The organism is Pseudomonas sp. URMO17WK12:I6, assembly GCF_003253625.1.
GTDB lineage: Bacteria > Pseudomonadota > Gammaproteobacteria > Pseudomonadales > Pseudomonadaceae > Aquipseudomonas.
Window position 1 is genome coordinate 57,672 of sequence record NZ_QKYZ01000005.1, and the last position, 230,686, is coordinate 288,357.

General features: G+C 59.9%; 197 protein-coding genes, 2 tRNA genes and 6 pseudogenes (2 of these 205 only partly in view). 91 read left to right on the forward strand and 114 right to left on the reverse strand.

Annotated features, from left to right (window positions below; translation table 11 throughout):
- From hldE to msbA, 4 genes are all read right to left on the reverse strand, one after another.
- Positions 1 to 257, reverse strand: partial view of a bifunctional D-glycero-beta-D-manno-heptose-7-phosphate kinase/D-glycero-beta-D-manno-heptose 1-phosphate adenylyltransferase HldE gene (gene hldE / locus F475_RS10815; RefSeq protein ID WP_086944092.1) — the 5' portion only. The gene continues 1,174 nt to the left of window position 1, outside the view; the window shows 257 of its 1,431 coding nt (coding positions 1-257); the start codon lies at positions 255 to 257; its stop codon lies beyond the left edge, outside the window.
- 102 nt (positions 258 to 359) lie between these two features.
- Entirely contained in the window at positions 360 to 965 is a 606-nt protein-coding gene (gene cysC / locus F475_RS10820) for an adenylyl-sulfate kinase (protein WP_111453896.1), read from the reverse strand.
- Positions 958 to 1,662, reverse strand: a complete 705-nt coding sequence (locus tag F475_RS10825) for a sulfotransferase family 2 domain-containing protein (RefSeq protein ID WP_018928543.1) — start codon at positions 1,660 to 1,662, stop codon at positions 958 to 960. The genes cysC and F475_RS10825 overlap by 8 nt, the downstream gene beginning before the upstream one ends.
- Positions 1,663 to 1,847: 185 nt before the next feature.
- Positions 1,848 to 3,650, reverse strand: a complete 1,803-nt coding sequence (gene msbA, locus F475_RS10830; RefSeq protein WP_019020918.1) for a lipid A export permease/ATP-binding protein MsbA — start codon at positions 3,648 to 3,650, stop codon at positions 1,848 to 1,850.
- A gap of 156 nt (positions 3,651 to 3,806) precedes the next feature.
- Here msbA and F475_RS10835 point away from each other — a divergent pair, with 156 nt between their 5' ends.
- A complete protein-coding gene (locus F475_RS10835) occupies positions 3,807 to 5,672 on the forward strand; it encodes an O-antigen ligase family protein (RefSeq protein ID WP_111453897.1) in 1,866 nt (621 codons plus the stop codon).
- A 136-nt stretch (positions 5,673 to 5,808) separates the two neighbouring features.
- On the opposite strand, the gene F475_RS10840 is transcribed toward F475_RS10835, so the two are convergent.
- The 16 genes from F475_RS10840 to glnE all read right to left on the reverse strand — a co-directional run bounded on the left by F475_RS10840 (position 5,809) and on the right by glnE (position 24,864).
- Complete coding sequence (locus tag F475_RS10840; RefSeq protein WP_064615991.1) at positions 5,809 to 6,693, reverse strand: glycosyltransferase; 885 nt, start codon at positions 6,691 to 6,693, stop codon at positions 5,809 to 5,811.
- Positions 6,690 to 7,844: a glycosyltransferase family 4 protein gene (locus F475_RS10845; protein ID WP_064615990.1), complete on the reverse strand. Its 1,155-nt coding sequence runs from the start codon at positions 7,842 to 7,844 to the stop codon at positions 6,690 to 6,692. The genes F475_RS10840 and F475_RS10845 overlap by 4 nt, the downstream gene beginning before the upstream one ends.
- Positions 7,841 to 8,725 (reverse strand): DUF6625 family protein, encoded by an 885-nt coding sequence (locus tag F475_RS10850; RefSeq protein WP_064615989.1) that lies wholly within the window; start codon positions 8,723 to 8,725, stop codon positions 7,841 to 7,843. The genes F475_RS10845 and F475_RS10850 overlap by 4 nt, the downstream gene beginning before the upstream one ends.
- A gap of 52 nt (positions 8,726 to 8,777) precedes the next feature.
- Positions 8,778 to 10,211 (reverse strand): PIG-L deacetylase family protein, encoded by a 1,434-nt coding sequence (locus tag F475_RS10855; RefSeq protein ID WP_111454010.1) that lies wholly within the window; start codon positions 10,209 to 10,211, stop codon positions 8,778 to 8,780.
- An 8-nt stretch (positions 10,212 to 10,219) separates the two neighbouring features.
- Positions 10,220 to 11,116, reverse strand: coding sequence for an antimicrobial resistance protein Mig-14 (locus F475_RS10860; protein WP_111453898.1), 897 nt, complete (start codon positions 11,114 to 11,116; stop codon positions 10,220 to 10,222).
- The gene (locus F475_RS10865; RefSeq protein ID WP_018928551.1) at positions 11,116 to 12,246 is read right to left on the reverse strand and encodes a glycosyltransferase; all 1,131 of its coding nucleotides are present in this window, start codon (positions 12,244 to 12,246) and stop codon (positions 11,116 to 11,118) included. The genes F475_RS10860 and F475_RS10865 overlap by 1 nt, the downstream gene beginning before the upstream one ends.
- The gene (locus F475_RS10870) at positions 12,230 to 13,987 is read right to left on the reverse strand and encodes a carbamoyltransferase (protein WP_018928552.1); all 1,758 of its coding nucleotides are present in this window, start codon (positions 13,985 to 13,987) and stop codon (positions 12,230 to 12,232) included. Before F475_RS10870 ends, F475_RS10865 begins: the two co-directional genes overlap by 17 nt.
- Before the next feature lie 174 nt (positions 13,988 to 14,161).
- On the reverse strand, positions 14,162 to 14,497 hold the full coding sequence (locus tag F475_RS10875; protein WP_081626544.1) for a YceK/YidQ family lipoprotein: 336 nt from the start codon (positions 14,495 to 14,497) through the stop codon (positions 14,162 to 14,164).
- A 168-nt stretch (positions 14,498 to 14,665) separates the two neighbouring features.
- Positions 14,666 to 16,117 carry a lipopolysaccharide kinase InaA family protein gene (locus tag F475_RS10880; protein WP_064615985.1) on the reverse strand — a complete coding sequence of 484 codons (1,452 nt, stop codon included), beginning with the start codon at positions 16,115 to 16,117 and terminating at the stop codon, positions 14,666 to 14,668.
- Positions 16,117 to 16,869 carry a lipopolysaccharide kinase InaA family protein gene (locus tag F475_RS10885; RefSeq protein ID WP_064615984.1) on the reverse strand — a complete coding sequence of 251 codons (753 nt, stop codon included), beginning with the start codon at positions 16,867 to 16,869 and terminating at the stop codon, positions 16,117 to 16,119. The genes F475_RS10880 and F475_RS10885 overlap by 1 nt, the downstream gene beginning before the upstream one ends.
- Entirely contained in the window at positions 16,866 to 17,600 is a 735-nt protein-coding gene (locus F475_RS10890) for a lipopolysaccharide kinase InaA family protein (protein WP_018928556.1), read from the reverse strand. The genes F475_RS10885 and F475_RS10890 overlap by 4 nt, the downstream gene beginning before the upstream one ends.
- Complete coding sequence (rfaP, locus tag F475_RS10895) at positions 17,600 to 18,406, reverse strand: lipopolysaccharide core heptose(I) kinase RfaP (RefSeq protein WP_018928557.1); 807 nt, start codon at positions 18,404 to 18,406, stop codon at positions 17,600 to 17,602. The genes F475_RS10890 and rfaP overlap by 1 nt, the downstream gene beginning before the upstream one ends.
- Positions 18,406 to 19,527: a glycosyltransferase family 4 protein gene (locus F475_RS10900; RefSeq protein WP_018928558.1), complete on the reverse strand. Its 1,122-nt coding sequence runs from the start codon at positions 19,525 to 19,527 to the stop codon at positions 18,406 to 18,408. The genes rfaP and F475_RS10900 overlap by 1 nt, the downstream gene beginning before the upstream one ends.
- Positions 19,527 to 20,588: a lipopolysaccharide heptosyltransferase I gene (waaC, locus tag F475_RS10905; RefSeq protein ID WP_007939663.1), complete on the reverse strand. Its 1,062-nt coding sequence runs from the start codon at positions 20,586 to 20,588 to the stop codon at positions 19,527 to 19,529. The genes F475_RS10900 and waaC overlap by 1 nt, the downstream gene beginning before the upstream one ends.
- 1 nt (position 20,589) lies before the next feature.
- Positions 20,590 to 21,624, reverse strand: coding sequence for a lipopolysaccharide heptosyltransferase II (waaF, locus tag F475_RS10910; RefSeq protein WP_018928560.1), 1,035 nt, complete (start codon positions 21,622 to 21,624; stop codon positions 20,590 to 20,592).
- Positions 21,625 to 21,924: 300 nt separating this feature from the next.
- Positions 21,925 to 24,864, reverse strand: a complete 2,940-nt coding sequence (gene glnE / locus F475_RS10915; RefSeq protein ID WP_111453899.1) for a bifunctional [glutamate--ammonia ligase]-adenylyl-L-tyrosine phosphorylase/[glutamate--ammonia-ligase] adenylyltransferase — start codon at positions 24,862 to 24,864, stop codon at positions 21,925 to 21,927.
- Between the two features lie 383 nt (positions 24,865 to 25,247).
- Here glnE and aceE point away from each other — a divergent pair, with 383 nt between their 5' ends.
- The 5 genes from aceE to msrA all read left to right on the forward strand — a co-directional run bounded on the left by aceE (position 25,248) and on the right by msrA (position 35,359).
- Positions 25,248 to 27,893, forward strand: coding sequence for a pyruvate dehydrogenase (acetyl-transferring), homodimeric type (gene aceE, locus F475_RS10920; RefSeq protein WP_018928562.1), 2,646 nt, complete (start codon positions 25,248 to 25,250; stop codon positions 27,891 to 27,893).
- Positions 27,894 to 27,904: 11 nt separating this feature from the next.
- Positions 27,905 to 29,872 carry a dihydrolipoyllysine-residue acetyltransferase gene (aceF, locus tag F475_RS10925; protein WP_111453900.1) on the forward strand — a complete coding sequence of 656 codons (1,968 nt, stop codon included), beginning with the start codon at positions 27,905 to 27,907 and terminating at the stop codon, positions 29,870 to 29,872.
- Positions 29,873 to 30,319: 447 nt separating this feature from the next.
- On the forward strand, positions 30,320 to 31,714 hold the full coding sequence (locus tag F475_RS10930) for an alkaline phosphatase D family protein (RefSeq protein WP_111453901.1): 1,395 nt from the start codon (positions 30,320 to 30,322) through the stop codon (positions 31,712 to 31,714).
- A gap of 235 nt (positions 31,715 to 31,949) precedes the next feature.
- Positions 31,950 to 34,643, forward strand: a complete 2,694-nt coding sequence (locus tag F475_RS10935; RefSeq protein WP_111453902.1) for a bifunctional diguanylate cyclase/phosphodiesterase — start codon at positions 31,950 to 31,952, stop codon at positions 34,641 to 34,643.
- A 68-nt stretch (positions 34,644 to 34,711) separates the two neighbouring features.
- On the forward strand, positions 34,712 to 35,359 hold the full coding sequence (msrA, locus tag F475_RS10940; protein WP_018928566.1) for a peptide-methionine (S)-S-oxide reductase MsrA: 648 nt from the start codon (positions 34,712 to 34,714) through the stop codon (positions 35,357 to 35,359).
- Positions 35,360 to 35,472: 113 nt separating this feature from the next.
- On the opposite strand, the gene F475_RS10945 is transcribed toward msrA, so the two are convergent.
- The 7 genes from F475_RS10945 to putP all read right to left on the reverse strand — a co-directional run bounded on the left by F475_RS10945 (position 35,473) and on the right by putP (position 46,993).
- Positions 35,473 to 36,312, reverse strand: coding sequence for a 23S rRNA (adenine(2030)-N(6))-methyltransferase RlmJ (locus F475_RS10945; RefSeq protein ID WP_018928567.1), 840 nt, complete (start codon positions 36,310 to 36,312; stop codon positions 35,473 to 35,475).
- A 323-nt stretch (positions 36,313 to 36,635) separates the two neighbouring features.
- On the reverse strand, positions 36,636 to 36,959 hold the full coding sequence (locus F475_RS10950; RefSeq protein ID WP_111453903.1) for a hypothetical protein: 324 nt from the start codon (positions 36,957 to 36,959) through the stop codon (positions 36,636 to 36,638).
- A 406-nt stretch (positions 36,960 to 37,365) separates the two neighbouring features.
- Complete coding sequence (locus F475_RS10955) at positions 37,366 to 37,722, reverse strand: hypothetical protein (RefSeq protein ID WP_028940182.1); 357 nt, start codon at positions 37,720 to 37,722, stop codon at positions 37,366 to 37,368.
- 2 nt (positions 37,723 to 37,724) lie between these two features.
- Positions 37,725 to 42,509 (reverse strand): RHS repeat-associated core domain-containing protein, encoded by a 4,785-nt coding sequence (locus F475_RS10960; RefSeq protein WP_111453904.1) that lies wholly within the window; start codon positions 42,507 to 42,509, stop codon positions 37,725 to 37,727.
- Positions 42,509 to 43,246, reverse strand: coding sequence for a DUF4123 domain-containing protein (locus F475_RS10965; RefSeq protein ID WP_111453905.1), 738 nt, complete (start codon positions 43,244 to 43,246; stop codon positions 42,509 to 42,511). The genes F475_RS10960 and F475_RS10965 overlap by 1 nt, the downstream gene beginning before the upstream one ends.
- The gene (locus F475_RS10970) at positions 43,236 to 45,254 is read right to left on the reverse strand and encodes a type VI secretion system tip protein VgrG (protein ID WP_111453906.1); all 2,019 of its coding nucleotides are present in this window, start codon (positions 45,252 to 45,254) and stop codon (positions 43,236 to 43,238) included. Before F475_RS10970 ends, F475_RS10965 begins: the two co-directional genes overlap by 11 nt.
- A 254-nt stretch (positions 45,255 to 45,508) precedes the next feature.
- Positions 45,509 to 46,993, reverse strand: a complete 1,485-nt coding sequence (gene putP, locus F475_RS10975; RefSeq protein ID WP_018928573.1) for a sodium/proline symporter PutP — start codon at positions 46,991 to 46,993, stop codon at positions 45,509 to 45,511.
- A 460-nt stretch (positions 46,994 to 47,453) separates the two neighbouring features.
- Between putP and putA the strand changes: the two genes are divergently transcribed.
- Together putA and F475_RS10985 are read left to right on the forward strand one after the other, a co-directional pair.
- Complete coding sequence (putA, locus tag F475_RS10980; protein ID WP_111453907.1) at positions 47,454 to 51,407, forward strand: trifunctional transcriptional regulator/proline dehydrogenase/L-glutamate gamma-semialdehyde dehydrogenase; 3,954 nt, start codon at positions 47,454 to 47,456, stop codon at positions 51,405 to 51,407.
- Between the two features lie 176 nt (positions 51,408 to 51,583).
- Positions 51,584 to 53,386 carry an acyl-CoA dehydrogenase gene (locus F475_RS10985; RefSeq protein WP_111453908.1) on the forward strand — a complete coding sequence of 601 codons (1,803 nt, stop codon included), beginning with the start codon at positions 51,584 to 51,586 and terminating at the stop codon, positions 53,384 to 53,386.
- A 99-nt stretch (positions 53,387 to 53,485) separates the two neighbouring features.
- Here the strand turns inward: F475_RS10985 and F475_RS31025 are convergent, their stop codons facing one another.
- The 4 genes and pseudogenes from F475_RS31025 to F475_RS11000 form a co-directional block, all read right to left on the reverse strand.
- Positions 53,486 to 54,331, reverse strand: coding sequence for a methyl-accepting chemotaxis protein (locus F475_RS31025; RefSeq protein WP_371924305.1), 846 nt, complete (start codon positions 54,329 to 54,331; stop codon positions 53,486 to 53,488).
- 18 nt (positions 54,332 to 54,349) lie between these two features.
- A pseudogene (locus F475_RS31030) lies at positions 54,350 to 55,468 on the reverse strand (cache domain-containing protein); the annotation flags it as partial.
- A gap of 55 nt (positions 55,469 to 55,523) precedes the next feature.
- Positions 55,524 to 55,826 (reverse strand): cell division protein ZapA, encoded by a 303-nt coding sequence (locus tag F475_RS10995; protein ID WP_007936757.1) that lies wholly within the window; start codon positions 55,824 to 55,826, stop codon positions 55,524 to 55,526.
- Positions 55,823 to 56,053, reverse strand: a complete 231-nt coding sequence (locus F475_RS11000) for a hypothetical protein (RefSeq protein WP_018928577.1) — start codon at positions 56,051 to 56,053, stop codon at positions 55,823 to 55,825. The genes F475_RS10995 and F475_RS11000 overlap by 4 nt, the downstream gene beginning before the upstream one ends.
- Before the next feature lie 289 nt (positions 56,054 to 56,342).
- On the opposite strand from F475_RS11000, the pseudogene F475_RS31035 reads away from it, so the two are divergent.
- The 5 genes and pseudogenes from F475_RS31035 to selO form a co-directional block, all read left to right on the forward strand.
- A pseudogene (locus tag F475_RS31035) lies at positions 56,343 to 57,098 on the forward strand (MCP four helix bundle domain-containing protein); the annotation flags it as partial.
- Entirely contained in the window at positions 57,090 to 57,953 is an 864-nt protein-coding gene (locus tag F475_RS31040) for a methyl-accepting chemotaxis protein (RefSeq protein WP_370741086.1), read from the forward strand. The pseudogene F475_RS31035 and the gene F475_RS31040, both read left to right, overlap by 9 nt.
- A 259-nt stretch (positions 57,954 to 58,212) precedes the next feature.
- Entirely contained in the window at positions 58,213 to 59,955 is a 1,743-nt protein-coding gene (locus F475_RS11010) for a potassium/proton antiporter (RefSeq protein WP_018928579.1), read from the forward strand.
- A 34-nt stretch (positions 59,956 to 59,989) separates the two neighbouring features.
- Positions 59,990 to 63,340, forward strand: coding sequence for a mechanosensitive channel MscK (gene mscK / locus F475_RS11015; protein WP_111453910.1), 3,351 nt, complete (start codon positions 59,990 to 59,992; stop codon positions 63,338 to 63,340).
- 48 nt (positions 63,341 to 63,388) lie between these two features.
- Positions 63,389 to 64,852: a protein adenylyltransferase SelO gene (gene selO, locus F475_RS11020; RefSeq protein ID WP_111453911.1), complete on the forward strand. Its 1,464-nt coding sequence runs from the start codon at positions 63,389 to 63,391 to the stop codon at positions 64,850 to 64,852.
- A gap of 6 nt (positions 64,853 to 64,858) precedes the next feature.
- Here selO and F475_RS11025 read toward each other — a convergent pair whose 3' ends face one another.
- Together F475_RS11025 and F475_RS11030 are read right to left on the reverse strand one after the other, a co-directional pair.
- Positions 64,859 to 65,260, reverse strand: coding sequence for a type II toxin-antitoxin system HigA family antitoxin (locus F475_RS11025; protein ID WP_018928582.1), 402 nt, complete (start codon positions 65,258 to 65,260; stop codon positions 64,859 to 64,861).
- Positions 65,257 to 65,553 carry a type II toxin-antitoxin system HigB family toxin gene (locus F475_RS11030; protein ID WP_018928583.1) on the reverse strand — a complete coding sequence of 99 codons (297 nt, stop codon included), beginning with the start codon at positions 65,551 to 65,553 and terminating at the stop codon, positions 65,257 to 65,259. The genes F475_RS11025 and F475_RS11030 overlap by 4 nt, the downstream gene beginning before the upstream one ends.
- A 195-nt stretch (positions 65,554 to 65,748) precedes the next feature.
- On the opposite strand from F475_RS11030, the gene trxC reads away from it, so the two are divergent.
- On the forward strand, positions 65,749 to 66,183 hold the full coding sequence (gene trxC, locus F475_RS11035) for a thioredoxin TrxC (protein ID WP_018928584.1): 435 nt from the start codon (positions 65,749 to 65,751) through the stop codon (positions 66,181 to 66,183).
- A 7-nt stretch (positions 66,184 to 66,190) separates the two neighbouring features.
- Here the strand turns inward: trxC and F475_RS11040 are convergent, their stop codons facing one another.
- A complete protein-coding gene (locus F475_RS11040) occupies positions 66,191 to 66,961 on the reverse strand; it encodes a ParA family protein (protein ID WP_018928585.1) in 771 nt (256 codons plus the stop codon).
- Positions 66,962 to 67,317: 356 nt separating this feature from the next.
- Here F475_RS11040 and F475_RS11045 point away from each other — a divergent pair, with 356 nt between their 5' ends.
- From F475_RS11045 to F475_RS11140, 20 genes are all read left to right on the forward strand, one after another.
- On the forward strand, positions 67,318 to 68,043 hold the full coding sequence (locus F475_RS11045; protein WP_064615949.1) for a beta-ketoacyl synthase chain length factor: 726 nt from the start codon (positions 67,318 to 67,320) through the stop codon (positions 68,041 to 68,043).
- The gene (locus tag F475_RS11050; RefSeq protein WP_018928587.1) at positions 68,019 to 68,831 is read left to right on the forward strand and encodes a 1-acyl-sn-glycerol-3-phosphate acyltransferase; all 813 of its coding nucleotides are present in this window, start codon (positions 68,019 to 68,021) and stop codon (positions 68,829 to 68,831) included. Before F475_RS11045 ends, F475_RS11050 begins: the two co-directional genes overlap by 25 nt.
- The gene (locus F475_RS11055) at positions 68,809 to 69,084 is read left to right on the forward strand and encodes a phosphopantetheine-binding protein (protein ID WP_018928588.1); all 276 of its coding nucleotides are present in this window, start codon (positions 68,809 to 68,811) and stop codon (positions 69,082 to 69,084) included. Before F475_RS11050 ends, F475_RS11055 begins: the two co-directional genes overlap by 23 nt.
- A 9-nt stretch (positions 69,085 to 69,093) precedes the next feature.
- Positions 69,094 to 69,348, forward strand: coding sequence for an acyl carrier protein (locus F475_RS11060; RefSeq protein ID WP_111453912.1), 255 nt, complete (start codon positions 69,094 to 69,096; stop codon positions 69,346 to 69,348).
- Complete coding sequence (locus F475_RS11065; RefSeq protein ID WP_018928589.1) at positions 69,345 to 69,890, forward strand: membrane protein; 546 nt, start codon at positions 69,345 to 69,347, stop codon at positions 69,888 to 69,890. Before F475_RS11060 ends, F475_RS11065 begins: the two co-directional genes overlap by 4 nt.
- On the forward strand, positions 69,887 to 71,569 hold the full coding sequence (locus F475_RS11070; protein WP_111453913.1) for an acyl-CoA synthetase family protein: 1,683 nt from the start codon (positions 69,887 to 69,889) through the stop codon (positions 71,567 to 71,569). The genes F475_RS11065 and F475_RS11070 overlap by 4 nt, the downstream gene beginning before the upstream one ends.
- Positions 71,562 to 72,296: a glycosyltransferase family 2 protein gene (locus F475_RS11075; protein WP_018928591.1), complete on the forward strand. Its 735-nt coding sequence runs from the start codon at positions 71,562 to 71,564 to the stop codon at positions 72,294 to 72,296. The genes F475_RS11070 and F475_RS11075 overlap by 8 nt, the downstream gene beginning before the upstream one ends.
- Positions 72,293 to 73,240 carry a glycosyl transferase gene (locus F475_RS11080; protein ID WP_018928592.1) on the forward strand — a complete coding sequence of 316 codons (948 nt, stop codon included), beginning with the start codon at positions 72,293 to 72,295 and terminating at the stop codon, positions 73,238 to 73,240. The genes F475_RS11075 and F475_RS11080 overlap by 4 nt, the downstream gene beginning before the upstream one ends.
- Entirely contained in the window at positions 73,221 to 74,765 is a 1,545-nt protein-coding gene (gene hutH, locus F475_RS11085; RefSeq protein WP_018928593.1) for a histidine ammonia-lyase, read from the forward strand. Before F475_RS11080 ends, hutH (F475_RS11085) begins: the two co-directional genes overlap by 20 nt.
- On the forward strand, positions 74,758 to 75,183 hold the full coding sequence (locus F475_RS11090) for a thioesterase family protein (RefSeq protein ID WP_018928594.1): 426 nt from the start codon (positions 74,758 to 74,760) through the stop codon (positions 75,181 to 75,183). Before hutH (F475_RS11085) ends, F475_RS11090 begins: the two co-directional genes overlap by 8 nt.
- 146 nt (positions 75,184 to 75,329) lie before the next feature.
- Entirely contained in the window at positions 75,330 to 75,896 is a 567-nt protein-coding gene (locus F475_RS11095) for an outer membrane lipoprotein carrier protein LolA (protein WP_111453914.1), read from the forward strand.
- The gene (locus F475_RS11100) at positions 75,880 to 78,219 is read left to right on the forward strand and encodes an MMPL family transporter (protein WP_111453915.1); all 2,340 of its coding nucleotides are present in this window, start codon (positions 75,880 to 75,882) and stop codon (positions 78,217 to 78,219) included. Before F475_RS11095 ends, F475_RS11100 begins: the two co-directional genes overlap by 17 nt.
- Positions 78,216 to 79,376, forward strand: coding sequence for a sodium:proton antiporter (locus F475_RS11105; RefSeq protein WP_111453916.1), 1,161 nt, complete (start codon positions 78,216 to 78,218; stop codon positions 79,374 to 79,376). Before F475_RS11100 ends, F475_RS11105 begins: the two co-directional genes overlap by 4 nt.
- Entirely contained in the window at positions 79,363 to 80,610 is a 1,248-nt protein-coding gene (locus F475_RS11110) for an NAD(P)/FAD-dependent oxidoreductase (protein ID WP_111453917.1), read from the forward strand. Before F475_RS11105 ends, F475_RS11110 begins: the two co-directional genes overlap by 14 nt.
- Positions 80,607 to 81,332, forward strand: coding sequence for a class I SAM-dependent methyltransferase (locus tag F475_RS11115; protein ID WP_018928599.1), 726 nt, complete (start codon positions 80,607 to 80,609; stop codon positions 81,330 to 81,332). Before F475_RS11110 ends, F475_RS11115 begins: the two co-directional genes overlap by 4 nt.
- Positions 81,332 to 81,829, forward strand: a complete 498-nt coding sequence (locus F475_RS11120) for a DUF3261 domain-containing protein (RefSeq protein ID WP_018928600.1) — start codon at positions 81,332 to 81,334, stop codon at positions 81,827 to 81,829. Before F475_RS11115 ends, F475_RS11120 begins: the two co-directional genes overlap by 1 nt.
- Positions 81,826 to 83,022 carry a beta-ketoacyl-[acyl-carrier-protein] synthase family protein gene (locus tag F475_RS11125; RefSeq protein ID WP_018928601.1) on the forward strand — a complete coding sequence of 399 codons (1,197 nt, stop codon included), beginning with the start codon at positions 81,826 to 81,828 and terminating at the stop codon, positions 83,020 to 83,022. The genes F475_RS11120 and F475_RS11125 overlap by 4 nt, the downstream gene beginning before the upstream one ends.
- Positions 83,019 to 83,477, forward strand: a complete 459-nt coding sequence (locus F475_RS11130; protein WP_018928602.1) for a hotdog family protein — start codon at positions 83,019 to 83,021, stop codon at positions 83,475 to 83,477. The genes F475_RS11125 and F475_RS11130 overlap by 4 nt, the downstream gene beginning before the upstream one ends.
- Positions 83,477 to 84,205: a 3-oxoacyl-ACP reductase FabG gene (fabG, locus tag F475_RS11135; protein WP_018928603.1), complete on the forward strand. Its 729-nt coding sequence runs from the start codon at positions 83,477 to 83,479 to the stop codon at positions 84,203 to 84,205. The genes F475_RS11130 and fabG overlap by 1 nt, the downstream gene beginning before the upstream one ends.
- Positions 84,205 to 85,431, forward strand: a complete 1,227-nt coding sequence (locus F475_RS11140; protein WP_018928604.1) for a beta-ketoacyl-ACP synthase — start codon at positions 84,205 to 84,207, stop codon at positions 85,429 to 85,431. Before fabG ends, F475_RS11140 begins: the two co-directional genes overlap by 1 nt.
- A gap of 384 nt (positions 85,432 to 85,815) precedes the next feature.
- Here F475_RS11140 and F475_RS11145 read toward each other — a convergent pair whose 3' ends face one another.
- Positions 85,816 to 86,712, reverse strand: coding sequence for a LysR family transcriptional regulator (locus tag F475_RS11145; protein ID WP_111453918.1), 897 nt, complete (start codon positions 86,710 to 86,712; stop codon positions 85,816 to 85,818).
- A gap of 118 nt (positions 86,713 to 86,830) precedes the next feature.
- On the opposite strand from F475_RS11145, the gene F475_RS11150 reads away from it, so the two are divergent.
- On the forward strand, positions 86,831 to 88,105 hold the full coding sequence (locus tag F475_RS11150; protein ID WP_111453919.1) for an MFS transporter: 1,275 nt from the start codon (positions 86,831 to 86,833) through the stop codon (positions 88,103 to 88,105).
- Between the two features lie 69 nt (positions 88,106 to 88,174).
- Here F475_RS11150 and hemE read toward each other — a convergent pair whose 3' ends face one another.
- The 11 genes from hemE to F475_RS11210 form a co-directional block, all read right to left on the reverse strand.
- Complete coding sequence (gene hemE, locus F475_RS11155) at positions 88,175 to 89,242, reverse strand: uroporphyrinogen decarboxylase (protein ID WP_018928609.1); 1,068 nt, start codon at positions 89,240 to 89,242, stop codon at positions 88,175 to 88,177.
- Between the two features lie 233 nt (positions 89,243 to 89,475).
- Complete coding sequence (locus F475_RS11160) at positions 89,476 to 90,894, reverse strand: FAD-dependent oxidoreductase (RefSeq protein ID WP_007936832.1); 1,419 nt, start codon at positions 90,892 to 90,894, stop codon at positions 89,476 to 89,478.
- A 33-nt stretch (positions 90,895 to 90,927) separates the two neighbouring features.
- Positions 90,928 to 95,373, reverse strand: coding sequence for a glutamate synthase large subunit (gltB, locus tag F475_RS11165; RefSeq protein ID WP_064615931.1), 4,446 nt, complete (start codon positions 95,371 to 95,373; stop codon positions 90,928 to 90,930).
- Between the two features lie 614 nt (positions 95,374 to 95,987).
- A complete protein-coding gene (locus F475_RS11175; protein WP_111453920.1) occupies positions 95,988 to 97,601 on the reverse strand; it encodes an AAA family ATPase in 1,614 nt (537 codons plus the stop codon).
- A 10-nt stretch (positions 97,602 to 97,611) separates the two neighbouring features.
- Positions 97,612 to 98,712: a 3-dehydroquinate synthase gene (gene aroB / locus F475_RS11180; RefSeq protein ID WP_018928613.1), complete on the reverse strand. Its 1,101-nt coding sequence runs from the start codon at positions 98,710 to 98,712 to the stop codon at positions 97,612 to 97,614.
- Between the two features lie 150 nt (positions 98,713 to 98,862).
- Entirely contained in the window at positions 98,863 to 99,381 is a 519-nt protein-coding gene (gene aroK / locus F475_RS11185) for a shikimate kinase AroK (protein ID WP_019581860.1), read from the reverse strand.
- A gap of 4 nt (positions 99,382 to 99,385) precedes the next feature.
- On the reverse strand, positions 99,386 to 101,461 hold the full coding sequence (pilQ, locus tag F475_RS11190) for a type IV pilus secretin PilQ (protein ID WP_064615925.1): 2,076 nt from the start codon (positions 101,459 to 101,461) through the stop codon (positions 99,386 to 99,388).
- Positions 101,462 to 101,474: 13 nt separating this feature from the next.
- Complete coding sequence (locus F475_RS11195) at positions 101,475 to 102,002, reverse strand: pilus assembly protein PilP (protein ID WP_018928615.1); 528 nt, start codon at positions 102,000 to 102,002, stop codon at positions 101,475 to 101,477.
- The gene (pilO, locus tag F475_RS11200; RefSeq protein ID WP_018928616.1) at positions 101,999 to 102,622 is read right to left on the reverse strand and encodes a type 4a pilus biogenesis protein PilO; all 624 of its coding nucleotides are present in this window, start codon (positions 102,620 to 102,622) and stop codon (positions 101,999 to 102,001) included. The genes F475_RS11195 and pilO overlap by 4 nt, the downstream gene beginning before the upstream one ends.
- A complete protein-coding gene (locus F475_RS11205) occupies positions 102,619 to 103,185 on the reverse strand; it encodes a PilN domain-containing protein (RefSeq protein ID WP_111453921.1) in 567 nt (188 codons plus the stop codon). The genes pilO and F475_RS11205 overlap by 4 nt, the downstream gene beginning before the upstream one ends.
- Positions 103,185 to 104,249: a pilus assembly protein PilM gene (locus tag F475_RS11210; protein ID WP_018928618.1), complete on the reverse strand. Its 1,065-nt coding sequence runs from the start codon at positions 104,247 to 104,249 to the stop codon at positions 103,185 to 103,187. The genes F475_RS11205 and F475_RS11210 overlap by 1 nt, the downstream gene beginning before the upstream one ends.
- 214 nt (positions 104,250 to 104,463) lie before the next feature.
- Between F475_RS11210 and F475_RS11215 the strand changes: the two genes are divergently transcribed.
- Entirely contained in the window at positions 104,464 to 106,905 is a 2,442-nt protein-coding gene (locus F475_RS11215; RefSeq protein WP_111453922.1) for a penicillin-binding protein 1A, read from the forward strand.
- Between the two features lie 133 nt (positions 106,906 to 107,038).
- Here F475_RS11215 and F475_RS11220 read toward each other — a convergent pair whose 3' ends face one another.
- The 3 genes from F475_RS11220 to rpmE form a co-directional block, all read right to left on the reverse strand.
- Positions 107,039 to 108,307 (reverse strand): malic enzyme-like NAD(P)-binding protein, encoded by a 1,269-nt coding sequence (locus F475_RS11220; protein WP_018929144.1) that lies wholly within the window; start codon positions 108,305 to 108,307, stop codon positions 107,039 to 107,041.
- A 170-nt stretch (positions 108,308 to 108,477) separates the two neighbouring features.
- Entirely contained in the window at positions 108,478 to 109,278 is an 801-nt protein-coding gene (locus F475_RS11225; protein WP_111453923.1) for a thermonuclease family protein, read from the reverse strand.
- Positions 109,279 to 109,313: 35 nt separating this feature from the next.
- Positions 109,314 to 109,532: a 50S ribosomal protein L31 gene (gene rpmE / locus F475_RS11230; protein ID WP_018929146.1), complete on the reverse strand. Its 219-nt coding sequence runs from the start codon at positions 109,530 to 109,532 to the stop codon at positions 109,314 to 109,316.
- A 330-nt stretch (positions 109,533 to 109,862) separates the two neighbouring features.
- Here rpmE and F475_RS11235 point away from each other — a divergent pair, with 330 nt between their 5' ends.
- From F475_RS11235 to F475_RS11285, 10 genes are all read left to right on the forward strand, one after another.
- Entirely contained in the window at positions 109,863 to 112,082 is a 2,220-nt protein-coding gene (locus F475_RS11235) for a primosomal protein N' (protein WP_018929148.1), read from the forward strand.
- Between the two features lie 166 nt (positions 112,083 to 112,248).
- Positions 112,249 to 113,985: an arginine--tRNA ligase gene (gene argS, locus F475_RS11240; protein ID WP_064615921.1), complete on the forward strand. Its 1,737-nt coding sequence runs from the start codon at positions 112,249 to 112,251 to the stop codon at positions 113,983 to 113,985.
- Between the two features lies 1 nt (position 113,986).
- Positions 113,987 to 114,697, forward strand: coding sequence for an SPOR domain-containing protein (locus F475_RS11245; protein ID WP_007936813.1), 711 nt, complete (start codon positions 113,987 to 113,989; stop codon positions 114,695 to 114,697).
- Positions 114,698 to 115,009: 312 nt separating this feature from the next.
- Positions 115,010 to 115,540 (forward strand): ATP-dependent protease subunit HslV, encoded by a 531-nt coding sequence (gene hslV / locus F475_RS11255; protein ID WP_007936812.1) that lies wholly within the window; start codon positions 115,010 to 115,012, stop codon positions 115,538 to 115,540.
- A 54-nt stretch (positions 115,541 to 115,594) separates the two neighbouring features.
- On the forward strand, positions 115,595 to 116,935 hold the full coding sequence (hslU, locus tag F475_RS11260; RefSeq protein WP_019581849.1) for an ATP-dependent protease ATPase subunit HslU: 1,341 nt from the start codon (positions 115,595 to 115,597) through the stop codon (positions 116,933 to 116,935).
- A gap of 205 nt (positions 116,936 to 117,140) precedes the next feature.
- Positions 117,141 to 117,521, forward strand: coding sequence for a gamma-butyrobetaine hydroxylase-like domain-containing protein (locus tag F475_RS11265; protein ID WP_018929151.1), 381 nt, complete (start codon positions 117,141 to 117,143; stop codon positions 117,519 to 117,521).
- 243 nt (positions 117,522 to 117,764) lie between these two features.
- Positions 117,765 to 119,444: a class II poly(R)-hydroxyalkanoic acid synthase gene (gene phaC / locus F475_RS11270; protein WP_111453924.1), complete on the forward strand. Its 1,680-nt coding sequence runs from the start codon at positions 117,765 to 117,767 to the stop codon at positions 119,442 to 119,444.
- A gap of 134 nt (positions 119,445 to 119,578) precedes the next feature.
- The gene (phaZ, locus tag F475_RS11275) at positions 119,579 to 120,433 is read left to right on the forward strand and encodes a poly(3-hydroxyalkanoate) depolymerase (RefSeq protein ID WP_086944125.1); all 855 of its coding nucleotides are present in this window, start codon (positions 119,579 to 119,581) and stop codon (positions 120,431 to 120,433) included.
- A gap of 129 nt (positions 120,434 to 120,562) precedes the next feature.
- Positions 120,563 to 122,245, forward strand: coding sequence for a class II poly(R)-hydroxyalkanoic acid synthase (gene phaC / locus F475_RS11280; protein WP_111453925.1), 1,683 nt, complete (start codon positions 120,563 to 120,565; stop codon positions 122,243 to 122,245).
- A 59-nt stretch (positions 122,246 to 122,304) separates the two neighbouring features.
- Positions 122,305 to 122,925 carry a TetR/AcrR family transcriptional regulator gene (locus F475_RS11285; RefSeq protein WP_018929155.1) on the forward strand — a complete coding sequence of 207 codons (621 nt, stop codon included), beginning with the start codon at positions 122,305 to 122,307 and terminating at the stop codon, positions 122,923 to 122,925.
- Positions 122,926 to 123,014: 89 nt separating this feature from the next.
- Here F475_RS11285 and F475_RS11290 read toward each other — a convergent pair whose 3' ends face one another.
- The 3 genes from F475_RS11290 to F475_RS11300 all read right to left on the reverse strand — a co-directional run bounded on the left by F475_RS11290 (position 123,015) and on the right by F475_RS11300 (position 124,772).
- Positions 123,015 to 123,836 carry a phasin family protein gene (locus F475_RS11290; protein ID WP_111453926.1) on the reverse strand — a complete coding sequence of 274 codons (822 nt, stop codon included), beginning with the start codon at positions 123,834 to 123,836 and terminating at the stop codon, positions 123,015 to 123,017.
- A gap of 10 nt (positions 123,837 to 123,846) precedes the next feature.
- The gene (locus tag F475_RS11295) at positions 123,847 to 124,269 is read right to left on the reverse strand and encodes a phasin family protein (RefSeq protein WP_111453927.1); all 423 of its coding nucleotides are present in this window, start codon (positions 124,267 to 124,269) and stop codon (positions 123,847 to 123,849) included.
- A gap of 227 nt (positions 124,270 to 124,496) precedes the next feature.
- Positions 124,497 to 124,772, reverse strand: a complete 276-nt coding sequence (locus tag F475_RS11300; protein ID WP_064615913.1) for a polyhydroxyalkanoic acid system family protein — start codon at positions 124,770 to 124,772, stop codon at positions 124,497 to 124,499.
- 154 nt (positions 124,773 to 124,926) lie between these two features.
- Between F475_RS11300 and ubiE the strand changes: the two genes are divergently transcribed.
- The 11 genes and pseudogenes from ubiE to F475_RS31050 all read left to right on the forward strand — a co-directional run bounded on the left by ubiE (position 124,927) and on the right by F475_RS31050 (position 133,130).
- Complete coding sequence (gene ubiE, locus F475_RS11305) at positions 124,927 to 125,697, forward strand: bifunctional demethylmenaquinone methyltransferase/2-methoxy-6-polyprenyl-1,4-benzoquinol methylase UbiE (RefSeq protein ID WP_007936800.1); 771 nt, start codon at positions 124,927 to 124,929, stop codon at positions 125,695 to 125,697.
- A complete protein-coding gene (locus F475_RS11310; RefSeq protein ID WP_018929159.1) occupies positions 125,697 to 126,320 on the forward strand; it encodes an SCP2 domain-containing protein in 624 nt (207 codons plus the stop codon). The genes ubiE and F475_RS11310 overlap by 1 nt, the downstream gene beginning before the upstream one ends.
- Entirely contained in the window at positions 126,317 to 127,921 is a 1,605-nt protein-coding gene (gene ubiB, locus F475_RS11315; protein WP_018929160.1) for a ubiquinone biosynthesis regulatory protein kinase UbiB, read from the forward strand. Before F475_RS11310 ends, ubiB begins: the two co-directional genes overlap by 4 nt.
- A 91-nt stretch (positions 127,922 to 128,012) precedes the next feature.
- Entirely contained in the window at positions 128,013 to 128,414 is a 402-nt protein-coding gene (gene hisI / locus F475_RS11320; protein ID WP_018929161.1) for a phosphoribosyl-AMP cyclohydrolase, read from the forward strand.
- Positions 128,407 to 128,739, forward strand: coding sequence for a phosphoribosyl-ATP diphosphatase (locus F475_RS11325; RefSeq protein WP_018929162.1), 333 nt, complete (start codon positions 128,407 to 128,409; stop codon positions 128,737 to 128,739). Before hisI ends, F475_RS11325 begins: the two co-directional genes overlap by 8 nt.
- A 24-nt stretch (positions 128,740 to 128,763) precedes the next feature.
- Positions 128,764 to 129,042, forward strand: coding sequence for a twin-arginine translocase TatA/TatE family subunit (locus F475_RS11330; protein WP_018929163.1), 279 nt, complete (start codon positions 128,764 to 128,766; stop codon positions 129,040 to 129,042).
- A gap of 10 nt (positions 129,043 to 129,052) precedes the next feature.
- Positions 129,053 to 129,484: a Sec-independent protein translocase protein TatB gene (gene tatB, locus F475_RS11335; protein WP_111453928.1), complete on the forward strand. Its 432-nt coding sequence runs from the start codon at positions 129,053 to 129,055 to the stop codon at positions 129,482 to 129,484.
- Positions 129,481 to 130,275 (forward strand): twin-arginine translocase subunit TatC, encoded by a 795-nt coding sequence (tatC, locus tag F475_RS11340; protein ID WP_018929165.1) that lies wholly within the window; start codon positions 129,481 to 129,483, stop codon positions 130,273 to 130,275. Before tatB ends, tatC begins: the two co-directional genes overlap by 4 nt.
- Complete coding sequence (locus F475_RS11345) at positions 130,272 to 130,979, forward strand: 16S rRNA (uracil(1498)-N(3))-methyltransferase (protein WP_018929166.1); 708 nt, start codon at positions 130,272 to 130,274, stop codon at positions 130,977 to 130,979. The genes tatC and F475_RS11345 overlap by 4 nt, the downstream gene beginning before the upstream one ends.
- Before the next feature lie 315 nt (positions 130,980 to 131,294).
- Positions 131,295 to 132,275 (forward strand): annotated as a pseudogene (locus tag F475_RS31045) (methyl-accepting chemotaxis protein); the annotation flags it as partial.
- A 141-nt stretch (positions 132,276 to 132,416) separates the two neighbouring features.
- The gene (locus F475_RS31050; RefSeq protein WP_370741088.1) at positions 132,417 to 133,130 is read left to right on the forward strand and encodes a methyl-accepting chemotaxis protein; all 714 of its coding nucleotides are present in this window, start codon (positions 132,417 to 132,419) and stop codon (positions 133,128 to 133,130) included.
- An 84-nt stretch (positions 133,131 to 133,214) separates the two neighbouring features.
- On the opposite strand, the gene F475_RS11355 is transcribed toward F475_RS31050, so the two are convergent.
- From F475_RS11355 to hutC, 20 genes and pseudogenes are all read right to left on the reverse strand, one after another.
- The gene (locus tag F475_RS11355; RefSeq protein WP_007936789.1) at positions 133,215 to 133,949 is read right to left on the reverse strand and encodes an amino acid ABC transporter ATP-binding protein; all 735 of its coding nucleotides are present in this window, start codon (positions 133,947 to 133,949) and stop codon (positions 133,215 to 133,217) included.
- Positions 133,942 to 134,901 carry an amino acid ABC transporter permease gene (locus tag F475_RS11360; protein WP_111453929.1) on the reverse strand — a complete coding sequence of 320 codons (960 nt, stop codon included), beginning with the start codon at positions 134,899 to 134,901 and terminating at the stop codon, positions 133,942 to 133,944. Before F475_RS11360 ends, F475_RS11355 begins: the two co-directional genes overlap by 8 nt.
- 181 nt (positions 134,902 to 135,082) lie before the next feature.
- Positions 135,083 to 135,880: a transporter substrate-binding domain-containing protein gene (locus tag F475_RS11365; protein ID WP_026345986.1), complete on the reverse strand. Its 798-nt coding sequence runs from the start codon at positions 135,878 to 135,880 to the stop codon at positions 135,083 to 135,085.
- A gap of 230 nt (positions 135,881 to 136,110) precedes the next feature.
- Positions 136,111 to 138,681 carry a glucans biosynthesis glucosyltransferase MdoH gene (gene mdoH, locus F475_RS11370; protein WP_111453930.1) on the reverse strand — a complete coding sequence of 857 codons (2,571 nt, stop codon included), beginning with the start codon at positions 138,679 to 138,681 and terminating at the stop codon, positions 136,111 to 136,113.
- Positions 138,674 to 140,479: a glucan biosynthesis protein G gene (locus F475_RS11375; protein ID WP_026286649.1), complete on the reverse strand. Its 1,806-nt coding sequence runs from the start codon at positions 140,477 to 140,479 to the stop codon at positions 138,674 to 138,676. The genes mdoH and F475_RS11375 overlap by 8 nt, the downstream gene beginning before the upstream one ends.
- 320 nt (positions 140,480 to 140,799) lie before the next feature.
- Positions 140,800 to 141,238 (reverse strand): annotated as a pseudogene (gene dtd / locus F475_RS11380) (D-aminoacyl-tRNA deacylase).
- Entirely contained in the window at positions 141,235 to 142,206 is a 972-nt protein-coding gene (gene pip, locus F475_RS11385) for a prolyl aminopeptidase (protein WP_018929173.1), read from the reverse strand. Before pip ends, dtd begins: the two are co-directional and overlap by 4 nt.
- Positions 142,207 to 142,321: 115 nt before the next feature.
- On the reverse strand, positions 142,322 to 143,242 hold the full coding sequence (locus F475_RS11390; RefSeq protein ID WP_111454011.1) for an alpha/beta hydrolase: 921 nt from the start codon (positions 143,240 to 143,242) through the stop codon (positions 142,322 to 142,324).
- Positions 143,243 to 143,292: 50 nt separating this feature from the next.
- Positions 143,293 to 144,240, reverse strand: a complete 948-nt coding sequence (locus F475_RS11395; RefSeq protein WP_028939608.1) for a choline ABC transporter substrate-binding protein — start codon at positions 144,238 to 144,240, stop codon at positions 143,293 to 143,295.
- Positions 144,241 to 144,567: 327 nt separating this feature from the next.
- The gene (gene hutG, locus F475_RS11400; RefSeq protein ID WP_018929176.1) at positions 144,568 to 145,371 is read right to left on the reverse strand and encodes an N-formylglutamate deformylase; all 804 of its coding nucleotides are present in this window, start codon (positions 145,369 to 145,371) and stop codon (positions 144,568 to 144,570) included.
- 10 nt (positions 145,372 to 145,381) lie between these two features.
- Positions 145,382 to 146,587, reverse strand: a complete 1,206-nt coding sequence (hutI, locus tag F475_RS11405; RefSeq protein WP_018929177.1) for an imidazolonepropionase — start codon at positions 146,585 to 146,587, stop codon at positions 145,382 to 145,384.
- 17 nt (positions 146,588 to 146,604) lie between these two features.
- On the reverse strand, positions 146,605 to 148,014 hold the full coding sequence (locus tag F475_RS11410) for an amino acid permease (protein ID WP_018929178.1): 1,410 nt from the start codon (positions 148,012 to 148,014) through the stop codon (positions 146,605 to 146,607).
- A gap of 82 nt (positions 148,015 to 148,096) precedes the next feature.
- Entirely contained in the window at positions 148,097 to 149,635 is a 1,539-nt protein-coding gene (gene hutH / locus F475_RS11415; RefSeq protein ID WP_018929179.1) for a histidine ammonia-lyase, read from the reverse strand.
- Positions 149,636 to 149,748: 113 nt separating this feature from the next.
- On the reverse strand, positions 149,749 to 151,272 hold the full coding sequence (gene hutH / locus F475_RS11420; protein ID WP_064615898.1) for a histidine ammonia-lyase: 1,524 nt from the start codon (positions 151,270 to 151,272) through the stop codon (positions 149,749 to 149,751).
- Between the two features lie 144 nt (positions 151,273 to 151,416).
- Entirely contained in the window at positions 151,417 to 152,247 is an 831-nt protein-coding gene (locus F475_RS11425) for a glycine betaine/L-proline ABC transporter ATP-binding protein (RefSeq protein ID WP_018929181.1), read from the reverse strand.
- Positions 152,244 to 153,095, reverse strand: a complete 852-nt coding sequence (locus F475_RS11430; RefSeq protein WP_018929182.1) for a proline/glycine betaine ABC transporter permease — start codon at positions 153,093 to 153,095, stop codon at positions 152,244 to 152,246. Before F475_RS11430 ends, F475_RS11425 begins: the two co-directional genes overlap by 4 nt.
- 70 nt (positions 153,096 to 153,165) lie before the next feature.
- Positions 153,166 to 154,134, reverse strand: a complete 969-nt coding sequence (locus tag F475_RS11435; RefSeq protein WP_018929183.1) for an ABC transporter substrate-binding protein — start codon at positions 154,132 to 154,134, stop codon at positions 153,166 to 153,168.
- A 170-nt stretch (positions 154,135 to 154,304) separates the two neighbouring features.
- The gene (gene hutU, locus F475_RS11440) at positions 154,305 to 155,987 is read right to left on the reverse strand and encodes a urocanate hydratase (protein ID WP_018929184.1); all 1,683 of its coding nucleotides are present in this window, start codon (positions 155,985 to 155,987) and stop codon (positions 154,305 to 154,307) included.
- A 450-nt stretch (positions 155,988 to 156,437) separates the two neighbouring features.
- On the reverse strand, positions 156,438 to 157,007 hold the full coding sequence (locus F475_RS11445) for a HutD family protein (RefSeq protein WP_111453931.1): 570 nt from the start codon (positions 157,005 to 157,007) through the stop codon (positions 156,438 to 156,440).
- Between the two features lie 12 nt (positions 157,008 to 157,019).
- Positions 157,020 to 157,730, reverse strand: coding sequence for a histidine utilization repressor (gene hutC / locus F475_RS11450; protein ID WP_161793960.1), 711 nt, complete (start codon positions 157,728 to 157,730; stop codon positions 157,020 to 157,022).
- A 146-nt stretch (positions 157,731 to 157,876) separates the two neighbouring features.
- On the opposite strand from hutC, the gene F475_RS11455 reads away from it, so the two are divergent.
- The gene (locus F475_RS11455) at positions 157,877 to 159,241 is read left to right on the forward strand and encodes a formimidoylglutamate deiminase (protein WP_111453932.1); all 1,365 of its coding nucleotides are present in this window, start codon (positions 157,877 to 157,879) and stop codon (positions 159,239 to 159,241) included.
- Positions 159,242 to 159,301: 60 nt separating this feature from the next.
- Here F475_RS11455 and F475_RS11460 read toward each other — a convergent pair whose 3' ends face one another.
- A complete protein-coding gene (locus F475_RS11460) occupies positions 159,302 to 159,871 on the reverse strand; it encodes a lipocalin family protein (protein WP_064615892.1) in 570 nt (189 codons plus the stop codon).
- Between the two features lie 33 nt (positions 159,872 to 159,904).
- Entirely contained in the window at positions 159,905 to 160,159 is a 255-nt protein-coding gene (bamE, locus tag F475_RS11465) for an outer membrane protein assembly factor BamE (RefSeq protein ID WP_018929189.1), read from the reverse strand.
- A 296-nt stretch (positions 160,160 to 160,455) separates the two neighbouring features.
- Between bamE and F475_RS31055 the strand changes: the two are divergent.
- Positions 160,456 to 161,478: pseudogene (locus tag F475_RS31055) on the forward strand (cache domain-containing protein); the annotation flags it as partial.
- A gap of 93 nt (positions 161,479 to 161,571) precedes the next feature.
- On the forward strand, positions 161,572 to 162,336 hold the full coding sequence (locus F475_RS31060) for a methyl-accepting chemotaxis protein (RefSeq protein ID WP_370695245.1): 765 nt from the start codon (positions 161,572 to 161,574) through the stop codon (positions 162,334 to 162,336).
- A 62-nt stretch (positions 162,337 to 162,398) separates the two neighbouring features.
- Here the strand turns inward: F475_RS31060 and F475_RS11475 are convergent, their stop codons facing one another.
- The 5 genes from F475_RS11475 to F475_RS11495 all read right to left on the reverse strand — a co-directional run bounded on the left by F475_RS11475 (position 162,399) and on the right by F475_RS11495 (position 171,856).
- Positions 162,399 to 163,001 (reverse strand): DUF924 family protein, encoded by a 603-nt coding sequence (locus tag F475_RS11475; RefSeq protein WP_018929191.1) that lies wholly within the window; start codon positions 162,999 to 163,001, stop codon positions 162,399 to 162,401.
- Between the two features lie 3 nt (positions 163,002 to 163,004).
- Positions 163,005 to 164,015 carry a class 1 fructose-bisphosphatase gene (locus F475_RS11480; protein ID WP_007933966.1) on the reverse strand — a complete coding sequence of 337 codons (1,011 nt, stop codon included), beginning with the start codon at positions 164,013 to 164,015 and terminating at the stop codon, positions 163,005 to 163,007.
- A gap of 244 nt (positions 164,016 to 164,259) precedes the next feature.
- Positions 164,260 to 165,627: a DUF3999 domain-containing protein gene (locus tag F475_RS11485; protein ID WP_018929192.1), complete on the reverse strand. Its 1,368-nt coding sequence runs from the start codon at positions 165,625 to 165,627 to the stop codon at positions 164,260 to 164,262.
- Complete coding sequence (locus F475_RS11490) at positions 165,624 to 169,211, reverse strand: DUF2339 domain-containing protein (protein WP_026286652.1); 3,588 nt, start codon at positions 169,209 to 169,211, stop codon at positions 165,624 to 165,626. The genes F475_RS11485 and F475_RS11490 overlap by 4 nt, the downstream gene beginning before the upstream one ends.
- A gap of 194 nt (positions 169,212 to 169,405) precedes the next feature.
- The gene (locus F475_RS11495) at positions 169,406 to 171,856 is read right to left on the reverse strand and encodes a glycogen/starch/alpha-glucan phosphorylase (protein ID WP_111453933.1); all 2,451 of its coding nucleotides are present in this window, start codon (positions 171,854 to 171,856) and stop codon (positions 169,406 to 169,408) included.
- Positions 171,857 to 172,115: 259 nt separating this feature from the next.
- Here F475_RS11495 and F475_RS11500 point away from each other — a divergent pair, with 259 nt between their 5' ends.
- Complete coding sequence (locus F475_RS11500) at positions 172,116 to 172,556, forward strand: YkgJ family cysteine cluster protein (protein ID WP_026286653.1); 441 nt, start codon at positions 172,116 to 172,118, stop codon at positions 172,554 to 172,556.
- A gap of 227 nt (positions 172,557 to 172,783) precedes the next feature.
- On the opposite strand, the gene typA is transcribed toward F475_RS11500, so the two are convergent.
- Entirely contained in the window at positions 172,784 to 174,604 is a 1,821-nt protein-coding gene (gene typA / locus F475_RS11505) for a translational GTPase TypA (RefSeq protein WP_008028025.1), read from the reverse strand.
- Between the two features lie 139 nt (positions 174,605 to 174,743).
- Positions 174,744 to 176,198, reverse strand: coding sequence for a tRNA uracil 4-sulfurtransferase ThiI (thiI, locus tag F475_RS11510; RefSeq protein WP_026286654.1), 1,455 nt, complete (start codon positions 176,196 to 176,198; stop codon positions 174,744 to 174,746).
- 328 nt (positions 176,199 to 176,526) lie between these two features.
- Here thiI and glnA point away from each other — a divergent pair, with 328 nt between their 5' ends.
- The 6 genes from glnA (at position 176,527) to ntrC (ending at position 182,599) form a co-directional block, all read left to right on the forward strand.
- Positions 176,527 to 177,933 carry a glutamate--ammonia ligase gene (gene glnA, locus F475_RS11520; protein ID WP_018929197.1) on the forward strand — a complete coding sequence of 469 codons (1,407 nt, stop codon included), beginning with the start codon at positions 176,527 to 176,529 and terminating at the stop codon, positions 177,931 to 177,933.
- A 134-nt stretch (positions 177,934 to 178,067) separates the two neighbouring features.
- Positions 178,068 to 178,616: a chorismate mutase gene (locus F475_RS11525; RefSeq protein WP_111453935.1), complete on the forward strand. Its 549-nt coding sequence runs from the start codon at positions 178,068 to 178,070 to the stop codon at positions 178,614 to 178,616.
- 101 nt (positions 178,617 to 178,717) lie between these two features.
- A complete protein-coding gene (locus tag F475_RS11530) occupies positions 178,718 to 179,233 on the forward strand; it encodes a DUF4124 domain-containing protein (RefSeq protein WP_018929199.1) in 516 nt (171 codons plus the stop codon).
- Positions 179,230 to 179,850 carry a DUF4124 domain-containing protein gene (locus tag F475_RS11535; RefSeq protein WP_111453936.1) on the forward strand — a complete coding sequence of 207 codons (621 nt, stop codon included), beginning with the start codon at positions 179,230 to 179,232 and terminating at the stop codon, positions 179,848 to 179,850. Before F475_RS11530 ends, F475_RS11535 begins: the two co-directional genes overlap by 4 nt.
- A gap of 230 nt (positions 179,851 to 180,080) precedes the next feature.
- Positions 180,081 to 181,166: a nitrogen regulation protein NR(II) gene (glnL, locus tag F475_RS11540; RefSeq protein ID WP_018929201.1), complete on the forward strand. Its 1,086-nt coding sequence runs from the start codon at positions 180,081 to 180,083 to the stop codon at positions 181,164 to 181,166.
- Positions 181,163 to 182,599: a nitrogen regulation protein NR(I) gene (gene ntrC / locus F475_RS11545; protein ID WP_018929202.1), complete on the forward strand. Its 1,437-nt coding sequence runs from the start codon at positions 181,163 to 181,165 to the stop codon at positions 182,597 to 182,599. The genes glnL and ntrC overlap by 4 nt, the downstream gene beginning before the upstream one ends.
- Before the next feature lie 599 nt (positions 182,600 to 183,198).
- Here ntrC and F475_RS11550 read toward each other — a convergent pair.
- Entirely contained in the window at positions 183,199 to 183,639 is a 441-nt protein-coding gene (locus F475_RS11550; RefSeq protein WP_018929203.1) for a hypothetical protein, read from the reverse strand.
- Here F475_RS11550 and trmL point away from each other — a divergent pair.
- Entirely contained in the window at positions 183,638 to 184,093 is a 456-nt protein-coding gene (gene trmL / locus F475_RS11555; RefSeq protein ID WP_007939438.1) for a tRNA (uridine(34)/cytosine(34)/5-carboxymethylaminomethyluridine(34)-2'-O)-methyltransferase TrmL, read from the forward strand. The two genes, F475_RS11550 and trmL, sit on opposite strands and share 2 nt — an antisense overlap.
- Before the next feature lie 87 nt (positions 184,094 to 184,180).
- Here the strand turns inward: trmL and secB are convergent, their stop codons facing one another.
- The 3 genes from secB to F475_RS11570 are packed head-to-tail and all read right to left on the reverse strand — an operon-like array spanning position 184,181 to position 185,392.
- The gene (gene secB / locus F475_RS11560; RefSeq protein ID WP_007939439.1) at positions 184,181 to 184,666 is read right to left on the reverse strand and encodes a protein-export chaperone SecB; all 486 of its coding nucleotides are present in this window, start codon (positions 184,664 to 184,666) and stop codon (positions 184,181 to 184,183) included.
- 56 nt (positions 184,667 to 184,722) lie between these two features.
- A complete protein-coding gene (gene grxC / locus F475_RS11565; protein ID WP_018929204.1) occupies positions 184,723 to 184,977 on the reverse strand; it encodes a glutaredoxin 3 in 255 nt (84 codons plus the stop codon).
- Position 184,978: 1 nt separating this feature from the next.
- A complete protein-coding gene (locus F475_RS11570) occupies positions 184,979 to 185,392 on the reverse strand; it encodes a rhodanese-like domain-containing protein (RefSeq protein ID WP_064615884.1) in 414 nt (137 codons plus the stop codon).
- A 153-nt stretch (positions 185,393 to 185,545) separates the two neighbouring features.
- Between F475_RS11570 and gpmI the strand changes: the two genes are divergently transcribed.
- The 4 genes from gpmI (at position 185,546) to F475_RS11595 (ending at position 190,737) form a co-directional block, all read left to right on the forward strand.
- Complete coding sequence (gpmI, locus tag F475_RS11575; RefSeq protein ID WP_111453937.1) at positions 185,546 to 187,075, forward strand: 2,3-bisphosphoglycerate-independent phosphoglycerate mutase; 1,530 nt, start codon at positions 185,546 to 185,548, stop codon at positions 187,073 to 187,075.
- 231 nt (positions 187,076 to 187,306) lie between these two features.
- A complete protein-coding gene (locus F475_RS11585; RefSeq protein ID WP_111453938.1) occupies positions 187,307 to 188,599 on the forward strand; it encodes a murein hydrolase activator EnvC in 1,293 nt (430 codons plus the stop codon).
- 34 nt (positions 188,600 to 188,633) lie between these two features.
- A complete protein-coding gene (locus tag F475_RS11590; RefSeq protein ID WP_086944138.1) occupies positions 188,634 to 189,953 on the forward strand; it encodes a S41 family peptidase in 1,320 nt (439 codons plus the stop codon).
- A 1-nt stretch (position 189,954) separates the two neighbouring features.
- Positions 189,955 to 190,737, forward strand: a complete 783-nt coding sequence (locus F475_RS11595; protein WP_018929209.1) for a divergent polysaccharide deacetylase family protein — start codon at positions 189,955 to 189,957, stop codon at positions 190,735 to 190,737.
- A gap of 54 nt (positions 190,738 to 190,791) precedes the next feature.
- Here the strand turns inward: F475_RS11595 and F475_RS11600 are convergent, their stop codons facing one another.
- Positions 190,792 to 191,547: an ABC transporter substrate-binding protein gene (locus F475_RS11600; protein WP_018929210.1), complete on the reverse strand. Its 756-nt coding sequence runs from the start codon at positions 191,545 to 191,547 to the stop codon at positions 190,792 to 190,794.
- A 214-nt stretch (positions 191,548 to 191,761) separates the two neighbouring features.
- Between F475_RS11600 and F475_RS11605 the strand changes: the two genes are divergently transcribed.
- Positions 191,762 to 193,291 (forward strand): serine protease, encoded by a 1,530-nt coding sequence (locus tag F475_RS11605; RefSeq protein ID WP_111453939.1) that lies wholly within the window; start codon positions 191,762 to 191,764, stop codon positions 193,289 to 193,291.
- Between the two features lie 36 nt (positions 193,292 to 193,327).
- Here the strand turns inward: F475_RS11605 and hisF are convergent, their stop codons facing one another.
- The 6 genes from hisF to F475_RS11635 all read right to left on the reverse strand — a co-directional run bounded on the left by hisF (position 193,328) and on the right by F475_RS11635 (position 198,243).
- Positions 193,328 to 194,098 (reverse strand): imidazole glycerol phosphate synthase subunit HisF, encoded by a 771-nt coding sequence (gene hisF / locus F475_RS11610; RefSeq protein ID WP_018929212.1) that lies wholly within the window; start codon positions 194,096 to 194,098, stop codon positions 193,328 to 193,330.
- 9 nt (positions 194,099 to 194,107) lie between these two features.
- Positions 194,108 to 194,845: a 1-(5-phosphoribosyl)-5-[(5-phosphoribosylamino)methylideneamino]imidazole-4-carboxamide isomerase gene (hisA, locus tag F475_RS11615; RefSeq protein ID WP_007939449.1), complete on the reverse strand. Its 738-nt coding sequence runs from the start codon at positions 194,843 to 194,845 to the stop codon at positions 194,108 to 194,110.
- 42 nt (positions 194,846 to 194,887) lie between these two features.
- Positions 194,888 to 195,145 carry a DUF2164 domain-containing protein gene (locus tag F475_RS11620; protein ID WP_018929213.1) on the reverse strand — a complete coding sequence of 86 codons (258 nt, stop codon included), beginning with the start codon at positions 195,143 to 195,145 and terminating at the stop codon, positions 194,888 to 194,890.
- On the reverse strand, positions 195,146 to 195,784 hold the full coding sequence (hisH, locus tag F475_RS11625; protein ID WP_018929214.1) for an imidazole glycerol phosphate synthase subunit HisH: 639 nt from the start codon (positions 195,782 to 195,784) through the stop codon (positions 195,146 to 195,148). It abuts the gene before it with no gap.
- Positions 195,784 to 196,377, reverse strand: a complete 594-nt coding sequence (gene hisB / locus F475_RS11630) for an imidazoleglycerol-phosphate dehydratase HisB (protein ID WP_007939452.1) — start codon at positions 196,375 to 196,377, stop codon at positions 195,784 to 195,786. The genes hisH and hisB overlap by 1 nt, the downstream gene beginning before the upstream one ends.
- A 204-nt stretch (positions 196,378 to 196,581) precedes the next feature.
- The gene (locus F475_RS11635; RefSeq protein WP_018929215.1) at positions 196,582 to 198,243 is read right to left on the reverse strand and encodes an OFA family MFS transporter; all 1,662 of its coding nucleotides are present in this window, start codon (positions 198,241 to 198,243) and stop codon (positions 196,582 to 196,584) included.
- A 264-nt stretch (positions 198,244 to 198,507) separates the two neighbouring features.
- Here F475_RS11635 and F475_RS11640 point away from each other — a divergent pair, with 264 nt between their 5' ends.
- The 5 genes from F475_RS11640 (at position 198,508) to F475_RS11660 (ending at position 202,736) form a co-directional block, all read left to right on the forward strand.
- On the forward strand, positions 198,508 to 198,912 hold the full coding sequence (locus F475_RS11640) for an acetyl-CoA sensor PanZ family protein (RefSeq protein WP_018929216.1): 405 nt from the start codon (positions 198,508 to 198,510) through the stop codon (positions 198,910 to 198,912).
- A 77-nt stretch (positions 198,913 to 198,989) separates the two neighbouring features.
- Positions 198,990 to 201,224, forward strand: a complete 2,235-nt coding sequence (locus F475_RS11645; RefSeq protein ID WP_111453940.1) for an AsmA family protein — start codon at positions 198,990 to 198,992, stop codon at positions 201,222 to 201,224.
- Complete coding sequence (mutY, locus tag F475_RS11650; RefSeq protein WP_111453941.1) at positions 201,221 to 202,288, forward strand: A/G-specific adenine glycosylase; 1,068 nt, start codon at positions 201,221 to 201,223, stop codon at positions 202,286 to 202,288. Before F475_RS11645 ends, mutY begins: the two co-directional genes overlap by 4 nt.
- Complete coding sequence (locus tag F475_RS11655; RefSeq protein ID WP_018929219.1) at positions 202,285 to 202,557, forward strand: oxidative damage protection protein; 273 nt, start codon at positions 202,285 to 202,287, stop codon at positions 202,555 to 202,557. The genes mutY and F475_RS11655 overlap by 4 nt, the downstream gene beginning before the upstream one ends.
- Positions 202,558 to 202,660: 103 nt before the next feature.
- Positions 202,661 to 202,736, forward strand: a tRNA-Phe gene (locus F475_RS11660).
- Positions 202,737 to 202,820: 84 nt separating this feature from the next.
- Here F475_RS11660 and F475_RS11665 read toward each other — a convergent pair.
- The gene (locus F475_RS11665; RefSeq protein ID WP_086944143.1) at positions 202,821 to 203,270 is read right to left on the reverse strand and encodes a hypothetical protein; all 450 of its coding nucleotides are present in this window, start codon (positions 203,268 to 203,270) and stop codon (positions 202,821 to 202,823) included.
- Between the two features lie 263 nt (positions 203,271 to 203,533).
- On the opposite strand from F475_RS11665, the gene F475_RS11670 reads away from it, so the two are divergent.
- The 4 genes from F475_RS11670 to F475_RS11685 all read left to right on the forward strand — a co-directional run bounded on the left by F475_RS11670 (position 203,534) and on the right by F475_RS11685 (position 206,546).
- Complete coding sequence (locus F475_RS11670) at positions 203,534 to 204,589, forward strand: YhcG family protein (RefSeq protein WP_111453942.1); 1,056 nt, start codon at positions 203,534 to 203,536, stop codon at positions 204,587 to 204,589.
- Between the two features lie 69 nt (positions 204,590 to 204,658).
- A complete protein-coding gene (locus tag F475_RS11675; RefSeq protein ID WP_111453943.1) occupies positions 204,659 to 205,633 on the forward strand; it encodes an alpha/beta fold hydrolase in 975 nt (324 codons plus the stop codon).
- A gap of 37 nt (positions 205,634 to 205,670) precedes the next feature.
- Positions 205,671 to 206,087, forward strand: coding sequence for a hypothetical protein (locus tag F475_RS11680; RefSeq protein ID WP_111453944.1), 417 nt, complete (start codon positions 205,671 to 205,673; stop codon positions 206,085 to 206,087).
- A gap of 6 nt (positions 206,088 to 206,093) precedes the next feature.
- A complete protein-coding gene (locus tag F475_RS11685) occupies positions 206,094 to 206,546 on the forward strand; it encodes a hypothetical protein (protein ID WP_111453945.1) in 453 nt (150 codons plus the stop codon).
- A 76-nt stretch (positions 206,547 to 206,622) separates the two neighbouring features.
- Here F475_RS11685 and gabP read toward each other — a convergent pair whose 3' ends face one another.
- Positions 206,623 to 208,014 carry a GABA permease gene (gene gabP, locus F475_RS11690; RefSeq protein ID WP_018929225.1) on the reverse strand — a complete coding sequence of 464 codons (1,392 nt, stop codon included), beginning with the start codon at positions 208,012 to 208,014 and terminating at the stop codon, positions 206,623 to 206,625.
- A gap of 553 nt (positions 208,015 to 208,567) precedes the next feature.
- Between gabP and F475_RS11695 the strand changes: the two genes are divergently transcribed.
- The 7 genes and pseudogenes from F475_RS11695 (at position 208,568) to F475_RS11720 (ending at position 213,426) form a co-directional block, all read left to right on the forward strand.
- The gene (locus F475_RS11695; RefSeq protein WP_018929226.1) at positions 208,568 to 209,341 is read left to right on the forward strand and encodes an ABC transporter ATP-binding protein; all 774 of its coding nucleotides are present in this window, start codon (positions 208,568 to 208,570) and stop codon (positions 209,339 to 209,341) included.
- A 13-nt stretch (positions 209,342 to 209,354) separates the two neighbouring features.
- Entirely contained in the window at positions 209,355 to 210,101 is a 747-nt protein-coding gene (locus F475_RS11700; RefSeq protein WP_111453946.1) for an ABC transporter substrate-binding protein, read from the forward strand.
- A gap of 78 nt (positions 210,102 to 210,179) precedes the next feature.
- The gene (locus F475_RS11705) at positions 210,180 to 210,875 is read left to right on the forward strand and encodes an ABC transporter permease (protein WP_018929228.1); all 696 of its coding nucleotides are present in this window, start codon (positions 210,180 to 210,182) and stop codon (positions 210,873 to 210,875) included.
- On the forward strand, positions 210,872 to 211,561 hold the full coding sequence (locus F475_RS11710; protein WP_007897471.1) for an ABC transporter permease: 690 nt from the start codon (positions 210,872 to 210,874) through the stop codon (positions 211,559 to 211,561). Before F475_RS11705 ends, F475_RS11710 begins: the two co-directional genes overlap by 4 nt.
- Positions 211,542 to 212,771: a methyltransferase gene (locus F475_RS11715; RefSeq protein WP_111453947.1), complete on the forward strand. Its 1,230-nt coding sequence runs from the start codon at positions 211,542 to 211,544 to the stop codon at positions 212,769 to 212,771. The genes F475_RS11710 and F475_RS11715 overlap by 20 nt, the downstream gene beginning before the upstream one ends.
- Positions 212,772 to 213,107: 336 nt before the next feature.
- Positions 213,108 to 213,272, forward strand: a pseudogene (locus F475_RS31065) (FkbM family methyltransferase); the annotation flags it as partial.
- Between the two features lie 78 nt (positions 213,273 to 213,350).
- Positions 213,351 to 213,426, forward strand: a tRNA-Thr gene (locus tag F475_RS11720).
- Positions 213,427 to 213,565: 139 nt separating this feature from the next.
- Here F475_RS11720 and F475_RS11725 read toward each other — a convergent pair.
- The 9 genes from F475_RS11725 to F475_RS11770 all read right to left on the reverse strand — a co-directional run bounded on the left by F475_RS11725 (position 213,566) and on the right by F475_RS11770 (position 219,981).
- Positions 213,566 to 214,315, reverse strand: coding sequence for a hydroxypyruvate isomerase family protein (locus F475_RS11725; RefSeq protein ID WP_111453948.1), 750 nt, complete (start codon positions 214,313 to 214,315; stop codon positions 213,566 to 213,568).
- A 175-nt stretch (positions 214,316 to 214,490) separates the two neighbouring features.
- A complete protein-coding gene (locus tag F475_RS11735; RefSeq protein WP_256597097.1) occupies positions 214,491 to 214,847 on the reverse strand; it encodes a hypothetical protein in 357 nt (118 codons plus the stop codon).
- On the reverse strand, positions 214,813 to 215,211 hold the full coding sequence (locus F475_RS11740) for a carboxymuconolactone decarboxylase family protein (RefSeq protein ID WP_007939479.1): 399 nt from the start codon (positions 215,209 to 215,211) through the stop codon (positions 214,813 to 214,815). The genes F475_RS11735 and F475_RS11740 overlap by 35 nt, the downstream gene beginning before the upstream one ends.
- Positions 215,212 to 215,525: 314 nt before the next feature.
- Complete coding sequence (locus tag F475_RS11745) at positions 215,526 to 216,236, reverse strand: SDR family NAD(P)-dependent oxidoreductase (protein ID WP_111453950.1); 711 nt, start codon at positions 216,234 to 216,236, stop codon at positions 215,526 to 215,528.
- Between the two features lie 43 nt (positions 216,237 to 216,279).
- Complete coding sequence (locus F475_RS11750) at positions 216,280 to 216,936, reverse strand: DsbA family oxidoreductase (protein ID WP_111453951.1); 657 nt, start codon at positions 216,934 to 216,936, stop codon at positions 216,280 to 216,282.
- On the reverse strand, positions 216,933 to 217,154 hold the full coding sequence (locus tag F475_RS11755) for a 4-oxalocrotonate tautomerase family protein (protein ID WP_007939483.1): 222 nt from the start codon (positions 217,152 to 217,154) through the stop codon (positions 216,933 to 216,935). Before F475_RS11755 ends, F475_RS11750 begins: the two co-directional genes overlap by 4 nt.
- Positions 217,155 to 217,530: 376 nt before the next feature.
- Positions 217,531 to 218,655 carry a protein adenylyltransferase Fic gene (gene fic / locus F475_RS11760; RefSeq protein WP_111453952.1) on the reverse strand — a complete coding sequence of 375 codons (1,125 nt, stop codon included), beginning with the start codon at positions 218,653 to 218,655 and terminating at the stop codon, positions 217,531 to 217,533.
- Between the two features lie 238 nt (positions 218,656 to 218,893).
- Positions 218,894 to 219,571 carry an RES family NAD+ phosphorylase gene (locus F475_RS11765; protein ID WP_111453953.1) on the reverse strand — a complete coding sequence of 226 codons (678 nt, stop codon included), beginning with the start codon at positions 219,569 to 219,571 and terminating at the stop codon, positions 218,894 to 218,896.
- Entirely contained in the window at positions 219,571 to 219,981 is a 411-nt protein-coding gene (locus F475_RS11770) for an MbcA/ParS/Xre antitoxin family protein (protein ID WP_111453954.1), read from the reverse strand. Before F475_RS11770 ends, F475_RS11765 begins: the two co-directional genes overlap by 1 nt.
- 259 nt (positions 219,982 to 220,240) lie before the next feature.
- Between F475_RS11770 and F475_RS30350 the strand changes: the two genes are divergently transcribed.
- Positions 220,241 to 220,423 (forward strand): hypothetical protein, encoded by a 183-nt coding sequence (locus F475_RS30350; RefSeq protein WP_155944817.1) that lies wholly within the window; start codon positions 220,241 to 220,243, stop codon positions 220,421 to 220,423.
- A gap of 191 nt (positions 220,424 to 220,614) precedes the next feature.
- The gene (locus tag F475_RS11775) at positions 220,615 to 221,541 is read left to right on the forward strand and encodes a LysR family transcriptional regulator (RefSeq protein WP_064615871.1); all 927 of its coding nucleotides are present in this window, start codon (positions 220,615 to 220,617) and stop codon (positions 221,539 to 221,541) included.
- Here the strand turns inward: F475_RS11775 and F475_RS11780 are convergent.
- The 11 genes from F475_RS11780 to F475_RS11830 all read right to left on the reverse strand — a co-directional run.
- Entirely contained in the window at positions 221,458 to 221,775 is a 318-nt protein-coding gene (locus tag F475_RS11780; protein WP_007939492.1) for an AzlD domain-containing protein, read from the reverse strand. The two genes, F475_RS11775 and F475_RS11780, sit on opposite strands and share 84 nt — an antisense overlap.
- Positions 221,754 to 222,470, reverse strand: coding sequence for an AzlC family ABC transporter permease (locus tag F475_RS11785; protein WP_111453955.1), 717 nt, complete (start codon positions 222,468 to 222,470; stop codon positions 221,754 to 221,756). Before F475_RS11785 ends, F475_RS11780 begins: the two co-directional genes overlap by 22 nt.
- The gene (locus F475_RS11790) at positions 222,467 to 222,880 is read right to left on the reverse strand and encodes a GNAT family N-acetyltransferase (RefSeq protein WP_173861173.1); all 414 of its coding nucleotides are present in this window, start codon (positions 222,878 to 222,880) and stop codon (positions 222,467 to 222,469) included. The genes F475_RS11785 and F475_RS11790 overlap by 4 nt, the downstream gene beginning before the upstream one ends.
- Before the next feature lie 46 nt (positions 222,881 to 222,926).
- A complete protein-coding gene (locus F475_RS11795; protein WP_018929285.1) occupies positions 222,927 to 223,673 on the reverse strand; it encodes a 2OG-Fe dioxygenase family protein in 747 nt (248 codons plus the stop codon).
- A gap of 230 nt (positions 223,674 to 223,903) precedes the next feature.
- Positions 223,904 to 225,190: an OprD family porin gene (locus tag F475_RS11800; protein ID WP_018929286.1), complete on the reverse strand. Its 1,287-nt coding sequence runs from the start codon at positions 225,188 to 225,190 to the stop codon at positions 223,904 to 223,906.
- 237 nt (positions 225,191 to 225,427) lie between these two features.
- Complete coding sequence (locus F475_RS11805) at positions 225,428 to 225,823, reverse strand: nuclear transport factor 2 family protein (protein ID WP_111453956.1); 396 nt, start codon at positions 225,821 to 225,823, stop codon at positions 225,428 to 225,430.
- Between the two features lie 17 nt (positions 225,824 to 225,840).
- Positions 225,841 to 226,512 (reverse strand): DsbA family protein, encoded by a 672-nt coding sequence (locus F475_RS11810; RefSeq protein ID WP_064615868.1) that lies wholly within the window; start codon positions 226,510 to 226,512, stop codon positions 225,841 to 225,843.
- Between the two features lie 217 nt (positions 226,513 to 226,729).
- Positions 226,730 to 226,942, reverse strand: a complete 213-nt coding sequence (locus F475_RS11815) for a hypothetical protein (RefSeq protein WP_018929289.1) — start codon at positions 226,940 to 226,942, stop codon at positions 226,730 to 226,732.
- Between the two features lie 246 nt (positions 226,943 to 227,188).
- The gene (gene aguA / locus F475_RS11820; RefSeq protein WP_111453957.1) at positions 227,189 to 228,295 is read right to left on the reverse strand and encodes an agmatine deiminase; all 1,107 of its coding nucleotides are present in this window, start codon (positions 228,293 to 228,295) and stop codon (positions 227,189 to 227,191) included.
- A 4-nt stretch (positions 228,296 to 228,299) separates the two neighbouring features.
- On the reverse strand, positions 228,300 to 229,178 hold the full coding sequence (gene aguB, locus F475_RS11825) for an N-carbamoylputrescine amidase (protein WP_019581765.1): 879 nt from the start codon (positions 229,176 to 229,178) through the stop codon (positions 228,300 to 228,302).
- A gap of 208 nt (positions 229,179 to 229,386) precedes the next feature.
- Positions 229,387 to 230,686 carry the 3' end of an aminotransferase gene (locus F475_RS11830; protein WP_111453958.1) on the reverse strand. Its footprint extends 1,613 nt past the window's final position, so the window shows 1,300 of its 2,913 coding nt (coding positions 1,614-2,913); its start codon lies beyond the right edge, outside the window; its stop codon occupies positions 229,387 to 229,389.

Sequence of the window (230,686 nt, forward strand, 5' to 3'; positions counted from 1 at the left end):
AGGCTATTGACCAGGCTGTCGGCGGCTTCGTCGTCGCCGGTCACACCGACCAGCGAGGCCGGCGCACCGAGCGCGGCAATGTTCAAGGCAACGTTGGCGGCACCGCCCGGGCGGTCCTCGATGTGCTCGACCTTGACGACCGGTACCGGCGCCTCAGGGGAGATCCGTGAGGTACCACCATGCCAGTAACGGTCGAGCATGACATCGCCGACCACCAAGACAGGGGCTTGATTGAATCGCGGCATGGACAACTTCATGGAGCAACCCACATACAAAATGAACAGGGGCGCGATATTAACACAGGGTTGGCGCTGGCTTGCGGGGCGGCTGCAACCGGATGAATCGGCAGGGAATTCTGTTCATTTATTGAGCAGAAATTGCGATAAACGATGGCAAGCGTCCTCATGTTGCAGCACCTGGGTGTCGATCTCGCACTCCGCCGTCAGCGGTGCCTCATAAGGGCTGTCGATGCCAGTGAAGTTCTTGATCCGCCCTTGGCGGGCCGCTTGATACAAACCTTTGGGGTCCCGTTGCGCGCACACCGCGAAGGGCGTGCTCACATATACCTCGATGAAATCGCCCTCAGCGAACAACCGACGAGCGGCATCACGCTCTGCGCGAAACGGCGAGATCGCCGCAACAATCACAATCAAACCGGCGTCGACCATCAGCCGTGCCACCTCGGCCATGCGCCGGATGTTTTCCCGGCGACACTCAGCACTCATTCCCAAGTCACGACACAGGCCATTGCGCAGGTTGTCGCCATCGAGCAGGAACGTGTGCAGCCCGTGCCGATTGAGTTGCAACTCCAGTGCATTGGCCAGGGTCGACTTGCCCGCGCCTGACAGGCCCGTCAACCACAGGCAACGCGGGTGCTGGAATTTGATTGCGGCGCGGTCGCGGTTCGACAGTGACAGATCGTAAGGCCTGATCTCTGGAACAGGTATCGACAGGGTCTCATTCATAACCGAGCATTTCGTAATCGCGCTGGTACACCCGTCGCACCAGCCGACGGGTACGCACCGAGCAGAAATCGCGGGCAAGCATCGGACGCCGCTGTTGCGAGCCGTTGACGTGAGGCAACACCGCCCAGTGACCTACCTGTTCGCAGACCAGGCGAAAATCCCGCTCCAGATGCTCCTGGTAGCCAATGAAGTCCAGGGCCAGATGCCCCAGGGAGTCGGTCAGAAAATCCGTTTGCGCGGCAAAATGCATTTGTCGGCTGATTGTCTCCGAATGCAGCCAGCGAGCGACGAAATCATCGAAGTCGCGGTAGTGGCAGACCAGCCTCTGCGCCGCCTGGTCGCGCCGCCCCAACTCGTTGCCGCGCAAAAAAGCATAAGCCGAATAGGCCCTTTCCAGCGGATCACGAACGAAGGCGAACTTGAAACTGGCGGCGAACTGCTCGGGAAATTGCTGCTCGTACCAGTACAACGGCAAGTGCCCGGGGCTCCACCCATCGAACATCGCCGCACATACGCTGCTCCCGGCACACTTGGGAACATGAATGAATAGACAGGAACGCTGCTCGAAGGCCCGTGGGAAACTCAGGCTGGCCGACATCGACTTGTTGATCACCTGACGGTCCACGACCGACAGGCGTCCCAGCAGGAAAGCCCGCTGCGGCTTGGGCAAGAGCTTCCAGAGATAACGTTGCAGCATGGCAGTACCCGCGCGAAAGGGTTGCCCCCCTCGATTGAAGTCAAAGTTCGTTCAGGAACCTTAACAAGCGCGTTGCCGAGATTTATTCCGGTTTGGTCAAGAAGCGTAAAGGTCTGGATACAATCCACCGGACGCGTTGCACGCCGGTGAACGCAAGGGTGAGCAGGGCTCACCCTTGCATCGAATCAGGCGATGTCTTCAGCCGGGGCGTCGAGGCCCATGGCGTTCAGGCGGGCGTAGTAGCCATTCTGCGCCAGAAGCTCGGCATGGGTGCCGCGCTCGACGATCCGGCCCTGATCCATGACCAGAATCAGGTCAGCCTTCTCGATGGTCGACAACCGGTGAGCGATGACCAGCGTCGTTCGACCTTTCATGACCTGATCCAGCGCAGCCTGAATATGCCGCTCGGATTCGGTATCGAGGGCCGAAGTGGCTTCGTCGAGAATCAGCAACGGTGCATTCTTCAGCAAGGCCCGGGCAATTGCCAGACGCTGACGTTGACCGCCGGACAGCAACACGCCGTTCTCGCCGACCTGGGTGTCCAGGCCTTCGGGCAACTGCGCAATGAAGTCCATCGCGTAGGCGTCTCTTGCCGCCTTCTCGATGTCTTCGCGGGGAGCCCCAGCCAGATCGCCATACGCAATGTTGTTGGCCACGGTATCGCTGAACAGCGTCACATGCTGGGTCACCTGGGCGATGTGCCTGCGCAGGTTCAGCAGCTTGTACTGTTCCACTTCAACGCCATCGATCAGGATCTCGCCCTTGTCGTGGTGATAGAAGCGCGGAATCAGGTTGGCCAATGTCGACTTGCCGCTGCCCGAACGCCCCACCAATGCCACCATTTGCCCCGGCTCGACCGAGAAACTGATGTCATCGAGTACCTGGCGATCGGTGCCCGGGTAAGTGAAGCTCAAGTGACGCACATCCAGACGACCGCTGACGGCATCGCGCTCGATGGTGCCGTTATCGACTTCGGGTTCGACGTCCAGTTGCTCGAAGATACTCTCGGCGCCGGCCACACCTTTCTGGATGGTCGAGCTGACTTCAGACAATTGGCGGATCGGCTTCGGCAGCAGGCCTGCCAGAGTGATGTAGGCCACCATGTCACCGGCGGACGCATCTCCGCGCAGGAACAACACCAGGAACATCAGCACCGCCATGGCGGTGTAGATCACCAGCTGCAACAGCGGCGTATAGATGGCGCCGGTGCGAGTCATGCGCAATTGCTTGTCGGTGTTGCCCTGGCTGGCATTGAAGAAACGCCTTTCTTCATAGACTTCGCCGCCGAAGCTGCGCACCACGCGATAGCCCTGGATCGTTTCCGAGGCCACGTGGGTCACGTCCCCCATGGCAGCCTGGATCTTCTTGCTCTGTTTACGGAATTTCTTGCTGGCGGTGCGCACCATCAAGGCGATCAACGGCAGGATCGCAACCATGACCAGCGTCAGGCGCCAGTTCATGAACAGCAGCGAGGCGAACAGGAACGCCACCGTCATGCCTTCACGGATTACGACCTTGATCGCATCTGTAGCCGCCCCCGTGACCATGGTTACGTTGAAGGTGATGCGCGAAATCAGATGACCCGAGTTATGCTTGTCGAAATAACGGTTGGGCAAGACCAGCAGATTGTTGAACAACTGCACACGCAAGTCGTGGACAAGTCCGAGGGAAACCTTGGCCAGAAAGTAGTTGCCCAGATAAGATCCGAGCCCCTGCCACGCTGCAATCAGGATGATCAGCAAAGGCACGGCCTGCAGCAGTTGCAGATCACGCAGGTACGGTACGGTTGGAAACAGCGCCGCTTCGGGATTGGACAGGCCGTCGACGAAATACTTGAGGATGTACCCGAGCATTGGCTGAGTCGAAGCGAAAATCAGAAAACCGACAATGCTGATCAGGAACAGGCTGATGTACGGCCGGACATAGCTGAGCAGGCGGAAGTAAATTTTCAAGCTCGATGGGCTTGCGGAGAGACTGGAGTCGGTCATATCACGCGAATGTCGATAAAAAGGACGCTGACTTTAGCACAGCTTCTTCAGGGTTCTGGCAATCGCATAAAGGCTGTTATTGTTAAGCGTCAGAATTCAACATCAAATAGCCATCACCCCAAATGGCCGATCAACTTCAGGATTGAATCTCTCAGCATGCAACTCAGTGGCTTCAACAACACATCCAATCGAGTCTTCGATTTCATTTGCCTCTGGATTCTTCCACTCGGCTACTTCCTGCTGCTGTGCGCGATGTTCTTTCTGCCTGGTCGCAGCCTGCATCACAAGATGTTTTATGGCCTGTTCAGCATCCCATCGTTTATTGTCCTGTGCCTGCGCCCCCGCGAACTCAAAGAGTTGCTGCGCGAACCGATCTTCGTCGCGGTGCTGTTGTTCGCCGCCTGGGCCTTGCTCAGCCTGAGCTGGGGGCCGCCGATGGATCAAAGCGTCACCGGTCAGTTCAAACCCGCTTTGCACACCCTGCTGTTGTTCGCTGGCTGCTACCTGCTGGTGCGCTACCGAAGCGAGATCATCCAGCCCCTGCTGTTCAGTGCCGCAATGGTCGGGCTGATCGCGTCGGCCTACAACCTGTTCATGTTTACCCGCCACTACGAGCCGGGCATGCGCCTGATCGGGAGCGGCGCATTCGACAACCCACTGCTCAGCTCCCACGTATTCGGCTTTTTTTGTACCTACTGGCTGAGCGTGAGCATGACCTATAAGCGTCGCCAGATGCTCTGGCTGAGCATCCCGGCGATGGCGATCATGTTCGCCACGGTGATCGCCACCGGCTCCAGAACCCCGCTGGTTGCTTTGACACTGGCTGCGTTATGGCTGAGTTTCATCAGCTGGAACCGTCGTTCTTTCATATTGCTGGGTACCCTGTTGATCGGTGGCGCAGCGGTTGCCGTACTGTTTTCGCAGATGATCGTCGAGCGCGGCGACTCCTATCGCTTTGAAATCTGGCAGCTGGCCCTGCAAAAAATTGCCGAGCACCCGTGGATCGGTCATGGCTACAACGCCACCCTGACTCTCGACCCCGGTATCGGCTACACCTTGCAGGAGCCTCATAGCTTCGCCTTGGGGGTGCTCTATTACGTTGGTATTTTCGGCTTGCTGCCGTGGCTGTTCTTCCAGGTCCGGTGCTTGCTGAATAGCTGGCGGTATCGCCTGCAGCCGTTGTTCATCATCGCCTCGACCTGGCTGGTATTCGGCATTGGCGCCGGCCTGACCGAAGGCGGCGGTATCATTTCCCGGCCCAAGGAGCACTGGTTTTTGCTGTGGATTCCGCTGGCGCTGATCGCCGCATTAAGCATCAACCAACGGGCCAGACGCCTATTGGCAATGCCGATCAGGACCTTGACGCCGGCCGCCCTGCAACAGTTGACCGCCAGTGCCCAGGTGATCGAGGAAGACGGGCTGGGGCCAAAAGTCCTGCGCCTGGTCGATGGCAGCTTCCTCAAGTTGTTCCGCCGCCGTCGCTGGTACACCTCGGGTAGCTTCAACCCCTATTCCGAACGGTTTGCCGCCAACAGCGAGCAATTGCGCAACCTGGGTATCCCGACCCCGCAAATTCTGGACCTGTATCGACTCAAGGACGGTAGCAGTGCCGTACACTATTCGCCGCTGCCGGGCAGCACTTTGCGTCAGGTTCTTCAAGGCATCACCGCGCCCGCGGTGCGTCAGGCGCTGGTTGAGCGTTTCGGCAAGTTCATGGCACAACTGCATGAACAAGGTGTCTATTTCCGGTCACTGCACCTGGGCAATGTACTGGTACTGGATGACGGTGAGTTCGGCCTGATCGATCTGGCGGACATGCGCATCTATCCGTCATCGCTGAGCCTGTCCCTGCGCAAGCGCAATCTGCGCCATATGCAGCGTTACGCCGTGGATCGACGCTGGCTGTTCGAAGACCACTTTGGCGCGCTACTTCAGGGCTACGCCGTGATGGCGTCGAAATCTGCAGTGGATAACCTACACAGGCAAGTACTGACCGGGAGTCATCCCGCCCGGGCTCATTAATAGTCGAAAGCAACCCGTTCATTGCGCTGGCGGCCTACCTGCTGGCCATCGTTACCGCCGCCCTGCTCCCGACACCTCAGGCATGCCGGTGAGGGCCGCTATACCGGCATCGATGGCTGCGCGTCTCAGGGTGGGCTCAGTCTTTTTCCAGCGGTGAGAAATACAGCCGCCCCAGGCCGCGCCAGGTCTTCTTGTTCCAGGCCTTGAACGGTATCTGCGCCAGCAGTTCGCGCGCCAGCTTGCGGTCGCGATTGGAGGTTTTCAGGAACATTGAGCTGAGGAATTTGTAGCGCACCTCGTCGTACAACGGATGATCGCTGAACAGCGCGTAGGAACGCAGGATGTTGTCGATCATGAAGCGGTTATTCTTGTAGGAGTTGGTGGCGTGCTTGCGATAGCGCGCCATCAGCACATTCAGGCCATCGATGAAGTAGCCGGCGCGGGTCACCTTCAACTCGATCAGCAAGTCCTCCAGGCGAATGTTCGGATCGAAGCCGCCTACCTTGTCCAGCGCTTCACGGCGGATCATCAGGGTCGGCGCCGGCGGATAAGGCTTGCGCTCCAGGAACATGTCATCGAAATCCAGACGACGGAACGGCACATCGCGACGCTGACGATTCTCCGGATAGAGATTGCCGTCGGCGTCGATCAGTTCGATGTTGCCGGCGCAGATCCCGACCTCGGGCTTGCCATCCATATACGCCACCTGGGTGGCGATGCGCTCCGGCAACATGATGTCATCGGACCCGAACGGCACGATCAAACTGCCCTTTGAGCGCGCAATGGCGCCGTTGAGGGTGTTGGTCAGCCCCTGGTTCTGCTGGACCCGGAAATCGAAATCGTGCTGCGCCTGCAAGGCATTGATGCGCTCGACGCTGTCATCGCTGGAGCCGTCATCGATGACCAGCAACTCGATATTCTTGTAGGTCTGGGTGAGGACGCTGAGGATGCTTTCCTCGATATAGCGACCGTGGTTGTACGACGCGATGATGACCGTGACGAGAGGTTGCACGTCGTTCATGGTTGCTCCCTGCGGGCTTGACTCAAGCCGGAGTCGATCAGGTTCAGGTACTCCTGGCGGAATACCTCGATGTCGTGTTGCTCCTGGAGATAGCGGTAGGCCTGTTCACCCTTGGCCTTGAGCTCGTCATCCGACAGCCCCAGGTAGTTCTCCAGCGCTGCGACCAGCGTCGGCACGTCCGCCGGGGTAATTGCCAGACCGCCCGCGCCCTGAATCAGCGGCAACATGGCCGGTACGTTCGAGGCGATTACCGGCAGGTGCCCGCTCATGCCCTCGAGCAATGCCAGCCCCAGGCCTTCAGCCAAGGACGGCATGGTCCAGATGTCGAACGCCCGAACATACTGCAAGGCGTTTTCCTTGAAACCCAGCAAATGCGCACGACCGGTCAGCCCAAGGCGCTCGATCTCGGCGGCCAGGCGCGACTCTTCACGCCCCGCACCAATGATTGCCAGTTGGGTGTTCGGGTATTTGTCCTTGAGGGTGGCAAAGGCCTGCAGCAGGTAGGTGTGGCCCTTGACCGGCACCAGCCGGCCCAATGCACCGATCAAGCGCACCGACGGTTCGATGCCCAATAACTCGCGAGCACGCTCGCGGCTGTGCTGCAAACCTTCAGCCTGCTCGATGTCGATGGCGTTGGTGATCGCGTAGGTATTCTGGTCGGTAAAGCCGCAGTCGCAATCGAGCAGGTACTGTTTGACCGCTGGCGACACGCCGACAAAGCGCCAATGGCGATCGATCAGGCGTTGGGTCTGGCGGCGCCGGTAAAACCGGTCGTACTCGCCAAAACCGTGGGAGATGCCGATGCACAGCGGTACTTTCAACCAACGGTTGAGCGCCAGCATCATGTTTACCGGTTTGAAGCGATTGCAAATCACCACGTCGAATTTTTCTGCGCGGCAAAACTTGTACAACTGCCACATGGCGCGCAGGCGCATGCCCTTGAGGGACTTGTCGGAAAACTCGAAATACACCGAACGGTCGGCGCGACTTACGGCCTCGCCAGGCCCGGGCTTGCCACGCAGGAACGCCGCGGTCACTTCATAGCGATCGCTCGGCAGGGCCTTGACGATCTGCTCCGCGAGGTCGGCAAAATCATGGGCTTTGACGTTGTAGTCAGGCTGCAACTGCAGAACCTTTGACCGTTGACTCATAACTCTCCCCGGTGAAAACCAGTCGCATCGATGACCCATGCCGGCTCGGCGGCGAGGCGCCTGATCTCGGCTGGATCGGGTGGGGGCAACCGTGACCATTCGTTGCGTTTCCAGCAGACGAAGTGGAAATACGGATACCGGCGGTCGCCATCGCGATCGTTACTCAAACAGCCATTGCGCCAATACCAGTGCTGCGGAAAATCATCCGTGCCGTCGTGCCACTTGATGCAACCGCCCGGCGTACTGAACGCCTCGATGAATTCGCTGCGGCGGCGCCACGAATTGAGCTTGCCCAACAGAGAGAACAGTGGCTCGGGAAAATTCTTGCGCCAGAGGAAGATCCGACTGAATGCGCCTTCATCCAGCGCGTGATGCGCCTGATCGGTAAAGCGTGTTTGCCAGTCCTTGATCTGCATGAACAACTCACGTTTGCGGGCAGTGTTGCGCATCAGACAGAGATGGCCTGCCACCCGCCGCTCGTGGGTAGAGAACAGGTCATAACTGGCCAACCGATCAGCGGTGAAATAACTTCGCAGGTCACCAAATACCAGATCAATATCGCCGAACGCCCAGAAATCATAGCCTTGCAGGCGGTCGACATGAATATGCCCCAGGGCAGGCTTGATGTCGCAGAGCTTATAAGGCGCGTCCGGCACAAAGTCGATATTCAGCCGCTGTGATACCAGCGCGCAATACTCGCTGAAACTCATGGCTTCAACAGTCACGTTGGGCGGCAGGTTCTCAGGAGTACCGCAATCACTGAACAGCAACCAGTCGATATCAGCGTTGCGTCGGCAACTCTCGAGGAAAAACGGCATCCAGAACGGCCAATGACCGAAATACGGAATCAGGAACAGGATGCGCGGGCATGGATTGATCACAGAAATACTCACTGCTGCGTGGATACGCCGCCATGCTAGGCCGCGCGATACTTCATTTCTGCCTAACAGATGTTTCACCATGCTTCAGAACCCAGAACAACTCATGCTGCCTGACCGCCTTGCGAAAGAACTCGTTCTCGCCATAGACGGGCGGCACTCTACTGGCCAGAAGCCACTGTACCAACCGTCGTAAACGTCGCTTAAACGGCATGGGCGGTTGCAGGTCGTGCATCATGCCCAACGCCATTGCTTTATCACGCTGACGCGCCAAAGGCATTCGCAGACAGCAGGGCTGCATCGGCGTTGTCGAATCGAACGCCGGTGGCAGGGCGATGCCATGACCCGCATCACCCATCGGCCAACGATCATTGTCATGCAGATGGTTGGCATAGCCAAGCACGGTGGTCGGCTGCCACTCCAGCCCGCTCAACGCTTCGAGAACCGCTGCCTGGGCACAGATGTGATCCGGGTGCGGGTCGAGGGACGGATGCGGCAATACGATCACTTGCGGACGCGCCCTAAGCAACAGTTCACGCAGATCGGCCAGTAAATTATTCCAGGTCGGCGCACCATCGACATCGCCCGGCAGGGCAAATGGATTCAACTGACGAAATAACCGGGTGTCTCCCAAATCCGCTTCGCGCGAACCTACCGGTGTGGCCGGCGCGGCCTGCATCGCCGCCAGTTGCAGGCAAAAATACCCCAACTGCACGCAATGGGCCTCAGGCACCCCGGCCCAGCGCGGTACGGCGATGCTATCCCAGGCCCGCAAACGGCCTTTGAGACGAGCCGCCTCGACCGTGTTCAGACCCATCTGTTGATAATGTTCGGCTTCAATTTCACCGGCGGTCAGGGTGACGATCCAGGCTTCGTCGGCCTGGCTGTACAAACCGTATGCGGCCAATTCAGCGTCGTCGGCATGGGGTGCAATCACCATCACTCGCTGACGGCGGTAGTCCGGTTGCTCGAACGCCCAGAGCACAGGCTCGCCGAGCAACCGACAGAAACGCCCGCGCAGACGCAACTCGCCTTGCGACAACACGTTTGCCTGACCACTGAGATTGAGGTAACGCAGGCCGTTTACACCGCGCTCGAAGGTTTGCCGGTCGGGGTTATCCCCCCCCAGCAACTCGACCACCGGATCGATAAAGCGCCCCAGCCAAGTACTTTTCACCCGCAGCGCCAGTATCAGCGTGGCGTCATCGACCAGCATGACACCCTCATCCAGCCGTAGCCGTTCACCGTCCAGATGAATCTTGGGTTGCGGGGTATACGGCGGGAAGCTGTATTGGTAATCGTCTTGGGGAGAATAAAACAGATGGTCGGCAAACCACGCCTCGTGGGCGATCCAGCCCAGCACCGCAAGCACCAGCGGCAGCCACCAGGCCACCAGCACGCCGATCGCGATCAGCAGCATCAACGCAATCAACAGGCCGATGCGTTTGTTGCGCCGATGGCGCTTGAGCAGTTGCTGTTTGCGGCTCATGGGTTGGTTCATACCGTGAAGACCGGCACAGAATTGCACCAACGGTCCTTGTACTCACGGTCGGTTCGACCAAAGGAAAACCGTAGGGGTTTATCCAACGCGCGTGCATGTTCCCAGGCGCTTTGGGTGTTGAGGAAGCTCAGCACGCTGCCCGGGCTGAATTCGCGGGTCTCGGGATCGACACCGCCGTTGACGTATTCGATGCTGATCCATTCCGGCGCCTCGACGCGGTACACCAGTTGAGTCGCAATCGGTGCGTCGTTGAGGAAAATCACCGAGCCGATCAGCAACTCGCGCAACAACTCGATCACCTCGCCCATGCGCTCGGCACCGGTGGCCGGAAAGCCCCAGCGACGCTGGAACAGGTCGCAATAGATCGCCGCCAGCTCACTGCTGGAAAACTCGGTAACCGGCCGCACCACGCCGCCCGCCTCTTCCAGCAGACGCAACTCGCGGCGCTGGTTGTAGCGAAACTTTTTCGACAATTCTTCAGGCGTACGGGCCAGCGCCAGTTGTTCTGTCTGCAGCTTGATACCGGTAAAACGACCTTCGCTCAGCGCCGACAGGTAACGCCCCCGATGGCGCAACGGTGCCTGGGCATCGGCGGCGGCCGGCAGAATCAGTTCGGCATTGCCGAGGTCGAACAGGCCCTTTTTACCCGTGCGCTTGAGCACGTCCTTGGACAGCGCCAGGTCGCGCCCCCAGGTCGGGATGGCGGCTTTCACTTCGCCGTCCTGCTCCCAAGCCAGGTAACGCACCGGGATGTCGGCCAAATGTGCCAGACGTTCGACCACCAGAGGATGAGTCGCGACGCTGCCGCCAAAACGCTGCCAGGTTTGTGCATAAGTCGAGGCGTCGACCTGCACCCAGCCACGCTCGCGCCAGCCTTGAAATCGGTTGAGCATCAGCCCCTCGGTGCCAGTTCGGTAACGTGCGGCAAATGCCAGAAAGCATCGCGCACCGCGCGATCGGAGAAGCGCTCACGCAAGCGGTCGAACATCAGCTCGGCGCACTGGCGGCGTTGCTGCTCGTCCATCGCGGCCAGATGTTGCAGCCCTTGAGCCAGGTGCCCGGCATCGCCCAGCGGAAATAGAATGCCCACTCCTTCGACCACTTCCCTGGCGCCACCACACGCGGTGGCGAGCAACGGCACACCGGCGGCCATGGCCTCCAGCAATACCATGCCGAACGGTTCATGATCGGAACTCAAGGCAAACACATCGAAAGCGCGGAAGTAGCGACGCGCCTCGGGCACCTGGCCGAGGAACAGCACGCGATCGCCAATACCCAGTTCACGCGCCAGGGCCTTGAGGTCCTGCTCCAGCCGACCGCTGCCCAGAATCACCAGCTGACTGTTGGCCGGCAACCCCGGCAATGCCGTGGCAAAACCATGCAACAACGTAGTCTGATCCTTGTCCGGATGCAGGCGCCCGACGTTGCCGACAATCCAGGCATCCATCGACAGACCGAGGGTTTCCCGGGCCTCGCGAACCGACACCTGACTGGCCTGTAACGCCTGTACATCAATCCGGTTATAGAGCGTCTGAATCCGCGCCTGCGGCCATTTCGGCAAGCAACGGCGCATGTCGTCACGCACCGCATCGGAGACGCCGAGCAGGCTCAGGCGTTTACGGAAAATATGCGCGAACAGTTTGCGGGTGCGGCGCTGGTAATCACCAAACGCGTGATGCACGCCAATCACCGGCAACGAAGTGCCGAGCAGGGCGATGTAGATCGGTTTGAAACGGTGAGCGATGCAGAAACTGAAGTTGCGCGATGCGGCGATCTTTCGCAGATCGCCGATGGCGCCCAGCTTCAGGCCACGAATGGCCTTGGAGCTGTACTCCATGAACAGCACCTCGTCGGACGCACAGTTCGCGGCGACTTGGCTATCTGCTGCCCCGGTCAGGAACACCGTGGTCACGCGATAACCGGTCCCCGCGAACAGGCTGGCGTACTGCCGGGCGCAGTCCAGAAACGGCCCGTCATAGCCGTGACAGAACTGCAGCACATGGCGTTCAGCCGAGCGAGTCATAAGCGTCCGCACCTTCTTTGACCACCAGAATGTCTTCCATGATCAGGTACTGCAGGTCGGAACCGAAGAACATGTTCAAGGCGTCGGTCGGCGAGCAGATCATCGGCTCGCCACGACGGTTGAGCGAAGTATTCAGCGACACACCGTTGCCGGTCAGTACTTCCAGCGCCTTCATCATGTCGTAGTAGCGCGGGTTGTATTCGCGCTTGAGCACCTGGGCCCGGGACGTGCCGTCTTCATGGACGACTTCCGGTACGCGGGTTTTCCACTCTTCAGCCACTTCGAAGGTGAAGGTCATGAACGGTGCCGGGTGATCGATCTTGATCATTTGCGGCGCAACGGTGTCGAGCATCGACGGGCAGAAAGGCCTCCAGCGCTCGCGGAACTTGATCTGATGGTTGATACGGTCCGCCACGCCGGCCACGCTCGGACAGCCAATGATCGAACGACCGCCCAAGGCACGCGGACCGAACTCCATGCGACCCTGGAACCAAGCCACCGGGTTGCCATCGACCATGATTTTGGCGATCTGCTCCGGCATATTGTCGAGCTTGCGCCACTTTGGCTTGTCGGCGTGACGGGCGCAGGCCGCGATCACGTCTTCATTGCTGTAGGACGGGCCGAGGTAGACGTGTTCCATCTTCTCGACCGGTACACCACGGGCATGAGACACATAAGCCGCTGCACCCACCGCGGTACCGGCATCGCCGGACGCAGGCTGGACGAACAGTTCTTTGATGTCGTCGCGGGCAATGATCTTCTGGTTCAGCTTGACGTTCAACGCACAACCACCGGCGAAGGCCAGCTTGCCGGTTTCCTTGAGCACATCGCCCAGGTAATGGTCGATCATCTGCAACGCCAGTTTCTCGAACAGCGCTTGCATGCTAGCGGCGTAGTGAATGTAGGGTTCGTCGGCGATGTCGCCTTCACGTTTCGGACCCAGCCACTCGATCAGCTTCGGCGAGAAGTAGAAACCCTTGCCCTTCTCTTTATAACGACGCAGGCCGATGACGTTGGCGTAGTCGGTGTTGATCACCAGTTCGCCGTTTTCGAACGAGGCCAGGCGCGAAAAATCGTATTTGCTGGCGTCGCCGTACGGCGCCATGCCCATGACCTTGAACTCACCGTCGAGCATCTCGAAGCCGAGGAACTCGGTGATCGCGCCGTACAGGCCGCCGAGGGAGTCCGGATCGAAGAATTCCTTGATCTTGTGGATCTTGCCGTTTTCGCCATAACCGAAGAAAGTCGTGGCGTATTCGCCCTTGCCGTCGATCCCCAGGATCGCGGTTTTCTCTTTGAAACCGGAGCAGTGGTAGGCGCTGGAGGCGTGAGCCAAGTGGTGCTCGACCGGCTCGATCTTGATCTTTTTCGGATCGAAACCCAATTGCTCGAGGCACCAGACAATCTTGTTGCGATAGCGCTTGTAGCGACGGTTACCCATCAGGATCGCGTCGAGGGCGCGGTCCGGGGCGTACCAGTAGCGCTTGGCGTAGTGCCAGCGAGCCTTGCCGAACAGGCTGATTGGCGCGAATGGAATCGCCACCACGTCAACGTCGGATGGCTTGATGCCCGCCTGCTCGAGGCAGAATTTCGCCGATTCGTAAGGCATGCGGTTCTTTGCATGTTTATCGCGCACGAAACGCTCTTCTTCAGCCGCCGCGACCAGCTTGCCGTCGATGTACAAGGCTGCGGAAGGATCATGGCTAAGGGCGCCGGACAGGCCAAGAATCGTCAATGCCACAGGGGTCTAGCCTCTTTAGTCTGCATGCAGGCGCAACGCGCCTCAAAAATTAATGTGCCCTCGCAAGGGGCGAGAGACAGCTAAAGGGCGGGATTATAGCGTAAACGTGGCGGGAATGACCCTGCCCTTATCGGCGCCGTGAAGATGACGTCGAGCCCAAGCGTTCGCCTTTGCTCATCCGCGACCCGGCCGCCAGTAAATCCTGATGTTTCCGTCGGCAGCTTGCCGGTAAATCGTATAGGGCAAGAAAACCGTGTCGAATACACCCGAAAGGGTCAAGTCCAGCAATACGAACGGCACCAGAATACCCGTGGGATCGGGCGGCGCGTGCAGGAGACAAAAGTCGTGAGCCAGACCGCTGTAGATGCGAGGAATGGACTGACAGTAGGTCTTTTGCTTTCTGAGGCCACGAGCGGCGTCTTCGTCATCCTGCAGCACCGTGACAGCGGTCCCGCAGCCAGACAGCGCCAGTGAAAAAGAGCTCAACATCACAGCCATTTTTATCGTCAAAATCTGCCCTCCGAGAACGTCAGGCAAACTAGCATCGCGGCTATTCAGGGCACAGTTCATGGGTTCTGCAGATCATGTAGGACGATTCACAAGAACTTGTCCGCCAGTTCTCGGGAGACTGATCTGGCGCCATCGCGGGCAAGCCCGCGATGGCGTCGAAGACCCGCGTCAAGCAGCGCTAGAAATATCTTTGGGCAGACGCTGATCAATCACTTGGTACAGCGCACTGCTCTCGGGCCAGTTGCGCATGAACCGCGCCCTATCCCGCGCATACGCAGGGGCAAAGCTGCTGAGCGAACCATGCTGACACATCGAATCCAGGTCGATCAGCGCCCAGCGATCCTGTTGCCAGAACAGGTTATGGCCCTTGAAATCGCCATGGCTGATCCGCTCGCCAATCAGCTCGGCGAACAGGTAATCCAGAGCCTGCAGCTCAGCCTCTGGCGCGTCCCCGCTCTCAACGTACGGCGCGAAGCGCTCGATGATGTCCGGCCCCGGCAAATACTCGGTCACCAGGTACGCCCGGCTGCGCAGCCAGAGAAAACGCTTCTCCAGCAACGCCAATGGTTTTGGCGTGGCAATACCGAGGAACGCCAGGCGATTGCCTTCGCGCCATGAGTGCCAGGCGCGGCTCGGGCGCCAGAAACGCTTGAGCCAGTGGGTAAAGCCTTTGATGTTGTAACGCTTGACCACCAATGTGCGCCCGGCCACCTCGACCTTGCCGACGCTCGCCGCGCCGCCGGTCTTGTACAGATGCCCCTGATCGAGCAAGGCGTCGGCCTGTGCCAGCACCGGCAGCATCGCCGCCTCTTCCTCACGGCGAATCGCCCGCAAGCCGAACGCACCACGCTGGACGCTGAACAGCGTGCATTCGCGGCCGACCTTGATCAGAAAGTCCTTCAAACGCCAGCGACGGACCTTGTCGATCTGTTTTTGCAACGCCTCCATCGGCAACGCGTGTTCGCCATTACTCAGCAGGTAATACACCAGCAACTCTTCGGTGAAGGGTTCCAGCACTTTGGGCAACTGGGCGAAGAACACCCCGAGGTTTTCCAGGACTTTCTGTTGCGACAGCGGCTTGCCCGCCGTCTCGACGCAGATACCGGCGCCATCGATCAAATACAACTGACCGCCATGGCGCAGCAGGTTGTCCAGGTGCAGGTCTTCCTGCCACAGGCCTTTGCTGTGCAGTTGGCCGATGGCGCCCAACGCCTCAGCCAGCACCGCGGATTGTTCATCCGCCAATGCGGGCAAGTGTTCGACCTGCTTCCAGGCATCCCCCAGGCTCTCGGCACCCTCAAGGAAATCGAACAACAGCCAACCGCCCTCGCCGTCCTTGAGGCCATCGGCCAATAACAACGGCGTAGTCAGCCCCTGAGCGGCCAGCAAACGCACACCGTCCAGTTCGCGTTGAAAATGCCGCGCCGCTTTGCCACCGACCAACAACTTGGCCAGCACCGGCCGGCCGCGCCAGACGCCAGCCCCAACATAACGCTGTCCCGGCAACACCCGCAGCAGACTCAGCAACTGCAAATCGGCAGGCCCCGCGGCATCGGCCAGTGGAATACTCAGCGGCAGGCTCGGGCTGCGGCCGGCGTTTTTCAGCTCGGACAAACGCATCAACGCGTCTCCTTGTTACTGCGCCGCGCACTCAGGCGCGATACCCAACGGTCCACCCGCGAACTGTTCAGCGGCTGATCCAGATAAACCGCCAACAATTCGCGCAGCTGGCTGTCGCTCCATTCCGGCGCCCGACGCAGCAGCGGCTCCAGATCCTTGATCCGATCACGCCGGCCGAAAAACAGCGGCCGGGTTTTTTCCAGGTCGATCAATTGCGCCTGATAGCCGTCGCCGGTGGCCTGAAGAAAAATGTGCTTGGGGTAGAAGCAACCGTGGACCTGGCGCCTGCCGTGCAGGCGTCGCGCCAGTTGCCCACAGGCCTTGAGAATGGCCGAGTGCTGTATCGCGCTCAGCTCCGACCAGCGCTGCAACAGCGAATCCAGATCATCCCAACCGTCCAGTGCGTGAGTCAGCAGAATCGCCCGAACTTCGCCATCGACCTTGCGCTCACCAAAAAACGCCGCCTGCAGCGCCGGAATACCCAGCGCCCGATAACGACTGATGTTGCGAAATTCACGGGCAAAACTCGGCTCGCCAAAGGGCGAATGCCGGGAGCGCGTCAGGTAGTTGCTCTGGCGCTTGAGGTAGTAGCCATGACCGTCCAGATCCAGCCGAAACACACTGCTCCAGCCACCCCGACCGGTATTGGGCTCGTCCACCGCGTCGAGCTGTTTGGCCCAAAGCGCGTCGAAGGTGCCGAGACCATGACGCTCGAACAGCGCGCGGTCTTCAGCAGCCAGAAAATCAGTCATTCGCGCCCCTCAAAAAATCTCACCACGTGCCGAATGCGTTTCTTGTCAGCGGCATCGAGCCGGGCGCATTGGCGGTATTGCAGGTAAAAGCGCAGGCGCTGGGTCGCCGACAGGTGATACTTGGCGACCTTGTCGAGGCAGGCCAGGTCTTTGGTGATGCGGTATTTGAGCCAGAAGCCGCGCCAGAAATCGCCGTTGGGGCAATCGATCAGGAACAGCCGGGCCTCATCGTCGACCAACAGGTTGCGCCACTTCAAATCATTATGAGTGAAACGGTTGTCGTGCATGGTCCGGGTGTAACCGGCCAATTGGCGACTGACGGTATCAACCCAGGCGCGATCCGCCAGTTTCGGATCATGCCGATTAGCCAGGACCGACAAGTCTTCGGTATGCGGCAGTTCGCGGGTGATCATTGCCCCACGGGCGTACGTCACACCGTGCCGCTCCAACCCCCAGGCCACAACCTCTGCGGTGGGAATGCCCCACTTGGCGAAACGCTTGAGGTTCTGCCATTCGGCCTTGACCCGAGGTTTGCCCAGGTAGCGCCGCAGGCCTTTGCCGGCACTGACGTAGCGTTTGACGTAATAGTTGACGCCTTTGCGCTGGACGCGAATAACTTCGGACAGCGGATCATGGGTCAGTTGCTCGCCCTCGAGGGCAAACACCGCATCAAGACTGCCGAAATCTTCTGCCAGATCGCTGTAAGCCGGCTCCAGTGTCCAACCCGACATCAGAGCGCATCCCCGTAGCGCTGTTTACGCTCGTAGAGCTTGTTGGCCTTGCCTTCGAGCCACGCCAGTAACCCGGCTTCCTCAACCAGTATCTGGCGCAGGGGCTGCTGGAAGTACCCCTTGAGGAAACGCAGTTTGTCGCGACGGGTCAGGCCGATCTCCAGCGCCGAAAAATACAGCGCCGCCAGGTCCTTGTTGCGCCAGCGCCGGGTAATCGTCGGGCGGGCCTGGGCGCGGTGCAGGTCGATCACCGACAACTTGAGGTCATCGCAGGTCACCGGCTTATCGGTGTGCAGCAGGAAGTGGCAGATGTAGCAGTCGCGATGGTTGACCCCGGCGCGGTGCATCATGCCGGTCATGCGCGCGACTTCGGCGATCAGCGCGCGCTTGAGCTTTGGCTCCGGCGGGTGCTTGACCCAGTCGATGCTGAAATCTTCAAGGCTGACGGTGGGCGCCAATTCTTCAGTGACGATGAACGAATGCTGATCCGCCGGGTTGCTGCCCTTTTCGCCATAAGCGACGGCAGTCATGGTCGGCACGCCGACTTCTTGCAGGCGCTCAATGGCCTTCCACTCCTGGCCCGCGCCCAGCACCGGCAGCTTGGCGGTCAGCAGGTTCTTGAAAATCTCACCCCAGCCGATGCCCCGGTGGATCTTCACGAAGTACCCGTGGCCGTCCACTTCAGTTCGCAGTGTCCGGCGCGCTTCGAGCTCGCGGTACACCTCGCCCTTGAGGTCCTCGACTTCGGCGAACGGGTCGCGTCCGGCCCAGAGGCTCTTGAACGGTTCAGCCAGCATCAACTTCATTAAGCGTGCTCCGCCAGAATCACATCGGCCGCGTGCTGCGGCATGCTGTAGAGGTCGGCCGTCTCGGCGAAGGCCAGACCGTTGCGGCTCCAGGCCGCCCGTGCATCAGTGTCGTTCAACATGCCGGTCAGGTACTGAGTCAGTTGCGCCTGATCGAAGGGTTCGTCCAGCACCAGACCCGCGTCGGCCTCGGCGATGTAATGGGCATACCCACACACCGCGCTCACCAACACCGGCAAACCGGCTACCAGGGCTTCAAGCAATACCGTCCCGGTGTTTTCGTTGTACGCCGGGTGGATCAGCAGATCGGCACCGAGCAGGAAGCGCGGGATATCGCTGCGGCCCTTGAGGAATTGCACGTTGTCGCCGAGCCCCAATGTGGCGCTCTGCAATTGGAATACTTTGGGGTCGTCCTGGCCAATTACAAACAGCCGGGTGCGTTTTTTCAGCTCGGCGGGCAGCGCGGCCAGTGCCTTGAGGCTACGGTCCACGCCTTTGGTCTTGAACCCGGAACCGATCTGCACCAGCAGCAGCTCATCGTCCTTCAGGTTGAATTCGGCGCGGAACCCGGCGCGAATTTCATCCGCGTTCGCGGGGCGACGACGGTCTTGGGCAATGCCCGGTGGCAGCAAATGGAAGCGCTCCAGCGGTGTGTCGTAATGCTTGATGAACAGCGGCTGCTGGACTTCGGAAATCATCAGCACTTCGGTCTTGGCATCTTTGGCGAACACCGCGCGCTCGTACTCGGCGAAGTGCCGGTAGCGGCCCCAGCGACGGTACAGCGAGTTGCGCAGGTTTTGCGCCTTGTCTTCGAAGCAGCCGTCGGCGGCGTAGTAAACGTCCAGGCCCGGCATTTTATTGAAACCGATCAGGCGATCCACCGGGCGCTTGGCCAGATCGGCCTCCATCCATTCGGTGAGTTTCTCGTTGCGCCGATGATTGAAGAACGCCTTGACCGGCGCCACCAACACTTCGAAGCCCGGCGGGATGTCGCCTTCCCAGATCAACGTGTAGACACGAATTTGATGGCCGCGCTGCTGGCATTCAAGGGCGATGCGCATGAAGTCACGCTGCAAGCCGCCAAAGGGAAAGTACTTGTACAGGACAAATGCCAATTGCATCAGCGCAGCTCCTCAGCCAGTAACAACGTGCTCAGTCGGCTCGCGACACGCTCGGGATTCAGACGCGTGAAGCACAGGGGCCACTCGCGTTTCAGGTCAAACCGACGGGCATCGTCGGCCGTCGGTTGATAGGTGCATTTCTTTTGCAGGCACGGTGCGCAAGGGAAGTCGCTGGCCATGTGAATCTGCGATTTGCCATAGGCGCCGGTCAGGCCCGGATTGGTCGGGCCGAACAGCGACAGGGTCGGCACGTCCAGCGCCGCAGCCAGGTGACCGAGGCCGGTGTCCACCGCCACGCACGCCTGCGCGCCGGCCAGGACTTTGCCGACACCCGCCAGGTTCAGCCTGGGTAGCACTTCGACGTGTTTCATGTCTTTGGCGATGCGCTCGGCGCGGGCTTTTTCGACCGGGTTGCCCCATGGCAGCTTCACCGCCACGCCGAGATAACCCACCCGCTCGGCCAGCTCGCGCCAATAGGCTTCGGGCCAGTGCTTGGTGTCCCAGGTGGTGCCGTGGAGAAACACCACGTACGGATTCTTGCGCGGCAATTCCACCAGCCGCTCGACGTTCAGGCCGTAATCACCCAGGCCTTTGGGCAGGTCGTAACCCAGGGCCACTGCGAACAGCTGACGCACTCGCTCAACCGCGTGCTGCCCACGGGCCACGGCCAGACGCCGGGAATAGAAGCGCGCGGCGATCGGTTCGCGGGCCGAATTCTTGTCCAGCCCGGCCACCGGCGCTTTGGCATAGCGCGTCAGCAACGCACTTTTCAGCAGGCCCTGGGCATCGATCACCAAGTCGTATTTCGTCGCACGAACGCTTTGCTTGAAGCGCTTCCACTCGCCACTCTTGATGGTCTGCCAGATGTTCTTGCGCCAGCGACGGATCGCCACCGGAATCACCTTGCCCACGGCCGGGTGCCAGGTCGGAATCTCGGCGAAACCTTCTTCCACCACCCAGTCGAACTTGATGCCGGGGATCGCCCTCGCCGCATCGGTCAACGCTGGCAACGCGTGAATCACGTCGCCCAGCGAAGAAGTCTTGATCAACAGTACCCGCAAACTATTTGACCTCGACCACAGTGCCCAGCAACCGCTGCAAGGCTTCGTTCACCGCTTTGGGCATGAGCTGGCGCAAGCAGTTGTAATGACCGAAACGGCAGGTGCGATCGAAGCACGGACTGCATTCGATGCCCAGGCGCACGATCTCGACATGCTCGGCCAGCGGTGGCGTGAAACCCGGCGACGTCGAGCCGTACACCGCCACCAACGGGCGGTTCAGCGCGGCAGCCACGTGCATCAGGCCCGAGTCGTTGGAGACCACCGCGTCGGCGCAGGACAGCAGATCGATGGCCTCGGCCAAGGAAGTGCCGCCACTGAGGTTTACCGACTCTTCACGCAGCCCCGGAATCAACCGCCCACGAATGTCTTCGCCCACCGCGTGATCGTTTTTCGAGCCGAACAGCCAGACTTGCCAGCCTTCACGAATCTTCGCCTCGGCGACCTTGGCATAGTGCTCGGACGGCCAGCGCTTGGACTCGCCAAATTCGGCGCCAGGGCACAGCGCCAACACTGGACGGTCAAGGGCCAGGCCGAACTTGGCCAGTGCGCCGTCGCGAGTCACCGGATCGATCTGCAAGCTCGGCCGTGGATAAGGTTTCGGCAGCTCGATGCCAGGCTCAAAGGCCAGGGCCATGAAGCGCTCGATCATCAACGGATAACGCTCTTTGTCGAGCGTGCGCACATCATTGAGCAGGCCGTAGCGGAACTCGCCACGCCAGCCGGTGCGTTTCGGGATGCCGGCAAAAAACGGCACCAGGGCCGATTTCAGCGAATTGGGCAGCAGGATGGCCTGGTCGTACTGACCGGCCAGGGATTTACCGATGCGCCGACGCGTCGCCAGTTCCAGCACGCCGTGGCCGAGCGGGAAGCTCAAGGCCTGGCGTACTTCGGGCATGCGCTCGAGGATCGGCCGGCTCCACTCGGGGGCCAGCACGTCGATTTCGCACTGCGGGTGGCGTTGTTTGAGACACTGAAAAAGTGTCTGCGCCATCACCATGTCACCGACCCAACTGGGCCCAACGATCAGAATTTTCATGTGGTTTCCAAAAACGAACCGGGGAGGCATACGCCTCCCCGCCTCGAGAATCCAGCACCTGCGGGGTGAGCCGCCAGGTCATTTGGACGAGCCGGCAGGGGCTCGTCGAATAAATTTAATACACATCCATGTTAGTTAGCATAACCCTCTGTGGCGAGGGAGCTTGCTCCCGCTGGGCTGCGAAGCAGCACCAAAACTGCCACTGCGTTTTAATCTGGCGGACCGCACAATCTGATATGGGAGTGCTTCGCACTCCAGCGGGAGCAAGCTCCCTCGCCACAAAAGCCTGCCACACTCATGTCAGCTTAACCCCAGCTCACGCCAGATCCGCATGACCTGCCGTCGCTCATCCGCGAACTGGTCGCCCGGTATCACACCGGCATCCTTCTGCAAGGCCTCCCGGTGAGCGGCGGAGCGGTAGGCTTTATAAGCCTCACGCAACAGGCTGGCGTCTTCGGCGGGTATCAACCCTTCCTCCTCCAGCCCTTCCAGAATGCGGATATTGTCGGTATAGCGCAGCAATGACGGATGTGTTTCAGACCACGCCAGAGCCGCGTATTGCACCATAAATTCAATATCGACGATACCTCCAGCGTCCTGCTTGAGATCGAACGGCGCCGTGGCCTCGAAGGCATTTGCCGCCGTGCCCGCCGCAGTGCTCTTGCTGCCGAGATTATCGCGCATCTTGGCGCGCATCTCGCTGACCTCCTGGCGCAAGGTCGACAAGTCCCGCGATTTGGCCAATACCGTCGCGCGAACCTTCTCGAATGCCTGGCCGACATCCTGACTACCCACCAGCACCCGCGCCCGCACCAGCGCCTGGTGCTCCCAGGTCCAGGCCTCGTTCTCCTGATACCGGGCAAACGCGCCCAATGAACTCACCAGCAAACCGGAAGCACCGGACGGCCGTAGGCGCATGTCCACTTCATATAGCTGACCGGAGTTGGTCTGAGCCGTCAGCAAGTGAATGATCCGCTGCCCGAGCCGGGTAAAGAACTGTGCGCCGTCGATGGGTTTCGGGCCGTCGGTTTCCGCTTGCGGATCCGCGTCATGGATGAACACCAGGTCCAGGTCCGAACTGTGCCCCAATTCCAGACCGCCGACTTTCCCGTAACCGACAATGATGAATCCAGGGTCGCACACACTGCCATCGGTGCGCAGCGGTGTACCGTACTTGGCCACCGTCTGGCGCCAGGCCAGGGCCAGCACTTGTTCGAGGATCGCTTCGGCAAGCCAGGTCAGGTAATCGCTGACTTTCATCAACGGCAGGCTACCGGCAATTTCCGAAGCTGCGACACGCAAGCGGTGCGCCAGTTTGAAATGCCGCAGGGCTTCCATTTGTTGTTCGAGGTCGTCTTCGGGAATCCGCGTCAGACGCTCGCGCAACTCGGCCGCCAGCTCCGGCGCCAGCGGCGGCTTGAACAGCCGGCCTTCGTTGAGCAATTCGTCGAGCAGCAACGGGAAGCGCGTGATCTGTTCGGCAATCCACGGGCTCGCCGCGCACAGTGTCAGCAGACGGCGCAGCGCACCGGGGTTTTCGGTCAGCAGCACCAGATAGGCGGAACGCCGCGCCACCGCTTCAACCAGTGGCAGCACGCGCTCCAGCACCAGATCGGGATTGGCGTGCTCCACGGCCTGAGCCAGCAAGCGCGGTATAAAAGCATCGAGGCGTTCCCGCCCCAGGCGCTGCATGGCACGCAATTGCGGACTGCTGCGCAGACTGGCCAATGCTTTCAGCGCCTTGGAGGCATCGGCGAAACCGCCCTCTTCGAGCTGGCGGCACGCGGCTTCTTCGTCCTGGGCTTCTTCCCACAGCGGCAGCCATTCCCCGCCGACCACCACTTCGCTCTCGGTGCCCTGCTCTTCATCGGGATCGGCAATCACCTGACCAAAGTGCCAGGCCACCCGGCCACGCCAGTACATCAGTTGTTCGTGGAATGCCGTCCAGTTGGCAAACCCGAGCATGAAGGCAATGCGCGCCTGATCCTGCGGGCCGTCCGGCAACATCTGGGTCTGGCGGTCGGCAATTGCCTGAATCGCGTGCTCGGTGTAACGCAGGAATTCATAGCCTTGGCGCAGTTCGCTGACCACCGCTGGCGGCAGATAGCCCTGCCCCTCCAGGGTGCTCAGTACTTTTAATAGAGGACGCTGCTGCAGGCTCAGGTCGCGACCACCGTGAATCAGCTGGAAGGCCTGGGCGATAAACTCGACTTCACGGATGCCGCCAGAGCCAAGCTTGATGTTGTCGGCCATACCCTTGCGCCGGACTTCCTGCTGGATCAACTGCTTCATGGTGCGCAGCGCTTCGATAGCCGAGAAGTCCAGGTAACGCCGGTAAACGAACGGCCGCAGCATCTCGAGCAACTGGGCGCCAGCCACTTGATCGCCAGCCACCACCCGCGCCTTGATCATCGCGTAGCGTTCCCAGTCGCGACCCTGATCCTGGTAATACTGTTCCAGCGCATTGAAGCTCAGCACCAGAGCGCCGGACGAACCGTAAGGCCGTAGGCGCATGTCGACGCGGAACACGAAACCGTCGACAGTCATCGGGTCCAGCGCCTTGATCAGACGCTGGCCGAGGCGAATGAAAAACTCCTGGTTATCCAGCGAACGTTTCACGCCGACGGTTTCGCCGCCCTCGGGGTAGGCAAAGATCAGATCGATGTCCGACGACAGGTTTAGCTCCACCGCGCCGAGCTTGCCCATGCCGAGGATGACCATCTGCTGCGGCTCGCCGCTGCGCCGCCCGGTGGGCACACCGAACTGCTGGCAATGCCGCGAGTACAACCACTGATAGGCCTGATCGATGCTGGCATCGGCCATGTCCGAGAGGTCGCGACAGGTCTGCACCAGATCGGCCTGGCGAGTCAGGTCGCGCCAGATGATCCGCACCTGGTGACGATTACGCTGGCGGCGCAGGGCACGGCCTAGCTGGTCGTCGGTTTCGGCGGCGCTCACCGCCATGGCGATCTGTGCGCACAACTCGCCCGGTGCCAAGGCGCGGTCCAGTTCGCCGGACTGCACCAGTTCCAGCAACATCAAAGGGTCACGCAGACTCTGTTCAATCACAAAATCGCTGGCAGCGGCGACGCGGGCAAATTGCGCCCAGCGCTCAGGCGTCCAGGCAGACAGGCCATGGTCATCGGGAAGGACCCCGACCGTCGTACGAAACGACTGCTCGGCGCGGGTGACTAACGGCAGGAGCCCATCGGGCAGTTCGGCAAGCGAAGGGAGGCTCATGGTCTATCCTTGATCGGCGTGTGAAGGGCTGCATGTAGTGATTCGTGAAAACACGCTACGCGACTGACTGTCGAACAAAGGTTAGAAATAGCTGAAATTTCTTTTTTTTTGGCAGCGATCATCAAGCTTCCACCTTTTTCGATTGGCAAAAGACCAACCTTAACGATTATTCTCACAACGCAGCCGGAGGCCACAAGCCAATCATCTGTAGTTTTACTACTCGTCTATACATTCGAAAGGCTGAAATGCCCGAAGATTTGTAGTAAAACTACACGCCGCCGGAACAACCTATCGGCAATCCAAGAATTTATATCGTCTGCCCACAAGGCCAGTCGCAAACTCAGGCAACCGATTCTGGAAGCCTTTCCGCCCTGGAGCAAGCCATGCAAGACCTCGATCCCGTCGAAACCCAGGAATGGCTGGACGCCCTGGAATCGGTTCTCGACAAAGAAGGCGAAGACCGTGCTCACTATCTGATGACCCGTATGGGCGAACTCGCAACCCGTAGCGGTTCGCAATTGCCTTACGCCATCACCACGCCATACCGCAACACCATTCCCGTTACCCACGAAGCACGCATGCCTGGCGACCTGTTCATGGAACGCCGCATTCGCTCGCTGGTACGCTGGAACGCGATGGCCATGGTGATGCGCACGAACCTGAAAGATTCTGACCTGGGCGGTCACATCTCCAGCTTCGCCTCCAGCGCAACCCTGTACGACATCGGCTTCAACTATTTCTTCCAGGCCCCGACCGACGAACACGGCGGCGACCTGATCTACTTCCAGGGCCACACCTCGCCAGGCGTTTACGCCCGTGCATTCATGGAAGGCCGCATCACCGAAGACCAGATGAACAACTTCCGCCAGGAAGTCGACGGTCAGGGCCTGTCGTCCTACCCACACCCATGGCTGATGCCTGACTTCTGGCAGTTCCCGACCGTATCCATGGGTCTGGGCCCGATCCAGGCGATCTACCAGGCACGCTTCATGAAGTACCTGGAACACCGTGGCTTCATCCAGCCAGGCAAACAGAAAGTCTGGTGCTTCCTGGGCGACGGCGAGTGCGACGAGCCGGAATCCCTGGGCGCGATCTCCCTGGCCGGCCGCGAAAAGCTGGACAACCTGATCTTCGTCATCAACTGCAACCTGCAGCGCCTCGACGGCCCGGTTCGCGGCAACGGCAAGATCATCCAGGAACTCGAAGGCGTGTTCCGCGGTGCTCAGTGGAACGTGACCAAAGTCATCTGGGGCCGCTTCTGGGACCCACTGCTGGCCAAGGACGTCGACGGCATCCTGCAACGCCGCATGGACGAAGTCATCGACGGCGAGTACCAGAACTACAAAGCCAAAGACGGCGCGTTCGTGCGTGAACACTTCTTCAACTCGCCAGAACTCAAGGCGATGGTTGCCGATCTGTCCGACGACGAGATCTGGAAGCTCAACCGTGGCGGCCACGACCCGTACAAGGTCTACGCGGCATACCATGAAGCGGTCAACCACAAGGAACAACCGACCGTCATCCTGGCCAAGACCATCAAGGGTTATGGCACCGGTGCCGGCGAAGCGAAAAACACTGCGCACAACACCAAGAAAGTCGATGTCGACAGCCTGAAGTTGTTCCGCGATCGTTTCGACATTCCGGTCAGGGACGAAGAGTTGGAGAACCTGCCGTTCTTCAAACCGGAAGAAGGCAGCGCCGAAGCCCGCTACCTGGCCGAGCGCCGTACTGCACTGGGCGGTTTCGTGCCTCAGCGTCGCGCCAAGAGCTTCAACATCCCGACCCCTCCACTGGACACCCTCAAGGCGATCCTGGACGGCTCGGGCGACCGCGAAATCTCCACCACCATGGCCTTCGTGCGGATCCTCGCGCAACTGGTCAAGGACAAGGAAATCGGCCCGCGCATCGTACCGATCATCCCGGACGAAGCCCGTACCTTCGGTATGGAAGGCATGTTCCGTCAGTTGGGCATCTACTCCTCCGTCGGTCAGCTCTACGAGCCAGTCGATAAAGACCAGGTGATGTTCTACAAGGAAGACCAGAAGGGCCAGATCCTCGAGGAAGGCATCAACGAAGCGGGCGCCATGAGCTCCTTCATCGCTGCCGGTACTTCGTACTCCAGCCACAACCAGCCGATGCTGCCGTTCTACATCTTCTACTCGATGTTCGGCTTCCAGCGTATTGGCGACCTGGCCTGGGCCGCTGGCGACAGCCGTACCCGTGGTTTCCTGATCGGCGGCACCGCCGGCCGTACCACCCTGAACGGTGAAGGCCTGCAACACGAAGACGGTCACAGCCACCTGCTGGCCGCGACCATCCCGAACTGCCGCACCTACGATCCAACCTACGGCTACGAGCTGGCGGTGATCATTCAGGACGGCATGAAGAAGATGACCGAAGAGCAACAGGACGTCTTCTACTACATCACCGTAATGAACGAGTCCTACCAGCAGCCAGCCATGCCGGCCGGTGCCGAAGAAGGCATCAAGAAAGGCATGTACCTGCTCGAGGAAGACACCCGCGAAGCGGCGCACCACGTTCAGCTGATGGGCTCCGGCACCATCCTGCGTGAAGTCCGTGAAGCGGCGAAGATCCTGCGTGAAGAGTTCAACGTCGGCGCCGACGTATGGAGCGTTACCAGCTTCAACGAACTGCGTCGCGATGGCCTGGCCGTTGAACGCACTAACCGTCTGCACCCTGGCCAGAAGCCTAAGCTGAGCTACGTGGAAGAGTGCCTGAACGGCCGTAAAGGTCCGGTCATTGCCTCTACCGACTACATGAAGCTGTTCGCTGAACAAATTCGTCAGTGGGTCCCGTCCAAGGAATTCAAAGTCCTGGGCACCGATGGTTTCGGCCGCAGTGACAGCCGCAAGAAGCTGCGTCACTTCTTCGAAGTAGACCGTCATTTCGTGGTGTTGGCAGCCCTGGAAGCCTTGGCTGACCGTGGTGACATCGAACCTAAAGTGGTGGCTGAAGCCATCGCCAAGTTCGGCATCAACCCGGAAAAACGCAACCCACTGGACTGCTGAGGAGACACTCTGTGAGCGAACTCATTCGCGTACCTGACATCGGCAGCGGTGAAGGTGAAGTAATTGAACTGTTTGTGAAGGTCGGCGACCGTATCGAAGCCGATCAGAGCATCCTGACGCTGGAATCGGACAAGGCGAGCATGGAAGTGCCTGCGCCTAAGGCCGGCATTATCAAGAGCCTGAAAGTGAAGCTGGGCGATCGCCTGAAAGAAGGCGACGAACTGCTGGAACTGGAAGTCGAAGGTGCCGCTGCCCCAGCCTCTATACAGCCCCCTGCGGCGGCCGCTGCGCCAGCCAAAGCTGAAGCCAAACCGGCTGCCGCACCTGCGCCGGCGGCGCCTGCTGCCGCGCCGGCTGCTGCCAGCATCCAGCAAGTGCACGTGCCGGACATCGGTTCGTCGGGCAAGGCCCAGATCATCGAGATCCAGGTCAAGGTCGGCGACACCGTCGAGGCTGATCAGTCGCTGATCACCCTGGAATCCGACAAGGCCAGCATGGAAATCCCTTCGCCCGCCGCTGGCGTGGTCAAGGCCATCAGCGTCAAGCTCAACGACGAAGTCGGCACGGGCGACCTGATTCTGGATCTGGAAGTGGCGGGTGCTGCGGCCCCTGCTGCTGCCGCTCCTGCCCAGGCTGCTGCGCCTGCTGCCGCTGCTCCGGCGCCAGCCGCCGCGGCTCCGGCTGCACCGGTTGCCGACAGCGTTCAGGACATTCACGTCCCGGACATCGGTTCGGCTGGCAAGGCCAAGATCATCGAAGTACTGGTCAAGGCTGGCGACACTGTTGCCGCCGATCAGTCGCTGATCACCCTGGAATCCGACAAGGCGAGCATGGAAATCCCATCGCCTGCCGCTGGCGTGGTGGAAAGCATTTCCATCAAGCTGGATGACGAAGTCGGTACCGGCGACCTGATCCTGAAGCTGAAAGTCAAAGGCGCGGCACCTGCTGCAGCCCCGGCTCCGGCTGCCGCTGCCGCGCCGAGTGCTCCAGCGCCTGCCGCTGCCACTCCGGCTGCCGCCGCTCCTGCTGCCCCGGCTACTGCTCCTGCCAAGCCTGGCGCGAAAGTTCACGCCGGCCCTGCCGTGCGTCAACTGGCTCGCGAGTTCGGCGTCGAGCTGAGCGCTGTCGGCGCCAGCGGTCCGCACGGTCGCATCCTGAAGGAAGACGTTCAGGTTTACGTCAAGGCCATGATGCAGAAGGCCAAGGAAGCTCCGGCCGCTGCAGCTGGTGCAACCGGCGGCGCGGGCATCCCGCCGATTCCGGTCGTAGACTTCAGCCGCTTCGGCGAAATCGAAGAAGTGCCGATGACACGCCTGATGCAGGTCGGCGCTGCCAACCTGCACCGCAGCTGGCTGAACGTGCCGCACGTGACGCAATTCGACTCGGCGGATATCACCGAGCTGGAAGCGTTCCGTAATGCCCAGAAAGCCGTTGCAGAGAAGGCCGGCGTCAAGCTGACCATCCTGCCGCTGCTGCTCAAGTCCTGCGCACACCTGCTCAAGGAACTGCCGGACTTCAACAGCTCGCTGGCTCCAAGCGGCAAAGCGATCATCCGCAAGAAATACGTGAACATCGGCTTCGCCGTCGACACCCCGGATGGCCTGCTGGTACCGGTCATCAAGAACGTCGACCAGAAGAGCCTCCTGCAACTGGCCGCCGAAGCTGCTTCCCTGGCTGAGAAAGCCCGGACCAAGAAGCTTTCGTCGGACGAGATGCAAGGCGCCTGCTTCACCATTTCCAGCCTCGGCCACATTGGCGGCACCGGCTTCACGCCGATCGTCAACGCGCCGGAAGTGGCGATCCTCGGTGTTTCCAAGGCAACCATCCAGCCAGTCTGGGACGGCAAAGCCTTCCAGCCGAAACTGATGCTGCCACTGTCGCTGTCCTATGATCACCGTGTGATCAACGGCGCCGCTGCTGCACGCTTCACCAAGCGTCTGAGCGACCTGCTGGCGGACATCCGCACCATCCTGCTGTAACACCGACTGGCCCTCCCCTGACGGGGGGCCAATCGCGTTCCACGTTTTCCGAGCGCCACGCTCGTACCTCAACCCCGTCGATTTGGCGGGGCTTTTTTTGCCCTGAAGAAAGCCCTCCGCGTTTCAGCGTCCTATGTAGCAGCTGTCGAGCTTGCGAGGCTGCGTTCGGCTGCGTAGCAGTCATGAATCCGGCTGACGCGGTGTGCCTGATGCAATGCAAGTTCTGGTTTGACGACTGCTACGCAGCCTCGCAAGCTCGACAGCTGCTACGGGATTGACCCTCTTCGTGCCTTATTCCTACATCTAAGGCTTACGCCACCTACAACCCCAGTCCACTTCTGCCCGATATTTTTCTCCAGCCAATAACTAGGCTTAGTTCGGAGATTTCTAATAGAAACCTCGATGACTTAATTTGCTTAGTTAGCACTACCTCGAATGGATTCGAACATGTTCAAACCAACTGTCGGCCCAATTATCGGCCATACCACAACTAACCATGCGCGTATTTTCTTGCGCGGTGAATTACAGAACGATGCCTTGGTATTTGCGGGCATCCGTTATCGACGCACAGGCGAGAAACTCTGGTCCAAAGGCGTATTTGCAAAACTGTCCGTCTTGCGCGACATGTCCGATGTCATTGCACTCAATGACCTGGTCACCGACACCGACTATGAGTACCAGGCAGGCTGGTTCAGCCCCATGAGCCCGGTGCATACCGTGGAGACAGTTCAGGAACTGCCGCTGCAATGGCCACGGGAGATTTACCGCTTTCGCACGCAGTCCAGCAAAATCAGCCAGCCACGGGCCTATATCGTCGGCTCGTGTCGTTACCTGCGAATGACCGCCGGCATTGCGTCGGCCCCACAGTTGGGCGACCGGATTTTTGCCTCGATCAACAGCCTGGCGGACAGCGCCGAACCGCCCGTCAGTGCCATGCTGATGACTGGCGATCAGATTTACGTCGACGACTTGAACCTCGTGGCCCCCGACCGGGAATACAAGGACATTCTCAAAAAATACCGCACAGCCTTTTCGCAGCCTCATATTTCCAAGTTAATGTCGGGCATGCCGACTTACATGATCCTCGACGACCATGAAATAGAAGACAACTGGCCCGCCAACAAAAGTAACGCCGATGATTACTTATACAAAAACGCCATTGCAGCATATGAGTTATATCAAGCCAGTCACAGCCCCACGCATGAACTGCTGGCCAATGGGAAAGTAAGCAAAAGACTGGAAAAGTATTGGTATCAGTTCTCCGAGGGTGATATCGGGTGGTTTGTCACCGACAGTCGAACCCGACGCAATCTGTCGGCCAACGACCGGCGCATCCTTGACGAAGAACAGGAACAGGCGCTGCTCAAATGGCTGATCAATAACCCGGCCCGGGTCAAATTCGTGGTCACCAGTGTCATGTTCTATCCCGACCGTAAACTTCACGGTGATGACGCTTGGAAAGCCTTCCCGGAGCAACGCCTACGGCTGCTGGAGACGATTCGTACACGCCGTATCAAGAACGTCTTGTTCATCTCCGGCGATGTCCACGGCTCCCTCACCAGTCGCCTGACCCACAGCGAGGACCCGGATTTCGAAGTCCACACCATCGTGTCTTCACCGTTGTGCAACAGCAAACTGCTGCCGTACGCCAAGGCATCGACCTTCATCCTCGATCAGGCCCTGGCCCGAACAGCGGCAGGCGACTATCGGCATGAACTGACCAGCGAGGTGATCAGCCAGGACAACTTCGCGCATCTGATCGTCGAGGCCGAGCAGGTTCGCGTCAATTATCACGATCGGGATGGCAAGCCATTGCAGTCGATCAGCATCAAATTTCGTTGATCCCTCGAAAAGATCGCAGCCTTCGGCAGCCCCTACGGGCTGCAATCTTTTGGCCCACAACATTACTTTTTGACGCCTCGCTGGAGAAAACTGTGCGCCTGCCGACATATTCTTATAGCACTTGGCCTTCATGTCTCTTGTCAGTCGGTGTCGCAATGATGCAACCTTGCCGCAGGCAACAGTAAAGAGGGCGAGAGCCCGGCGCGATCAGCATATTCGAAGCGAGTTTCCTTCAATGAAAAGCCAACCCGATGCCGCCAGCCGTATGGTGGCCGAGGTAGTGACGCAGTTGCCTGTGCCCTCGCGGCTCGGCATGCTGCGTTTCGAACGGCTGAATGAACCAAGCTGGGCGCTGCTGTTTCTCGATCCTAATTGCGAACGACAGTTCGGCCTGCCGGCGGTGGAGCTTTGTGCTCTGGTCGGCTCGCCCTACGCCAGCCTGATGGAGCCCGAAGCGCGCTATCAACTGCATGACACGATCCAGCAGCAACTCACCGAAAGCCCGCATTACCTGATCCGCTACACCTTGCACACCGCCGCCGGCGTTCTGAGCCTGCTGGAACTGGGCGAAGCCTACAAACAACACAATCGGCACCTGCTGCGCGGCTACCTGATGGTGGTGGACGGCCTGTTCGACGGCGAACCCTTGCTGCCGGCGCTGGATCTGGAAACCCAGAACTCACGCCTGCAAATCGCCCTGGAACTCAATCAACGTGCCCAGCAGGAACAACTGCAGCACCTGGACCGGGTGCGCGCCCAGCAAGACCTGATCCTGCTGCTGACCCGCCAGCGCTATAGCACCAACAACTCCCTGCAAGAAGCCGCCGAACTGATCACCCGCAGCGCCTGCGACATCTATGAAATCGACTGCGCCAGCCTGTGGAACCTCGATGGCTCGCTACTGACGCCGATCTCGGCCTATCACCGTGTCACCCGCAATCACCAACTGCCGAAGCCGATCGACGCCAGTGGTTTTCCCGATTACCTCGAGGCCTTGCACACCGGCCGCGCCATCGACGCCCACAACGCCATGCGCGACCCGCGCACCCGGGAAATCGCCGAGTACTTGCGCCCGCGCGACGTCAACGCCATGCTCGACGCCAGCATCCGTGTCGATGGCCAGGTGGTCGGCGTGCTCTGCCTGGAACAGATCGGGGCGACCCGCGCCTGGCAATCGGACGAAATCGCCTTTGCCGGCGAACTGGCGGATCAATTCGCCCAAGTCATCAACAACCACAACCGCCGTACCGCCACCAGCGCCCTGCACCTGTTCCAGCGTGCGGTGGAACAAAGCGCCAACGCCTTTCTGCTGGTCAATTGCGACGGCGTGGTGGAGTACGTCAACCCAAGCTTCACCGCGATCACCCAGTACACCACCGAGGAAGTCCACGGTCAGCGGCTGTCGGAACTGCCGGCGCTGGAAAACCTCAGCGAACTGCTGTTCGACGCTCCGTCCGCGCTGGCCAAAAGCAATAGCTGGCAGGGCGAGTTCAAGAGCCGGCGTAAAAACCTCGAACCCTACTGGGGCCAGTTGTCGATTTCCAAGGTCTACGGCGACAACCGTGAGCTGACGCACTACATCGGCATCTACGAAGACATCACCCAGACCAAGCTCGCCCAGCAACGAATCGAGCGCCTGGCTTACACCGATAACCTGACCAACCTCGGCAACCGCCCGGCGTTCATCCGCAACCTCGATGAGCGCTTCGCCCGAGACAGCGATACACCCATCAGCCTGCTGCTGGTGGACATCGACAATTTCAAGCGGATCAACGACAGCCTCGGCCACCAGACCGGCGACAAACTGCTGATCAGCCTGGCGCGGCGCCTGCGCAACAGCCTGAGTTCGAGCGGCAGTCTGGCGCGCTTTGCCAGTAACGAATTCGCGGTGCTGCTGGACGACACTGACCTCTCGGCGGGCCAGCAGGTTGCCAATCAATTGCTGGCAACCCTCGACAAACCGATGTTCGTCGACAACCAGTTGATCAGCGTCACCGGCTCCGTGGGCCTGGCCTGCGCGCCGCTGCATGGTCGCGACCCACAGACGCTGATGCGCAACGCCGGCCTGGCGCTGCACAAGGCCAAGGCCAACGGCAAACACCAGGTGCAAGTGTTCACCGAAGCGCTGAATGCCGAGGCCAGCTACAAACTGTTCGTCGAAAACAACCTGCGCCGCGCCCTGACCCAGAACGAACTGGACGTGTTCTACCAGCCCAAGCTGTGCCTGCGCAGCGGTCGCTTGCTGGGCATGGAAGCGCTGTTGCGCTGGAACCATCCGGAAAAAGGCATGATCCGCCCGGACCAATTCATCAGCGTGGCCGAAGAAACCGGGCTGATCATCCCGATCGGCAAATGGATCGCCCGTCAGGCCTGCCGCATGAGCAAAGACCTGACCGCCGCTGGCCTGGGCAACCTGCAAGTGGCGATCAACCTGTCGCCCAAGCAGTTCTCCGACCCGGACCTGGTGGCGTCCATCGCCAACATCCTCAAGGAAGAAGCGCTGCCGGCGAACCTGCTGGAGTTGGAACTGACCGAAGGCCTGCTGCTGGAAGCCACCGAAGACACGCACTTGCAGCTCGATCAGCTCAAGCGTCTGGGCCTGACCCTGGCGATGGACGACTTCGGCACCGGTTACTCGTCGCTCAGTTACTTGAAAAAATTCCCGATCGACATCATCAAGATCGATCGAAGCTTCATCCACGAAATCCCCGACAACCAGGACGACATGGAAATCACTTCCGCCGTGATTGCCATGGCCCACAACCTGAAACTCAAGGTCGTGGCTGAAGGCATCGAGACTGCCGAGCAACTGGCCTTCCTGCGCCGCCACCGCTGCGACGTCGGCCAGGGCTACCTGTTCGACCGACCGATCCCGGGCTCCGAGCTGATCGAAAAGCTCAAACGCTACCCGCGCGGCCCAATCGCCTGACAGCGACGTAACACTCGGGCAAACTGGCAGTCTGTATTTACATCTCAACCTGACTGAGAGGACTGATCATGGTTCTGCGCTCGGAAATTCTGGTGAACAAAAACGTGCTCCCGACTAAAGAACAAGCTCTGCCTGGCCGCGAAACCCCGATCAAGGTTCCGGAGAAACACTTCGTCAACGGCAACCCGCTGCTGGGTCCGTTTCCGGGCAACGTAGAATTCGCAATCTTCGGCCTGGGTTGCTTCTGGGGCGCGGAACGCAAATTCTGGCAGCGCGAAGGCGTGTTCAGCACCTCGGTCGGTTATGCCGGCGGCTTCACGCCGAACCCGACCTACGAAGAAGTCTGCTCGGGCCTGACCGGGCACACCGAAGTGGTGCTCGTGGTCTATGAGCCGGAAAAAGTCAGCTACGAACAGCTACTGAAAATGTTCTGGGAACTGCACAACCCGACTCAGGGCATGCGCCAGGGCAACGACATCGGCACCCAGTACCGCTCGGTGATCTACTGCACCAAACCGGAACAACTGGAAGCAGCGAAGAACAGCGCGAAAGTGTTCCAGGCGGAACTGACCAAAGCTGGCAAAGGCATCATCACCACTGAAATCGACGAAGCCCCGACGTTCTACTACGCCGAGGCGTATCACCAGCAGTACCTGGCCAAGAATCCTGAGGGGTATTGCGGGATTGGCGGTACTGGCGTGACGTGCCCGATCTAAATTTCGGACGCTGAAAAGCTTCGCGGGCAAGCCTCGCTCCTACGGTCACACCGACCTGCAGGAGCGAGGCTTGCCCGCGAAGGCGTCCGATTAGACGCAACACATGCAACTGATCAGCTCTCGGCGATCAACCAATCCATCTGCCAGCCACCCTGGGTCTGCCCCAACTTCTTGGACAACCACGGCAGCAACTCACGCAACTCTTCCTCCAGCCCCCACGGCGGATTGGCAATCGCCAACCCCGAACCGTTCAGGCTGTTCGGCGTATCCAGCGGATGCACCAACAACTCCACCCGCAGCAACTTAGGCGCACCCGTTCCGGCCAGATCCTGATAGAAGCGCCGCAACGCCCGCTGATCCTTCACCGGATACCAGATCGCCGCCACCGTCTGGCGCATACGGCCAATCGCCTCTTTCAACGACGCCGCACAACGCTGCATCTCATCAAGCTGTTCGAACGGCGGATCGATCAACATCACCGCCCGCTTCTCCGGCACCGGCAACAACGCACGCGGCACATGCCAGCCTTCGCCCAGGTGAACCTTCACCCGACGATCGCCCTTCATGTTGTCCTTGAGCAGCACACCGTCTTCCGGGTGCTTCTCATTGAGCAACACGCGATCCTGCGGCCGGGTCAAACGCCGCGCCAACTCCGGCGACCCCGGGTAATAGCGCAACTGGCCATCCGGGTTCATCTCGTGCAACACCTTCATGTAATCGGCGGTCAGCGCTGGCAAATCCGGCTGATCCCACAACCGCGCGATGCCTTCCAGGTACTCACCGGTACGACTGGCCTGATCGCCCTGCAGGTCATACAGGCCGATGCCGGCGTGAGTGTCGAGATAAGCAAACGGCTGCTCCTTGCGCGACATCAAGGCGATGAGGCGGGTCAAAGTCAGGTGTTTGAACACATCGGCGTGATTGCCGGCATGGAAGGCGTGACGATAATTCATGGCTGCTCCTGCGAAGGCCGGGAAGTTTACCCTGTACGGCGCAGGACGTCAGGGGTTCGCGGCTGAGCGGGCAAGTACAACCCCAATACCGCGCCAATCCATAAACCCTGTGGCGAGGGGGCTTGCCCCCGTTGGGCTGCAAAGCAGCCCCAAAATATCCAGACCACCCCATAACCTGTGGCGAGGGAGCTTGCTCCCGCTCGACTGCGAAGCAGTCGCCAAACCAAGCCACTCGGTACAGCTGACAAAACGGGATTGCAGGTTTTGGGGCTGCTACGCAGCCCAACGGGAGCAAGCTCCCTCGCCACAAAAGCCACTCGACGTTATTCCGAAGGCCACGCCCGCAACCGCCGCCCCACCACATCCAGCACATCACACCCATCGCGCAATGAAATGGCACAGAGCAAGGCAAAATCACTAAGAATGAAAGATTCACACTCGACCGAACCGCGCATGGACATGTTTTCCAGCACCTGAGTGACGGCGCGAATTCGGTAGCTGGCAGTGTCGGTCAAAATATCCAGCGGCGCGTGGGTATCGACGAATAGCGTGGGCATGTCGGTGCAGTTGCCGGTTAGGGCCATGAAGCGGCTTTTGGGGTGGGGAATTGGTTTTTCGTAGGGTGGGTCGGGGTGAAGATTTTTCATTTTCAAGTTCCAGAGGCAGTAAACAGGAACTGCCATCAGCCTTCCTACAGGCTGGGGTGGCAGCTATGCGCGGGGTAGGAATATCGAGGCCTTTGGAAAACTCGACCACGCCGAAGCGTGCCCGCGCACAACCGCCGCAACTGATATTACGGACGCACGTTAACGGCCGCAAACCAAGCTTCAACGCTAATACATTTCCAACGACTTTGAAGGGTTCCTACACCCCGCCACTGAATTTTCAGTGACCACCAAAGACTATCGATGGAAATCATTTCGCACCAGTTCATGGAAACCGATACGAGTTGAAGGAAACTTCCGACGACCTTGCCCAGAAATTCCGCCAAAAGCATGACAGATTATCAACCCAATAACGTTCGCCTAAGATTTATATCAACAAGACCCAACATTAGAGCTTTACAATTTCAGCTTGATATCGCAACAAACACTCCAAAAGAACCTGCATAAATTTCCGCCGATCCTCAACCTCATCATCAAAGTAAGTAGTTATCTTATCGAAGATCGAATCAAAGCTCTCACCAACCCCCAAATAATAAGTTAACGTATCGATATACCACTCGCGATCACTAGCACTATAGGAAACGAACTCAGGCCTCATAAGTATGTCGAACAGCTCAGCGAGCTCCCCCTCATTATTAACATCCTTAGATACTATGACCTCTTCTCTTTCATCGCTATCTACATTGTCGATATCAAATAGAAAAAGCAGGCCGCGCAAAATTGAAAGCTTTGGGGGACGCTTCATTTTCAAAAATCCGCATAAGTAGTTATTGGAGCACCAGCTCCATTCAATATGGCAACCGCATCTGTTTGCTCCCCATACTCCAATCCGCCTCGCTTGTATCCTTCACCAATTTTCTTACCCATATTCATTGGCTCCTTAGATGCCGCGTGACCATTTCGCCTGAATATTAGCTGAGCACGATGAATAACGTTCAACTGATCTCTATAGCTAATAAAACGTGTTGCGGCACTAGGGATTTTGGGCTGACCAGCCTTCCTTCCGTGTGTGTACCTTTCAATAACGCCAGTTGTGGGGTTCCTTCCCGTCATCACCCGCTGACGTTGAGACTCCAAGCTGGTCTGCTTGCCATGCTTCTCTAGAAAATGAGCACCTTCTGTGGCCTGTTCCATCTCATATAAACGCCGATAAGCATTCGACTCCGCCAGCTCATCAATCCGCGCCCTCCGCTGATCACCTGTCAGCTTCGGCAGCGGCGGCTCACCTTCATCAACCTTAGCGCCAGTCGTATCATCCGGCGCCCCACACCCTGGCTTATTCGGTGGCGGACAATTCCCGCTCAACCCCAACGGATCCACCCACCCCGTCGGATTCGGCGTGTACTGATATTGGTTCAGCCCGCCCGCCAACTTGATCGGATCCGGCGTCAGATACCGACCCACCTCTGGATCATAGTACCGATGCCGGTTGTAGTGCAGGCCGCTCTCGGCGTCGAAGTACTGCCCCTGGAAACGCAGTGGCTGGTCAAGCTGCTCGCCTCCACCGAGTGCCAGATGCGTTACCTTGCCGTAGGCGTTGTACTTCGCCGACCAGACAATCTCGCCACCGAAATCCGTCAGTTCCTGCGGTGTGCCCAGGTGATCGAGCTGGTAGTAGAACGGGCAGGCCTTTTTCGGGCCTTTGCCGTCGAGCATGGCCAGCGGGCGGAAGCTGCCGGGTTCGTAGACGTAGCTGCGGTAATGCTCGCGGCCGCTTTCGGCGACGAGGCTGTCGCCTTGCCAGAAGAATTCGGTGGTGTGGCCGTCAACGGTTTTGGCGATACGACGGCCGAAGGCGTCGTAGCGGTAATTTGAGCAACGACCGTCCGGGGTGGTGACACCGATCAGCCGATGCTGGCAGTCGTAGCGGTATTCGGTGACGAGTTTCTGCGCGGTGCCACGGCGTTCGCGGATCAGGTTGCCGAAGGCGTCGTAGTCGTAATGGCGGTCGCCTTGCATCAGCAGGCGATTGCCTTTGACGGTCGTCGGGCCGGGGCGGTCCTGCATCAGCAGGTTGCCGGCGGGGTCGTGGGCGAAGCTTTCCGGTGGGTCGTCGCGGGTGTGGCGGACGCGGGTCAGCCGGTTCAGCGGGTCGTACTGGTAACTGCGCTGGCCGTGGCGGGTGTCGGCGATGTGGTCGAGATTGCCGTTGAGGCTGTAGGCATAGTCGCGGCGGTACAGGCTTTTTTGCTGTTGACTGACGGCGTGGGCCTTTAGCCGGCCCTGTTCGTCGTAGGCATATTCGCTGAGCAGCAGGCCTTGCTGGCGCTGTAGTTCTCGACCGGATTTGTACGTGTGGTTTGTAAGACGTGTGCCATTAAGGTCGATAGCCGTCAGCGCACCACCCTTGGCGTGGTGGTAGTCGAGCTTGCTGCCATCCGGCAGGCGCAGGCGGTTAAGTTGGCCGCAGGCGTCGTAGGCATAACGCAGCGTGCCCCAGCCCTGATGCTCGGTGATCAGCCGGTCCTGCTGGTCGTATTCGAATTCCAGCGGATGGTCGTGGCCGTCGTCGACGCTGACCAATCGACCGAGGCTGTCGTAGCGGTATTCGACCTGGATGCCGTCGGGCAAGGTTTTGACTAACAGCCGTCCTTCCGCATCCCGCTCGTACCCGGTAACCAGCTGCGAGCCGTCATCGCCGAATTCGGTTTTCTCCAGCAGATGGCCGTTGAGGTCGTAGACGTAGGCGGTGCGGCGGCCGTCGAAACCGGTTTCCTGTCGGATCAATCCGCCGGGTGTGTAGTCCAGCCGATATGTTTCGCCGGATTCATTCTCGATTTCCGTGAGCAGCAGCTGCGCGTTGTCGTAGCGGTACTGGAGCTGGGTGCCGTCGGGGTTGATCCGGCGGCTGACCAGGTGCAGATCGTCGACGTATTCGTAGCGGGTGACGCGGCCCAGTTCGTCGCGTTCAGCGGTGATCTTGCCGTAGGCGTTGTAACTGAACGCCCGGGAGGCCCCGGTAGGCAATGTCGTCTGGATCAGTCGGCCGACGGCGTCCCATTGATACTGGGTGAGCGCACCGTGTTCGTCCTGACGAGTCGTCTGCCGTCCCAGCGCATCGTAGGAAAACGTTCGCTGCCCACCATCTGGCAGTGTTTCCTCAAGCAACTGACCCAAGGCATTCCAGACAAAGACATGCCGACTGGTGTCCGGGTAGCGGACCGACAGCAACCGGCCCTGAGGGTCGTAGTGGTAATGGGTGACCTGACCGTCGGGATCGGTCGCCTCGGTGACATCACCCTGGGCATTGCGCTGGTATTTCCACACCGCCTGACCGCGATAGCGCGCATGCAGGAAACCGTTGCGATACTCGTAGGCCGTCGGTTCGTCTTGCGGTGGAATCAGCGCCACCAAGCGTCCGACGTCGTCGTAACGGTATTCGGTGACGGCCCCCAACGGATCCTGCTCGGCCACCATTCGGCCCTGCTCGTCGTAGGCCTTGAGCTGTTCGCCGCCATCCAGCCCAACCCGGCGCACCAGCCGCGCCCGGTCGTCGTGGACGTAAACCTCTTCGCTGCCATCGATGTTCCGGACGGTGACGCGGCCCTGGTCATCCCAGACATAGCGCGTGTCCATCTGCGCAAACGACGCCCAATGCCGTACGCAGCGCGCCGACTTGCCGGACCGTTCCCACTCCCAGAAGAAACTCGCGCCGCCGGCCAGTTGCCGCTGCAGGATCACATGTTGATCGTCGTAGTCGTAACGCTCGCTTTCGCCGGCGGCGTTGCTCGCTTCGATCAGTTGATCGCGTTCGTCGTAGTGGTAACTGACCAAGGTTTGTTCGGTGTGCCAGGCCTCGGCGAGGATCTGGGCCTGGCGAAAACTTTGGTAGTCGACAGCGATCAGGTGGGCACGGTCGTAGCGCAACAGCAAGGCACGACCGGCGCCGTTGTCGACGCGCTGGATGCGCTCCTGACGATCGCGGGTGATGCGCAAGCGGTTGTCGTAGGCGTCGCTGATCGCCGTCAGCCGACCATTGTGAAAGTGGTAGAACCGCGTGTCGCCACCGGCCTGGGCGAGGATCAGTTCTTCGGGGTCATTGCCCAGGTAAATTGCCGCGCGCGACAGGCTGTTGTGGATCGCCGGGCGTTCGCTGCTCGGCAATGGAAACGTGGTGCGGCGGTTTTCGTGGTCGATCCAGATGACCTGGTCGCCGTCGATTTCCAGCCGATGGGCGAGCGAATGGCTCCAGCCAAAGCCGAGGCCGCAGTCGATCTCGGCGGCGCTGGTGCGGTAGAGCCGGGTGAAGTCAAACGGCAGGAGGCCGTCCAGCGCACCGTCGGTGAGGGTCAGCAGTTCTTCGCCGGTGACCATCGACACCGGGCATTGGTTGGTCGCGGTTTTGTCGACTGAGTCGGCGCTGTCGCCGTTGGGGTTTTTCGCCTGATCCGGGGAATCGTCGTGGTGTTCGTTTTGCTTGAGCGTGGTGTTGCGTTTGGCATCCCAGCGCAGTTGCATCCGGCCTTTTTTCAGGCCCGCCGCAACACCGCGCGCGGCGACCTTTTTGTAGCGATCAACGTACTCCATGAAGTTGTTGATGATCGCAACCATCGACTTCACGAAGCCCATGGCGGCCTGAAAAATCTGTGCGCTGTACTTGGCCAGGCGCACGGTCAGCCAGGCAATGCCAACCCCGACCACACTCAGTACCAAACCAATCAACAGGTCGATGACCAAGCCAACCACGACCTTGGAAATCGCTTCAGCCGAAGACCCGGCCAGTTGCGAAGGTGGCAATGCTTCCAGCCACAAGGTCGCGGTGCGCATCAGCAAGCACAGCGCCGCCTCGTCGCTGGCCAGCAACATGGCCTTTTCCATCTTGTCTGGAGCAGTTACGGCCAGATCGGCAAGTCTGCCGGCGCTTTCACCCAGCTTCTCGGCATAGGCGTTGGGGTCTTTCAGGATATCGGCGAGTTCACCCATGCCATCCCAAACCGCCTGAATCGCCGCCCAACCTCCCGCGAGCGTTCCATTGCCCACCGTCGCCAACGAAGCGGATGCCGATTGCTGCGACCACTGCGGCTTGAACCCTTCCCATTCCTTGCGCAGCCAGCTTTCCAGCTCCTGGGTCAGGCCGTCGTAGGAGGAGAAAAGATCATCGATTTGAGTCGGGGTGACTTCAGTGTGGACATGAACGCGGTAGAACTTGCCGGGCGTGCCTTTGAACTGCCCCTGACCGTTTTCATCGAGTGTGACAGGTGTACTTTCGCCGCCATCATTGGCAATCACATCGACCTGAATGCTCCCCAACGGAATGTCGTAGACCGATTCGAACTTGCTCTCGATCTGCAGAATTCCACTAGCCGGACACTGCGCAAGACCCGAGATAAAATCATCGTCGCCACTGCTCACCGCAGTCGTGGTATTGCCGAGTTTTATCACCCGCTCCATGTCCAACAGCGAAGGCATGTCCATCGCCCGGCTGACCCTGTCCGCATTCCGGCTCAAGAATTTGCCAAGCTGTTGGCGATACAAGACCAGTGTGTCTTTGAAACCGTCGAGCTCCTGCTCGATCCGTACGATCTGATCCATCAGTCCAGCTCCGTCATCAGGTAATCCACCAACGCTGATTTCGGCGCTTGAGGCAGGTCTGGCATCTCAAGAAAGCTCGCGACTTTGTGCCGCAACACGCTTTCGGAGAACGCCTCATAAAGATCAGGGCGGTCCTCGCTCAACCACTTCAGCAGGTTGTTGATATGCGTTGTCGCGGACTTGGTGGCGAGGTGGTTGAGCAGCGATTCAGATACTTCCCACCAGGGGAAATCCCTGGCGGTTTTCAGCGCACTACCACCGATATCCAGTGGCTGACCATTGATCAGGCAACGCCCGATCACCGGCATCAGTTGCGCAGCGTTAACCTCGGCAGACTGCAGAATCGGCAGCACATAGCGCCCATCCCAATAGCGGAAAAACACCGCGTTGCCGTTGGGCATCAGAACGTGTGTGAGGCTGCGCAAATGCTCGACCAACGCCTCTTGAGTGGCGCAAGACACCGCCAGCCAACCCCAATCGCGGGACTCAGTGACGGCGACCCAATCCAGAAACTCACTGTCAGCGGTGACGATTCCGACATAGGGCATCACCGCTTCCCACTCGGCGTAGACAGTGCCGGCCCAGATCGGGCTCGGCGCTTGTGCAGTGATCGAGCGTTGCCAGGTTTTGAACGGCTCAGCGGCACTGGCGCTGCTGAAAATCGCGAACAGTTGCTCCGACGGTTGCAGTGGCTGGCGCTCCAGCCAGGCGCGAGGCGACAAAACATCAGGCAGCACAGACACCGCCCTTGCAGCGCTCACACTCTTCGCAGAACGGCGCGTCGCTTTGCAGGCTGAGAATCTGCGCGGCACTGAGCAGCGCCGCCGGGGCCGCCGCAAGCTTCAACGGCACATCCGGCAAGCTCGGCGCGGAAGCCATGGCCGCCATCGGTGCCCCACCGACCTGAATCGGCACGCTGCTGAAAATCCCGCCGGGGCCGATGTTGATCCACTGCCCGCCCGCCTGAATGGTCGCGCTGGCGCCGCCGTCGATGACCACTTGTTGGCCGGCGCTGACGTGGAATTGCTGACTGGCATTGAGGGCTTGATTGCTCACGCGAATGTGCCGGTCGCCGACCACCACCAGGTGATCGTCCAACCGCACTTCGGTCTGGCGCTGGCCATGGGTGATGCGTTTTTCGTCGGCCTTCAACTCATGGCGGGCGGTGCCGGTGACGACGATGCTGCGCTGGTTATCAACCTGCACCTGTTGATCGTTGAGGACGTGCTGAGTCCAGTTGCGCTGGGCGCGCAGGTAGATTTCCTCGGCCCCTTTGCGATCCTCGATGCGCAATTCGTTGTAACCGCCGCCACCGGGACTGCTTTGGCTGCGGAAAATGCTGCGGGTCTTGTCCGCCGGCAGATCGAGGGGCACAGGCGTCGCGGCGTTGGGCAGGCAGCCCACCACCAGTGGCTTGTCGGCATCGGCATCGATAAACCCCACCAGCACTTCCATGCCGACGCGCGGAATCATCACGCTGCCGTAACGGTCATGAGCCCAGCCAGTGGCGACGCGAAGCCAACAACTGGAGTGTTCGTTGAGCTGACCGTCACGGTCCCAGGCGAGCTGAACCTTGACCCGACCGTACTCGTCGCAATGGATTTCGCTGTCCGTCGGGCCGGTGATTACGCCGGGTTGATAGCCGAGCATCCGTGGCTTTTCCGGGCCCAGCGGTGGGCGAAAAGAAACGTCCCACGGCGTCGCCAGAAACGTATTGCGATAGCCCTGGAAATCATCCGGGCTGTCGCTGGTGGCTGACTCCTCCAGTACCTGCGGTTGACGGCCGCGGTGTTCTATTTCGGTGATCAACCACAGGTCATTCCACGCCTGACGCGGGTGTTCGGCCAGGTATAGGAAATGCCCGCTGACCAATGCGGATTCATCGCCGCGACCTTCGGCCTGACGGTAATCCGCGCTGTGCCGCTCCAGCGCTCGCTGAGTCAGGTGTTTGCCGTGTTCACGGTCGGTGAATTGACCGGGAAAGTGGTAGTCCTCCAGCGCCGGCCGCTGTTCGCTGTCGAGGCGGCTTTCGAGTTGCAAACGCGGTTTCTGGAAGTCGTAGTCGCGACGGGTGACTGCGGTGGTCCGGGTTTCCAGCCGTACATTGAAACGCTTGATCGCCGGCGCATCCGCAGCCATCCCGCTGCCCGGCAGGTACAGCGTCGGTTCGGGCAGACGGGGGAAAACCGTCTGATCATCGCCGAACACCAACAGGTGCCCGTCGGGGCTGTGCTGGAAGTGATAGTGAATGCCGACCTCGGCACACAGGCGCTGGATGAACGCCAGATCGCTTTCAGCGTATTGCACGCAGTACTCGCGATCGGGGTAGTCACTGCCGAGCCGGAACTCGAAGGCGTCGCGCTGGATGCCGTGGTCCTTGAGGATTTGCGTGACGATCGTCGGCACACTTTTGTGCTGGAAGATCCGCTGATTGATACGCCGGTCGAGATACGCCAGACGCGGTACGAGACTGATCTGGTAACCCGTCAGACGGTGCCCGGAATCGCTTTGGCCGACGCGAAAGATCTGACCATGAATACCGGAACCTTGCGCATCGAAACTCAGAAACGCCTGACGATGCAGCAGGCTTTCGAGCTCTATGTCGGGTCGCTCGCTGACCAGTTCCAGGTCAAAACGGTAGGGTTGGCTGATGGCTTCCTTGCCCGTGAACTCAAGCACCTTGAGCTCATTCTGGACGCCGTCGAGGGTCAACGTGAAACGCGGTTGATTGGCAGGCGCGAACATCCGATGTGTCTCTGCAGAATGAAGGCGGGCGATTCTGCATGAGCGACAAGGGGTGTTGATGGAGGGACAAGGAAATCAGATTTACCCTGCTTTTTTAGGGATTTTTCCTTCAAAAAACTGGATAAAGCACTACAGACATTCCTGTCAGAAGCACCACCAAACAAATGTGGGAGCGCAAAAAAAACGGCCCGCCTCCAAAAGGAAGCGGGCCGTTTTCATGTTCGGCGAAAGGTCAGAGCATCAGCTCATCCCCCTCACTGGTTCAGGCGGAAATCCTTTTCGGCTGCAGCGAAGCGCGAAAGCATGCCGCTGGTCGGTGCGCCCATTTTGCTGACGATGTAGATCGCCAGGCTGGCGAAGATGAAACCAGGGATGATTTCGTACAGGCCCAGCAGTTCGAAGTGTTTCCAGACGATCACAGTGGTCGCGCCGACCAGGATGCCGGCCAGTGCGCCGTTGCGGGTCATGTTTTTCCAGATCACGGAGATCAGGACAACTGGACCGAATGCAGCACCGAAACCTGCCCAGGCGTAGCTGACCAGGCCCAGTACACGGTTTTGCGGGTTAGCCGCCAGAGCGATAGCGATCAGCGCAACCAGCAGCACCATGGCACGGCCGACCCAGACCAGCTCAACCTGGGAAGCACTTTTACGCAGGAAGGTTTTGTAGAAATCTTCGGTCAGGGCGCTCGAGCACACCAGCAGTTGGCAGCTCAGGGTACTCATCACCGCCGCCAGAATGGCCGACAGCAACACACCGGCAACCCATGGATTGAACAGGATTTTTGCCAGTTCGATGAACACACGCTCGTGGTTTTCGCTCACCGGCAAGGCCAGGGCTGGGTTTGCCGAGAAGTAAGCAATGCCGAAGAAACCTACGGCGACGGTGCCGCCCAGGCACAGGATCATCCAGGTCATGGAGATGCGACGAGCGTTGGCGATCGACTTGACCGAATCCGCCGCCATGAAACGCGCCAGGATGTGCGGCTGGCCGAAGTAGCCAAGACCCCAGCCCATCAGCGAAATCACGCCGATGAAGGTGGTGTTTTTCAGCATGTCGAAGTTGCTTGGGTCTTGCGCTTCAATGGCCAGGAACGTGGTGTCGATGCCGCCAGTGGCCAGCAGCACGATGATCGGCGTCAGCAACAGGGCGAAGATCATCAACGTGGCTTGTACGGTGTCGGTCCAGCTCACTGCCAGGAAACCACCAACGAAGGTGTAGGCAATCGTCGCCGCAGCACCGGCCCACAGCGCGGTCTCGTAGGACATGCCGAAGGTGCTTTCGAACAGACGGGCACCGGCCACGATGCCGGAAGCGCAGTAGATGGTGAAGAACACCAGGATCACGACCGCGGAGATGATCCGCAGCAGGCCGCTTTTATCTTCGAAACGGCTGGAGAAGTAGTCCGGCAGGGTCAGCGCATCGCCGTTGTGCTCGGTCTGCACACGCAGACGGCCGGCGACGAACAGCCAGTTCAGGTAAGCACCGACGATCAGGCCGATGGCGATCCAGCTTTCGGAAAGACCGGACATGTAGATAGCGCCCGGCAGGCCCATCAACAACCAGCCGCTCATGTCGGAAGCACCGGCAGAGAGTGCGGTCACGACGCTGCCCAGGCTACGGCCGCCCAGAATGTAGTCAGAAAGGTTGTTGGTGGAGCGATAGGCCATGAAGCCGATCAGCACCATTGCTGCGATGTAGATCACGAACGTGATCAGGGTTGGATTGCTTACGCTCATTGAGTTACGCCCTGGCATTGTTTTTATGTAGCGGCGGCTGGTGAACCGCTCGCAAACGATGACGTTTGACAGACGATTCGGGGGCCCGCGCATTTATGACTGATGTTTCCCCAGGAAAGCCATCAGCCGGTGCTCCGATTTTTTGACCGGTTGCACCTTGGCCGCGAATGCTATTCAACAATGCAAATAAGGTGCAACCAGTTTCGTTCGAATAAGTTGCACCTAATCGGATTTACCTGAAAACAGTCGGTTTTTGCTCCTTTTTAGGGCGTTTTCCGGATTGCGCTAGAAGTAAAAGCACCAAGCAGGAGCGGTCCGGGTGTACCAGAATTTATTTCCTGACGAGCTGCTTATTATTCCGGCAAAAAAAGGGTTGCACCCGGTTGCACCTCAACCAGCGCACAGCTAATCTTGCCGTCAGCTGATGCCACGCGGTCGTGGCAAACATGAGGATAAAAATATGGCTACCACCACCCTTGGGGTCAAACTTGACGACCCGACCCGCGAACGCCTCAAGGCCGCCGCGACCTCGATTGATCGCACGCCGCACTGGCTGATCAAGCAGGCAATTTTCAATTACCTGGAAAAACTCGAGGGTGGTGCAACCCTGTCCGAGCTGAATGGTTTGAACGGCAAGGAAGTTGACGAGGCCGGCGAGGTCCACGTCGATCACGCACACCAGTGCTTCCTGGAATTCGCCGAAAGCATCCTGCCGCAATCGGTACTGCGCGCTTCGATCACCGCCGCCTACCGTCGCCCGGAACCCGAAGTGGTGCCGATGCTGATCGAGCAGGCGCGCCTGCCGGCACCGATGGCCGAGGCCACCAACAAGCTCGCCGCCTCGATTGCCGAGAAACTGCGCAATCAGAAGAGCGCCGGCGGCCGTGCCGGGATTGTTCAGGGCCTGTTGCAGGAATTTTCCCTGTCGTCCCAGGAAGGCGTGGCGCTGATGTGCCTGGCCGAAGCGCTGCTGCGCATCCCGGACAAAGGCACCCGCGACGCACTGATCCGCGACAAGATCAGCACCGGCAACTGGCAGCCACACCTGGGCAACAGCCCGTCGCTGTTCGTCAACGCCGCCACTTGGGGCCTGTTGCTGACCGGCAAACTGGTCGCCACCCACAATGAAGCCGGACTGACCTCCTCCCTGAGCCGCATCATCGGCAAGAGCGGCGAGCCGATGATCCGCAAGGGCGTCGACATGGCCATGCGCCTGATGGGCGAGCAGTTCGTCACCGGCGAAACCATCGCCGAAGCCCTGGCCAACGCCAGCAAGTTCGAAGCCAAAGGCTTCCGCTATTCCTACGACATGCTGGGTGAAGCCGCCCTCACCGAACATGACGCCCAGAAGTACCTGGCCTCGTACGAACAAGCCATCCATGCGATCGGCAAAGCCTCCCACGGTCGTGGGATTTACGAAGGCCCGGGCATTTCGATCAAGCTGTCCGCCTTGCACCCGCGCTACAGCCGCGCCCAGTACGAGCGCGTGATGGACGAGCTGTACCCGCGCCTGCTGTCGCTGACCCTGCTGGCCAAGCAATACGATATCGGCCTGAACATCGACGCCGAAGAAGCCGACCGCCTCGAGTTGTCGCTGGATCTGCTGGAGCGCCTGTGCTTCGAGCCGCAACTGACCGGCTGGAACGGTATCGGCTTCGTGATCCAGGCTTACCAGAAGCGCTGCCCTTATGTGATCGACTATGTGATCGACCTGGCTCGCCGCAGCCGTCATCGCCTGATGATCCGCCTGGTGAAAGGCGCGTACTGGGACAGCGAAATCAAACGCGCCCAGGTCGAAGGCCTGGAAGGCTATCCGGTGTACACCCGCAAGGTGTACACCGACGTGTCCTACATCGCCTGCGCGCGCAAACTGCTGTCGGTGCCGGAAGTCATCTACCCGCAGTTCGCCACGCACAACGCCCACACGCTGTCGGCCATTTACCACATCGCTGGCCAGAACTATTACCCCGGCCAGTACGAGTTCCAGTGCCTGCATGGCATGGGTGAACCGCTTTACGAACAGGTTGTAGGCAAAGTCTCCGAAGGCAAGCTGAACCGTCCGTGCCGCGTGTACGCTCCGGTCGGCACCCACGAAACCCTACTGGCGTATCTGGTGCGTCGTCTGCTGGAAAACGGCGCGAACACCTCATTCGTTAACCGCATTGCCGACCAGTCGATTTCGATTCAGGAACTGGTGGCCGATCCGGTGGCCAGCATCGAGCAGATGGCGACGCTGGAAGGCGGTTTCGGCCTGCCGCACCCGCGCATCCCGCTGCCACGTGACCTGTACGGTGCCGAGCGCGCCAACTCCAGTGGCATCGACATGGCCAACGAACACCGTTTGGCATCCCTGTCGTGCGCCCTGCTGGCCACCGCGCACAACAACTGGAAAGCCGCGCCGATGCTCGGTTGCGCCTCCAGCACTGAAAGCCCTGCGCCAGTCCTGAACCCTTCCGATCTGCGTGACGTGGTGGGCCATGTGCAGGAAGCCACCGTCGAAGACGTCGACAACGCGATCCAATGCGCCTTGAATGCTGCACCGATCTGGCAGGCCACGCCGCCGGCCGAACGCGCCGCGATCCTGGAACGTGCCGCCGATTTGATGGAAGGCGAGATCCAGCCGCTGATGGGCCTGTTGGCTCGCGAAGCCGGCAAGACGTTCGCCAACGCCATCGCCGAAGTGCGTGAAGCCGTGGACTTCCTGCGTTATTACGCGGTGCAGGCACGCAACGATTTCACCAACGACGCCCACCGCCCACTGGGCCCGGTGGTGTGCATCAGCCCGTGGAACTTCCCGCTGGCAATCTTCAGTGGCCAAGTGGCTGCTGCTTTGGCCGCCGGTAACCCGGTACTGGCCAAGCCTGCCGAGCAAACCCCGCTGGTCGCCGCTCAAGCCGTGCGCCTGCTGCTCGAAGCCGGGATTCCGGAAGGCGTGCTGCAACTACTGCCGGGCCGTGGCGAAACCGTCGGCGCCCGTCTGGTCGGCGACGATCGGGTCAAAGGCGTGATGTTCACCGGCTCCACCGAAGTCGCGCGCCTGCTGCAACGCAACATCGCCGGTCGCCTGGATGCTCAGGGCCGTCCGATCCCGCTGATCGCCGAAACCGGCGGCCAGAACGCGATGATCGTCGACTCCTCGGCACTGACCGAACAAGTCGTCATCGACGTGGTGTCGTCGGCGTTCGACAGCGCCGGTCAACGCTGCTCGGCGCTGCGGGTGCTGTGCTTGCAGGAAGATTCCGCTGATCGTGTCATCGAAATGCTCAAGGGCGCCATGGCGGAATGCCGTCTCGGTAACCCGGAGCGCCTGTCCGTGGACATTGGCCCGGTGATCGACGCCGAAGCCAAGGCCGGCATCGAGAAACACATCCAGGCCATGCGCGACAAAGGTCGCAACGTGTACCAGGTGGCGATCGCCAACAGCGAAGAAGTCAAACGCGGCACCTTCGTGATGCCGACCCTGATCGAGCTGGAAAGCTTCGACGAGCTGCAACGGGAGATCTTTGGCCCGGTGCTGCACGTGGTGCGCTACAAGCGCAAAGACATCGACCAACTGATCGGCCAGATCAACGCATCCGGCTACGGCCTGACCCTCGGCGTGCACACTCGCATCGACGAAACCATCGCCAAGGTGATCGACAACGTCAACGCCGGTAACGTCTACGTCAACCGCAACATCGTCGGTGCCGTGGTCGGCGTGCAGCCATTCGGTGGCGAAGGCCTGTCGGGTACCGGTCCGAAAGCCGGTGGTCCTCTGTACCTGTACCGCCTGCTGTCGACGCGTCCTACCGATGCGATCGTACAATCCTTCGCTCGCGGCGACGCTATCGCAGCGCCGGATGTGCGTCTGCGTGATGCCATGAGCAAACCGCTGACCGCGCTGCAAGCCTGGGCCGACAGCAACAAGCTCACGGACCTGAGCGCCCTGTGCGTGCAGTTCGCGGCGCAATCGCAAAGCGGGATCACCCGCGTGCTGGCCGGCCCGACCGGCGAGCGCAACAGCTACGCCATCCTGCCGCGCGAACACGTACTGTGCCTGGCGGACGTCGAAGGCGATCTGCTGACTCAACTGGCGGCGGTATTGGCCGTCGGCGGCTCGGCGGTGTGGCCGGACGCGGAACCGGGCAAGGCCTTGTTCGCACGTCTGCCGAAAGAAGTGCAGGCACGGATCAAGCGGGTGGCCGACTGGACCAAGGACGAAGTGGTGGTTGATGCCGTCCTGCATCATGGCCATTCCGATCAGCTGCGCGCGGTGTGCCAGCAAGTGGCCAAGCGGGCGGGGGCGATTGTCGGGGTTCATGGTTTGTCCCAGGGTGAAACCAACATTGCGCTGGAGCGCCTGGTGATCGAACGGGCGTTGAGCGTAAACACCGCCGCGGCGGGCGGTAACGCCAGTCTGATGACCATCGGTTAACTCCCTCGTGATCGTTCCCACGCTCTGCGTGGGAACGATCATCCGTCAGCAACATAAAAATGGGCGCCCTCGTCGGCGCCCATTTTTTTGGCCTCTCCATCACCGTTATCAATCATCCTGTTCAGCCTCTATTCCCACGCCTAGACTCGGTCCATCCCAATTAAAGGTAGGCCGCCATGTCCGAGACGTTGCTCAGTTCCCGCAATCTGGCTTTCGAGCTGTATGAAGTCCTTGATGCCGAGGGCCTGACCCAACGTGAGCGTTTCGCCGAGCACAATCGCGAGACCTTCAATGCCGCCATCGGCACTGCCCGCAACATCGCCGAGAAGTTCTTCGCCCCGCACAACCGCAAGGGCGATGAGAACGAGCCGCGCTATGAGGACGGTCAGGCGATTCTGATTCCGGAAGTGAAACCGGCGGTGGATGCCTTCCTCGAAGCCGGTTTCCTCAACGCCGCGCGCAGTTTCGATGCCGGCGGCATGCAACTTCCTACATTGCTGTCCCAGGCTTGCTTCGCGCACTTTCAATCGGCCAATGCGGCGTCGACCTCCTACCCGTTCCTGACCATGGGCGCGGCCAACCTGATTGAAAGCTTCGGCACCGATGAGCAGAAGCAGCGTTTTCTGCAACCGATGATCGACGGTCGCTTCTTCGGCACCATGGCACTGACCGAGCCCCACGCCGGCTCGTCACTGTCGGATATTCGTACCCGCGCCGAGCCGGCGTCCGACGGCACCTATCGACTCAAGGGCAACAAGATCTTCATCTCCGGTGGCGATCACCCGCTGTCGGAAAACATCGTGCACATGGTGCTGGCCAAGTTGCCGGACGCGCCGGCCGGGGTGAAGGGGATCTCGCTGTTTATCGTGCCCAAGTTTTTGGTCAACGATGACGGCAGTCTCGGCAAGCGCAACGATGTGCTGCTGGCCGGGCTGTTCCACAAGATGGGCTGGCGCGGCACCACCTCCACTGCGCTGAACTTCGGCGATAACGGCGAGTGCGTCGGCTATCTGGTGGGCAAGCCGCACCATGGCTTGAGCTACATGTTCCAGATGATGAACGAGGCGCGGATCGGCGTCGGCATGGGCGCGGTGATGCTGGGTTACGCCGGGTATCTGTATTCCCTCGAATACGCCCGCGAGCGTCCGCAAGGTCGGGTGCCGGACAGCAAGGATCCGACCACCGCACCGGTGGCAATCATTCAGCACGCCGACGTCAAACGCATGCTGCTGACCCAGAAAGCCTACGTCGAAGGCGCATTCGACCTCGGTTTGTATGCGGCGCGACTGTTCGACGACACCACGACGCTTGAAGGCGAAGCCGAGCGTAAACAGGCCCACGAGCTATTGGATTTGCTGACGCCAATCGTCAAATCCTGGCCGTCGGAGTTTTGCCTGAAGGCCAACGAACTGGCGATCCAGATTCTCGGCGGTCACGGCTACACCCGCGAGTATCCGGTGGAGCAGTATTACCGCGACAACCGCCTGAACCCGATCCATGAAGGCACCCACGGCATTCAGTCGCTGGACTTGCTGGGGCGCAAACTGGCGCAGAACGGTGGCGCGGGGCTCAAGCAACTGATCCGCCTGATCGCCGACACCGCTGAGCGGGCGCAGGCGCATGAGTCGCTGACTCCATTGCGTGAACCGCTGGAAAAACTGGTGGCTCGCCTGCAAACCGTGACCATCGGCCTGCTGACTGATCTGGCCCAGGGCAAGGTCAACAGCAGCCTGGCGAACTCGGCGCTGTACCTGAAAGTGTTCGGTCATACGGTGATCGGCTGGCGCTGGCTGGAACAGGCGATTCGTGCCGAGGAAGGGTTGGCCAAGGGTAATGCGGTGGATGTGAGCTTCTATAAAGGCAAGCTACAGGCGGCGCGGTATTTCCTGACGTGGGAAGTGCCGGGTTGCCACCATGAACTGGCGATTCTTGAGGCGCGGGATGATGTGTGTCTGAGCATGCAGGATGAATGGTTCTGACCCGCTGACACCGATCGTTCCCACGCTCTGCGTCACGGCCGCGGAAGGGACGCGGAGCGTCCCGGGCTGCATTCCCACGCAGAGCGTGGGAATGATCAGTTAGCTCAACTTGAACCCACCCATCTGCCGCGCCAAATCATCGGCCAGGCGCTGCAACGTCTGACAGTCTTCACGACAAGCCCTGACCTCACCCGCCGTCGCCCGCGCCAAATCGGAAATCCCCTGCACGTTGCGGTTGATCTCTTCCGTCACCGCCGATTGCTCTTCAGTCGCTGTGGCCACCTGATGGTTCATGTCGCTGATGCGCTCGACCTGCCCGGTAATCGCCGTCAACGACGCCCCGGTGCGTTGGCTCGACTCAACCCCTGTGCCGGTCGCCGCTTGCCCGGCGTGCATTGAAGACACCGCATTTTCCGCGCCCTGCTTGAGGCTGCCGATCATCTGTTGAATTTCGTCGGTGGACGACTGAGTCCGCCGCGCCAGGGTCCGCACTTCATCGGCCACTACCGCAAAGCCGCGCCCCATGTCCCCGGCCCGCGCCGCTTCGATGGCGGCGTTGAGCGCCAGCAGATTGGTCTGCTCGGAAATCCCGCGAATCACCGCCAACACTTGATCGATCGACGCCACCTGCTGGGCCAACTCACCCACCGCTCCGGCGGCGACGCCAATTTCATCGGACATACTTTCTATATGCCGAATCGACCCACCCACCACTTCCCGCGCCTGCAGCGCTTCATCCCGCGCGGTTTGCGAAGCGACCGCCGCGTTGCCAGCGTTCTGGGCGATTTCCTGCACGGTCAGGCCCATCTCATGAACGGCGGTGGCAACCATGTCGGTCATTTCCTGCTGACGTCCGGAACGCTCAGCGGTGTTGTCCACCACCCGCGCCACCTGGCCGACCGCCGTGCGTAAACGCTCACTGGTGGCCAGCACTTCGCCGATCATCTCGCGCTGACTTTCCAGGAACCGATTAAAGCCGCGAGCCAGGTCACCCAGCTCATCGGCGCGGCTGGAATCTAACCGGTGGGTCAAATCTCCACCACCGCTACCGATGGCAACCAACGCCGCTGTTACCTGACGAATCGGTCGCACCAATCCACGAGCCAGCAACACCACCAATAAAAGACAAACCAACGCCACCGCCAGACCAATGCCGCCGCTCATCCACATCGCCCGGCGAGCTTCGGCGTAGATCTGCGACTGCGGCACTTCGGCCACCAGGGTCCAGCCCAGATCACGCAGCGGCAGGCTCAAGGCCAGAAACTCTTCGCCATCGCGGGCAAAACTGCTGCTGCCAGACACGGTGGAGGTCATCACCGCTTGCGCCGCCGAGGTGCCGATCTGTTCGACCAGCGTACGTTTGCCGCTGAACTGCGCCTCGGGATGAACCTGGATCAAACCGTCGGAGCGCACGAGATAGACCTTGCCGCGCTCACCAAAGTTGAAGTTGTGGATCAGCTCCGACAGTTCTTTCATGCTCAGGCCCAGCCCGGCCACGCCCACGACTTTGCCGGCCTGCTCGACTTTGAGGTCGATGAACAGCGCCAACTCACCGGTGGCGGTGTCATGGTCGATATTGAGGGTGCGCGGTTGATTACTGTCGAGGAACGAATAGAACCAGGCGTCATTGGGATTGGAGCGGCCGAGTGTGCGGTCCAGGCCTTTTTCGGTGAAGTAATGGTTTGAAGCGGCACCGATGATCAGCGCGGTAAAGGCTTTGTGCTCAGCGCGGATGCCTTCCAGGTAACTGACGAAAGCAGCGGCCTGGGCAGTGTTTTCGCCTCCGGCCAACCAGTCGCGCACCATGCTGTTACTGGCGATGTCCTTGGCGGCGGTGAGGGGTTGAACGAGGATGCGCTCGATGTCGTTGCGCATCGCTTCGATGCTCGACGGTAACGCCTGCTCGACCAGATAGCGCTGGGCGAGGCGGTTGACCACGAGGGTATAAATGCCAACCACGATCAGAATACTGACCAGCAGGGCGGTGCCCATGCTCAGGATCAACTGCCATTGAATACTGCGTCGCCAGAACTGCATGGAGCACCCCCAAAGAATAAGAGGCTGAAACACTGCAACAGCCATGCCGATTGTATACAACTAAATCGACAATTTATTCTTTGGTTGTGCGCAAAGCCGCTCAGGCCTGATTGATCGTCTTGGCGATCACTTCAACCGTGGCGCTGACTTGCTCTTGGTAACGGTCGAGTTCCTGCTGGTGACGCTTTTGCATTTCGATCTGCTGCGAGCACAGATTCATCGCCGCCAGCACCAGCAAGCGGTCACCGATCAGTGCCGGGTATTTCTTTTTGGTCTCGGCCAGAGCGGCCTTCAACATTAAGGCGGCGTCCAGCAGGGTCTGCTCTTCCCCGGCCGGCGCCTTGATTGAATAGTCTTCACCCAGAATCGAGACGACTTTTACCCCTGCGGCGCCGTAACTCATGCGCTGACAGGGCCGGCGCTGACGCGCTCAACCAAGGCCTGAATGCGTGCAACGGTGGCGCCTTGTTTCTCTTCCTGTTCCATCAGGCTCAGTTGCAAGCTTTCGTTTTCATCCTTGACCTGGGCCAGCTCCGCACTCAGGGATTGATTGGTGCCGAGCAGCGCCTGGTTCTGTTGCACCAGGTCGCTGACCAGTTGTTCCAATTGGCTTAGGGTTGCTTCTAACATTTTGATTTCCGGGCATTTTCAAAGGGCGCGTACGATAAAGAAAAGTCACTGTGGAAGCCAGGGGTATGCAGGCGCAAGGCCTTGATTTTCCTGGCGGTCGACCTTCCTCGCGAACTTTAAAGACTGTGATTGGCGGTTCTGGTTCCTGCACTTCGTCGTCGCGGCCCTTCTGCGACAAATACGCGCAGCGACTCAAGACTTTAGTCGTATGACCGATAAGTCATCCATACAACAGTCTCAGCCTCGCACGGAGGCGCTTTTTTCGGTGAACACCATGTCCCTAAGAAATATGAATATCGCACCGCGGGCGTTCCTCGGTTTCACCCTGATTGGCGCCATGATGCTGATCCTGGGTGTGTTCGCCCTGAACCAGATGAGCAAGATTCGCAGCGCCGCCGAAGAGATCACCTCGAACAGCGTACCGAGCATCAAAAGCCTCGACGAACTCACTCAGATAACCCTGCGCCTGCGTGTGCTGTCTTATCGCCTGTTGGTGAATCGTGAGCCGGACGTCCAGCAGAAAACCATCGAGCTGCTGGAAACCCGTAACCAGCAGATCCGAGCGGCGCAGACGAGCTACGAAAAGTTGATCGCCAGCCCGCAGGAACGTGCAGCCTATGATCAGTATGTGCAACTGCTGGGTCAGTACCGCCAGATCGAAGATCGGATGAAGAGCCTGTCGCGCAACAATCAGGTCGACGAACTGCGCACGCTGCTCAACACCGATTTACTGAACAACGTTGAAGCCACCAACGCCGCGCTCAACCGTTTGCTGGAGATCAACACTCAGCAGACCATCGACACCAACCAGCAAGCCGCCGACCAGTACTCTTCGGCCTTCAACCTGGTGGTGACCCTGCTGGTCATCGCCACTGGCCTGACTCTGCTGTTCGCCTGGCTGCTGACCAACAGCATCACCAAGCCGATCGCCAACGCCCTGAGCGCCGCCGAAGAAATCGCCGAAGGCAACCTGACGCGCCCGATCACGGTTGACGGTGCAGACGAAGCCGGTCGTCTATTGGCCGCCATGGAGAAGATGCAGGACAAACTGCGCGACACCCTGCAACGGATTTCCGGTTCAGCCACGCAACTGGCATCCGCCGCGGAAGAGCTCAACAGTGTCACCGACGAAAGCGCCCGCGGCCTGACCCAGCAGAACAACGAAATCGAACAGGCCGCCACCGCCGTCAACGAAATGACCAGCGCCGTGGAAGAAGTCGCGCGCAATGCCGTGAGCACTTCCGAAGCCTCGAAAAACGCCACCACCTCGGCGGGAGACGGTCGTGATCTGGTACAGGAGACCGTCAGCGCCATCGAACGCATGAGCGCCGATGTGCAGAGCACCGCCACCCTGATCGGCGATCTGGCCAACGAGTCGCGAGACATCGGCAAAGTGCTGGACGTGATTCGCGGCCTGGCCGACCAGACCAACCTGCTGGCGCTGAACGCCGCCATCGAAGCGGCCCGTGCCGGTGAAGCCGGTCGTGGTTTTGCGGTGGTTGCCGATGAAGTGCGGGCCCTGGCCCATCGCACCCAGCAGTCGACCAGCGAGATCGAACGCATGATCGGCAGCATCCAGAGCGGCACCGAACACGCCGTGGACTCGATGCGCAACAGCACCGAGCGCGCCGAGTCGACCTTGAACATCGCGCGCGGTGCCGGCCTGTCGCTGGACACCATCAACAGCGCCATCGTCGAAATCAACGAGCGCAACCTGGTGATCGCCAGCGCGGCCGAAGAGCAGGCGCAAGTGGCCCGTGAAGTGGACCGCAATCTGGTGAACATTCGTGACCTGTCGGTGCAATCGGCCACCGGTGCCAACCAGACGAGTGCGGCCAGCAACGAACTGTCGCGCCTGGCGCTGGACCTGAACAACATGGTTGGGCGGTTTAGCCTGTAACGGCTCCCCCCTGTGGCGAGGGGGCTTGCCCCCCGTTCGGCTGCGAAGCAGTCGCAATTGACCCACGCGTTGAACCTGGCGCACCGCAGCGCCGGCTTTGGGGTTGCTGCGCGACCCAACGGGGGCAAGCCCCCTCGCCACGGGGGATGATCGCCGTCAAAAGCTTTTTGACAGCATCACATTTCAACAGGTTAGAATCGCTGGCACGCGGACTGCATGGTCAGTTTGCGCCCGCCTTTACGCTTCCGGAGTACTGCCCTTGAATGCGACGACCATCAACAGCCTGTTCTTGATCGGCGCGTTGCTGGTAGGTGCGAGCATTCTGGTGAGCTCACTTTCATCGCGCCTCGGGATCCCGATTCTGGTGATCATCCTTGCGGTGGGCATGTCGGCCGGTGTCGACGGCGCCGGAATTATTTTCGATAACTACCCCACGGCTTATCTGGTCGGCAACCTCGCCCTGGCAGTGATCCTGCTCGACGGCGGCTTGCGCACCCGGGTGGCGAGTTTTCGCGTGGCGTTATGGCCGGCGCTGTCGCTGGCCACGGTCGGGGTGTTGATCACCACCGGGCTGACCGGGATGGCGGCGGCGTGGTTGTTCGACCTGAACCTGATTCAAGGCCTGCTGATCGGCGCCATCGTCGGTTCCACCGATGCCGCGGCCGTGTTCTCGCTGCTCGGCGGCAAAGGCCTGAACGAACGGGTGACCGCGAGCCTGGAGATCGAATCCGGCAGCAACGACCCGATGGCAGTATTTCTCACCGTCACCCTGATCGACATGCTCGCCAGCGGCCAGACCGGCCTGCACTGGAGCCTGCTCGGGCACTTGCTGCGTGAGTTCGGTATTGGCGGCGTCATCGGCCTCGGCGGTGGCTGGCTGATGTTGCAACTGGTCAACCGCATCCACCTGGCCACCGGCCTTTATCCAATTCTGGTAATTGCCGGCGGCCTGGTGGTGTTCGCCCTGACCAACGCCCTGCACGGCAGCGGCTTTTTGGCGGTGTACCTGTGCGGCCTGGTGATCGGCAACCGCCCGGTACGCAGCCGTCACGGTATTTTGCATATGCTCGACGGCATGGCCTGGCTGGCCCAGATCGGCATGTTCCTGGTGCTGGGGCTGCTGGTCACGCCCCATGACCTGCTGCCGATCGCTTTGCCGGCGCTGGGCCTGGCGCTGTGGATGATTCTGTTTGCCCGTCCGCTGTCGGTGCTGGCTGGCCTGCTGCCTTTCAAGGCGTTCCATGGACGCGAGAAGGCATTCATTTCCTGGGTTGGCCTGCGCGGCGCCGTACCGATCATTCTGGCGGTGTTCCCGCTGATGGCGGGGCTGCCCAATGCTCAACTGTATTTCAATCTGGCGTTCTTTATCGTGCTGGTGTCGCTGTTGGTGCAGGGCACAAGCCTGCCGTGGGTCGCCAAGCTTTTAAAAGTGACCGTCCCGCCAGAGCCCCTGCCGATCTCCCGATCGGCGCTGGAAGTGCATGTCACCAGCGAGTGGGAACTGTTCGTGTATCGCCTCGGTGCCGAGAAATGGTGCATCGGCTCACCCCTTCGCGAGCTGAAAATGCCCGAAGGCACACGTATCGCAGCCCTGTTTCGTGGCCAGCAACTGCTCCATCCGTCGGGTAGTACGGTGCTCGAAGTCGATGATTTGCTCTGCGTGATCGGCCATGAACACAACCTTCCGGCCCTCGGAAAACTCTTCAGCCAGGCACCGCAACGGGGGCTGGATTTGCGCTTCTTCGGCGACTTCGTACTCGAAGGAGACGCCCAGCTGGGCGCGGTTGCTGCCCTGTACGGATTGAAAGTCGAGGGCATCGATCCGAACATGTCCCTCGGCCACTTCATTGCCCAGAAAGTGGGCGGCGCTCCAGTCGTCGGTGACCAGGTGGAGTGGAACAACACCCTCTGGACCGTCGCGGTCATGGAAGGGAACAAGATTGGGAAAGTGGGCGTCAGATTCCCCGAAGGAAGTCGCCCCGGCCCCGGCCTGTTCCTCTAAACTCCACACTTCGTCTCGTTTTCGATCGGTCTCTATGTCAACTCTGCGTACCTTTTTCATCATGGCCCTGCTGGGCTTGAGTCTTTCCATCAACACGCTGCAAGCCGCCGAGCCGCCGTCCAGCGAAGCCGTGCAAGCGAGCCTGGACAAGATCGCCGACCGCAAACTGCCGGAGGCCGATCAAAAAGCCCTGCAAGCGGTCCTGCAGAGCACGCTCACCCAGCTCAACAACCGGCGTGATTACGACCAGAAGCTGATCGATCTCAAACAGCAGTTGACCAACGCTCCAAGGCAGAACATCGAGAACCAGCGCGAGCTGACCCGCCTCAAGGCCACCAAAGTGGTGCCGGTGGGGCAACGCTATACCAAAGAGACGATCCAGCAGCTTGAGCAACTGCTGACCGAACGCTCCACTCAACAAAGCGACCTGCAGAAAGCCCTGGCCGAAGCGAACAGCCTGATCATTACCGCCCAGACCCGCCCCGAGCGCGCCCAGGCCGAGATCTCTGCCAGCCAGACGCGCATCCAGCAGATCAACAACATCCTCAAACTTGGCAAGGACAGCGGCAAGACCCTGACCGCCGAGCAACGCGATCAGCTCAACGCCGAACTCGCGGCACTGAACGCCTTGATCCCGTTGCGCCGCCAGGAACTGGCCGGCAACAGCCTGTTGCAGGACCTGGGCAACAGCCAGCACGACTTGCTGTCAGAAAAGTCCGATCGCCTGGATCAGGAGATCCAGGACCTGCAAACCCTGATCAACCAGAAACGCCTGGCCCAGTCACAAGAGACCGTGACCCAGCAGTCCATCGAGGCGCAGAAGGCCGGCGGCAGTAGCCTGCTGGCCACCGAAAGCGCGGCCAACCTGAAGCTCTCCGACTACCTGCTCAAAAGCACCGACCGCCTCAACGAAGTCACTCAACAGAACCTGCAGACCAAGCAGCAACTGGACAGCGTGACCCAGAGCGACTCGGCGCTGGACGAACAGATCAACGTGCTCAAGGGCAGCCTGCTGCTCTCCAAGATTCTCTACAAACAGAAACAGGCCCTGCCGCGTCTAAGGCTCGACCGCGACCTGGCCGACCAGATTGCCGACATTCGCCTGTATCAGTTCGAAGTCAGCCAGCAACGGGAACTACTCAGCAACCCGATCACCTACGTCGATAACCTGCTGGCGACTCAACCACCCGAGCAAGTCACCCCGCAACTGCGCAAGAGCCTGCTGGACCTGGCCAACACCCGCGCTGACCTGTTGGAGCGCTTGAATCGCGAACTGAGCGCGGTGCTCAACGAATCCATCACGCTGCAACTCAATCAGAAACAACTGCTCAGCACCGCGCAAAGTCTGCGGGCTACGCTGGACGAGCAGATGTTCTGGATTCCCAGCAACAAACCGCTGGATCTTGAGTGGATGCACAGCGTGCCGGAACGCCTGCAACGCCAGGTCACTACCCTGCCGTGGGCTTCGAGCCTGAGCGAATTGACCGATGGCCTGACGCAACGACCGCTGCTGTTCCTGCCACTGGCCCTGTTGATCGGCGCGCTGCTGTGGCGCCGCAAAAATCTCTATTCCCGCCTGAACAAAGTTCACCAGGACATCGGCCATTTCAAACGCGACAGCCAGTGGCACACCCCGCAAGCGATTCTGATCAACATCCTGCTGGCGATGCCGGTTTCCCTGGGCCTGGCCTTGTGCGGCCTGGCCTTGCAGATCGACGCCCGCGGCCAGAACGCCAACATGGGCGCAGCGCTGTTGCAGATGGCCCAGGCCTGGCTGGTGTTCTACACCGCCTACCGCATCCTCGCGCCGGGTGGCGTGGCCGAACTGCATTTCCGTTGGGAAAAGCCCCAGGTCGAATTCCTTCAAGGCTGGATTCGCCGGCTCGGGCTGGTGGTGATGGCCCTGGTGACTGTAGTGGCGGTCGCCGAGCTGCAACCGGCGGCGCTGGCCGATGACGTGCTTGGCATGCCGGTGGTGCTGACCTGCTACGCCTTGATGACCTGGCTGCTCAGCCGCTTGCTGGTCAGCAGCCCAAACCATGAAAACGCCTCGCTGTTCCGCAAGGCCGTGGGAATCATGTTCACCGTCCTGCCGATCGCGTTGTTCGTCGCCGTGTGCTTCGGCTACTACTACACCGCGCTGAAACTCAGCGACCGGTTGATCAACACCCTGTACCTGCTGATGTTCTGGCTGGTGATCGAAGCCACCTTCGTGCGCGGCCTCAGCGTTGCGGCACGGCGCCTGGCCTATCAGCGCGCCCTGGCCAAACGCCAGGCCGCGAAAGAGGCCGGCGACGGCGAAGCGGTGATCGAAGAGCCGACCCTGGACATCGAGAAGGTCAACGAGCAGTCGCTGCGACTGATCCGCCTGGCCCTGCTCGGCGGTTTCATCGCGGCGCTGTACTGGGTCTGGTCGGACCTGATCTCGGTGTTCTCGTACCTGGACAACATCACCCTCTACGAATACACCAGCGGCACCGGCGCCAACATGAGCATGGTGCCGATCAGCATCGGCGACATGCTTGGCGCGCTGATCATCATCGGCATCACCTTCGCGCTGGCGCGCAACTTGCCGGGTCTGCTGGAAGTGTTTGTGCTGTCCAAGCTCAACCTGGCCCAGGGCAGTTCCTACGCCACGACCACGTTGCTGTCCTATGTGATCGCCGGTGTCGGTTTCGTCTCGACCCTGTCCACGCTCGGCGTGAGCTGGGACAAGTTGCAATGGCTGGTGGCAGCGCTGTCGGTGGGTCTCGGTTTCGGGATGCAGGAAATCTTCGCCAACTTCATCTCCGGCATCATGATCCTGTTCGAACGCCCGGTGCGGATCGGCGACACCATCACCATCGGCAACCTGTCGGGCACGGTGAGCAAGATCCGCATCCGTGCCACGACCATCACCGACTTCGACCGCAAGGACATCATCGTCCCGAACAAGACGTTCATCACCGGGCAACTGATCAACTGGTCGCTGACCGACACCATCACCCGGGTGACCCTCAAGCTCGGCGTCGACTACGGCTCGGATCTGGACCTGGTGAAAGAACTGTTGCTCAAGGCCGCACGCGATAACCCGCGTGTGCTGAAGGACCCGGAACCCCACGTGTACTTCCTGAACTTCGGCGAAAGCACCCTCGACCACGAGCTGCGCATGCATGTGCGCGACCTCGGTGACCGTAACCCGGTGCTCGATGAGGTCAACCGCTTCATCAACCGCGAGTTCAAGAAGCAGCACATCAACATCTCGTTCCGGCAGATGGAGGTCTATCTCAAGAACCTTCAGGGCCAGGAATACAAAATGGTCCCGGTTGAGCCGGAAACCAAAACCATTGTTCCGGCACCCACCAGCAAACCGCGGCAAGAGCCACCGCCTGTCGAACTCGACTAAGCGCGCTATCCCTAGCAGAATGCTCGGACATTCTGCTGGAGATGGCCGTTGAAAGCCCTCGACGAACTGACCTTCGACAATCGCTTCGCCCGCCTGGGCGATGCGTTCTCAACCCACGTACTGCCTGAGCCCATTGCGGCTCCGCGACTGGTGGTCGCCAGCCCCGCCGCCATGGCGCTGCTGGACCTGGACCCGGCCGAGGCCGAAACACCAGTATTCGCCGAGCTGTTCGGCGGCCACAAGCTGTGGGCCGAAGCCGAGCCGCGGGCGATGGTCTATTCCGGGCATCAATTCGGCTCCTATAACCCGCAGTTGGGCGACGGTCGCGGCCTGTTGCTGGGCGAGGTCTATAACGAAGCCGGCGAGCATTGGGACCTGCACCTCAAGGGTGCCGGTCAGACGCCTTACTCACGCATGGGCGATGGACGGGCGGTGCTGCGCTCCTCGATCCGCGAGTTCCTTGCCTCCGAAGCCCTGCATGCCCTGAACATTCCCACCACGCGCGCACTGTGCGTGATCGGCTCCGACACGCCGGTCTGGCGCGAGAAACAGGAGCGCGCGGCCATGGTCCTGCGCCTGTCGCCGAGCCATGTGCGTTTCGGGCACTTCGAATTTTTCTACTACACCAAGCGCCCCGAGCAGCAGAAAGAACTCGGTGAGCACGTGCTGGCCATGCACTTCCCGCACTGCCTGGAGCAGCCGGAACCGTACCTGGCAATGTTCCGCGATATCGTCGAGCGTAATGCCGAACTGATCGCCAAATGGCAGGCCTATGGGTTCTGCCACGGCGTGATGAACACCGACAACATGTCGATCCTCGGCATCACTTTCGACTTCGGCCCGTTCGCCTTCCTCGACGACTTCGACGCCCACTTCATCTGCAACCACTCCGATGACCAGGGCCGTTATTCCTTCAGCAACCAGGTGCCAATCGGCCAGTGGAACCTCAGCGCCCTCGCCCAGGCCCTGACACCGTTCATCAGCGTCGAAGCCCTGCGCGAAACCCTCGGCCTGTACCTGCCACTGTTCCAGGCCCACTACCTGGACCTGATGCGCCGCCGCCTCGGCCTTACTACCGCCGAAGACGACGACCAGAAACTGCTGGAGCAGCTGCTGCAACTGATGCAGAACAGCGGCGTCGATTACAGCCTGTTCTTCCGCCGCCTGGGCGATGAGGCACCGGAGCTGGCTGTCGCCCGGTTGCGCGATGACTTTGTCGACATCAAGGGTTTCGATGCGTGGGGCGAGCTCTACGCCGCCCGGGTTGCCCGTGAAGGCGTGATTGATCAGGAGCAGCGCCGCAAACGAATGCATGCGGTCAATCCGCTGTACATCCTGCGCAATTATCTGGCGCAAAAAGCCATCGATGCGGCGGAAAGCGGCGACTATTCAGAAGTTCGTCGCTTGCACGCGGTATTGAGCAATCCGTTCGAGGAGCAGCCTGGAATGGAGAGCTACGCCGAGCGGCCACCGGAATGGGGCAAACATCTGGAGATCAGCTGTTCGTCGTGAGGCTTGTCAGATAAAGGTCTCTACGGACACACCAAAGCGCTCGGCCAACCAGCGAACCTGCCGCAGGTTGAGCTGGCGCTTGCCGCTTAAGATCTCCGAGACTACCGATTGCGTGCCCACACCGGGCAGCTCGCTCTGGCTCAGGCCGTGTTCGCGCATCATATAGCCAAGAACCTCTGCACCAGAGGCTTCGCGCATGGGGTGATGGTTGCGATCCCACTCCGCAATCCAGTCACCGATGATGTCCACCAAGCTCATCAACGGATGCGACTCATCATCGCCGGTCATCTCAAGCAATTCATCGAGTGCCCGCGCCAACATGTCATAGTCGTCTTCGTTTTTCGGTTTTCGAAGCAATGGCGAGACGAACTCCCAATGCTCAGCAGCTTTTTTGATTAGGACACTCATACCCTTCCCTCCTTCCATTTACCGCGGTCATATTCGCTATGATCCAGCACATGCTTGATATAAAGCTTTTGAGACCGATACCTGACAAAAGCGATAAGCCGCAATTTGTTGCCACCGATGTCGAACACATGAAACTCGCCGACTTTGTCGGTTGCGGGAAAAATAGACTTCATCGCCGCGAAGTCTCCCGGGCTACTCCCTTTGGCGAGTCGATACCACTGCTCCAATGCATTGGCTGCCCGCGGCCACTTTTCCTTGGCCTCACGAATTGGTTTTTCAGTAAACACATGCATGCAACATCCTTATCGCATTCTGCTATGGGGAGTTAAACACAGATCAAAAATATCGCAAGTTGCGATAGCTCTCGGCAGACCAACGGTCTCGCTCAGTACGATTCAGCCTAGTTTCATCGCCAGACGCTGCACGATTGAAAATATGAGCAAACGTCTCCACATAGGAGTGATCGGCTTCTTAACAGGACCTCCTTCATGACCGACCCACTCCTCATCCCCTGCCCCCACTGCAACGGCCTGAACCGCATCCCCGCCGAACGCGTCAACGATCATCCAAAGTGCGGCCGCTGCAAGGCCGAGGTCCTGCTGAGCAAGCCGTTCGAACTGAAGCAAGGCGATTACGCCAGTCAGATCAAGGGTGACCTGCCGTTGCTGGTGGATGTGTGGGCTGATTGGTGCGGGCCGTGCAAATCGTTTGCGCCGGTGTTCGAGCAAGCGGCGGGGCAATTGGCGGGCAAGTGTCGGTTGGCCAAGCTGGACAGCGAGGCGAATCAACAGTTGTCGGCGCAGCTGGGGATTCGCTCGATCCCGAGCCTGATTCTGTTCAAGAACGGCCGGGAAGTGGCTCGCCAAAGCGGGGCCTTCCCGTTACCGCAGTTGATGAGCTGGTTGCACAGTCAGGGGATCTGATTGCCTTTCAGGCATTTTCCAGCAGGTTGTGCAGTTCGACGAATTGCTGGGTCAGCTTGTGCCGCGGGTCGAGGTGGATCAGCGGCGTGTTGGCCTGATGGGATTCGCGCATGCGCACCGAACTTGCCAGGTACACCGGCAGTACCGGCAGCCCTTCGGCGATCAGTTCGTCGAGAATTTGCTGCGGCAGACTGGCGCGAGCCTGGAACTGGTTGACGACAATGCCTTCGACTTCCAGCCCTTCATTGTGGTCGTCCTTCAACTCTTCGATTTCCGCCAACAGACCATACAACGCCTGGCGCGAGAAGCTGTCGCAGTCAAAGGGAATCAGCACGCGATCAGCGGCGATCAAGGCAGAGACGGCATAGAAATTCAGCGCTGGCGGGGTGTCGAGGTAGATCCGGTCGTAATCACCGTCCAGCTCCTCGAGCAATTTGCGCAGCTTGTTGATCTTGTGTTTGGCCTCAAGCTTGGGCTGCAAGTCTGCCAGCTCGGCGGTGGCAGTGATGACGTGAAGGTTGTCGAACGGAGTTTCGTAGATGTCGACCTGACCTTTCTTCGAGAACGGCCCGGAGGACAGGGTCTGCTTGAAGAAGTCGGCGATACCCATCGGGATATCCTCACCGGTGAGCCCCGTCAGGTATTGAGTGGAGTTGGCCTGGGCATCGAGATCCACCAATAACGTGCGATAGCCTTCGCTGGCGCTGACCGCCGCCAGATTGCAGGCAATGCTTGATTTGCCCACGCCACCTTTCTGATTGAACACCACGCGCCGCATGTCTAAACCTCCGTGTATCAAAGAATGACCGAGTGTAGTAGTCCACATCGCTGCTTAGCTACCTCGCCAGCATCTAGACTACACAGTCATAGGCAAATCTCTGGCCGGAACAGCTGCCAACTCGTCCATTGATAGCCGACAGTGCCGACAGACATGTCCGCCGCATTGTGGATAATGGCCAAACGACAGCTTTTCGCGAACCAGACGGTACATTTCGTTGCGCAAAATGTAACCAGCATTTGCTACACGCCCGCAGCACCGGGATAATGCGCGCCACTCGGCGTTAAGCGCCACGTCAGGTCAGCCGCGGTTCTTGCGACTCACCGCGTTAAAGGAAGCCCGCAGGGGCGGGATGAATGTCTGTGATCAACTTCAACATCGCCCAATGGCGCGCTTGGGCCCCTGGGCTTGAAAGCGTGGATGATTGGCAGGCCTGGAGCCGACAACCGGTCGTGCTCGAGCCCAGCGATGCCGCCCCGGATGTGTCGTTTCTGCCGGCCATGCAGCGTCGGCGACTCAGCCGTCTGGCGCGGATGGCGTTCAGTGTCGGCTGGCCCTTGGCCGAAGGTCATCCGGATTTACCGTTGGTCTTTATTTCTCGCCACGGCGAAACCCCGCGCACCTTCGAAATTCTCAGCGATCTGGCGACCGACCAACCGTTGTCGCCCACCCAGTTCAGCCTGTCGGTGCACAACGCGGTCATCGGCCTGTGGTCGATCATGCGTGGCGAAACCAGCGAAATGACCGCCCTCGCCGCCGCCGGCGATGGCCTTGAACACGGCATGCTAGAGGCCGCGGCGCTGCTTGAGGAAGGCGCGCCCGCGGTACTGCTGATCGTCACCGAAGAGCAACCTCCCGCCGCCTACTCGGCCTGGATAGATGATGTGCCTTTCCCTTATGCGGTCGGCCTGTTGATCACCCCCGGTAATCAGTGGCAACTGTCGCTGAACAGCGACCCGCACACGTTGTCCAAAGCCCGCTGGCCCCATGCTCTGAATCTGTTGCGTACGCTGCTCGGCCAGCAAACAACCTGCCAACATGCCTGGAAAAATCGTGTATGGACCTGGCAACGCAACCCGTAACCGATAAAAACCGCGACGCCTACTACTGGCGCCTGCTGGCCACCGCCGCAAGCTTTACCCTGTTCGGGTTGAGCAGCCTGTGCCTGCGACTGGTGGTGTTCCCGCTGTTGAACTGCCTGCCAGGAGACGCTCAGGTCCATCGTCAACGCGCGCGACATACGGTCAGCCGGTGTTTCTGGTTTTTCATTCGGTTCATGGCGCGCAGTGGCGTGCTGACCTATGACATTCAGGGGGCGGAAAAGCTCGGGCGCCCAGGCCAAATGATCGTCGCCAACCACCCCTCGCTGATCGATGTGGTGTTTTTGATCGGCCTGGTGCGCCACGCCAACTGCGTGGTCAAGAAAAGCCTCTGGGAAAACCCGTTCACTCGCGGTCCGCTACGCTGTACCGAATACATCAGCAACGATGGCAGCATGGACATGCTCGACGCCGCTGCCGACGCGCTGAAAAGCGGTCAGACCCTGATCATCTTTCCCGAGGGCACCCGGACCCGCCCCGGCCAGCCGCCGGCCTTTCATCGGGGGGGCGCGGCAATCGCGCTGCGTGGTGCGAGAATCCTCACCCCGGTGATTATCAAGGTCAACCCGACCACATTGACCAAGGCCGAACCCTGGTATCGGATTCCCAAACGCCGCGTGCACTTCAGTTTTCGCGTCGGGGCCGATATAGACCCACAGGCCTTCGCTACGCAAGGCCCTGCACCCCAGGCCTCGCGCAAGCTCAACGACTATTTGCACTCTTACTTTATCAAGGAGCTCGCCGAAGATGAGCGATCAGAACACCGTTAGCCTGATGCAGGAAATCAAAGAGCTGATCATCGAAGCCCTGGGCCTCGAAGACATCAGCGTCGACGACATCGGCGACAACCAGACGCTGTTCGGCGAAGGCCTGGGCCTGGACTCGGTAGACGCGCTGGAACTCGGCCTGGCGATCCAGAAAAAGTACGGCATCAAAATCGATGCCGACGCCAAGGACACCCGTAATCACTTCAGCAACGTGGCGAGCCTTGCGGCGTTCGTCACTGCAAAACAGGCAGCTTGAGACCGGACCATGCAAACTCGTGACGATATTTTCAACACCCTGCGCGATGCTCTGGTCGAACTCTTCGAGCTGGACCCCGAGCGCATCAACCTGGAATCCAACCTATACCAGGATCTGGAAATCGACAGCATCGATGCGGTCGACCTGATCGATCACATCAAACGCCAGACCGGCAAGAAAATCGCCGCCGAAGAATTCAAATCGGTGCGTACCGTCAGCGACGTGGTCGAGGCGGTCTACCGTCTGGTTCAGCCCGCCGCATGAGCCGACTGATCGGCCTTGGCCTGCTGCTCGCAGGCCTGCTGTACCCCTTTGCGGTGTATTTCGGCATGGAGCATTTTGCCCCGTGGCAGTTCGGTCTGCTGCTGGGCAGCCTGTGGCTGGCGCGAGCGCTGACCGGCGAACGGCGCCCCGGCAGCCTGTGGATGTCCACGGTCGCCATCGCCTTCTGCCTGCTGCTGGCAGCGTTCGACAGCCCGGTGCTGCTGCGCTGGTACCCGGTGCTGATCAGCGCGTTCATGCTGGTGCTGTTCGGTCTTAGCCTGAAATACGGCCCGCCGATGGTCGAACGCCTGGCCCGCCTGCGAGAACCGGATTTACCGCCCAGGGCCATTCGCTACACCCGCCAGGTGACCATTGCCTGGAGCGTGTTTTTTCTCTGCAACGGTTTGTGCGCCGCCGCCCTGACCCTTTGGGCGCCGCTGAGCTGGTGGATGTTGTACACCGGCCTGATCTCCTATGGATTGATCGGCCTGATGTTTGCCATTGAATGGCTGATACGACAACGGGTACGAGGCCACCCATGAATTGGATAAAACTTGAGCAACTGCTGCTCAAGGCTCAGCCGGAGCGTGCCGTGACGGCCGAGCCGGCGTTGAATCACGCGCAATTGTGCGACCGGGCCCTGAGCCTGGCTGCCGGCCTGCAAGCCCAGGGTGTGCAGCGCATCGCCGTGCACCTTGAAGACGCCGCCGACCTGGCCATTGCCCTGCTCGGCGCCTGGCGTGCCGGGATCAGCGTACTGCTGCCCGCCGACCTGCAAGCGCAGACGCGCCAGCGCTGGTCGACCGAGGTCGATCTGTGGCTGACCGATCAGACCGACGATGCGCACCTGAGCGATTATCGGCATCCGCCGCTACCAACCCACCCGCTGGACCTGGATCGTTGTCAGCTGAGCCTGTGCACCTCAGGCTCCAGTGGCGAACCCAAGCGCATCGACAAAACCCTGCGCCAACTGGCCAATGAAGTCGAAGCGCTGGAGCACTTGTGGGGCGCAGATCTGGGCGAAGCCTGCATCATCGGCAGCGTCGCCACCCAGCACATCTACGGTTTGCTGTTTCGGGCGCTGTGGCCGCTGTGCGCCGGGCGTTCGTTCGTGCCCAAGCAACTGGCTTTCCCGGAAGACTTGCAACGCGCCAGCCGCGAACACCCGGCCTTCGCCTGGGTCGCCAGCCCGGCATTGCTCAAGCGCATGGGCGACAACCTCGACTGGCCAGCGCTGAGCGCAGTGCGCCGAGTGTTCTCCTCCGGTGGCGCGTTACCCGCCGAAGCCTCGCAAAGCCTTTACGAACGCCTGCAACAATGGCCGACCGAGATCCTCGGCAGCTCGGAAACCGGCGGCATCGCCTGGCGTCAAGGCCAGGATCTCTGGCAGCCCTTCAACGGTGTGGAGCTGAGCCAGGACAGCGATGGCGCCCTGCTTATCGCATCGCCATACCTGCCGGCAGGTCATATCGAACACACCGCCGATGCCGCGCGCATCGCAGCCGACGGCCGTTTCGAGCTGTTGGGGCGGCTGGACCGGATCGTCAAACTGGAAGAAAAACGTATCTCGCTACCCATGCTCGAACACGCGCTGATGGCGCACGCCTGGGTCGCCGAAGCGCGCCTGGGAGTGGTTCAGGAAAACCGCGCCTCATTGGGGGCGCTGCTGGTGCTCAGCGAGCGAGGTATGCACGCGTTGCGCAATCAGGGACGACGCAGCCTCACACAAGCGTTGCGTCAGCATTTGAGCCAGCACTGTGAAACGCTGGCCCTGCCACGACGCTGGCGCCTGTTGCGGCAGTTGCCGCTGAACGCGCAGGGCAAACTGCCCCAGGCTGAGGTTGAAGCCTTGCTGCTGGCGCCCCGCCCAAAGGCGCCGCAAGTGCTGGAGCAGGTCGAAGCCGATGGTGAGTGGAGCCTGCAACTGGCCGTCCCGCCGGACCTGGCGTATTTCAGCGGACACTTTCCCCGGGCCCCGGTATTGCCCGGCGTGGTGCAAGTGGAGTGGGCAATGAGCCTGGGCCAGCAATTGATGGACCTGCCGGCAAAATTCGCCGGCATGGAAGTGCTGAAATTCCAGCAACTGGTGCGCCCTGGCGATGAAATCCAGTTGCACCTGCGCTTCGACCCGGTGCGCGGCAAATTGTATTTCGCCTATCGCAACGAAACCGCCACCTGCTCCAGCGGGCGGATTTTGCTGGAGGCTGCCAGCGATGCATAACCCCTGCGCCATAATCCCGGTCTACAACCACGAAACCGCCATCACTGCCGTGGTCGATGCGCTGCTAGCCTGTGACCTGCCATGCATTCTGGTGGACGATGCCAGTAGCCCCGCCTGCGCCAAGGTACTCGACCAACTGGCGCAGCGCGACAGGGTTTATCTGATCCGGCTCACCATCAATCAGGGCAAGGGCGGCGCAGTGATGACCGGTCTGCGGGAGGCTTCGCGCCTGGGCTTCAGCCATGCCTTGCAGGTGGACGCCGACGGCCAGCACGACCTGCAAGACGTCAAAGTCTTCATCGAATACTCACGCAACCATCCCGAGGCGGTGATCTGTGGCTATCCGCAATACGACGCAAGCGTGCCCAAAGGTCGTTTGTACGCGCGCTACCTGACTCACGTCATGGTCTGGATCAACACCCTGTCACTGCAGATTCGCGACTCGATGTGCGGCTTCCGTGTCTATCCGTTACCGCCAACCCTGGCACTGATCGACTCGGCCAGGATCGGCAAGCGCATGGACTTCGACTCCGACATCCTGGTGCGCCTGGCCTGGCGCAATCTGCCGATGCAGTGGCTGAAAACCAGGGTCCATTACCCTCTGGATGGCGTTTCACATTTCCGGCTGTTCTACGACAACGTACTGATTACGAGCATGCACACCCGGCTGTTCTTCGGCATGTTGCTGCGAGCACCGGTGATCCTCTGGCGACGGTGGCGGGCATGAACGGCAACGCAGACAAACAGCACTGGGCCGACCGCCAGGAGCGTGGCAGTTTCTGGCTGATGAAGTTCACCGCATTCTGCGCAAAGGTCCTGGGCCGACGCCTGCTGAGCCCGCTGCTCTACGGCATCGTGCTGTACTTTTTCCTGTTCGGACGCAGCGCCCGCCAAAGCGCCTGGCAATACCAGCAGCGGCTCGCCGACTGGAGCGGGCGCAGCGAATTGCGTCCGACTCATTGGCGGGTGTTCGGCCAGTTCATGGCCTTCGCCGATTCCATGCTCGACAAACTCGACGTGTGGAACGGCAAGCTGAGCATCGAGCAGATCGAAATCATCGACCCGGCGCTGCTGCGCAATAAACTGCGCGGCACACGCGGGCAGATGCTGGTGGGCGCGCACCTGGGCAATCTCGAGGTTTGCCGGGCACTGGCCGAGATCGGCGAGAAAGTCACCATGAACGTGCTGGTGCACACCAAGCACGCCGAGCAGTTCAACCGCCTGCTGGGCGAAGCCGGGGCAACCAATCTGCGGCTGATCCAGGTCAGCGAGCTCGACCCGGTGATCATGCTGCAACTGCATGAGCGCCTGGAGCGCGGCGAGTGGCTGGCAATTGCCGGCGACCGTGTGCCGCTGCATGGCGGGCGCAGCGTGACGGTGGATTTTCTCGGTCACCAGGCAGCGTTCCCGCAAGGCCCGTGGCTGCTGGCCGGTTTGCTGAAATGCCCGGTCAATCTGCTGCTGTGCCTGAAGAAGCCCACGGGCGACTATCGACTGACCCTCGAACCGTTCACCGAGGCGGTGGTGTGGAAACGCAGCGAGCGCGAACAGGTCATTCATCAGTGGGCTTCGCGCTATGCCGAACGCCTGGGTCACTATTGCCTCGAAGCGCCCCAACAATGGTTCAACTTTTACCCTTTCTGGAAGACCGATGACGACGCCAACGCTTGAGCCGGTAACCTTCGGCGAACTCCCTTTGTGCATCGAAGACGTGCTGGCCCTGGCCAACCGTCAGGTGCCGACGCAGTTGCAGGGCAACCCCGAGTTTCGCCAGCGCATTGCCAAGGGTCCGCAGTTCCTTGACTCCCTGCTGGACAAGGAAGGCGTGATCTATGGCGTGACCACCGGTTATGGCGATTCCTGTGTGGTGGCGGTGCCGCTGCACCACGTCGAAGCCCTGCCTCGTCATCTGTACACATTCCACGGCTGCGGCCTGGGCAAACTGCTCGATGCCCAGGCCACCCGTGCGGTGCTGGCGGCACGTTTACAGTCGCTGTGCCAGGGCGTGTCCGGAGTACGCGTGGAGTTGCTGGAGCGCCTGCAAGCGTTCCTCGAACACGACATCCTGCCGCTGATTCCGGAAGAAGGTTCCGTGGGCGCCAGCGGTGATCTGACGCCGCTGTCCTACGTCGCCGCGACCTTGTCCGGCGAGCGCGAAGTGATGTTCCGCGGCGAACGCCGGCAAGCGGCTGATGTGCACAAGGAACTGGGTTGGCAACCGCTGGTATTGCGCCCCAAGGAAGCCCTGGCGCTGATGAACGGCACCGCCGTGATGACCGGCCTTGCGTGCCTGGCTTACGCCCGTGCCGATTACCTGCTGCAACTGGCCACACGCATCACCGCGCTGAACGTGGTCGCTTTGCAGGGCAACCCGGAGCACTTCGACGAGCGCCTGTTCGCCGCCAAACCCCATCCAGGGCAGATGCAAGTTGCCGCGTGGCTGCGCAAGGATCTGGCGATCGACGCGCCGACCGCGCCGCTGCATCGCCTGCAAGACCGTTACTCCCTGCGTTGCGCGCCACACGTGCTCGGTGTACTGGCCGACAGCCTGAACTGGCTGCGCTCGTTCATCGAGATCGAACTCAACAGCGCCAACGACAACCCAATCATCGACGCCGAAGCCGAACGCGTGCTGCACGGCGGGCACTTCTACGGCGGCCACATTGCGTTCGCCATGGACAGCCTGAAAAACCTGGTGGCCAACGTCGCCGACTTGCTCGACCGTCAACTCGCGCTGCTGGTGGACGAACGCTACAACCATGGCTTGCCGAGCAACCTGTCCGGCGCCACCGCCGACCGTGCGATGCTCAATCACGGCTTCAAGGCCGTGCAGATCGGCACCAGCGCCTGGACCGCCGAAGCCCTGAAAAACACCATGCCGGCCAGCGTCTTCTCGCGCTCCACCGAGTGCCACAACCAGGACAAAGTCAGCATGGGCACCATCGCTGCCCGCGACGCCATCCGCGTGCTGGAGCTGACCGAACAGGTTGCCGCCGCCACGCTGCTGGCCGCCAATCAAGGCGTGTGGCTGCGCGGCCAGGCTGAAGACGCGCGTCCACTGCCACCGGCCCTGGCCGCGATGCACGAGGAATTGGCCAAGGACTTCCCGCCGGTCATCGAAGACCGTGCCCTGGAAGGCGAATTGCGCCTGTGCCTGCAACGCATCGCCGAGCAACACTGGAGGCTGCATGCGTAGCAAGGGAGTGCTTCACACCGATACGGAAATCCTCGTCCCGTTCTTTGACGTCGACACCATGAACGTGGTCTGGCACGGCCATTACGTCAAATACCTGGAAGTCGCCCGCTGTGCGCTGCTGGACAGGATCGGCCACAACTACGACGCCATGGTTGCGTCGGGTTACGCCTGGCCGGTGATCGACTTGCAGTTGCGCTATGTGCGCGGCGCCGTGTTCGGCCAGAAGCTGAATGTGCGCGCCAGCCTGGTGGAATGGGAGAACCGACTGAAGATCAATTACCTGATCAGCGATCTCGCAACCGGCGAACGTCTGACCCGCGCTGTTTCAGTGCAGGTTGCCGTCGACATGAGCAGCCGCGAAATGCAGTTGGCTTCGCCCAAGGTGTTTACCGACGCGGTTGAAAGGGTGCTGCCATGAATTTGCGATTCCTTTGTAGCAGCTGGCGAAGCCTGCGTTCGACTGCGCAGCAGTCGCCACCGGATATGCCTGAACGACGGCTTCGCCGCCGGACGCAGCCTCGCAGGCTCGGCAGCTGCTACGGGATTGGTGTGAGCTTGATATTTATGCTGGGCTTTTCATCGTTGGCCCAGGCCTTCGATCTCCAGCAACTGAGCGATCAACTGGCCAAACCCGATGTGATCCACGGCAACTTCATCCAGGAAAAACACCTGCGCGCCCTGCCCCAGCCACTGACCAGCAAGGGCACCTTCGTTCTGGCGAAAAATCACGGCCTGCTCTGGCTGCTGAAAACGCCGCTGCAACAGGATTACCGCATCAGCGACAAGGGCATTGCCCGGCGGGATGCCAGCGGCTGGCAAATGCTGCCGAGCAAGAGTGCCGGCGCCGAACAGAACCGTTTGTTCCTCGCCGTGCTGCAAGGCGACAGCAGTGGCCTGCAACGGGATTTCGAGCTGTCGCTGAGTGGTGATGCCCAGAACTGGAAACTGACCCTGACCCCGCGTTCGATGCTGCTCAAACAGGTGTTCAATCAGATCAACATTGACGGCGGCGAACTGGTACACAACATCGAACTGCTCGAAACCCAGGGTGACCGAACCCTGTTGCGCATGCAGGACAGCACCAGCGCCCAACCTTTGAGCGATGCGGAGCAACATGACTTTGCCGAGTGAACGGATGCTGCCGCGGCTGTTCCTGGTCCTGCTGCTGGCGGTACTCGCACTCGCCGGTTGGCAGTGGCGCGACGGCACTCCGCTGTCGGCCAACCTGATGGAACTGGTGCCAGGCACCGCGCCGGACGCGCTGGAGCTGCGCGCCGAACAACGCATGCAAGAACCGTTGAACCGGGAAATGCTGGTACTGGTCGGCCATAAAGACCGTCAGCAAGCCATCGCCATGGCGCAAAAACTCGGTGAGCAGTGGCAGGCCAGCGGCGTGTTCGAAAAGGTCCAGTGGAACCTGCAAGCCGACTTGCCAGCGCTGCGCACGCAATTGCTGCAAGGCCGACTGGCGATGCTGTCCGCGGCCGACCGTCAGCAACTCATCGAGCATCCCGACGCCTTTATCCAGCAACGGGTACAAGCCCTGTTCGACCCCTTCACCGGGTTCAGCCTGGTGCCGAGCCAGGATGACTGGCTCGGCCTGACCGGGCGCATCCAGAACAGCCAGCCACAGCGCGGTTCGGTGCAGTTGGACATCGGCAGCGGCGTGCTGGTCGCCGATGCCGACGGCAAGAGCTGGGTGATGCTGCGGGCGCGAACCGTCGGCAACGCATTCGACATGAACCTGCCGCTGCAAGTGGCTGACCTGCTCCAGCACAGTCGCGAAGAAGCCGCCCAGGCGGATGTGCAACTGCTCGCTGCCAGCGGCCTGCTGTATGCCGCCAGCGGTCAACGGCAAGCCGCGCGCGAGATCACCTGGGTCGGTGGCGGCGCCACGATGGGGATTTTGTTGCTGCTGTTGCTGGCCTTCCGGCGTTGGCGGGTGGTGCTGGCGTTCGTCCCGGTGCTGGTGGGCATGCTGTTCGGCGCGGTGGCCTGCGTGGCACTGTTCGGTCAGATGCATGTGATGACGCTGGTGCTGGGCTCAAGCCTGATCGGCGTGGCGGTGGATTACCCACTGCATTACCTGTCGAAAAGCTGGAGCCTGAAACCCTGGCACAGTTGGCCGGCGTTGCGCCTGACCCTGCCAGGGCTGACGCTGAGCCTGATCACCAGTTGCATCGGCTACCTGGCCCTGGCCTGGACGCCGTTCCCGGCCCTGACCCAGATTGCCGTGTTCTCCGCCGCTGGCCTGCTCGGCGCTTATCTGTCAGCGGTGTGCCTGCTGCCGGCGCTGCTCAAGGGCGCGCAACTGCGTCCGGCGCAATGGCCGATGCGCATTGCCGAGTCTTTGCTGGCGCTGCGCGAGTCGCTGCTCAAATACGTACGCACGCCGGTATTGCTGGCGCTGTTGATCGCCTTCTGTGTTGGCGGTCTGTTGCAGTTGCAAACAAAAAACGACATTCGCCAATGGGTCGGCGCACCGCAGCAACTGACGGACGAAGCCCAGACCATTGCGCGCATCACCAGCTATCAACCCACCAGCCAGTTTTTCCTGGTGCGCGCGGCCAATCAGCAGGAGTTGCTCGAACGCCAGACGGCACTGAGCGAGCGCCTGGATCAGTTGGTCAACCTGGAAAAACTCCAGGGCTACCTGTCGCTCAACCAGTTGGTCAGCCCGCCGAGCGAACAGCGCAAAGTGCGTGATGCTCTGGGCAAGCTGCCGCAGTTCTGGCAACCGTTGCTCGAGCTTGGCGTGCCTGCCGACGCGCTGCAAGCCGAGTTGGTGAAGCTACAGGCGCTGCCCACCGAAGATATCGACGCGGCCCTGGCCGGCCCATTGGCCGAGCCCTACCGCACCCTGTGGCTGGGGCCGACCGATAACGGCGTGGCCGCGATGGTCAGCCTGCAAGGTTTGAACAATCCGGCGTTGTTGCGGGTCCAGGCGCTGGACTTGCCGGGTGTGCAACTGGTCGACCGCCTCGGCGACCTGAACAAGGTATTTGCCGCAACTCAAATCAGCGCCGCTGAATTGAAACTCGCCTCCTGCGTGTTGATCGTGCTGGTGCTGATTCTGCCATTCGGTCTCGGTGGCGCACTGCGAATTGTCTCCCTGCCACTACTGGCGGCCCTGTGCAGCCTGGCAAGCCTCGGCTGGCTCGGGCAGCCGCTGACGCTGTTCAGCCTGTTCGGCCTGCTGCTGGTGACAGCCATCAGCGTCGACTACGCGATCCTCATGCGCGAACAGATCGGCGGCGCCGCCGCGAGCCTGTTGGGCACCATGCTGGCAGCCGCAACCACATGGTTATCGTTTGGCCTGCTGGCGGTGTCCAGCACACCGGCGGTGAGCAACTTCGGCCTATCGGTGAGCCTCGGCCTGGCGTACAGCTTCATCCTGGCGCCGTGGGCCGGACGCCAAGTCCACACCGCCCCGGTTGCGGAGCCAGCAGCATGATGGTCGCGGCGTTCTGGGTCATGGCCCTGGTGTTGTTCGCCATGGCCACCCACGTCGGTCGACGTTTCGGTCTGATTCCGATCGTCAGCCAGTTGTTGCTGGCAACCTTCGGCCTGCCGCTGCTGATGTATTTCTGGATCGAACCAGGCTGGCATCTCAGCGGTGCCGACCTGATCTCGCCGGGTTGGCTGAAGAACCTCTACAGCCTGAGCTTTGCCTTGCTGCTGGGGCACATCCTCAGCGACGTGATCGACCTGCGACTGGATCGCCAGAGCCTGAAAATCGCCCTGCCGAGTTTCTGCATTCCCTTTGCCTGCGGGCTGGCGACAGCGGTCTGGTTACTGCCGCCACAGCCGTGGATCAGCTCGCTGGCGGTCGGTCTGTTGTTCGCCATCACCGCGATTCCGGTGTTGTACCTGTACCTGCGACACATCAACTACCCGCCCGCCGCCACCCGACGCCTGGTGCAGACCGCGATCCTGATCGACCTGACTTGCTGGACCCTGTTCGCGTTCGCCCAAGGCAGCCTGCACCTGAGCAGCCTCTTGCTGCCGCTGGCAGGCGCCTGTCTGCCGTTATTGCTGCGACTGCTCGGGTTGCGCCAACCGTTGCTGCACAGCGGCTGCTTCTTCGCGCTGCTGGTGGTCGCCGAGCACTTCAAGCTCAATGCGCTGATTTTCGGCATCGGTTACCTGCTGTGCATGGCCGCGCTCAAGGTGTCGCTGATACTGCCATTGCCAACGGCGTGGATGAGTCGTTTGCAGACCTGGATCGCCATCCCGTTGATCCTCACGTTCGGCATCGTGCAGATTAACGTGCACAGCGCCCTCGACAACCTCGGTGGGGTGCAACTGGCCGCGCTCCTGTTGTTGCCGATCGCCAGTAAACTGTTGGGCAACTGGCTGGGTCTCGGTTGGGCCGGCGTCTCGTTTGAAGGTGCCAGCCGCTGGCGGGAAAGCCTTTTACTGAATATCCGCGGCTTGAGTGAGATCGTCTTTCTCAACCTGCTGCTGCAACAACAACTCATCAGCCCCGAGCTGTATTTCGCGCTGATGTTGATGGGCCTGATCGCAACCCTGCTGCCGGCACTCGCCGGCATGCACCGAATCCCTTTGAACATCGCCGCCCCGGCAAGGAGCACCCGTGCCAACAGTTGAAATGGAACGTCGTCAGGTGGTTGTGATCGGTGCCGGCCCCTCGGGCGCCATCGCCGCCGCGCTGCTCAAGCGCAAAGGCCATGATGTGCTGATGATCGAACGCCAGCATTTCCCACGGTTTTCCATCGGTGAAAGCCTGCTGTCCCACTGCCTGGATTTCGTCGAAGAAGCCGGCATGCTCGAGGCGGTCAATGCGGCCGGTTTCCAGTTGAAGAACGGTGCGGCATTCGCCTGGGGCGATCAGTACAGCACCTTCGATTTCGGCGAGACGTTCAGCAACGGCAAGCCGACGACCTTCCAGGTCCAGCGCGCCGACTTTGACAAGCTGCTGGCCGATCAGGCTGAACTGCAGGGAGTCGACGTCCGTTACGGCGAAGCCATCGTCAGCGTTGATTTCAGCTTGGCGAAACCGCAGCTCGATGTGCTTCGCGAAGATGGCAGCCAATACCGCGTCGAGGCCGATTTCGTGCTCGATGCCAGCGGCTACGGTCGCGTACTGCCACGCTTGCTGGACCTTGAGGCACCGTCGAACTTTCCGGTGCGCCAGGCGGTGTTCACCCACGTCGAAGACTGTATCGACAGCCCGGCTTTCGAACGGGAAAAAATCCTCATTACCACCCATCCGACCCAGCGCGACATCTGGTTCTGGACCATCCCGTTCAGCAACGGTCGCTGCTCGGTGGGCGTCGTGGCAGCCGCCGAACACTTCGCAGGCCGCACCGAGAATCTGGACGACTGCCTGCGCGGCTTCATCGCCGAAACGCCAAGCCTGGCAGGGGTGCTGAACAATGCGGTGTGGGATACCCCTGCGCGGACCATCGGCGGTTATTCGGCCAACGTCAAAACCCTGCATGGCCCTGGCTTCGCCTTGTTGGGCAATGCCGCGGAATTTCTCGACCCGGTGTTCTCCTCCGGCGTGACCATTGCCATGCGTTCGGCGAGCATGGCCGCCGGGGTGTTGCACCGCCAACTGCAAGGTGAAAGCGTCGACTGGCAGACCGAATTCGCCGAACCGCTCAAGCGCGGCGTCGATACCTTCCGTTGCTACGTCGAGGGCTGGTACGCAGGGACTTTTCAGGATGTGATTTTCTATCAGGGCGGTACAGAGGATATTCGCCGCATGATCAGCTCGATCCTCGCGGGTTATGCCTGGGATGAACGCAACCCGTTCGTCAGCGAAGCCAAACGTCGACTGCGGATGATCTCAGACCTGTGCGCCAGGGAAGCGACATGAGTTATTTGAGCGACAACTACGTCGAAGAAACCCGTTTCGGCTTCTGGTTCCTGCGCAGCCACACCTGGCAGCACCACGTATTGCGAGTGGCGATCAATGACTTGCGCAGCCTGTTCAGCGAGCCATTGCCCAACAAACCGGTCTTGCTGGACGCCGGGTGCGGCCAGGGCAAGTCGTTCCAGTACCTGCGCCAGACCTTCGCGCCCAAGCATCTGATCGGGCTGGATGCCGACCCTCACAGCCTGAACCTGAGCGGCGAAGAAGCGGCCCGCCAGGGCATGGAGGTAGAGCTGATCGGCAGTGACTGCGCGAGCATTAAAGTGCCGGACGCCAGTGTCGATCTGCTGTTCTGCCACCAGACTTTCCATCATCTTGTCGATCAGGATCAGGCCCTGGCCGAGTTCTATCGGGTGCTCAAGCCGGGCGGTTATCTGCTGTTCGCCGAGTCCACCGAGGCTTACATTGATACGTGGGTGATTCGCTGGTTGTTCCGCCACCCGATGCACGTGCAAAAGAGCGCCGCCGGCTACCTGGAGATGATTCGTCGGCAGGGTTTTGAATTCGGCCCGAAAAACGTGTCTTACCCTTACTTGTGGTGGAGTCGCGCCAAGGATTTCGGCCTGCTCGAACGCTTCGGCTTGCGCCAGCCAAAACCCTTTGGCCAACGGGAAGAAACCCTGGTCAATGTGGTCGCGCGCAAGCCCCTTGAAGAGAGTGTCTGATGATCCGTTTCCTGCTTCTGGGTTGTGTCCTGCTACTGAGCGCCTGTGCCAGTCAGACGCCGCTGCCCGAGCGAACCCCGAACCTGGCGTTGCCACTGCAACTGCATATCGAACGGCAGATGGCCGAGCAGCGTCAGGACTGGCTCCTGGTGATCCAGCGTGAAGGCCCGGGCATTCGCTGGTCGATGATGGACCCGTTGGGGATTCCCGTGGCACGACAGAAACTGATCGATGGCCAATGGCAAGCCGACGGTCTGCTACCACCCAATCCGGAAGCCCGGGAGCTGTTCGCCGCCCTGTTGTTTGCATTGACCCCCGAAGGCGAGTTGCACGGCAACTATCCCGCCGCCCGGCAGCATGACGGGCAACGGTCATTGTCAGCGCGCTGGAACATCCGCTATTCACAACCAAGTCTTTCGCAACCACCGAGCTTTGAATTGAACGTGTCCCAAGGCCCGCACTATCGCGTCACCCCGTTAGGCGAAAACACGCCATGACCGCTTACCTGAATGCCCTCGGGGTAATCTGCGCCCTCGGCCGCGACAAGCAGGAAGTCGCCCGCAACCTGTTTGCCGGCGATTGCTCGGGCATACGCAACGAGGCCGGCTGGGTCGCGGAGCGCTCGTTGCCAGTGGCGGCGGTGCGTGGTGAGCTGGCACCGATTCCGGCTGAGCTGGCTCATCAAAGCAGTCGCAACAATCAATTGCTGCTGGAGGCCGCGCTGCAAATTCGCCAAGACATTGAGCAGGCGATCCAGACCTACGGCCGCGACCGTATCGGCGTCATTCTGGGCACCAGCACCTCAGGCATCGACGAAGCCAGCCGCGGCCTGGCCCATTACATCCGCGAGCATCACTTCCCGGCCGATTATGACTATCAGCAGCAAGAGCTCGGCGCTCCGGCGACGTTTCTCGCCGACTGGCTGCAATTGAGCGGCCCGGCCTATGTGATCTCCACCGCCTGCACCTCCAGCGCCCGCGCGCTGATGAGTGCCCAGCGGCTGCTCGACCTGGGCATGTGCGATGCCGTGTTGTGCGGTGGTGTCGACAGCTTGTGCAAGCTGACCCTCAACGGTTTCTCTGCCCTGGAAGCGGTGTCCGAGCAACGCTGCAACCCGTTTTCGGCGAACCGCAACGGCATCAATATCGGCGAAGCCGCGGTGCTGTTCCTGATGAGCAAAACCGCCAGCGGCGGCCAACCGATTGCTTTGCTCGGCAGTGGTGCCAGCTCCGATGCACACCATATTTCCGCGCCGGAACCCACCGGCCGTGGCGCCCGGCAAGCCATGCACAAAGCCTTGAGCCGCGCAGGCCTGCAACCCCAACAAATCAGCTATCTAAACCTGCACGGCACCGCCACCCAACACAATGACGCCATGGAAAGCCTGGCTGTGACGGCGCTGTTTCCACAAGGCGTGCCTTGCTCATCGACCAAACCGATGACCGGCCATACCCTCGGCGCCGCTGGTGCCCTGGAAGCGGCGTTCTGCTGGTTGAGCCTGAGCGCGGATAACCACGAGCATGCCCTGCCGCCCCATGTCTGGGACGGGCAGCCCGACCCCGAGTTGCCGGCGTTGCATTGGGTGACCCCGACCGACCACCTGACGTCCATTGCACCCCGCTACCTGATGAGTAATTCCTTTGCCTTTGGTGGCAATAACGTCAGCCTGATTATCGGAGACGCCTCATGATTACCTGGCCGCTCGCCGAATTGCTGCCCCATGCCGGCGACATGATCCTCATCGATCAGATCCTGTCGTTCGACGACGAGCAGATCTATACCCGACTCACCGTCAAACCCGGCGGCCTGTTCAATCGCCCCGACGGCAGTCTGCCGGCCTGGGTCGGCATCGAGCTGATGGCCCAGAGCGTCGCCGCTTATGCCGGTTGCCATGCGCGCCAGAAAGGCAATGCGGTGGAACTGGGCTTCCTGCTCGGCAGCCGCAAATTCGAATGCAACGTGGAACACTTCCCCGCCGGCACCGAGCTGACTATCCACGGGATACGCTCGCTGGAAGACGATAACGGCATGGGCGTATTCGAATGCCACATCACCGCCCCCGGCATCCACGCGACCGCTCGGTTGAACGTGTTCCGCCCGCCTCAAGCCGCTCAATATCTGCATGAATCCCAAGGAGTCGAGTGATGACTGAATCCGTACTGGTCACCGGCTCCAGCCGTGGTATTGGCCGCGCCATCGCATTGCGTCTGGCCCGAGCGGGGCATGACATCGTGCTGCACTGCCGCAGCGGCTTGGCGGACGCCGAAGCCGTCAAAGCCGAAGTGGAAACCTTGGGCCGCAACGCGCGCATCCTGCAATTCGACGTCAGCAACCGCGCCAGCTGCAAAGCGATCCTTGAAGCCGATGTCGAAGCCCATGGCGCCTATTACGGCGTGGTGCTCAACGCTGGCCTGACCCGCGACGGTGCTTTTCCGGCCCTGAGCGAGGAGGATTGGGATGTGGTGATGCGCACCAACCTCGACGGTTTCTACAACGTGCTGCACCCGGTGATGATGCCGATGATCCGTCGTCGCGCCGCCGGGCGGATTGTCTGCATTACTTCGGTGTCCGGGCTGATCGGCAATCGCGGGCAGGTCAATTACAGCGCGTCCAAGGCCGGTCTGATCGGCGCGGCCAAGGCATTGGCGATTGAGCTGGGCAAGCGCAAAATCACGGTTAACTGTGTCGCACCCGGCCTGATCGACACGGCGATGCTCGATGAAAACGTGCCGGTGGAAGAACTGATGAAAATGATCCCCGCACAACGCATGGGCACCCCGGAAGAGGTGGCCAGTGCAGTGAATTTCCTGATGTCGGCGGAAGCTTCGTACATCACCCGGCAGGTTCTGGCCGTCAACGGAGGCCTGTGCTGATGAAGCGCGTCGTCGTCACCGGCATGGCCGGCATCACCTCACTGGGCAGCGACTGGGACACCATCGCCGCCAACTTCGCCGCCAACCGCAGCGGCATTCGTCGCATGCACGAGTGGGATCGCTTTACCGAACTCAATACCCGCCTGGCCGGGCCGATAGACGACTTCGAGGTGCCCGGCCACTGGACGCGCAAGCAACTGCGCAGCATGGGCCGGGTATCGCGGCTGGCAGTCGGCGCTGCGGAACAGGCCCTGGCGGACGCCGGGCTGCTGGGTGATGAGTCGATCAAGGACGGGCGCATGGGCGTGTCCTGCGGCTCGTCCACCGGCAGCACCGACGAGATCAAGGCGTTCGGCAAAATGTTGCTCAACTCGGTGGCCGAAGGCCTGAACGCCAACTCCTACGTGCGGATGATGCCGCACACCACGGCAGCGAATATCAGCATCTTCTTCGGCCTCACCGGCCGACTGATCCCGACCTCCAGTGCCTGCACCAGCGGTAGCCAGGGCATCGGTTACGCCTACGAGTCGATCAAGTTCGGCCGCCTGCCACTGATGCTCGCCGGCGGCGCCGAAGAGCTGTGCCCGACCGAGGCCATGGTGTTCGATGCGCTCTACGCCACCAGCCTGAAAAACGATGCCCCGCAAACCAGCCCGCGCCCTTACGACAGCGGCCGCGATGGCCTGGTCATCGGTGAGGGCGGCGGCATGCTGGTACTCGAAGAGCTCGAACACGCCCTGGCGCGTGGCGCCCGCATCCACGCCGAGATCGTCGGTTTCGGCAGCAACGCCGACGGCCAGCATGCCACCCGCCCCGAGCTGATCACCATGCGCCGGGCCATGGAGCTGGCTTTGGAAGACGCCGGGCTCGACCCAAGCGCCATCGGCTATGTAAATGGTCACGGCACCGCTACAGAGCAGGGCGACATTGCCGAAACACTGGCGACCAACAGTTTGTTCGGCGAACACATGCCGATCAGCTCGCAGAAGAGCTTCCTCGGCCACACCCTGGGAGCCTGCGGCGCGCTGGAGTCCTGGTTCAGCATCGAAATGATGAACCGCGACCTGTACGTGCACACCTTCAACCTCGATGAGGTCGATCCACAGTGCGGCAAGCTCGATTACCTGCGCGGTGAATTCCGGCAGATGAGCAACCAGTACGTGATGAACAACAACTTCGCTTTTGGTGGGGTCAACACCTCGTTGATCTTCCGCCGCTGGTCGTAAACGAGCCACGCAGGGGCGATCATTACCGGGGTTGCGCTGAAAGGGGATTTGGCGAAGGTTCAGTAACGCCAGAATCGACAAAGGGCGCCTTTCGGCGCCCTTTCACAAACAGGTCGGCTTGTCATCGCCCAGTACCTGCCTGGCTCTGCGATGGCTGGTTACCCAGGATCCTCAGAGTCTCACAAGCCCCTTTCGGGAACGCGGGCAGTATTGCTTGAAACTTAACGGGAGACAACGGGTGGCGACTCGCCCAACTGTGCCACCTCTGATGGCATCACAGGCCAAGAGCGTTGCGTACCGCGGCTTTGATTGCGTAAAACTCAGATAAATCACTAGGACGGATCCATTACTTGAAGTGTCCTGAGTGCGGTGATTTGCTCGCTTTCACTTCCCTTCAACCTTACGCGTCAACAACTCCACAAACGCCTTGGCCATCGGCGACTTCTGATCCTTGCGCTGCACCAGCCACACCGCCGAAATCGCCTCTGGATCGAGCAACGGCCGATACACCACGCCATCAATGCGCATCCGCTGATAAGACGCTGGCAACACCGATACCCCCAAACCCGCCGCCACCAGCCCGATGATGGTCATCGCCTCGCCCGCCTCCTGGGCAAAGTGCGGGCTGAAGCCGGCGTCCCGCGCCAGAGTGAGCAGTTGTGCGTACAGACCGCTGCCATAGCTGCGCGGGAAAAATACGAACGGCTCGAGGGCCAGAGCGGACAGGAACAGACCTTCTTCGCTGCCATCCACCAGCGGATGCTTGGAGCTGAGCACCGCCACCAATGGCTCACGCATCAGCTCCACCACGCTGAGGGAGTCCGGCAAGCCCAACGGGCGCATGATGCCGACTTCGATCGACTCGTCCACCAGCGCATCGGCCACTTGGGTGCTGCTCATTTCCCGCAGGTTCAGGTGCACCGCCGGGAAGCGCTGGCGAAATGAGAAAATCGCCTGGGGAATGGTCGAGTTGAACGGCGCCGACGAGGTGAAGCCGATCTTCAGTTCACCCAATTCACCAAGTTGTGCCCGCCGAGCCACATCCGCCGCTTTGTCGACCTGCGCCAGCGCCAGCCGCGCCTCTTCCAGAAACAGCCGACCGGCCTCACTCAGCTCGACCCGACGATTGGTCCGTTCGAACAGACGCGCCCCCACTTCCTGTTCCAGCGCCTGAATTTGCTGGCTCAGCGGCGGCTGCGAGATACCCAGCACTTGGGCGGCGCGGCCGAAATGCAGTTCTTCGGCGACGGCAATGAAGTAGCGCAGGTGACGCAATTCCATGAAAACTCCATTAGGTCGTTAAACCTATCAAACAGGTCGAACAATATATTGGATAGAAACATTAGCCAGCTATATGATTTTTTCATTGCCTAACCGGCTGCGTCCTCCGAGGTCCGAAGTGAAAACTGCTGTCGCCCCACTCGCCCATGAAATTCCGCCCGCCGCGTTGAATGATGTCGTCGCTGAACACAACGAGATCTACATCGAGAAAGGCACACCGATGTTTATGCGCACGGTGCTGGCGCTGTTTTCCGGAGGCTTCGCGACCTTTGCCTTGCTCTACTGCGTACAGCCGATGATGCCGCTGCTGTCCCGCGAGTTTTCCATCAATGCGGCCCAGAGCAGCCTGATCCTGTCGGTCGCCACCGGCATGCTGGCTATCGGATTGCTGATCACCGGCCCCATCTCCGATCGCATCGGGCGTAAACCGGTGATGGTCGCCGCACTGTTCGCCGCCGCACTGTGCACCATGGCCAGTGCGATGATGCCGAGCTGGCAAGGCGTGCTGGTGATGCGGGCGCTGGTGGGGCTATCGTTGAGCGGTCTGGCGGCGGTGGCGATGACTTACCTGAGCGAAGAGATCCACCCGCAGCACATTGGCCTGGCCATGGGCTTGTACATCGGTGGCAATGCCATCGGCGGCATGTGTGGACGCTTGATCGTCGGGGTGCTGATCGACTTCGTCAGCTGGCACACGGCAATGCTGGTCATCGGCGGCCTGGCGCTGATTGCCGCCGCGGTGTTCTGGAAAATCCTCCCCGAATCGCGCAACTTCCGCGCCCGCTCGCTGCACCCGCGTAGCCTGCTCGACGGCTTCACCATGCACTTTCGCGACGCCGGCCTGCCGCTGCTGTTTGTCGAAGCGTTCGTGCTGATGGGCGCGTTCGTTACCCTGTTCAACTACATCGGCTATCGCCTGCTGGCCGAGCCGTATCACATGGACCAGGCCTTCGTCGGGCTACTCTCGGTGGTGTACCTGTCGGGCATCTACAGCTCGGCGAAAATCGGCGCCCTGGCCGACCAGCTCGGCCGGCGCAAAGTGCTCTGGGCAACCATTGTGGTGATGCTCGCGGGCCTTGCGTTGACGATGTTTACGCCCCTGCCAGTAGTGATCTTCGGCATGCTGGTCTTCACCTTCGGCTTCTTCGGCGCGCATTCGGTGGCCAGCAGCTGGATCGGTCGTCGCGCGACCAAGGCCAAGGGGCAGGCGACGTCGTTGTACCTGTTCAGCTATTACGCCGGGTCGAGTATCGCGGGTACGGCGGGCGGTATGGCCTGGCATCTGGGTGGCTGGAACGGGATCGGGCTGTTCATCAGCGGATTGCTGGTGATTGCGCTGTTGGTGGCGTTGAAATTGGCGAAGTTGCCGCCGTTGGAGAATTTGAAAGCTTAAGGCTGCGATCTTTTTGATTTTGATGCAAAAACGCCCGGCAAATGCCGGGCGTTTTTTATCGGGCGACGATCACTCGTGATACTGCGCCGACAGCTCATGCACCGCGCGCAAGAAAGCGCCTGCGTGCTCCGGATCGACTTCCGGCGTAATGCCATGGCCGAGGTTGAACACGTGGCCGCTGCCCTTGCCGTAGCTGGCGAGAATCCGGCCGACTTCGGCGCGGATGGCTTCTGGCTTGGCGTAAAGCACGGTCGGGTCCATGTTGCCTTGCAGGGCGACTTTGTTGCCGACGCGTTGACGGGCCTCACCGATGTCGCAAGTCCAGTCCAGGCCTAGCGCATCAGCGCCGGCGTCGGCGATGCTTTCCAGCCACAGGCCGCCATTCTTGGTGAACAGGATGACCGGCACTTTGCGGCCTTCATGTTCGCGGATCAGGCCGCTGACGATTTTGCGCATGTAGGCCAGGGAGAATTCCTGGTACGCCGCCGCCGAGAGATTACCGCCCCAGGTGTCGAAGATCTGCACTGCTTGTGCGCCGGCCAGGATCTGGCCATTGAGGTACGAGGTGACCGACTGCGCAAGCTTGTCCAGCAGCAGGTGCATGGCTTGCGGGTTGTCGTAGAGCATGGCCTTGGTCTTGCGGAAGTCTTTCGACGAACCGCCTTCAACCATGTAGGTGGCCAGGGTCCATGGGCTGCCGGAAAAACCGATCAGCGGCACACGGCCGTTCAGTTCGCGGCGGATGGTGCTGACTGCGTCCATGACGTAGCCGAGGTCTTTCTGTGGATCAGGAATCGGCAAGGCTTCGATGTCAGCCAGGGTGCTGACGACTTTCTTGAAGCGTGGACCTTCACCGGTCTCGAAGTACAGGCCCTGGCCCATGGCATCGGGGATGGTCAGGATGTCGGAGAAGAGGATCGCCGCGTCCAGTTGCGGATAGCGGTCGAGCGGTTGCATCGTGACTTCGCAAGCGAACGCCGGGTTCATGCACAGGCTCATGAAGTCACCGGCCTTGGCACGGCTGGCGCGGTATTCCGGCAGGTAGCGACCGGCCTGACGCATCATCCACACTGGGGTGACGTCTACGGGTTGCTTGAGCAGGGCGCGAAGGAAACGGTCGTTCTTCAGGGCAGTCATGTCGGCATCCGGAAAAAAAGTGCGGGCATTTTCTCAGAGCGCGACGCAAAAGGCACGGCAAGAGCCGATCCTTTTGTCTATCGGGTCAATTTGTCGCGGTGAAATGCAGACTTTGCAGCACCACAAAACACTGTAGGAGCCGGCTTGCTGGCGATTCAGACGACGCGGTGTATCAGGTACACCGCGTTATCGTTCATCGCCAGCAAGCCGGCTCCTACAGGGTCAGGCGTCGATCAGACGCCCAGGTAATCCAGGATTCCTTCGGCGGCATTGCGGCCTTCGAAGATCGCCGTCACCACCAGGTCGGAACCGCGCACCATGTCACCACCGGCGAAGATTTTCGGGTTGCTGGTCTGGTGCTTGTACTGGCCTTGCTCCGGCGCCACGACGCGGCCCTGGCTGTCGGTCTGGATGCTGAACTGCTCGAACCACGACGCCGGGCTTGGACGGAAACCAAACGCGATGACCACGGCGTCGGCCGGGATGATCTCTTCGGAACCCGGGATCGGCTCGGGGCTGCGACGGCCACGGGCATCCGGCTCGCCGAGACGGGTCTCGACCACCTTCACGCCTTCGACACGGTCTTCTCCGACGATTGCGATCGGCTGGCGGTTGTAGAGGAATTTCACGCCTTCTTCCTTGGCGTTCTTCACCTCTTTGCGCGAGCCCGGCATGTTCGCTTCGTCACGACGATAGGCACAGGTCACCGCCTTGGCGCCCTGACGAATGGAGGTACGGTTGCAGTCCATCGCCGTGTCGCCGCCACCCAGCACCACCACTTTCTTGCCTTTCATGTCGACGAAATCTTCCGGCGACTTTTCAAAGCCCAGGTTGCGGTTGACGTTGGCGATCAGGAAGTCCAGCGCGTCGTGCACGCCTGGCAGGTCCTCGCCGGCGAAGCCGCCCTTCATGTAGGTGTAGGTGCCCATGCCCATGAAGACCGCATCGAATTCTTCGAGCAGTTGTTCCATGGTCACGTCCTTGCCCACTTCGGTGTTCAGGCGGAACTCGATGCCCATGCCGGTGAAGACTTCGCGGCGATTGCTCAGCACGGTCTTTTCCAGCTTGAACTCGGGAATGCCGAAGGTCAGCAGACCGCCGATTTCCGGGTTCTTGTCGAACACCACCGGCGTCACGCCGCCACGCACCAGCACGTCGGCACAGCCCAGGCCCGCAGGGCCCGCACCGATTACCGCAACACGCTTGCCAGTCGGCTTGACCTTGGACATGTCCGGGCGCCAGCCCATGGCGAACGCGGTGTCAGTGATGTACTTCTCGACCGAACCGATGGTCACTGCACCGAAACCGTCATTGAGGGTGCAGGCCCCCTCGCACAGACGATCCTGCGGGCACACCCGGCCGCAGACTTCCGGCAAGGTGTTGGTCTGGTGCGACAACTCGGCGGCCTGGAGGATGTTGCCCTCAGCCACCAATTTGAGCCAGTTGGGAATGAAGTTGTGCACCGGGCACTTCCATTCGCAATATGGGTTACCGCAGCCCAGGCAGCGGTGGGCCTGGTCGGCCGACTGCTGGGGTTTGAACGGTTCGTAGATTTCCACGAACTCTTTCTTGCGTTGACGCAACAGTTTCTTCTTCGGATCCTTGCGCCCGACATCGATGAACTGGAAGTCGTTATTCAGACGTTCAGCCATTGTTAAAACCTCATCAAACTCTTCAGGCGCATATCACTGCGGGTTGGCACGGGTGCTGGAAAGCAACGATTTCAGGTTGGCAGCCTTGGGCTTGACCAGCCAGAAACGACGCAGATAGTCATCGAGGTTTTCAGCGAGGTTACGACCCCACTCGCTGTCGGTTTCCTCGACGTATTCGTTCAGCACGCGTTGCAGGTGGCTGCGATAGGCTTCCATCGCCTCACCACTGATCCGCTGGATTTCCACCAGTTCGTGGTTGACCCGGTCAACGAAGGTGTTGTCCTGGTCGAGCACGTAGGCGAAACCACCGGTCATGCCTGAGCCGAAGTTGTAACCGGTCTTGCCCAGAACGCAGACGAAACCACCGGTCATGTACTCGCAGCAGTGATCGCCTGTGCCTTCCACCACAGTGTGAGCACCGGAGTTACGCACCGCGAAACGCTCGCCAGCGGTGCCGGCGGCGAACAGCTTGCCGCCAGTGGCGCCATACAGGCAGGTGTTGCCGATGATGGCACTGTCCTGCGTCTTGTAGAGGCTGCCTTTCGGCGGAACGATGACCAGTTTGCCGCCGGTCATGCCTTTGCCGACGTAGTCGTTTGCGTCGCCTTCCAGGTACATGTTCAGGCCACCAGCGTTCCACACGCCGAAGCTCTGACCCGCCGTCCCTTTGAAGCGGAAGGTGATCGGCGCGTTGGCCATGCCCTGGTTACCGTGTTTGCGGGCGATTTCACCGGAGATCCGCGCGCCGATGGAACGGTCGCAGTTGCAGATATCCAGGGCGAAATCGGCACCGCTCAGGTCGTTGATTGCCGAGGTGGCCATGTCGACCATTTTCTCGGCCAGCAGGCCTTTGTCGAACGGCGGGTTGCGGTCGACCTGGCAGAATTGAGGCTTGTCTGCCGGGATGTGATCGCTGCCGAGCAACGGAGTCAGGTCCAGGTGGTTCTGCTTGGCGGTCTGGCCTTCGAGGACTTCCAGCAGATCGGTACGACCGATCAGCTCTTCGAGGGAGCGCACGCCCAGCTTGGCCAGCCACTCACGGGTTTCTTCGGCGACGTAGGTGAAGAAATTCACCACCATGTCGACGGTCCCGATGTAGTGATCCTTGCGCAGCTTCTCGTTCTGAGTCGCAACGCCGGTGGCGCAGTTGTTCAGGTGGCAGATGCGCAGGTATTTGCAGCCCAGGGCGATCATTGGCGCGGTGCCGAAGCCGAAGCTTTCAGCGCCGAGAATGGCTGCCTTGATCACGTCGAGGCCGGTTTTCAGGCCACCATCGGTTTGTACCCGGACTTTGCCGCGCAGGTCGTTGCCACGCAGGGTCTGGTGGGTTTCGGCCAGGCCGAGTTCCCACGGTGCGCCCGCGTATTTGATCGAGGTCAGTGGCGATGCACCGGTGCCGCCGTCGTAGCCGGAGATGGTGATCAAGTCCGCGTAGGCCTTGGCCACACCGGCCGCGATGGTGCCGACGCCCGCTTCTGCCACCAGCTTCACCGAAACCAGCGCATTCGGGTTGACTTGTTTCAGGTCGAAAATCAGCTGCGACAAGTCTTCGATCGAATAGATGTCGTGGTGCGGCGGAGGCGAAATCAGGGTCACGCCCGGCACTGCGTAACGCAGCTTGGCGATCAGACCGTTGACCTTGCCGCCTGGCAGCTGACCACCTTCGCCGGGCTTGGCGCCCTGGGCGACTTTGATCTGCAGCACTTCGGCGTTGACCAGGTATTCCGGGGTCACACCGAAGCGGCCAGTGGCGACTTGCTTGATTTTCGAGCTCTTGATGGTGCCGTAGCGCGCCGGGTCTTCGCCGCCTTCGCCGGAGTTCGAACGCGCACCGAGGCGGTTCATGGCTTCGGCCAGGGCTTCGTGGGCTTCCGGCGACAGGGCGCCCAGCGAAATACCAGCGGAGTCGAAGCGCTTGAGCACCGACTCCAGAGGCTCGACTTCGCTGATGTCCATCGGCGTGTCGAGGGTCTTGACCTTGAGCAGGTCGCGGATCATCGACACCGGGCGGTTATCCACCAGTGACGTGTATTCCTTGAACTTGCTGTAGTCGCCCTGCTGCACTGCGGCTTGCAAGGTGTTGACCACGTCAGGGTTGTAGGCGTGATATTCGCCACCGTGGACGAACTTCAGCAGACCGCCTTGCTGGATCGGCTTGCGCGGGCTCCAGGCTTCAGCCGCCAGGGCTTTCTGCTCGGCTTCGATGTCGACGAAGCGTGCACCCTTGATGCGGCTTGGCACACCACGGAAGCTCAGTTCGCAGACTTCTTCGGACAGACCGATGGCCTCGAACAGCTGTGCACCGCGATACGACGTGATGGTCGAGATGCCCATCTTCGACAGGATCTTGAGCAGGCCCTTGGTGATGCCTTTGCGGTAGTTCTTGAACACCTCATAGAGGTCGCCCAGCACTTCACCGGTGCGGATCAGGTCACCCAGCACTTCATAGGCCAGGAACGGGTAGACCGCCGAGGCGCCGAAACCGATCAGCACCGCGAAGTGGTGTGGATCACGAGCGGTCGCGGTTTCCACCAGAATGTTGGAGTCGCAACGCAGGCCTTTTTCGGTCAGGCGATGGTGCACGGCACCGGTCGCCAGCGAAGCGTGGATCGGCAGCTTGCCCGGAGCAATGTGACGGTCACTCAGTACGACCTGGGTGCGACCGGCGCGAACGGCTTCTTCAGCCTGATCGGCGACGTTACGCACCGCGGCTTCGAGACCGACACTCTCGTCATAGTTGAGGTCGATGATCTGACGCTCGAAGCCTGGGCGATCGAGGTTCATCAGCGAGCGCCACTTGGCCGGAGAAATGACCGGCGAGCTGAGGATCACGCGCGAGGCGTGTTCCGGCGACTCCTGGAAGATGTTGCGCTCGGCACCGAGGCAGACTTCCAGCGACATGACGATGGCTTCGCGCAGCGGGTCGATCGGCGGGTTGGTGACCTGCGCGAACTGCTGACGGAAATAGTCGTACGGCGTGCGCACGCGCTGGGACAGCACGGCCATCGGCGTATCGTCGCCCATCGAGCCGACGGCTTCGTAGCCTTGCTCGCCGAGCGGACGCAGCACCTGGTCGCGCTCTTCGAACGTGACCTGGTACATCTTCATGTACTGCTTGAGCTGGTCGACGTCGTAGAACGCTGAACCGTGGTCGTTGTCTTCCATGGTCGCCTGAATGCGCAGGGCATTCTTGCGCAGCCATTGCTTGTACGGATGACGGGACTTCAAGCGGTTGTCGATGGCGTCGGTGTCGAGGATCTGACCGGTTTCGGTGTCCACGGCAAAGATCTGGCCCGGGCCGACACGCCCCTTGGCGATCACGTCCTCAGGCTGGTAGTTCCAGACACCGATTTCCGAGGCCAGGGTGATGAAACCGTTCTTGGTGGTCACCCAACGCGCCGGCCGCAGGCCGTTACGGTCGAGCAGGCACACCGCGTAGCGACCGTCGGTCATTACTACGCCAGCCGGGCCGTCCCACGGTTCCATGTGCATCGAGTTGTATTCGTAGAACGCACGCAGATCCGGGTCCATGGTTTCGACGTTCTGCCACGCAGGCGGGATGATCATCCGCACGCCACGGAACAGGTCGATGCCACCGGTGACCATCAGCTCGAGCATGTTGTCCATGCTGGAGGAGTCGGAACCGACACGGTTCACCAGCGGGCCGAGTTCATCCAGATCCATCAGATCATTGGTGAACTTGGTGCGACGGGCCTGCGCCCAGTTGCGGTTGCCGGTGATGGTGTTGATTTCGCCGTTGTGGGCAAGGAAGCGGAACGGCTGCGCCAGCGGCCATTTCGGCAGCGTGTTGGTCGAAAAGCGCTGGTGGAACACGCAGATCGAAGTTTGCAGGCGTTGGTCGCTCAGGTCTGGATAGAAGGCGGTCAAATCCGCCGGCATCATCAGGCCTTTGTAAATAATGGTCTTGTGGGAAAAGCTGCAGATGTAGTGATCGACATCGGCGGCGTTGGCCACGGACGAACGACGACGGGCGCTGAACAGCTTGATCGCCATGTCCTGATCGCTCAGGCCTTCACCACCGACGAACACTTGCTCGATCAGCGGCAGGCGCTCGAGGGCCAGGCGGCCGAGGACGCTGGTGTCGATCGGCACTTTGCGCCAGCCGACCAGGGTCAGGCCTTCGGCCAGGATTTCGCGGTTCATGTTCTCGCGAGCGGCTTCGGCTTTCACCGGATCCTGGTTGAAGAAGACCATGCCCACGGCATATTGCTTGGGCAGTTCGACGCCGAAGGTTTCCTGGGCGATGGCACGCAGGAACACATCCGGCTTTTGAATCAGCAGACCGCAACCGTCACCGGTCTTGCCGTCGGCGTTGATCCCACCGCGGTGGGTCATGCAGGTCAGGGCCTCAATGGCCGTTTGCAAAAGGGTATGACTGGGCTCGCCCTGCATATGGGCTATCAGGCCAAAACCGCAGTTATCCTTGAATTCATCTGGTTGGTACAGACCTGCTTTCATAGACACTTTCTCACCAGGCTGCCTCTTATCGAGGCAAATTTCTTTTCAATTCAACCAGTTACCATCCGCGCCGAACGTACGCCAGCTTTGCGGGGGCAAAAGGGAGGTCATTGTACACACCGACACAGAGGCTCACAAATTTGACGACGAAATGTCGCAAATCCATGTCGCATTTGTGAAAGGTTTAAAGCGATATGCTGTGCTAGTCAAAACTTTTTTAATTTTGACCGCAGCGACTCAAAGACTACTGTGACGCAGACACCACAAGGCACGCGGCCGCAGGGACTGTTGGCGCTTGCTGGCGAACCGCGTTGCACGCCAACGTGCGCGAGGCAAGGCGCGGGATGCTGCCAATGGTTGTTCCCTTGGCAAATCCCGCAACGCAGCCTCGCGCACGTTGGCGCGCAACCCGAAGGGACGCGCCCCATTTGACGCTGGGCAGCGTTGCTCGGAACTTATTTGGAAAAACCAAACAGCGTTCCTCGCGCCTCGCCCAGCGTCAAATGGGGCTGCGTCGCGGTCGTCAGCAAGCGCCAACAGTCCCTGGAGGCGGCATGCGCTTGTAGAAATTTTGAGGTGCTTGGAGAGGCGGCCTGGGTAAGGCCGCCGAATCTTCAGCGAGTTGTTGCCAGTTCCTGTTGGACGCTGGCGACAGTGCGAGGCCAAGGTTTACCAGCCTGAACCTTCGCTGGCAAGGCCTTGATGGCAGTAACGGCTGCATCGCGGTTGGCGAAGCTACCGTAGGTGATGACGTAAAGCGGCTTGCCGTTGAGCACTTTCTTGAAATAACGGTACTCGCCGCCCTGCTCCTTGACGAAGTTTTGCGCGGTCGATTCGGAGCTGGTGCCAAGGATCTGCACTACATAGCTGCCCGGTGCCTGGCCTGCGTACCAGCTGCCACCAGCGGCTTTGGCCACGGTAGCTGGCTTCTCGGCGGGTTTGGCCACGACGGCCGGCTTGGCGGGCGCTGGAGCCGGTTTGGCAGCCGGTGCAGGCGCTGGCGCTGGCTTGGCCACAGGCGCGACAGGCTTGGCGGTCGCGACTTGAGTCGGCGCAGGCGTCGGCTTGGCAGCCGGTGTCGGCGCGGGCCCCGCTGGAACGCCTGCCGGTGGCGCAGTGGTGGTCACGGTCGGCGGTGTGGCGCTGGAGCCTTCGACCGGTACGCCATCATCGCCTTCGGTAATGCCTCCAGCCGCTTCGGCCAACGGACCACGCATCACTGGCTGCGAGTTACCGACCAACGGCAATGGCATCGGTTGCGTATTACCGGCGAACTCCACGGAGGGAGCGCCTGCACTGTTAGGTTTTGGCGTGCCCTGGCCCAGCGGCAGTTGTGCCTGTTCGTTGGCAGGCGCGCCGGTGGTCGGTGCTTTGTTGCGACCTGGCATCAACCAGGCGGCAGCTACCGCGACCACGACGACGGCGGAAATTGCCAATACGTGTTTCTTCGGCATGTTGAACCCCATACTTGGACGCTTGACCGCTGAGCGGCTGGCAATCATGGCTTCGATCATTGCATCGCGGGCGACCTGGTTGATGTTGCCAGGCCAACCGTCGGAGCTTTCGTGAATATCAGAGATCTGATCCGCGGTGAAAAGTTCGATTCCCCGGCCAGCACCTTCAAGACGCTGATCCAGATATTCGCGGGTTTCTTCTTCGGTGTAGGGCTGCAATTCGATGACGTGAAAACGCTCTTCCTCGAGGCTCAGCGCATCAAGTTGAGCAATCAGCGAGGACTCACCGAACAGGAATACATGCGGACGACCTTCCGGCGCGCCGGCAGCCAGGGCCAACAAGGCTTCCAGTGCAGACTCGTCGAGTTGCTCGGCGTCATCCACCAGCAAATAGACTTCCTGCCCCGTGAGCGCAAGCTGCACCACTTCAGCCAGGATCGCACCGATCTCGGCCTGAGCAACGTCCAGCGCCTGAGCCACTTGATTCAGCACGCCAGCGGCGTCGCCGGCGCCACGGGCGGAAACCACCACGCTCTGCACTGACTGTTTGTTGGTGCTGGCTACCAGGGCCTGACGCAACAGGGTTTTGCCGCTGCCTTGCGGACCGGTGACCACCAGCAGCAACTGGCTGTAGCGAGCCAGGTGGTGCAACTGGCCCAGCACCGGCTTGCGCTGGGCCGGGAAGAATTTGAAGCCAGGCACCCGTGGAGCGAAAGGGTCATGACTTAACTGGTAATGGCCGAGGAAAGCCTCGTCGGCATGCAAACTAGTCATCGGGATCTTATTAACCTTTAAGCTGAGCCAGGGCGCGGTAATCCGCTCCCAGCGTGGCCTGTAAAACCTCTTTCGGATAATCGTCGGTCACCACCGCTTCGCCCATGTGGCGCAGCAGCACCAGGCGCAAACGACCGTCGATCACTTTCTTGTCAATTGCCATGTGTTCGAGAAAATCTGCTTCGGTCATCTCTTCCGGCGGGATGACCGGCAGGCCGGCGCGCTGGAACAGGCGAATACCGCGATTACGCTCCTCTTCGCTGATCCAGCCCAGCCGCGCGGACATCTCCAGAGCCATCACGGTGCCAGCAGCGACTGCTTCACCATGCAACCAGACACCATAGCCCATATGGGTTTCGATCGCGTGGCCGAAGGTATGCCCCAGGTTCAACGTGGCACGCACGCCGGTCTCTTTCTCGTCGGCACCCACCACTGCCGCCTTGGCCGCACAGGAACGTTCGATAGCGTAAGTCAGGGCGGCCTGGTCCAGGGCGCGCAGGCGATCGACGTTTTCTTCGAGCCAGGTCAGGAATGGCTCGTCACAGATCAGCCCGTACTTGATGACTTCCGCCAGCCCGGCAGACAGTTCGCGGGCCGGCAGTGTATTGAGGGTGGCGGTATCGATCAGCACCACGTTGGGCTGATAGAAGGCGCCGACCATGTTCTTGCCCAGCGGATGATTGATCCCGGTCTTGCCGCCCACCGAAGAATCTACTTGCGACAGCAACGTGGTCGGCACCTGGATGAAATCGACGCCCCGCTGGTAGCAGGCCGCGGCAAAACCGGCCATGTCACCGATCACGCCGCCACCGAGGGCAATCACCGTGGTGCGACGGTCGTGCCGAGCAGTCAGCAAGCCATCGAAAATCAGTTGCAGGGTTTCCCAGGTCTTGAAGGCTTCGCCATCGGGCAGCACCACGGAAATGACCGAGAACTGCGCCAGACTGCGGGTCAGACGCTCGAGGTAGAGCGGCGCGACGGTCTCGTTGGAGATGATCGCCACCTGCCGCCCGCGGATATGCGGGGCTAGCAGCTCAGGCTTATCCAACAAACCTTCGCCAATATGAATCGGGTAGCTGCGCTCGCCTAGATCGACCTTGAGTGTCTGCATGTGTCCCCACAGTGAAGATGGAATCAGGCGTCCTGCCTTGAGTTTACGAATTCCATGGCGTCTGCTGGTGTGACGCCGTCCGGTAGTCATCCGCCACAACCTTGAGCGGCTGCGACAGGACGCCGAGGATAGCGCATTTCGCCCCGTGCATTAACGGGGCGGCAGCTGCTGCAAGCGTTCGAGAATATCGAGCACCACCATCCGCGGTGGCCGCTCATCGGTTTCCACCACCAGGTCGGCGATTTCCCGATACAGCGGGTCACGGATCGCAAGCAAGTCCCGCAGGGTCTTGGCCGGATCGGCGGTACGCAGCAGTGGCCGATTGCGATCGCGAGCCGTTCGGCCCACTTGCTGCTCGACAGACGCGTGCAGATAGACCACCCGACCACCGGCGTGCAGCGCCCGACGATTGGCCTCGCGCATTACCGCTCCGCCACCGGTCGCCAACACCACGCCGTCGGACGCGCACAGCTCGGCAATCATCGCCTGCTCGCGGTCACGAAAGCCCGGTTCGCCTTCTTTATCGAAAATCCACGGGATATTGGCGCCCGTGCGCAATTCAATTTCCTTATCGGAATCTTTGAACGGCAGGCGCAGCTCTTTGGCCAGCAACCGGCCGATGGTGCTTTTTCCAGCCCCCATCGGTCCAACAAGAATCAAATTTCGCACAGAATCAATGACTCACAGCAATCGCCTGATTGTTCATGATACGCGGAGTGAGAAATACCAGCAGCTCGGATTTTTTCTCCGAAACCACGTCACGCCGGAAAAGGCGGCCAAGATACGGTACATCACCGAGAAATGGCACCTTATCTACAACCTTGCTCTGAGTATTTGAGAAAACCCCACCAATCACGATGGTCTCGCCGTCGTTGACCAATACCTTGGCGTTGACCTCGTTTTTCTTGATCGGCGGTACATCCTGCACTTTGTTCAGGTAGTCCGGTTCGTCCTTGGTGACCTTGACCTCCATGATGATGCGGTTGTCCGGGGTGATCTGCGGCGTCACTTCCAGGGACAGCGAGGCCTCCTTGAACGACACCGAAGTGGCACCGCTGGAGCTGGCTTCCTGATAGGGGATTTCGGTGCCCTTGAGGATTTTCGCGGTTTCCTTGTCTGACGTGACCACCTTGGGCTGCGAGACGATTTCCCCGTTGCCGGTTTTTTCCATGGCCGTCAGCTCAAGGTCCAGCAGCACATTGTCGGTAATGAAGGCGATGCCGATCCCCGAGGTGTTGGAGGAAGTCCCAAGGTCGACGAACGGCGAGTTGGTGCTGGTGCTGCCCGGCGTGCCGACGGTGGTCGAAGAGCCGTTGACCCCGGAGCCGTTCCAATTACCCTTCTGCACCGAACCGCCCCAGCGCACGCCGAGGCTTTTGTCGTAATCGACGTTGGCTTCAACGATGCGCGCCTCGATCATCACCTGACGCACTGGAATATCCAGCTGTGCAACGATGCGACGCAGCTCGTCGAGGCGGTCCTGGGTCTGGTAGGCAATGATGTTGTTGGTCCGCTCATCGACAGTGATTGAACCGCGCTCGTCGACTTTCGCCTCGGCGCTGGTCACCGACTGGAACAGCTTGGCGATATCGGCAGCCTTGGCGTAGTTGACCTGCAACAGCTCGCGACGCAGAGGCGCCAGTTCGGCGATTTGTTTCTGCGACTCCAGCTCCTGACGCTCCCGGGCGGCGATTTCATCGGCCGGCGCCACCAGCAACACATTGCCAATCTTGCGCTTATCCAGGCCTTTGGTTTTCAACACCAGGTCCAGCGCCTGATCCCACGGCACATTCTGCAGGCGCAACGTGATGCCGCCCTGCACCGTGTCACTGGCCACCAGATTGAGGTTGGTGAAATCGGCGATCAATTGCAGCACCGAGCGCACATCGATGTCCTGGAAATTCAACGAGAGCTTTTCGCCGCTGTAGGCAAAACGTTCGGCGTTGCGTTTTTGCAAGTCATCGACAGTCATCGGCCGGATGCTGATGGTCAGTTTGTTATCGGTCTGGTAGGTCGAATAATCGAAGGCGCCGCTGGGCTCGATGCTGATGATGGCCCGGTCGCCCGTGGCGCTGGCGTTGACGAACTGCACCGGGGTAGCGAAATCCTTGACGTCGAGGCGTACGCGCAACCGCTCAGGCAATTGGGTTTTGGTGAAGCCGACGATGATCTTGCCATCGCGCTCCTGAATGTCCGGGGCAATGGATGGATCCGACAGATCGATAACCACGTTACCTTCACCCTGGGTGCCGCGCTGGAAATCCACGCCACGAATAGCCTTGCCCACGGGAGCACTGGCTCTGGCGGGTGCGGGTACCGCCGTGGCCGCGCGTGGTGCGCTGGCAATCGGTTTGGACGCCTTGTTACCGGCCGCCTGCCCGACGACCACGAACAGGTTGTTGCCTTCGACACGTGCGCTATACGGAGTCAGTTGAGTCAGACCGATGATCAGCCGCGTGCGGTCCTTGGCTTCCACCACCGTGGCGCTGCGGGCATTGCCACCGCCCAGGTCACGACTCTTGTTCGCCAGCTGGCTGGTAACTCCCGGCAAATCCAGCGCAATCCGCGCAGGCTGCTCAGTCGTATAGCCATGCGGCTGCGGTGGCGGCCCGTCGAACGACAACTTCAGCTCGACACGGTCACCAGGCAGCGCGGCGACATCCAGCGCTTTGAGGTTGGCCGCCTGTACCAACGGCGACAGAAACGCTATCCATAGCGAAATACCGAAGGTTGAGAAAATCCTGTTCATTGTTCGAGTTCCACTATGAGTGCTCTTTCAAAGGGATGGTCCGCGGCCGCTCCAGCCAGGCGCCTTCGCCATCGGGAACGATTTCGACCACATCGACTTGCGAAGCGCTGATGGCGACGATCCGTCCATCATTACGTCCCAGGTAATCGCCGACTTTCAGCCGATGCACACCGCCCGCCCCACGCAGCAGCGCAAAGGAGCCGGAGGCATTGGAGATTGTGCCGACCATTTCAAATTGTTCGATGTTGAAGCCTTCGAGGTACTGCTTGACCCGGTTGGGGTCGGGCTTGACGTTGCGCGAGCCGTGCTTCTGGCCAGCCAGATCGACTCTGACCTGCCGGGAGAACGGGCTGCGCAGGTTGGCAGCGCTGTAGGTGAATGTCGGATAAGACTGGAATGTCGGCGTTGGTTCAATCTTGCCGGGCGCTCGCAGGCGCACTTCGTTCAGGTAGGCGTCTATGTCGCTGAAACCATTGTCACCGCCACAACCGGCCAGGACGACCAGACACATCACCATCGACAGGCAACGAATCGGGTTCATTTCTGCAACCCCTTGTCGTTGTAGCGGTAGGTCTTGGCAAGGATGCTCATGCGCAACTTCGGACCGCCTTCGGGATTGGCCGGCACCAAGTCGAAATCATGCAGGGTGACGATCCGCGGCAACCCCGCCACGCCGCTGACGAAAGTGGCCAGGTCGTGATAGGCGCCGGTGACGGTGATCTGGATAGGGAGTTCGATGTAGAACTGCTGGGTGACCTCCGGCAGCAGCTTGATCTCTTCGAACTCCAGGCCACTGCCCAGGCCGGTGCGGGTGATGTCCTCCAGCAGACCGGGCACTTCGGTGTCGCTGGGCAATTGCCGTAATAGCATGCCGAAGGAGTTCTCCATTTCCTTCATCTGCTGGGTATACAGCTCAAGATTGGCCGCCATGTGGGCTTTGGTCGCAAACTGCTCCTTGAGCGTCGACTCCTCCTCACGCTTGAGTTCCAGGTGGCTTTCCAGGTCGCTGATCAGGAAGCTATAGCCCAGAGCCATCACCAGCACCATCAGCAGAACACTCGCAAGAACCTTGATCGCCCTTGGCCAGGAACCCATGTTGTTGGTGTCCAGATCGCTGATGTCGATCTGGCGCAACCCTTCGAGCCATTCGGACAGCCTCATTTAGCCACCCCCACAATTGCCGGCTGAGTCTGACGGACGGTCAACTGAAAAATATTGGCCTGATCCAGCTGACCGGCGGTGGTCGCTTTGACTTCCGTGAGATTGGGCGCATCAAACCAGTCGGATGCATCTAGATTGCGCATCAAATCCGAAACACGATTGTTGGACTCCGCCGCGCCGGTGATGGACAAGGTCTTGCCGACCATTTTCACTTCGGTGAAATACACGCCGTCCGGCAAGGTGCGCGCCAACTGATCGAAGATCCTCCCGCTGATCGGCCGGTTGCCTTGCAGGTCCTGGATGATGCGCATACGCTCAACGAGCTGCTGGCGACGAGCCTTCAGATCGCTGATCTGTTTGATCCGTTCGTCGACCACGGCAATCTGCTTGGCGATGTAATCGTTACGCGCGACTTGTCGATCAATGGCGCTGTTAATGACCTGGTCCGTGATCAGCAGTGCCCCCACCGACCCTGCCAGCACACCGGCCAACGCCAGCAAAAAGCGTTTGCGCCGCGCTTCGCGCAACTCTTCACGCCAGGGTAAAAGATTGATCCGTGCCATCAGTCGAAACTCCTGAGGGCCAGCCCGCAGGCGATCATCAGTGCCGGCGCATCGCTCGCCAGGGCACTGGCGTTGACCCTGCTGCTCAGGGTCATGTCGGAGAATGGGTTAGCGACCTGGGTCGGCGTACCCAGACGCTGCTCGATCAACCGATCCAGCCCTGGGACCGAGGCAGTGCCGCCGGCCAGGAGAATGTGATCGACCGAGCTGTATTGGCCGGAGGCAAAGAAAAACTGCAATGAGCGCGATACTTGTTGCACCAACGCATCCCGAAACGGCTGCAAGACCTCACTGACGTAATCGTCCGGCAAACCGCCCTGTTTCTTCGCCAACCCTGCCTGCTCGACCGTCAGGCCATAACGGCGCTGGATTTCTTCCGTCAGTTGTCGGCCGCCGAACAATTGTTCGCGGGTGTAGATGATCCGCCCATTATTCAACACGCTCAGGGTGGTCATGGTGGCGCCGATATCGACTACCGCCACGGTCAGATGCTCCTGAGAGGCGGCCAGCTGGGTTGCCAGCAAGCCGAACGCTCGCTCCAGGGCATAGGCTTCGACATCGACTACTCGCGCGGTCAGCCCGGCCAGGGCCAGGGCGGCTTCACGAACCTCGACGTTTTCCTTGCGACAGGCGGCCAGCAGCACATTGACCCGCTCGGGGTTGCGCACTGACGCGCCCTGCACTTCAAAGTCGATCGCCACTTCATCCAGCGGATACGGGATGTACTGATCGGCCTCGATCTTCAGTTGGTTTTCCATCTCGTCGTCGGAAAGACCGGCGTCCATCTCGATGGTCTTGGTGATCACCGCCGAGCCGGCGACCGCCACGGCGACGTTCCTCTGACTGGTTTTGGCCTTAAGCAGCACGCGCGCAAGGGCCTGCCCCACGCCTTCGAGCTCGGCAATATTTTTTTCGACCACGGCACTGGCGGGCAGCGGCTCGACCGCATAGGCCTCGACCCGATAACGGTCGCCTTGGCGGCTTAACTCCAACAGCTTCACCGACGTAGAGCTGATGTCGATCCCCAGAAGCGCATTGGTTTTTTTATTGAAGAGTCCTAGCACTACCAATTCCCTATGACTATCCGTGAGTTACGGACTCTGTAATATCCATTGCGTTCAATACCCCCCGTCTTGACAGAAGCGCAAATGACGCTCCCTGCGGAAAAATGCTTATAATGCCGAGCGTTTTTCCGCTTTCACTGCAAGCGCGGGTCATTCTCTTTATAGCCTGAACCCTGATGCCTAATTCATTCTTTGCCCTGGATATCCAAAAGCCTTGATTCGTCTGCTGAAATTCTTCGGTTGGTCCATCGTCGCCGTTTTCTGCGGACTGCTCCTGGGTCTGAGCGGCGCCTTTCTTTACCTTAGCCCTGGATTGCCATCTGTGGAGGCGCTGAGAAGCATTCAGTTGCAGATTCCTTTGCGGGTGTACAGCAGCGACAACAAGTTGATCGCAGAATTTGGCGAAATGCGCCGTACGCCGATCCGTTTCGCCGACATTCCCCCCAATTTCATTAATGCGTTACTAAGTGCTGAAGACGACAATTTCGCCAACCACTACGGCGTCGATCCCAGCAGCCTGATGCGTGCCGCCACCCAGCTGGTAAAGAGCGGACACATTCAGTCCGGCGGCAGCACCATCACCATGCAGGTGGCGAAGAACTTCTTCCTGAGCAGCGAACGCAGCTTCTCGCGCAAAACCACCGAAATCCTCCTGGCCCTGCAGATCGAACGGCAGCTGACCAAGGACGAAATCCTCGAGCTGTACGTCAACAAGATTTATCTGGGCAACCGCGCCTATGGCATCGAGGCAGCGGCGCAGGTCTATTACGGCAAGTCGATTCGTGACGTCAGCCTGGCGCAGATGGCGATGATCGCCGGTCTGCCAAAAGCCCCGTCGCGCTTCAACCCGCTGGCCAACCCGGCCCGCAGCAAGGAGCGTCGCGACTGGATCCTGGGGCGCATGTACAAGCTCGGCAAGATCACCGAAGCCGACTACACCGCGGCGATCAACGAACCGCTGAACGCCAGCTATCACGTGCCGACTCCGGAAGTGAACGCACCGTACGTCGCCGAAATGGCCCGCGCCGAAATGGTCGGTCGCTATGGCAGCGATGCGTACACCGAAGGTTTCCGCGTCACCACCACGGTGCCGAGCGATTTGCAGGAAATGGCCAACAGCGCGGTTCACGAAGGCTTGATGACCTACGATCAACGGCACGGTTATCGCGGCCCCGAGTCACGCCTGCCGGGTAAAACCCGAGAGGCCTGGACCCAGGAACTGACCAAGCAGCGGACCATCAGCAGCCTGGAGCCGGCGATCGTGACCCAGGTCGACAAGAACGGCGTGCAGGTGCTGACCCGCACCGGCGAAGAACACGTTGCCTGGGACACCATGAAGTGGGCCCGTCCGTTCCTGAACACCAACAGCATGGGCGCCAATCCGAAGCAGCCGTCGGACGTCGCGCAGGTCGGCGATCTGATTCGCGTACAACGTCAGCCGGACAATTCGCTCAAATTCAGCCAGATTCCGCAGGCCCAGGGCGCACTGGTGTCCCTCGATCCGCAGAACGGTGCCATTCGTTCCCTGGTCGGCGGTTTTGCCTTCGAGCAGAGCAACTACAACCGCGCCATGCAGGCCAAGCGCCAGCCAGGTTCGAGCTTCAAGCCGTTCGTCTATAGTGCCGCCCTGGATAACGGCTACACCGCCGCCAGCCTGGTGAACGACGCACCGATCGTGTTCGTCGACGAGTACCTGGACAAGGTCTGGCGCCCGAAGAACGACACCAACACCTTCCTCGGCCCTATCCGCATGCGTGAAGCGCTCTACAAGTCGCGCAACCTGGTATCGATCCGCCTGCTGCAAGCGCTGGGCGTCGACCGCACCATCGACTACATCAGCAAGTTCGGCTTCAACAAGCAGGACCTGCCACGCAACCTGTCCCTGGCATTGGGCACCGCGACCCTGACGCCAATGGAGATCGCCACTGGCTGGAGCACCTTCGCCAACGGCGGCTACAAGATTTCCCCGTATATCATCGACAAGATTGAAAGCCGCAACGGCGACACACTGTTCGTTGCCAACCCGCCGAGCGTTCCGAAAGGCAACGTAGTCAGCGACGGCATCGCCGTGCCGGCCGCCAATACCTTCACCGTCAACGCCATCCCAGGCGAAGCGCCGGGCGCCCAGCCAGTGTCACAAGCGCCAGCGGTGGCCGAACGTATCATCGATGGTCGCACCACCTACATCCTCAACAGCATGCTTGAGGACGTGATCAAACTCGGTACTGGCCGTCGTGCGCTGGCCTTGGGCCGCAGTGACATTGCGGGCAAGACCGGCACCACCAACGAATCCAAGGACGCCTGGTTCTCCGGCTACAACGCCGATTACGTGACCACCGTCTGGACCGGCTTCGACCAACCGGAAAGCCTGGGTAAACGCGAGTTCGGCGGCACCGTCGCCCTGCCGATCTGGATGAACTACATGGGCGCTGCCCTCAAAGGCAAGCCAGCCCATACCCAGCCGGAACCTGAAGGCATCCTTAGCCTGCGGGTCGACCCGGTCAGCGGTCGTGCAGCCACCCCAAGCACGCCAGGCGCCTACTTTGAGCTGTTCAAGGCCGAAGATACGCCACCGTCGGTGAACGAGCTGGGTAACGGCAATGTGCCGGGCAGCCCGCTACCAGCGGACGAAGCGGCGCCGATCGATTTGTTCTGATCGCCGCAACACCAAAAAGCCCCGCCTTCGAAAGAAGTGCGGGGCTTTTTATTGCCTGCCTGCAAACCACTCAGATACAAAAAAGCCCCGACTCAGAATGAGCCGGGGCCTTTGGTTGAAGCGCTACAACGGCTTAGCCGTTGAACACGTCATCCACGCTTTTCAGCGGGTAGTTCTTCGGATACGGCAGGGTCGCCACGCCGGTCTCGATTGCAGCCTTGGCCACGGCATCGGAGATCAGGGTGATCAGACGGGCATCCATTGGTTTCGGGATGATGTACTCACGACCGAATTCCAGCTTGATGCCGCCGTAGGCATCGCACACTTCCTGAGGCACTGGCAGCTTGGCCAGCTCACGCAGGGCGTTGGCAGCAGCCACTTTCATTTCTTCGTTGATGCGCTTGGCGCGAACGTCCAGCGCGCCACGGAAGATGAACGGGAAGCCCAGTACGTTGTTGACCTGGTTCGGGTAGTCCGAACGGCCGGTGGCCATGATCACGTCGTTGCGAGTGGCGTGCGCCAGTTCCGGGGAGATTTCCGGATCCGGGTTCGAGCATGCGAATACGATCGGGTTGGCCGCCATGGATTTCAGGCCTTCAGCGCTCAGCAGGTTCGGGCCGGACAGGCCAACAAACACGTCGGCGCCTTCCAGTGCGTCAGCCAGGGTGCGCTTGTCGGTCGCGTGAGCGAAGACGGCCTTGTACTGGTTCAGGTCATCACGGCCGGAGTGGATCACACCGGTACGGTCAACCATGTAGATGTTCTCGATGTTGGCGCCCATGCTCACCAGCAATTTCATGCAGGAGATGGCGGCAGCACCGGCGCCCAGGCAGACGATCTTGGCTTCCGGCAGGGTTTTACCGGCGATTTCCAGGGCGTTGATCATGCCGGCAGCGGTCACGATCGCGGTACCGTGCTGGTCATCGTGGAATACCGGAATGTCGCACTGCTCGATCAGAGCGCGTTCGATTTCAAAGCACTCAGGTGCCTTGATGTCTTCCAGGTTGATGCCACCGAAGGTGATGGAGATACGCTTGACGGTGTCGATGAAGGCTTGCGGGCTTTCGGAATCGACTTCGATGTCGAACACGTCGATGCCGGCGAAGCGCTTGAACAGAACACCTTTACCTTCCATCACCGGCTTGGAAGCCAATGGACCGAGGTTACCCAGGCCCAGAATCGCGGTGCCATCGGAAATGACTGCAACCAGGTTGCCTTTGCCGGTGTATTTGTAGGCCAGTTCAGGATCGCGGGCGATTTCGCGTACCGGTTCGGCTACGCCGGGGCTGTAGGCCAGCGACAGGTCGCGGGCGGTAGCAGTGGCCTTGGTGAGCTCGACACTCAGCTTCCCTGGACGAGGATTGGCGTGATATTCGAGAGCGGCAGTTTTCAAATCAGACATGTGGGCATTCCGCTTTTTACTGTTGGACAGACGGACCGCCGAGGATACTCGTGTCGCAAAGTCCCCACAAGACTGACCAGTCACCCCTGTCAAGCGCCCTGCCCTACGACTTTGGGCCAAGAGCCACGGAATACAAGGGATAGACTGTTCACAATCTACAGAATAAATGTCTACAATTTTTCTTGCGGCGCGACCTGCAACATCGCCGGATCGGTCAGCGGCAAAAGCCAGCGTGCCTGCCCGGGCTTCAGCCCGCCACGGCGCGAACGATCCACGACCCAGCCACGAGCCTCGATTTGCTTGCCTTTGAGCTTCTCAAGCGACGCGCCATCGAATTGCCCCAGCAAATTGGGTGCAACCCGCAACACAACTGAATCCTGCAACTCGATCCAAACCCCGCCGCGATTGCGCTGAACCTTGCTCACACGACCACTGAGCACGGCGAAGCCGGACGCGTTGATCTGCTCCGCTTTCAGTACAGGTGACTGTCGCCACAGCCCGAGGCCGGCCTGACGAGCACTGCGTTCCGCCGCCTGCTGGCAGCCGACCAAATCGACGTTCGGCGCTACCGCGACCTGAAAACCGAGACCTTCAGCAAGCATCTGCGCTTCGAGGTTGGCGCCATCGACGCTGTAGACATGGGCCAGGGTGCGGCCGTAATGGTCCTTGCCTTCTTTACCCGGCAGCAAACCGACCCGCCCGTCGCTGGCGGCCACCAGGGTTTCCAGGCGTTTGCGCGCGGCCTCGGCGAACGGCTCGTCGGAACGACCCTGCTTGCCCAGCTCCGGCGTGTTCAAACCGATCATGCGCACACTGCGCCCATCGCTCAGACGCAAGGTGTCGCCATCCACCACCCGCTGGACTGCGACCGGCGTCAGCCCGCTCGGCGCCGGGCAGAAGGCCTGGGCAGCGGAAAGCCAAATCGCAGACATAAAAAAGGCGCCCGCGAGGGACGCCTTTTTCATCAGCATGGAAAAACCGTAACGGCTTCCCAAGTTGATCGGCCTTAGGCCTTTTTCGCGCCGAAAGCACCGAAACGGTCTGCGAAACGCTGAACGCGGCCGCCAGTGTCCAGAGTCTTTTGCTTACCGGTGTAGAACGGGTGGCATTCGTTGCAAACGTCGATCGCCAGGGCTTTGCCGTAGGTCGAACGGGTTTCGAACTTGTTGCCGCAGCTGCAGGTAACAGCAACTGCTGGGTATTCTGGATGGATATCAGCTTTCATGGTGTCTTCCTCAGGCTAGCGTGCCGCCACCCAACACTATTGTTGAATACCGCACGTAATTAGGCCGCGGATTCTACCAGACCTTTGCAAACACGCAAGCTGTCGTGGGTGCCCTCCATCAGGAAAGACTGTTCAATGTTGACGGCGTCTTTTAACGCCATGCTGCGTTGCTACTCCTCCCCATAGCGCGCTATGAGTCGTCGTAGCGCCTTGCCTGGCATTAAAATCCACTCGTCAACACTTGAACGCTTTCCTGATGGAGGACACAAATCCGACCGTCTGCTAGGCTCCCGGCCTTCTTCATCACCCCTTCACCGAGTAAACAATCGCGTGCCCAACGCCATTCTGCGCCTCGCCCTGCCTTCGCCCCTGCGCCGCCTGTTCGACTATCGCGCCCCGGCTGGAGTCCTGCGCGCCCAGTTACACCCGGGCATGCGTTTGCGGGTGCCGTTCGGCCGGCGGGAGATGATCGGGATTCTGGTGGAGATCACCGACCACAGCGAAGTCCCGACAGAAAAGCTCAAACCGGCGCTGGCCCTGCTCGATGCCGTACCGCCGCTGCCACCCGCGCTGTTCAAGCTGTGCCTGTGGACGTCCCAGTATTATCAGCACAGCCTCGGCGACACGTTGAGCTGGGCGCTGCCGGTGTTGCTGCGTCAGGGTGAACTGGCCGAAGCCCGTCAGGAGCGGTTCTGGTCCGCCGCGCCCGGCGCCAGCCTCGATGACCCGCGCATCGCCCGCGCCCCAAGGCAGCGCGAAGCCCTGGCGACCCTGGCGCAACATCCCCATGGCGTCGCCCATCAGTTGCTGAGCAAACTGATGCTGAGCAAGGACAGCCTCGATCTGTTGTTGGCCAAGGATCTGGTGCAGGTAGACATCCGCAGGCACGCGCCCGGCGCTCGCCACGAACACTGGCTGGCACAACCGGAATTGCCGCTCAACCCGGAGCAGCGCGCCGCTTATGAAGCGATTCGCGCCGGGTTCGACAGTTATCACGCGTTCCTGCTGGCCGGCGTCACCGGCAGCGGCAAGACCGAAGTCTATTTGCAACTGATCCGCGAAACCCTCGAGGCCGGCAAGCAAGCCCTGGTGCTGATCCCGGAGATCAACCTCGGCCCGCAAACCCTGGCGCGCTTCGAACAGCGCTTCAATGCACGCATCGCACTGATCCACTCCGCCGTCAACGACCGCGAGCGCCTGGACGCCTGGCTGGCCGCCCGGGATGGCGAAGCCGACATTATTATCGGCACCCGTTCGGCGCTGTTCACGCCGATGAAGAACCCCGGCCTGATCATCATCGATGAAGAGCACGACGGCTCCTATAAACAGCAGGAAGGCTTGCGCTACCACGCCCGCGACCTGGCGCTGGTTCGCGCCCGGCAGGAAAACATCCCGATTGTCCTCGGCTCCGCCACGCCTTCGCTGGAAAGCCTGCAAAACGCCTACACCGGTCGTTACGGCCTGCTGCGCCTGAATGAGCGCGCCGGTGGTGCCAAGCAACCGCGCTTCCTGCGCCTGGACGTGAAAAGTCGTCCACTGGACAGCGGCATTTCCGGGCCGATGCAGCAAGCCATCGGTCAGACCCTCGCCGCCGGCCAGCAGGTGCTGGTGTTCCTCAACCGTCGAGGGTTCGCCCCGACACTGCTCTGCCACGATTGCGGCTGGATGTCCGAATGCCAGCGTTGCGACGCGCGAATGACCGTGCACCAGCGCTCGGGCGAATTGCGTTGCCATCATTGTGGCTACGTCGAGCGCGTGCCTCGGCATTGCCCAAAGTGCGGCAAGGTCGATTTGCGGCCCGTGGGCGCCGGCACCGAGCGTGCCGAGGAACGCTTGGGGATTCTGTTTCCGGACGTCCCGGTGCTGCGGGTCGACCGCGACAGTACTTCACGCAAAGACGCGATGAATCAGTTGTTCGCGACCATCCAGAAAGGCCAGCCGTGCATTCTGGTCGGCACACAGATGCTTGCCAAAGGGCACCACTTCCCTCGGGTGACCCTGGTGTCGATTCTCGATGCCGACGGCGGGTTGTTCTCTGGCGACTTCCGCGCCAGCGAGCGCATGGCGCAGTTGATCGTGCAGGTCGCCGGGCGCGCGGGGCGGGCCGAAGAACCGGGCAAAGTGATTATCCAGACGCACCTGGCGGACCACCCGCTGCTGGTGCAACTGACCGAACAGGGCTACTTCGCCTTCGCCGAACAGGCGCTGAGCGAGCGCCGCTCCGCCGGGTTGCCGCCATTTGCGCATCTCGCGCTGCTGCGGGCCGAAGCGCACAAACCGGGGCAGGCCGAAGGGTTCCTCGATGAAGCGTGCAGTGAGGCCGAACGACTGCTGACCGAACAGCATCTGACCGGCATCGAGTTGCTGGGGCCGGTTCCGGCACCGATGGAGCGCCGAGCCGGGCGCTATCGCGCACAGTTATTGCTGCAAGCCACGGCCCGGGCGCCACTGCATCGATTGTTGAGCAGTTGGTTGCTGGCTTTGGAGCAGATGCCCAGTGGGCGGGCAGTGCGTTGGTCTTTGGATGTCGACCCTGTGGATTTGTATTGATTGGAAGGTTGCTTTCGCGAGCAAGCCCGCGATAGCGGTCGAATAGTCACCACATATCCATAACCTGCCCGCTATAGTTGGCAAGCCCGTCTTCGCAACGGATAATGCCCAGTTTTTCCACTAGCGCACTGAAGCGCCGCCGCGCCTGCGGTCGAAAGAGAAGACCATGAAAGACACCATTCGCCAGCTGATCCAACAAGCCATCACCCAACTCGTCAACGAAGGTGTGTTGCCTGAAGGCCTGTCGCCGGCGATCCAGGTGGAAAACTCCCGTGACAAGACTCACGGCGACTTCGCCAGCAACATCGCGATGATGCTGGCCAAACCGGCCGGCATGAAGCCCCGTGACCTGGCCGAGAAAATCATCGCCGCGCTGCCGGCTGACGAAAACGTCTCCAAAGCCGAAATTGCCGGCCCTGGCTTCCTGAACTTCTTCCAGAACACCCAAGCCCTGGCGACCCGCCTGGACGCAGCCCTGGCTGACGACCACATCGGCGTACGCAAGGCCGGCCCGGTGCAGCGCACCGTGGTTGACCTGTCCGCACCAAACCTGGCCAAGGAGATGCACGTCGGCCACTTGCGCTCGACCATCATCGGCGACGGTGTGGCGCGGGTGCTGGAGTTCCTCGGCGATACAGTGATCCGTCAGAACCATGTCGGCGACTGGGGCACCCAGTTCGGCATGCTGATGGCTTATCTGCAGGAAAATCCGATCACCAGCGACGAACTGTCGGACCTGGAAAACTTCTACCGCGCCGCCAAACAGCGCTTCGACGAGTCCGAAGAGTTCGCCGACCGCGCCCGTGGCCTGGTGGTCAAGCTGCAAGCCGGCGACCCGGACTGCCTGGCCCTGTGGACCAAGTTCAAGGACATCTCGCTGTCCCACTGCCAGAAAATCTACGAGCTGCTGAACGTCAAACTGACCATGGCCGACGTGATGGGTGAAAGCGCCTATAACGACGACCTGATCAACGTGGTCAACGACCTCAAGGCCAAGGGCATGCTGGTCGAGAGCAACGGCGCCCAGTGCGTGTTCCTCGACGAGTTCAAGAACGCCGAGGGCGAACCGCTGCCAGTGATCATCGTCAAGGCCGACGGCGGCTACCTCTATGCCACCACCGACCTGGCGGCCGTGCGCTACCGCAGCGGCGTGCTGAAAGCCGATCGCGCGCTGTACTTCGTTGACCAGCGCCAGGCCCTGCACTTCCAGCAGGTATTCCAGGTCGCGCGTCAGGCCGGCTTCGTGACCCATCCGATGGAAATGGAGCACATGGGCTTCGGCACCATGAACGGCGCCGACGGCCGTCCGTTCAAGACCCGTGACGGCGGCACCGTGAAGCTGATCGACCTGCTGACCGAAGCCCAGGAACGCGCCTACACGCTGGTGAAGGAGAAGAACCCGGAGTTGGCCGAAGACGAGCTGCGCAACATCGCCAAGGTCGTGGGCATTGGCGCGGTGAAGTACGCCGACCTGTCCAAGCACCGCACCAGCGACTACAGCTTCAACTTCGACCTGATGCTGAACTTCGAAGGCAACACCGCACCGTACCTGCTGTACGCCTACACCCGAGTGGCCGGCGTGTTCCGCAAGCTCGGCAAGGACTTCAGCGAAGTCGAAGGGCAAATCGTCCTCGAAGCGCCGCACGAACATGAGCTGGCGGCGAAACTGGCGCAGTTCGGCGAAATCCTGAATAACGTGTCCGACAAAGGCACGCCGCACATTCTCTGCACCTACCTGTACGATGTTGCCGGCCTGTTCTCCAGTTTCTACGAGAACTGCCCGATCCTCGGCGCCGACACCCCGGCGCAAATGCAGAGCCGTCTGCGCCTTGCTGCGTTGACCGGCCGCACTCTCAAGCAAGGCCTGGAACTCTTGGGTCTGGAAACTCTGGAGCGTATGTAAGTTGGCTGCCAAGAAAAAACCTGCACCCAAGCGTGGCGCCAGCCGTTACCAAGCTCCTGCAAAGCAACCGATCCCGGGCTGGCTGTGGATGGCCATCGGCCTGACGGTCGGCGCGTTCATTGTGTTCCTGATGAAGCTGGAGCCGGGCAAGGGCAGTGACAGCGTCAAGCGCGAGAAGGTCGAGCAACAGCAGAAAGCGACCAAGATCGCCGAAGCCAACAAGACCCCGCCGAGCCCGACGCAACCGGTGAAGCCGAAGTACGACTTCTACACCTTGCTGCCGGAATCGGAAGTGATCGTGCCGCCGGATGCGGTACCGGAGAAAACCCTGCCGACGCCACAGGTGCCGGCCGTGCCGACCACGCCGGTGACGCCTGCGGAAGCGGCGAAGATCGACACCGCCCGGGCTCAGGCGGCATTGGCCGGCATCACTCCGCCGCCAGCGCCACCGGTGGCTAAAGCGGCGCCGGTGACCAAGTTCTTCCTGCAGGCCGGTTCGTTCCGCAAGCAAGCCGATGCCGACAAGGTTCGGGCGCAGATCATCCTGCTGGGTCAGGCCGTGGCGGTTGAATCCGGCACGGTGAAAGACGAGACCTGGTACCGGGTGCTGGTCGGCCCGTTCAGCAACCGTGAACAACTGACCACCGCCCAGAAACAATTGGCGGGCAGCGGCTTCAGTAACCTGTTGTTACAACAACGCCAGAGCCGCTGATCCCACTGTACTGGCAGAAGCAATCTGCTTTTGTGGCGAGGGAGCTTGCTCCCGCTGGAGTGCGAAGCACTCCCAATCCGGCCATCGCGGTATGCCAGACAAACCGCGATGGCCGGATGTACGACTGCTTTGCAGCCGAACGGGACGGTGCGGCGATCCGACAAGCTCCCTCGCCACAGGGATTCACTTGCACCCGCCTTCGCAAATGACACACCGCTCGTCCCCCGCCGCGTCCTACAGTTGAAAAACGCTCCACCACCCCCATATGAGTTGGCATAAGGCATTTTCGCCCCGCTGCGTGGAGACTCTCCCTTGACCACCATCGTTTCAGTTCGCCGCCACGGCAAAGTCGTCATGGGCGGCGACGGCCAGGTTTCGCTCGGCAATACCGTGATGAAAGGCAACGCGAAGAAAGTTCGCCGCCTGTACCACGGTCAGGTTATCGCCGGTTTTGCCGGGGCTACCGCTGACGCCTTCACCCTCTTCGAACGTTTTGAAGGCCAACTCGAAAAACATCAGGGCCACCTGGTTCGCGCCGCTGTCGAACTCGCCAAAGAATGGCGCACTGACCGCTCCCTCAGCCGCCTCGAAGCCATGCTCGCGGTCGCCAACAAGGATGCTTCTCTGATCATCACCGGCAACGGTGACGTGGTTGAGCCTGAAGAAGGCCTGATCGCCATGGGTTCCGGCGGCGGCTACGCCCAGGCTGCGGCCAGCGCGCTGTTGAAAAAGACCGACCTGTCGGCCCGGGAAATCGTCGAAACCGCTTTGGGCATCGCTGGCGACATCTGCGTGTTCACCAACCACAACATCACCATCGAGGAGCAGGATCTCGCTGAGTAAGCCTGTCTTGGCCTAGCGCCACGGCTCACTTTTGCTTGAGGACCGCCAATTACTATGCCCATGACCCCCCGTGAAATCGTCCACGAACTCAATCGCCATATCATCGGCCAGGACGATGCCAAACGCGCCGTCGCCATTGCCTTGCGCAACCGCTGGCGCCGGATGCAGCTGCCCGAAGAGCTGCGCGTCGAAGTCACCCCCAAGAACATTCTGATGATCGGCCCGACCGGCGTCGGTAAAACCGAGATCGCCCGCCGCCTGGCCAAACTCGCCAACGCACCGTTCATCAAAGTCGAAGCAACCAAGTTCACCGAAGTCGGCTACGTCGGCCGCGACGTCGAGTCGATCATTCGCGATCTGGCTGATGCCGCGATCAAACTGCTGCGCGAACAGGAAATGACCAAGGTTCGCCACCGCGCCGAAGACGCCGCCGAAGAACGCATCCTCGACGCCTTGCTGCCACCGGCACGCATGGGTTTCAGCAACGAAGACGCCGCCCCGGCCCAGGACTCCAACACCCGCCAGCTGTTCCGCAAGCGCCTGCGTGAAGGTCAGCTGGACGACAAGGAGATCGAAATCGAAGTCGCCGAAATCACCGGCGTCGATATCTCCGCGCCACCGGGCATGGAAGAAATGACCAACCAGTTGCAGAGCCTGTTCGCCAACATGGGCAAGGGCAAGCGCAAGAGCCGCAAGCTCAAGGTCAAGGAAGCGCTGAAACTGGTTCGCGACGAAGAAGCCGGTCGCCTGGTCAACGAAGAAGAGTTGAAGGCCAAGGCGCTGGAAGCTGTCGAACAGCACGGCATCGTGTTCATCGACGAAATCGACAAGGTCGCCAAGCGCGGCAATACCGGTGGCGTCGACGTATCCCGTGAAGGCGTACAGCGCGACTTGCTGCCGCTGATCGAAGGCTGCACCGTCAACACCAAACTGGGCATGGTCAAGACCGACCACATCCTGTTCATCGCCTCTGGCGCATTCCACCTGAGCAAGCCGAGTGATCTGGTGCCGGAGCTGCAAGGTCGCCTGCCGATTCGGGTCGAACTCAAGGCCCTGAGCCCGGAAGATTTCGAGCGTATCCTCAGCGAACCGCATGCCTCTCTCACCGAGCAGTATTGCGCGCTACTGAAAACCGAAGGCCTGCTCATCGAGTTCCAGCCGGACGGCATCAAGCGTATTGCCGAGATTGCCTGGCAGGTCAACGAGAAGACCGAGAACATCGGCGCCCGTCGCCTGCACACCTTGCTGGAGCGTCTGCTTGAAGAGGTGTCGTTCAGCGCCGGCGATCTGGCCAGCACCCATGACGAAAAGGCGATCCTGATCGATGCCGATTACGTCAACAGCCACTTGGGCGAATTGGCGCAGAACGAAGACCTGTCCCGTTATATCCTGTAGGTCTCATTCTGTGTGAGCGGGCTTCCGTGGCGAGGGAGCTTGCTCCCGCTGGGTCGCGAAGCGGCCCCAAAGTCGGTGAATGCGGTTTATCTACAAGACCTCATTCGCCGGATTTACGACTGCTACGCAGCCGAGCGGGAGCAAGCTCCCTCGCCACAGATCACCCGCCGACACAGGGCCTTCATACAAACGGAAGATCGGCCCCATGACGACCCAACTCCCCACCGACATCAAACTGCACAAAGCCTCGAAAACCCTGACGCTCAAATACGCGTCCGGCGAGGAGTATCACCTGCCCGCAGAATTCCTTCGTGTGCACTCTCCTTCCGCCGAGGTCCAGGGCCACGGCAAACCTATCCTGCAATTTGGCAAGATCGGCGTAGGCCTGAGCAAGGTCGAACCAGCCGGTCAGTACGCACTGAAATTGACCTTCGACGACGGCCACGACAGCGGCCTGTTCACCTGGGAATATCTGTACCAGTTGGCGGTGCGCCAAGAGGATCTGTGGAACGATTATCTTGCCGAACTCAAAGCGGCTGGAAAGACCCGTGATCCGAACGAGTCGGTCGTCAAGCTGATGCTCTAGGTCAGGCCTCGAGGTATTTAGAGGGCATTTTCTAATTCCATCTGTTTGAATGCTTGGCTGCCGGGTCAACGATTGGCCCGCTTGCGAAAAAAATTAAACTCGGGTAACCAATGGAGCTGGCAAGTTCCGTGCATTTGTAGCTATGCGCAATTAACGGTCACCCCGAGCAGTAGTACCTGGCGTTTGCTGTGTGACTACACAGCTGGGCTCAGGTACTCGCCTCAGGACAATGGAGCGTCGTAGATGAGTATCAAGCAAAACGATGACCTGAAATTCCAGGCTTCAGAAAATACCTTGGGACTGAATCCTGTTGTTGGGCTGCGTAGAAAGGATCTACTGGGCTCTGCCCGAATGGTGCTGACCCAGGCCATCAGACAACCCATCCACAGTGCCAGGCACGTCGCCCATTTCGGCATCGAACTCAAGAACGTGCTGTTCGGAAAATCCGAGCTTCAACCGCAAAGCGACGACCGCCGTTTCCTCGACCCGGCCTGGAGCCAGAACCCTCTCTACAAACGTTATTTGCAAACTTATCTGGCGTGGCGCAAGGAGCTCCACACCTGGATCGATAAGAGCAATCTCTCGCCCAAGGACGTCGCTCGCGGGCATTTCGTGATCAACCTCATGACCGAAGCCATGGCCCCGACCAACACGGCAGCCAACCCGGCGGCGGTCAAACGCTTCTTCGAAACCGGTGGCAAAAGCCTGCTCGACGGCCTCTCCCATCTGGCCAAGGATCTGATCCACAACGGCGGGATGCCGAGCCAGGTCAACATGGGCGCGTTCGAAGTCGGCAAGAGCCTGGGTGTGACCGAAGGCGCGGTGGTCTTTCGCAACGACGTGCTGGAGCTGATCCAGTACAAGCCGATCACCGAGCAAGTGCATGAACGCCCACTGCTGGTGGTGCCGCCGCAAATCAACAAGTTCTATGTTTTCGACCTCAGTCCGGACAAGAGCCTGGCGCGCTTCTGCCTGCGCAACAACATGCAGACGTTCATCGTCAGCTGGCGCAACCCGACCAAGGAACAACGCGAGTGGGGTCTGTCGACCTACATCGAAGCGCTCAAGGAAGCGGTCGACGTGGTCACCGCGATCACCGGCAGCAAAGACGTGAACATGCTCGGCGCCTGCTCCGGCGGCATCACCTGCACTGCCCTGCTGGGTCATTACGCAGCGATCGGCGAAAAGAAAGTCAACGCTCTCACACTGCTGGTCAGCGTGCTCGACACCACCCTCGACAGCGACGTGGCCCTGTTCGTCGACGAACAGACCCTCGAAGCCGCCAAGCGCCATTCCTACCAGGCCGGTGTGCTGGAAGGTCGCGACATGGCGAAAGTCTTCGCCTGGATGCGTCCCAACGACTTGATCTGGAACTACTGGGTCAACAACTACCTGTTGGGCAACGAGCCACCGGTGTTCGACATTCTGTTCTGGAACAACGACACCACTCGCCTGCCGGCCGCTTTCCACGGCGACCTGATCGAGATGTTCAAAAACAACCCACTGATCCGCCCCAATGCACTGGAAGTGTGCGGCACACCGATCGACCTCAAACAGGTCGATGCCGACATCTTTTCCCTGGCCGGCACCAACGATCACATCACCCCGTGGAAGTCCTGCTACAAGTCGGCACAACTGTTCGGCGGCAAGGTCGAGTTCGTGCTGTCCAGCAGCGGACATATCCAGAGCATTCTGAACCCGCCGGGCAATCCGAAAGCACGCTACATGACCAGCACCGACATGCCGGTCAAGGCCGAGGACTGGATGGAAAACTCCACCAAGCACACCGACTCCTGGTGGTTGCATTGGCAGGCGTGGCAGGCCGAACGCTCGGGCAAACTGAAGAAGTCCCCCGCCAACCTTGGCAACAAGGCCTATCCCGCGGGTGAGGCGTCGCCAGGCACGTATGTGCACGAACGTTGAGCTTCAAACAACTCGCAGTCCGCGGCACTGGGAGGTGCCGCGATTGTCATTAATCAGCCTCGAGGCCAGCCTCGAACATTCTGCGACGGCCCGGGATGGCCCGATCAGCGTTTAAAACCTACAGGGCTTCGTGCATGCCGCAACCGTTCGTATTCCGTACCGTCAACCTGGATGGGCAGACCCTCCGCACCGCGGTACGCCCCGGCAAGCCTCACTTGACGCCCTTGCTGATTTTCAACGGCATCGGCGCCAACCTGGAGCTGATATTTCCGTTCGTCCAGGCGCTGGATCCGGACCTGGAAGTCATCGCCTTCGACGTACCCGGTGTCGGCGGCTCATCCACTCCCAGCCGGCCGTATCGCTTTTCGGGCCTGGCGAAACTGACCGCGCGAATGCTCGACTATCTCGATTACGGGCAGGTCAATGTGATCGGCGTGTCATGGGGTGGCGCCCTGGCGCAGCAATTTGCCTATGACTATCCCGAGCGCTGCAAGAAGCTGGTGCTGGCAGCCACGGCGGCCGGCACAGTGATGGTACCGGGTAAACCGAAAGTGCTGTGGATGATGGCCAGCCCACGACGCTACATCCAGCCGTCCCATGTGATTCGCATCGCGCCGATGATCTATGGCGGCTCGTTCCGTCGCGATCCAACCCTGGCGGCCAGTCACGCCGCGCGGGTTCGCTCGGCAGGCAAACTGGGCTACTACTGGCAGCTGTTCGCCGGGTTTGGCTGGACCAGCATTCACTGGCTGCACAAGATCCAACAGCCGACCCTGGTGCTGGCCGGCGACGACGACCCACTGATCCCGCTGATCAATATGCGCATGCTGGCCTGGCGAATTCCCAATGCCCAATTGCACATCATCGACGACGGGCATCTGTTCTTGATTACCCGGGCCGAAGCGGTGGCACCGATCATCATGAAGTTTCTCGAAGAGGAACGTCAGCGCGCTGTGATGCATCCGCATCCGGCGCCATCGGGCAGTTGACCGGCCCCGGCTTTGGTTCAGGAAAAGAGCGTCGACAGGACGTCGTACCGCGCAACAATCCGCAACAACGTCTATGGTGATTTGTTCGGTGAGTTTGTTTTTGGCCTGATGACGAAGGAGTGTTGACTCATGCGCGACAAACCAGCGAAGGGCTCCTTGCCCACTCCCGCTGCATTCATCAACGCACAGAGTGCGGTTACCGGTCTGCGCGGCCGGGACTTGCTTTCAACCTTGCGCAGCCTGGCCACCCATGGCCTGCGCAACCCGGTGTACACGGCCCGGCATGCCTTGAAGCTGGGCGGCCAGCTTGGCCGCGTGTTGTTGGGTGAAACCCTGCACCCGATCAATCCGCAAGACAATCGCTTTGCCGACCCGGCGTGGAGCCTCAACCCTTTTTATCGCCGCAGCTTGCAGGCCTACCTGAGTTGGCAGAAGGAGGTCAAAAACTGGATCGACGAGAGCAACCTGAGCCCGGACGATCGCGCCCGCGCCCACTTTGCGTTTGCCTTGATCAACGACGCCGTGGCGCCGTCCAACACCCTGCTCAATCCGCTGGCGGTCAAGGAGATCTTCAACTCTGGCGGTCACAGCCTGGTGCGGGGTATCGGCCATTTGCTTGACGATCTGCTGCACAACGACGGCTTGCCCAGACAGGTCACCAAACAAGCATTCGAGGTAGGCAAGACAGTCGCCACCACCACCGGCTCCGTGGTGTTTCGCAATGAGCTGCTGGAACTAATCCAGTACAAGCCGATGAGCGAAAAACAGTATTCCAAGCCGTTGCTGATCGTGCCGCCACAGATCAACAAGTTCTACATTTTCGACTTGAGCCCCAGTAACAGCTTCGTCCAGTTCGCCCTTAAAAACGGCTTGCAGACCTTCGTGATCAGCTGGCGCAATCCTGATGTGCGTCACCGCGAATGGGGGCTGTCGTCTTACGTCGAAGCCACCGAAGAAGCGATGAATGTGTGCCGGGCGATTACCGGCTCCCGCGACGTCAACCTGATGGGTGCCTGCGCCGGCGGGCTGACCATCGCCGCGCTGCAAGGGCACTTGCAGGCCAAGCGGCAGCTGCGGCGGGTGTCCAGCGCGACCTATCTGGTCAGCCTGCTCGACAGTCAGATAGAAAGCCCGGCCACCCTCTTCGTCGACGAACAAACGCTGGAAGCGGCCAAGCGCCGCTCATATCAGAAGGGCGTTCTGGAAGGTCGCGACATGGCCAGGGTTTTTGCCTGGATGCGCCCCAACGATTTGATCTGGAATTACTTCGTCAATAACTACCTGCTGGGCAAGGAGCCACCGGCGTTCGACATCCTCTACTGGAACAATGACAACACGCGCCTGCCGGCAGCGTTTCATGGCGATCTGCTGGACTTCTTCAAGCACAACCCGCTGAGTCATCCGGGTGGGCTGGAAGTGTGCGGCACACCGATCGACCTGCAGAAAGTCACCGTCGACAGTTTCAGCGTGGCCGGCATGAACGATCACATCACCCCGTGGGATGCGGTGTATCGCTCGACTTTGCTACTGGGTGGCGAGCGACGCTTCGTGCTGTCGAGCAGCGGTCATGTGCAGAGCATTCTCAACCCGCCGCACAACTCGAAAGCCAACTACGTCGAGAACCCGAAACTGAGCAGCGACCCGCGGGCCTGGTATTACGACGCCAAACGCGTCGACGGCAGTTGGTGGACACAATGGCTGAGCTGGATTCAGGAACGCTCCGGCGCACTACACGAAACCAAGATGACCCTCGGCAACCAGAACTATCCACCGATGGAGGCGGCACCCGGTACTTACGTGCGCGTGCGCTGACGTTCAATGAACCACGGCCGCCAATGGCCGTGGCCTGACTCGACCATTAAGAAGACTGGATGAAAACCCGCGACCGGATTCTCGAATGTGCCCTGCAGTTGTTCAATCAGAAGGGCGAACCGAACGTGTCCACCATGGAGGTGGCCAACGAAATGGGCATCAGCCCCGGCAACCTCTACTACCACTTCCACGGCAAGGAGCCGCTGATCCTGGGGCTGTTCGAACGCTTCCAGACCGAACTGACGCCCTTGCTCGATCCACCGTCCGATGTGGAATTGGCACCCGAAGATTACTGGCTGTTCCTGCACCTGATCGTCGAACGCCTGGCCCAATACCGGTTTCTGTTCCAGGACTTGTCGAACCTTGCCGGCCGCCTGCCGAAACTGGCCAAGGGGATACGCAACCTGCTCAATGCGTTGAAGCGCACACTGGCTTCATTGCTGGCACAGTTGAAGGCTCAGGGGCAGTTGGTCAGCGACACTCAGGCATTGGGGCAACTGGTGGAGCAAATCACCATGACATTGCTGTTCTCGCTGGACTATCAGCGGATTCTCGACCGTGAAGGTGAAGTACGACTGGTGGTGTACCAGATCATGATGCTGGTGGCGCCGCACTTGTTGCCGCCGGTCAAAGTCGCGACCGAGCGGTTGGCGTTGCAGTACCTCGAAGAGCACAACTGACCCGGTGGGTCTTCGATGGCTTCTGGAATCCATGCACAAACAAAAACGCCCGACCTTTACAGGCCGGGCGTTTTTTTGCGTCCTGGAAATCAGGACTGACTGGTTGGCGCCGATGGAGTCGGTGCGATAGTCGGGGTTACAGCAGGGGTCGGCGCAGCGGCGGAGTTCGCCGGACTGACCGGGGTTGCCGGTTTGGCGGCAGCCACTGCTGGTTTCGGAGCGGCCGCTTTCGGGGCGGCTGGTTTTTTCACTGCTGGCTTCTTCGCCGCAGCGGGTTTGGCCGCTGCGGTTTTAGCTGCAGGTTTGGCCGCTGGTTTAGCGGCTGGTTTTGCGGCAGCTTTTGCAGCGGGTTTAGCGGCCGCTTTGGCTGCAGGTTTCGCAGCAGCAGTTTTGGCTGCCGGCTTGGCGGCAGGTTTCGCTGCGGCCTTGGCCAATGGTTTGGCAGCGCTTTTGGCTGCCGGTTTGGCCGCTGCGGTTTTCGCCGCAACAGGCGCAACCTTGGCACCGGTGAGTTTTTCGATTTGCTTGGTCAGGGTATCGACCTTGCTGTGCAGTGCCTTGACCTCATTGCGGCTCGGTACACCCAGGCGCGAAATGGCGCTGTTCAGGCGCTTGTCGAAAGCCCCTTCCAGCTCATCCCACTTGCCCAGTGCGCGATCTTTCACTCCGCTGATGCGCGACTTGGCCGACGAAGCGGAGTCCTTGGCAGCATCGACTTTCTTGCCGACAGCGCTCTTGGTGAGCTTCTCGGCTTTCTCGCCGTCCTTAACCAATGCATCGAAGAGTTTGCTGCCGTCAGAATCAATCTTCGAGTACACGCCTAAACCAGCCAGCCAGATCTTGCGGGAGTAGTCTTCGACCTTCCCGATCCACGAGCTGCCTTCTTTTTCAGTATTCTTTTTGCCAGCCATCCCGTTCTCCTTAAGATTTACGCGCGACACGTTCGAGCAATGCTGTCAGCTCATCGAGCTTAGCAGAGAGTGTCTCCACGTCATGTTTAGACGGAATGCCGATACGATTCAAGGCACTTGCGATACGCGTATCGAAAGCCTTCTCGACTTTGTCGAGTTGAAGTTCGACTTTGCCTTTGAAAGTACTCACTTCACTCTTGGCTTCATCGATCTCGGCATTAGCCGCTTCAAGTTTCTCAGCAACTACTTTTTTGCCTTTCTTTTCAACAGCTTGACCAGCCTTGATCAACTCTTGAACGTACTCGCTACCTTCTTGACCGACCTTGGTGTAAGCACCCAGGCTCGCCAGCCAGATCTTGCGGGCATACGATCTGACGTCGTTCAGAGTGCTGGTCTCAACGTCGACTTTTTTCTTCACAATAACTTTGGCCATGGTCCACCTCACGCGCAGAAGGGTTGAGGAACTGCCCGCGAAAGTGTCGGGCTCAGGCACAAAGTAGGGAGAAAAATTAGAAACGGCACCCTAACAACCGCAACAATTGCGTGCCGTGGAATACCTGTAGGAGCGAAGCTTGCTCGCGAAGGGGCCGGTCCATCCGCACCATCTTCGATGGCAGGAACTCTGCCTTCGCGAGCAAGCTTCGCTCCTACGGGTCGTCATCACGCGAGGGCTTTGTCGAGGGCCCTTTCGATTTCCGATTTGATGGTGCTGCTCATGGCGGACATCAACAGCCCCAGTTCGACATCAACCCGGATCGAATCCTCGCCCACATGCACCGCCCCTTTCACACCGGAGCGCTTGAGGTTCAGCGTGTCGCCAGACCACTGTGGCTCCAGGCCATATTGATCGGACAGTTTCTGCGCCAACTTGTCGGCCTTCTCGCGGGCCGCTTCCTTACCCAGGCCATGGGCACGCTCAACACTAATATGGGCCATCGAATGACTCCTGCTTTATGGACACTTCCTGAAGCATCTTGACCGTTACTGCGTCAAAACGTCCCGGTTTCTCTATATCTTACCTTCAGCCTTGCCAAGACAAAGCAGGCCACCGGGATTAGAATGTCCCGCATTCTATTTTGGTGACAGCGATATGACTGATCAGCGCAAAGGCAGCGATGCCGAACCCACCACTCACTTCGGCTTCAAAAACGTTCCGGAAAGCCAGAAAGCGGAAAAAGTCGCTGAGGTTTTCCACTCGGTAGCCGCCAAGTACGACTTGATGAACGACCTCCTGTCGGGCGGCATGCACCGTCTGTGGAAGCGTTTCGCGATCGAACTGTCGGGCGTGCGTGCCGGTAACCGCGTGCTGGACATCGCCGGCGGCACTGGCGACCTGACCAAAAAGTTTTCGCATCTTGTGGGACCGACCGGTCAGGTAGTGTTGGCCGACATCAACGAATCCATGCTCAAGGTCGGTCGTGACCGCCTGCTGGATCTGGGTGTGTCCGGCAACGTCGAATTCGTCCAGGCCGACGCTGAAAAGCTGCCGTTCCCGGACAACCACTTCGACTGCGTGACCATCGCTTTCGGCCTGCGCAACGTGACGCATAAAGAAGACGCCCTGCGCTCGATGCTGCGCGTGCTCAAGCCCGGCGGTCGCCTGCTGGTGCTGGAGTTCTCCAAACCCACCAACGCACTGATGTCCAAAGCCTACGATGCCTATTCGTTCGCCTTCATGCCGTTGATGGGCAAGCTGATCACCAATGATTCGGAAAGCTATCGCTACCTGGCCGAATCGATCCGCATGCACCCGAATCAGGAAACCCTGAAGTCGATGATGGTCGAGGCCGGTTTCGACCGCGTGACCTACCACAACATGACCGCAGGCATCGTCGCCCTGCACCGTGGCATCAAACCCTGATGTTGCTGGCCGGCCTGCTCGCCAGCGTTGAACTCGGTCTGAACCGGGTGCTGCGTCTCGACAGCACGGCGCTGCCGCGGCTGGCGCATTTGAGTGGCAAGGTGATTGCCGTCGACTGCCGCAGCCCGGCGTTGCAATTGTTCATCCTGCCCAGCGATGAAGGCCTGATGCTGGCGTCCCACTGGGAAACCGGTGCCGACTGCACCTTGCGCGCACCGGCCTCAAGCCTGCTGAAACTGGCGACGAGCAAAGACAAGACGTCGGTGCTGCATGCCCCGGAAGTCGAACTCGACGGCGACAGCGGCGTGCTGCTGGAACTGGCGGCGGTCCTTCAGGATCTGGAGCTGGACTGGGAGTATGAACTCTCGCGCTGGCTGGGGCCTGTGGCCACGCAACTGGTCGGAGGTCATCTGCGCAGCCGCGCACGCTGGTATCAGCAAGGGTTCGCCAGCCTCAACCAGAACCTGGGCGAATACCTGGCCGAAGAATCGCGCACCCTGGTCGGTCAGCGCGAAGCCGAAGCCCGTTTCAGTGAACTGGACCAGATCAAACTCGATCTGGAACGTCTCGAGGCGCGTTTCGAGCGCCTTTCCCGATCCCTCGACCCAAGCGATAACGCATGAAGCTGCTTGCCGTCCGCCGTTTGTTGCGCATCCAGCGCGTCGTGATCCGCTACCGCCTCGATGACCTGCTGTTCGCCCTGCCATTGCCCTGGTTTCTGCTGGCGCTGCGCTATGCCTTGCCGTGGCGCTGGTTCCCGCGCAAGCCCCTGGACCTGAGCCGTGGCGCACGATTGCGCCTGGCGTTGCAGGACCTTGGGCCGATTTTCATCAAGTTCGGCCAGATTCTTTCGACACGCCGCGACCTGCTGCCCGAAGACATCGCCGATGAGTTGATGATGTTGCAGGACCGGGTGCCGCCGTTCGACTCACAAGTGTCGGTCCGGCTGATCGAAGAGCAGCTCGGCAAAAAGATCAGTGAAGTCTTCTCTCGTTTCGACGTCGAACCGCTGGCCTCGGCCTCGGTGGCGCAGGTGCATGCCGCGCAGCTGAAAACCGGTGAAGAAGTGGTGGTCAAGGTGATCCGCCCGGGCCTCAAACCGGTGATTGCCCAGGACCTGGCATGGCTGTTCATTCTGGCCCGCGCCGCGGAAAAACTCTCGGCCGACGCCCGTCTGCTACACCCGGTGGACGTGGTCAGTGATTACGAAAAAACCATCTACGACGAACTCGACCTCCTGCGCGAAGCCGCCAACGCCAGCCAGTTGAAGCGCAACTTCGACGGTTCGCCCCTACTGTATGTGCCGCAAGTCTATTGGGACTGGTGCCGACCGAAAGTGCTGGTGATGGAGCGCATCTACGGGATTCAGGTCACCGACCTCGCGACCCTGGCCGACCAGCGCACCGACATGAAAATGCTCGCCGAGCGTGGCGTGGAGATCTTCTTCACCCAGGTGTTCCGCGACAGCTTCTTCCACGCCGACATGCACCCCGGCAACATTTTCGTCAGCACCGTGCAGCCCTGGAGCCCGCAGTACATCGCCATCGACTGCGGCATCGTCGGCAGCCTGACCCCGGAAGACCAGGACTATCTGGCGCGCAACCTGTTCGCGTTTTTCAAGCGTGACTACCGGCGTGTCGCGCAATTACACATCGACTCGGGCTGGGTACCGGCGGAAACCAAGCTCAACGAATTCGAAGCGGCGATCCGCACGGTGTGCGAGCCGATCTTCGAAAAACCGTTAAAAGATATTTCCTTTGGTCAGGTACTGATGCGCCTGTTCCAGACCGCTCGACGCTTCAACATGGAAGTGCAGCCGCAGTTGGTCTTGCTGCAAAAAACCCTGTTGAACATCGAAGGCCTGGGTCGTCAGTTGTACCCGGACCTCGATCTGTGGAACACCGCCCAGCCGTTCCTCGAACGCTGGATGCGCGAGCGCGTCAGCCCCAAAGCCTTGCTGGGCAACGTGCAGAGCCAGTTCGAGCAACTCCCGCACCTGGCCAACATGGCCCGCGACCTGCTTGAGCGCATGTCCCAACCCCACGCCAACGACCCGCCGCCTCCGTGGCACCGGCGCAAGGACGACGTGTTCCTGCGCCTGCTCGGCACCGCTCATCTGGCGGGTGGCACGATACTCGCAGCCGGTGGCCCGTTGCACGAACTGGGGCATTGGCCCGCCGGAATCATGGTGGCGATCGGCTTGTATCTGGTCGTTCGCCGATAGCCAGTTGGATCATCGGCTGGCACACTGTTTGAACGCTGAATTTGAACATTGGCCTCAACTATTGAAGTAGAGCCCGCTGTCGGAGTCGAAGATGAAAAACTGGCTGGACGAGATCAAGTGGGACGCCGATGGACTGGTGCCGGCGATTGCCCAGGATCACAAGACCGGACGCGTCCTGATGATGGCCTGGATGAACCGCGAAGCACTGCAATTGACCGCCGCCGAGAACCGTGCCATTTACTGGTCACGTTCCCGTGGCAAGCTGTGGCGCAAGGGCGAAGAGTCCGGCCACGTGCAAATCCTGCATGAGATGCGCCTGGACTGTGACGCTGACGTGATCATCCTGATGGTCGAGCAGATCGGCGACATCGCCTGCCATACCGGCCGTCAGAGCTGCTTCTACCGCGTTTTCGAGAACGGCGACTGGAAAACCGTCGACCCGGTTCTCAAAGACCCGCACGCTATCTATTGCGCAGGACATACTCATGACTGACACCCTGACCCGTCTGGCCCAGGTGCTGGAAGAACGCAAAGGCGCCGCCGCCGACAGCTCGTACGTCGCCAGCCTGTACCACAAGGGCTTGAACAAGATTCTGGAAAAGGTCGGCGAAGAGTCGGTCGAAACCATTATCGCCGCCAAGGATGCCGCCATCAGCGGTGACTGCAGCGATGTGATCTACGAGACCGCCGACCTGTGGTTCCACAGCATGGTCATGCTCGCCCAGTTGGGGCAACATCCACAGGCTGTGCTCGATGAACTGGACCGTCGCTTCGGTCTGTCCGGACACGTCGAGAAAGCCTCGCGTCCGTCCGCCTGAATAATTATTAGAGAGGAACGCAACATGGGCATTTTTGACTGGAAACACTGGATCGTCATCCTGGTTGTCGTGGTGCTGGTGTTCGGCACCAAGAAACTGAAAAATCTCGGCACTGACGTGGGCGAGTCGATCAAGGGCTTTCGCAAGGCCATGAACGACGAAGAGAAACCGGCCGACCCGACTGCGACTCCGGCCCAACCGGTTCCGCCGACCCAGCCACAGGCCACAACGTCTGTGAACCCGCCGCACACCATCGACGTGCAGGCGCAAAAAGTCGAAGAGCCGATCCGCAAAGACTCGTGAGCACTGACTAATGTTTGGTATCAGCTTCTCTGAACTGCTGCTCGTCGGCCTCGTCGCCCTGCTGGTGCTGGGCCCCGAGCGCCTGCCGGGTGCTGCGCGCACCGCTGGCCTGTGGGTCGGGCGGCTGAAGCGCAGCTTCAACGCGATCAAACAGGAAGTTGAACGTGAAATCGGTGCCGACGAAATTCGCCGGCAACTGCACAACGAGCACATTCTGTCCCTGGAGCAGGAGGCGCGGAAGATTTTCACGCCGACCCAGCAGGAGCCAACGCCGGTGGAACCTGTGGCGACGCCGACGATTCATGCGCCAACAGCTGAAGTCATGCCGGCGGTTGCAGCTGCTGAACCTGCGCCTGCCAGCCCAGTAGAACCTGTTGCTCCTGCCGCTGCGCCGACAACCCCGGCGCCTCACGACACCACTTTGCCGCCGCGAGCCCCATGAGCGATCTCCCCGAAAACGACCAGCACATGCCACTGGTCTCGCACCTCACCGAGTTGCGCACCCGTCTGCTGCGCTGTGTAGCGGCGATTTTCATTATCTTCGCCGGGTTGTTCGCCTTCACCCAGCAGATCTACACCTTCGTCTCCACGCCGCTGCGCCAGTACCTGCCGGCCGGCGCGACGATGATCGCCACCGACGTGTCGTCGCCGTTCCTGACGCCGCTGAAGCTGACCATGATGGTCTCGCTGTTCCTGGCAATCCCGGTGATCCTGCATCAGATCTGGGGTTTCATCGCGCCAGGCCTGTACAAGCATGAGAAGCGCATCGCCGTGCCGTTGCTGGTCTCCAGCATCCTGCTGTTCTACACCGGCATGGCCTTCGCCTATTTCCTGGTGTTCCCGCTGATCTTCAAGTTCTTCGCCGCTGCCACCCCGGCCGGCGTGGAAATGATGACCGACATCACCAGCTACCTCGATTTCGTCATGACGCTGTTCTTCGCCTTCGGCGTGGCGTTCGAGATCCCGGTGGCCGTGGTGCTGCTGGTGTGGATCGGCGTGGTCAACGTCGCCTACCTGAAGAAAATCCGCCCGTATGTGGTCATCGGCTGCTTCGTGGTCGGCATGATCCTGACGCCGCCGGACATCTTCTCGCAGACGCTGTTGGCCGTACCAATGTGGTTGCTGTTCGAGATCGGCGTCCTGTTCGGCAGCCTGATCAGCAAACGCGGCGAGCACCCGGACGAAAAACCGGCTGACGATCACAACGATCAGCCGCCAGCGACCCAAGCGTGAACCTACTGCTCCTCGAGGAGGCCGATTTCATTGCGGCCGACCGGGCGATCCTGCGCGATCGCCGCTTGACCCATATGCAGGAAGTCCACCGCTGTGAAGTGGGTGACAGCATGCGCGTCGGGCGTATCGGCGGGCTGATGGGTGCCGCCGAAGTGCTGCGCCTGGACGCTGACGAAGCCGAGTTGCGCGTCACCCTCGACCAGCCGCCACCAGCCAAGCTGCCACTGACCCTGGTGTTGGCCCTGCCACGCCCGAAAATGCTCCGCAGGGTGTTTCAGACCGTGGCCGCCATGGGTGTGCCACGAATCGTTCTGGTAAACAGCTATCGCGTCGAGAAGAGCTTTTGGCAAACCCCGTTCCTGGAACCTGAGGCGATTCGCGAACAATTGATCCTGGGGCTTGAACAAGCCCGGGACAGCGTGCTGCCGGAAGTCGTCATCGAGAAGCGCTTCAAACCTTTTGTCGAAGATCGCCTGCCAGCAATCACTGAAGGCACTCTCGGCCTGGTCGGTCATCCCGGCAATTACCCGCCCTGCCCCCGTGGCCTGGACGAACCCGTGACCTTGGCCATCGGCCCCGAAGGCGGCTGGATTCCTTACGAAATCGACCTGCTGGCCAAGGCCGGCCTGCAACCGGTGCAACTCGGCGAGCGCATCCTGCGGGTCGAAACAGCCGTCACTGCGCTGCTTTCGCGGCTGTTCTAACCCAGACACTTACCCTTGTGGCGAGGGAGCTTGTCGGATCGCCGCACCGTCCCGCTCGGCTGCGAAGCAGTCGTAAAACAGGTGAATGCGGTCTTGCCGGGAAAAGCGGTGGCCGCTTCGCGCCCAAGCGGGAGCAAGCTCCCTCGCCACAGGTGTTTGCTCACCTACAGGTTCCAGCCTGCCTGCCGATACAGTCCCCATAAAACCGAATAATGGTCCGAGGGGAGTTGCAGCATGTACCGTTGGCTAGCCGAGAAACTGGGGAACGTAAGCGTCAATCGCAAGTTGAGTGTCGGCTTTGGCCTCGTGCTGCTCATGACCCTCCTGATCACTTTCACTGGCTGGAATAGCCTAGGCAGTGTGATCAGTCGCGCAGACAAGCAGAGCTACATCTCCGGCCTCAACGAGTTGGGCAAGGATTTGCGAACCGCCCGTCTCGACTACGAAATGCGCCGTGGCGAACAAGGCCCGGCAGCCGTCAGCGAACTCTTGGGCAAGCTTGACGATGGCGTGCAAGTCGCCCTCAAAATGTTTGTGCGCATCTCGGACCAGGAAGTGCTCAATCAGCAACTGGCCACCATCGGTGATTACAAACGCGCCTTTGCCGACATGACTCAAGCGACGCAGAACCGCGAATCGGCCCGATCCAAGCTCGGCGCCACCGCCGACAACGCTGTGGCCAAGGTGACAGAAGTCGAAAAGTCCTTGCTGCAAGGCGACAGCGTCACTCAATTCAACAACGTGGTCGAGCTGAGCAAACTGCTCCAGCAAGCGCGCTTCCAGGTTCGCGGTTATACCTACAGCGGCAAGCCCGAAGCCGAGCAACCCGCGCTGGATGCCATCGACAACGCCCTGAAAAACCTTGAAAGCCTGCCGGGCAAACTGCCAGAACAACACAGCGCCAACCTGCAACAAGCCACCGAATCGCTCAAGGGCTACCGTGTCGCAGTCAGCCAGTTCCGCGATTCGCAAGTGGCCAGCGCCGTCGCCCTCAAGAAGATGGTGGATCAAGAGACCCGCTTGAATGACCTGAGCGCACAACTGACCCGCTCGCAAACCGACAAACGTAACCAGGAGACGGCCCAAGCGAAAAGCACGCTGATCATCGTGACCGTCCTGGCATTGGCGTTTGGTCTGCTCGCAGCCTGGATCATTACGCGGCAGATCGTCGTTCCACTGCAACAGACGTTGGTGGCAGTCGAACGTGTTGCCTCGGGCGATCTGAGCCATAACCTTGAGGTCGCTCGCAGCGACGAGCTGGGTCAATTACAAAGCACCCTTCAGCGGATGGTCGTCAGTCTGCGGGAACTGATCGGCGGCATCAGCGACGGCGTGACCCAAATCGCCAGCGCTGCTGAAGAACTGTCTGCCGTTACCGAGCAGACCAGCGCCGGGGTCAACAGTCAGAAGGTCGAAACCGATCAGGTGGCCACCGCCATGCACGAAATGACCGCCACCGTTCAGGAAGTCGCGCGCAATGCCGAGGAAGCGTCCGAAGCCGCCGTCGCCGCCGACCAGCAGGCCCGCGAGGGTGACAGGGTGGTCGGCGAAGCCATCGCCCAGATCGAGCGCCTGGCCCTCGAAGTCGGCAATTCCACTGCCGCCATGGGCGATCTGAAGCGCGAAAGCGACAAGATCGGCAGCGTGCTCGACGTGATCAAATCCGTGGCCCAGCAAACCAACCTGCTGGCGCTCAACGCCGCCATCGAAGCCGCTCGCGCCGGTGAAGCCGGGCGTGGCTTTGCAGTGGTCGCCGACGAGGTCCGCAGCCTGGCCCAGCGCACCCAGAAGTCCACCGAAGAAATCGAAGAGCTGATCGTTGGCCTGCAAACCGGCACTCAGCAAGTCGCGACCATCATGGACAACAGCCGCAGCCTGACCGACAGCAGCGTCGAACTGACCCGCCGTGCCGGTGGCTCACTGGAAAGCATCACCCGTACCGTGTCGGCGATCCAGTCGATGAACCAGCAGATCGCCGCTGCCGCCGAACAACAGAGCGCGGTGGCCGAGGAGATCAATCGCAGCGTGTTGAACGTGCGTGACGTGTCCGAGCAGACCTCGGCCGCGAGTGAAGAGACCGCGGCCTCCAGCGTCGAGCTGGCGCGGCTGGGGACGCATTTGCAGATGCTGGTGGGCAGATTCAAGGTTTAACACCACACAAAGCAAAAAGATCGCAGCATTCGGCAGCCTGTAGTAGGAGCTGCCGAAGGCTGCGATCTTTTTTGGGCGATGCGGTTACAAAACCTGGCGCAAAAACGCCTGCGCACGGGGATCCTTCGGTGCATCGAAGAACTCGGCCGGCGAGGCGTCTTCAAGCAATTTGCCGTGATCGAAGAACAGCACCCGGTCCGCCACTTCCCGGGCGAAGCCCATTTCATGGGTAACGCAAACCATGGTCATGCCTTCCACGGCCAGGGTCTTCATCACATCCAGCACTTCACCGACCATTTCCGGGTCGAGCGCCGACGTCGGCTCATCGAACAGCATGACTTTCGGCTCCATCGCCAACGCCCGGGCGATGGCCACGCGCTGCTGCTGACCACCGGACAGGCGCGATGGAAACTCGTGGGCCTTCTGAGCGATACCAACCTTTTCCAGCAACACCATGGCCTTGGCCTCGCGCTCCTTCTTGCCGCGCTTGCGCACGACTTTCTGGGCCAGGCAGAGGTTTTCCAGCACGGTCATGTGCGGGAACAGGTTGAAATGCTGAAACACCATGCCGACTTCGCGGCGGTAGGCATTGACGTCGGTTTTCGGGTCGGCCAGTTGCAGACCGTCGATGCTCACCGAACCGGAGTCGAACGCTTCCAGGCCATTCAGGCAGCGCAGAAAGGTCGACTTGCCGGAACCGGACGGGCCGATCACCACCAATACTTCGCCCTTCGCCACTTGGGTGGTGACGTTGTCCACCGCGCGAACCACCTGGCCGCGGGTGTCGAAGACTTTTATCAGATCGCGGACTTCAATCACTTTGCGCGAGCCTCCGCTCAAGCCGACTGGCGATTTTCGACAGCGGCAGGTTGATCAACAGGTACAACCCGGCCACGCAGAACAGGATTTCGAACGGCGAGAACGAGGTAGTGATGACTTCACGACCGCTTTTCAACAGTTCGGTAATCGCGATCACCGACACCAGCGAGGTGTCCTTGACCAGACTGATGAACTGCCCGGCCAGCGGTGGCAGCACGCGCTTGAACGCTTGTGGCAGCACCACGTGGCGCATCGACTGGCCACCGCTCAAACCGAGGGAGCGCGCCGCTTCGTTCTGGCCGCGTGCAATTGATTGCACGCCAGAGCGGATGATCTCCGCCACGTAGGCACCGGTGAACAGCGACAGCGCGGCGATCCCGGCGAACTCCCGGGAGAGGTTCATCACGGTGCCGATGAAGAAGTAGAAAATGAAAATCTGCACCAGCAGCGGCGTACCGCGCACCAGCTCGACGTAGATCGTCGAGAGGTCGCGCAGGGTCGGGTTGTTCGACAGGCGGCACAGCCCGGTGGCCAGGCCGATCAGCAGGCCAAGCACGCCAGACACCAGGGACAACCACAACGTGGTCCAGAGCCCCCATAGCAGCGGGCCGGCGGCCCAATGCCGGGTCACGCCGATCACATCGCCTTCGGCCACATCATCGCCTTGCGCAACTTGCAGACTGTTGTCGTCAACCGTCAGGTGCTGCTCATCCCCGGCATCATTGCGCAGGGTGACTTCAGCCTTGCCGCCCTTGCGCACCAGCTCGCTGACGGTGGAGATGTCGGCCGCACGCTGGGACTCTTCGGCGTGGTAGGCGAAGTACTGCGGCACGCGGTTCCAGCGCCACTCGTAGGACATCAGCGAGGTGGCGTAGTACAACGCGCCAGCCAGGCCGATCAGCACCAGCACGGTTAATACGTGCCAGGGCCATTGGGCTTTTTTCTGTTTCATTTAAAGGCAAATCCATAACGATCAGGGCGCCCGCTCCCTCTGTGGCGAGGGAGCTTGCTCCCGCTGGGTTGCGCAGCAACCCTGAAATCGGCCACCGCGCAACGTCGGGTAAAACGAGTCAATCGATTTACGACTGCTTCGCAGTCGGACGGGAGCAAGCTCCCTCGCCACAAAGGCGGTGTTATTCCATATCCTTGAGCCAAGCGGTGTCTTTAAACCACTTGTCATGGATGCGATCGTAGGTGCCGTCTTCGTGGATCTGGTGCAGGAAGTTGTTGATGAAGTTGAGGCTGTCGTAGTCGCCCTTCTTCAGGCCGAAAGCCAGGGGTTCATAGGTGAACGGCTTGTCGAGGAACAGCAGTTTGCCGTTGCCGACCTTGTTTACCGCCACGACGTTGTAAGGCGCGTCGTAGATGAAGGCGTCAGCCTTGCCGTTGACCACGTCGAGCACCGCTTCCTGCTCGTTGTCGTAGCCGTGGTACTTGGCTTTGGAAATGAGTTTTTTGGCGACCATCTCGCCGGTGGTGCCGAGCTTGGAGGTGATGCGGTAGTCGGCGGTATTCAGGTCTTTATAGGACTTGATGGTGCCTTCCAGCTCCTTGCGGATCAGCAGTGTCTGGCCGACCACGATGAAGGGCTCGCTGAAGTTCAGGCGCAGGTTGCGTTCCTGGGTCAGGGTCATGCCACTGCCGATCATGTCGAACTTGTCGGTCAGCAGGGCCGGGATGATGCCGTCGTAGCCGGTGGATACCATTTCCAGCTTGACGCCCATGGCCTTGGCCATGGCTTTGAGGATGTCGACTTCGAAGCCGATGATTTCGCCGCGCTTGTTGGTCATTTCGAACGGCATGTAGGTCGGGTCCATGCCGACTTTCAGCGTGCCGCGCTTGACCGCGTCATCGATGGCACCGGCCTGCACCGCGCTGACTGCAACCAATGCTGTGACGCCGACCAGCAGCATCGACAGATACTTCTTCATCTTCAAGTCCCCAAAACCCATCGCATTGTGAGGCACGCAAACCGCAGGTTTCCTTTGGGAAACCGGCAGATACGAACAGAAAGTTGTCCGGGCGCACCAATTCGGGGACGGATGCTAACGCACTCGGCCGTTTGCACAAGGGGTTGAGGGAGATTTGTTTGATCGTTCCCACGCAGAACACGGGAGCGATCATCAGCACAAAAAAAACCCCGCTTTCGCGGGGTTTTTCATTATGCCAACTGAGGCTGCACGCTCAACGGCTTGAGCGGCAACAGCGGCGCATGCGGATCGGCATCCACCGAAGTGCGCCAGGCCTGCAGCCACTCGGCATGGCCTTCGCTCCAGACCTGCTCATGCAAGCGACCCAGTGCCACCGGATCACTCAGCAGGGCCACGCGCTCGTTGTTGGTCAGCCCTTCAGGCCCGACCTTCATCGCATGGCGAACCCGCTCGATGCGCAGCCATTCGATCGGCTCGGCCTGACGGTGACGAGACGTCGCCAGCGCACACGCCAACGCGTTCTGCTGTGGATCGACCACCGACCGGACGAAGCCGTCGTGCAGTGCATGCCAGCGGTTTTCGTGGGTGTACTGATCGGTCGCCAGCAATGCCTGCGGCGGATTGTATTCCTCAGGAATCAGGAACAGGCTCTCGTCACGGGACTTCAGGCCCAGGCCGACACGACTGGAGATCACCGACACCGGAATCGACAGCATCAGCGAACCGACGATCGGCACCAGCCACCAGAGGAAGCTCGGGTTCAGCCAGATCACCAGCAGCGCCCAGAAGAAACCCAGCGCTGTTTGCGGACCGTGACGCTTGACCGCCTCGCTCCAGGGCGTGGAGTCGTCGTCACGTTGCGGCGAGTTCCAGGTCGCGGCCCAGCCGAGGAACGCGGCGAGCACGAAACGGGTGTGGAAAATCATCCGCACCGGCGCCAGCAGCATGGAGAACAACATTTCCAGCAGCATCGACAGCGTCACCTTGAACCTGCCACCGAACTCTTTCGCGCCTTTGGCCCAGATCAGGATGATGCTCAGCAGCTTCGGCAGGAACAGCAGCACGATAGTCGTCGAGAACAGTGCGATCGCCTTGTCCGGGTGCCATTGTGGCCACAGCGGATAGAGCTGGCGCGGTTCCAGGAAGTACTGGGGCTCCATCAGCGTGTTGGTCGCCAGCAGGGCTGTCGACAGCACGAGGAAGAAGAACCACAACGGCGCCGACAAGTAAGACATCACGCCTGTCAGGAACACCGCACGGTGTACCGGGTGCATGCCCTTGACCAGGAACAGCCGGAAGTTCATCAGGTTGCCGTGGCACCAGCGACGGTCACGCTTGAGTTCGTCCAGCAGGTTCGGTGGCAGTTCTTCGTAGCTGCCCGGCAAGTCATAGGCAATCCACACGCCCCAGCCGGCACGGCGCATCAGCGCCGCTTCAACAAAGTCGTGGGACAGAATCGCACCGGCGAACGCGCCTTTACCGGGCAACGGCGCCAGGGCGCAGTGCTCGATGAACGGCTTCATGCGGATGATCGCGTTGTGGCCCCAGTAGTGGGATTCACCCAACTGCCAAAAGTGCAGGCCAGCGGTGAACAGTGGACCGTACACGCGGGTGGCGAACTGCTGCATACGCGCATAAAGGGTGTCCATGCCCGACGCACGCGGCGCGGTCTGGATGATCCCGGCGTCCGGCGTGGCTTCCATCAGGCGCACCAGGCTGCTCAGGCATTCGCCACTCATTACGCTGTCGGCGTCGAGCACGACCATGTATTTGTAGTCACCGCCCCAACGACGGCAGAAGTCGTCGAGGTTGCCGCTTTTACGTTTTACGCGACGACGACGGCGGCGGTAGAAGATCTTGCCGAAGCCCTTGGCTTCACGGCAGACGTCCAGCCAGGCCTGCTGTTCGGCGACGCAGATATCGGCGTCGTTACTGTCGCTGAGCACGAAAAAGTCGAAGCGATCCAGGTTACCCGAGGCTGCAACCGACTCGAAGGTCGCCCGTAAACCGGCGAACACCCGCGGCACGTCTTCGTTGCAGATCGGCATCACCAATGCGGTGCGTGCGTCCTTGGCGATCGGCTCGTTGCCGGCGCTGGCGCCGGAAATGCGGTACTTGTCGCGACCGGTGATCAACTCGAGGAAGCCCATCAGCGCGGTCCAGAAACCGGCCGACACCCAGCAGAACAGAATCCCGAACAGAATCAGGATGCTGGTTTGCAACACGTAAGGCAGCACCTGGGCCGCAGTTTGCAGCAGCGGTTGGTGCAGGACTTCTTCCAGATCGACGAACGACCAGCCCTGGTACGGCATGATGCCTTTCATGTACCAGCCGGCGACGATCGTCTGACCGAGCATCAGCACCAGCAGAATGTAACGACGGATCGAACCGACGGTGCGCCAGCGAGCTGCTGGCAACACGTTCTCGTCTTTCGGCGGCTTCGGCGGGTTGGTGCGACCGGTCAGCCGACGCCAGCCACGCACCAGGATATTGGTGCGCCATGGCTCCGGAACGACTTTGGTCCGACGGATCGGCGGGGCTGCCTTGAGGCAAACCCGACCACTGGCGTCGAGTCCCAACATTTGCGCATCCGCCAGTTCTTCGGCGGTGTTCAGGGTCAGGCGCCGCCCGACCGACGCCTGGGCGGCATCGGTCGGCGCGTCGAACGCCTGGGACGACAGACGTTCGTGCAACTCACTGAAAGACTTGCAGCCCGCGAGTTCCGCGCGCTGCTCGTCGGTCATCGGCAAATGCGCCAGGTACTCGGCAAGCGTTTGTGGCTGTACTTGTGAATTACTCATCGGCAGGCAACTGATAGCTCCAGGTCTCGGTCAGGACTTGTTCAGTCGGTGCCGATTCCGGTGTGGCAGGGGCCGCTTCGGCAGCGACAGGCTGCTTGGCGTCTTTGTTGTCCTTGTCCTTGGTGTCCTTGACTTGCTGGGCTTGCGCTTCAGCTTGCTTGGCCTCCTTGTCCTTCTTCTCCTGCTGCTTGGCGGCGATCTTGTCGGCCTTGGCAACGGAAGAGCTGGACGCTGGCGCCGTGGTCTTGATCGTCTCGGCCGGCGTGATGGTCTTGACCAGTGCTGCACGCATTTCAGTGGACTTGCCCGGATCCTTGATCTTCATCCGCAGGGTCAGGCGCCAGCCCTTGGTTTCAGGGTTGTAACGGACACTGTTCTCGACCAGTTCCGCGTTGTCGCCAACGCTAACCTGGCTGCGTACTTCAGCATCTTCTGGCAAGTCTTGCAGGGACGGACCTTGGAAATCCACCAGGTAGGCCACGCTGCCGTCCGGCTGACGAATCAGGTTCGACTGCTTCACGTCACCCGTGGAACGCAGGGTCTGTTGAACCCAGGCGCTGTCCGCCGAATGCAGGGCGGCTTCGTCGATGGTCCAGTGCATGCGATAGGCGACGTCCAGGGGTTGGCCAGGCTCTGGCAGTTTTTCCGGACTCCAGAAAGCAACGATATTGTCGTTGGTTTCGTCAGCGGTAGGAATCTCCACCAGATCGACGGAGCCCTTGCCCCAATCGCCTTTCGGCTCGATCCAGGCACTTGGGCGCTTGTCGTAGCGGTCATCGAGGTCTTCGTAGTGACTGAAGTCACGGCCACGTTGCAGCAAGCCGAAACCGCGCGGGTTCTCGATCGAGAAGTTGCTCACGGCCAGGTGTTTCGGGTTGTTCAATGGGCGCCAGATCCATTCGCCGTTGCCGGCATGGATCGACAGACCGCTGGAGTCGTGCAGTTCGCGACGGTAGTTCAGCACTTTCGACGGCTGGTTGGCGCCGAACAGGAACATGCTGGTCAGCGGCGCAACGCCAAGTTTGGTGACCTTGTCACGCAGGAACATCTTGGCCTTGACGTCGACGACCGTGTCGCTGCCCGGACGCAGGGTCAGGCGATAGGCACCAGTGGCGCGCGGCGAATCCAGCAGGGCGAAGATCACCAGGTGCTTGTCGCCCGGCTTCGGCTGCTGAATCCAGAACTCGGTGAAACGCGGGAACTCTTCGCCGGACGGCAAGGCGGTATCGATGGCCATGCCGCGAGCGGACAAGCCATAGGTGTGGCCCTTGCCGACGACGCGGAAGTAACTCGCGCCGAGCATGGTCATGATTTCGTCTTGCTTGTCGGCCTTGTTGATCGGGTAGAGCACACGGAAACCGGCATAACCCAGCTGCTCGGTGGCTTTAGGATCGAACTTCATATCGCCGAAATCGAAACGACTTGGGTCGTATTTGATCTCTTCGACGGTGTTGGCCGTGATTTCGTTGATTTTCACCGGCGTATCGAAGTGCATGCCCTGGTGATAGAACGACAGCTTGAATGGGGTTTTCTGGTTAGCCCACTCGGCTTTTTCGGTGAGGAAGCGGATTTTTTGATAATCCGCGAATTTCATTTCACGAAATTCATTCGGCAGGTTACTGCGCGGGGCTTCGTATTTTTGCCCGGCCAGCTCTTTTGCCTTGACCGATACGTCATCCAGATTGAATGCCCAAAGCTGGCCGGCGCTGAACAGGCAGAGCAGTGCAGAGCCCGCTACCAGAGCATTTCGAAACCGTTTGGCAGACAATTTTGGTGCATTACAGGGACTAACAATCACGAGCAACCCTCGCCGAAAACAGATCAAAAAACCAACGGCCAGTTAAAGTGCCAGCACGGTGTACGGTGGAAAAAACCGACCCTGCGGACCACTCTTGCCAAGTTGGCGAGCATTGTTCCGACTCCCATGGGGCAAAATGATTCCCCAACAGGCCGCGGACAAGTCTCTACCTAAGTCAAAATGGACCAACGAACGCTGATCCCCGTAGCGCGCGATTATCTAGTAGGCCGCGTTACAACGCATCAGGGGGAAGCAAGTATTTATCGGGAAAAGCCTCTGTTTTCAGCCGAAATGCCCTTAAAAACATGTTTCAAGCGCTTTCACGTCTGTAACAGGAAGGTTACCGGGCCATCATTGACCAGGTGCACCTGCATATCCGCGCCGAATCTACCTGATGCCACAGTGCCATGCACCTGTTTCGCTTTGCCCAATAGATAGTCGAACAGCGCCTCGCCCAAGGCCGGGGGGGGCTGCAGTCGAAAAACTCGGACGCAACCCGTTTTTGGTATCGGCGGCCAGGGTGAACTGCGAGACCAGCAACAACCCGCCGTCCACGTCAGCCAAGGACAGATTCATCTTGCCCTCGGCGTCACTGAATACTCGATAGTTAAGCAGTTTATGCAGAAGTTTGTCGGCGCTGGCCTGCGTGTCGTCGGGTTCGACCGCCACCAGCACCAGCAACCCCTGATCTATCGCACCCACCACATCTCCCGCGACCTCGACTCGCGCGCCGCGCACGCGTTGCAGCAGGGCCTTCATGCTTCGTCAGGCGACAGGTCGAGCAAGCGACGGGCCATCTGATCGGCGGCGCGCACCAATGCATCGGTGATCCCCGGTTCGGACGCCGCATGGCCTGCGTCGCGGATCACCTGCAGTTCGCTGTTCGGCCAGGCTTGATGCAGTTCCCAGGCGTTGTCCAGCGGGCAGATCACGTCATAGCGACCATGGACGATGACGCCGGGCAAATGGGCGATCTTGCCCATGTCGCGGATCAGCTGATTCGGCTCAAGGAAAGCGTTGTTGGTGAAGTAGTGGCATTCGATGCGGGCGATGGACAACGCACGCTGGGGTTCGGAGAAACGATCGACCACCAGCGGGTTCGGACGCAAGGTCGCGGTGCGGCCTTCCCAGATGGACCAGGCCTTGGCCGCATGCATCTGGGCGATCTGGTCGTTGCCGACCAGGCGTTTGTGGAATGCCGTGAGCAAGTCGTCGCGCTCGTCCAGCGGGATCGGCGCGATGTAGTCCTGCCAGTAATCGGGGAACAGGCGACTGGCGCCACACTGGTAGAACCACTCGATTTCCTGGGGACGGCAGAGAAAAATCCCGCGCAGAATCAGACCGTGCACGCGCTCCGGGTGGGTTTGCGCGTAAGCCAGGGCCAGGGTCGAACCCCAGGAACCGCCGAACAGCACCCATTTGTCGATGCCCAGGTGCTTGCGAATCCGCTCGAGATCGGCGACCAGATCCCAGGTGGTGTTGTTCTCAAGGCTGGCGTGGGGCGTGGAGCGACCGCAACCGCGCTGGTCGAAGGTGACGATGCGATACAGGTTCGGATCGAAATACCGGCGGCTCTGCGCATCACACCCGGCGCCAGGGCCGCCGTGAATGAACACTACCGGCAAACCTTCCGGTGAACCGCTTTCGTCGACATATAGCGTATGGGTTTTATCGACGGCCAGATCGTGCCGGGCGTGGGGTTTGATCTGCGGGTACAAAGTCTGCATTGCGCGCTCCGTAAGGGGTCGAGGTCATCCCTGTAAGGACTTCTATTATTCTGCCGTCCGGCATCATAAACCCGAATTACTTCAATGAGCATGCCCCTTGCAGCGTCAGCGCTTGTCAGCCCGTCTTGTCAGCCAAATAGCCGAGCAGGGTTTCATAGAGTCGGTCGACCTCGGCAACCTGCCCCCGCGCCCGCAAGCACCCGTGAACCAGCCCCTGACCGTAATAAAGCATTGCGCTCACGCCGGCGGCGTTGAGTCGCCCGGCGTAAAGCACGCCGTCATCGCGTAGCGGATCGAACTGCGCCACAGCGATCAGCGCCGGCGGTAGGCCGCTGAAGTCGGCGGCGAGCAAGGGCATCGCATAGGCCGTTGGCTGACGGATACCACCCAAGTACAGCGTGTGATAACAATCCAGATCGCTGCTGCTGAGCAATGGCGCGTCGGTGCATTCGCCGCGTGATGGCAACCGGTGATCACCGCCCAGGCCCGGATAGATCAGCACCTGCGCACAAGGCGCCGGTTCGCCGGCATCGCGCAAGGCCAGACACAGCGCAGCGGCAAGGTTGCCGCCAGCGCTGTCGCCGGCCACCAGCGTCCGCGCCGGGTCGAGTTGAAACGGCCCCGTGCGCAACGCACGCCAGACACTCAGACAGTCATTGAACGCCGCTGGAAACGGATGCTCCGGCGCCAGCCGATAATCGACGGCGATCACCAACACACCGAGCACCGATGCCAGTTCGGCGCAGATGAAGTCGTGGGAGTCCAGATCCCCCACCACCCAACCGCCGCCATGCAGATACACAATGCAGGGCCAACCGTTGGTCGGCGGCGGAACCGGTGGTTGCCAGGCGCGCACCGCGACTCCCGCCAACTCGAAATCGACCACCTCAAGCCCCGCCGGATGTGGCGGGGTAAACGCCCGGCACATCTCGTTATAGGCCTGACGCATGCCGGTGAGGCTGTTGTCGGTGCTGTTGAAGCTGAGGGTTTTCTCGACGAAAGCCGCCATCTGTTCAGAGAGTGGATAAGAAGCCATGGACGACAGCCAGTCAGTTCGAAGTTTTTGATTGATAACCTGCGTCGCGGTCAATTTTTGAGACTGGCCTGAACGGTTGCCACGCCATCCTTGCCATCGAAACTGCTGACACCCGCCAGCCAGCGCTGAAGGTCTTCGGGATGATCACGCAGCCACTGTTTGGCGACATCCTGCGGCGTCTTGCGCTCCATGATCGGCACCATCAACTGGCTTTCCTGGGCAGCGGTGAAGGTCAGGTTTTCCAATAGACGGTTCACGTTCGGGCAACGCTCGGCATAGTCCGGCGCGGTCACGGTGGAAACGGTCGCCGCGCCTTCGTTCGGGCCATAGACGTCTTCGCTGCCGGTCAGGTAGGCGATGTTCATGTTGATGTTCATCGGATGCGGGGTCCAGCCGACGAACACCACGAACTCCTTGCGATTGACCGCCCGCTGCACGGCGGCGAGCATCCCGGCCTCACCGGACTCGATCAGCTTGAAGTCCTTCAAACCGAAGCGGTTGGTCTCGATCATGGTTTTGATGGTGGTGTTGGCGCCGCTGCCTGGCTCGATGCCGTAAATCTTGCCGCCCAACTGATCCTTGAACCTGGCGATGTCAGCGAAGGTTTTCAGGCCGGCGGCAGCGACGTAATCAGGTACGGCGAGCGTTGCCTGGGCGTCGGCCAGGCTCGGTTTGTCCATGACCTTCACTTGATTGGCAGCGACGAACGGGGCGATGTTCTTGTCCATCGCCGGTTTCCAGTAACCGAGGAAGATATCGAGGCGTTTGTCGCGGATGCCGGCGAAGATGATTTGCTGCACGGCGCTGGTTTGCTTGCTTTCATAGCCAAGGCCATTGAGCAGCACATCGGCCATGCCGCTGGTGGCAATGACGTCGGTCCAGTTGACCACGCCCATGCGCACGGTCTTGCAGGAAGCGGGGTCGTTGGCGAAAACGCTGGTGCTCAGAAGAGCAGTGCCGGTGAGGATTAACAGACAGCGGTTGAACAGTCGTTTCATCGGGAAGGCTCGCTCGGCAGCAGATTATTGTGGGCCCGGTGTCTTTGTGCACCGTGCCCACAACGTTACGCAGCGCCGAGTCGGCAAAAGTGACCTGTGGCGACCGTGTTTTGCACGGTGGCGACTGTCCTGATGCGTTACCAAGGCGAACACTAATCTGTGGCGAGGGAGCTTGCTCCCGCTGGGTTGCGAAGCTGCCCCCAAACCATTCAACCGAGTTTCATCAGATACGCCCGACCAACAGGTTTTACGACGGCTTCGCCGCCGAGCGGGACGGTGCGGCGATCCGACAAGCTCCCTCGCCACAAAGGCCTGTTCGCCACGGGGTTACGCGCTGTAATGCTTTTCGCCCCACGCCAACAGCCCTTGCAGCAATTCCCGGAGCACCACTTGCGTCGGCTCGGCCAAATCCGGGCGATAACGGAACGGCTGGAACTCTTCCATATACGTACACTGGCCCAACTCCAGTTGCACGGCATGAATGTTCTCGGCCGGATTGCCATAATGCCGGGTGATGTGACCGCCCTTGAAGCGACCGTTCAGCACATGGCTGTAATCGGTGTGCTTCGCGCAGATCGCTTCCAGCTGTGTGGCCAACTGCGGATCGCAACTGGCGCCGTTGAAGGTGCCGAGGTTGAAGTCCGGTAGTTTACCGTCGAACAGGTGCGGAATCACCGAACGGATCGAGTGCGCGTCGAACAGCAGCGCGTAGCCGAACTCGGCTTTCAGCCGCGCCAGTTCTTCCTGCAAGGTGCGGTGGTACGGCGTCCAGATCTGCTCCAGATACGTCGCCCGTTCCGCAGCCGACGGCTCCAGCCCTTCGCGGAACAACGGCACGCCATCGAACAGCGTCGCCGGATACAGACCGGTGGTGGCGCCGACATATAAAGGCTTGTCGTCGGACGGCCGGTTCAGGTCGATGACAAACCGCGAGTACTCGGCCGCCAGGGTGCTGGCGCCCAGTTCGGCGGCGAATTCATAAAGCCTGGGGATATGCCAATCGGTGTCCGGCAGGCTTTTCGCGTCGGGAATCAATCCCGCTTCCACCGTCGGGGTCAGGCGCAGGCCGGCGTGGGGCATGCTGATCAGCAGTGGCACGCGGCCTTGTTTGAAGTTCAGAACCTTATCCACAACCGCTCTCCTACAGATTTGATTCAACGCCGTGACGCACGACGCGTTTTTCCAGGTCGCCGCCCAGCCAGTACGACAGGTCGGCCGGACGATCGATTTGCCAGGCGACGAAGTCTGCGACCTTGCCGGCTTCCAGCGAACCGTGGGTTTGGCCCATGCCCAAGGCGGTGGCGGCATGAATAGTCGCGCCCGCCAGCGCCTCTTCCGGGGTCATGCGGAAGCAGGTGCAGGCCATGTTCAGCATCAAGCGCAACGACAACGCCGGCGAAGTGCCCGGGTTAAGGTCGCTGGCAATGGCGATTTTCACCCCGTGTTTGCGCAGGGCTTCCATCGGCGGCAATTGGGTTTCCCGCAAGAAGTAAAACGCGCCGGGCAGCAATACCGCGACGGTGCCGGACTTGGCCATGGCGATGGCGTCGTCTTCGGTCATGAATTCCAGATGATCGGCGGACAATGCGTGGTAACGCGCCGCCAGGCTCGAACCGTGCAGCGATGACAATTGCTCGGCGTGCAGCTTCACCGGCAAGCCGAGGTTCTGCGCGGCGACGAACACCCGCTCGACCTGCTCTGGCGAAAACGCCAGGTATTCACAGAAAGCGTCTACCGCATCCACCAGCCCTTCGGCTGCCAGGGCCGGGAGCATTTCGCTGCAGATGTGATCGATGTAGGCGTCGGCGCGGTCGGTGTATTCCGGCGGCAAGGCGTGGGCCGCCAGGCACGTGCTGCGCACGCTGACGGGTAGCTCGGCGCCGAGACGGCGGATCACCCGCAGGATCTTGCGTTCGCTGGCCAGGTCCAGGCCGTAGCCGGATTTCATTTCGACGGTGGTCACGCCATCACGCATCAGGCTTTTCAGACGCTTGGCGGCGCTGGCGAACAGTTCGTCTTCACTGGCGGCGCGGGTGGCGCGCACGGTGCTGGCAATGCCGCCGCCGGCAGCGGCGATTTCCGCGTAGCTGACGCCTTGCAGGCGCTGCTCGAATTCGCCGCTGCGGTTGCCGCCGAATACCGTATGGGTGTGGCAGTCGATCAGGCCCGGGGTGACCCAGGCCCCGCTCAAGTCATTGACCGCCGGGTACTCGCCGGCCGGCAGTTCGGCGCGTGGGCCGATCCACTCAATGTGCGCACCGGACGTCACGATGGCCGCATCCTCGATGATCGAGTAGACGCCTTGCGCCATGGTTGCGACGTGGCAGTGTTGCCAGAGCGTTTTCATCCTTGGCCTCCGTTAGGTTATCGATGAGAAAAAATGGGTTCCTGTTCCACCGGTACCGCCTTGCCTGCCGCCGGTTTGACCCACGTCAGGTAGGCCAGCACCAGCAACACAATCCAGACCACGCCGACGATCAACGCCGCCTGGGTATCCGGGAAATAACCCAGCACGCCGAAGATGAACAGCATGAAGGCAATCGCCGCCATCGGCGCATAGGGCCAGAACGGCACCGGGAATTTCAATTGTGCGACCTGCTCGGCACTCATGGAGCGACGCATGGCCACCTGGGTGAACAGAATCATCAGCCAGACCCACACCGTGGCAAAGGTCGCGATGGAGGCGATCAGCAGAAACACGTTTTCCGGGATCAGGTAGTTCAGCAACACACCCAGCAGCAGCGCGCAGCTCATCACCATCACCGTCAGCCACGGCACGCCATTGCGCGACAAGCGAGCGAAGCCTTTCGGTGCGTGCCCTTGCTGAGCCAGGCCATACATCATGCGGCCCGCGCCGAAGATGTCACTGTTGATGGCCGACACCGCCGCCGAGATCACCACGATGTTGAGGATGGTCGCCGCCGAGCTGATCCCCAGGTTGTCGAAAATCTGCACGAACGGGCTGCCTTGGCTGCCGATCTGCTGCCACGGGAAGATCGACATCAGCACCAGCATCGTCAGCACGTAGAACAGCAGGATTCGCAACGGTACGGCATTGATCGCGCGAGGCAGCACATGCTGCGGGTCTTTGGCTTCACCGGCGGTAACGCCGATGATTTCAATACCGCCAAAGGCAAACATCACCACCGCAAACGAGGCGATCAAGCCGCCCACGCCATTGGGCATGAAGCCGCCCTGGGTCCAGAGGTTGCTGATATCGGTCGCCTGGGCACCGGGCGCATTGCTGATGCCGAACAGCATGATGCCGAAACCACCGAGGATCATCGCGACGATGGCCGCGACCTTGAGCAGCGACAACCAGAACTCCATTTCGCCGAAGACTTTGACGTTGCACAGGTTCAAGCCGCCGACCACCGAAACGATGCCCAGCACCCAGATCCAGCGGGAGACTTCCGGAAACCAGAACCCCATGTAAATGCCGAATGCGGTCACGTCGGCCATACCGACGATGACCATTTCAAATGCGTAGGTCCAACCGAGGATAAAGCCCGCCATTGGCCCCAGATAGGTGCTGGCGTACTGGCCGAAAGAACCGGCCACCGGGTTATGCACCGCCATTTCGCCAAGGGCGCGCATGACCATGAACACCGCCGCGCCACCGATCAGGTAAGCGAGCAGGACCGCGGGGCCGGCCATTTGAATGGCCGAGGCAGAACCGTAAAACAGCCCGGTGCCGATCGCCGACCCCAGTGCCATGAAGCGAATATGTCGGGCAGAGAGCCCGCGTTTCAAACCTTTTGCTGGCTGTTGCATCTCTCGTCCTTAATTATTCTTATTCGACGCTAAATGATCGTTCCCACGCTCCGCGTGGGAACGATCATCAGGGAAGGAGCTATTACAGGCTAGGCAACAACTTCGCCGTCACCAGGCCATTCAGGCAACGCGTCGCCAACAACTCACTGGCCGCATTGATGTCCGGCGCAAAGAAGCGGTCCTTCTCGTAGAACGGCACTTCAGCACGCAGGATCGCGCGGGCTTTTTCCAGTTTTGGCGAGGTTTTCAGACCGTCGCGCAGATCCAGACCCTGGGCCGCCGCCAACCATTCCACCGCGAGAATCCCGCGAGTGTTCTCGGCCATTTCCCACAGACGCTTGCCGGCAGCCGGCGCCATGGACACGTGGTCTTCCTGGTTGGCGGAAGTCGGCAGGCTGTCCACCGAATGCGGATGGGACAGCGCCTTGTTCTCGCTGGCCAGTGCCGCAGCCGTTACTTGAGCGATCATGAAGCCGGAGTTCACGCCGCCATTGGCCACCAGGAACGGCGGCAGTTGCGACATGTGCTTGTCCATCATCAGCGAGATGCGGCGTTCACTCAGGGAGCCGATTTCGGCGATGGCCAGGGCCATATTGTCGGCAGCCATGGCCACCGGCTCGGCATGGAAGTTACCGCCGGAGATCACGTCGCCTTCAGCGGCGAACACCAATGGGTTGTCCGATACGGCGTTGGCTTCGATGGCAAGCACTTCGGCGGCCTGACGGAACTGGGTCAGGCAGGCGCCCATGACTTGCGGCTGGCAGCGCAGGGAGTACGGATCCTGGACCTTTTCGCAGTTCTGGTGCGAGTCGGACACTTCACTGCGCTCACCCAGCAGATCGCGGTAAGCGGCAGCGGCGTCGATCTGGCCTTTCTGGCCGCGAGCGGCATGAATACGTGCGTCGAATGGCGAGCGCGAACCCAATACCGCTTCGACCGTCAGGCCACCAAGAGCCAGGGCGCCGGCGAACAGATCTTCGCCTTCGAACAGGCCACGCAGGGCGTAGGCGGTGGACACCTGAGTGCCGTTGAGCAGCGCCAGGCCTTCTTTCGCTGCCAGGGTCAGCGGTGTCAGACCGGCGACTTTCAGCGCTTCGGTGGCGGGCAGCCATTCGCCTTTGTAGCGCGCCTTGCCTTCACCCAGCAGTACCAGCGACATGTGCGCCAACGGCGCCAAATCGCCGGATGCACCAACCGAACCTTTCAGAGGAATATGCGGGTAAACCTCGGCATTGATCAGCGCGATCAGTGCGTCGATCACCTGACGACGAATGCCGGAGAAACCACGGCTCAGGCTGTTGACCTTGAGCACCATGACCAGTCGCACCAGGGCGTCGCTGATCGGCTCGCCGACACCGGCGGCATGGGACAGCACCAGCGAGCGCTGGAGGTTTTCCAGGTCTTCGCTGGCGATGCGGGTCGAGGCCAGCAGGCCGAAACCGGTGTTGATGCCATACGCGGTGCGGTTCTCGGCGAGGATCTGTTCCACGCAGGCAACGCTGGCTTCGATTTGCGCCGAAGCGCTTTCGTCGAGAGTGATTTTGACCGGTTGCTGATACACATCACGCAGTTGGGCAAGGCTCAGTTGGCCGGGAATCAAATTAAGCGCAGTCACATTCATTCTCCTTTTGAGAGCATTTTTATTAACTAACCAGACGCTCCGGAGATATCCGTTGTCCGTCGCTTCCCGCCTTTTGGAGGGGCCGCGCCTTGGCACGCTGGTGGTTGTGGAAATCAGTTGAGGTTCGGTACAGCCTTGTGCAGCAAAATCGGGTCTTTCAAAACAGCAGCGGCGCTGGCGATGTCTGGCGCCAGCCAGCGGTCCTGGTCGTAGGCCGGAATACGTTCGCGCAGCAGGCGCCACGCGGCATCGGTGCCGGCGCCGAAGCGTTGTTCTTTCAGGAATTCAAAAGCCTGAGCCGCCAACAGGTACTCGATGGCGAGGATCTGCGTGCAGTTTTCCAACGCGCGATGCAGCTTCAGCGCGGCGTTGGTGCCCATGCTCAGGTGGTCTTCCTGCAAGCCCGAAGTGACGTAGTTATCGAGCACCGCCGGCTGCGCCAACTGGCGGTTTTCCGCACACAGCGACGCCGCGACGTATTGCACGATCATCATCCCGGAGTTCACGCCCGGGTTGGCCACCAGAAAGGCTGGCAAACCGCTGACGTGCGGGTTGACCAAGCGGTCCAGGCGACGCTCGGCAATGGAGCCGATCTCAGCCATCGCGATCGCCAGCAAGTCAGCCGCCAAAGCGACTGATTGGCCGTGCGGATTGGCCTGGGACATGACGCGGAAATTGTCCGGCGTGCCCAGCAGCAACGGGTTGTCGGTCGCGGAGTTGAGCTCGGTTTCGATCTGTTTTCTGGCGTGTTCCAGCTGATCGCGGGCAGCGCCATGCACTTGCGGAATCGAGCGGATGCTCAGTGCATCCTGAGTGCGAATACCTTTGCTGTTGGCGATCACTTCACTGCCGTCGAGCAACGCCCGCAGATTGATACCCACCTGTTGCATGCCCGGATGCGGTTTGAGCGCAATGATCTCAGCATCGAACGCGGCAATCTGACCACGCTGGGCTTCGAAGCTCATGGCGCCGATCACATCGGCCCACTGCACCAGGTTCGTTGCATCGGCCAGGGCCAGGCAGCTGAGGCCGGTCATGCACGGTGTGCCGTTGACCAGGCACAAACCATCTTTGGCACCCAGTTGAACCGGTTGCAGCCCTTCTTCGGCCAAGGCTTGTTGTGCAGAAACGATTTGCCCGCGATAGCTGACATTGCCGACGCCCAGCAGCGCGATACCGATGTGGGCCATGTGGGTCAGATAACCGACCGACCCCTGGGACGGCACCTGCGGAGTGATGCCGCGATTGAGCAGCGCCAGCAATGCTTCGACCACCCGGCGGTGAATGCCGGATTTGCCATGGCTGTAGTTGTGGATCGCGGCGCAGAGGATCGCGCGAGTCTGCTCGTCGGACAGCGGAGCACCGACGCCGCAGGCATGGCTGAGCAAGGTGTTGCGCGACAGCTGGCTGAGTTGTTCATCCTTGAGCGAGACGTTGCACAAGGCGCCCAGGCCGGTGTTGACGCCATAGGCGCGCTCGCCGCTGGCGACGATGCGCTGGACGATCGCCTGGGCATTCTCGATCCGCGCCCAGGTTTGGGCCGACAGCTCAAGCTGCGCACCGTGGCGGGCGACCGCGACCACATCCTGCCAACGCAACGGGGCATCGGCGATAACGATTTTTTCAGCCTGGGACATCTAGAGCCTCATACAAAATTCATGGACGTATGACACCTGTGGCGAGGGAGCTTGCTCCCGTTCGACCGCGCAGCGGTCGCAGATTTTCAGGGCCGCTTCGCAACCCAGCGGGAGCAAGCTCCCTCGCCACAAAAACGATCAACCTCAAACCACTGCAGCCCGCCGCTGTACGAACCGGTCCACATACTCATCCGCCGGCGAATGCAGGATCTCTCGTGGCGTGCCGACCTGAATCAGCCGGCCATCCTTGAGAATCGCGATGCGATTGCCGATGCGCACGGCCTCGTCGAGGTCGTGGGTGATGAAGACGATGGTCTTGTGCAGGGTCTTTTGCAGTTCCAGCAACTGGTCCTGCATTTCGGCGCGGATCAGCGGGTCGAGGGCGCTGAAAGCTTCGTCCATCAGGATGATGTCGGTGTCCGCCGCCAAGGCGCGAGCCAGGCCCACACGCTGGCGCATACCGCCGGAAAGCTGATGCGGGTATTTGTTTTCGTAGCCCTTCAGGCCCACGGTGTTGATCCAGTGCAGCGCGCGCTCGGCGCACATCTGCTTGCTCTCGCCACGCACTTTCAGGCCGTAGGCGACGTTATCCAGCACGCTTTTGTGCGGCAGCAGGCCGAAGCTCTGGAACACCATGCTGATCTTGTGCCGGCGAAATTCGCGCAGGGCTTCCATGTCGTATTGCAGGATGTCCACGCCGTCCACCAGGATCGCGCCGCTGGTCGGGTCGATCAGGCGGTTGAAGTGACGCACCAGGGTCGACTTGCCGGAACCCGACAGGCCCATGATCACGAAGATCTCGCCGGTGCCGATGCTCAGCGACAGGTCATTCACGCCAACCACGCAACCGGTTTCGGCCAGTACCTGGTCTTTGGTTTTGCCCTGGCTAATCATGGCCAGCGCATCCTTGGAACGGTTGCCGAAAATCTTGAAGACGTTTTTGACTTCGATCTTGCTGATGGCTGCGTTGCTCATTTGCTCACCTCATGCCGTGCACGACCGTACGCCTGTGTAATGCGGTCGATCACCACTGCCAGAATCACGATCGCCAGACCGGCCTCAAGACCACGTCCGACGTTGAGGGTCTGAATCCCCACCAATACGTCTTCACCCAAGCCACGGGCACCGATCATCGAGGCGATCACCACCATCGACAGGGCCATCATGGTGGTCTGGTTGATCCCGGCCATGATGCTTGGCAGGGCCAGCGGCAGTTGCACGCCGAACAGTTGCTGCCAGCGGTTGGCACCGAAGGCGTTGATCGCTTCCATCACTTCACCGTCAACCTGGCGAATACCCAGATCGGTCAGGCGGATCAGCGGCGGCGCAGCGTAAATAACGGTAGCGAAAATCGCCGGGACCTTGCCCAGGCCGAACAGCATCAGCACCGGGATCAGGTACACGAAGCTCGGCATGGTTTGCATGATGTCCAGCAACGGCATCAACACCGAACGCAGGCGATTGCTGCGCGCAGAAAGAATGCCCAACGGAATGCCGATCAGCACCGAGATGACCGTCGCCACCATCATCAGCGCCAGGGTCTGCATCAGCTTGTCCCAGAGACCGACCGCGCCCACCAGGAACAGCAGGCCGACGATGACCGCCGTGGTCACGACTTTGCGGGTCGCGTGCCAGGCCACGCCCGCCACGATCGCCAGCATCAGCCACCAGGGCGCCGCACGCAGCAGCCCTTCAAGATTGACGATGGCCCACAGCAGGGTGTCGGAGATGCTGCGGAACACGTCGCCGTAGTTGGTGACCAGCGTATCGACCCAACCGTTGACCCAGTCGGCGATGGAAAAGGTAAAGCTTTCGGGAAACATAAGAGACTCTCAATCAAGGGGTTGCGATCAAGCATCCGACTGCCGTTGCCGACAGTCGGAGAGGCTCAACCTACAAGGCCGCGTCGATTTTCTTGGCTGCGTCTTCGCTCACCCACGCGTGCCAGACTTCAGGATGTTCCTTCAAGAAGATCTTGGCCAGTTTTGGCGACTCGATCCGCTCTTTGGCCATACGCCCCAGGTTCTGATTCAACAGGTCGATCGGCAGGTTGACCTTTTCCAGCACGGTCACCAGTTCCGGGGCCTGCTCGTGGAAAGTCTTGGAGAGGCCGACCTTGATGGTCACGCGCTTGTCGACACCCGGTTTTTCTTCCAGTTTGACCACGTCGATCTGGCCCATCAGCGGGGTTGGCGACCAGTAGTAGAAAAGGATCGGCTCGCCACGCTTGTAGCTCGACAGCACCGCCGCATCCAGCGCCGGGCCGGTGCCTGGACGGAAGTTGGTGTAGCTGTTTTCCAGGCCGTAGCTTTTCAGCATTTCGCTGTTATCCAGCTCGCAGGTCCAGCCGGCCGGGCAGTTGTAGAAACGCCCTTTGGATGGCTCTTCGGCGTCCTTGAATACTGCGGAATATTTAGCCAGGTCGGCAATGTTTTTCAGGTCCGGCGCCTTGGCTTCCAGTTTGCGCTTGGCGTCGCCTTCGATCACGTAGCGCGGCACGTACCAGCCTTCGACGGCACCCACCACCGGAGCGCCGACACCGACGACCTTGCCGGCCTTCTCGGCCTTGTTCCAGACTTCGCTGCGGCCGACCCACTCTTCGGCGAACACTTGGATGTCGTTGCTGCTCAGGGCGTTTTCCATGGTGATGGAGTTGCCCGGCAGGCTGTCGGTCTTGCAGTCGTAGCCTTTCTCCAACACGACTTGCAGCACGTCGGTCAGCAGCATGGCGCTTTCCCAGTTCAGGCCGGCGAATTTCACCGGTTTACCCGATTCGCACCAGCCAGCCGCCTGGGTAGCACCGGCACTGGCCAGCAGGCCCATGGAAAGCAAAGTGGTCAGCAGGGTCTTGTTCGATTTCATTGTGTGACGCTCCTAATCATGAGTTGGCTTACGGCAGTCAAGAGGCATCCAGCCCTGTCCACGTCCAATCAGGCCTGCGCTACGCGCGACCCGCCCCGCTTATTGTTGGGTCTGCAACATCGTGATCTCTGCAGGAGCTGCCGCGACAGCTCCTGCAGTGGTCTTTTCTCTTATTTGCCGGTGATCATCGGCAGGTTCAGCCCCTGTTCCTTGGCGCAGTCGATCGCGATCTGGTAACCCGCATCGGCGTGACGCATGACACCGGTGGCCGGGTCGTTGTGCAGCACGCGAGCGATACGCTCGGCCGCTTCGTCAGTACCGTCGCAGACAATCACCATGCCCGAGTGCTGGGAGAAGCCCATGCCGACGCCGCCGCCGTGGTGCAGGGAAACCCAGGTCGCGCCGCTCGCGGTGTTCAGCAGAGCGTTGAGCAGTGGCCAGTCGGACACGGCGTCGGAACCGTCCTGCATCGATTCGGTTTCGCGGTTCGGGCTGGATACGGAACCGGAGTCCAGGTGGTCGCGACCGATCACGATTGGCGCGGACAATTCACCGCTACGGACCATTTCGTTGAACGCCAGACCGAGCTTGGCGCGCAGGCCCAGGCCAACCCAGCAGATACGTGCCGGCAGACCCTGGAAGCTGATGCGCTCGCGAGCCATGTCCAGCCAGTTGTGCAGGTGGGCGTCGTCCGGGATCAGTTCTTTGACTTTAGCGTCGGTCTTGTAGATGTCCTGCGGGTCGCCCGACAGCGCAGCCCAACGGAACGGGCCGATGCCACGGCAGAACAGTGGACGGATGTAAGCCGGTACGAAACCCGGGAAGTCGAATGCGTTTTCCACGCCTTCTTCTTGCGCCATCTGACGGATGTTGTTGCCGTAGTCGAACGTCGGCACGCCCATTTTCTGGAAGTCCAACATCGCTTTAACGTGCACGGCCATCGATTGCTTGGCGGCCTTGACCACGGCAGCAGGTTCGGTCTTGGCGCGAGCGCGGTATTCGTCCCAGGTCCAGCCGGCCGGCAGGTAGCCGTTGAGCGGGTCGTGGGCGCTGGTCTGGTCGGTGACCATGTCCGGGCGCACGCCACGACGGACCAGTTCCGGGAGGATTTCCGCAGCGTTGCCCAGCAGGGCGATGGAGATCGCCTTGCCTTCGGCGGTGTATTTGGCGATACGGGCCAGGGCGTCGTCGAGGTCTTTGGCTTGCTCGTCGACGTAACGGCTTTTCAGACGGAAATCGATACTCACTTGTTGGCATTCGATGTTCAGCGAGCAAGCGCCGGCCAGGGTTGCAGCCAGAGGTTGAGCGCCGCCCATGCCGCCGAGGCCTGCGGTCAGGACCCAACGACCTTTCAGATCATCGTTGTAATGCTGGCGACCGGCTTCGACGAAGGTTTCGTAGGTGCCTTGAACGATGCCCTGGCTGCCGATGTAGATCCAGCTGCCGGCGGTCATCTGGCCGTACATGGCCAGGCCTTTGGCGTCGAGTTCGTTGAAGTGCTCCCAGTTCGCCCAGTGGGGTACCAGGTTGGAGTTGGCAATCAGAACGCGTGGTGCGTTGCTGTGGGTCTTGAACACGCCGACCGGCTTGCCGGATTGCACCAGCAGGGTCTCGTCGTCGTTCAGGTTGGTCAGGCTTTCGACGATCTTGTCGTAGCATTCCCAGTTACGTGCCGCACGACCGATACCACCGTAAACCACCAGTTCTTTAGGGTTCTCGGCGACTTCCGGGTCGAGGTTGTTCATCAGCATGCGCAGCGGCGCTTCAGTCAGCCAGCTCTTGGCGGTCAGCTTGTTACCGCGGGCAGCACGGATTTCAACGTCACGAAACTTAGTAGGTTTATTCTCAGTCACGAAAAGAACTCCTCAGCAATCAATCCAAACCAACCCAGGTAGTGGGCGAGCAAGCCGATGGGCATCAGTGCACATCAGCGAATCAGTGGACGATGGTTGAGTCTTCGTGACTCATACACATACGTCTTTACTTGTACATACAAGCATATGCAATCAAGCGGCCAACTTGTTGAATGAGCATCCAAGAAAATTTCTTACAGGGCTGGAAAGCGCCTGGATCAAGGGTTCTGGCGTAAGTGAAATTTTTCGCGGGGATTTATTCGGGGACGTGCCGGTTGTTACTTGAGCATGGTTTTGCGCCACACTGGGGCGTTCGGTAACAAATTGGTGCGCGATGGGGAACGGATTTGCGAGGACGAAAAGCATCGCGGGCAAGCCTCGCGCCCACAAGATTGTCATCGACCTTGTGGGCGCGAGGCTTGCCCGCGATAGAGGCGACTCGATATTGGATCAGCGTGCAGTCAGCTCAATGACACAGCACGAACCATTGAGGGCGACGTCCTGCAGACCGACGTTACCGTCCAGTTGCAGGCAATCATGGCGACCGAGTTGCGATGCTTTGTTACCGACCTTCACTTCCAGCGCTTCACTGACACTGAACACCAGCAGAGTCCCGGCTTCACTAAAAAACCGCTGCTTGCCTTCCAGCCACTGCAACCGCGCACTGTAACGATCCGCTGCATAAATCAGGTTGAAGTCGCGAATCGGCCCACCGAGCAATGCGCAGGACACGTGACTCTCGCCATTGAAAGCAAACGGGTCGAGCGGTAACAACGCCCGCGTGTCCTGGCCATCGACGCGCAAGGTCATGCCCTCGCCTTGCAGTACGGTGATCACCCGCTCATAACCGGCAAAGGTGGAAAAACCGCCCGACTCGCCGATGTCGGCAATCGACAGGCGCCAACCAAAACCATCAAGACCTATCCCCGTATCACGGGTGATTTCTTCAGTGCTGCCGCCGCCGTTCTTCCACGGCATGCGCGGGTAATCGGCCGCGCGTAATACCTTCAACTGACTCATTTATGGCTCTTTTTATTTGTGGAACCGTCCTTCCAGACGATGACGGGAACCGGGGTGGATCAAGCGGGCGGCGGTCACCGGCTGACGGCCGGACCAGGTGCGGCGACGAATCAGCAGGCACGGTTCGCCCTTTTCAATCTGTAGCAGCTTGCATTCGGATGGCTCGGCAAGAATCGCTTCGACCACATGCTCGCCCTCGGTCAACGGCGCGACCTGATTCAGATAGGCGTAAGGCGTTTGCAGGGTGAAGTCTTGCTTGAGGTAGTCCGGCGCCACCAGCGCGTTGACGAAACGGTCTTCGATTTGCACCGGGATATCGTTTTCGAAATGCACGATCAGCGAGTGGAACACCTTCTGGCCTTCGCGCATGTCCAGGGCCAGGGCCCGCTCGGAACCGGCGGCCTCTTCTTCGAGGGTGATCACCTTGCACGTGTGACGATGACCACGGGAGGCGATCTCGTCGGCGATGTTGTGCACTTCAAACAGCGCAGACTGACTTTTCGGCTCGGCGACGAACGTTCCGACGCCTTGCATACGCACCAACAGGCCGTCGGCAGTCATCTCGCGCAGGGCGCGGTTGATGGTCATGCGGCTGAAACCCAGCTGGTTGACCAGTTCGCTTTCCGACGGAACGCGGTAGTGCGGCGGCCAGTTTCCACTGTCGATTTGCTGGGTGATCATCTGTTTTACGCGGGCGTACAAGGGCGCCGGACTGTCGCCCATGTTCGCGGCCAACGGGGAGACTGGAGGCGGAGTCGGCACGGTTAATCCTTGTTCATTTGGTAGAGGTTGCTAGCTTGCCGGAGTTTACCGAGCAGGCAAACGTCTGTATATGTATATACAAATAACACACGATGGGGTGCTGAACCATGTCCGCCTTCTTTGCCGAACGCGCGCTGCTGCCTAGTGGATGGGCCAACAATGTACGTCTTGAAGTCAACGCCGATGGCGTGCTGACCCAAATCCAGGCCGATTCCCACGCAGATGGCGCCGAACGGTTGAGCGGTCCGCTGCTGCCGGGAATGCCGAATTTACACTCCCACGCCTTCCAGCGGGCCATGGCCGGCCTGGCGGAAGTGGCGGGTAATCCGAATGACAGTTTCTGGACCTGGCGCGATCTGATGTATCGGCTCGTCGGAAAAATCAGCCCGGACCAACTCGGCATTATCGCCCGACAGCTGTACATCGAAATGCTCAAGGCCGGCTACACATCGGTCGCTGAATTTCATTACGTCCATCACGACAATAATGGCCAGCCGTATGCGGACCCGGCCGAACTGGCACTGCGCATCAGCCAGGCGGCCAGCTCTGCCGGTATCGGTTTGACCTTGCTGCCGGTGCTCTACAGCCATTCCGGTTTCGGCGGCCAGACCCCGAACGAAGGCCAACGCCGCTTTATCAACAGCACCGAAAACTACCTGAAGCTTCAGTCACGTTTGCAGCCGATTCTGGCGCAGCAACCGGCGCAGTCGCTCGGCCTGTGTTTCCACTCGTTGCGCGCGGTCACACCGCAGCAGATCAGCGAAGTGCTGGCGGCCAGCGACAAGCAGTGCCCGGTGCACATTCACATCGCCGAGCAGCAGAAGGAAGTCGACGACTGCCTTAGCTGGAGCGGTCGCCGTCCACTGCAATGGCTGTACGAAAACACCGAAGTCGATCAACGCTGGTGCCTGGTCCACGCCACCCACGCCAACCCGGAAGAAGTTACGCTCATGGCCAAGAGCCGCGCCATCGCCGGCCTGTGCCTGACCACTGAAGCCAACCTCGGCGACGGGATTTTCCCGGCGGTGGCCTTCCTGGCGCAGGGCGGGCGCATGGGTATCGGTTCCGACAGCCATGTATCGTTGAGCGTGGTGGAAGAATTGCGCTGGCTGGAATACGGCCAGCGTCTGCGCGATCAGCGGCGTAATCGGTTGTATGGCGCGAATCAGCCGATGGTCGGCCGCACGCTGTACGACGCCGCGCTGGATGGCGGCGCCCAGGCGTTGGGGCAGCCAATCGGCGCCCTGGAAGTCGGCAAGCGCGCGGATTGGTTGGTGCTGGACGGCAACGATCCGTACCTGGCGACGGCCAGTGGCGACGGGATTCTCAATCGTTGGCTATTTGCCGGTGGCGATCGCCAGGTGCGGGATGTGCTGGTCAATGGCCAGTGGGTCGTGCGCGATGGGCGGCACGCCGACGAGGAAGAGAGTAACCGGGCATTCACTCAAGTCCTGCGCGATCTCTTGGGCTGACGCAAAAAAACTGTGGGAGCGAGCCTGCTCGCTCCCACAGTTTTTGCTTTTCGGTGACCGTTAGTTCGAGGTCTTGGCCATCTTGGCATCCGACGTACGCCAGATCAGTCGCGTCGTGTCATAGCCCTGCTGACGCGCCCTGCTCAGCAGTTCTTCACGCACTACGCCATTGACCGTCGGGGTCCGTGACAGCAGCCAGAGATGATGGCGGCTCGGGTCGCCGACAATCGCGGTCTTGTAGTCATCGCTGACGTACAACACCCAGTATTCTCCCTTCGACACACCGGGTATCAATCGCGAGAACCAGGTGTCGAATTCAACCCACAGCTTGTCGGCCTTGCCGACTTCCTGTGGATAAGCCCTGCCCTTGGCCTCTTCCCATTGCCATTGCGAAGTCAGGCAGCGGTTCAGCACCGCCATCTCACCGTCAGGCTTGAGGCTGTAATGGGCTTCGGATTGCGCACAGTTACGCTGGAAATACACCGGCAGACGCGCCAATTCGTACCAGGTTCCCTGGTAACGCTTGAGGTTGACACTATTGACGGTCTTGGGCGCCAACGGATCTACGCCAGAAGAGGCGCAGCCGGCCAATACCAGGCCGGCAAAAAGAACGATCAGGAACCGCTTCATTATTTTTTTCTCCCGTGGGCGAAAAGCCCCGGTTTACTTCAGGCCTTGGCCCGAAAACATCAGCACTTTGTCACCGGCATACTGCACGCTGATAAAGCTGTTTTTGTCGCCCCAGGTGCAGCTGGACATGCCGAGTGCGCCCGAGCAATCGGTGGGTTTGCCCAGCAAGGTTTCAACCTGGGCCTTGGGCATGCCGGTCGACAGCTTCGAATAATTTTCCTGATTGATCTTGCTGCACGCGGCCAACAGCACGCAGAACGAGAGCAAGGCGATAGAACGCAGCGACATGGTGTAACTCCTGGAGCGGAAGAGAGGTGGCATGTTGCCAACCAGAAGCTTAGAAGAGAAAACCCTAATCTGGTTCCCCGACCGTCCGCCTATTTATTAGGCCACTCGTCAGCCTTTTACCGATAAATCAGCCCCTTTCTCAGGTCACTGGGTATTTCGTCGGTTTTCGTCAATACCCGCCTAATCTTTAGCGCTGGCCAGTCGACATAAAAGCAGCGCCAAGCCCTCGACTATGGCAAATTGACGCCCCTTTGCTGACCAGCCACTGCGCGGTAGATCATTTAATGACCAGAAACATGAAATTCAGCCACAAGATCTTGTTGGCAGCCGCTCTCGTGGTGGCCGTTGCATTCGCCTGTTTCATCCTGTTCAACGATTACCGCCAGCGTCAAACCCTGCGCAGCAGTACCGAGTCCTCGATGCAGGAACTCGGCAGCCTGACCACCAGCAACATCCAGACCTGGCTGGAAAGCCGCATCCAATTGCTGCAATCGCTGTCCCAGCAGATCGCCGTGGACGGCAGCGCCCCGGCCAATCTCAAACGCGCCATCGACTTGCCGGCCTATACCAGCAACTTCCAGCTGAGCTACTTCGGCGGCACCGATGGCGTGATGTTCTCGATCCCGGCCGGCAACCGCGCCGCGGACTACGACCCTCGCGCTCGTGGCTGGTACAAGGCAGCCAACAACGCGCAACAGACCATCGTCACCGAACCCTACATCGCGGCGTCGTCGGGCAAACTGGTGATCACCGTGGCCACGCCGGTGAAGTACCAGAGCCAGATGATTGGCGTCGCCGGCGCGGATATCGACCTGTCCAGCGTCAGCGCGATCATCAACTCGCTGAACTTCGGCGGTCATGGCCATGCGTTCATTGTCAGCGCCGACGGCAAGATTCTGATCCACCCGGACAGCAAACTGGTGCTCAAGAACCTGGCCGACGCCTACCCCAACGGCGCGCCGAAAGTCAGCCCGGGCCTGAAAGAAGTCGAACTGGACGGTAAAACCCAGTTCATCTCCTTCACCCACGTTAACGGTGTGCCGTCGGCGGACTGGTACGTGGCGCTGGTGCTGGATCAGGAAACCGCGTTCTCGATGCTCAGCGAATTCCGCACCTCGGCGATCATCGCCATGGTCATCGCCGTGGTGATCATCATCGCGCTGCTGAGCATGTTGATCCGCGTGCTGATGCAGCCGCTGCTGATCATGGGCCGCGCCATGCATGACATCGCCGAGGGCGAAGGCGACCTGACCAAACGCCTGACCATTCACGGCCAGGACGAATTCGGTGCACTGGGCACCTCGTTCAACCGTTTCGTCGAGCGTATCCACACCTCGATCCGCGAAGTATCTTCGGCCACCGGCCAGGTCAACGAAGTTGCCCTGCGCGTAGTGGCGGCCTCGAACTCGTCAATGTTCAACTCCGATCAACAGGCCTCGCGCACCAGCAGCGTCGCGGCAGCGATCAACCAGCTCGGTGCCGCCGCCCAGGAAATCGCCCAAAACGCCGCCCTCGCCTCGCAACACTCGAGCGACGCACGCAGCCTGGCCGAAGAGGGTCAGCAGGTAGTGGATAAAACCATCGCCGCGATGCACCAGCTTTCGGCAAAAATCAGCGATTCGTGCGGCAACATCGAAACCCTGAACAGCAACACAGTGAACATCGGACAGATTCTGGAAGTGATCACCAGCATCTCGCAACAGACCAACCTGCTGGCCCTCAACGCGGCCATCGAAGCTGCCCGTGCCGGTGAAGCCGGCCGTGGTTTTGCCGTGGTGGCCGACGAAGTACGCAACCTCGCCCACCGCACTCAGGATTCGGCGCAGCAAGTGCAGAAGATGATCGAGGAGCTGCAAGTTGGGGCCCGGGAAGCGGTCAGCACCATGACCGACAGCCAGCGCCAGAGCGAAAGCAGCGTCGGCATCGCCAACCAGGCTGGCGAACGCCTGGGCAGCGTGACGCAGCGCATCGGTGAAATCGACGGGATGAACCAGTCGGTGGCTACCGCGACTGAAGAACAGACCGCCGTGGTGGAATCGATCAACGTCGACATCACCGAGATCAACACGCTGAACCAGGAAGGCGTGGAGAACTTGCAGTCGACTTTGCGTGCGTGTGCCGATCTTGAGCAGCAAGCGGCGCGGTTGAAGCAGTTGGTGGGTAGTTTCCGGATCTAAGGCGCTCTCACCGGCCGCATCGCGGGCTTGCCCGCGATGCCGGCATCAGCAACAACGAAAAGCTAGAAGCGCGATCCTGGCCCCGAAAGAAACTCCAGCTCCTCAGCCGTAGACTCACGCCCCAACACCGCATTGCGATGGGGAAACCGCCCAAATCGCGCAATGATCTTCTGATGCCGTTCGGCGTAATCCAGGTTGCTGGCAAACACCGCCCGATCCGCCTCGGGTTGCTGTTCAACCAGATCGAGAAACCGCGAAACCGCTTCGTTCTGCACCGCCAGGTTTTCGCAGTGTTCGAACACCAGATAGATAAAAACCCGCTGGATCGGTCGCAGTTGCCGATCGAAATCCGCGGCAATGCCTTGCGCCACCAGTGCCTGGGCCCTGACGTCGCCGGAAAAGGATTTGGGTGTGTCGCGAAAGATCATTCGCGGCAATTGATCGAGCAACAGCACCAGGGCCAGCCAACCTTCGGGGCGTTGCGCCCATTCGGTCAATCCGCCGGCCAGTGCCTGCTCGACCAGATCCCCGAAACGCATCCGCGCTTCGAGGTCCTGACTGTCACGCTTGCCGAACCATAACTTGCCCTTGTCAGCCGCTATTTCGTTGGGTGATTCGAAAGATCCAAACCACCATTCGAGTAACGGCTGCCAGGGCGCGGTCATGTTTTATTCCTTGTGGTAAGCCGTGACGCGGGCAACTTCTTCTTTCGAACCGAGGAACACCGCAACACGCTGGTGCAGGCCTTCCGGCTGGATGTCGAGGATGCGCTGGTGGCCGTCAGTGGATGCGCCACCCGCTTGCTCCACCAGGAACGACATCGGGTTGGCTTCGTACATCAGGCGCAGTTTGCCCGGCTTCGACGGCTCGCGGCTGTCGCGTGGGTACATGAACAGACCGCCGCGGGTCAGGATGCGGTGCACGTCGGCCACCATCGCGGCGACCCAACGCATGTTGTAGTTCTTCTTCAGCGGGCCTTCATCGCCAGCCAGCAATTCGTCGACGTAACGTTGTACCGGCGCTTCCCAGTGACGCTTGTTGGACGCGTTGATCGCGAATTCCTGCGTGGACTCCGGAATCGTGATGTCTTCATGGGTCAGTACGAAGCTGCCCATTTCACGATCCAGGGTGAAGCCTTTGACGCCATTGCCCAGGGTCAGCACCAGCATGGTCTGTGGACCGTAAATCGCGTAACCGGCGGCAACCTGCTGAGTGCCTGGCTGCAGGAAGGCCTTTTCGTTCAAAGGCTCGTTCTGGGTCAGGTATTCGTTCGGGCAACGCAGCACCGAGAAGATCGTACCGACCGGCGCGTTGATGTCGATGTTCGACGAACCGTCCAGCGGGTCGAACACCAGCAGGTACGCGCCTTTCGGGTATTTGCCCGGGATCTGGTAGGCATTGTCCATTTCTTCGGATGCCATGCCGGCTAGGTGACCGCCCCATTCGTTGGCTTCGAGCAGGATGTCGTTGGACATCACATCAAGCTTCTTCTGCACTTCACCTTGGACGTTTTCAGTGCCCATGCTGCCCAGGACACCACCCAGGGCGCCTTTGGAAACGGCGTGGCTGATTTCCTTACAGGCACGCGCCACCACTTCGATCAGGAAACGCAGATCGGCAGGAGTGTTGTTGCTGCGGGTCTGCTCAATCAAATAGCGACTCAGGGTAACGCGGGACATGGACGGCTCCGGAGGAATGGGGGGCTAAAAACCCGCGCAGTTTAACGCGAGTCGGGGCGCATTTCCTCCTATCAGACGTGATACACCCAATAGAGTTCATGCGCGGGGTTGAGCGTAGTTCGAAATGGGCCGCGATTGGGCGCCAGTTTCGATATTTTTGGTGGCAGGAAGGACGTCTTCGCGGGCAAGCCTCGCCCCTGCAGGAGCGGCTTGCCCGCGATCTGGCGCGCAGCGCCAGCCATCCTCAGGATTTAGCAGCAGGTTTGCGCAGCAAACTGAACGCCATCCCTCCCAGAAACAGCACACTGAGCAGCAACACCGCCCACAACCCGATCTTTTTCCAGTTCGTGCCCAGCACAGTTGGTGCTGTCGCCGCCGGGGTCACCACGGCCCCGCCGTCCACCGTCGCCTTGCCCAGCGTCGCCAGCTTCGCCGCGCTGTAATCGGGAATCAGCGTCGACAATGGCAAGCTTGCAGCCTTCACCGTCGCACTTCCCAGCGCCAGCGTATAAGGCCCGGCACCGCGCGCCAGGAACACCAATTGCGTGGAGCGCACGGCATACCGCACGGTGGGTGCTTCGGCACCCAGGCCACCGCCGCGTTCATCCACCGTCAGTTTCAATTGCTGCACGGTCTGGCCCGACAACTGCAATTCGTTCTGCACCACATCCTGGCCATTCTGGGTCAGGCGATAGAGCAAACCGTTGGTCAGCGGTTGCCACGGCAGGCTGGTCTCCCGGCGCCCCGACAACGTTACCGGTGCCAGGCTGTTGGGCTGATTCAGCTCGACCTGCAAGCGCTGGACGTTCAACCCCATCGGCAATTGCCAGATGTACTCACCGGCCTTCACGCTGCTGCCGGCCAAGGGTTGCGACCAGACCAACGGCAGCGGCAAGGTGCGAGGGTTGGTGCTTTCCAGCTGCGCCGAGGTCAGCACTGGCGCCGACTGAGGCGAATTCCAAAGCAAACGCAGATAGCGCGCCGATTGCCCCGGCAGGCCGACTTCATGTTGCTCGACCCGTTCGTCGGCAAACGTCAGACGCGCCACCTGCCCTTCACCCCACGACTGCCAATGCTGCAAATCGTTGCTGGCCTCGATGCTGAAACGCTGGAAGCCGTCGCGTTCACTGGTCCAGTCGAGGATTAATTGCTGCAACGGCGCCTTGATGCCGCTGGCATCGAGTAACCAGCCGCGCAGCTCTTCTTCGCCCGCCTCCAACTGGCTGGACGGCTGCACTTCGATCAACGTGCCGTTGGTGTTCGATTGCACCCGTACGCTCGGCGTGCGCTCGCTGGCATCCGCCGAGTTGTACAACGGGAACCACTTTACGTCGGTCAGCGTGCGGTTTTCGTGGGTCTGAGCAGGCTCTCGGGCCAGAGCGTACGCCTGAGGCTCACCGGCGGCGTTGAACACACGCACATCGCTGAGATCGGTTTGCCGCGCGTTCAGTTGCACGCCCAAGGGCAATTCCAGGCGATACCACGGGCCCTCGCCGCTCACAGACAATGGCACCTGCGTGGCGAAATCCGCAGGTTTTTCCTGCGCGCCAGCCGACAGTGTCACCCCCAGCACAACAGCAGCCCACCAGCCCAGGTTCAGCTTCTGACTCAAGATGACACTCCTTCGGTTTCAGGGGCCGGTTTTTCAGCACCCGGCACGGCTTCGGCACGCTTGGGTGGCAGCGGGGCGAAATAGCCCACCACCAACAGCAACACGCCAACGCCGATAAACGACACGATCCGCGCCAGCCCGCCGCGGTTACTCAATTCAACGAAGAACAGCTTGGCAACCACCAGCGCGATCAGCCCTGCGCCGATCAGCCAGACTTCACGGCGGTGACGCAGATGCCCACCGATCATCAGACTCAGGGCCATCAGCGTCCAAACGATGGACAGGCCGGCCTGCACGAGCATCGATTCAAGCAGCAGATCCAGCGCGAACGGCACGCCACCCCAGTGGTGGGCCGCGCGCATCACCAGCGCGGTAAAGAAGGCGAACAGTGAAACACCGGCAATCACCTGCGTGGCGTTATCGGTGTAATCCTTGCGGATCGCCAGTTGCGTGACTGCGTTGCGGGACCAGACATAAACGCCGAACAGGGCGAACAACAGGCCCAGCTCCAGCGGGTTGATCAGTGGCACATAGGGCAACGGCTCGGCGGTGCCGTCGCTGGCCATGTTCGCCAGCCAGAACCAGCCGAGCATCAACAACGCCAACGGCGCGGCGGCATAGACCCGGTACTCGCGGGGATAAGCCGACACTGGCCATGGCCACGCGCGCGGTGCGGCCATCAGCACCAGATACAGGCTCGGCAGAATCGCCCAGCCCAACCAGCGCCAGGCGTTGTACTGCTCCGACAACAGCAGCAAGCCATAACGCAGCTCCAGGGCCAACACGCCGATCAACAGCCAGCAACCGAGTACATGGGCGGTGCTCTGGGCCTTTTCGGGCAGCATCGACGCCAGACGCTGCAACGAGATGAAATGCACGACGAACACCGCGGCCCAAACCAGCCAGCCGAAGTTGGCGGCCGGGTGATAACGCGAATGCCAGGCCGCGAGCAACACCAGACCGGCGGCGGGAATCAGCAAGGTGCAGAGCAAACCCAGCGACGACCACTTCAGGCGCAGCGCCAGCACCGCCCACAGCGCCACACTCACCGCCGCGACCGCCAGCAACAACGTCGCTTGCAGGTTCACAGGCGCAAAACGCAGCACTTCGCTGATCCACGCCAGTGCCCACCAACCCGTGCCCCACACCAGCAACACTTCGGACAAGCGCTGCAGGCTCAACACATCGAAAGCCGAAGCATGGTTGCCTAGCTGCAAACGCCAGGCCCCGACAAATGCCGCCAGTCCCAGCACCAGCGGTGTCCAGAACCCGCTATGCGCCAACGGTCGCAACCCTTCGCTGAGCAGCGGCCCGAGCAGGTCTGGCCCGGCGAACAGGAACGCTACGCCGCCGATCACCTGCAACAGCAGACCAAAGACAAAACTCACACGCTGCTTCAGGTACAGACTCAGCCAGATGATGAACAAACCACTGGCCGCCCACACCGCACTCGCGGTTTGCCACGGCAACACGAACAGCACAGCCAGGTTGATCAGCACCAGACCGGCCAATAGCACCACCGACAAGCCACGCAACAAACGCACGTCACTGCGCACCATTTCGTCCCGGGCCGCCAACAACATGCCGGCGATCAGTGCCAGCCCGATCAAGGATGCGCTGAGCAAACCGCTCCAGCCGGCGCTGAATACCGCAGCCGAGTCTCCGCTCGCCCCTCGCAGCCGCACCAGGAACAACGCACCGCCAAGCAGTTGCACGGCGAACGCACTGAACAGGAACGCCCGCGATTGCAGGCGCAGGCCGACGAACAGCGTCGCCAACCCGGCCAGCGCCCAACTGATCGCCGTGCCGTGAGTGAAGAAAAACAGCGGCGCCAGCAGATAGAGGAACGTCAGGCCCAGGCAGGCCAGCACCGGCAAGCCCTGGCGCTCCCACGGCAACGCCTGTTCAGGCAACGCTTTGCGTAATTGGTAGAAGCTGAACAGCAGCGCCACGCCGAGCATCAACGCCCCCAGCGGCGCACCATCGAGCAGGCTGCTCTCGCCGCTGCGCAATTCGCTGATAAAGGCCAACGCCGAGCCCAATTGCAGCAGCAAGGCAAAGGCCCGCGCCAGCGGCCGTCGTTGACGCAGGCCGAGCCAGAAAATCCCCGCCCCTTCCACCGCCCAGGCTGCGGCAGTCCAACGCGCATCAAGTCCCAGAGGAATCGCCAGACTGGCGAAGATCACCCCCAGCGCCAGACAGGTTTCGGCCAACAACAGTGCTCGCCCCCCCATCAGCAACCGGGCCAGCCCCATGTAAATCATGCCCAGGGCCAAGGCGCTGAAGGCCGCGGCAAATTCAAAGTGCTCCACCAGCGCGAACTGCAGACCGAAGCCCACCAACGGTGGCGCGAACAGCATCATGCCGTCGACGTAATCACCCTTGTGCGCCGACCAGCGCAGCAGCGCTTCACGGCTGTCGTCCTCGGGCGCGTCGCGCATTTCCAGCAACTTGCGCCGGGTGAACAACAAACCGATGGCCAGGTACATCAGGAAGAACAGAATCAGGAACGGCTCGGTACTCCACAGCAGCTCCGGTCTATAGGAGCGCAGGCCCCAGGCAAAGCCGATGCCGAAGGTGCCGACAAACCCGATCAGGTTGAGCAGCCGCCAGGCCTTGAACCACGCGATGGCGAGGATGCCAGCGTTGAGCAGGGCGAAATAGCTGAACAGCGCGACGTGATTGCCGGCGCCGGTGGAGGTCAGGATCGGCGCGGCGAAACCGCCCAACGCGGCAGCGGCGGCCAGGCCCAACGCATTTTGGGTAATGGCGAGAATCGCCGAGAACACCGTCACCACCACCAACAGGCCCAATGCTGCCTTTGGATCAAGCAACGGATGCAGACGCATCGCGGCAAATACCGTCAGGTACAACACCGCGATCCCGGTGCCTTGCAGCATCAGCGCGTAGTTGCTGTTGCGCAGTCTCAGCCACCAGCCCAGGGCGAGCAGGCCCAAGGCCGCCGCCGCGACACCGGCGTAGCGCAACTCGATCGGCACCACCATGCCTTCGGTGGCATAACGCAACAGGAAAGCCAGGCCGAGGAACAACAGCACCACGCCGACCCGCAATACGGTATTGCCGCCGAACAGCCAATTGCGTGCGCCGCTGATGGCGCGCTCGATGAAGTTCGGGCCGCGCGGCTCGGCCGGTTGCTGCGGTTCGCGGGCGACCGGCTCGGGCTGCCAGACATCGGCGGGCAACGGACGACTGGTTTCGGCAGCGGCTACGGTGATGGGTTCGAATTCGGGGGGTAGCTCCCAGACCAGCTCCGTGGGTGCGACAGGGGCTTGCTCAAGAATGATTTCAGGCGACTCAGCGGGTTCGCTGACAACCGGTTCGCCTGGTTCAGGTGCCTTGGCACCCGACACTTCCAGCAACGCCAGTCGCTGCTCGACCGCATTCAGCGCAACCTGAGCCTGATCGAGTAAACGTCGCTGCTCGGCCGTTTGAGTGCTCAAGCGGCCGATACGCATGGCCTGGCCGAGACCCAGCCCGAGCAAAGCGCCCAACAGCGCCTCGCTGAACGACTCGTCAAGAATCCAGCCCAGCAGCAGCCCAATCAGCATTAACATCCATTGCATGGTCGATATCCCTAAGCGGCCCCGTGGCGGGGCTGATCCGTGCGATACAGCCTCTGGCTCAGTCTAGTGAGCAGACACCCGGAGTCCAGTGTGGGAGCGGCGGTGCGCCGCCCCCACACTGGGGTCAAGTTGGCGCTTAGTATATCGATCAGGCCCAACGGACGTTGGGCCTTGCGCACATTTGTTGCTAAAAATTACTCCAAAGCCTTCCAGATATCCGTTGCGTACTCGCGAATGGTCCGGTCGGACGAGAACCAGCCCATCCGCGCGGTGTTCAATACCGCCGAGCGCCACCACTCTTTCGAGTCGTGCCAGTGAGATTCGACCCGCATCTGCGCGTTCCAGTAAGAGTCGAAATCGGCGCAGACCAGGAAGCGGTCGTAGTCCACCAGCGAATCGATCAGCGCGGTATAACGGGACGGATCGTCTGGTGAGAACACCCCGCTGCGAATCGCTTGCAGCACGTCGTTGAGCCGATGGGAGGCGGCGATGTCCGGCGCGGCGTTGAATTCATGGTTACGCTTGCGCGCTTCCACTTGCTGGGCGCTGAGACCAAAAATAAACATGTGCTCGGCACCGATGCGCTCGCACATTTCCACGTTGGCCCCGTCCAGGGTACCGATGGTCAGCGCGCCGTTGAGGCCGAATTTCATGTTACTGGTGCCCGAGGCTTCGAAGCCGGCAGTGGAAATCTGCTCCGACAAGTCCGCCGCCGGAATGATGCTCTCGGCCAGGCTGACGTTGTAGTTGGGCAGGAACACCACTTTGAGCAAGCCGCGCACCGTCGGGTCGTTGTTGACCACCCGCGCAATGTCGTTGGTCAGCTTGATGATCAGCTTGGCCTGGTGATAACTGGCCGCCGCCTTGCCGGCGAAGATTTTCACCCGCGGCACCCAGTCGGTTTCCGGCTCGGCACGAATCGCCTGATACAGCGCAACGGTGTGCATCAGGTTAAGCAACTGACGCTTGTATTCGTGGATCCGCTTGACCTGCACATCGAACATCGCCGCCGGATTGACCGCGATCCCCAGCCGCTCATGAATCAGGTACGCCAGGGCTTTCTTGCTGTGCAGCCGCTGTTCGGCGAACTGCTTGCGAAATGCAGTCTTCTCGGCAAACGGCTCCAGCGCGAGCAAGCGCTCCTCGGGGTTGTCCAGCAGATTCGGGCCGAGGGCGTCGACCAGCATGGAGGTGAGTTCGGGGTTGGCCTGATAGAGCCAGCGGCGGAAGGTAATGCCATTGGTCTTGTTGTTGATCCGGTCCGGGTAAAGCTTGTGCAGCTCGGAGAACACCGTGCTGCGCATCAGCTGCGTGTGCAGGCCGGACACGCCATTGACGCTGTGGGAACCCAGGAATGCCAGGTTACCCATGCGCACGCGGCGACCGTTGTCTTCCTCGATCAGCGAAATCGCACGCAGCACGTCGAAATCGTGAACACCTTTGGCTCGCAACGAGTCGATGTGCTGGGCGTTGATCAAGTAAATGATCTGCATGTGCCGGGGCAGCATCCGTTCCATCAGACTGACCGGCCAGGTTTCCAGCGCTTCCGGCAACAGCGTGTGGTTGGTGTACGACAGCGTGTCGACCGTGATCTGCCACGCCGCATCCCACGCCACGTCATAGACGTCGACCAACTGACGCATCAGTTCGGCCACGGCGATCGAGGGGTGAGTGTCGTTGAGTTGGATGGCCGCGTGATCGCCCAGGGTCAGCACCGAGGTGTGCATGTTTCGATGGCGACGCAACAAGTCCTGCAAGGACGCGGAGACGAAGAAATATTCCTGGCGCAGGCGCAACTCCTGGCCGGCCTCGTTGCTGTCCGCCGGGTAAAGCACGCGGGAGATACTTTCTGCCCAGGCCACTTCCGCGACCGCGCCCAAGTGGTCGCCCGCGTTGAAGCGCTCCAGATGCAATTCTTCCATGGCCCGGGCGCGCCACAGCCGCAGGGTGTTGACGCTTGCACCACGCCAACCGACCACCGGGGTGTCGTAGGCGATGGCCCGCACGGTTTCCGACGGGGACCAGACTTGCCTGGACTTGCCGGCTTCATCGGTCACGGTTTCGACACTGCCGCCGAAACCGATCGGGTAGGCCACCTCTGGTCGTTCGAACTCCCACGGGTTGCCGAAGTCCAGCCAGTGTTCGGTCTGCTCCTGCTGCCAGCCGTCGACGATGGCCTGGCGGAACAAACCGTGTTCGTAACGAATGCCATAACCATGGCCGGCGATGCCGAGGGTCGACATGCTTTCCATAAAGCATGCCGCCAGACGCCCGAGGCCACCGTTGCCCAGTGCCGCATCGGGCTCCAGCAGACGGATGCGTTCGATGTCGACCCCCAGTTCGGTCATAGCCTCGCGGGCTACATCGAGCAAGCCGAGGTTGCTCAGGCTGTCGTAGAGCAAGCGACCGATAAGAAATTCAAGGGAAAGGTAATAAACGCGTTTCTGGCCTTTGCGGTAGATCTGCCGGGTGTGGTCCATCCAGTGCTCGACCATGTGATCACGCGCCGCCAGGGCAATGGCTTCGAACCAGTCATGGTCGAAGGCGTGATCCGGGTCTTTACCCACCGCGTAAGTGAGCTTGGTCAAGACGGCGTCGCGGAATGCGGCCACCTCTGCTTCGCGAACAAGTGGTTCTTGAGTCATCGATAAGACCTCGAGCGAGCGTGAAGTTGTCTGAGCCTAGTCGGTCTGACAGACCGTAGAGACTCTGGTTCGGCAGTTTTTCCTGTTAGTACGAGATAGATCGACATTACGTTGTCGTGGGCCAGAAACAATGCAGGGGCCGTGCCGGACACAGGACTATTTTGCGACAAGCAAAAAAAATCTGGCGAAAGGTTGTTCAAAAATCCACCAGTCCCGGTATGATCGCGCGCCCTGATGCACACGCTGGTAACAACCGATGATGAAGCCCAACCTGATCGCCGCCGCGGAAATCGATCGCCTCGATACCTGGGCCAAGTACTCTGCCCCAATGTGCGGCTCGTGCATGTCCAGCTGCTGCACGCTGCCGGTCGAGGTCAAGATCAAGGATCTGATCCGTATCGGCATCGTCGACGAATTCGAACTGGGCGATCCACCCAAGAACATCGCCAAGCGCTTGCAGAAGGAAGGGATTGTCGAGCGCTACAACCAGAAGTCCGAGATCTTCACCCTCCAGCGCATGAGCAACAACGATTGCCTGTACCTGGATCGTAAAAGCCGTTTGTGCACTATTTATGATAAGCGCCCGGACACCTGCCGCAACCACCCGAAGATCGGACCGCGGCCAGGGTATTGCGCGTACAAGCCTAAAGAAGTGGTGCGCGAGACCAGCAGCTCCAGCCGCACCCTCGAAAAGTTTTAAAGCCGCCTCGATCCCCGTAGCAGCTGTCGAGCCCCAGCGAGGCTGCGTTCGGCAGCGCAGCAGTCGCAGGCCTGAAAACACGATTTATATGATGCACCGCAGCGTTTGATTTCACGACTGCTGCGCAGTCGAACGCAGCCTCGCAGGCTCGGCAGCTGCTACAGCCAGACAAACAAAAACGCCCCCGGCCTTTCGACCGGGGGCGTTTTCATTCAGCCTGAGTTAACTCAGTTCTTGGCTTTCTTGGCAGCGCGGGTACGCTCGCCTTCGTCCAGGATCTTCTTACGCAGGCGGATCGACTTAGGTGTCACTTCGCACAGCTCGTCATCCTGGATGAATTCCAGGGCCTGTTCCAGAGTGAAGCGAACAGGTGGAACCAGGGCGATGGTTTCGTCTTTACCCGAAGCACGCATGTTGTCGAGCTTCTTGCCTTTGGTTGGGTTGACGCCCATGTCGTTGTCACGGCTGTTCAGACCAACGATCTGACCGTTGTAGATCTCTTGACCGTGTTCAACGAACAGCTTGCCACGCGCCTGCAGGGTTTCCAGGGAGTAGGTCAGCGCCTTGCCGGTTTCTACCGATACCAGAACACCGTTCTGACGACCGGACATGTCGCCGGACTTCATGGTGTCGTAGCGATCGAAGATCGAGGTCAGGATGCCAGCACCGTTGGTCAGGGTCAGGAACTGGTTACGGAAACCGATCAGACCGCGAGCAGGGATGTTGTACTCCAGACGAACACGGCCTTTGCCATCCGGCACCATGTTGGTCAGGTCGCCTTTACGCAGGCCCATCTCTTCCATGACCTTGCCCTGGGATTCTTCAGGGGTGTCGATGGTTACGTTTTCGAACGGTTCCTGCTTCACGCCGTCAACTTGACGGATGATCACTTCCGGACGACCAACGCCCATTTCGAAGCCTTCGCGACGCATGGTTTCGATCAGTACCGAGAGGTGCAACTCACCACGGCCGGAAACCTTGAACTTGTCAGCCGAGTCGCCTTCTTCAACGCGCAGTGCAACGTTGTACAGCAGCTCTTTATCCAGACGTTCCTTGATGTTACGGGAAGTCACGAACTTGCCTTCTTTACCGCAGAAAGGCGAGTCGTTTACCTGGAAGGTCATGGAAACGGTTGGCTCGTCAACGGTCAGAGGCTTCATCGCCTCGACGTTGTCCGGCTGGCACAGGGTGTCGGAGATGAACAGCGAGTCCATACCGCTCACGCACACGATGTCACCGGCAAACGCTTCTTCAACGTCGATACGGTGCAGGCCGTGGTGACCCATCAGCTTCAGGATACGACCGTTACGCTTCTTGCCGTCGGCGCCAATGGCCACGACTGGAGTGTTCGGCTTGACGCTACCACGAGCGATACGGCCAACACCGATAACACCCAGGAAGCTGTTGTAGTCCAGTGCCGAGATTTGCATCTGGAACGGGCCTTCACGGTCAACTTTAGGAGCCGGTACGTTGTCGACGATCGACTGGTACAACGGGGTCATGTCTTCAGCCATGTCGGTGTGGTCCAGACCGGCGATGCCGTTCAGGGCCGAGGCGTAGACGACTTTGAAGTCCAGCTGTTCTTCGGTAGCACCCAGGTTGTCGAACAGGTCGAAGATCTGGTCCAGAACCCAGTCCGGACGCGCGCCTGGACGGTCAACCTTGTTGATGCACACGATTGGACGCAGGCCGGCTTCGAACGCCTTCTTGGTCACGAAACGGGTTTGCGGCATAGGGCCGTCTTGAGCGTCAACCAGCAGCAGAACGGAGTCGACCATCGACATTACACGTTCAACTTCGCCGCCGAAGTCGGCGTGGCCCGGGGTGTCCACGATGTTGATGTGGTAGCCGTTCCAGTTGATGGCGGTGTTTTTCGCCAGAATGGTAATACCGCGCTCTTTCTCCTGGTCGTTGGAGTCCATCACGCGCTCGTCGTTGAGCTCGTTGCGCTCCAGGGTGCCGGATTGACGCAAGAGTTTGTCTACCAGGGTGGTTTTACCATGGTCAACGTGGGCAATGATGGCGATGTTGCGTAGATTTTCGATCACTTGTGTATCTCGATCAGAGGATTCGGTGTGCTGACAAGTCTTGGCAGCGATTAACAGTAGCGTCCGTACAAGCCGTTACAACTTGACGGTGGCATCGGGGGGCCGGTGACGCAGGCCACAGGCAAACAGCCCCGGGCACTTAGCTCGGTCGATAAACGCGCACATTGGCATGCCCCTCACTGAGCAAATGGTGGGCATGCAGGCGACTCATCACGCCTTTGTCGCAATACAGCAGGTACTGGCGAGTAGGGTCCAGTTCCTTGAAACGAGCGTTCAGTGCATAAAACGGCATCGTCTGTACCTCGATACCAGGAAGCTCCAGCGGGTCGTCTTCGGCGGCATCCGGGTGACGGATATCGATGATGATCTGGCCCGCCAGCGCTTCGCTGACTTCTTCAATCTGCAAGTCCTGGCCCAATTCGTCGATCACCCGATCGATCGGCACCAGTTTGGCGTTCTCGAGCGCGCGCTCAAGGACTGCCATGTCGAATTCTTTCTCTTCGTGCTCCACGCGGTAGCGCTTGGCCGCCGTCTTCGGATTGACCGAGATGACCCCGCAGTACTCCGGCATGTGCCGGGCGAAATCGGCGGTGCCGATCTCGTTGGCCGTGTCGATGATGTCCTGCTTGTGACTGGCGATCAGTGGACGCAAGACCAGCTTGTCGGTCACGCAGTCGATCACGGACAGGTTCGGCAACGTCTGGCTCGACACCTGGGAGATCGCCTCACCCGTGACCAGCGCTTCGATGTGCAGGCGATCGGCAATTCGGGAAGCAGCGCGCAACATCATACGCTTCAAAACTACACCCATATGACTGTTATCGACTTTCCCGAGAATTTCTCCCAGAACTTCCTCGAACGGCACACTGACAAATAACACGCGTTGGGAGCTGCCGTACTTCTTCCAGATGAAGTGCGCGACTTCCATCACGCCCAGCTCATGGGCTCGTCCGCCCAGATTGAAGAAGCAGAAATGGCTCATCAGCCCGCGGCGCATGATCTGGTAGGCCGCAACGGTGGAATCGAAGCCGCCGGACATCAGTACAAGCGTCTGTTCCAGGGCCCCGAGCGGATAACCGCCGATGCCGTTGTGCTGGCTGTGGATCACGAACAACCGTTGGTCGCGAACTTCGATACGGACTTCGATTTCGGGCTTTTTCAGGTCGATCCCGGCGGCACCACACTGACGGCGCAACTGGCTGCCGACATATTTCTCGATGTCTATCGAACTGAATGGGTGCTTGCCGGCGCGCTTGCAGCGCACCGAGAAAATCTTCCCGGCCAGCGCATCGCCGTAGTGCTGCTTGCACTTCTCGACGATGTCGTCGAAGTCGCCCAGCGGGTACTCGTCGATCTGCAAAAAGTGCGCGATGCCCGGCGTGCAAGTCAGGCGCTCGCCCATCTCTTTCAGGACCTTGGGGTCGCTGACGCGGGTTTCCAGCTCGAGATTGTCCCACACACCGTTCACCACCACGGCCGGGTCCAGGTCGCGGAGCACGGTACGGATGTTTTTGGCCAACTGGCGGATGAAACGCATCCGTACCGGGCGGCTCTTGATGGTGATCTCGGGGAAGACTTTTACGATTAGTTTCATGAAAACAGCGCGCGCAGGGCCAGCCGAAAAAGGGGGGCGCGGATTATAGCGGAAATTGCTCAAGGTTTAACCAGTTAATGTGCAGAAGGTTTTGCATGCACCAAAACGGGTCATTTATGGAAATCGACGCTACATTACAGGGCGATATTTTGCGCTTTATGGTGCGCCGCCCCCTTGGAAGCGTGATATTGGGGCAAAAAACCCATGATGAGGCACTGGCATGCAATTTGCTCCCTTGTGAGGCAGGTTGCCATGGCAGAGTATTCGCGCCGGCATCACCCACATTTAAGGGCATCCATTACTAGCCCTAAGCCACCCGGAGGACACTATGTCGAAGTCGGTTCAACTCATCAAAGATCATGACGTCAAGTGGATTGATCTGCGCTTCACGGACACCAAAGGCACTCAGCACCACGTGACCATGCCGGCTCGCGATGCGCTGGATGAAGCTTTCTTCGAAGAAGGCAAAATGTTCGACGGTTCCTCCATCGCTGGCTGGAAAGGCATCGAAGCTTCCGACATGATCCTGATGCCGGACGACACCACTGCCGTTCTCGACCCGTTCACCGAAGAGCCGACCCTGATCCTGGTTTGCGACGTGATCGAGCCTTCGACCATGCAAGGCTACGACCGTGACCCACGGGCGATCGCCAAGCGTGCCGAGGAATACCTGAAGTCGACCGGTATCGGCGACACCGTATTTGTGGGTCCAGAGCCTGAGTTCTTCATCTTCGACGAAGTGAAGTTCAAGTCCGACATCTCCGGCTCGATGTTCAAAATCTACTCCGAACAAGGTTCGTGGATGTCCGACCAGGACGTGGAAGGCGGCAACAAAGGCCACCGTCCAGGCGTCAAAGGCGGCTACTTCCCGGTTCCGCCGTTCGACCACGACCACGAAATCCGTACCTCCATGTGCAACGCCATGGAAGAAATGGGCCTGACCATCGAAGTTCACCACCACGAAGTGGCGACTGCCGGTCAGAACGAAATCGGCGTGAAGTTCAACACCCTGGTTGCCAAGGCTGACGAAGTTCAGACCCTGAAATACTGCGTACACAACGTAGCTGACGCATACGGCCGCACCGCGACCTTCATGCCTAAGCCGCTGTACGGCGACAACGGTTCGGGTATGCACGTTCACCTGTCCATCGCCAAAGATGGCAAGAACACCTTCGCTGGCGAAGGCTATGCCGGCCTGTCCGATACCGCCCTGTACTTCATCGGCGGCATCATCAAGCACGGTAAGGCTCTGAACGGCTTCACCAACCCGTCGACCAACTCCTACAAGCGTCTGGTCCCAGGCTTCGAAGCTCCAGTGATGCTGGCCTACTCGGCCCGCAACCGTTCCGCTTCGATCCGCATTCCTTACGTGTCCAGCCCTCGCGCTCGCCGTATCGAAGCCCGTTTCCCGGATCCAGCAGCTAACCCGTACCTGGGCTTCGCTGCACTGTTGATGGCTGGCCTGGACGGCATCCAGAACAAGATCCACCCTGGCGATGCAGCTGACAAAAACCTGTACGACCTGCCGCCTGAAGAGGCGAAAGAGATCCCACAAGTTTGCGGCAGCCTGAAAGAAGCCCTGGAAGAGCTGGACAAAGGTCGTGCGTTCCTGACCAAAGGCGGCGTTTTCAGCGACGACTTCATCGACGCTTACATCGCTCTGAAAAGCGAAGAAGAAATCAAGGTTCGTACCTTCGTACACCCACTGGAATATGAGCTGTACTACAGCTGCTGATCCGGTAGCGCTGCACTACGCAGCGTGACAAAAGAGAGGCCTCCTTCGGGAGGCCTTTTTTGTGGGCGAACGTCTGTCATCGAATGCCCGGTTGCGTGCATCATGGCCTTCACCCGATAAAGTCGAGATCCTCCATGCACCTACGCTCATCCCTTGCCTTGCTCACTGCCCTGCTGGCCAACAGCGCTTTCGCCAGCCCGGCACCTGCCGCCCTCGCCCCACTGCTTGGCACCATCGAGGAGCGCCTGGCGATTGCCGATCAAGTCGCGTTGAGCAAATGGGACAGCGGTAAACCCGTCGAGGACCGTCAGCGCGAGCGTGAGGTGATTGCCGGCGCCGTTGCCCTGGCACCTGCTTATAAATTGAGCAACGAAGCCGTCGAACAGTTCTTCTCGGCGCAGATCGAGGCCAACAAACTGGTGCAATACGCGCATTTGTCTGACTGGCATGCGCAAGGCAAGGCACCCGACGTTCCTCGCCCCGACCTCGTCGGGCAGATCCGCCCGCAACTTGATCAGTTACAAAAACGCCTGCTGCAACAACTGGCCGATTTCAGCCCTTATCGCAACGACCCGCAGTGCCCGTCCTGGCTGGCCAAGGCCAATAAAACCGGCACCCAAGTATCTCTGCGCGAGCTCGCCAAGGTACGCGCCAGCGCTGAGTTGTGCAGCGCCAGCCTCTGAGCCGGCCTGCCGACATGCGCTGATGTGCTCTATGCTCAGCGCTTAGTCGCCACGAACGGAACAGGGCCGGACACTTGCCCAACGGCCAATGGAAGCCTGCAATGCGCTCATTGTTGTTATGCCTGCTCGTACTGATCGCCCTGCCCGCCGCTGCGCAGATCTATAAGTACACCGACGCCAATGGCAACACCGCCTACAGCAATCAGCCGCCCGACGGCGTCAAAGCCCGGCCGGTCGAATTGCCACCGCTCAACAGCGTCGAGCGTCAGTCGCCCAGCGAACCCGTAGCACCGCCGCAAGCCAGTAGCCGTGACCAACCGCACAGCGCCTATCAGGTGCTGGAGCTGAGCGGCCTGCCCACCGAAGAAGCCTTGCGCGCCAACAACGGCACGTTCACCGTCAGCGTATTGATCAATCCACGCCTGCAAGGCACTCATCGATTGAGGCTATTACTGGACGGTCAACCCTACGGCCAGCCGAGCAACGTGCCGACCCTGCAACTGGTGAACATCGACCGTGGCGAACATAACCTTGCGGTTCAGGTGATCGACGGGCAAAACGTCGTGCAACAGAGCCCCACCGTGACGCTCACTGTGCAACGGGTGCATAAACCTTGAGGGCCTGGCTGTTGATCGCGTGCCTGGTCAGCCTGCCGGCGATGGCCGAGGTCTTCACATATATCGACGCTCAGGGTAATCGGGTCTTCACCGATCAGCCGGGCGCCCGCAACGCCAAACGTGTGCCGTTGGCGACAAGCAATCGAATGTCAGCCAACCCGAGTGGCGCAGCGCCCATGACCGCTGCGAAAACAAACCCGGCCAAACCATTGTTTCATTACGACATGCTTCGAGTGCTGGTGCCGGAACCGGATGCCACGATCCGTAGCAGTGCCGGTGAATTGATCGTCAGCGTTACCAGCGAACCCGCGCTGCAACAGGGTCATCGTTACCGTTTGCTGCTGGACGGCCAGCCCACCGCCGAGCCCGGCCCCAGCCCGGTGTTCGCCCTGAGCAATATCGACCGCGGCAGTCACAACCTGTCGGTGGAAATCCTCGACGAACAGGGCCGCACCGTCGAACGCACGGCCAATCAACCGTTCCATATGCTGCGCATTTCCCTGGCGCAGAAACGCCAGGTCAAACCCTGCACCCTCACCGACTACGGCCAACGGCCGGAATGCCCCCTTAAAGACAAGCCTGAAGAAGAAAAAAGCGCCTTCTTGCCCTTCTTCTAACCTCGTTCAGGTTTGCGCACTATATTGGTGCAAACATCTGCACCATACCCACATCTCAGCCCATTTTGGTTCGAAAGTACTCGAAAAAACTGGCAGAACGCCATGCAAACGAGCGTAAAACGCCCGTTTCAGGCTCTAAACGCTTCTTTTCGGAGCCTTGGTTTGGTTTTTGCATTTTCCTCATACCGGCGCGTTATTCATGCGCATGCCCTGCTCCAAAAGAGGTCCTGATGACCATTAGCGACGCACTACACCGCTTGCTACTCGACAACCTGACCACCGCCACCATCCTGCTCGACGCCGAACTGCGCCTCGAGTACATGAACCCGGCGGCGGAAATGCTCCTGGCCATCAGCGGCCAGCGTAGCCATGGGCAGTTCATCAGTGAGTTGTTCACCGAGTCCACCGAAGCGCTGAACTCCCTGCGCCAGGCAGTCGAGCAGGCACACCCGTTCACCAAGCGCGAAGCGATGCTCACCGCCCTCACCGGCCAGACCTTGACCGTCGACTACGCCGTGACGCCAATCCTGAGCAATGGCGACACGATGCTGCTGCTGGAGGTTCATCCTCGCGACCGCCTCCTGCGGATCACCAAGGAAGAGGCGCAACTGTCGAAGCAGGAAACCAGCAAAATGCTGGTGCGTGGCCTCGCCCACGAGATCAAGAACCCTCTCGGCGGCATTCGTGGCGCGGCTCAGTTGCTCGCCCGTGAGTTGCCGGAAGAAAGCCTGCGCGATTACACCAACGTCATCATTGAAGAGGCCGATCGCCTGCGCAATCTGGTGGATCGCATGCTCGGCTCCAACAAGCTACCGTCGCTGGCCATGTGCAACGTCCACGAAGTGCTGGAGCGTGTGTGTCAGTTGGTGGAGGCCGAAAGTCAGGGCTGCATCACTTTGGTGCGCGACTACGACCCAAGCATTCCAGATGTCTTGATTGATCGCGAACAGATGATTCAGGCAGTCCTGAACATCGTGCGCAACGCGATGCAGGCCATCAGCAGCCAGAACGAGCTGCGCCTTGGCCGCATCAGCTTGCGTACCCGCGCCATGCGCCAGTTCACCATCGGCCACGTGCGCCATCGCCTGGTGACCAAGATCGAGATCATCGACAACGGCCCGGGGATCCCCGCCGAGCTGCAGGAAACCATCTTCTTCCCCATGGTCAGCGGCCGCCCGGACGGTACCGGGCTGGGCCTGGCCATTACCCAGAACATCATCAGCCAGCACCAGGGCTTGATCGAATGTGACAGCCATCCAGGCCACACCACGTTCTCGATCTTTCTGCCACTGGAACAAGGAGCCACATCGACATGAGCCGTAGTGAAACCGTGTGGATCGTCGATGACGACCGTTCTATCCGTTGGGTCCTGGAAAAAGCCTTGCAACAGGAAGGCATGACCACGCAAAGCTTCGACAGCGCCGATGGCGTGATGAGCCGCCTGGCGCGCCAGCAGCCGGACGTGATCATCTCCGACATTCGCATGCCGGGTGCCAGCGGCCTGGACCTTCTGGCGCGGATTCGTGAACAACACCCACGGCTGCCAGTCATCATCATGACTGCCCACTCCGACCTGGACAGCGCTGTCGCGTCCTATCAGGGCGGCGCGTTCGAATACTTGCCCAAGCCGTTCGATGTCGACGAAGCCGTGTCGCTGGTCAAGCGCGCCAATCAACACGCACAGGAACAGCAAGGCCTGGAAGTCGTCCCGACGCTGACCCGCACCCCGGAAATCATCGGCGAGGCGCCGGCGATGCAGGAAGTGTTTCGCGCCATCGGGCGCTTGAGTCACTCCAACATCACCGTGCTGATCAACGGCGAATCCGGCACCGGTAAAGAGCTGGTGGCCCACGCCCTGCACCGTCACAGCCCACGGGCGGCCTCGCCGTTCATTGCGCTGAACATGGCGGCGATCCCCAAGGATCTGATGGAGTCCGAACTGTTCGGCCACGAAAAAGGCGCGTTCACCGGCGCAGCCAACCTGCGTCGCGGGCGCTTCGAACAGGCCGACGGCGGCACGCTGTTCCTCGATGAAATCGGCGACATGCCGGCTGACACCCAGACTCGTTTGCTGCGGGTACTGGCGGACGGCGAGTTTTACCGCGTCGGCGGTCATGTGCCGGTGAAGGTCGATGTACGCATCATCGCCGCGACTCACCAGAATCTGGAAACCCTGGTGCATGCCGGAAAATTCCGTGAGGACTTGTTCCACCGCCTCAACGTAATCCGCATCCACATTCCACGGCTGTCGGACCGTCGCGAAGACATCCCGACCCTGGCCAAGCACTTCCTCAGCCGCGCCGCGCAAGAACTGGCGGTGGAACCGAAACTGCTGAAAAGCGAAACCGAGGAATACCTGAAAAACCTGCCATGGCCAGGCAACGTGCGTCAGCTGGAGAACACCTGCCGCTGGATCACCGTAATGGCTTCAGGTCGCGAAGTGCACATCAGCGACCTGCCGCCGGAGCTGCTGAGCCTGCCGCAGGATTCAGCACCGGTAACCAATTGGGAGCAGGCGCTGCGCCAGTGGGCCGACCAGGCTTTGGCACGTGGCCAATCGAGCCTGCTCGACAGCGCCGTACCGGCCTTCGAGCGGATCATGATCGAAACCGCCCTCAAACACACCGCCGGCCGCCGCCGCGACGCCGCCGTGCTGCTGGGCTGGGGGCGTAATACCTTGACGCGCAAGATCAAGGAATTGGGGATGAAGGTAGACGGTGGGGATGATGATGAGGGGGATGAGGGTTAAGTAGCCCTTTAATCATCGCCGTTCTGTAGATCCATTCGCGGGCATGCGTCGCTCCCACGGGATTTTCACCCGTCCTGAGCGAGGCTTGCCCGCGATGCTTTTGGGGCCACCGTGCACCGCGGCAATGCACCGTGAACCGCAATTGCGCACAGCAACCCGTCCCAAATCCCGCGTTCATCTGCAGGAAAAACCATACCGCAAAAACACAAAAGCCCCGGAATACGGGGCTTCCAGCGCTACTCAGCGATTTTTCATTCCAGCATATTAAAAACTGGCACGTCCCCTGCAATAGTCCAATCAGTGGTTCGATTCACTACCCAGTTTCGGGGACCTTGGTACAGGCAGGCCGGGGATTCCCCTCTTTATACCGGGCTCATACCGCAACAGCGACGAGCCCACCCGTTTTGGGGTCCTTGGTACAGGCAGGCCGGGGATTCCCTCTTTACACCGGGCTCACGACACAAAGCGCGAGCCCTCCCGTTTCGGGAACCTTGGTACAGGCAGGCCGGGGATTCCCTCTTTACACCGGGCTCACGATGCAATGCGCGAGCCCTCCCGTTTTGGGAACCTTGGTACAGGCAGGCCGGGGATTCCCTCTTTTATTGCTCTCGGAGATGGATCTCCAGCCGCCAGCGGTCATCGACCTTGCTACCGGCCCAGTCGCCCTGCAGGGGCCGGGCCGCCACCACCGTCAGCAACAATCCCCCATCACTCAATCGCGTTCGCCAGTTCACGTCCTTGCCGTTGAGCTTAAGCTGACCTTTCTGTGCACGGCCTTCAGCCTCGAACAACAGCGCGACACTGCCGTCGACCAACTCGCCGTGGGTTTTGGGCTCGTTGTTGAACCAAACCACTAGTCCATCATTGGTCACCTCGACCTGCTGCAAAACGCTGGGGTCGGGCGCAGTCAGACGACCGATCATCAGACCCACCATCACCCCGACAATCGCCAGTGAACCCATCACCCGCAGGAATAGTTTCGAACGGGGATCGGCTTGCGGCGTAGAATGCTGCTCATCTTTACCTTCGGAGCCGTGCATGTTTCACGTCATCCTTTTCCAACCAGAAATTCCGCCGAATACCGGCAACGTTATCAGGCTGTGCGCCAACAGTGGCTGCCACCTGCATTTGATCGAACCGCTGGGCTTCGAGATGGACGACAAGCGCCTGCGCCGGGCGGGCCTCGATTACCATGAGTATGCCACCCTGCAACGCCACGCAGACCTCGCCAGCTGTCTGGAAAGCCTCGGCCACCCTCGGCTGTTCGCCTTTACCACCAAGGGTTCGCGACCGTTCCATGATGCCAGCTTCGCCGAGGGCGATGCCTTCCTGTTCGGCCCGGAAAGCCGCGGCTTGCCAGCCGAAGTGCTCGACGCTCTGCCCGGCGAACAACGCCTGCGCCTGCCCATGCGCGAAGGCTGCCGCAGCCTTAACCTGTCCAACACCGTGGCCATCGCGGTGTACGAGGCCTGGCGTCAGCTCGGGTTCAAGTAACCTCACGATCCGACTACAGGTTTCGTTTGCTCCATGAAAAAAGCGCCTTTGAAGGCGCTTTTTTCATGGAGCAAACAAAGCTTCTTTTTACTGGACGGTCGGAGTCTCGCCAGCCGCTTGCATGCGTTGCAGCTCTTGTGCGTACAGCGCGTCGAAGTTCACCGGGGCCAGCATCAGGGCCGGGAACGAACCGCGGGTCACCAGGCTGTCCAGGGTTTCGCGAGCGTACGGGAACAGGATGTTCGGGCAGAACGCGCCCAGGGTGTGGCTCATCGAAGCCGCGTCCAGGTTCTTGATCAGGAAGATCCCGGCTTGTTGCACTTCAGCGATGAACGCCACTTCTTCACCGTTTTTCACGGTGACCGACAGGGTCAGCACGACTTCGTGGAAGTCGCCTTCCAGCGCCTTCTGACGGGTGTTCAGATCCAGACCGACGCTCGGCTCCCACTGCTGGCGGAAGATTGCCGGGCTTTTCGGGGCTTCGAAGGACAAGTCACGTACGTAGATGCGCTGCAAGGAGAATTGCGGTGCGTTTTCTTCTTCGCTAGCTGCAGTGTTCTGTTGGTCAGTCATCTCAGATCCTTTCTGATCTCGGGTCTTATAGGGTTAGCTATTTCTAAGTAACGCAGTCAGGCCTTGAGCATGGCGTCGAGCTTGCCGGCGCGCTCCAGGGCAAACAAATCATCACAGCCGCCAACGTGGGTGTTGCCGATCCAGATCTGCGGCACGGACGTTCGCCCGGCCTTCTGAGCCATCGCGGCACGCACCTGCGGCTTGCCATCGACCTTGATCTCTTCGAAGGCCACGCCTTTGTTCTCGAGCAGGTACTTGGCTCGCGAGCAATAAGGGCAGTAATCGCTGGAATAGACGACGACGTTGTTCATATCACTTCACCAGCGGCAGATTATCGGCTTTCCAGCTGGAAATACCGCCAGACAGCTTGGCAGCGGTGAAACCGGCTTTCACCAGTTCACGGGCATGAGTACCGGCGGTCTGGCCCATGGCGTCGACCAGGATAATGGTCTTGGCCTTGTGCTTTTCCAGTTCGCCGACGCGAGTGGCCAGTTTGTCCTGAGGAATATTCAACGCGCCAACGATGTGACCGGCGGCGAAATCCTTGGTCGGACGAATGTCGACCACCACGCCTGCGTCCTTGTTGACCAGCCCGGTCAGTTCACCGGTGCTCAGGCTGCGGCCACCGCCTTGCATCTGATAGGCCAATAGCAGGGCCGCCAGTACAACGAAGATACCCACGAGAATGTAGTGGTTGGTGGCGAATTGAATCAGGTGATCAACCATCGAAGGAGGTTCCAGGGCGTTAAAATGTCGGCCAGTATACACAGCCACTATGGTGGGCCAAACCCCGTCCGGCGGTGACGTGGCCGGAACTTCGCTTTAAACTGCCACTCCCTTTTCCATCGCCCTCTTTTAATTCAGCCACGAGTGGAATCCATGACTACCACGCCTAAACCTTTGGTCCTGATTATTCTCGACGGCTTCGGTCACAGTGAGAGCCCTGAATCCAACGCCATCTATGCGGCGAAGAAGCCCGTACTGGACCGTCTGTGGGCCACCGTGTCGAACGGCCTGATCTCGGGCAGCGGCATGGACGTCGGCTTGCCGGACGGCCAGATGGGCAACTCCGAAGTCGGCCACATGAACCTCGGCGCCGGCCGGGTGGTGTATCAGGACTTCACTCGCGTGACCAAAGCGATCCGCGACGGCGAGTTCTTCGAGAACCCGACCATCTGCGCCGCGGTGGATAAAGCCGTCGCTGCCGGCAAAGCCGTGCACTTCATGGGTCTGCTGTCCGATGGCGGCGTTCACAGCCACCAGGACCACCTGATCGCCATGGCTGAGCTGGCCTTCAAGCGCGGCGCCGAAAAAATCTACCTGCACGCCTTCCTCGACGGCCGCGACACGCCGCCGAAAAGCGCCCAGTCGTCGATCGAATTGCTGGATGCAACCTTCGAAGCCCTCGGCAAAGGCCGGATCGCCAGCATCATTGGCCGTTATTACGCCATGGACCGTGACAACCGTTGGGATCGCGTGTCCCAGGCCTACAACCTGATCGTCGATGGCGCCAGCGAATTCAATGCCGCCACCGCCCAGGAAGGCCTGCAAGCCGCGTACGAACGTGGCGAGAGCGACGAATTCGTCAAAGCCACCAGCATCGGTGAGCCGGTGAAGGTCGAAGATGGCGACGCCGTGGTCTTCATGAACTTCCGCGCCGACCGTGCCCGCGAACTGACCCGCGTGTTCGTCGAAGACGATTTCAAGGAATTCGAACGTGCTCGCCAGCCAAAACTGGCCGGTTTCGTCATGCTGACCCAATACGCCGCCAGCATCCCCGCGCCGTCGGCTTTCGCTGCGGGTAGCCTGGAAAACGTACTGGGCGATTACCTGGCGAAAAACGGCAAGACACAGCTGCGCATCGCCGAAACCGAAAAGTATGCCCACGTGACCTTCTTCTTCTCCGGCGGTCGCGAAGAACCGTTCCCGGGCGAAGAACGCATCCTGATCCCGTCGCCGAAAGTCGCCACCTATGACTTGCAGCCCGAGATGAGTGCCCCGGAAGTCACCGATCGCATCGTCGATGCCATTGAAAACCAGCGTTACGACGTGATCGTGGTCAACTACGCCAACGGCGACATGGTCGGCCACAGCGGTGTATTCGAGGCGGCGGTGAAAGCTGTGGAATGCCTGGACACCTGCGTCGGCCGTATCGTCACGGCGCTGGAAAAAGTCGGCGGCGAAGCCCTGATTACCGCCGACCATGGCAATGTCGAGCAAATGTCCGACGCCTCCACCGGCCAGGCCCACACTGCCCACACCACCGAGCCGGTGCCGTTCATCTATGTCGGCAAGCGTGACTTGAAGGTTCGCGAAGGCGGGGTGCTGGCCGACGTGGCGCCGACCATGCTGAAGTTGCTGGGGCTTGAGAAGCCTGTGGAAATGACCGGGACTTCGATTCTGGTGTAATCCGCTTCTTCAAAAACACCGCCAAACCCTGTGGGAGCGGGCTTGCCCGCGATAGCGATCTGACAGCCAACCGCTATGTTGAATGTCAGGACGTCATCGCGGGCAAGCCCGCTCCCACATTGGTTTTCAGTGTTTTTCACTCCAGTTATCACACAGTCCCAATTGGGCGTTTTTTTTGCAGCGTGGGGCGGGCATACTAGGCCGTCCCTTTCCCTGGTGTCGCCCGCCTCTATGCTTCGCGTCCTGATAGCCCTCGCTCTGACTTGCCTGCTCCAACCGGCCTTTGCCGACGAGCGCGCGCAAACCCAACAACAGTTGGACGCCACGCGTCAGGACATTGCCGAGCTGAAAAAACTGCTGGGCAAGCTCCAGGAAGAAAAATCCGGGGTGCAGAAGGACCTCAAAGGCACCGAAACCGAGATGGGCAAGCTCGAAAAGCAGGTCGATGCGCTGCAAAAAGAGCTGAAGAAAAGCGAATCCGAGCTCCAGCGACTCGATGCCGAGAAAAAAAAACTCCAGAGCGCGCGCATTGACCAGCAACGACTGATCGCCATCCAGGCCCGCGCGGCCTATCAGAATGGCCGCCAGGAGTACCTGAAACTGCTGCTCAACCAGCAGAACCCGGAAAAATTCGCCCGCACCCTCACCTATTACGACTACCTGAGCCAGGCCCGCCTGGAGCAGCTGAAGAATTTCAACGAAACCCTGCGCCAACTGGCCAATGTCGAAAAAGACATCTCGATGCAGCAAGCGCAATTGCTGGTGCAGAAAAGCAGCCTCGACAGCCAGCGCGACGAACTCGACAAGGTCCGCAAGGAGCGCCAGCAAGTCCTGGCCAAGCTCAACGACGACGTGAAGGCTCGAGACCAGAAACTGGCCGCCCGCGAGCAGGATCAGGCAGACCTGTCTAAAGTCCTTAAAACCATTGAAGAAACCTTGGCCCGTCAGGCCCGTGAGGCAGAAGAAGCGCGGCAAAAAGCGCTGATCGCCCAGCAGGAAGCCGAAAAAAAGCGGTTACGTGAGGCTCAGGCAGCAGCAGACGCCACCGATGCCCCACGCAAACCCGTCAAATCGACGCCCGGCGCCCTGGTTTCAAGTTCAGGCGAGACCTTTGGCGGCCCCTTTGCTTCCACCCGCGGCAAACTTCCATGGCCGGTTGATGGTCGACTGCTGGCGCGCTTCGGTGAAACCCGTGGCGACGATGCCCGAACCAAATGGGACGGCGTGATGATCAGCGCCTCCGCCGGCAGCCAGGTGCATGCCGTGCACGGCGGTCGCGTGGTGTTTGCCGACTGGCTGCGCGGCGCCGGGCTGCTGGTGATTCTCGACCACGGCAACGGTTTTTTGAGTCTTTACGGTCACAACCAGACGCTGCTCAAGTCTGCGGGTGACGTGGTAAAAGCCGGTGAATCCATCTCCACTGTCGGTAACAGTGGCGGGCAGGACACACCAGCACTGTATTTCGCTATTCGTCAGCAGGGTCACCCGAGTGACCCGGCGCAATGGTGCCGCGCGCAAGGATAGGCGTTGAGTCACCTACATTAGGAGTTCGTTCGACATGCTGCATTTGTCCCGCCTTACCTCGCTGGCCCTGACGATCGCCCTGGTGATCGGCGCGCCTCTGGCGTTTGCCGCTCAACCGGCCCCGGCGGTCGCGCCTGCCGGCACTGCTGCGACCACCAAGGCGCCATTGCCGCTGGACGAGTTGCGCACCTTTGCCGAAGTCATGGACCGGATCAAGGCAGCCTATGTAGAACCGGTAGACGACAAGACCCTGCTGGAAAACGCCATCAAAGGCATGCTCAGCAACCTCGACCCGCACTCCGCCTACCTGGGCCCGGAAGACTTCGCTGAATTGCAGGAAAGCACCAGCGGCGAATTCGGCGGCCTGGGCATCGAAGTCGGCGCGGAAGACGGTTTCATCAAAGTGGTTTCGCCTATCGATGACACCCCGGCCTCCAAGGCTGGCATCCAGGCCGGCGACTTCATCGTCAAGATCAACGGCCAGCCGACTCGCGGCCAAAGCATGACCGAAGCCGTGGACAAGATGCGCGGCAAGATCGGCCAGAAGATCACCCTGACCCTGGTCCGCGACGGCGGCACTCCGTTCGACGTGACCCTGGTCCGCGCCACCATCCAGGTGAAAAGCGTCAAGAGCCAGCTGCTGGAATCCGGCTACGGCTACATCCGCATCACCCAGTTCCAGGTCAAGACCGGCGAAGAGGTCTCCAAGGCCTTGGCCAAGCTGCGCAAGGACAACGGCAAGAAACTCAGCGGCATCGTCCTCGACCTGCGTAACAACCCGGGCGGCGTGCTGCAATCGGCGGTGGAAGTGGTCGACCACTTCATCACCAAGGGCCTGATCGTCTACACCAAGGGCCGCATCGCCAACTCTGAACTGCGCTTCTCCGCCACCGGCAAGGACGAAAGCGAAGCCGTGCCAATGGTCGTGCTGATCAACGGCGGCAGCGCCTCGGCCTCGGAAATTGTCGCCGGCGCCCTGCAGGATCAGAAACGTGCGGTGGTCATGGGCACCACCAGTTTCGGCAAAGGCTCGGTCCAGACCGTGTTGCCGCTGAACAACGATCGCGCACTGAAAATCACCACGGCGCTGTATTACACGCCGAACGGCCGCTCGATTCAGGCTCAGGGCATCGTCCCGGACATCGAAGTGCGCAAGGCCAAGATCACCAACGAGCAGGACGGCGATTACTTCAAGGAAGCCGATCTGCAAGGTCACTTGGGCAATGGCAACGGCGGCGCCGACAAACCGAGCGGTTCGGGCGGCAAAGCCAAGGCCATGCCGCAGGATGACGATTACCAGTTGGCCCAGGCCCTGAGCCTGCTCAAAGGGCTGAGCATCACCCGCGGCCACTGAGATGCGCCTGCGGTTACTACTCGGTCTGCTGTGCAGTCTGGCGGGAGTTGCTCACGCAGCACCTGCCACGACAGCGACCACACCTCACAAGGCTTATCTGAGCCTGATCATCGATGACCTGGGGCAGAACCTGCCCCGGGATCGCCGCGTGCTGGCCCTGCCAGGCCCGGTCACCACGGCAATCATGCCCGATACACCCCACGCCACCGAATTCGCCCGCGAAGCCCATCGCGCCGGCAAGACTGTCATTCTGCATATGCCCATGGACCCGGCCACCGGACCATTCGCCTGGCATCCCGAGTTGCCCATCGAAGAACTTGAAAAGCGCCTGAACGCCGCGTTCAACATGGTGCCCTATACCGCCGGCATCAATAACCACATGGGTAGCCGCATGACCGCTCAGCAACCGGCCATGGCCTGGCTGATGGCGGACTTGCAGCGTCGGCACAAATTCTTCGTCGACAGCCGCACCAGTGCGCAAACCGTGGCCGCCGCCGAGGCGCAGAAGATTGGCTTGGCAAGTGTTTCGCGGGACGTGTTTCTGGATGACGAGCCCACCGAAACGGCGATCTTCACGCAGCTACAGACGGCGATCAGCCTGGCGCGCAAGCAGGGTTCGGCGGTGATGATCGGGCATCCGTATCCGCAGACTCTGGCGGTGCTGGAACGTGAGTTGCCCAAGCTCAAGGCACAGGGAATCGACTGGATCGACATCAAATTGATGATCAGCGTGCGCGGCAATCGTGCGACGGCTGCTCATGGCAAGGATGGCGTCTACCGCTGACTTGCCGCACCTCCCACAGTGTTTTGCGTAAGCTACGAGGTTCGGTGTTGGGATTTAGAGATACCGAGCCATGATGTCGTCCACCACACCTTCCTTGCGCAACTGATCCAGCGCGGCTTGCAGCTTGGCGACAGTCTCATCCGGCACGTCCTTGTTCAGCGCCAGGTACAGCTCGGCGCTGTTGAAGCGCAGTACGGTCTTGAGCCCGGTTACCCCGTCCAGCCGCGCCAGGTAACGTCCCGCCGGATCACCCGTAGCCCACAGATCGATCTGACCGTTAGCCAGCTTCTTCGCATTGTCCTGGTCGCGCAGCACCACAATCGGCTTCAGCCCTTGCTTGGCCAAAGTCTCGGCAATCGCATCGCCTTTGTAGGCACCAATTGTGTACTTACGCGCCTCATCCAGCGATTCCAGGGTGATCTTGCTATCAGCCTTGGCCAGCATGATCCAGTCGTCCGGGCCTATAGGGCCGACCCACTTGAAGAGATTCTCGCGGTCCGGCAGCCGCGCCATTACGAACACGCCATAACCGGGCTTTTCCAGAGCGAGTTTGTAGATTCGCTCCCAAGGGAAACGCAGCGTCAGGCTGTAGGGGATGTCCGCGCGCTTGAACATCTCGCGGACGATGTCCACGGCGATGCCATTGATGTTCTCGTCCTGGGCGAAGTTCTTGCCGTTCTTCGCCATGTTGTACGGGGGGAAGTTTTCCGTCAGCAATACCAGGCCGGTGTCGGGACCTTCTTCGGCGCGAGCCCCGTTGATGAGCAACAGAGAAGCGCTGGCGAGGACAAGAAGAAGACGTTTAAGCATGTCGGGCTACCGAAATCCATGGCGTGCCCAAGAGTGCCTTGAGCCCGCCATGCTGTCTACTGGCCTTTTGATAACGGCCTTATCTGCATCATTAAAATAATGGGTATCACAGTCACTGTGGTAGATAGTTACCACCCTCCATCCAGCCTCACCTGATTAATTGCAAATACCCGGCCACAGGCCGTTTCTTCAATTAATCCAGAGGCACCCTTCAATGAATTCGATCCCCATACTTCTTGCCAGTGCATTGTGCTCACTGTGTACACCCAGTTTTGCGAACAACAGCGATTATGGCGAAGGCCTGCAGAACCTGCCCCCTTCCAAAACCCTTGAAAATACCGACGGCTCCCGCGACCACTGGCAAGGTATCGGGCGCCTGGAGATCAATGACGGGAGCTGTACCGCGGCCCTTCTGGATACACGCGATGAAATAGAGTTGCCGGAAACGCCCGCTTACGTACTTACTGCGGGACACTGCATTGAATTGACCAATGGCAACATCGTGACCGACAGCCCGGTCAGCGGCACCATCACATTCAATTATTTCACCGACACCTCCAAGTTCAAGGCCTATCCGCTGAAGACGACGATATGGCGGAGCATGCAAGGCGTTGATATGGCCATAGTTGAATTGGATGTCAGCCTTCAAAAGCTCATTGCGGATGGCATACAACCGTTGAAACTGGCGAGTGAGACACCAACGAATGGCACCGATGTCCTGATCGTGGGGGCGCCAACAGGTTTCGACCAAATCACATTGCGCATGGCGGCTTGTACTTTGCAGCCCACCCAGGACCTTGTTGAAGGTCCATGGGTGTGGCGGAACACCTTTATGACTCGCTGCAAGGACATTCGAGGCGGCAGCTCCGGAAGCCCCGTGATGGATCGCTATTCAAACGAGATCGTAGGGGTAGTGGGAACAGGAAATTTCGAGGTTGATGTTGTCCCATGCCGCGATCATGCGCCCTGCACGCGCGTTGGAAATGACTATGTGGCGGTACACGAAAATGTGTATGGCAACCCCACGGCGCTTCTCAACGGGTGTTTCTCACAAGGCCGTATCGCTCCAAATCCGCCATCGTCCTGCCAACTCTACCCGGCGTTTACCGTTGACGATGGCGCAGCCGAGCTGGACAGATACAAGAGAGTTAAACAGCTCAATAATGGTTCCATAATCATCCCGACCTGGAACTATCGATTTTCGATCAATACTCCCTTCTACCGTCATAAAACCGTTTCCTCCGCAATGAAATGCGAGGAAACCGAAAATTACAGCGATCCAATAAGCTCAACAGATGCACAAATCAATTCTGAGATAGGTACGAAACCTGGATTCTATTTTCTATGCATTTTAGGTCTGGAATCAGCTGAACAGCACGCCTCAAGAGGCCTCTTGAAAAACGCGTTGTCTTTACCCGTAGAGATATTGGATAACACACCAACCGCGCAGGCCAACTTGTCCTTTGAAAGCAACGTGTTTGTAACACTGGCGAAAGCAGAAGAGCCGTATCGGACCTACTCCATCAAGTTTGGTCCTGTAGAAACAACGGACTGTCATCAACCCGAAAAATACATTGAAGACATGACAATGGACTTCTTTATTCCGAGCGAGAAACTTCCGGGAAAGCTTTGCGTCATTGCCTACGACAAATCGGGACAGGCGTCCGAACCGAGGATCGACTTACTGAGCCCGGTAACTGGGACTCATAAGGCTGCGTCATCCAACGCTCAAGTTGCCCCATAACATCGGCCCGGAGCGTTTTCTCCGGGCCGCGGGCCTTCATCGCATCACGATTCCGCGATGGGCCATGTAGGCCTTGGCTTCCTGAACGGTGTATTCGCCGAAGTGGAAAATACTCGCCGCCAATACCGCACTGGCGTGGCCTTCGAGAATACCGTCGGCCAAATGCTGCAGGTTGCCGACGCCACCTGAGGCGATCACCGGAATCCCCAGCGCATCGCTGATAGCGCGGGTGACGCCCAGGTCGAAACCGTTTTTCATGCCGTCCTGGTCCATGCTGGTCAGCAGGATTTCGCCGGCACCGAGGCCTTCCATTTTCTTCGCCCACTCAACGGCGTCGAGGCCGGTTGGCTTGCGACCACCGTGGGTGAAGATTTCCCAGCGCGGGGGTTCGCCCGGGCCGGAAACTTTCTTGGCGTCGATCGCGACGACAATGCACTGCGAGCCGAAATGCTGCGCCGCTTCGCCGACGAATTCCGGGTTGAACACTGCAGCGGTGTTGATCGAGACCTTGTCCGCACCGGCGTTCAGCAGATTGCGAATGTCCTGCACGGTACGCACGCCGCCGCCCACGGTCAGCGGGATGAACACCTGGCTGGCCATGCGCTCGACGGTGTGCAGCGTGGTGTCGCGGCCGTCGACGCTGGCAGTGATGTCGAGAAAAGTAATCTCGTCGGCACCCTGCTCGTCGTAGCGACGGGCGATTTCCACCGGGTCGCCGGCGTCGCGAATGTTCTCGAACTTGACGCCCTTGACCACCCGGCCGTTATCCACGTCCAGGCAAGGGATGATGCGTTTGGCCAGCGCCATGGTGAGTCCTCAGCCTTTGTACGAATCGCAGAAAGCTTGCGCTTCAGCGACATCGAGGGTGCCTTCGTAGATCGCCCGGCCGGTGATGGCGCCGATGATGCCTGGTGCCTTGGCGTCGAGCAGCGACTTGATGTCACCCAGATTGTGGATACCGCCGGATGCAATGACCGGGATCTTCGTCGCCGCAGCCAGAGCAGCGGTGTAAGAGACGTTGCAGCCCTGCATCATGCCGTCTTTGGCGATGTCGGTATAAACGATCGCGGACACGCCGTCGGCTTCGAATTGCCTGGCCAGGTCGATGACCTGCACGGTGCTGATTTCAGCCCAGCCGTCGGTGGCGACAAAACCGTCTTTGGCATCGAGGCCGACAATCACCTTGCCCGGGAACGCGCGGCAGGCTTCGGCGACGAAGGCCGGATCTTTCACGGCCTTGGTGCCGATGATCACGTAGCTCACACCCGCTTTCACGTAGTGTTCGATGGTTTCCAGGGAACGGATACCGCCGCCGATCTGAATCGGCAGGTTCGGGTAGCGCTTGGCGATGGCGGTGACCACTTCGCCGTTGACCGGCTGGCCTTCGAACGCACCGTTCAGGTCGACCAGATGCAGACGACGGCAACCGCCCTCCACCCACTTGGCAGCCATGCTCACCGGGTCATCGGAGAACACTGTGGAATCTTCCATGCGGCCCTGGCGCAGACGAACACAGGCACCGTCTTTGAGATCGATAGCGGGAATAATCAGCATCTGGCAAACCTTCAAATTCGAGTGTTCAGCTTCGCTCGGAAATCAGTTTTTCTCGAGCGCCCACAGGTCGCTTTCGATGCTTTCGAACCTCTCTTTGAGGTGCGTCTGCACATCGAAAATCGCCCTGTTGTAATAGTGCGGAGCAATTTCGCGGGTAAACAGCTCAAGGATTTCAGCCGCTTCGAACGAACCCAGGTCCAGTTCGAAGCGGTCCTCCATGAAGCGCTTGATCTTGTGATTGGCCTCGCTCTCCTGCTCGGGAGTGAGGGTCAGGATCGGCGGCTTCTTCTTGGCAGCCATTTACCAGCGGCCATCCCACGCGGCGAAGTTCTGCAGCAATTGCAGGCCATGGGTGTGGCTCTTCTCCGGGTGGAACTGCACGGCGAAACGCGAGCCATCGGCCAGCGCGGCGGCGAAATCGACCCCGTAATGACCGCTACCGACCACCTGCCGCGCATTGCCGGCAGCGATGTAGTAGCTGTGCACGAAGTAGAAGCGCGCCAGGTCCGGAATGTTGTGCCAGAGCGGGTGAATCACCGTCTGCTTCACTTCGTTCCAGCCCATGTGCGGCACTTTCAAATGTTCGCCGTCTTCGTGCAGATCCTTGCCGAAGAACTTCACCTGGCCTGGAAACAGACCGATGCAGTCGACGCCATCGTTCTCTTCGCTGCTGTCGAGCAAGGCTTGCATGCCCACGCAAATGCCAAGGAACGGACGGTCCTGGCTGACTTCACGCACCAGCGAATCGAAGCCCAGGCGACGGATCTCCGCCATGCAATCGCGAATCGCGCCGACGCCGGGGAATACCACCCGGTCGGCTTCGCGAATCACGTCGGCATCGCTGGTGATCAAGACCTTGCCGGCGCCGACATGCTCGAGGGCCTTGGCCACCGAGTGCAGGTTGCCCATGCCGTAATCGATAACCGCAACCGTCTGCATTACAGAACGCCTTTGGTCGAAGGCATTTGCCCGGCCATGCGGTCATCCAGCTCCACGGCCATGCGCAGCGCGCGGCCGAAAGCCTTGAACACGGTCTCGATCTGGTGGTGGGTGTTGTGCCCACGCAGATTGTCGATGTGCAGGGTGACGTTGGCGTGGTTGACAAAGCCCTGGAAAAACTCCTGGAACAGGTCAACGTCGAAGCCGCCGACAGTAGCGCGGGTATACGGAACATGCATCTGCAGGCCAGGACGGCCGGAGAAGTCGATCACCACACGCGACAACGCTTCATCGAGCGGCACGTAGGCGTGGCCGTAGCGACGGATGCCTTTCTTGTCGCCGATGGCTTTGGTGAAGGCCTGACCCAGGGTGATACCGACGTCTTCCACTGTGTGGTGGTCGTCGATATGCAGGTCGCCCTTGCTGACAATATCCAGGTCGATCAGCCCATGACGGGCGATCTGGTCCAGCATGTGCTCAAGAAAAGGCACACCGATATCAAATCGGGCCTTTCCGGTGCCATCCAGGTTGATCGAGGCTTTGATCTGGGTTTCCAGAGTGTCGCGCTCGACAGACGCCATACGTTCGGCCATCACCAGCTCCGCAAAAAATCATTGGGGCGAAAAAGGCAGCCATTATAGGGTCGCGGGCGCTAAACAGAAACACGGGAGGTGATATCACTGACGGAGTGAACCCCGTGCTGTCGGGGATAGACATGTCCGTACAAGCATCTCAGGACCACTGATCGCTCACACGCAAAGCGTGTGAGCGATCAGCTACAGGGGTGATGCGTCTACTTAGTGGAAGAGGACAGCCGTTTTCTGCAGCGTCACCCAAACACCCCACGCCAACGGAATCCCTACCACCAGCCACGCAGCCACCGCCAATGGTTTGGTGCCCGCATCCGCTTTCCACTCCAGCACGGTGCTGGCGTCAGCACCCTTGTCGTGGCCCAGCGCCTGTTCGGCGGCCAGTTCGGCGTCGGTCATGAAGTACTTGTCCGCCACCGGACGCACCAGCAGGTTGCAGATGAAACCCAGCACCAGCAGGCCAGCGAGGATGTACAGAGTGATGTCGTATGCCGCGGCACGTTCGACGCCGATGCTCAGCTGATATTCACGCAGGTAGTTCACCAACACCGGACCCAACACGCCTGCCGCCGCCCAGGCTGTCAGCAGACGACCGTGGATCGCGCCGACCATTTGCGTACCGAACAGGTCCGCCAGATAGGCAGGAACAGTCGCAAAACCACCGCCGTACATCGACAGGATGATGCAGAACGCCGCCACGAACAGCGCAACGCTGCCCAAGTGACCGAGGTTCGGGATCAGCGCGTACAGGGCGAAACCCAGGGCGAAGAACACAAAATAGGTGTTTTTGCGACCCAGGTAGTCCGAGAACGAAGCCCAGAAAAACCGGCCACCGATGTTGAACAGGCTCAACAGACCGGTGAAACCGGCAGCAATGGCGGCGATCGAGGCCAGTTGCGAAGCGTCCAGTTGACCGAACGTCAGGTCGTTGCCAAGCAATTTACCGGCGAACACTTCCTGCAACAGCGGCGAAGCCATGCCGAGGATGCCGATACCCGCCGACACGTTCAGGCACAGCACCAGCCATACCAGACGGAATTGCGGGGTTTTCCACGCCACATTCACATGCACATGACGGTGCGTGATCATCGCGTTCGAAGCTTTTTTCGCCGGAGCCGTCCAGCCTTCAGGCTTCCAGCCTGTTGGTGGAACGCGGTAGGACAGTGCGCCACCGATCATGAACACGAAGTAGATCGCGGCCATCACCAGGAAGCTCTGCCATACACCGACGCTGGTTGGCGAAGCAAAGTGGCCCATCAGGGCCGCAGCCAGTGGAGCGCCGACCATCGCGCCACCACCAAAACCCATGATCGCCATGCCGGTCGCCATGCCACGCTTGTCCGGGAACCACTTGATCAGGGTCGAGACCGGTGAGATGTAGCCCAGGCCCAGGCCGATACCGCCAATGACCCCGGAGCCGATCCACATCAGCCAAATCTGGTGGGTATAGACCCCCAGCGCCGAAATCAGCAGACCGCCACACCAGCACAGTGCCGATACAACGCCCGCCTTGCGAGGACCGGCGTGTTCGAGCCAGCCGCCCCAGATCGCTGCCGAGCAACCCAGGAAGATGAAGAACAGGGTGTAGATCCAGCCAAGCATCGAGATCGGCCAGTCGCATTGCGACGAAAAGACCTGAGCGATGAAGCTCATGTCCGGCGCGCAAGCCACGGCTTTGGTGACGCCCAGGGCCTTGGACAGTGGCAGCCAGAACACCGAAAAGCCGTAGGCCATGCCGATGCAGAGGTGGATGGCCAGAGCGGCCGGTGGTACAAGCCAACGGTTAAAACCGGGCTTGGCGATGATGCGTTCCTTGGACAGGAACGCGGGCCGGTCGGCAAAGCCGTCCGCCGTAATGCTCGTAGTCATGGTGTTTCCCCCAATTATTAGTAGGGTTCGCCAGCCGCTCCTCACCCCCAGCCTTTATGCACGCAGACATGACTGTTTTTAGGTGAAGCTTCATTTTGGTGCGACATCACGTCGCAGAAGGACGGACGAACGGGCAGAGGTTACCATTTGCACGTGACAGAAAAACCAAACTGATATCACGTTTTGTATGTCATCCGATCTCGTACCACTGGATGAACATTGTTTTCACGGGGAATGGCTCCGTTTAACTTCACAGGAATTTCCATGCCGATCATTGTCGAGCTGCTGAACCAGGTCACTTATCAGGATCAGCAAGATCTGCAGAAGATCTACCGCGATGCCCCGAGCTGGCTGTTTGCGCCGTTTACAGGGGATGCTGAGCTGATCGAAAGCTGCTTGCGGGACGGCTCGCTGGTCGCCGGACGCTTCAACGATCGGTTGCTGGGCGCAGCACGTCTGCAACGGCACCATGACACCTGGCATTTGTCCCATTTATGCGTACGAAAAATCACCCGCCGCCGTGGTGTTGCCGAGCGCCTGGTAAGCGAAGCGCAGAAAATGGCGGTGCAATCGGGCGCGACATTGCACCTGCTGGCGCCCGCCGGGCACCTAGAAGCCCAGGCGCTGGCGGCTAAGCTGAAAGTACCGCTGGATGTGCTCCCGACATGATCGCTGACCGGGTGGCCACTTCGGGGCGCTATACTCCCCGGCTAAATTTCGAATTCGACTAATACAAGGACTCGCCCATGAAAGCGTTCGGCAAAATCCTGGGTCTGGTACTTCTCGGGCTGTTGCTGATCATTGTGGCGCTGGGCTTTGCCCTGACCCACCTCTTCGATCCCAACGACTATAAAGACGAGATTCGCCAGATTGCCCGCGACAAGGCCCACATCGAGCTGACGCTCAATGGCGATATCGGCTGGAGCCTGTTCCCCTGGCTGGGCCTGGAATTACACGAAGCCAGTGTGGCGACCCTGGCCAAGCCCACCGAGCCGTTTGCCGACCTGCAGATGCTCGGTCTGTCGGTCCGCGTGATTCCGCTGCTGCGCCGCGAAGTGCAGATGAGCGATGTGCGCGTCGAAGGCCTGAACCTGCGCCTGAACCGTGACAAGGACGGCCATGGCAACTGGGAAGACATCGGCAAGGTGCCGGCACCTGCGGCTGCGACGACCTCGACCACAACGCCCGCCACCACCGGCGAACCCGCACCAACGACCACCGCCCAGGCCGAAAAACCGGCTCAGCCGGTCCGCCTGGACATCGACAGCCTGACCGTCAACAACGCCCGCGTTGAGTACAGCGACGAAAAAACCGGCAAGCAGTTCAGCGCCGAAAGCATCCAGCTGAGTACTGGCCCGGTCCATGACTCGACCAACATCCCGGTCAAACTCACGGCGTTCCTGGGCACCAACCAACCAGTTCTGCGGGTGCGGACCGAGCTGGCTGGCGAGCTGCGCTTCGAGCGAGCGCTGCAACGCTACAAGTTCGAAGACATGAAACTCTCCGGCGAAGTCGCTGGCGATCCGCTGCAAGGCAAGACCATGACCTTCGCCGCTCAAGGTCAGTTGCTGCTGGACAAAGCCGCCAACGTCGCCGAATGGACTGGCATCAAGATCTCCGCCAACCAGTTGCGCGCCTTGGGTGAACTGAAAGCCAACGACCTCGACAAGACCCCGCAAATCAGCGGCGGCCTGTCGATTGCCCAATTCGACCTGGCGAAATTCGTCGACAGCATCGGCCAGAAACTCCCGGCAATGGCCGAAGGTAGCCTGAGCAAAGTTGAACTGGTCAGCCAGGTTGCCGGCACGCCAACCAGCCTGTCGCTCGATAACATCAACTTGAAACTTGACGACAGCAACTTCAGCGGCCGCATCGCCATCGAAGACTTCGCCAAGCAATCGCTGCGGGCAACCCTCAAGGCTGACACCTTCAACGTCGACCGTTACCTGCCGCCGAAATCCGCCGAAGCCAACAGCGCAACTCAGGTACGCAAGGCCGAAGTGGCCAGCACCGAAGCCGATGCCCTGGCCGGCCCTGGCAGCACACCGCTGCCGCCATCACCGACCAAAGGCCCGTGGAGCAGCGACCGCTTGTTCCCGGTGGAGCGCCTGAGCAAACTCGACGTGGACGCCGACCTGACCTTCGGCCAACTGACCCTCGACAAACTGCCGATCCAGAACGCGGTGCTCAAGGCCAATGGCCAGGGCGGCCTGCTGACCCTGGAGAACCTGCGCGGCGATCTGTACGACGGTAACTTCGAAGCCAAGGGCACCCTGGATGTGCGCCAGCAAGTGCCAGCGCTGAACATACAGACGCGCATCAACAACGTGCCGGTGGAGAAAATCCTCGAGGGCCAGGGGAAAAATCCACCGGTCAAAGGCCAGGTCACGCTCAACAGCATCCTGACCGGCAGTGGCAATAGCGAGAGCGCGCTGATCGACAGTCTCAACGGCAACGCCAGCTTCGTCATCAACAACGGCATGCTGCTCAATGCCAACCTTGAGCAACAACTGTGCAAAGGCATCGCCACCCTGAATCGCAAAACCCTCAGTGGCGAACCACGGGGCAAGGACACGCCCTTCGAGGAGCTCAAGGGCAACCTGACTTTGCGCAACGGCGTGGCCAATAACCCGGACCTGAAAGTGCGCGTCCCAGGCATGACCGTGAACGGTAACGGCGACATCGACCTGCGGGTGCTGGGCATGGATTACCGCCTGGGCATCATCGTCGAAGGCGACAAGAGCGACATGCCGGACCCGGCCTGTCAGGTCGGCGAGAAATTCGTCGGCATCGAATGGCCGCTGCGCTGCCGTGGCCCGCTGGAGCTGGGCGCCAAGGCTTGCCGCCTCGACAGCGAACGCATGAGCCAGGTCGCCAGCAAACTGGCCGGCGAGCGCATCAGCGAAAAAATCGACGAGAAGCTTGGCGATAAAGTCAGCCCGGAACTGAAAAACGCGCTCAAGGGGCTGTTCAAGCGATGAGAGCCGAGCAGTTTTCAACGGCCGTGCTGGATTGGTACGACCGCCATGGCCGCCACGATTTGCCTTGGCAACAGGGCATCACCCCTTATCGGGTGTGGGTCTCGGAAATCATGTTGCAGCAGACCCAGGTCAGCACGGTGCTGAACTACTTCGACCGGTTCATGGCCTCGCTGCCAACCGTCGAAGCCTTGGCCGCAGCACCGGAAGACGAAGTACTGCACCTGTGGACCGGCCTCGGTTACTACACTCGCGCGCGCAACCTGCAAAAGACCGCGAAGATTGTGGTCGCCGAATATGGCGGCGAGTTTCCACGTGATGTGGAAAAACTCACCGAGCTGCCGGGTATCGGCCTGTCCACCGCCGGGGCGATTGCCAGCCTGAGCATGGGTATCCGCGCGCCGATCCTCGACGGCAACGTCAAACGGGTCCTGGCGCGCTTTACTGCGCAAGAGGGTTATCCGGGCGAGCCGAAGGTCGCCAAACAGCTGTGGGCGAACGCTGAGCGCTTCACGCCACATGATCGGGTCAACGCCTACACCCAGGCGATGATGGATCTGGGCGCCACGCTCTGCACCCGCAGCAAGCCGAGCTGCCTGCTCTGCCCACTGAAAAAGGGCTGCGAAGCACACATGCTCGGCCTGGAAACCCGCTACCCGATCCCCAAGCCACGCAAAGCGGTGCCACAGAAGCGCACGCTGATGCCGATGCTCGCCAACGGCGACGGCGCGATTCTGCTTTACCGACGCCCTTCCACGGGCCTGTGGGGCGGTCTCTGGAGCCTGCCGGAACTCGATGACCTCGACGACCTGCAACATCTGGCTTCGCAGCACTCGCTGGAACTGGGCAGCCAGCAGGCACTGCCGAGCCTGGTGCACACCTTCAGCCACTTTCAATTATCCATCGAACCCTGGCTGGTGCAGGTCCAGGAGGCCGGCCATCACGTGGCCGAGGCCGACTGGCTCTGGTATAACCTCGCCACCCCGCCGCGCCTGGGCCTTGCCGCCCCGGTCAAAACCTTGCTCGAGCGCGCGGCCGCCGTATTGAACGCAGGAGAGTCGTCATGACCCGCACCATCATGTGCCGCAAGTACAAAGAAGAACTGCCCGCCCTGGAGCGCGCTCCATTCCCGGGTGCAAAAGGTCAGGACATTTTTGACCACGTCTCGGCCAAGGCCTGGGCCGACTGGCAGAAACACCAGACCCTGCTGATCAACGAAAAACGCCTGAACATGATGAACGCCGAAGACCGCAAATACCTTCAGGGTGAGATGGACAAATACTTTTCCGGCGAGGAATACGCCAAGGCTGAAGGCTACGTTCCACCTGCTCAATAATTGATCAAAATCCGGGGTCGGCACGTAAGCGACGGTAATAATTAAATATTTTTTGAAAACTTGCTTGACGACCCCCTGAAAAACCCGTTTAATGCGCCCCGTTGCCCAGATAGCTCAGTCGGTAGAGCAGGGGATTGAAAATCCCCGTGTCGGCGGTTCGATTCCGTCTCTGGGCACCAAATACCGAAAACCCTGAATCGCAAGATTCAGGGTTTTTTTATGCCTGCGATTTAATCGGACATCACGCAAGCCACCTCTCCTGACTAGTTTTGACCGCCCCAGTGGAAAACCAGATTGCGAGCGGCACCACTGCCCACATCCGCCGTATCACGCCGCACCTCACCTTTATGCGTGGCGATAACGGTGTACTTGCCGGCAGGCAGCTGAACGTAAACCAACGGTCCAGCCTCACTCAGTGTCAGCACGGTCTGCCCTGCGGCTTTCTGAATAACCAGATCCACATCGGGAACGTATTCGTCCTGAGGCCCGGTGGAGAATGTCATGTGCAGGTTGTAGCCCTTGGTTTGCTGAATGGCTTTAGCCTCGTCCTCTCCAATCCCCCCGGACAGGTAGGTAATCCCGTTTTGTTGTTGCTGCTGGACTTGCACGGCCGAGCTGTCAATTGGCTCAAGGCTGGCGGCGTTAAGCGCGACTGGCAACAGCAGTACGCCGACAGCGGCGATGGGCAGCATGAATGAATGGACGTACTTCATGATGGCGACTCCCGGGTTACGTAGAACCCACTCGTTACTCTTTTTAGATTTATCGCCGAATACTCAAGTTTTAGATCGATTCGGAATTGAGCTCACTGCGAATCGGACTACACGATCTGCTCCTCAAGTACGAGCTGTAGTCGGTGGTGTCCTGCAAGACGAATCCGGTATTTCCTTCCGATTTACCAGCAGCGCCCGGCATCGTCGACTATCGCTCTCCTGCCATCCTCTTGCGCCTGTTCCCTCCAGCTGCGGAAGATGTCATGAGCCACCTCAAACCCGATAACACTCAAGATCCACAAATGGTTTCACTGCTCGGCAGTCTGGGCGAGCTGATCCGTGACGCGCGCCAAAAGGTGCTGCGAGCGGTCGATACCGTTCAGGTGCAGACCTGCTGGCAGATCGGCCGGCATATCGTGGAGTTCGAGCAGGAGGGGGCTCGGAGGGCGGCTTATGGCAAGCAGCTGCTGTCGACACTGGCCAAAGTCCTGACTTCCGAGTTTGGAAAAGGTTTTGATGAACGCAACCTGCGATACATGCGGGATTTTTATCAGACCTTTCCAATCTGGAACGCAGTGCGTTCCGAATTGAGCTGGACCCACTACCGCAGGCTGCTGCGAGTCGACAACGACAACGCTCGCCACTGGTACATGAACGAATCAGCACTCCAGAACTGGTCAAGTCGCGCCCTCGAGCGCCAGATCAACACCCTCTACTACGAGCGCCTGCTGGCGAGTCGCGACCAGTCTCCCGTCAAACAGGAAGCCGCCATCAACATCCAGCAAATGAACGCCAGCCCTCGGGATTTCATCCGGGATCCGGTGCTGCTCGAGTTTCTCGGCCTGCCCAATGCAGGCCGGGTTCAGGAAAGCGATCTTGAGCAAGCACTGATCGATCAACTCCAGGGTTTTCTGCTCGAACTGGGCAAAGGCTTCGCCTTCATCGCTCGCCAGCAACGTATCAGTACCGACAGCAGAGACTTCTACATCGACCTGGTGTTCTACAACTACCTGCTCAAGTGCTTCGTCATCTTCGACCTCAAGCGCGGCGTACTGACTCACCAGGATGTCGGCCAGATGGACATGTATGTACGCATGTACGACGACCTCAAGCGCGGACCGGAGGATGGCCCCACCGTCGGCCTCATTCTCTGCGCGCAAAAAGATGAATCGGTGGTGCGCTATTCAGTGCTGCAAGGCAACGAACAACTGTTCGCAAGTACCTACAGACTGGTGCTGCCGAGTGAGGAGGAACTTCGCACAGAACTGGATCGGGAATGGGCGGTGCTTGAGGAGCGGTTACTCAAGCGCCCCCGATAAGCGCGGGCAGATTGTTCATAAACGGTGTGAAGGCTATGGTGAATAACTCGCCGCAAAGGTTCAAAGCCGATGAACTTGCAGGACATGCCCTCACTGGCCCCGACTCAACTCGAGTTACCGTTACCCACCCGCACACCCGGCGAATCCTTCAGGGAGCCCGCCGCCGATGGCTTCCTCCTTGGCGGCTTCACCTGGCGACACCCCCATCAAGACCCAACTCGCCCGGTGGTTATCGTCAACGCTGCCACCTCTGTCCGTTGCCGACACTATTCGCGCTTCGCCGATTACCTGTTCGCCAACGGCTTTGACGTGATCACTTATGACTACCGAGGCATCGGCGAGTCGCGTCCCGCATCGTTGAAAGGGCTCGAGGCCTCATGGTCCGACTGGGGCGCGCTGGATTTCGAGGCGATGCTGCAAAGAGCGCAACGCGAGTTTGCAGGACAACCCATCAATGTCGTCGGCCACAGCTTCGGCGGCTGTGCTGCGGGGCTGGGGGCCTCCGGGCATTTGATCCGACGTCTGGTGACGGTGGGCGCGCAGTTCGCTTACTGGCGCGACTACGCCCCCGCTCATCGCTGGCGGATGTTCGCCAAGTGGCACGTGGTGATGCCGTTGATGACTATGCTTTGCGGCTACTTCCCCGGCAAACGCCTGGGTTGGCTCGAAGACACCCCCGCTGGCGTGGTTCGCGACTGGAGCACGCCCAGCAACCGATATGAGAAACGCCCCAGCGGTCGCCTCATCCACGCCAGAACCGGTCGACTGCCCTTCGCCAACGTCAGCGCACAAACCCTGGCCATCAGCCTCAGCGACGATCCCTACGGCACGATTCCAGCCATAGAACGCCTGCTTGGCTACCTCACCGGCAGTACAAATACCCACCTGAGAATCACACCTGAGGACATCGGCGAAGAAGAAGTCGGACATTTCGCCTTTTTTCGCAGCGCATACCAAGCCACACTATGGCCCATTGCATTGTCCTGGCTGCAGACCGGCGAGCTGGCCCCTGATACACCCGGGCGGCGAGTGCCACGCAACTGATTGATGCACCCTCTCAACGAAATACGGAACGACGCCCATGGCCTCCGCCAACAAGCAGAACAAACGCGCCTCCCGCGCCAAAGCCAAGGCCAAGCAGAACCGCACCCAGCGGGCCGCCGCGCCGGTCGAGCTGGACCCGAACGACGATCGCATCGACTTCGAATCGGTGGACCTGACCGAACTGTTCAAAAAAATGATCGACGCCGAAAAGTCCAGTCAGCAGGCCATGTGCACAGCCTTCCTTGAAGACCCGTTGCTGGAGTTGGTGTACGAACAGGAAGGCGAAGAAGGCGCGATGGACTTCATCCTCGCGGCGCTGATCGAATACCGCCAATGGTCCACCGAGACCGACGAAGCAGGCGCCCTGGCGTGGATCGAATCCCCAGCCTTCCAGACTGATTACGTGGCGGCGTCCGACGCCATCGCGGCCCAAACCCAACAGAAAACCCACTGAGTTCCCATGGCATCCCTGAATAAGCAACAGAAACGCGCCAAACGCGCAAAGGCCAAAGCCAAACAGATCCGCATGGTCGGCAGAAAGCCTGCCGATCTGAACGATGACCTGGGTGAGATCGGCGAGCCGATCCCGGAATACACCCTGGCGATGTTCAGCAAAATGCGTGACGCCGAAGCCTCCAGCCGCAACGACATGCTGCTGACCCTGCTGTCGAACCTCGCCGGCATCATCAGCGACCATCCAGAACTGCTGGACATGGAAAACGCCGACAACGAAGCCATGGCCGCCACGCACCTGGCCGCCGACATGCTGATCGACTACCGCATGTGGGCCGATGGCATGGACCGCGATACCGCCCAGGCCTGGCTGACCGATCCGCAATTCATCACTGACTTTGGCGATGCGCTGGACAGTTATCGTCAGTCGCTGGATGCGCAGGAAGAAAAGGTCGAGTAGACACGCCTCCTCTTCAAAACTAAAAACGGCCGCGTGTCATCACTGACAGCGGCCGTTTTGCGTTACGCGGTACGGATCAGCTCAGCACCACAGCGCCCAGTTTCTGCAGCTTGCGACGACGCGCCACAAACAAACCGGCAGCCACCACCAACACGCTCAGCAAGCCAGTCGCGAGGATCTCCACGCGATGCGCTTCCTGGAACAGCATGATGGTCAGGGCGGCGATGATGAATACGATCACCGCGTAGGTCAGACCCGGGAACAGCCACATGCTGAAGGCGATTTTTTCACCGCGAGCCATGCGCTGTTTGCGCATACGCAGTTGCGAAAATGCAATCACCAGGTACACCAGCAACGCGATGGCGCCAGAGCTGGCCAGCAGGAATTCGAACACGGCAGCCGGGGCCACGTAGTTGGCGAAGACTGCAAGGAATGCCGCAGCGGTCGACAGCATCACGGCCCAGTAAGGTGTGCCGCTGCTATTGGTGCGCTGGGAAACGGCTGGCGCGTCGCCGCGTTTGCCCAGCGAGAACATCATCCGCGAAGCGGTGTAGAGCGCGGAGTTCAGGCAGCTGGTGACCGCAACCAGAACCACGATATCAACGATCAGCTTGGCATTCGGGATCCCCATGCGCTCCAGCACGGTCTGGTAGGAACCGACGCTGGCCAGAATCGGGTCGTTCCACGGCACCAAGGCCACAACGATGAAAATGGAGACGAGGTAGAACAAGCCAATCCGCCAGATGACCGAGTTGGTGGCCTTGGAGATCTGCTGGCCAGGGTTCTTCGATTCCGCGGCCGCAATGGTCACGATCTCGGTGCCCATGAAGGAAAACATGGTGGTCAGAATGGCGCCGAGCACCGCGCCCATGCCGTTTGGCAGGAAGCCTTGAGTGTCAAACAAGTGCGACACGCCACTGACCTGGCTGGTGGGCAGGAGGCCGAAGATCGCCAGAATGCCCAGACCGATAAAGCCGATGATCGCCACGACTTTGACCAGGGCGAACCAGAACTCGAACTCGCCATAGTTCTTCACGCTGAACAGGTTGGTCACCGTCAGCAGTAACGTGATGACCAAGGTGAAGGCCCAGATCGCCACGTTCGGGAACCAGGCATGCAGAATGGTCGCCGCAGCGTTAGCTTCCAGCGGGATGACCAAAACCCAGAACCACCAGTAGAGCCAGCCGATGGTGAAACCGGCCCAGTGACCGATCGCACGATCGGCATACGTCGAGAAGGAGCCTGTATCTGGCGATGCAACGGCCATCTCGCCGAGCATGCGCATGACCAGAACCACCAGCGCACCGGCGGCAGCGTAGGCCAACAACACGGCCGGGCCTGCAGCGGCGATGGCGTGGCCGGAGCCGACGAACAGGCCGGCACCGATAACCCCGGCGATCGACAGCATGGTCACATGACGCGGTTTGAGCCCCTGTTCGAGGCCATTGGAGCTTTGCGTACTGCTCATTGAAACTACCTTTGCCTGGAAATCGATTCAGTCCACCCTGCCTGAAAATCCCTTCTCGTAAAAAGAATCCAACAGAGTGTTCCTTATTCTGCACGCAATAATTGCGCCAAAATGTTTCACGCCCCCGGTATACGCGGCCTGTGCGCCGATGGAGCGCTTATCGCAAGTCATTGAGATTAATGGCATTTAGCCAGAGCGTTACCTTGCCACCCACTTCAGGAACGAATCCATGCACCGGAAACACACCCAAAAAGGCAGGCGCGCACAATAAAAGTGCAGATCAGGAACGTTTGGCCGGTTAGCGCTTCCAACACCCCGCCAAAGCTGGCAACATCGCGCCTTTTTTTACGGGACAGCCGGTCCACATCGGGTTCAAACGGCTGTTCGGTTGATAGCAGCGCGACAGTCTGCTGTACCGATGCGACAACCTGCCACACGCCATCCGTTTACCGTCCCGAGCGCTGTTGGCTGCCATTCGAACGCTATGCTAGCTTGGCCGCCTCGCCAGGAAGGCGACCAACAGCAGGAGCGCAACACACTATGAGGAACGCACATGGCTGAGGCCACGCCCGCGCTTGAAATCCGCAACTTGCACAAACGCTACGGACAGCTTGAGGTGCTCAAAGGCATCTCGCTGACCGCCCGCGACGGCGACGTGATCTCGATCCTGGGCTCCTCCGGTTCCGGCAAGTCCACGTTCCTGCGTTGCATCAACTTGCTGGAAAACCCGCACCAGGGCCAGATCCTGGTGGCCGGCGAAGAACTCAAGCTCAAATCCGCCAAGAACGGCGAACTGGTCGCTGCCGACGGCAAACAGATCAATCGCCTGCGCAGCGAGATCGGTTTTGTATTTCAAAACTTTAATCTCTGGCCGCACATGACCGTGCTCGACAACATCATCGAGGCCCCGCGCCGCGTACTCGGCCAGAGCAAGGCCGAGGCCATCGAAGTCGCCGAAGCCCTGCTGGCCAAGGTCGGCATCGCTGACAAGCGCCACGCCTACCCCGCGCAACTCTCCGGCGGCCAGCAGCAACGCGCGGCCATCGCCCGTACCCTGGCGATGCAGCCCAAGGTGATTCTGTTCGACGAACCCACCTCCGCCCTTGACCCGGAAATGGTCCAGGAAGTACTTAATGTCATCCGCGCATTGGCCGAAGAAGGCCGCACCATGCTGCTCGTGACCCATGAAATGGGCTTCGCCCGTCAGGTTTCCAGCGAAGTGGTGTTCCTCCACCAAGGCTTGGTAGAAGAACAAGGATCGCCGCAGCAGGTGTTCGAAAACCCGCTTTCGGCGCGCTGCAAACAATTCATGTCCAGCAACCGCTAACGGAGCTACCCGCATGCAGAACTTCAAAAAGATCTTCCTGGCTGCGGCCGTCACCCTGGCCTTCAGCGCCGGTGCCGCCGCCGAGACCTTGAAGATGGGCATCGAAGCGGCCTACCCGCCGTTCAACAACAAAGATGCCAGTGGCAATGTCGTCGGCTTCGACAAAGACATCGGCGACGCCTTGTGCGCCAAGATGAAAGTCGAGTGCACCGTGGTCACCTCCGATTGGGACGGCATCATCCCGGCCCTGAACGCCAAGAAGTTCGACTTCCTGATCTCCTCGATGTCGATCACCGATGAGCGCAAGCAAGCGGTGGACTTCACCGCACCGTACTATTCCAACAAACTGCAGTTCATTGCCAAAAAAGACGTCGACTTCAAGACCGACAAGGCTTCGCTGCAAGGCAAGGTGATCGGGGCCCAACGCGCGACCCTGGCCGGCACCTGGCTGGAAGACAACATGGAAGGCGTCGAAGTCAAACTCTACGACACCCAGGAAAACGCTTACCTGGACCTGACTTCCGGTCGTCTGGACGGCATCCTGGCCGACAAGTACGTCAACTATGAATGGCTGAAAAGCGACGCCGGCCGTCCTTACGAATTCAAGGGTGACCCGGTTGAAGAAAGCGACAAGATCGGTATCGCCGTTCGCAAGAACGACCCGATCCGCGAAAAGCTGAACGCTGCGCTGAAAGAAATCGTCGCTGACGGCACCTACAAGAAGATCAACGACAAGTACTTCCCGTTCAGCATCTATTGATTCTGACCTGCCCGACCGGCGCCGTTCGCTGACGGCGCCAGTCCTTGGCATTGCCTGCCGCGATTTGAAAAGAAATCCATGATTATCGACCTCTACGGATTCGGCCCGGCGCTCGCCGCTGGCGCACTGATGACTGTGAAACTGGCACTCTCGGCCTTGTGCCTGGGGCTGGTGCTCGGTCTGCTCGGCGCCTTGGCCAAGACTTCCCCGTACAAGCCGTTGCAATGGCTTGGCGGCACTTATTCAACGCTGGTTCGCGGCATCCCGGAATTGCTCTGGGTGCTGTTGATCTACTTCGGCACAGTCAACCTGATGCGTGCGCTGGGTGAGTTCTTCGGCAACCCCGAGCTCGAACTCAACGCCTTTGCCGCCGGCGTGATTGCGCTGGGGCTGTGTTTCGGCGCCTATGCCACGGAAGTGTTTCGCGGGGCGATTCTGGCGATTCCCAAAGGTCACCGTGAAGCCGGTGTGGCCCTGGGCCTGTCGAAATTCCGCATCTTCACCAAGTTGATCATGCCGCAGATGTGGCGCATCGCCCTGCCGGGCCTGGGCAATCTGTTCATGATTCTGATGAAAGACACTGCGCTGGTATCGGTCATCGGCCTTGAAGAAATCATGCGTCACGCGCAAATCGGCGTGACCGTGTCCAAGCAACCGTTCACCTTCTATATGGTGGCTGCCTTCATGTACCTGGGCCTGACCATTCTGGCCATGACCGGCATGCACTTAATGGAACGACGCGCCGCTCGCGGCTTTGCGAGGAGCACCCAATGAATTGGGAAGTCATCATCAAGTGGCTGCCAAAACTGGCTCAGGGCGCGACGCTGACTCTGGAACTGGTGGCCATCGCCGTGATTGCCGGGTTGCTGCTGGCAATTCCGCTGGGCATCGCTCGCTCATCGCGACTCTGGTATGTGCGGGCATTCCCCTACGGCTACATCTTCTTTTTCCGTGGCACGCCGTTGCTGGTTCAGCTGTTCCTGGTCTACTACGGCCTGGCGCAGTTCGATGCGGTGCGTAACAGCTCGATGTGGCCGTACCTGCGCGATCCGTTCTGGTGCGCCACCGCGACCATGACCTTGCACACCGCGGCCTACATCGCCGAGATCCTGCGTGGCGCGATCCAGGCGATTCCACCGGGCGAGATCGAAGCGGCGCGGGCGCTGGGCATGTCCCGGGCCAAGGCGTTGTTCTACATAATGCTGCCACGTGCTGCGCGTATCGGCCTGCCGGCGTACAGCAACGAAGTGATCCTGATGCTCAAGGCCAGTGCCCTGGCCAGTACCGTGACCCTGCTGGAACTGACCGGCATGGCCCGCACCATCATTGCTCGCACCTACCTGCCGGTGGAGATCTTCTTCGCCGCGGGCATGTTCTATCTGCTGATGGCTTACGTGCTGGTGCGCGGCTTCAAGCTGCTGGAGCGCTGGTTGCGCGTCGATGCCTGCCAAGGGCGTTGACGCCTGCGTGCTGACGGGCGAGACCCTGCTCGCCCGCTTCGCTGCGCTGGATGCTTTTCTGATCGAGCATCAGGCGCTGTGGAAGCCCCGACCGTTTACCCATCTGCAACTACCCTGGGAAGCGTCCTACCCGGAACTGGCGTTGTGGCTACGCGGGCGGTCGCTGGACGATGCGGAAAACAGTCATAACCAGCCTGGCGGGCTCGATGCGCCGGAGCCGTTTGCTTCATTGGCGGCGATGTCTCTTGAGCTGAGTGCGGTGGGCGAATTGCCGGCTCGTGCACTCGAAGCGGCGGGCCATCGGTTGAATGTGGATGTGCCGGGGCGCAAGTGGCAGCAGATTGAAGCGTTCGCCGGCTGCTTGCAGTTTGCCCGTGCACCGACGCATTGGCTGGACTGGTGTTCGGGCAAGGGCCATTTGGGGCGACGCCTGCTGCAAACCGGTCAACAATTGACCTGCCTGGAATACGACCCGGCGTTGGTCGCCAGCGGCGAGGCACTCAGCCAGCGCCATCAAATGCATGCGCTGCATGTCGAACAGGATGTACTCGCGCCTGGCGCAGCCTCTTTATTGAATGCCGATCACACACCCGTAGCGCTGCACGCCTGCGGGGATCTGCATGTGCGACTGATCCAGCTCGCCAGCGCCGCCGGTTGCAAACAACTGGCCATCGCACCGTGCTGTTACAACCGGATCAGTCTGAACACCTATCGGCCACTTTCCTGTGCGGCCGAGCGCTCCAACCTACACCTTTCCCTCGATGATCTTGCGCTGCCGATGAGCGAAACCGTCACCGCCGGCGCTCGCGTCCGACGCCAGCGCGACACCTCCATGGCCCGGCGCCTGGGGTTCGACCTGCTGCAACGGCAATTGCGCGGCGTCGACGAATACCTGCCCACCCCTTCCCTGCCCAGCGCCTGGCTGGACAAACCCTTCTCCGATTACTGCCGCGATCTGGCCGCACTCAAAGACTTATCCACAGTCGGCACGCCAGATTGGACCGAACTGGAAGCCGCCGGTTGGCAGCGACTGGCCGAAGTGCGCAACCTGGAGCTGCTGCGAGGCCTTTTCCGACGGCCTCTGGAGCTGTGGCTGGTACTCGATCGGGCACTTTTCCTCATTGAGCAGGGTTATGTCGTTCGTCTCGGCACCTTCTGCGAATCCCCACTCACACCGCGCAATTTCCTGCTTCTGGCAGAGCGCCCTTAAACAGTCACAGCCTGTGGATAACTCTGTTGATGGAATTATCGTGGATCCAATATCCACGCTGTTTTACGCCCAAAACACTACTGGTCATTTTTTGTTCACAAAAATAAAAAACCCGTAAAACAGGCATTTGCGGACAAATGAGAACGAGTCCACAAAAGCGCAATGATCAAGCAGATTCCGCCAGCCCGTTGTGCATAAGCATTCAATCAAAACGACATAACCGCCGAATTCCGGACACCACGGCGAAAAATTGCGCCTGGCAATGCCCCTTGCTATACACGCATACGAGGGCGCCGACAGTGCGGCCATGAACAAGAAAAATCTTCGACCGTGACGTTCTGCAGAGGCCATCAATTCAGCCACCCCGTCACCAACACCGAAAACCACCTCCCCGCCGCCCTGCAACGCGCTGAACACGCCGAAGCGCAACTGCGGGCGATGCAAAACAGCCGAGCCTGGCGCACCCTGCAGAAACTCAAGAAAGTACTGCATCGCGCCTGACCGAAAGCCTGCGCAAAAATAGTCTGAATTCAGGGGTTTACAGAACCAACCCAATCGCTATAATCGTCGCCCTGACACGCCGGTATAGCTCAGATGGTAGAGCAACTGACTTGTAATCAGTAGGTCCCGGGTTCGATTCCTGGTGCCGGCACCATACAAAACAAAGCCCTCGTAGAAATACGAGGGCTTTGTTGTTTCTGGCATCTAGAGAGGCAGCCCTTGTAGATACCGTCTTAACCCTCCCCTGCGCCAAATCTACCTGCACGCCGCCCCATCACAATTTCACTTCAGCGCTAAGCACTTAACTGCCTAATCCAGTCAAGACTCGCCACGGTAGAACCGGAAGGACGGTATTCACACCCGATCCATCCTGTGTAGCCACGCTGCTCCAGTGCCGCGAACAAGGCTGCAAAGTCGATGCTCCCCGTTCCCGGCTCGTGACGCCCCGGGCAGTCGGCAATTTGCACATGAACTGTTCTGTCGTAAAACCGAGCCAGAACATCTGCTGCGTCTCCAGTCAGAATCTGGGCATGGTAAAGATCGAGGATCAGCCCGACACTCGGGAAGGTTTCCAGCACTTGTTGCGCCTTGCTGAAGTCAGCCATGTAATAGCCCGGCATCTCCTGCGCACAAATTACTTCGATTAGCGGCCGCAACCCCTGATCCTCGAAGTACTTGACGGCATACTCCAGGTTGCTCCCGAAGACACGCCCTGCGTCATCCTGCGTCGTAACACCAGACATAATGTGGACATCCGAACATGCCAGCGCCTTTGCATAGCTGGCGGCCCGAAGCAAACCGTTGCGAAACTCTTCCTCCTTACCCTGCAAGGCAGCGATGCCTTTGGTAACACCAGCCGGTGCGGCGAACTGAATCAATGGCAGACTGTATTGAGCCAGATGGTCGGCCAAGAGACTCGCGTCGAACTCATAGGGTGATGGGAACTCCACCGCCCGAAAACCAGCTGCGGCGGCTGCTTCGATGCGTTGCAGAAAAGGCAATTCATTGAATTGGAAGCCGAGATGAGCATTGAACTTGAGCATTGGGTAAATATCCATCCTGGGAAGAAAATCATCAGCCTGAAGCATCCTTCGTAGCTCCAGCACAGCACTATAGGTTGACGTTGTCAGCAAGCTCAAATCGTGCGGGACTTTTTTGCTCAAACCAGGGATACGACGATTTCCATTTGGGAAAATAACGTTGCCCCTTTTCCACTTCTCAGAGGTCATTGTCCCCAGATACCGCCCCTGGCTGGGGCTCTTTGCCAATAAAAGGGGCGGTTTCCACTTCCAGCATCAGCAACACCATTTCCGTTAACTCGGCGTCGGACTTCTGTCCCGCATAGAGGTTATGGAGTGCTTTGGCAAAGGGGATGCGCAGGTCCTGGTTTTCTTCGCGGGCGGTATCGCTGGATTGCATGAGTTCGCTGATGGCTCGCAGCACAGCCGCTTGCCACCGAGCGGTGGTCCTGGGACCACCGCTGGTGATTGCAATCAACTTATCCTTCGTCAGCTGGCGAAGGGCAGGTTCTCGCAACGGCTTATGCGGCTTTGGGTTGCGAGTGATCTTTGACATACCGGACGATACTCAGCGTTTCCTGCCGGAACTGCTCGTAGTCGATCTGCTGGGCGTTAATAAAGGTGCTGCCCATCATGGTCAGCGAGCCCATAAAGCTGGCTTCGGAAATTTCCTCATCGCTCGCGCCAAACAAGCGCGCGGCTTCGGTATGGAACAGAGCGCAATACTTGCAACGGGTCGCCCCGGATACCGCCAGACCTATCAACTCCTTGTACTTATTAGGAATCTTGGTATCTGCCAGCCAGAAATCCCGGGCTACGCCCCAGAATCCGATCGCGCCGCCTTCCGGCATCTGCTTGATCCACTCCGGAACCAGACCCAGGGTCTGTTCAATTTCCTGATAGGTATCACGAATGGCCATTTGACACCTCCTTACCTCTGTAGAGACATCTTCTATAGAGATATAACTAGTTTAGTTCCCTGGCGGCCATGCCAGAGCTAGCTGCAGCACGACTTCAGCAAATGAACTCTTAACCATCGTAGAAACAACAGGATGGATTTAGACTTTTCGGGCGCAATGACGCACCGCTCAGTACCTGGAGTTATCAGACTTGGCGGGTTGGCTAAGGGACGATCTTCGGATGATGCACGTGCTGGTAAAGCGTGCACCATACAAAACAAAGCCCTCGCAAAAACGCGAGGGCTTTGTTGTTTCTGATGTTTAGAAAACAGGTCTTAGTGACCCGCACTCTGCCCGCCATCAACGTGCAGGATTTCCCCGGTGACAAAGTTGGCGCTGTCCAGATACACAACAGCCTGAGCAATATCGCTGATCTCGCCCATGTGCCCAACCGGATGCAAACTCCCCAGCGCTTCATGGGTTTCCTCTCCGTGCATCGGCGTTTTGATGATGCCGGGGCTAACCGCATTCACTCGAATCCCGCGCTTGGCGTACTCGATGGCCAGTGATTTGGTCGCCGCGTTCAAGCCACCTTTGGTCAACGAAGCCAGTACCGATGGCACACCGTCAATGGCGTGGTCCACCAGGCTGGTGGTGATGTTGACGACGTGGCCTTTGCCCAGCTTTTCCATCTCTGCTATCGCGAGTTGCGTGATGTAGAAGAAACCATTCAGGTTCACCGACAGCACCGCGGCATAGTCTTCCGGGGTGTAAGCAGTGAACGGCTTGGCAACGAAGATCCCGGCGTTGTTGACCAGGGTGTCGATGCGGCCAAAACGTGCGATCGCTTCACGAATGACTTGCCGAGCGACTGCCGGGTCGCCGATGTCGCCCGCCACGGTGAGGATATCCGGGTCGGTGGACGGTTTGATCGAACGCGAAGTGGCGACAACCTTGTAATCGAGATCACGGAAAGCCTTGACCATGCCTGCGCCGAGCCCTTGGGATGCGCCAGTAATTACGATGACTTTTTTCGAATTGCTCATGATGAACCTCTACTCATAAATGATGGTTTGAAAAAGTGATTAATCAGGCTTCAACAGGCGCCTGTGCCATTTGTCTCAACATCTGTTCGTAGTACTCGACCGATTGCGAACCAGACACCAGGTGACGGCCGTTCAGCACCATGGCCGGTACCGAATTAATGCCGCGCTCGCGGTAAAACACTTCAAGCTCACGCACTTCCTGGGCAAACGCTCCGGACACCAACACCTCACGCGCACTCGCCGCATCCAATCCCACTTGCGCCGCCAGCCGAACCAGCGTCTCGCGATCGTTCGGGTTCTGGCCGTCGGTGAAATAAGCACGCAGCAGGGCTTTCTTGAGTGCGACCTGACGCCCTTCCTGCAACGCCCACAACAGCAATCGGTGAGCATCGAAGGTGTTATGGAAGTGGGTGCGCTTCTCCAGATCGAACTTGAACCCGATGGCCTCGCCACGAGCGATCTGCATCGCTTTACCGGCGGCGACGTCCTCGGCGCTGCGCCCGTACTTGCGCATCAAGTGCGCAACCGCGTTCTCGCCTTCGGCCGGCATGTCGGGGTTCAGTTCGAAAGGCTTGTAGGTCAGCTCGACCGAGACTTCACCCGCCATGTTCTCGATCGCTTGCTCCAGCGCCGTTGCACCCAAGGCGCACCACGGGCACACCACATCGGAAATGAAATCGATGGTGACGGAGGCGGTCATGACTGCCCCTCCGCCTCAGCCAGTTGCTTGCGGTACTGGGTGGTGGTGATACCGGCATAGCCCCAGTTATCGGTGTCGACTTCCTCGATCACGATGTGGGTCAGGTCCGGGCGTTTGTTGAGGACGCGTTCCAGGGTTTCAGTGATTTCGGCGATCACCTGAGCTTTCTGCTCCGAGGTAACACCATCGCGGGTAATGCGTACGCTGACAAAAGGCATGATGAGTCTCCAGTGACCTGCCCTTCGGGATGAATGGGTAGGTGGGTGGAGCTCAATGTAAGAGGTTGGTTTGGGGGGATAAAGGTGGGGGTAGGAACATCATTAGTTACGCGGTGTAATGAACTTGGATGGAGCTTTAGCCAAGATGAACCATCTTCAGGTGACTACTCTGTAGGACTAGGCTCCCATCCCTGTAATCCACTTTTTTTTACGTGTCACATTTTTTCAGTTTGTGAGACACGTTCTGGGAACGTGTCACTGACAACGACATGTGCGCTTCGAAGCGCTCCAGCTTGGCTAAAACTCACACCCACGCCACCGCACCCTCCTACCTCAAGCGAAAACGGCACGGCGTTTTTCTACACTTCCTGCTGCCTTAACCTGTGTAGTTTTTGAATTCGTTGCTATCACGGATGAGTAACTGCATCAGTTTCGGATGGATAAAAAGCTTCTCCTTACCCACCTGAACCTCCTGCAAAACTCCAATGAGCACCAGTTCTTTCAAGTGACGTGATGCAGCTTGGCGCTGAGCGATTTTCTTATCGACCACGTTGCTGATACGACAGTAAGGCTGCTCGAAAATGACATCCACCAGCTCGCGCGAGTAGGTTTTGGGCAGTTGTTCACGCACAAACTGAGTGGTGTGTTCGGACAATGCGCGAATAGCTGCAATCTTTGCTGTCGTCCAACGAGCGGTTTCTTCTACAGCGCTCAGCATGAACAACACCCAAGGCTCCCAAGCTCGTTTGGTCGTTACTTCCAACAAGAGTCGGTAATAATCGGCACGGTAGGCAATGATGTAGCGACTGAGGTAAAGAATAGGTAGGTTTAACAGGCCTTCCTGGATCAAAAACAAGGTATTGATGACTCGCCCGGTGCGACCGTTACCGTCAATAAAAGGATGAATTGCCTCAAATTGATAATGTCCGACAGCCATACGAACGAGGGGGTCGAGATCGGTTTCGTTGTGTAGAAAGCGCTCCCAGTTGGCGAGAAGATTACGCAAGTGCTCCTCCCCTTCGGGCGGGGTATAGATAACTTCACCTGTACGGTCATTCGCGAGCTGTGTACCCGGTGTACGGCGAATATCCAACTTCGCGCCCTTGAGCGTGCGACAGATTTCTACTGCAGTGTTAGTGGACAACGGTCGTTGGCTGAGAGATTGGAAGCCTTGATTCAGAGCGGTTCGATAACGCAAAGCTTCCTTGGTCGCCGGGTCCGCATGGCTCTCAGTATCTTGGGCATGCTGAAATAGCAAATCAGTAGTAGTGACAATACTTTCTATTTCCGAGCTGTCTTTGGCCTCCAGCAGTGGGATTGTATTGATCAAGACAGTCTGATTAGGAATCAGCTCTGCGGCCTGCTTTAACTCGGCCAACGCGGTACGTGCCTCAATACATTGTTTGAGGACAGCCCGTGTTTCCAACTCGATTCCTGGCGGTAGCAATGGCAGCTGGTTATATGGTTTATCGGCCTGCCATGGCAGCAGCGGTTCGGTCATGGATACGATCCTGATCATTTTGTATGATTTTTGAGCAGAAAGAGCCTTCACTCGTGTCGTCAGTGTAGACATGAGACATTAACGTGTCGCAGTTTTTCACTTTTTGCGACACGTTTTTGGAACATGTCGCCGCGGACGACATATTGGCCACACGTGTTACCCAAATCGAGTTTTGGCGACACGAGCTCATCCAAGGCGTGGGCCTCCCGAATTCAATCTGGGCTTTTAGTTTCCGGTGTCACACCTCACTGACTTCAAACACAAACGAGATCCTGCGACTGCTCGCACTCCACACATACCGAATGTGCTTCCCCTGCTTCGGAATGGACACGGCCGGCGGCCGAAACGCGGCAACACATTCATGCCCGGGCAATCGAACGCTGTTGTAGAGCAATCCCCAGGACAACGTTTCGCGCAGTTGCCGGGCAAAGGTCTGGGCTGGACCGTAGGCGTTGGGATCCGGGTCGTGCAGGTGTGGGTAGTCGGCGCGGATGTCGTGCAGAGGTTTGACCACCCGGTTGACGTAGGTACGCATGGTCAACTCAAGATCCGGTTCGTTGGTCGCGGCGAGGAAGCGTTCCTGGTGATAACTCGTCTCGGCAATGGCGGCGGCCTGGCTGCTGGCGGCGTAGTAGACGCCAAAGGTGCCGTCGGTGAAGCGACTGGTTTTGCCGATGTGGGTGAACGCGGCCATCACCGGTGTGGAGCCGGGACCGGAGATGCGGTCTTCGGGGCGCACGCGGGTGAGCACGCCGGCTTCTTCCATCAGCCGATCGTTGGTCAAGGCTTCCAACGCGTAGGCAGTGGGCAGGTCTTCGGGGTCGAGGACGTCTTCGAACAACGAGATCGGCGGGAAGCAACTGTTGACGATCCGATAGGCCCGCGGCCACTGCGGGTCGGCCAGTTCCGGCGCCATCAACCGCGTACCCCATCGAGATAACGGCGTACGTCAGCGATGTCGACCACGCGACCGGCCAGCATGTAGCTCAATGCCGATTGGCCATTGAACGGTGCGGCGGTGTTGGGGCTGCTGACCCATGTGTAGGCACGTTCGCGACTGTTGCTGAAGATGATGCTCAGCGCTTTGTGGATGCCCATCAAATACGAGATGCGCTCCAGGGTGTCGTGGGGCAGGTGCACGTTGGGTGGCAGGTGTTTGTATTTGTAGAAAGTCGTATTACCGACTTTGCCCAGGAGTGTGCGTTGTTGCTCGGCGGTACAGCCCCAGCGTTCCATGAGGTTGAAGAAAAACTTCAGCGCGACTCGACCGGCTTCTGGGGAGTCGAGTTGTTGCTGTGGGCTGAGGACAGTGGATGAGGCAGGCATGGGAATAGCCTCCTTGGGTATGATGTCTTGATTTCAGACTAGTACAGATACGAACAAAAATGAATTTTTAATTCATAAGCGTATTAATCTGCTCCCCCTTCGAAAAGAGCATTCACACCCGCTTTTCCGCAGCCTGAAAAGACGCCGACATACGGTCCGACACACACGTTGACACCCCCACTATAGGGGCAGAGAATTAAATCGAGAGCGCGAAACCGACTGCCTCCAAGTGGCAATAGTCGGCGGAGGGACCTAGTTGATGACTTGGAAATCGACGCCTGGTGAGACCTCTTCTCCCCTGCTTGAGGGAGCACAATATCAAGCACCTTTTCATGAAAGCAGCCTGATCAGGCTGCTTTTTTTTGCCTTGGGAAAAGGTTTCGTTGATAAAACAAGCAGCCAAAAAACGCCCACACCTCCCCCATCCGGGCCACTTTCTTGACCCCGATCATCTCCCCTCCAACAAAAATCTCGATCCTGTGCAAGCCTCCAGCCATCGGACGCAGAATCATTTCGCTACTAAACTCGGGACAAGCATGCTCTGGTGCAGGATCATAGCCAGCACGCGACCCACGCCCACCGGGCGGCAAGGTACACAACAATAGCCAGCCCACTTTAGAGGGCATTACCCAAATGGATAGCAGAACCTTACGCAACCTCATGCGCATCGTGCAGACCGGCTCGTTGTCGGCGGCGGCAGAGCATTCCTTTTTGACCGTGCAGGCATTGGCCGCGCAGTTGAACAAGGTCGAAGAGCAGTTCGGTTTTCGGTTGTTTCGTCGCTCCAACAAGGGGCTGACCCTGACCACACAGGGCACGGAGCTCACGCCCTACATGGACAAAGTGTTGGTCGCCACGCGGCAGCTGGAAGAGAAAGTCGCCGCGCTCAAGGTGCCCGGGCAGCGCACGCTCAAGGTTGCGCTTAACACCACGCTCTCGGCCGACTTCAACCGGCGAATGATCGGACGCCTCATCGAGGTGTTTGCTGATTATCAGCTGGAATTCAGCTACGCCGAGTCGATGGAAAACCTCAGCAAGTTGAAGAATGAGGACTTCGACCTGGCCGTGCTGATCGGGCCGCAACAGCCGGGGTTGCCCAGCATTGCCCTGCCCGATGTGCAAGTGCAGGTGGTCGGTGCTCATTGCGGTCAGGAAAACGACCCGCTGGTGCTGCTTGGCAATAAATTTCAGGTTCGGCCGGCCGACGACTGTCCGTATTCCCACAGCTTCTTGCGCTTTCTCGACGCAGGCCTTGGCAACTACGAGTCAGGCAAGCGGATGATCTATTCCTGCAGTGAAACCCTGACCCTATCGTTGATCACGCAAATGGACGGACTGGGCATGGTTTCCCGTGAGGCGGCCCTGCGTAACGGCCTGACCATTTTCCCGGGGTTCGAGGACTCCCTCGAAGTGCGGCTGGCGATCAATAATCCCGAGTTGTCGGGTCAGGCCTTGAATGAAGTGGTCGATCTGCCGTTACATGAACGAGCCGAGCGCAATGTACGCAGCCGTTCCCACCGCAACGGAGAGAAAGAGATTTTTGCTGAAATACGCACATAACAACGTCGGAATGGCTGCATAAAATTCCGGGCGATCGAGCTGCACATGCTGATCCTTGATCAACAGGGGCGTGAGGCTGATGGCAGCCACGATCGCCACCGGCAGGTATTCCAGCGCCCGGGCGACCAGAGGTGGCCAATGATCGGTGTTCACCTGCAGCGGCAACGCGCGTGGCAGGAATGTCACGGCCATCATCAGCGCGACGACCAGGATCAGGAACGTTTGGTCAGGCATACACCCACTCCGCAGCCCACGAATGTGGCGATGAATACGTTGAAGGGTGAGTTGCCAATCAGGCTCAGTGCACCCATGCAAGCGACCGCGGCCAGTGCGGCGATCAGTTTGTTGCGGGTGTTGCAGAGCGATACCAGCACGTAGAGCATCATCGCGGTCAGTGCATAGTCGAGCTGATATTTGATCAGGTGCGCCGCGTACTGCGCGCAGATCGCCCCCAGCAAACCGCCGAGTACCCACGAGGTGTGGCAATACAGATTGAAGCCGATCAGGTAACGCACATTGACCGGCGAGCCCTTGCCCAGTTTGACGCTGTGGAAGGCGAACGATTCATCGGTCAGCCCACCGGCATAACACCAACGCTCCAGACGACTGAGCCCCATCGCTTGCAGGGCCTTGGCCATGTAGACCGACATCAGCATGTGCCGCGCATTGATCAGAAACGTGGTGAGGATAATGGTGGTCAGCGACGCACCGCTGGAGATCAACGCCAGGGCGGCGAACTGCGAGGCGCCGGCGTAGACGAACAGGCACATCGCGACCGGCAGCCACACGGGCATCCCGGCATTGACGGCCATCAGACCGAACACAAACGACACCGTGAAGTAGCCCGCAATCACCGGGCTGGCTTCAGCAAACGTGCGCGAGGGCTGGGGCTCGACCATCAGCGGCTGGCTGCTGGACGTCTCATTCATAGGTCCCTCTCAAAGGTAGTTTCGCCGCGCGGCTCACAAAAGCCCTGGGCACTCCAAAAGCGTTTGCCGGCAAGGTTAGCATCGTCGACGAACAGGAACATCCGCAGCACACCCACCCGTTTCATGTCCGCCGAGGCCGCTTCCACCAGACGTTGACCGACGCCCTGGCTGCGATACAACGTGCTCACCGCCAGGTGATTGATGGTGCCACGGCTACCAAGCATGCCGCCCAACACCGCGCCGACCACTTCGCCACCGACATCGAGTGCGAGGAACGCGGTGGTGGTTTTCTGCTCCAGCACACCGCGCAGGCATTTGGCGTCCTGCCATTCACAGAACGACACTTCTTCGAATTGCCGAAAGAAGCGCTCCAGGCGTTGGGCATCCTTGGCCGTCGCGCGTCGCAGCATCACCGGTGCAGAGCACTCGGTGATGTTCATCATGGGGTCGAACTGTTCAGCGAACAATGTCGAAAGCGGTCCCGGGCCGCGAGAAGGAAATGGCCAGAATCTGCCGATAGGCCATTTCGTGAGCATGGGTGTTGCGCGCCGGTGTCACGTAGTGACGCATCTCGCGATCGAGGAAGTAGGTGGTGTCGAGGATTTCCAGATAGGTCGTTGCCGCCAGCTGTTCCTCTTGGGCCGAATACAAACGGCTCTCCGCCCCGTCCACATTGTTGCGACCCCAGAAATGCACACCGCTGAACGGATAACCGTCGCAATGAATACCTTCCGGGGTGATTTCCAGTTGCTTGCCCGGCTTGATCTCGATGCGGATCTGATGAATCTGGCATTGCCAGATTGCGTCGTGCAGTTCCGGCGGCAATACGTGTTTGTACACCTCGAAATCCGTATCGATCAGGCTGCGCATCACCGGCGAATTAATGACCTCATTAGAGAAGTCCTGGAAGTGCCGCTCCAGTCCACCGACGTAGCTGTTGTTGGCCTTCGATTGCACGTAGGCGCGATGTTCCAATTGCTTCAAGTCACGGGTGACCGGGTTGTATTCAAAATCGCTGTAGCGACGAAAACGCATGCCCGCATCGGCTTGGCCGTAATAACTGTCCGGCTCCATGTTTTCCCAACTTTTGGTCAGTCTGACGAAGTCGGAAAAATGACCGAAGAGATTGAAGTCGGCTCCCTGGACGTTGACATACTTGTCGCGCCGTAGCGATTCGCCAACTTCTCTGTTCAACACGATCATTACTAGGTCTCCGCTGCATTAAGCGGCCTAATCTAGTAGGTGCCGGATTGACGGCCCATGAGAAAGAATTTCAGGCATATCAAGCGTTGCTTGAAACGCAGGATAAAGTTGCTCCAATTCGACTTTTTACGATCGAAAACAGCCTTTTTCGGTGTTTTCATATGGTTATGAGGCAAAAAAAACCCCGAACCAGTCAGGGTTTTATCGAGTCTGAACAACTCAGCCGATCATCAGAAGATGTTGATCGGGTAATCCACGAATACGCGCAGTTCGTTGCCGCTGACGTTGTACTCGCTGGATTTCTGCGACACACGCAGGATCGAGCTGCGTACCTTCACGCTCAGGTCTTTGGCCGGGCCACTCTGCACGACGTACTTGAACTGGTTGAAGATCTCGCGCTCGGTGCCGCCTTCGCTGGTGGAAGTGGTGATGTTGTCGCCGCGCACGTAGGCCACGTTGTAGCTCAGGCCCGGAACGCCGAAGGCGCCGAAGTCCAGACCGTAACCCAGCTGCCAGCTGCGTTCGTCTTCGGCGTTGAAGTCGGACCAGTAGGAGTTCGCCAGGTAAATGGTGTTGCCGCCGTCGCCGACGCGGTTCTGGCCGCGCTGATAGCCACCGTAGGCATAACCCAGGTTGCTGTCGCCGGTGCTGCGCTGGTGGGCGAGGGTGAACGAGTGCGGGCCGGTGGCAAAGGTCGCTGCCAGGCTCCAGATTTTGTTGTCGTCGCCGGTGACACCGTTTTCCCGGACGTAGGAGTTGTCCAGCTTGGTGCGATATCCGTTGAAGTCCAGGGTCAGGGACTGATCCTTGGCAATCGGGAACACGTAATTGGCGTTCACGTATTGCTTCTTCAGTACGTCTTCGACGTCGGAAGCGTATAGCGCTGCCTTGAACTGTTCAGTGAACTGGTAGCTACCGCCCAATACATTGATCGACTTCAAGCCACCGCTGTCACGGCCTTCAGCGCTTTTGCGCGATTCGGCGGTGAAGCGACCGGCGTTCAGCTCCAGGCCTTTGATCTCTTTGGAGGTGATCAAGGTGCCAGTATAGCTTTCCGGCAGCAGGCGGGAGTTGTCGTAGTTCAGCACCGGCAGGGCCGGCATCTGGTCACCGTAGGTCAGGACAGTGCTGGAGATACGGAATTTGACCGCGCCACCGAACTTGGACAGGTCATCCGCCGCGTTGCCGCTGTCGCCCTGCTTGAAGAAGTCGATACCACCGGCGCCGCTGCGGCCTTTGCCGCCGTCCAGACGCAGTGCGTACAGACCGAAGGCATCCACACCCACACCGACGGTGCCTTGGGTGAAACCGGATGAGTAAGTACCGATGGCCGCTTGGCCCCATTCGGCTTTGTCCGGATTGCCGTCTTTATAGTCACGATTGATGTAGGCGTTGCGCAGCAGCACTTTGAGGCTGCTGTCTTCAACAAAACCCTTGGATTCGGCCTGGTCGTTAGCCATGGCCTGTGTGGCGCTCAACATCCCCAGTGCGATCAGGCTGATTCGCTTGTTCAACATGTTATTTTCCTTATTACGGGTTGATACGCTCTGTGCCAAACAGCTGAAACGGCGCTATCGCGCTCTTTTTTCACCGCAAAAACAAAAAGGCCCGCCCACGAAAATTCGCGGCGGGCCTTTTATTGTTTTGTCAGTCGTGGCGGTTAGCCACAGGCGTTGGGGCGCATCCTATCTGCGCCCTTAATGATGTGTCAATTTCGTGAATCTTCTGTAAATAGGCGAAAATCGTCTAAGAAATCACTTGTCAGCGATAGCCAATTGCACGACATGGCTGTCGACGAATTGTTCGAAATGGGTGACTTTTCCATCGGCCAGAGTCCACAAGTGCGCGACTCGGGCATTCATCGCACGACCGGTAGCTTTATAGACGCCGCTGTAATTGCCGTAGGCAAATACCTTGTCGCCCTGAGCGACGTAGTTCTCGACCTTGAACCGAAAATCTTCCCACTCAGTGGCCAGGCGCTTGAAGACATTTTCGACGATCGCGTCGAAACCGACGTAGGTCCCGGCATACGGAAAACCTGCGGCTTCGGTCCAGCGGGCGTCATCGGCCAGCGCCGCGGCGGTGTTGCGCGCATTCTCCTGGGAGTTGACGCCTTCGTAGGTGCTTTTGATCAGGCTCAGGTTATCCATGGTGACTCCAGGTGAGTTCAATGGGCGCAGCCGTCGAGGCCACAGGTTTGAAACGCGGATGAAGACTCTGTTGCCGAAAGCGACTGGCTCAACCATTGGGCGAAGGCCTGCGGCTTGCCGAGCCAAGGGCCGATATCGACCAGGGTGAACTGGCCATCCTGTTCCAGCGCGAAGGTCGGGAAGCCCTGACCGCCGACACGGGCCAAGAGTGCGCGGCTGTCCTTGATATGGCGACCGGTATCAGCTGCACTAAATGCCTGCTGGAAAGCCTCGGGCTCAAGACCTGTCTGTGCGGCAAGTTCAAGCAAAACAGCCTCGTCAGCGATGCGTCGACCTTCCACGTAATGAGCCGTCTGCAAACGCCCCAGCAACTCCAGTCCGCGCCCGGCGATCTGCTCGGCTGCCAGCACGGCGGCAATCGGCGGCGTGGAGTCGAACACCGCCGTCTCATCACGCAGCAATCCCTCAAAATATGCTTCGCCAAACGGCTGGCCGGTGTACTCGGCGATGCGCCGATCGTGGGGCATGACGTAATTGCGTAGTTGTGGCGAAACGGTTTGGCGATTGGCACCGCTCATCATGCCGCCCCCGTGGCCGATCACCGGCAACACGGTTTGGGCAGCTTGCACCAAGGGTTTGGCGCCGTAGCACCAACCGCACAATGGGTCGTAAATGTAGTGAAGGGTCATGGGAAGACTCCGGCAATAAAGTAGGAAAACTCAATGCCGGCAGACTAATACTCAGATCGTTTTGGAAAAACGCCGGAATCGATTTCAGTCTGTTTCAAGAATCGGTCGAATGCCCCTTAACGGGCACCCACCGATCTTGCAGGCACCCACTTTTGCGACGGGCATAAAAAAGCGCCGCCTTCCCGGCAGCGCTTTTATCCATCCGTTGTTTTTCTTCTTATCCTTCCATCACATCCCACAATGCTTCCAGTTCCGCCTCGCTGAATAAACCAGCGGGATAGCGCTCGATCATCATCCGGCGCGGATCAGGTTCTCTGATCTGACGCGTTCCATTGGACTTCAACCACTGTGCCAGGACTTGAAGCGATTCGCTGTTAACTGCCAGGGGATGCAGTGCCCGCTCGCCCACTACGTTCATTTCGGCGTTCATCTCAGCGCTCTCTCCTGGTTTGTGAGCGGCTAACTTATCCAAGGTTTATGACAGAACATCGAAGTTCTCTCCCTCCCCGTGTTGCGCCATCGAAGATACAAGAGCTATGCCAATGTTTTCGAAGTGTCGATAAGTAGATACAAAAAAGCCCGAAGTCCTGATGGACTGCGGGCTTTCTGCGAGATAAGGAGGCCAAAATCGTTGCTCAATCGATTTTTCAATCAACTCAAGCTGTTACGTCCTCACTCACTCCTTGTGTGGAGCGGGCTGTTGTTGGGTAAGGCAATGGATGTTACCGCCCCCAAGTAACAGTTCGCGACCAGGCACCATGACGACTTCGTGCTGCGGGAACAGGTTCTGCAAAATCTCTTTGGCCGGCCCGTCCAGTGGGTCGTCGAAGCTTGGCGCGATGATGCCACCGTTGACGATCAGGAAGTTCACATAAGAGCCGGCCAGACGCACGGTCGGATTGCGCTCCTGAGTGCCGTCCACCGGGTCCACACCGGCGCACTCTTCTTCGGTCGCATACAGCGGCCCCGGAATCGGCATTTTGTGCACCGTGAACGAGCGCCCCTTGGCATCGGTGCTGTTTTGCAGCACGTTCATGGCCGCCTGGCAGCGTGGGTAGTTCGGGTCCTGCGGGTCGTCGGTCCAGGCCAGCAGCACTTCACCCGGACGCACATAGCAGCAGAAGTTATCCACATGGCCGTCGGTTTCGTCGTTGAACAAGCCGTCCGGCAGCCAGATGATCTTATCCACAGCCAGGTTTGCGCTGAGCACCGCTTCGATTTGCTCACGGCTCATGTGCGGATTGCGATTGCGGTTGAGCAGGCACTCTTCGGTGGTGATCAGGGTGCCTTCGCCATCGACATGAATCGAGCCGCCTTCGAGCACAAAACCCTCGGTGCGGTAGCGCGGGGTGCGCTCGATTTCGAGGATCTTGCCCGCCACCTGCGAGTCACGGTTCCACGGCGAATACAAACCACCGTCGAAACCACCCCAGGCATTGAAGTCCCAATCCACGCCACGGACTTCGCCGCTGCCATTGATGACGAACGTCGGGCCGGTATCCCGGACCCAGGCGTCATCGCTGGACATCTCCACCACACGAATATTCGGCACGTCGAGACGGGCGCGGGCATTTTCGTACTGGCCAGCGGAGACCGCCACGGTCACCGGTTCGAAACGCGCGATGGCCTTGGCCACTGCAACGTGCGCGGCTTGCGCCGGTTTGCCACCCAGGCGCCAGTTGTCCGGGCGCTCGGGCCAGACCATCCAGGTCTGGGTTTGGGGTGCCCACTCGGCAGGCATGTAAAAGCCGTCGGCGCGAGGGGTGCTGTTCAACGTGGTCATGGCTTCAGGACTCCAGGGAACCGTCGAGGGTTTTGATCGCGCCGTACAGGTTCGGACGACGGTCGCGGAACGAACCCCAGGCGCTGCGAATGTGCTCCAGCTCATCGAGGTCGAAGCTGTGAACCAGAATGCCTTCTTCGGTTTTGTTCAGCTCTTGGACCTTCTCGCCAAACTGGTTGGCGATGAACGACGAGCCGTAGAAGGTAATGTCGTAGCCGTCCTGCTCTTCATTGCCGATGCGGTTGCTGGCGATCAGCGGCATCAGGTTGGCACCGGCATGGCCCTGTTGCACGCGCTGCCAGTGGTCGCGGGACGAAATGGTCTTGTCGTGCGGCTCACTGCCAATGGCTGTCGGGTAGAACAGAATTTCCGCGCCTTGCAGCGCCATGCTGCGGGCGCACTCAGGGAACCACTGATCCCAGCAGATGCCCACGCCGATTTTCGCATAACGGGTGTTCCACACTTTGAAACCGGTATCGCCCGGGTTGAAGTAGTACTTTTCGTGGTAGCCAGGGCCATCCGGGATGTGGCTTTTACGATAAATCCCGAGGTTGCTGCCGTCGGCATCGATGATCGCGATGCTGTTGAAACGCGCGCGTCCGGCCAATTCGTAGAAGCTGATCGGCAGCACCACTTGCAGTTCCTTGGCGACTTTCTGGAAGTGCTTGATGGCGACGTTGTCTTCTACGGTCGTGGCCAGTTGCAGGTAGTCCGGGTTCGGCTTCTGGCAGAAGTACGGAGCCTCGAACAGTTCCTGGATCAGGATGATTTGCGCACCTTTGGCCGCTGCCTCACGGACCAGCTTCTCAGCGGTCTCGATGTTGGCTTCAAGGTCCCAGGAACAAGCCATCTGGGTGGCGGCGACGGTAACGATACGACTCATGAATCATCTCCTGGGCAAGTGCTTGAGGGTCAGTGTGGCATCGACCGATGACAGAACGGGAATCACCGGGCGTGGTTCGTCCACACCGTGGGCAGTGGCGACTTTATAGCCGATAAAAATCGGCTTTAAAAGCAATAAATATCCACCACCTCTAAATAACCTCAAAAATTCCCGATAACAATCGACATTTTCAACCTCTACGAGCTGCCTACAAACCTTCGCCCAGCACCTTCGACAGCATGTCCACAAAGAAGTCCACACTCTGCCGCGACGTGACCATCGGCGGTTTGATCTTGAGGATGTTCAGGTAATCACCCGTCGGCTGCATGAAAATCCCCAACTCACGAAGGCGATCGCACAACGCCGTGGTTTCTTCGGTCGCCGGTTCAAGGGTTTCGCGATTGCGGACCAACTCCACGCCCAGATAAAAGCCGGAACCGTGCACCGCTCCCACCAACGGATGCCGGTCGATCAGGGCTTCAAGACGTTCCTTGAAGTACCCGCCCACGACCTGGGCGTTTTCCCAGAGTTTTTCTTCTTCCATCACATCCAGCACCGCCATGCCGATCCGGCAACTGACCGGGCTGCCGCCAGCGGACGAGAAGAAATAACCCTCGGCCTCCAGCGCTTCGGCAATCTCCCGACGGGTAATGACGGCGCCCAACGGCTGGCCGTTACCCATGCCTTTGGCCATGGTGATGATATCGGGCACCACGCCCTGCTCTTCGAAACCCCAGAAAAATTTACCCATGCGGCCGTAACCGACCTGCACCTCATCGGCGATGCACACCCCGCCCTGAGCACGGACCAGTGCATAGACCTGCTTCAAATAGCCCGGTGGTAGCGAGATGCCGCCGGCATTGCCATACACCGGCTCGCAGATGAAACCGGCGAGTTGGCGTTTCTGCCCGGCGATTTTCGCCAGGTTATGTTCGACGCTGCGCACGTAGTCCGGCGCGCTGTCCGGGCCACGGAATTCGCCGCGATAGGTGTTCGGCGCGGTCACCGGGTGCACCCAATCAGGACGGCTGCTCAAGGCCTTGGGGTTGTCGGCAATCGAGGTCGAGACCGCATCCGCCGCCACTGACCAGCCGTGATACGCCTCCAGCACACTGAGCATGTCGCGACCGCCGCTGTAGGCCCAGGCCAGGCGAATCGCCAGGTCATTGGCCTCGGTGCCGCTGTTGACCAGGAATACCCGGTCCATGTTGTCCGGTGCCAACTTCAACAAGCGCTCGGAAAACTCGGCAATCGCTGCGTAGTGAAAACGCGAGTTGGTGTTGAGCAACGACCATTGACGGCCGGCGACGGCGGCCATGCGCGGATGACCATGACCCAATACCGCGACATTGTTGAGCATGTCGAGGTAGGAGCGGCCCTGCATGTCGATCAGGTGATTGCGCCAGCCCCGCTCGATGCGCGGCGGGTCGACGTAATAATGCTTCTGGGATCGGGCGAAACTGGCGTCGCGGCGGGCCAGCAAGGTTTGCGGGTCGAGTTCTTCTTCT

What these genes read in the sequence shown, in the direction of transcription:
- F475_RS11805 (WP_111453956.1), bottom strand. Translation starts at nt 225,823, where the DNA reads ATGGATAACCTGAGCCTGATCAAAAGCACCTACGAAGGCGTCAACTCC.
- F475_RS11145 (WP_111453918.1), bottom strand. Translation starts at nt 86,712, where the DNA reads ATGGAATTGCGTCACCTGCGCTACTTCATTGCCGTCGCCGAAGAACTG.
- F475_RS11220 (WP_018929144.1), bottom strand. Translation starts at nt 108,307, where the DNA reads ATGTCTGATTTGAAAACTGCCGCTCTCGAATATCACGCCAATCCTCGT.
- F475_RS11105 (WP_111453916.1), top strand. Translation starts at nt 78,216, where the DNA reads ATGATGGTCGCGGCGTTCTGGGTCATGGCCCTGGTGTTGTTCGCCATG.
- F475_RS11620 (WP_018929213.1), bottom strand. Translation starts at nt 195,145, where the DNA reads ATGGCTGCCAAGAAGAAGCCGCCGATCCTGACCCTCACTCCCGAGCAG.
- F475_RS11460 (WP_064615892.1), bottom strand. Translation starts at nt 159,871, where the DNA reads ATGAAGCGGTTCCTGATCGTTCTTTTTGCCGGCCTGGTATTGGCCGGC.
- F475_RS11100 (WP_111453915.1), top strand. Translation starts at nt 75,880, where the DNA reads ATGACTTTGCCGAGTGAACGGATGCTGCCGCGGCTGTTCCTGGTCCTG.
- F475_RS11775 (WP_064615871.1), top strand. Translation starts at nt 220,615, where the DNA reads ATGGATAGCAGAACCTTACGCAACCTCATGCGCATCGTGCAGACCGGC.
- ubiE (WP_007936800.1), top strand. Translation starts at nt 124,927, where the DNA reads ATGACTGATCAGCGCAAAGGCAGCGATGCCGAACCCACCACTCACTTC.
- secB (WP_007939439.1), bottom strand. Translation starts at nt 184,666, where the DNA reads ATGACTGACCAACAGAACACTGCAGCTAGCGAAGAAGAAAACGCACCG.
- aroB (WP_018928613.1), bottom strand. Translation starts at nt 98,712, where the DNA reads ATGCAGACACTCAAGGTCGATCTAGGCGAGCGCAGCTACCCGATTCAT.
- F475_RS11755 (WP_007939483.1), bottom strand. Translation starts at nt 217,154, where the DNA reads ATGCCTTTTGTCAGCGTACGCATTACCCGCGATGGTGTTACCTCGGAG.
- F475_RS11710 (WP_007897471.1), top strand. Translation starts at nt 210,872, where the DNA reads ATGAATTGGGAAGTCATCATCAAGTGGCTGCCAAAACTGGCTCAGGGC.
- F475_RS11430 (WP_018929182.1), bottom strand. Translation starts at nt 153,095, where the DNA reads ATGTTTCCCGAAAGCTTTACCTTTTCCATCGCCGACTGGGTCAACGGT.
- F475_RS11065 (WP_018928589.1), top strand. Translation starts at nt 69,345, where the DNA reads ATGAGCCGACTGATCGGCCTTGGCCTGCTGCTCGCAGGCCTGCTGTAC.
- hutH (WP_018928593.1), top strand. Translation starts at nt 73,221, where the DNA reads ATGACGACGCCAACGCTTGAGCCGGTAACCTTCGGCGAACTCCCTTTG.
- aguA (WP_111453957.1), bottom strand. Translation starts at nt 228,295, where the DNA reads ATGACCACGTTGAACAGCACCCCTCGCGCCGACGGCTTTTACATGCCT.
- gpmI (WP_111453937.1), top strand. Translation starts at nt 185,546, where the DNA reads ATGACTACCACGCCTAAACCTTTGGTCCTGATTATTCTCGACGGCTTC.
- mscK (WP_111453910.1), top strand. Translation starts at nt 59,990, where the DNA reads ATGTCAACTCTGCGTACCTTTTTCATCATGGCCCTGCTGGGCTTGAGT.
- hutH (WP_018929179.1), bottom strand. Translation starts at nt 149,635, where the DNA reads ATGAATGTGACTGCGCTTAATTTGATTCCCGGCCAACTGAGCCTTGCC.
- F475_RS10885 (WP_064615984.1), bottom strand. Translation starts at nt 16,869, where the DNA reads ATGACTGATTTTCTGGCTGCTGAAGACCGCGCGCTGTTCGAGCGTCAT.
- F475_RS11290 (WP_111453926.1), bottom strand. Translation starts at nt 123,836, where the DNA reads ATGGCTGGCAAAAAGAATACTGAAAAAGAAGGCAGCTCGTGGATCGGG.
- F475_RS11025 (WP_018928582.1), bottom strand. Translation starts at nt 65,260, where the DNA reads ATGAGTGTCCTAATCAAAAAAGCTGCTGAGCATTGGGAGTTCGTCTCG.
- F475_RS11590 (WP_086944138.1), top strand. Translation starts at nt 188,634, where the DNA reads ATGCTGCATTTGTCCCGCCTTACCTCGCTGGCCCTGACGATCGCCCTG.
- F475_RS11765 (WP_111453953.1), bottom strand. Translation starts at nt 219,571, where the DNA reads ATGGCGCCGGAACTGGCCGACCCGCAGTGGCCGCGGGCCTATCGGATC.
- rfaP (WP_018928557.1), bottom strand. Translation starts at nt 18,406, where the DNA reads ATGAAGTTGATGCTGGCTGAACCGTTCAAGAGCCTCTGGGCCGGACGC.
- F475_RS11695 (WP_018929226.1), top strand. Translation starts at nt 208,568, where the DNA reads ATGGCTGAGGCCACGCCCGCGCTTGAAATCCGCAACTTGCACAAACGC.
- F475_RS10840 (WP_064615991.1), bottom strand. Translation starts at nt 6,693, where the DNA reads ATGAACGACGTGCAACCTCTCGTCACGGTCATCATCGCGTCGTACAAC.
- F475_RS11325 (WP_018929162.1), top strand. Translation starts at nt 128,407, where the DNA reads ATGACTGACACCCTGACCCGTCTGGCCCAGGTGCTGGAAGAACGCAAA.
- F475_RS11130 (WP_018928602.1), top strand. Translation starts at nt 83,019, where the DNA reads ATGATTACCTGGCCGCTCGCCGAATTGCTGCCCCATGCCGGCGACATG.
- glnA (WP_018929197.1), top strand. Translation starts at nt 176,527, where the DNA reads ATGTCGAAGTCGGTTCAACTCATCAAAGATCATGACGTCAAGTGGATT.
- gltB (WP_064615931.1), bottom strand. Translation starts at nt 95,373, where the DNA reads ATGAAAGCAGGTCTGTACCAACCAGATGAATTCAAGGATAACTGCGGT.
- F475_RS11725 (WP_111453948.1), bottom strand. Translation starts at nt 214,315, where the DNA reads ATGCTCAAGTTCAATGCTCATCTCGGCTTCCAATTCAATGAATTGCCT.
- argS (WP_064615921.1), top strand. Translation starts at nt 112,249, where the DNA reads ATGAAAGACACCATTCGCCAGCTGATCCAACAAGCCATCACCCAACTC.
- F475_RS11655 (WP_018929219.1), top strand. Translation starts at nt 202,285, where the DNA reads ATGACCCGCACCATCATGTGCCGCAAGTACAAAGAAGAACTGCCCGCC.
- F475_RS10935 (WP_111453902.1), top strand. Translation starts at nt 31,950, where the DNA reads ATGAAAAGCCAACCCGATGCCGCCAGCCGTATGGTGGCCGAGGTAGTG.
- F475_RS10955 (WP_028940182.1), bottom strand. Translation starts at nt 37,722, where the DNA reads ATGAAGCGTCCCCCAAAGCTTTCAATTTTGCGCGGCCTGCTTTTTCTA.
- F475_RS11120 (WP_018928600.1), top strand. Translation starts at nt 81,332, where the DNA reads ATGATCCGTTTCCTGCTTCTGGGTTGTGTCCTGCTACTGAGCGCCTGT.
- F475_RS11395 (WP_028939608.1), bottom strand. Translation starts at nt 144,240, where the DNA reads ATGAAACGACTGTTCAACCGCTGTCTGTTAATCCTCACCGGCACTGCT.
- F475_RS11050 (WP_018928587.1), top strand. Translation starts at nt 68,019, where the DNA reads ATGGACCTGGCAACGCAACCCGTAACCGATAAAAACCGCGACGCCTAC.
- mutY (WP_111453941.1), top strand. Translation starts at nt 201,221, where the DNA reads ATGAGAGCCGAGCAGTTTTCAACGGCCGTGCTGGATTGGTACGACCGC.
- F475_RS31025 (WP_371924305.1), bottom strand. Translation starts at nt 54,331, where the DNA reads ATGATCGGCGAAGTGCTGGCCACCAGTGAGCGTTTACGCACGGCGGTC.
- F475_RS11360 (WP_111453929.1), bottom strand. Translation starts at nt 134,901, where the DNA reads ATGAAACAGAAAAAAGCCCAATGGCCCTGGCACGTATTAACCGTGCTG.
- F475_RS11815 (WP_018929289.1), bottom strand. Translation starts at nt 226,942, where the DNA reads ATGAACGCCGAAATGAACGTAGTGGGCGAGCGGGCACTGCATCCCCTG.
- F475_RS11740 (WP_007939479.1), bottom strand. Translation starts at nt 215,211, where the DNA reads ATGGCCATTCGTGATACCTATCAGGAAATTGAACAGACCCTGGGTCTG.
- F475_RS11785 (WP_111453955.1), bottom strand. Translation starts at nt 222,470, where the DNA reads ATGAATGAGACGTCCAGCAGCCAGCCGCTGATGGTCGAGCCCCAGCCC.
- F475_RS11390 (WP_111454011.1), bottom strand. Translation starts at nt 143,242, where the DNA reads ATGGCTTCTTATCCACTCTCTGAACAGATGGCGGCTTTCGTCGAGAAA.
- fic (WP_111453952.1), bottom strand. Translation starts at nt 218,655, where the DNA reads ATGACCGAACCGCTGCTGCCATGGCAGGCCGATAAACCATATAACCAG.
- F475_RS10930 (WP_111453901.1), top strand. Translation starts at nt 30,320, where the DNA reads ATGTTCAAACCAACTGTCGGCCCAATTATCGGCCATACCACAACTAAC.
- F475_RS11410 (WP_018929178.1), bottom strand. Translation starts at nt 148,014, where the DNA reads ATGCAACAGCCAGCAAAAGGTTTGAAACGCGGGCTCTCTGCCCGACAT.
- F475_RS11750 (WP_111453951.1), bottom strand. Translation starts at nt 216,936, where the DNA reads ATGACCGCCTCCGTCACCATCGATTTCATTTCCGATGTGGTGTGCCCG.
- F475_RS11495 (WP_111453933.1), bottom strand. Translation starts at nt 171,856, where the DNA reads ATGACTCAAGAACCACTTGTTCGCGAAGCAGAGGTGGCCGCATTCCGC.
- F475_RS10890 (WP_018928556.1), bottom strand. Translation starts at nt 17,600, where the DNA reads ATGTCGGGTTGGACACTGGAGCCGGCTTACAGCGATCTGGCAGAAGAT.
- F475_RS11700 (WP_111453946.1), top strand. Translation starts at nt 209,355, where the DNA reads ATGCAGAACTTCAAAAAGATCTTCCTGGCTGCGGCCGTCACCCTGGCC.
- phaC (WP_111453924.1), top strand. Translation starts at nt 117,765, where the DNA reads ATGAGTATCAAGCAAAACGATGACCTGAAATTCCAGGCTTCAGAAAAT.
- waaF (WP_018928560.1), bottom strand. Translation starts at nt 21,624, where the DNA reads ATGAAAATTCTGATCGTTGGGCCCAGTTGGGTCGGTGACATGGTGATG.
- F475_RS11665 (WP_086944143.1), bottom strand. Translation starts at nt 203,270, where the DNA reads ATGAAGTACGTCCATTCATTCATGCTGCCCATCGCCGCTGTCGGCGTA.
- hutI (WP_018929177.1), bottom strand. Translation starts at nt 146,587, where the DNA reads ATGAAAACGCTCTGGCAACACTGCCACGTCGCAACCATGGCGCAAGGC.
- F475_RS11795 (WP_018929285.1), bottom strand. Translation starts at nt 223,673, where the DNA reads ATGATCGTGTTGAACAGAGAAGTTGGCGAATCGCTACGGCGCGACAAG.
- F475_RS11095 (WP_111453914.1), top strand. Translation starts at nt 75,330, where the DNA reads ATGCTGGGCTTTTCATCGTTGGCCCAGGCCTTCGATCTCCAGCAACTG.
- F475_RS10900 (WP_018928558.1), bottom strand. Translation starts at nt 19,527, where the DNA reads ATGCAATTGGCATTTGTCCTGTACAAGTACTTTCCCTTTGGCGGCTTG.
- phaZ (WP_086944125.1), top strand. Translation starts at nt 119,579, where the DNA reads ATGCCGCAACCGTTCGTATTCCGTACCGTCAACCTGGATGGGCAGACC.
- trmL (WP_007939438.1), top strand. Translation starts at nt 183,638, where the DNA reads ATGTTTCACGTCATCCTTTTCCAACCAGAAATTCCGCCGAATACCGGC.
- hisB (WP_007939452.1), bottom strand. Translation starts at nt 196,377, where the DNA reads ATGGCCGAACGTATGGCGTCTGTCGAGCGCGACACTCTGGAAACCCAG.
- F475_RS11770 (WP_111453954.1), bottom strand. Translation starts at nt 219,981, where the DNA reads ATGCCTGCCTCATCCACTGTCCTCAGCCCACAGCAACAACTCGACTCC.
- F475_RS11140 (WP_018928604.1), top strand. Translation starts at nt 84,205, where the DNA reads ATGAAGCGCGTCGTCGTCACCGGCATGGCCGGCATCACCTCACTGGGC.
- thiI (WP_026286654.1), bottom strand. Translation starts at nt 176,198, where the DNA reads ATGAAACTAATCGTAAAAGTCTTCCCCGAGATCACCATCAAGAGCCGC.
- F475_RS11715 (WP_111453947.1), top strand. Translation starts at nt 211,542, where the DNA reads ATGCCTGCCAAGGGCGTTGACGCCTGCGTGCTGACGGGCGAGACCCTG.
- F475_RS11070 (WP_111453913.1), top strand. Translation starts at nt 69,887, where the DNA reads ATGAATTGGATAAAACTTGAGCAACTGCTGCTCAAGGCTCAGCCGGAG.
- trxC (WP_018928584.1), top strand. Translation starts at nt 65,749, where the DNA reads ATGACCGACCCACTCCTCATCCCCTGCCCCCACTGCAACGGCCTGAAC.
- F475_RS11365 (WP_026345986.1), bottom strand. Translation starts at nt 135,880, where the DNA reads ATGAAGAAGTATCTGTCGATGCTGCTGGTCGGCGTCACAGCATTGGTT.
- F475_RS10950 (WP_111453903.1), bottom strand. Translation starts at nt 36,959, where the DNA reads ATGAAAAATCTTCACCCCGACCCACCCTACGAAAAACCAATTCCCCAC.
- glnL (WP_018929201.1), top strand. Translation starts at nt 180,081, where the DNA reads ATGACCATTAGCGACGCACTACACCGCTTGCTACTCGACAACCTGACC.
- F475_RS11670 (WP_111453942.1), top strand. Translation starts at nt 203,534, where the DNA reads ATGAGCCACCTCAAACCCGATAACACTCAAGATCCACAAATGGTTTCA.
- F475_RS11645 (WP_111453940.1), top strand. Translation starts at nt 198,990, where the DNA reads ATGAAAGCGTTCGGCAAAATCCTGGGTCTGGTACTTCTCGGGCTGTTG.
- F475_RS11195 (WP_018928615.1), bottom strand. Translation starts at nt 102,002, where the DNA reads ATGAACCCGATTCGTTGCCTGTCGATGGTGATGTGTCTGGTCGTCCTG.
- hisH (WP_018929214.1), bottom strand. Translation starts at nt 195,784, where the DNA reads ATGCAGACGGTTGCGGTTATCGATTACGGCATGGGCAACCTGCACTCG.
- hutC (WP_161793960.1), bottom strand. Translation starts at nt 157,730, where the DNA reads ATGGGCGACAGTCCGGCGCCCTTGTACGCCCGCGTAAAACAGATGATC.
- F475_RS11300 (WP_064615913.1), bottom strand. Translation starts at nt 124,772, where the DNA reads ATGGCCCATATTAGTGTTGAGCGTGCCCATGGCCTGGGTAAGGAAGCG.
- F475_RS10970 (WP_111453906.1), bottom strand. Translation starts at nt 45,254, where the DNA reads ATGTTCGCGCCTGCCAATCAACCGCGTTTCACGTTGACCCTCGACGGC.
- hslU (WP_019581849.1), top strand. Translation starts at nt 115,595, where the DNA reads ATGCCCATGACCCCCCGTGAAATCGTCCACGAACTCAATCGCCATATC.
- gabP (WP_018929225.1), bottom strand. Translation starts at nt 208,014, where the DNA reads ATGAGCAGTACGCAAAGCTCCAATGGCCTCGAACAGGGGCTCAAACCG.
- F475_RS30350 (WP_155944817.1), top strand. Translation starts at nt 220,241, where the DNA reads ATGACTTGGAAATCGACGCCTGGTGAGACCTCTTCTCCCCTGCTTGAG.
- F475_RS11640 (WP_018929216.1), top strand. Translation starts at nt 198,508, where the DNA reads ATGCCGATCATTGTCGAGCTGCTGAACCAGGTCACTTATCAGGATCAG.
- F475_RS31050 (WP_370741088.1), top strand. Translation starts at nt 132,417, where the DNA reads ATGCACGAAATGACCGCCACCGTTCAGGAAGTCGCGCGCAATGCCGAG.
- F475_RS11585 (WP_111453938.1), top strand. Translation starts at nt 187,307, where the DNA reads ATGCTTCGCGTCCTGATAGCCCTCGCTCTGACTTGCCTGCTCCAACCG.
- F475_RS11330 (WP_018929163.1), top strand. Translation starts at nt 128,764, where the DNA reads ATGGGCATTTTTGACTGGAAACACTGGATCGTCATCCTGGTTGTCGTG.
- F475_RS10880 (WP_064615985.1), bottom strand. Translation starts at nt 16,117, where the DNA reads ATGCGTTTGTCCGAGCTGAAAAACGCCGGCCGCAGCCCGAGCCTGCCG.
- F475_RS31060 (WP_370695245.1), top strand. Translation starts at nt 161,572, where the DNA reads ATGTTCAACTCCGATCAACAGGCCTCGCGCACCAGCAGCGTCGCGGCA.
- F475_RS11685 (WP_111453945.1), top strand. Translation starts at nt 206,094, where the DNA reads ATGGCATCCCTGAATAAGCAACAGAAACGCGCCAAACGCGCAAAGGCC.
- F475_RS11595 (WP_018929209.1), top strand. Translation starts at nt 189,955, where the DNA reads ATGCGCCTGCGGTTACTACTCGGTCTGCTGTGCAGTCTGGCGGGAGTT.
- F475_RS11205 (WP_111453921.1), bottom strand. Translation starts at nt 103,185, where the DNA reads ATGGCACGGATCAATCTTTTACCCTGGCGTGAAGAGTTGCGCGAAGCG.
- F475_RS11285 (WP_018929155.1), top strand. Translation starts at nt 122,305, where the DNA reads ATGAAAACCCGCGACCGGATTCTCGAATGTGCCCTGCAGTTGTTCAAT.
- F475_RS11790 (WP_173861173.1), bottom strand. Translation starts at nt 222,880, where the DNA reads ATGCTGCGACGCGCGACGGCCAAGGATGCCCAACGCCTGGAGCGCTTC.
- F475_RS11675 (WP_111453943.1), top strand. Translation starts at nt 204,659, where the DNA reads ATGAACTTGCAGGACATGCCCTCACTGGCCCCGACTCAACTCGAGTTA.
- hisI (WP_018929161.1), top strand. Translation starts at nt 128,013, where the DNA reads ATGAAAAACTGGCTGGACGAGATCAAGTGGGACGCCGATGGACTGGTG.
- F475_RS11605 (WP_111453939.1), top strand. Translation starts at nt 191,762, where the DNA reads ATGAATTCGATCCCCATACTTCTTGCCAGTGCATTGTGCTCACTGTGT.
- F475_RS11500 (WP_026286653.1), top strand. Translation starts at nt 172,116, where the DNA reads ATGAAGCCCAACCTGATCGCCGCCGCGGAAATCGATCGCCTCGATACC.
- F475_RS11570 (WP_064615884.1), bottom strand. Translation starts at nt 185,392, where the DNA reads ATGGTTGATCACCTGATTCAATTCGCCACCAACCACTACATTCTCGTG.
- putA (WP_111453907.1), top strand. Translation starts at nt 47,454, where the DNA reads ATGGCTACCACCACCCTTGGGGTCAAACTTGACGACCCGACCCGCGAA.
- F475_RS11080 (WP_018928592.1), top strand. Translation starts at nt 72,293, where the DNA reads ATGAACGGCAACGCAGACAAACAGCACTGGGCCGACCGCCAGGAGCGT.
- F475_RS11075 (WP_018928591.1), top strand. Translation starts at nt 71,562, where the DNA reads ATGCATAACCCCTGCGCCATAATCCCGGTCTACAACCACGAAACCGCC.
- pip (WP_018929173.1), bottom strand. Translation starts at nt 142,206, where the DNA reads ATGCAGACTTTGTACCCGCAGATCAAACCCCACGCCCGGCACGATCTG.
- F475_RS11525 (WP_111453935.1), top strand. Translation starts at nt 178,068, where the DNA reads ATGCACCTACGCTCATCCCTTGCCTTGCTCACTGCCCTGCTGGCCAAC.
- F475_RS10960 (WP_111453904.1), bottom strand. Translation starts at nt 42,509, where the DNA reads ATGGATCAGATCGTACGGATCGAGCAGGAGCTCGACGGTTTCAAAGAC.
- hemE (WP_018928609.1), bottom strand. Translation starts at nt 89,242, where the DNA reads ATGACTGCCCTGAAGAACGACCGTTTCCTTCGCGCCCTGCTCAAGCAA.
- mdoH (WP_111453930.1), bottom strand. Translation starts at nt 138,681, where the DNA reads ATGAGTAATTCACAAGTACAGCCACAAACGCTTGCCGAGTACCTGGCG.
- F475_RS11090 (WP_018928594.1), top strand. Translation starts at nt 74,758, where the DNA reads ATGCGTAGCAAGGGAGTGCTTCACACCGATACGGAAATCCTCGTCCCG.
- fabG (WP_018928603.1), top strand. Translation starts at nt 83,477, where the DNA reads ATGACTGAATCCGTACTGGTCACCGGCTCCAGCCGTGGTATTGGCCGC.
- F475_RS11680 (WP_111453944.1), top strand. Translation starts at nt 205,671, where the DNA reads ATGGCCTCCGCCAACAAGCAGAACAAACGCGCCTCCCGCGCCAAAGCC.
- F475_RS10835 (WP_111453897.1), top strand. Translation starts at nt 3,807, where the DNA reads ATGCAACTCAGTGGCTTCAACAACACATCCAATCGAGTCTTCGATTTC.
- F475_RS11600 (WP_018929210.1), bottom strand. Translation starts at nt 191,547, where the DNA reads ATGCTTAAACGTCTTCTTCTTGTCCTCGCCAGCGCTTCTCTGTTGCTC.
- hisA (WP_007939449.1), bottom strand. Translation starts at nt 194,845, where the DNA reads ATGCTGATTATTCCCGCTATCGATCTCAAAGACGGTGCCTGTGTTCGT.
- F475_RS11310 (WP_018929159.1), top strand. Translation starts at nt 125,697, where the DNA reads ATGTTGCTGGCCGGCCTGCTCGCCAGCGTTGAACTCGGTCTGAACCGG.
- F475_RS31040 (WP_370741086.1), top strand. Translation starts at nt 57,090, where the DNA reads ATGCAGGACAAACTGCGCGACACCCTGCAACGGATTTCCGGTTCAGCC.
- glnE (WP_111453899.1), bottom strand. Translation starts at nt 24,864, where the DNA reads ATGAGCCTCCCTTCGCTTGCCGAACTGCCCGATGGGCTCCTGCCGTTA.
- F475_RS11060 (WP_111453912.1), top strand. Translation starts at nt 69,094, where the DNA reads ATGCAAACTCGTGACGATATTTTCAACACCCTGCGCGATGCTCTGGTC.
- F475_RS11160 (WP_007936832.1), bottom strand. Translation starts at nt 90,894, where the DNA reads ATGGCTGAACGTCTGAATAACGACTTCCAGTTCATCGATGTCGGGCGC.
- F475_RS10865 (WP_018928551.1), bottom strand. Translation starts at nt 12,246, where the DNA reads ATGACTCGCTCGGCTGAACGCCATGTGCTGCAGTTCTGTCACGGCTAT.
- cysC (WP_111453896.1), bottom strand. Translation starts at nt 965, where the DNA reads ATGAATGAGACCCTGTCGATACCTGTTCCAGAGATCAGGCCTTACGAT.
- F475_RS11475 (WP_018929191.1), bottom strand. Translation starts at nt 163,001, where the DNA reads ATGACCGCGCCCTGGCAGCCGTTACTCGAATGGTGGTTTGGATCTTTC.
- msrA (WP_018928566.1), top strand. Translation starts at nt 34,712, where the DNA reads ATGGTTCTGCGCTCGGAAATTCTGGTGAACAAAAACGTGCTCCCGACT.
- F475_RS11000 (WP_018928577.1), bottom strand. Translation starts at nt 56,053, where the DNA reads ATGTTAGAAGCAACCCTAAGCCAATTGGAACAACTGGTCAGCGACCTG.
- F475_RS11125 (WP_018928601.1), top strand. Translation starts at nt 81,826, where the DNA reads ATGACCGCTTACCTGAATGCCCTCGGGGTAATCTGCGCCCTCGGCCGC.
- pilQ (WP_064615925.1), bottom strand. Translation starts at nt 101,461, where the DNA reads ATGAACAGGATTTTCTCAACCTTCGGTATTTCGCTATGGATAGCGTTT.
- F475_RS11445 (WP_111453931.1), bottom strand. Translation starts at nt 157,007, where the DNA reads ATGAGTCAGTTGAAGGTATTACGCGCGGCCGATTACCCGCGCATGCCG.
- F475_RS11045 (WP_064615949.1), top strand. Translation starts at nt 67,318, where the DNA reads ATGTCTGTGATCAACTTCAACATCGCCCAATGGCGCGCTTGGGCCCCT.
- F475_RS11810 (WP_064615868.1), bottom strand. Translation starts at nt 226,512, where the DNA reads ATGACCCTTCACTACATTTACGACCCATTGTGCGGTTGGTGCTACGGC.
- F475_RS10825 (WP_018928543.1), bottom strand. Translation starts at nt 1,662, where the DNA reads ATGCTGCAACGTTATCTCTGGAAGCTCTTGCCCAAGCCGCAGCGGGCT.
- tatC (WP_018929165.1), top strand. Translation starts at nt 129,481, where the DNA reads ATGAGCGATCTCCCCGAAAACGACCAGCACATGCCACTGGTCTCGCAC.
- grxC (WP_018929204.1), bottom strand. Translation starts at nt 184,977, where the DNA reads ATGAACAACGTCGTCGTCTATTCCAGCGATTACTGCCCTTATTGCTCG.
- aceE (WP_018928562.1), top strand. Translation starts at nt 25,248, where the DNA reads ATGCAAGACCTCGATCCCGTCGAAACCCAGGAATGGCTGGACGCCCTG.
- F475_RS10995 (WP_007936757.1), bottom strand. Translation starts at nt 55,826, where the DNA reads ATGAGTTACGGCGCCGCAGGGGTAAAAGTCGTCTCGATTCTGGGTGAA.
- F475_RS11635 (WP_018929215.1), bottom strand. Translation starts at nt 198,243, where the DNA reads ATGACTACGAGCATTACGGCGGACGGCTTTGCCGACCGGCCCGCGTTC.
- F475_RS11530 (WP_018929199.1), top strand. Translation starts at nt 178,718, where the DNA reads ATGCGCTCATTGTTGTTATGCCTGCTCGTACTGATCGCCCTGCCCGCC.
- F475_RS11225 (WP_111453923.1), bottom strand. Translation starts at nt 109,278, where the DNA reads ATGCTGATGAAAAAGGCGTCCCTCGCGGGCGCCTTTTTTATGTCTGCG.
- aguB (WP_019581765.1), bottom strand. Translation starts at nt 229,178, where the DNA reads ATGAGTCGTATCGTTACCGTCGCCGCCACCCAGATGGCTTGTTCCTGG.
- putP (WP_018928573.1), bottom strand. Translation starts at nt 46,993, where the DNA reads ATGAGCGTAAGCAATCCAACCCTGATCACGTTCGTGATCTACATCGCA.
- F475_RS11435 (WP_018929183.1), bottom strand. Translation starts at nt 154,134, where the DNA reads ATGAAATCGAACAAGACCCTGCTGACCACTTTGCTTTCCATGGGCCTG.
- ubiB (WP_018929160.1), top strand. Translation starts at nt 126,317, where the DNA reads ATGAAGCTGCTTGCCGTCCGCCGTTTGTTGCGCATCCAGCGCGTCGTG.
- F475_RS10945 (WP_018928567.1), bottom strand. Translation starts at nt 36,312, where the DNA reads ATGAATTATCGTCACGCCTTCCATGCCGGCAATCACGCCGATGTGTTC.
- F475_RS10985 (WP_111453908.1), top strand. Translation starts at nt 51,584, where the DNA reads ATGTCCGAGACGTTGCTCAGTTCCCGCAATCTGGCTTTCGAGCTGTAT.
- F475_RS11735 (WP_256597097.1), bottom strand. Translation starts at nt 214,847, where the DNA reads ATGTCAAAGATCACTCGCAACCCAAAGCCGCATAAGCCGTTGCGAGAA.
- F475_RS11040 (WP_018928585.1), bottom strand. Translation starts at nt 66,961, where the DNA reads ATGCGGCGCGTGGTGTTCAATCAGAAAGGTGGCGTGGGCAAATCAAGC.
- hutH (WP_064615898.1), bottom strand. Translation starts at nt 151,272, where the DNA reads ATGTCCCAGGCTGAAAAAATCGTTATCGCCGATGCCCCGTTGCGTTGG.
- F475_RS11705 (WP_018929228.1), top strand. Translation starts at nt 210,180, where the DNA reads ATGATTATCGACCTCTACGGATTCGGCCCGGCGCTCGCCGCTGGCGCA.
- F475_RS11265 (WP_018929151.1), top strand. Translation starts at nt 117,141, where the DNA reads ATGACGACCCAACTCCCCACCGACATCAAACTGCACAAAGCCTCGAAA.
- phaC (WP_111453925.1), top strand. Translation starts at nt 120,563, where the DNA reads ATGCGCGACAAACCAGCGAAGGGCTCCTTGCCCACTCCCGCTGCATTC.
- pilO (WP_018928616.1), bottom strand. Translation starts at nt 102,622, where the DNA reads ATGAGGCTGTCCGAATGGCTCGAAGGGTTGCGCCAGATCGACATCAGC.
- F475_RS11800 (WP_018929286.1), bottom strand. Translation starts at nt 225,190, where the DNA reads ATGTTGAACAAGCGAATCAGCCTGATCGCACTGGGGATGTTGAGCGCC.
- ntrC (WP_018929202.1), top strand. Translation starts at nt 181,163, where the DNA reads ATGAGCCGTAGTGAAACCGTGTGGATCGTCGATGACGACCGTTCTATC.
- F475_RS11780 (WP_007939492.1), bottom strand. Translation starts at nt 221,775, where the DNA reads ATGCCTGACCAAACGTTCCTGATCCTGGTCGTCGCGCTGATGATGGCC.
- F475_RS11455 (WP_111453932.1), top strand. Translation starts at nt 157,877, where the DNA reads ATGTCCGCCTTCTTTGCCGAACGCGCGCTGCTGCCTAGTGGATGGGCC.
- F475_RS11055 (WP_018928588.1), top strand. Translation starts at nt 68,809, where the DNA reads ATGAGCGATCAGAACACCGTTAGCCTGATGCAGGAAATCAAAGAGCTG.
- F475_RS11175 (WP_111453920.1), bottom strand. Translation starts at nt 97,601, where the DNA reads ATGACTAGTTTGCATGCCGACGAGGCTTTCCTCGGCCATTACCAGTTA.
- F475_RS10860 (WP_111453898.1), bottom strand. Translation starts at nt 11,116, where the DNA reads ATGCTCAACCGATTTCAAGGCTGGCGCGAGCGTGGCTGGGTGCAGGTC.
- bamE (WP_018929189.1), bottom strand. Translation starts at nt 160,159, where the DNA reads ATGTCGCTGCGTTCTATCGCCTTGCTCTCGTTCTGCGTGCTGTTGGCC.
- hisF (WP_018929212.1), bottom strand. Translation starts at nt 194,098, where the DNA reads ATGGCGCTGGCCAAACGCATCATCCCTTGCCTGGACGTGGATAACGGC.
- F475_RS11745 (WP_111453950.1), bottom strand. Translation starts at nt 216,236, where the DNA reads ATGAGCAATTCGAAAAAAGTCATCGTAATTACTGGCGCATCCCAAGGG.
- F475_RS11030 (WP_018928583.1), bottom strand. Translation starts at nt 65,553, where the DNA reads ATGCATGTGTTTACTGAAAAACCAATTCGTGAGGCCAAGGAAAAGTGG.
- F475_RS11115 (WP_018928599.1), top strand. Translation starts at nt 80,607, where the DNA reads ATGAGTTATTTGAGCGACAACTACGTCGAAGAAACCCGTTTCGGCTTC.
- F475_RS10855 (WP_111454010.1), bottom strand. Translation starts at nt 10,211, where the DNA reads ATGAGCCGCAAACAGCAACTGCTCAAGCGCCATCGGCGCAACAAACGC.
- F475_RS11295 (WP_111453927.1), bottom strand. Translation starts at nt 124,269, where the DNA reads ATGGCCAAAGTTATTGTGAAGAAAAAAGTCGACGTTGAGACCAGCACT.
- F475_RS11480 (WP_007933966.1), bottom strand. Translation starts at nt 164,015, where the DNA reads ATGTCCCGCGTTACCCTGAGTCGCTATTTGATTGAGCAGACCCGCAGC.
- F475_RS10845 (WP_064615990.1), bottom strand. Translation starts at nt 7,844, where the DNA reads ATGAGTCAACGGTCAAAGGTTCTGCAGTTGCAGCCTGACTACAACGTC.
- rpmE (WP_018929146.1), bottom strand. Translation starts at nt 109,532, where the DNA reads ATGAAAGCTGATATCCATCCAGAATACCCAGCAGTTGCTGTTACCTGC.
- msbA (WP_019020918.1), bottom strand. Translation starts at nt 3,650, where the DNA reads ATGACCGACTCCAGTCTCTCCGCAAGCCCATCGAGCTTGAAAATTTAC.
- tatB (WP_111453928.1), top strand. Translation starts at nt 129,053, where the DNA reads ATGTTTGGTATCAGCTTCTCTGAACTGCTGCTCGTCGGCCTCGTCGCC.
- F475_RS11490 (WP_026286652.1), bottom strand. Translation starts at nt 169,211, where the DNA reads ATGCAATGGATGTTAATGCTGATTGGGCTGCTGCTGGGCTGGATTCTT.
- F475_RS11550 (WP_018929203.1), bottom strand. Translation starts at nt 183,639, where the DNA reads ATGCACGGCTCCGAAGGTAAAGATGAGCAGCATTCTACGCCGCAAGCC.
- F475_RS11425 (WP_018929181.1), bottom strand. Translation starts at nt 152,247, where the DNA reads ATGAGCAACGCAGCCATCAGCAAGATCGAAGTCAAAAACGTCTTCAAG.